Annotated in this window: 191 protein-coding genes, 4 tRNA genes and 1 pseudogene (1 of these 196 running past the window's edge); 77 read left to right on the plus strand and 119 right to left on the minus strand. The window is 66.2% G+C overall.

Annotation, left to right across the window (positions count from 1 at the left end; genetic code table 11):
• The 5 genes from ACX12D_RS13095 to ACX12D_RS13115 form a co-directional block, all read left to right on the plus strand.
• Positions 1–1,496, plus strand: partial view of an Rne/Rng family ribonuclease gene (locus ACX12D_RS13095; protein WP_459371429.1) — the 3' end only. Its footprint begins 1,651 nt before the window's first position; 1,496 of the gene's 3,147 nt are visible here — the last part of the coding sequence; its start codon lies beyond the left edge, outside the window; its stop codon occupies positions 1,494–1,496.
• 214 nt (positions 1,497–1,710) lie between these two features.
• Positions 1,711–2,835 (plus strand): GTP 3',8-cyclase MoaA, encoded by a 1,125-nt coding sequence (moaA, locus tag ACX12D_RS13100; protein WP_459371430.1) that lies wholly within the window; start codon positions 1,711–1,713, stop codon positions 2,833–2,835.
• 54 nt (positions 2,836–2,889) lie between these two features.
• Positions 2,890–3,489: a molybdenum cofactor guanylyltransferase MobA gene (mobA, locus tag ACX12D_RS13105; protein ID WP_459371431.1), complete on the plus strand. Its 600-nt coding sequence runs from the start codon at positions 2,890–2,892 to the stop codon at positions 3,487–3,489.
• Positions 3,490–3,524: 35 nt separating this feature from the next.
• Entirely contained in the window at positions 3,525–4,802 is a 1,278-nt protein-coding gene (gene moeA / locus ACX12D_RS13110) for a molybdopterin molybdotransferase MoeA (protein ID WP_459371432.1), read from the plus strand.
• A 183-nt stretch (positions 4,803–4,985) separates the two neighbouring features.
• Positions 4,986–5,252: a hypothetical protein gene (locus ACX12D_RS13115; RefSeq protein ID WP_006158586.1), complete on the plus strand. Its 267-nt coding sequence runs from the start codon at positions 4,986–4,988 to the stop codon at positions 5,250–5,252.
• Positions 5,253–5,331: 79 nt separating this feature from the next.
• Here ACX12D_RS13115 and ACX12D_RS13120 read toward each other — a convergent pair whose 3' ends face one another.
• The 6 genes from ACX12D_RS13120 to ACX12D_RS13145 all read right to left on the minus strand — a co-directional run bounded on the left by ACX12D_RS13120 (position 5,332) and on the right by ACX12D_RS13145 (position 12,033).
• Positions 5,332–6,801, minus strand: coding sequence for a DNA recombination protein RmuC (locus ACX12D_RS13120; RefSeq protein WP_459371433.1), 1,470 nt, complete (start codon positions 6,799–6,801; stop codon positions 5,332–5,334).
• Between the two features lie 32 nt (positions 6,802–6,833).
• Complete coding sequence (locus ACX12D_RS13125; RefSeq protein WP_459371434.1) at positions 6,834–7,832, minus strand: 2-hydroxyacid dehydrogenase; 999 nt, start codon at positions 7,830–7,832, stop codon at positions 6,834–6,836.
• Between the two features lie 8 nt (positions 7,833–7,840).
• Complete coding sequence (locus tag ACX12D_RS13130) at positions 7,841–9,259, minus strand: sodium:proton antiporter (RefSeq protein WP_459371435.1); 1,419 nt, start codon at positions 9,257–9,259, stop codon at positions 7,841–7,843.
• 177 nt (positions 9,260–9,436) lie between these two features.
• Positions 9,437–10,123, minus strand: coding sequence for a LutC/YkgG family protein (locus ACX12D_RS13135; RefSeq protein WP_459371436.1), 687 nt, complete (start codon positions 10,121–10,123; stop codon positions 9,437–9,439).
• A 108-nt stretch (positions 10,124–10,231) separates the two neighbouring features.
• Entirely contained in the window at positions 10,232–11,410 is a 1,179-nt protein-coding gene (gene pncB / locus ACX12D_RS13140) for a nicotinate phosphoribosyltransferase (protein WP_459371437.1), read from the minus strand.
• A gap of 89 nt (positions 11,411–11,499) precedes the next feature.
• Positions 11,500–12,033, minus strand: a complete 534-nt coding sequence (locus tag ACX12D_RS13145) for a hypothetical protein (protein WP_459371438.1) — start codon at positions 12,031–12,033, stop codon at positions 11,500–11,502.
• A 353-nt stretch (positions 12,034–12,386) separates the two neighbouring features.
• Between ACX12D_RS13145 and fdxA the strand changes: the two genes are divergently transcribed.
• The 3 genes from fdxA (at position 12,387) to ACX12D_RS13160 (ending at position 14,203) form a co-directional block, all read left to right on the plus strand.
• Positions 12,387–12,710, plus strand: coding sequence for a ferredoxin FdxA (gene fdxA / locus ACX12D_RS13150; RefSeq protein ID WP_043347955.1), 324 nt, complete (start codon positions 12,387–12,389; stop codon positions 12,708–12,710).
• Positions 12,711–12,808: 98 nt separating this feature from the next.
• On the plus strand, positions 12,809–13,918 hold the full coding sequence (locus tag ACX12D_RS13155) for an NAD(P)/FAD-dependent oxidoreductase (protein WP_150983139.1): 1,110 nt from the start codon (positions 12,809–12,811) through the stop codon (positions 13,916–13,918).
• Positions 13,919–14,127: 209 nt separating this feature from the next.
• Positions 14,128–14,203, plus strand: a tRNA-Asn gene (locus ACX12D_RS13160).
• 157 nt (positions 14,204–14,360) lie between these two features.
• Here the strand turns inward: ACX12D_RS13160 and ACX12D_RS13165 are convergent.
• The 6 genes from ACX12D_RS13165 to ACX12D_RS13190 all read right to left on the minus strand — a co-directional run bounded on the left by ACX12D_RS13165 (position 14,361) and on the right by ACX12D_RS13190 (position 22,608).
• Entirely contained in the window at positions 14,361–15,287 is a 927-nt protein-coding gene (locus ACX12D_RS13165; protein WP_459374017.1) for a tripartite tricarboxylate transporter substrate binding protein, read from the minus strand.
• Positions 15,288–15,547: 260 nt separating this feature from the next.
• Complete coding sequence (locus tag ACX12D_RS13170; RefSeq protein WP_459371439.1) at positions 15,548–15,829, minus strand: hypothetical protein; 282 nt, start codon at positions 15,827–15,829, stop codon at positions 15,548–15,550.
• A 75-nt stretch (positions 15,830–15,904) separates the two neighbouring features.
• Positions 15,905–18,013, minus strand: coding sequence for an elongation factor G (fusA, locus tag ACX12D_RS13175; protein ID WP_441641042.1), 2,109 nt, complete (start codon positions 18,011–18,013; stop codon positions 15,905–15,907).
• A gap of 200 nt (positions 18,014–18,213) precedes the next feature.
• Positions 18,214–20,622: a penicillin acylase family protein gene (locus ACX12D_RS13180; RefSeq protein WP_459371440.1), complete on the minus strand. Its 2,409-nt coding sequence runs from the start codon at positions 20,620–20,622 to the stop codon at positions 18,214–18,216.
• On the minus strand, positions 20,619–21,815 hold the full coding sequence (locus ACX12D_RS13185; RefSeq protein ID WP_459371441.1) for an SDR family oxidoreductase: 1,197 nt from the start codon (positions 21,813–21,815) through the stop codon (positions 20,619–20,621). The genes ACX12D_RS13180 and ACX12D_RS13185 overlap by 4 nt, the downstream gene beginning before the upstream one ends.
• A gap of 10 nt (positions 21,816–21,825) precedes the next feature.
• The gene (locus ACX12D_RS13190) at positions 21,826–22,608 is read right to left on the minus strand and encodes a MipA/OmpV family protein (RefSeq protein WP_459371442.1); all 783 of its coding nucleotides are present in this window, start codon (positions 22,606–22,608) and stop codon (positions 21,826–21,828) included.
• 207 nt (positions 22,609–22,815) lie between these two features.
• Between ACX12D_RS13190 and ACX12D_RS13195 the strand changes: the two genes are divergently transcribed.
• Together ACX12D_RS13195 and ACX12D_RS13200 are read left to right on the plus strand one after the other, a co-directional pair.
• A complete protein-coding gene (locus ACX12D_RS13195; RefSeq protein WP_150983133.1) occupies positions 22,816–23,550 on the plus strand; it encodes a response regulator in 735 nt (244 codons plus the stop codon).
• Positions 23,551–24,879 carry an ATP-binding protein gene (locus ACX12D_RS13200; RefSeq protein ID WP_459371443.1) on the plus strand — a complete coding sequence of 443 codons (1,329 nt, stop codon included), beginning with the start codon at positions 23,551–23,553 and terminating at the stop codon, positions 24,877–24,879. It begins immediately after the preceding gene.
• 201 nt (positions 24,880–25,080) lie between these two features.
• Here the strand turns inward: ACX12D_RS13200 and ACX12D_RS13205 are convergent.
• Positions 25,081–25,156: transfer RNA gene (locus tag ACX12D_RS13205), tRNA-Met, on the minus strand.
• A gap of 129 nt (positions 25,157–25,285) precedes the next feature.
• Between ACX12D_RS13205 and ACX12D_RS13210 the strand changes: the two genes are divergently transcribed.
• Together ACX12D_RS13210 and rpsU (ACX12D_RS13215) are read left to right on the plus strand one after the other, a co-directional pair.
• The gene (locus ACX12D_RS13210) at positions 25,286–25,483 is read left to right on the plus strand and encodes a cold-shock protein (RefSeq protein ID WP_006158572.1); all 198 of its coding nucleotides are present in this window, start codon (positions 25,286–25,288) and stop codon (positions 25,481–25,483) included.
• Between the two features lie 34 nt (positions 25,484–25,517).
• Positions 25,518–25,730 (plus strand): 30S ribosomal protein S21, encoded by a 213-nt coding sequence (rpsU, locus tag ACX12D_RS13215; RefSeq protein ID WP_006158571.1) that lies wholly within the window; start codon positions 25,518–25,520, stop codon positions 25,728–25,730.
• Between the two features lie 391 nt (positions 25,731–26,121).
• Here rpsU (ACX12D_RS13215) and ACX12D_RS13220 read toward each other — a convergent pair whose 3' ends face one another.
• Together ACX12D_RS13220 and ACX12D_RS13225 are read right to left on the minus strand one after the other, a co-directional pair.
• Positions 26,122–26,739, minus strand: coding sequence for a LysE family translocator (locus tag ACX12D_RS13220; RefSeq protein WP_459371444.1), 618 nt, complete (start codon positions 26,737–26,739; stop codon positions 26,122–26,124).
• Positions 26,740–26,835: 96 nt separating this feature from the next.
• Positions 26,836–27,369 carry a PaaI family thioesterase gene (locus ACX12D_RS13225; protein WP_441641047.1) on the minus strand — a complete coding sequence of 178 codons (534 nt, stop codon included), beginning with the start codon at positions 27,367–27,369 and terminating at the stop codon, positions 26,836–26,838.
• Positions 27,370–27,569: 200 nt separating this feature from the next.
• Here ACX12D_RS13225 and nodI point away from each other — a divergent pair, with 200 nt between their 5' ends.
• From nodI to ACX12D_RS13240, 3 genes are all read left to right on the plus strand, one after another.
• Positions 27,570–28,481, plus strand: a complete 912-nt coding sequence (gene nodI / locus ACX12D_RS13230; protein WP_459371445.1) for a nodulation factor ABC transporter ATP-binding protein NodI — start codon at positions 27,570–27,572, stop codon at positions 28,479–28,481.
• A 24-nt stretch (positions 28,482–28,505) separates the two neighbouring features.
• Positions 28,506–29,366 (plus strand): ABC transporter permease, encoded by an 861-nt coding sequence (locus tag ACX12D_RS13235; protein ID WP_459371446.1) that lies wholly within the window; start codon positions 28,506–28,508, stop codon positions 29,364–29,366.
• 237 nt (positions 29,367–29,603) lie between these two features.
• Positions 29,604–29,834 carry a hypothetical protein gene (locus ACX12D_RS13240; RefSeq protein WP_441641050.1) on the plus strand — a complete coding sequence of 77 codons (231 nt, stop codon included), beginning with the start codon at positions 29,604–29,606 and terminating at the stop codon, positions 29,832–29,834.
• Between the two features lie 36 nt (positions 29,835–29,870).
• Here ACX12D_RS13240 and ACX12D_RS13245 read toward each other — a convergent pair whose 3' ends face one another.
• The 13 genes from ACX12D_RS13245 to asd form a co-directional block, all read right to left on the minus strand.
• Positions 29,871–31,076 carry an O-succinylhomoserine sulfhydrylase gene (locus ACX12D_RS13245; protein ID WP_459371447.1) on the minus strand — a complete coding sequence of 402 codons (1,206 nt, stop codon included), beginning with the start codon at positions 31,074–31,076 and terminating at the stop codon, positions 29,871–29,873.
• 412 nt (positions 31,077–31,488) lie between these two features.
• Positions 31,489–33,024, minus strand: a complete 1,536-nt coding sequence (purF, locus tag ACX12D_RS13250) for an amidophosphoribosyltransferase (RefSeq protein WP_459371448.1) — start codon at positions 33,022–33,024, stop codon at positions 31,489–31,491.
• A 98-nt stretch (positions 33,025–33,122) separates the two neighbouring features.
• A complete protein-coding gene (locus tag ACX12D_RS13255) occupies positions 33,123–33,620 on the minus strand; it encodes a CvpA family protein (RefSeq protein WP_183034345.1) in 498 nt (165 codons plus the stop codon).
• A gap of 78 nt (positions 33,621–33,698) precedes the next feature.
• On the minus strand, positions 33,699–34,427 hold the full coding sequence (locus ACX12D_RS13260; RefSeq protein WP_459371449.1) for an SPOR domain-containing protein: 729 nt from the start codon (positions 34,425–34,427) through the stop codon (positions 33,699–33,701).
• A gap of 110 nt (positions 34,428–34,537) precedes the next feature.
• A complete protein-coding gene (gene folC / locus ACX12D_RS13265; protein WP_459371450.1) occupies positions 34,538–35,848 on the minus strand; it encodes a bifunctional tetrahydrofolate synthase/dihydrofolate synthase in 1,311 nt (436 codons plus the stop codon).
• Positions 35,849–36,756: 908 nt separating this feature from the next.
• A complete protein-coding gene (accD, locus tag ACX12D_RS13270) occupies positions 36,757–37,629 on the minus strand; it encodes an acetyl-CoA carboxylase, carboxyltransferase subunit beta (RefSeq protein ID WP_441641544.1) in 873 nt (290 codons plus the stop codon).
• Between the two features lie 182 nt (positions 37,630–37,811).
• Positions 37,812–38,609 (minus strand): tryptophan synthase subunit alpha, encoded by a 798-nt coding sequence (gene trpA / locus ACX12D_RS13275; RefSeq protein ID WP_183034310.1) that lies wholly within the window; start codon positions 38,607–38,609, stop codon positions 37,812–37,814.
• 2 nt (positions 38,610–38,611) lie between these two features.
• Positions 38,612–39,520 carry a DNA-methyltransferase gene (locus ACX12D_RS13280; RefSeq protein WP_043347990.1) on the minus strand — a complete coding sequence of 303 codons (909 nt, stop codon included), beginning with the start codon at positions 39,518–39,520 and terminating at the stop codon, positions 38,612–38,614.
• Positions 39,520–40,713, minus strand: coding sequence for a tryptophan synthase subunit beta (gene trpB, locus ACX12D_RS13285; RefSeq protein WP_043347992.1), 1,194 nt, complete (start codon positions 40,711–40,713; stop codon positions 39,520–39,522). Before trpB ends, ACX12D_RS13280 begins: the two co-directional genes overlap by 1 nt.
• 127 nt (positions 40,714–40,840) lie before the next feature.
• Positions 40,841–41,542: a phosphoribosylanthranilate isomerase gene (locus ACX12D_RS13290; RefSeq protein ID WP_459371451.1), complete on the minus strand. Its 702-nt coding sequence runs from the start codon at positions 41,540–41,542 to the stop codon at positions 40,841–40,843.
• Positions 41,526–42,350, minus strand: a complete 825-nt coding sequence (gene truA, locus ACX12D_RS13295; protein ID WP_441641541.1) for a tRNA pseudouridine(38-40) synthase TruA — start codon at positions 42,348–42,350, stop codon at positions 41,526–41,528. The genes ACX12D_RS13290 and truA overlap by 17 nt, the downstream gene beginning before the upstream one ends.
• Positions 42,351–42,561: 211 nt before the next feature.
• Positions 42,562–45,447 (minus strand): FimV/HubP family polar landmark protein, encoded by a 2,886-nt coding sequence (locus tag ACX12D_RS13300; RefSeq protein WP_459371452.1) that lies wholly within the window; start codon positions 45,445–45,447, stop codon positions 42,562–42,564.
• Positions 45,448–45,773: 326 nt separating this feature from the next.
• The gene (gene asd, locus ACX12D_RS13305; RefSeq protein ID WP_043348001.1) at positions 45,774–46,910 is read right to left on the minus strand and encodes an aspartate-semialdehyde dehydrogenase; all 1,137 of its coding nucleotides are present in this window, start codon (positions 46,908–46,910) and stop codon (positions 45,774–45,776) included.
• Here asd and ACX12D_RS13310 point away from each other — a divergent pair.
• A complete protein-coding gene (locus ACX12D_RS13310; RefSeq protein WP_459371453.1) occupies positions 46,909–47,232 on the plus strand; it encodes a hypothetical protein in 324 nt (107 codons plus the stop codon). The two genes, asd and ACX12D_RS13310, sit on opposite strands and share 2 nt — an antisense overlap.
• Before the next feature lie 6 nt (positions 47,233–47,238).
• Here the strand turns inward: ACX12D_RS13310 and leuB are convergent, their stop codons facing one another.
• The 16 genes from leuB to ACX12D_RS13390 all read right to left on the minus strand — a co-directional run bounded on the left by leuB (position 47,239) and on the right by ACX12D_RS13390 (position 62,607).
• Complete coding sequence (gene leuB / locus ACX12D_RS13315) at positions 47,239–48,306, minus strand: 3-isopropylmalate dehydrogenase (RefSeq protein WP_459371454.1); 1,068 nt, start codon at positions 48,304–48,306, stop codon at positions 47,239–47,241.
• 40 nt (positions 48,307–48,346) lie between these two features.
• On the minus strand, positions 48,347–48,997 hold the full coding sequence (leuD, locus tag ACX12D_RS13320; RefSeq protein WP_459371455.1) for a 3-isopropylmalate dehydratase small subunit: 651 nt from the start codon (positions 48,995–48,997) through the stop codon (positions 48,347–48,349).
• A 10-nt stretch (positions 48,998–49,007) separates the two neighbouring features.
• Entirely contained in the window at positions 49,008–49,139 is a 132-nt protein-coding gene (locus tag ACX12D_RS13325) for an entericidin A/B family lipoprotein (RefSeq protein WP_006161612.1), read from the minus strand.
• A gap of 16 nt (positions 49,140–49,155) precedes the next feature.
• The gene (gene leuC, locus ACX12D_RS13330) at positions 49,156–50,565 is read right to left on the minus strand and encodes a 3-isopropylmalate dehydratase large subunit (protein ID WP_174428408.1); all 1,410 of its coding nucleotides are present in this window, start codon (positions 50,563–50,565) and stop codon (positions 49,156–49,158) included.
• 291 nt (positions 50,566–50,856) lie between these two features.
• Positions 50,857–51,558: an ABC transporter ATP-binding protein gene (locus ACX12D_RS13335; RefSeq protein ID WP_043348012.1), complete on the minus strand. Its 702-nt coding sequence runs from the start codon at positions 51,556–51,558 to the stop codon at positions 50,857–50,859.
• Positions 51,558–52,337 carry a high-affinity branched-chain amino acid ABC transporter ATP-binding protein LivG gene (gene livG, locus ACX12D_RS13340; protein ID WP_043348014.1) on the minus strand — a complete coding sequence of 260 codons (780 nt, stop codon included), beginning with the start codon at positions 52,335–52,337 and terminating at the stop codon, positions 51,558–51,560. Before livG ends, ACX12D_RS13335 begins: the two co-directional genes overlap by 1 nt.
• Positions 52,334–53,608, minus strand: coding sequence for a high-affinity branched-chain amino acid ABC transporter permease LivM (locus tag ACX12D_RS13345; RefSeq protein ID WP_459371456.1), 1,275 nt, complete (start codon positions 53,606–53,608; stop codon positions 52,334–52,336). The genes livG and ACX12D_RS13345 overlap by 4 nt, the downstream gene beginning before the upstream one ends.
• Before the next feature lie 7 nt (positions 53,609–53,615).
• On the minus strand, positions 53,616–54,542 hold the full coding sequence (gene livH, locus ACX12D_RS13350) for a high-affinity branched-chain amino acid ABC transporter permease LivH (RefSeq protein WP_150993324.1): 927 nt from the start codon (positions 54,540–54,542) through the stop codon (positions 53,616–53,618).
• Between the two features lie 195 nt (positions 54,543–54,737).
• The gene (locus ACX12D_RS13355; RefSeq protein ID WP_459371457.1) at positions 54,738–55,853 is read right to left on the minus strand and encodes a branched-chain amino acid ABC transporter substrate-binding protein; all 1,116 of its coding nucleotides are present in this window, start codon (positions 55,851–55,853) and stop codon (positions 54,738–54,740) included.
• 659 nt (positions 55,854–56,512) lie between these two features.
• On the minus strand, positions 56,513–57,814 hold the full coding sequence (gene gltA / locus ACX12D_RS13360) for a citrate synthase (RefSeq protein ID WP_006161619.1): 1,302 nt from the start codon (positions 57,812–57,814) through the stop codon (positions 56,513–56,515).
• Between the two features lie 40 nt (positions 57,815–57,854).
• Complete coding sequence (locus ACX12D_RS13365) at positions 57,855–58,142, minus strand: FAD assembly factor SdhE (RefSeq protein ID WP_006161620.1); 288 nt, start codon at positions 58,140–58,142, stop codon at positions 57,855–57,857.
• An 81-nt stretch (positions 58,143–58,223) separates the two neighbouring features.
• On the minus strand, positions 58,224–58,925 hold the full coding sequence (locus tag ACX12D_RS13370) for a succinate dehydrogenase iron-sulfur subunit (RefSeq protein WP_043348027.1): 702 nt from the start codon (positions 58,923–58,925) through the stop codon (positions 58,224–58,226).
• A gap of 31 nt (positions 58,926–58,956) precedes the next feature.
• Positions 58,957–60,735, minus strand: coding sequence for a succinate dehydrogenase flavoprotein subunit (gene sdhA / locus ACX12D_RS13375; protein WP_043348030.1), 1,779 nt, complete (start codon positions 60,733–60,735; stop codon positions 58,957–58,959).
• Positions 60,736–60,738: 3 nt separating this feature from the next.
• On the minus strand, positions 60,739–61,104 hold the full coding sequence (gene sdhD / locus ACX12D_RS13380) for a succinate dehydrogenase, hydrophobic membrane anchor protein (protein ID WP_043348033.1): 366 nt from the start codon (positions 61,102–61,104) through the stop codon (positions 60,739–60,741).
• Between the two features lie 13 nt (positions 61,105–61,117).
• Positions 61,118–61,525, minus strand: coding sequence for a succinate dehydrogenase, cytochrome b556 subunit (sdhC, locus tag ACX12D_RS13385; protein ID WP_441641300.1), 408 nt, complete (start codon positions 61,523–61,525; stop codon positions 61,118–61,120).
• A gap of 260 nt (positions 61,526–61,785) precedes the next feature.
• On the minus strand, positions 61,786–62,607 hold the full coding sequence (locus ACX12D_RS13390) for a GntR family transcriptional regulator (RefSeq protein ID WP_043348039.1): 822 nt from the start codon (positions 62,605–62,607) through the stop codon (positions 61,786–61,788).
• 340 nt (positions 62,608–62,947) lie between these two features.
• On the opposite strand from ACX12D_RS13390, the gene ACX12D_RS13395 reads away from it, so the two are divergent.
• The 8 genes from ACX12D_RS13395 to ACX12D_RS13430 all read left to right on the plus strand — a co-directional run bounded on the left by ACX12D_RS13395 (position 62,948) and on the right by ACX12D_RS13430 (position 73,392).
• Positions 62,948–63,931 (plus strand): malate dehydrogenase, encoded by a 984-nt coding sequence (locus ACX12D_RS13395; protein WP_150993520.1) that lies wholly within the window; start codon positions 62,948–62,950, stop codon positions 63,929–63,931.
• Positions 63,932–64,059: 128 nt separating this feature from the next.
• The gene (locus ACX12D_RS13400; RefSeq protein WP_459371458.1) at positions 64,060–65,040 is read left to right on the plus strand and encodes an HpcH/HpaI aldolase/citrate lyase family protein; all 981 of its coding nucleotides are present in this window, start codon (positions 64,060–64,062) and stop codon (positions 65,038–65,040) included.
• Between the two features lie 91 nt (positions 65,041–65,131).
• A complete protein-coding gene (gene prpC / locus ACX12D_RS13405; RefSeq protein WP_459371459.1) occupies positions 65,132–66,295 on the plus strand; it encodes a bifunctional 2-methylcitrate synthase/citrate synthase in 1,164 nt (387 codons plus the stop codon).
• 196 nt (positions 66,296–66,491) lie between these two features.
• Positions 66,492–67,028 carry a hypothetical protein gene (locus ACX12D_RS13410; RefSeq protein ID WP_459371460.1) on the plus strand — a complete coding sequence of 179 codons (537 nt, stop codon included), beginning with the start codon at positions 66,492–66,494 and terminating at the stop codon, positions 67,026–67,028.
• A gap of 138 nt (positions 67,029–67,166) precedes the next feature.
• Positions 67,167–68,618, plus strand: a complete 1,452-nt coding sequence (locus ACX12D_RS13415; protein WP_459371461.1) for a bifunctional 2-methylcitrate dehydratase/aconitate hydratase — start codon at positions 67,167–67,169, stop codon at positions 68,616–68,618.
• Positions 68,619–68,931: 313 nt separating this feature from the next.
• Entirely contained in the window at positions 68,932–71,637 is a 2,706-nt protein-coding gene (gene acnA, locus ACX12D_RS13420; protein ID WP_459371462.1) for an aconitate hydratase AcnA, read from the plus strand.
• Between the two features lie 273 nt (positions 71,638–71,910).
• Positions 71,911–72,057, plus strand: a complete 147-nt coding sequence (locus ACX12D_RS13425; protein ID WP_170301880.1) for a hypothetical protein — start codon at positions 71,911–71,913, stop codon at positions 72,055–72,057.
• Positions 72,058–72,189: 132 nt separating this feature from the next.
• On the plus strand, positions 72,190–73,392 hold the full coding sequence (locus ACX12D_RS13430; protein WP_150986348.1) for a DUF2863 family protein: 1,203 nt from the start codon (positions 72,190–72,192) through the stop codon (positions 73,390–73,392).
• A 57-nt stretch (positions 73,393–73,449) separates the two neighbouring features.
• On the opposite strand, the gene trmB is transcribed toward ACX12D_RS13430, so the two are convergent.
• Positions 73,450–74,124 carry a tRNA (guanine(46)-N(7))-methyltransferase TrmB gene (trmB, locus tag ACX12D_RS13435; protein ID WP_459371463.1) on the minus strand — a complete coding sequence of 225 codons (675 nt, stop codon included), beginning with the start codon at positions 74,122–74,124 and terminating at the stop codon, positions 73,450–73,452.
• 271 nt (positions 74,125–74,395) lie between these two features.
• On the opposite strand from trmB, the gene ACX12D_RS13440 reads away from it, so the two are divergent.
• Entirely contained in the window at positions 74,396–76,030 is a 1,635-nt protein-coding gene (locus ACX12D_RS13440; RefSeq protein ID WP_459371464.1) for an ABC transporter substrate-binding protein, read from the plus strand.
• Positions 76,031–76,102: 72 nt separating this feature from the next.
• Here the strand turns inward: ACX12D_RS13440 and ACX12D_RS13445 are convergent, their stop codons facing one another.
• On the minus strand, positions 76,103–76,999 hold the full coding sequence (locus ACX12D_RS13445; RefSeq protein WP_459371465.1) for a class I SAM-dependent methyltransferase: 897 nt from the start codon (positions 76,997–76,999) through the stop codon (positions 76,103–76,105).
• A gap of 74 nt (positions 77,000–77,073) precedes the next feature.
• On the minus strand, positions 77,074–77,829 hold the full coding sequence (locus ACX12D_RS13450) for a tetratricopeptide repeat protein (protein ID WP_459371466.1): 756 nt from the start codon (positions 77,827–77,829) through the stop codon (positions 77,074–77,076).
• 274 nt (positions 77,830–78,103) lie between these two features.
• Here ACX12D_RS13450 and ACX12D_RS13455 point away from each other — a divergent pair, with 274 nt between their 5' ends.
• On the plus strand, positions 78,104–78,799 hold the full coding sequence (locus ACX12D_RS13455; protein WP_459371467.1) for a P-loop NTPase family protein: 696 nt from the start codon (positions 78,104–78,106) through the stop codon (positions 78,797–78,799).
• A gap of 152 nt (positions 78,800–78,951) precedes the next feature.
• Here ACX12D_RS13455 and ACX12D_RS13460 read toward each other — a convergent pair whose 3' ends face one another.
• The 3 genes from ACX12D_RS13460 to ACX12D_RS13470 all read right to left on the minus strand — a co-directional run bounded on the left by ACX12D_RS13460 (position 78,952) and on the right by ACX12D_RS13470 (position 83,135).
• Positions 78,952–79,470, minus strand: coding sequence for a DNA-deoxyinosine glycosylase (locus ACX12D_RS13460; protein ID WP_459371468.1), 519 nt, complete (start codon positions 79,468–79,470; stop codon positions 78,952–78,954).
• Between the two features lie 154 nt (positions 79,471–79,624).
• Entirely contained in the window at positions 79,625–81,538 is a 1,914-nt protein-coding gene (htpG, locus tag ACX12D_RS13465) for a molecular chaperone HtpG (RefSeq protein WP_459371469.1), read from the minus strand.
• A gap of 175 nt (positions 81,539–81,713) precedes the next feature.
• Positions 81,714–83,135, minus strand: coding sequence for an aminotransferase-like domain-containing protein (locus tag ACX12D_RS13470; RefSeq protein ID WP_459374018.1), 1,422 nt, complete (start codon positions 83,133–83,135; stop codon positions 81,714–81,716).
• Positions 83,136–83,369: 234 nt separating this feature from the next.
• Here ACX12D_RS13470 and ACX12D_RS13475 point away from each other — a divergent pair, with 234 nt between their 5' ends.
• The 8 genes from ACX12D_RS13475 (at position 83,370) to ACX12D_RS13510 (ending at position 89,466) form a co-directional block, all read left to right on the plus strand.
• Entirely contained in the window at positions 83,370–84,062 is a 693-nt protein-coding gene (locus ACX12D_RS13475; RefSeq protein ID WP_459371470.1) for a VOC family protein, read from the plus strand.
• Positions 84,063–84,140: 78 nt separating this feature from the next.
• Complete coding sequence (locus tag ACX12D_RS13480) at positions 84,141–84,857, plus strand: alanyl-tRNA editing protein (protein ID WP_459371471.1); 717 nt, start codon at positions 84,141–84,143, stop codon at positions 84,855–84,857.
• 17 nt (positions 84,858–84,874) lie between these two features.
• Complete coding sequence (locus ACX12D_RS13485) at positions 84,875–85,513, plus strand: LysE family translocator (RefSeq protein WP_459371472.1); 639 nt, start codon at positions 84,875–84,877, stop codon at positions 85,511–85,513.
• An 82-nt stretch (positions 85,514–85,595) separates the two neighbouring features.
• Complete coding sequence (locus ACX12D_RS13490) at positions 85,596–86,534, plus strand: DMT family transporter (protein WP_459374019.1); 939 nt, start codon at positions 85,596–85,598, stop codon at positions 86,532–86,534.
• 11 nt (positions 86,535–86,545) lie between these two features.
• Positions 86,546–87,004, plus strand: coding sequence for a RidA family protein (locus tag ACX12D_RS13495; protein ID WP_035873879.1), 459 nt, complete (start codon positions 86,546–86,548; stop codon positions 87,002–87,004).
• Positions 87,005–87,108: 104 nt separating this feature from the next.
• Complete coding sequence (locus ACX12D_RS13500) at positions 87,109–87,438, plus strand: DHCW motif cupin fold protein (protein ID WP_441635037.1); 330 nt, start codon at positions 87,109–87,111, stop codon at positions 87,436–87,438.
• Positions 87,439–87,477: 39 nt separating this feature from the next.
• Positions 87,478–88,665, plus strand: coding sequence for an aminotransferase-like domain-containing protein (locus ACX12D_RS13505; protein ID WP_459371473.1), 1,188 nt, complete (start codon positions 87,478–87,480; stop codon positions 88,663–88,665).
• A gap of 156 nt (positions 88,666–88,821) precedes the next feature.
• On the plus strand, positions 88,822–89,466 hold the full coding sequence (locus ACX12D_RS13510; protein WP_459374020.1) for a glutathione S-transferase family protein: 645 nt from the start codon (positions 88,822–88,824) through the stop codon (positions 89,464–89,466).
• Positions 89,467–89,487: 21 nt separating this feature from the next.
• Here the strand turns inward: ACX12D_RS13510 and ACX12D_RS13515 are convergent, their stop codons facing one another.
• Entirely contained in the window at positions 89,488–90,141 is a 654-nt protein-coding gene (locus ACX12D_RS13515; protein WP_459371474.1) for a LysE family translocator, read from the minus strand.
• Between the two features lie 427 nt (positions 90,142–90,568).
• On the opposite strand from ACX12D_RS13515, the gene ACX12D_RS13520 reads away from it, so the two are divergent.
• Positions 90,569–92,245 carry an L-lactate permease gene (locus tag ACX12D_RS13520; protein ID WP_459371475.1) on the plus strand — a complete coding sequence of 559 codons (1,677 nt, stop codon included), beginning with the start codon at positions 90,569–90,571 and terminating at the stop codon, positions 92,243–92,245.
• Between the two features lie 93 nt (positions 92,246–92,338).
• Here ACX12D_RS13520 and ACX12D_RS13525 read toward each other — a convergent pair whose 3' ends face one another.
• The 7 genes from ACX12D_RS13525 to hutU all read right to left on the minus strand — a co-directional run bounded on the left by ACX12D_RS13525 (position 92,339) and on the right by hutU (position 100,387).
• Positions 92,339–92,686: a PIN domain-containing protein gene (locus ACX12D_RS13525; protein WP_459371476.1), complete on the minus strand. Its 348-nt coding sequence runs from the start codon at positions 92,684–92,686 to the stop codon at positions 92,339–92,341.
• A 71-nt stretch (positions 92,687–92,757) separates the two neighbouring features.
• Positions 92,758–93,030, minus strand: coding sequence for a type II toxin-antitoxin system Phd/YefM family antitoxin (locus ACX12D_RS13530; RefSeq protein WP_459371477.1), 273 nt, complete (start codon positions 93,028–93,030; stop codon positions 92,758–92,760).
• Positions 93,031–93,223: 193 nt separating this feature from the next.
• Positions 93,224–94,180: a formimidoylglutamase gene (hutG, locus tag ACX12D_RS13535; protein ID WP_459371478.1), complete on the minus strand. Its 957-nt coding sequence runs from the start codon at positions 94,178–94,180 to the stop codon at positions 93,224–93,226.
• A complete protein-coding gene (locus ACX12D_RS13540) occupies positions 94,177–95,484 on the minus strand; it encodes an MFS transporter (RefSeq protein WP_441635049.1) in 1,308 nt (435 codons plus the stop codon). The genes hutG and ACX12D_RS13540 overlap by 4 nt, the downstream gene beginning before the upstream one ends.
• 185 nt (positions 95,485–95,669) lie before the next feature.
• Complete coding sequence (locus ACX12D_RS13545; RefSeq protein ID WP_459371479.1) at positions 95,670–97,070, minus strand: amino acid permease; 1,401 nt, start codon at positions 97,068–97,070, stop codon at positions 95,670–95,672.
• A gap of 96 nt (positions 97,071–97,166) precedes the next feature.
• Positions 97,167–98,699: a histidine ammonia-lyase gene (gene hutH, locus ACX12D_RS13550; protein WP_459371480.1), complete on the minus strand. Its 1,533-nt coding sequence runs from the start codon at positions 98,697–98,699 to the stop codon at positions 97,167–97,169.
• 2 nt (positions 98,700–98,701) lie between these two features.
• Positions 98,702–100,387 carry a urocanate hydratase gene (gene hutU / locus ACX12D_RS13555; RefSeq protein ID WP_459371481.1) on the minus strand — a complete coding sequence of 562 codons (1,686 nt, stop codon included), beginning with the start codon at positions 100,385–100,387 and terminating at the stop codon, positions 98,702–98,704.
• A gap of 382 nt (positions 100,388–100,769) precedes the next feature.
• Between hutU and ACX12D_RS13560 the strand changes: the two genes are divergently transcribed.
• A complete protein-coding gene (locus ACX12D_RS13560) occupies positions 100,770–102,602 on the plus strand; it encodes an ABC transporter ATP-binding protein (protein ID WP_459371482.1) in 1,833 nt (610 codons plus the stop codon).
• A gap of 982 nt (positions 102,603–103,584) precedes the next feature.
• Here the strand turns inward: ACX12D_RS13560 and ACX12D_RS13565 are convergent.
• From ACX12D_RS13565 to ACX12D_RS13585, 5 genes and pseudogenes are all read right to left on the minus strand, one after another.
• Positions 103,585–104,115 (minus strand): chromate transporter, encoded by a 531-nt coding sequence (locus ACX12D_RS13565; RefSeq protein WP_459371483.1) that lies wholly within the window; start codon positions 104,113–104,115, stop codon positions 103,585–103,587.
• A 137-nt stretch (positions 104,116–104,252) separates the two neighbouring features.
• A pseudogene (locus tag ACX12D_RS13570) lies at positions 104,253–104,825 on the minus strand (chromate transporter); the annotation flags it as partial.
• Positions 104,826–104,927: 102 nt separating this feature from the next.
• Positions 104,928–107,279 carry a DNA topoisomerase IV subunit A gene (parC, locus tag ACX12D_RS13575; RefSeq protein WP_441635060.1) on the minus strand — a complete coding sequence of 784 codons (2,352 nt, stop codon included), beginning with the start codon at positions 107,277–107,279 and terminating at the stop codon, positions 104,928–104,930.
• A 92-nt stretch (positions 107,280–107,371) separates the two neighbouring features.
• Positions 107,372–108,160, minus strand: coding sequence for a lytic transglycosylase domain-containing protein (locus tag ACX12D_RS13580; RefSeq protein ID WP_459371484.1), 789 nt, complete (start codon positions 108,158–108,160; stop codon positions 107,372–107,374).
• A gap of 48 nt (positions 108,161–108,208) precedes the next feature.
• Positions 108,209–110,200, minus strand: a complete 1,992-nt coding sequence (locus tag ACX12D_RS13585) for a DNA topoisomerase IV subunit B (RefSeq protein ID WP_441635064.1) — start codon at positions 110,198–110,200, stop codon at positions 108,209–108,211.
• 305 nt (positions 110,201–110,505) lie between these two features.
• On the opposite strand from ACX12D_RS13585, the gene ACX12D_RS13590 reads away from it, so the two are divergent.
• On the plus strand, positions 110,506–111,738 hold the full coding sequence (locus ACX12D_RS13590) for an MFS transporter (RefSeq protein ID WP_441635066.1): 1,233 nt from the start codon (positions 110,506–110,508) through the stop codon (positions 111,736–111,738).
• Positions 111,735–111,881: a hypothetical protein gene (locus ACX12D_RS13595; protein WP_173430684.1), complete on the plus strand. Its 147-nt coding sequence runs from the start codon at positions 111,735–111,737 to the stop codon at positions 111,879–111,881. Before ACX12D_RS13590 ends, ACX12D_RS13595 begins: the two co-directional genes overlap by 4 nt.
• Before the next feature lie 67 nt (positions 111,882–111,948).
• On the opposite strand, the gene ACX12D_RS13600 is transcribed toward ACX12D_RS13595, so the two are convergent.
• Positions 111,949–113,871: an ATP-binding cassette domain-containing protein gene (locus ACX12D_RS13600; RefSeq protein WP_459371485.1), complete on the minus strand. Its 1,923-nt coding sequence runs from the start codon at positions 113,869–113,871 to the stop codon at positions 111,949–111,951.
• Between the two features lie 593 nt (positions 113,872–114,464).
• On the opposite strand from ACX12D_RS13600, the gene ACX12D_RS13605 reads away from it, so the two are divergent.
• Positions 114,465–115,391 carry an amino acid ABC transporter substrate-binding protein gene (locus ACX12D_RS13605; RefSeq protein ID WP_459371486.1) on the plus strand — a complete coding sequence of 309 codons (927 nt, stop codon included), beginning with the start codon at positions 114,465–114,467 and terminating at the stop codon, positions 115,389–115,391.
• Positions 115,392–115,495: 104 nt separating this feature from the next.
• Positions 115,496–116,698: a benzoate/H(+) symporter BenE family transporter gene (locus ACX12D_RS13610; RefSeq protein ID WP_459371487.1), complete on the plus strand. Its 1,203-nt coding sequence runs from the start codon at positions 115,496–115,498 to the stop codon at positions 116,696–116,698.
• 10 nt (positions 116,699–116,708) lie between these two features.
• Here ACX12D_RS13610 and ACX12D_RS13615 read toward each other — a convergent pair whose 3' ends face one another.
• Positions 116,709–117,149 (minus strand): hypothetical protein, encoded by a 441-nt coding sequence (locus tag ACX12D_RS13615; protein ID WP_459374021.1) that lies wholly within the window; start codon positions 117,147–117,149, stop codon positions 116,709–116,711.
• A gap of 343 nt (positions 117,150–117,492) precedes the next feature.
• On the opposite strand from ACX12D_RS13615, the gene ACX12D_RS13620 reads away from it, so the two are divergent.
• Positions 117,493–117,825, plus strand: a complete 333-nt coding sequence (locus tag ACX12D_RS13620; protein WP_459371488.1) for a DMT family transporter — start codon at positions 117,493–117,495, stop codon at positions 117,823–117,825.
• Positions 117,826–117,903: 78 nt separating this feature from the next.
• Here the strand turns inward: ACX12D_RS13620 and ACX12D_RS13625 are convergent.
• Both ACX12D_RS13625 and ACX12D_RS13630 read right to left on the minus strand, forming a co-directional pair.
• A tRNA-Arg gene (locus ACX12D_RS13625) sits at positions 117,904–117,978 on the minus strand.
• 108 nt (positions 117,979–118,086) lie between these two features.
• Positions 118,087–118,482 (minus strand): YXWGXW repeat-containing protein, encoded by a 396-nt coding sequence (locus ACX12D_RS13630; protein WP_459374022.1) that lies wholly within the window; start codon positions 118,480–118,482, stop codon positions 118,087–118,089.
• Between the two features lie 1,012 nt (positions 118,483–119,494).
• On the opposite strand from ACX12D_RS13630, the gene ACX12D_RS13635 reads away from it, so the two are divergent.
• The gene (locus ACX12D_RS13635; RefSeq protein ID WP_459371489.1) at positions 119,495–121,474 is read left to right on the plus strand and encodes a DEAD/DEAH box helicase; all 1,980 of its coding nucleotides are present in this window, start codon (positions 119,495–119,497) and stop codon (positions 121,472–121,474) included.
• A 143-nt stretch (positions 121,475–121,617) separates the two neighbouring features.
• Here the strand turns inward: ACX12D_RS13635 and ACX12D_RS13640 are convergent, their stop codons facing one another.
• Both ACX12D_RS13640 and egtD read right to left on the minus strand, forming a co-directional pair.
• Complete coding sequence (locus tag ACX12D_RS13640) at positions 121,618–122,877, minus strand: SUMF1/EgtB/PvdO family nonheme iron enzyme (protein ID WP_459371490.1); 1,260 nt, start codon at positions 122,875–122,877, stop codon at positions 121,618–121,620.
• A gap of 156 nt (positions 122,878–123,033) precedes the next feature.
• Positions 123,034–124,134 carry an L-histidine N(alpha)-methyltransferase gene (egtD, locus tag ACX12D_RS13645; RefSeq protein WP_459371491.1) on the minus strand — a complete coding sequence of 367 codons (1,101 nt, stop codon included), beginning with the start codon at positions 124,132–124,134 and terminating at the stop codon, positions 123,034–123,036.
• A gap of 554 nt (positions 124,135–124,688) precedes the next feature.
• Here egtD and ACX12D_RS13650 point away from each other — a divergent pair.
• From ACX12D_RS13650 to ACX12D_RS13660, 3 genes are all read left to right on the plus strand, one after another.
• Positions 124,689–125,387 (plus strand): TerC family protein, encoded by a 699-nt coding sequence (locus ACX12D_RS13650; RefSeq protein WP_441635181.1) that lies wholly within the window; start codon positions 124,689–124,691, stop codon positions 125,385–125,387.
• Between the two features lie 201 nt (positions 125,388–125,588).
• Positions 125,589–126,383, plus strand: coding sequence for a thymidylate synthase (locus ACX12D_RS13655; RefSeq protein WP_441635183.1), 795 nt, complete (start codon positions 125,589–125,591; stop codon positions 126,381–126,383).
• Positions 126,380–126,880 (plus strand): dihydrofolate reductase, encoded by a 501-nt coding sequence (locus ACX12D_RS13660; RefSeq protein ID WP_459371492.1) that lies wholly within the window; start codon positions 126,380–126,382, stop codon positions 126,878–126,880. The genes ACX12D_RS13655 and ACX12D_RS13660 overlap by 4 nt, the downstream gene beginning before the upstream one ends.
• A 79-nt stretch (positions 126,881–126,959) precedes the next feature.
• On the opposite strand, the gene pmbA is transcribed toward ACX12D_RS13660, so the two are convergent.
• Entirely contained in the window at positions 126,960–128,330 is a 1,371-nt protein-coding gene (gene pmbA, locus ACX12D_RS13665) for a metalloprotease PmbA (protein ID WP_459371493.1), read from the minus strand.
• A gap of 57 nt (positions 128,331–128,387) precedes the next feature.
• Here pmbA and yjgA point away from each other — a divergent pair, with 57 nt between their 5' ends.
• Both yjgA and mog read left to right on the plus strand, forming a co-directional pair.
• Entirely contained in the window at positions 128,388–129,005 is a 618-nt protein-coding gene (gene yjgA, locus ACX12D_RS13670) for a ribosome biogenesis factor YjgA (RefSeq protein ID WP_459371494.1), read from the plus strand.
• Between the two features lie 40 nt (positions 129,006–129,045).
• The gene (mog, locus tag ACX12D_RS13675) at positions 129,046–129,699 is read left to right on the plus strand and encodes a molybdopterin adenylyltransferase (RefSeq protein WP_459371495.1); all 654 of its coding nucleotides are present in this window, start codon (positions 129,046–129,048) and stop codon (positions 129,697–129,699) included.
• Positions 129,700–129,718: 19 nt separating this feature from the next.
• Here mog and ACX12D_RS13680 read toward each other — a convergent pair whose 3' ends face one another.
• On the minus strand, positions 129,719–130,600 hold the full coding sequence (locus tag ACX12D_RS13680) for an AEC family transporter (RefSeq protein ID WP_459371496.1): 882 nt from the start codon (positions 130,598–130,600) through the stop codon (positions 129,719–129,721).
• A gap of 67 nt (positions 130,601–130,667) precedes the next feature.
• Entirely contained in the window at positions 130,668–131,330 is a 663-nt protein-coding gene (gene orn / locus ACX12D_RS13685; RefSeq protein WP_459371497.1) for an oligoribonuclease, read from the minus strand.
• Between the two features lie 195 nt (positions 131,331–131,525).
• Between orn and ACX12D_RS13690 the strand changes: the two genes are divergently transcribed.
• The 3 genes from ACX12D_RS13690 to ACX12D_RS13700 are packed head-to-tail and all read left to right on the plus strand — an operon-like array spanning position 131,526 to position 134,170.
• Complete coding sequence (locus ACX12D_RS13690) at positions 131,526–132,773, plus strand: M48 family metallopeptidase (RefSeq protein WP_459371498.1); 1,248 nt, start codon at positions 131,526–131,528, stop codon at positions 132,771–132,773.
• On the plus strand, positions 132,770–133,807 hold the full coding sequence (gene rsgA / locus ACX12D_RS13695; protein WP_459371499.1) for a ribosome small subunit-dependent GTPase A: 1,038 nt from the start codon (positions 132,770–132,772) through the stop codon (positions 133,805–133,807). Before ACX12D_RS13690 ends, rsgA begins: the two co-directional genes overlap by 4 nt.
• Positions 133,808–133,861: 54 nt before the next feature.
• A complete protein-coding gene (locus ACX12D_RS13700) occupies positions 133,862–134,170 on the plus strand; it encodes a putative signal transducing protein (RefSeq protein ID WP_043348200.1) in 309 nt (102 codons plus the stop codon).
• Positions 134,171–134,243: 73 nt separating this feature from the next.
• Here the strand turns inward: ACX12D_RS13700 and ACX12D_RS13705 are convergent, their stop codons facing one another.
• Complete coding sequence (locus tag ACX12D_RS13705) at positions 134,244–135,236, minus strand: CobD/CbiB family protein (protein WP_043348206.1); 993 nt, start codon at positions 135,234–135,236, stop codon at positions 134,244–134,246.
• A 164-nt stretch (positions 135,237–135,400) separates the two neighbouring features.
• Positions 135,401–136,099: a pirin family protein gene (locus ACX12D_RS13710; protein ID WP_459371500.1), complete on the minus strand. Its 699-nt coding sequence runs from the start codon at positions 136,097–136,099 to the stop codon at positions 135,401–135,403.
• 150 nt (positions 136,100–136,249) lie between these two features.
• Between ACX12D_RS13710 and ACX12D_RS13715 the strand changes: the two genes are divergently transcribed.
• Both ACX12D_RS13715 and gluQRS read left to right on the plus strand, forming a co-directional pair.
• The gene (locus tag ACX12D_RS13715; RefSeq protein WP_043348213.1) at positions 136,250–137,173 is read left to right on the plus strand and encodes a LysR family transcriptional regulator; all 924 of its coding nucleotides are present in this window, start codon (positions 136,250–136,252) and stop codon (positions 137,171–137,173) included.
• A 49-nt stretch (positions 137,174–137,222) separates the two neighbouring features.
• Entirely contained in the window at positions 137,223–138,155 is a 933-nt protein-coding gene (gluQRS, locus tag ACX12D_RS13720; protein WP_459371501.1) for a tRNA glutamyl-Q(34) synthetase GluQRS, read from the plus strand.
• 97 nt (positions 138,156–138,252) lie between these two features.
• Here gluQRS and ACX12D_RS13725 read toward each other — a convergent pair whose 3' ends face one another.
• Positions 138,253–139,743, minus strand: a complete 1,491-nt coding sequence (locus ACX12D_RS13725) for a DEAD/DEAH box helicase (protein ID WP_459371502.1) — start codon at positions 139,741–139,743, stop codon at positions 138,253–138,255.
• 530 nt (positions 139,744–140,273) lie between these two features.
• Here ACX12D_RS13725 and ACX12D_RS13730 point away from each other — a divergent pair.
• The 4 genes from ACX12D_RS13730 (at position 140,274) to ACX12D_RS13745 (ending at position 144,102) form a co-directional block, all read left to right on the plus strand.
• Complete coding sequence (locus ACX12D_RS13730) at positions 140,274–140,768, plus strand: hypothetical protein (protein WP_459371503.1); 495 nt, start codon at positions 140,274–140,276, stop codon at positions 140,766–140,768.
• A gap of 70 nt (positions 140,769–140,838) precedes the next feature.
• Positions 140,839–141,531 (plus strand): PspA/IM30 family protein, encoded by a 693-nt coding sequence (locus tag ACX12D_RS13735; protein ID WP_459371504.1) that lies wholly within the window; start codon positions 140,839–140,841, stop codon positions 141,529–141,531.
• Positions 141,532–141,594: 63 nt separating this feature from the next.
• Positions 141,595–142,254, plus strand: a complete 660-nt coding sequence (locus ACX12D_RS13740) for an OB-fold-containig protein (protein ID WP_459371505.1) — start codon at positions 141,595–141,597, stop codon at positions 142,252–142,254.
• A gap of 66 nt (positions 142,255–142,320) precedes the next feature.
• Entirely contained in the window at positions 142,321–144,102 is a 1,782-nt protein-coding gene (locus ACX12D_RS13745; protein ID WP_459371506.1) for a flotillin family protein, read from the plus strand.
• 115 nt (positions 144,103–144,217) lie between these two features.
• On the opposite strand, the gene ACX12D_RS13750 is transcribed toward ACX12D_RS13745, so the two are convergent.
• Together ACX12D_RS13750 and ACX12D_RS13755 are read right to left on the minus strand one after the other, a co-directional pair.
• Positions 144,218–145,216, minus strand: a complete 999-nt coding sequence (locus tag ACX12D_RS13750) for a Bug family tripartite tricarboxylate transporter substrate binding protein (RefSeq protein WP_459371507.1) — start codon at positions 145,214–145,216, stop codon at positions 144,218–144,220.
• Positions 145,217–145,390: 174 nt separating this feature from the next.
• Positions 145,391–147,046 carry an acyl CoA:acetate/3-ketoacid CoA transferase gene (locus tag ACX12D_RS13755; RefSeq protein ID WP_459371509.1) on the minus strand — a complete coding sequence of 552 codons (1,656 nt, stop codon included), beginning with the start codon at positions 147,044–147,046 and terminating at the stop codon, positions 145,391–145,393.
• Between the two features lie 182 nt (positions 147,047–147,228).
• Between ACX12D_RS13755 and ACX12D_RS13760 the strand changes: the two genes are divergently transcribed.
• The gene (locus tag ACX12D_RS13760) at positions 147,229–148,023 is read left to right on the plus strand and encodes an IclR family transcriptional regulator domain-containing protein (protein ID WP_459371510.1); all 795 of its coding nucleotides are present in this window, start codon (positions 147,229–147,231) and stop codon (positions 148,021–148,023) included.
• A 107-nt stretch (positions 148,024–148,130) separates the two neighbouring features.
• A complete protein-coding gene (locus ACX12D_RS13765; RefSeq protein WP_459371511.1) occupies positions 148,131–148,673 on the plus strand; it encodes a GNAT family N-acetyltransferase in 543 nt (180 codons plus the stop codon).
• On the opposite strand, the gene ACX12D_RS13770 is transcribed toward ACX12D_RS13765, so the two are convergent.
• Together ACX12D_RS13770 and ACX12D_RS13775 are read right to left on the minus strand one after the other, a co-directional pair.
• Complete coding sequence (locus ACX12D_RS13770) at positions 148,670–149,104, minus strand: hypothetical protein (RefSeq protein ID WP_459371512.1); 435 nt, start codon at positions 149,102–149,104, stop codon at positions 148,670–148,672. The two genes, ACX12D_RS13765 and ACX12D_RS13770, sit on opposite strands and share 4 nt — an antisense overlap.
• A 91-nt stretch (positions 149,105–149,195) precedes the next feature.
• A complete protein-coding gene (locus ACX12D_RS13775; RefSeq protein WP_459374023.1) occupies positions 149,196–162,794 on the minus strand; it encodes a filamentous haemagglutinin family protein in 13,599 nt (4,532 codons plus the stop codon).
• Positions 162,795–163,295: 501 nt separating this feature from the next.
• On the opposite strand from ACX12D_RS13775, the gene ACX12D_RS13780 reads away from it, so the two are divergent.
• Positions 163,296–164,369 carry an IS110 family RNA-guided transposase gene (locus ACX12D_RS13780; RefSeq protein ID WP_459373922.1) on the plus strand — a complete coding sequence of 358 codons (1,074 nt, stop codon included), beginning with the start codon at positions 163,296–163,298 and terminating at the stop codon, positions 164,367–164,369.
• Positions 164,370–165,472: 1,103 nt separating this feature from the next.
• Here ACX12D_RS13780 and ACX12D_RS13785 read toward each other — a convergent pair.
• The 14 genes from ACX12D_RS13785 to ACX12D_RS13850 all read right to left on the minus strand — a co-directional run bounded on the left by ACX12D_RS13785 (position 165,473) and on the right by ACX12D_RS13850 (position 180,146).
• Positions 165,473–166,546 carry an IS110 family RNA-guided transposase gene (locus ACX12D_RS13785; RefSeq protein WP_459373922.1) on the minus strand — a complete coding sequence of 358 codons (1,074 nt, stop codon included), beginning with the start codon at positions 166,544–166,546 and terminating at the stop codon, positions 165,473–165,475.
• A gap of 325 nt (positions 166,547–166,871) precedes the next feature.
• Positions 166,872–167,861 carry a FecR family protein gene (locus ACX12D_RS13790; RefSeq protein WP_459371513.1) on the minus strand — a complete coding sequence of 330 codons (990 nt, stop codon included), beginning with the start codon at positions 167,859–167,861 and terminating at the stop codon, positions 166,872–166,874.
• A gap of 93 nt (positions 167,862–167,954) precedes the next feature.
• Positions 167,955–168,470, minus strand: a complete 516-nt coding sequence (locus ACX12D_RS13795; RefSeq protein ID WP_150984208.1) for an RNA polymerase sigma factor — start codon at positions 168,468–168,470, stop codon at positions 167,955–167,957.
• Positions 168,471–169,187: an STN domain-containing protein gene (locus ACX12D_RS13800; RefSeq protein WP_459371515.1), complete on the minus strand. Its 717-nt coding sequence runs from the start codon at positions 169,185–169,187 to the stop codon at positions 168,471–168,473.
• A 132-nt stretch (positions 169,188–169,319) separates the two neighbouring features.
• Positions 169,320–170,741, minus strand: a complete 1,422-nt coding sequence (locus ACX12D_RS13805; RefSeq protein WP_459371516.1) for a trypsin-like peptidase domain-containing protein — start codon at positions 170,739–170,741, stop codon at positions 169,320–169,322.
• Positions 170,722–171,159, minus strand: coding sequence for a YbaB/EbfC family DNA-binding protein (locus ACX12D_RS13810; RefSeq protein WP_459371517.1), 438 nt, complete (start codon positions 171,157–171,159; stop codon positions 170,722–170,724). The genes ACX12D_RS13805 and ACX12D_RS13810 overlap by 20 nt, the downstream gene beginning before the upstream one ends.
• Positions 171,159–171,680, minus strand: coding sequence for a YbjN domain-containing protein (locus ACX12D_RS13815; RefSeq protein WP_459371518.1), 522 nt, complete (start codon positions 171,678–171,680; stop codon positions 171,159–171,161). The genes ACX12D_RS13810 and ACX12D_RS13815 overlap by 1 nt, the downstream gene beginning before the upstream one ends.
• Positions 171,681–171,760: 80 nt before the next feature.
• Positions 171,761–172,702, minus strand: coding sequence for a peptidylprolyl isomerase (locus ACX12D_RS13820; RefSeq protein WP_459371519.1), 942 nt, complete (start codon positions 172,700–172,702; stop codon positions 171,761–171,763).
• 191 nt (positions 172,703–172,893) lie between these two features.
• Complete coding sequence (locus tag ACX12D_RS13825) at positions 172,894–173,652, minus strand: hypothetical protein (RefSeq protein ID WP_459371520.1); 759 nt, start codon at positions 173,650–173,652, stop codon at positions 172,894–172,896.
• Positions 173,653–173,662: 10 nt separating this feature from the next.
• A complete protein-coding gene (locus ACX12D_RS13830; protein WP_459371521.1) occupies positions 173,663–175,429 on the minus strand; it encodes a putative porin in 1,767 nt (588 codons plus the stop codon).
• Positions 175,430–175,503: 74 nt separating this feature from the next.
• Positions 175,504–176,214, minus strand: a complete 711-nt coding sequence (locus ACX12D_RS13835) for an energy transducer TonB family protein (RefSeq protein ID WP_459371522.1) — start codon at positions 176,212–176,214, stop codon at positions 175,504–175,506.
• 10 nt (positions 176,215–176,224) lie between these two features.
• Positions 176,225–176,635, minus strand: a complete 411-nt coding sequence (locus ACX12D_RS13840) for an ExbD/TolR family protein (RefSeq protein WP_006158977.1) — start codon at positions 176,633–176,635, stop codon at positions 176,225–176,227.
• 15 nt (positions 176,636–176,650) lie between these two features.
• Positions 176,651–178,441, minus strand: coding sequence for a DUF2341 domain-containing protein (locus ACX12D_RS13845; protein ID WP_459371523.1), 1,791 nt, complete (start codon positions 178,439–178,441; stop codon positions 176,651–176,653).
• A 67-nt stretch (positions 178,442–178,508) separates the two neighbouring features.
• Entirely contained in the window at positions 178,509–180,146 is a 1,638-nt protein-coding gene (locus ACX12D_RS13850) for a ShlB/FhaC/HecB family hemolysin secretion/activation protein (protein WP_459371524.1), read from the minus strand.
• A gap of 326 nt (positions 180,147–180,472) precedes the next feature.
• On the opposite strand from ACX12D_RS13850, the gene ACX12D_RS13855 reads away from it, so the two are divergent.
• Both ACX12D_RS13855 and ACX12D_RS13860 read left to right on the plus strand, forming a co-directional pair.
• Positions 180,473–180,814, plus strand: a complete 342-nt coding sequence (locus ACX12D_RS13855; protein ID WP_459371525.1) for a hypothetical protein — start codon at positions 180,473–180,475, stop codon at positions 180,812–180,814.
• 44 nt (positions 180,815–180,858) lie between these two features.
• Positions 180,859–181,326: a hypothetical protein gene (locus tag ACX12D_RS13860; RefSeq protein WP_459371526.1), complete on the plus strand. Its 468-nt coding sequence runs from the start codon at positions 180,859–180,861 to the stop codon at positions 181,324–181,326.
• Between the two features lie 82 nt (positions 181,327–181,408).
• On the opposite strand, the gene ACX12D_RS13865 is transcribed toward ACX12D_RS13860, so the two are convergent.
• On the minus strand, positions 181,409–181,966 hold the full coding sequence (locus tag ACX12D_RS13865) for a DUF3455 domain-containing protein (RefSeq protein WP_459371527.1): 558 nt from the start codon (positions 181,964–181,966) through the stop codon (positions 181,409–181,411).
• Between the two features lie 271 nt (positions 181,967–182,237).
• On the opposite strand from ACX12D_RS13865, the gene ACX12D_RS13870 reads away from it, so the two are divergent.
• Positions 182,238–182,561 (plus strand): hypothetical protein, encoded by a 324-nt coding sequence (locus tag ACX12D_RS13870; RefSeq protein ID WP_459371528.1) that lies wholly within the window; start codon positions 182,238–182,240, stop codon positions 182,559–182,561.
• 140 nt (positions 182,562–182,701) lie between these two features.
• Here ACX12D_RS13870 and ACX12D_RS13875 read toward each other — a convergent pair.
• The 6 genes from ACX12D_RS13875 to ACX12D_RS13900 all read right to left on the minus strand — a co-directional run bounded on the left by ACX12D_RS13875 (position 182,702) and on the right by ACX12D_RS13900 (position 189,798).
• Positions 182,702–182,780: transfer RNA gene (locus ACX12D_RS13875), tRNA-Ile, on the minus strand.
• 27 nt (positions 182,781–182,807) lie between these two features.
• Positions 182,808–185,084: an RNA polymerase sigma factor RpoD gene (gene rpoD, locus ACX12D_RS13880; RefSeq protein WP_459371529.1), complete on the minus strand. Its 2,277-nt coding sequence runs from the start codon at positions 185,082–185,084 to the stop codon at positions 182,808–182,810.
• 496 nt (positions 185,085–185,580) lie between these two features.
• Positions 185,581–187,395: a DNA primase gene (dnaG, locus tag ACX12D_RS13885; protein WP_459371530.1), complete on the minus strand. Its 1,815-nt coding sequence runs from the start codon at positions 187,393–187,395 to the stop codon at positions 185,581–185,583.
• Positions 187,396–187,620: 225 nt separating this feature from the next.
• Positions 187,621–188,070 carry a GatB/YqeY domain-containing protein gene (locus ACX12D_RS13890; RefSeq protein ID WP_459371531.1) on the minus strand — a complete coding sequence of 150 codons (450 nt, stop codon included), beginning with the start codon at positions 188,068–188,070 and terminating at the stop codon, positions 187,621–187,623.
• A 130-nt stretch (positions 188,071–188,200) separates the two neighbouring features.
• Positions 188,201–188,413, minus strand: a complete 213-nt coding sequence (gene rpsU / locus ACX12D_RS13895; protein ID WP_043348281.1) for a 30S ribosomal protein S21 — start codon at positions 188,411–188,413, stop codon at positions 188,201–188,203.
• Positions 188,414–188,523: 110 nt separating this feature from the next.
• Positions 188,524–189,798, minus strand: coding sequence for a BaiN/RdsA family NAD(P)/FAD-dependent oxidoreductase (locus ACX12D_RS13900; RefSeq protein WP_459371532.1), 1,275 nt, complete (start codon positions 189,796–189,798; stop codon positions 188,524–188,526).
• Between the two features lie 184 nt (positions 189,799–189,982).
• Here ACX12D_RS13900 and tsaD point away from each other — a divergent pair, with 184 nt between their 5' ends.
• Positions 189,983–191,023, plus strand: coding sequence for a tRNA (adenosine(37)-N6)-threonylcarbamoyltransferase complex transferase subunit TsaD (tsaD, locus tag ACX12D_RS13905; RefSeq protein ID WP_459371533.1), 1,041 nt, complete (start codon positions 189,983–189,985; stop codon positions 191,021–191,023).
• Positions 191,024–191,088: 65 nt separating this feature from the next.
• Here the strand turns inward: tsaD and folE2 are convergent, their stop codons facing one another.
• The 5 genes from folE2 to ACX12D_RS13930 form a co-directional block, all read right to left on the minus strand.
• A complete protein-coding gene (gene folE2, locus ACX12D_RS13910; RefSeq protein ID WP_459371534.1) occupies positions 191,089–191,892 on the minus strand; it encodes a GTP cyclohydrolase FolE2 in 804 nt (267 codons plus the stop codon).
• A gap of 248 nt (positions 191,893–192,140) precedes the next feature.
• The gene (dxs, locus tag ACX12D_RS13915) at positions 192,141–194,051 is read right to left on the minus strand and encodes a 1-deoxy-D-xylulose-5-phosphate synthase (protein ID WP_459371535.1); all 1,911 of its coding nucleotides are present in this window, start codon (positions 194,049–194,051) and stop codon (positions 192,141–192,143) included.
• A gap of 59 nt (positions 194,052–194,110) precedes the next feature.
• Positions 194,111–195,031, minus strand: coding sequence for a polyprenyl synthetase family protein (locus ACX12D_RS13920; RefSeq protein WP_459371536.1), 921 nt, complete (start codon positions 195,029–195,031; stop codon positions 194,111–194,113).
• Positions 195,028–195,318, minus strand: coding sequence for an exodeoxyribonuclease VII small subunit (locus ACX12D_RS13925; RefSeq protein ID WP_459371537.1), 291 nt, complete (start codon positions 195,316–195,318; stop codon positions 195,028–195,030). Before ACX12D_RS13925 ends, ACX12D_RS13920 begins: the two co-directional genes overlap by 4 nt.
• 182 nt (positions 195,319–195,500) lie before the next feature.
• A complete protein-coding gene (locus ACX12D_RS13930) occupies positions 195,501–195,647 on the minus strand; it encodes a hypothetical protein (RefSeq protein WP_459371538.1) in 147 nt (48 codons plus the stop codon).
• A 30-nt stretch (positions 195,648–195,677) separates the two neighbouring features.
• Between ACX12D_RS13930 and ACX12D_RS13935 the strand changes: the two genes are divergently transcribed.
• The 3 genes from ACX12D_RS13935 to ACX12D_RS13945 all read left to right on the plus strand — a co-directional run bounded on the left by ACX12D_RS13935 (position 195,678) and on the right by ACX12D_RS13945 (position 198,906).
• A complete protein-coding gene (locus tag ACX12D_RS13935) occupies positions 195,678–196,781 on the plus strand; it encodes an aromatic ring-hydroxylating oxygenase subunit alpha (RefSeq protein ID WP_459371539.1) in 1,104 nt (367 codons plus the stop codon).
• Between the two features lie 255 nt (positions 196,782–197,036).
• On the plus strand, positions 197,037–197,957 hold the full coding sequence (locus ACX12D_RS13940; protein ID WP_459371540.1) for a DMT family transporter: 921 nt from the start codon (positions 197,037–197,039) through the stop codon (positions 197,955–197,957).
• A gap of 91 nt (positions 197,958–198,048) precedes the next feature.
• Positions 198,049–198,906 carry a sulfurtransferase gene (locus ACX12D_RS13945; protein ID WP_459371541.1) on the plus strand — a complete coding sequence of 286 codons (858 nt, stop codon included), beginning with the start codon at positions 198,049–198,051 and terminating at the stop codon, positions 198,904–198,906.
• A gap of 30 nt (positions 198,907–198,936) precedes the next feature.
• On the opposite strand, the gene ACX12D_RS13950 is transcribed toward ACX12D_RS13945, so the two are convergent.
• The 4 genes from ACX12D_RS13950 to polA form a co-directional block, all read right to left on the minus strand.
• Positions 198,937–199,716: a ZIP family metal transporter gene (locus ACX12D_RS13950; protein WP_459374024.1), complete on the minus strand. Its 780-nt coding sequence runs from the start codon at positions 199,714–199,716 to the stop codon at positions 198,937–198,939.
• 236 nt (positions 199,717–199,952) lie between these two features.
• A complete protein-coding gene (locus tag ACX12D_RS13955; RefSeq protein WP_459371542.1) occupies positions 199,953–200,825 on the minus strand; it encodes a dienelactone hydrolase family protein in 873 nt (290 codons plus the stop codon).
• 159 nt (positions 200,826–200,984) lie between these two features.
• Positions 200,985–202,313: an NAD(P)/FAD-dependent oxidoreductase gene (locus ACX12D_RS13960; protein ID WP_459371543.1), complete on the minus strand. Its 1,329-nt coding sequence runs from the start codon at positions 202,311–202,313 to the stop codon at positions 200,985–200,987.
• A gap of 199 nt (positions 202,314–202,512) precedes the next feature.
• Complete coding sequence (gene polA / locus ACX12D_RS13965) at positions 202,513–205,311, minus strand: DNA polymerase I (RefSeq protein WP_459371544.1); 2,799 nt, start codon at positions 205,309–205,311, stop codon at positions 202,513–202,515.
• Between the two features lie 4 nt (positions 205,312–205,315).
• Between polA and ACX12D_RS13970 the strand changes: the two genes are divergently transcribed.
• From ACX12D_RS13970 to ACX12D_RS13985, 4 genes are all read left to right on the plus strand, one after another.
• A complete protein-coding gene (locus ACX12D_RS13970; protein WP_441634457.1) occupies positions 205,316–206,254 on the plus strand; it encodes an LOG family protein in 939 nt (312 codons plus the stop codon).
• 215 nt (positions 206,255–206,469) lie between these two features.
• Positions 206,470–206,904, plus strand: a complete 435-nt coding sequence (locus tag ACX12D_RS13975) for a hypothetical protein (protein WP_459371545.1) — start codon at positions 206,470–206,472, stop codon at positions 206,902–206,904.
• A gap of 217 nt (positions 206,905–207,121) precedes the next feature.
• Entirely contained in the window at positions 207,122–208,105 is a 984-nt protein-coding gene (locus ACX12D_RS13980; protein ID WP_459371546.1) for a homoserine kinase, read from the plus strand.
• Between the two features lie 5 nt (positions 208,106–208,110).
• Entirely contained in the window at positions 208,111–208,911 is an 801-nt protein-coding gene (locus tag ACX12D_RS13985) for a BPSS1780 family membrane protein (RefSeq protein ID WP_459371547.1), read from the plus strand.
• Between the two features lie 25 nt (positions 208,912–208,936).
• Here the strand turns inward: ACX12D_RS13985 and ACX12D_RS13990 are convergent, their stop codons facing one another.
• Positions 208,937–209,740, minus strand: coding sequence for an amidohydrolase family protein (locus tag ACX12D_RS13990; protein ID WP_459371548.1), 804 nt, complete (start codon positions 209,738–209,740; stop codon positions 208,937–208,939).
• A 151-nt stretch (positions 209,741–209,891) separates the two neighbouring features.
• On the opposite strand from ACX12D_RS13990, the gene ACX12D_RS13995 reads away from it, so the two are divergent.
• Both ACX12D_RS13995 and ACX12D_RS14000 read left to right on the plus strand, forming a co-directional pair.
• A complete protein-coding gene (locus ACX12D_RS13995; protein ID WP_459371549.1) occupies positions 209,892–210,659 on the plus strand; it encodes a GntR family transcriptional regulator in 768 nt (255 codons plus the stop codon).
• 69 nt (positions 210,660–210,728) lie between these two features.
• Positions 210,729–211,706 carry a tripartite tricarboxylate transporter substrate binding protein gene (locus ACX12D_RS14000; RefSeq protein ID WP_459371550.1) on the plus strand — a complete coding sequence of 326 codons (978 nt, stop codon included), beginning with the start codon at positions 210,729–210,731 and terminating at the stop codon, positions 211,704–211,706.
• Positions 211,707–211,736: 30 nt separating this feature from the next.
• Here the strand turns inward: ACX12D_RS14000 and ACX12D_RS14005 are convergent, their stop codons facing one another.
• Positions 211,737–214,103, minus strand: a complete 2,367-nt coding sequence (locus ACX12D_RS14005; protein WP_459371551.1) for a UvrD-helicase domain-containing protein — start codon at positions 214,101–214,103, stop codon at positions 211,737–211,739.
• Positions 214,104–214,425: 322 nt separating this feature from the next.
• On the opposite strand from ACX12D_RS14005, the gene ACX12D_RS14010 reads away from it, so the two are divergent.
• Positions 214,426–217,293 (plus strand): valine--tRNA ligase, encoded by a 2,868-nt coding sequence (locus ACX12D_RS14010; RefSeq protein WP_459371553.1) that lies wholly within the window; start codon positions 214,426–214,428, stop codon positions 217,291–217,293.
• A gap of 52 nt (positions 217,294–217,345) precedes the next feature.
• A complete protein-coding gene (galU, locus tag ACX12D_RS14015) occupies positions 217,346–218,224 on the plus strand; it encodes a UTP--glucose-1-phosphate uridylyltransferase GalU (RefSeq protein WP_459371554.1) in 879 nt (292 codons plus the stop codon).
• Between the two features lie 90 nt (positions 218,225–218,314).
• On the opposite strand, the gene ACX12D_RS14020 is transcribed toward galU, so the two are convergent.
• From ACX12D_RS14020 to ACX12D_RS14045, 6 genes are all read right to left on the minus strand, one after another.
• The gene (locus tag ACX12D_RS14020; RefSeq protein WP_043348346.1) at positions 218,315–218,542 is read right to left on the minus strand and encodes a sulfurtransferase TusA family protein; all 228 of its coding nucleotides are present in this window, start codon (positions 218,540–218,542) and stop codon (positions 218,315–218,317) included.
• A 105-nt stretch (positions 218,543–218,647) separates the two neighbouring features.
• Entirely contained in the window at positions 218,648–219,235 is a 588-nt protein-coding gene (locus tag ACX12D_RS14025; RefSeq protein WP_459371555.1) for an NUDIX domain-containing protein, read from the minus strand.
• A 66-nt stretch (positions 219,236–219,301) separates the two neighbouring features.
• On the minus strand, positions 219,302–220,333 hold the full coding sequence (locus ACX12D_RS14030) for a threonine aldolase family protein (protein ID WP_459371556.1): 1,032 nt from the start codon (positions 220,331–220,333) through the stop codon (positions 219,302–219,304).
• Positions 220,334–220,444: 111 nt separating this feature from the next.
• On the minus strand, positions 220,445–220,633 hold the full coding sequence (locus tag ACX12D_RS14035) for a 4-oxalocrotonate tautomerase (protein WP_043348354.1): 189 nt from the start codon (positions 220,631–220,633) through the stop codon (positions 220,445–220,447).
• Between the two features lie 96 nt (positions 220,634–220,729).
• Complete coding sequence (locus ACX12D_RS14040) at positions 220,730–221,503, minus strand: class II aldolase/adducin family protein (protein WP_459371557.1); 774 nt, start codon at positions 221,501–221,503, stop codon at positions 220,730–220,732.
• A 131-nt stretch (positions 221,504–221,634) separates the two neighbouring features.
• Positions 221,635–222,846, minus strand: coding sequence for a YbfB/YjiJ family MFS transporter (locus ACX12D_RS14045; protein ID WP_459371558.1), 1,212 nt, complete (start codon positions 222,844–222,846; stop codon positions 221,635–221,637).
• A 136-nt stretch (positions 222,847–222,982) separates the two neighbouring features.
• On the opposite strand from ACX12D_RS14045, the gene ACX12D_RS14050 reads away from it, so the two are divergent.
• From ACX12D_RS14050 to ACX12D_RS14060, 3 genes are all read left to right on the plus strand, one after another.
• Positions 222,983–223,861: a LysR family transcriptional regulator gene (locus tag ACX12D_RS14050; RefSeq protein ID WP_459371559.1), complete on the plus strand. Its 879-nt coding sequence runs from the start codon at positions 222,983–222,985 to the stop codon at positions 223,859–223,861.
• A 94-nt stretch (positions 223,862–223,955) separates the two neighbouring features.
• Positions 223,956–225,401: an NfeD family protein gene (locus ACX12D_RS14055; RefSeq protein WP_459371560.1), complete on the plus strand. Its 1,446-nt coding sequence runs from the start codon at positions 223,956–223,958 to the stop codon at positions 225,399–225,401.
• 2 nt (positions 225,402–225,403) lie between these two features.
• Positions 225,404–226,165: a slipin family protein gene (locus ACX12D_RS14060; protein ID WP_459371561.1), complete on the plus strand. Its 762-nt coding sequence runs from the start codon at positions 225,404–225,406 to the stop codon at positions 226,163–226,165.
• Between the two features lie 488 nt (positions 226,166–226,653).
• Here ACX12D_RS14060 and ACX12D_RS14065 read toward each other — a convergent pair whose 3' ends face one another.
• Together ACX12D_RS14065 and alaS are read right to left on the minus strand one after the other, a co-directional pair.
• Positions 226,654–227,784 carry an IS110 family RNA-guided transposase gene (locus tag ACX12D_RS14065; RefSeq protein ID WP_459371562.1) on the minus strand — a complete coding sequence of 377 codons (1,131 nt, stop codon included), beginning with the start codon at positions 227,782–227,784 and terminating at the stop codon, positions 226,654–226,656.
• 243 nt (positions 227,785–228,027) lie between these two features.
• On the minus strand, positions 228,028–230,652 hold the full coding sequence (gene alaS / locus ACX12D_RS14070; RefSeq protein WP_459371563.1) for an alanine--tRNA ligase: 2,625 nt from the start codon (positions 230,650–230,652) through the stop codon (positions 228,028–228,030).
• Positions 230,653–230,686 lie beyond the last annotated feature (34 nt).

Genomic DNA, 230,686 nt, shown 5'->3' on the forward strand with positions numbered 1-230,686 from the left:
CCCCGCGCCCGGAAGCCGCGGCGGCAGCCGCACGTCCGGTGCCGGCTACCCAGCCGGTGGTCGGCGGTGGCTTCATCGGCTGGCTGAAGAACCTGTTCGGCGCCAAGCCCGCAGCGCCCGCCGTCGAGCCGGCCAAGCCGGTTGATGCGGAGCAGCGCAGCGCTGAGAGCCGTCGCGAACGCGGCCAACGTGGCGAACGCGGTGAAGGCCGTGGCCAGCGCGGCGAACGCGGTGGCGAGCGCGGCGGCGAACGTGGCGACCGCCAGGGCCGTGGCCAGCGCGGCGAGCGCGCACCCCAGGAACGTGGCGAGCGCGCGGACCGCGGCGAACAGCGCGCGGAGCGTGGCGAGCGCGTCGAAGCGCGCGGTGAACGTGGCGAACAACGTGGCGAGCGCGGCGAACAACGCGGCGAGCGCAGCAGCCGCGCCCCGCGCCAGGCCGCACTGGAAGTCCAGCCGGCCCGTCAACCCGAAGGCGCACCGGCCGAGCGTACGGAAGGCCGTGGCGAAGGCCGCCGCGACCGCAACCAGGAACGCCGCGAGCGCCAGCGCGACCGCCAGCGTGAACGAGGTGACGCGCCGCGCGAAGGCGAAGCCACCGAAGGCCTGGCTGCCGAAGCCGTAGCCGCGACCGCCGCAGCTGTCGTAGCAGCGCCGGCCGTAGCCGCAGCGGTTGCCTCGCACGATGACGCCGACAACGCACGCACCGACCTGCCGGAAGGCACGGAAGGCGCCGAGAACGGTGAAGGCGAAGAACGCCGCCGCCGCAATCGCCGTGGCCGCAACCGCTATCGCCGCGAACGCGACGACGGCGCCCAGGCAACCGAAGGCGCGGAAAGCGCGGAAGGCGAGTACACGGCGGAAGTGCGCGAAAGCACCCAGGCCGCCGCCCCGGCTGTGGTCGCCCAAGCGCCAGCGATCGAAGCCGCTGCCGTGCCGGTTGCCGAAAGCGCACCGAGCGCTCCGGCTTACCAGCCCGCCGAAGCTGCCGTAGTGACGCAACAGCCCGTGGCACCGCCGGCGGAGCCGGTGGTCGTGCAAGCCGCGCCGATCTCGGCGCCGGTCGCTGCGCCGATCGTCGAAACGGTTGCCGAGCCAGTGGCTGAAACGGTGGTTGAGACGATCGCAGCAAGCCCGGCCGCCTACCAGCCGGCACCGGCTCCGGTTGTGGCCGAAGCTGTCGTGGAAGCCCCTGCTGTCGTGGCGCCTGCCGTTGAAGTGCCGGCCGCTGCCCCGGTGGCAACGGTAGCCCCCGTGGCCCCTGTAGCCCCGGCAGCCCCGGTGGCGATCGAAAGCCTGCAGCCGATGCTGGCATCAGCTGGCCTGGAATGGGTCAACACCGACACCAGCAAGCTGCGCGCAGCGCAGGAAGCGGCTGCCAGCATCCCGCCGGCAGCGCGCGTCGTGCGGGAGCGCAAGCCTCTGCCGCCGTTGCCTGAAGGTCCGATGATCCTGGTCGAAACCGGTGGCGATACCGCTGGAACGCCGCAGAAGTAAGCGGCACCCTCGCGGGTAGCAAGGAAAGGGACGGCGATGCCGTCCCTTTTTCATGCCTGCGCGCTTTGTCCAGGGTGATGCCGGCGGTACCATGCCCGGCTCGGCTAGAATGACAAATAGATGGCACCCGAAAGATGGTGCCCGGAACGGGCGATGCTGCCCTGTGCAATCGCGCCAGAGCCGCCCGTCACCCGCACTGCCACGCCCCCAGGCCATGACCGAATCCGTCATTCCCATTTTCGACCTGCGCGATCATCGCTACCGCTCGATGACGCCAAGCATTCCGGCCGTGCTCGCCGCACCATCCGGGCTGGTTGCCGACACGCGCGGCAGGCCGCTCCATGATCTGCGCATCTCGGTCACGGATCGCTGCAATTTCCGCTGCGTCTACTGCATGCCCAAGGAAGTGTTCGACAAGGACTACACCTTCCTGCCCCACTCCGAGTTGCTGAGTTTCGAGGAAATCGAGCGCGCGGCTCGCCTCTTCGTTGCGCACGGCGTGGAAAAGATCCGCCTCACCGGCGGCGAGCCGCTGCTGCGCAAGAACATCGAGAAGCTGGTGGAAATGCTGGCGCGCATCGACACGGTGTCTGGCAAGCCGCTGGACCTCACCCTCACCACCAACGCCTCGCTGCTGGCCCGCAAGGCGCGCGCGCTGCGCGATGCGGGCCTGACGCGGGTGAGCGTGAGCCTGGACGCCATCGACGACGCCACCTTCCGCCGCATGAACGATGTCGACTTCGCGGTGCGCGATGTGCTGGACGGCATCGAGGCCGCCCAGGCGGCCGGGCTGGCGCCGATCAAGGTCAACATGGTGGTCAAGCGCGGCACCAACGATGGGGAGATCGTGCCGATGGCCGCGCATTTCCGCGGCAGCGGCATCATCCTGCGCTTTATCGAGTTCATGGACGTGGGTGCGAGCAACCACTGGCAGATGGATGAGGTGCTGCCCTCGGCCGACGTGGTGCGCCGCATCCACGAGGCCTTCCCGCTGGAAGCCATCCCAGCCAACTACAGCGGCGAAACCGCCGAGCGCTGGCGCTACCGCGATGGCGCCGGCGAGATCGGCGTTATTTCCAGCGTCACCCGCGCCTTCTGCGGCGACTGCAGCCGCATCCGCCTGTCGACCGAAGGCCGGCTCTACCTGTGCCTGTTCGCCACCGAAGGCTACGACCTGCGCGCGCTGCTGCGCGGCGAGCATACCGACCTGGAAATCTCCAACGCCATTGCCGGGGTCTGGCAAGGGCGCACCGATCGCTACTCGGAACAGCGCAGCGACCCCGCGGTGCGGCAGGCGCGTGCCGAGAACAAGATCGAGATGTCCTATATTGGCGGCTGACGACAGCCGCCCCGCCCAACCCATCACCCAATATCCAATCCTCCCATCCCCCCGATGATTTCTCGCGAAGACATTACCGGCCTGATCCTGGCCGGCGGCAGGGGCAGCCGCATGGGCGGCACCGACAAGGGCCTGCAGCCGTTTCGCGGCTCGCCCATGGCGATGCATACGCTGATGCGCCTGTCCGCACAGACCGGCGGCATGCTGATCAACGCCAACCGCAACCTGGCCGCGTATGAGTCCTTCGGCGTGCCGGTGGTCACCGATTCGGTGCCGGACTTCGCCGGGCCCCTGGCTGGCATGCTGGCCGGGCTGGAGCAATGCCAGACGGGCTGGATGCTGAGCGCCCCCTGCGACTCGCCTTTCCTGCCATCCGACCTGGCCGTGCGCCTGGCGAGCGCGATCGACGCGCAAGGCGCCGAGATGGCCATCCCGGTCACCATCGACGCGGATGGCCGCCGGCAGGTCCAGCCGGTGTTTTGCCTGATGCCGGTCACGGCACTCGACGGCCTGGTGGCTTTCCTCAACGGCGGCGGCCGCAAGATCGAAACCTGGGCCGCCTCACACCGCCTGGCCGAAGTGCTGTTCGAAGACGCCGGCGCCTTCGCCAATATCAATACCCTGGATGAGTTGCGCACGCTCGAAGCGCGCTGACAACCCAAGCCAGGCCGCTGCCCCGGGAACGGTCCATGCCATCACTACAATCTGTTATTTCCTGCCTGTCCGACTACGATCCCGGTGCGTTGCCGGTGGCGCAGGCCAACCAGATCATCGGCGAGGTGGTCGAGCCCGTGAGGGGCACCGAGCAGGTCGCCCTGCGCACGGCGCTCGACCGCGTGCTGGCCGAAGACGTCATCTCCAGGCTGGACGTGCCCGCGCACGATAACTCCGCCATGGACGGCTATGCGTTCGCCAGCAGCGAGTTGGCCGCGGGCGGCAACGTGACCCTGACGGTGGTCGGCAGCGCCTTTGCCGGCGCTGCCTGCGAGCAAGCGGTCGCGCGCGGCCAGGCTGCGCGCATCATGACGGGCGCCATCATGCCGGCCGGCTGCGACACCGTGATTCCCCAGGAATTCGTCGACGTCGAAGGCGAGCGGATTCGCTTTGACGCCAAGGCGGTACGGGCCGGCGACAACCGCCGCCTGCGCGGCGAGGACCTCGCCATCGGCCAGCCGGCACTGGCCACCGGACGCATCCTGCAGCCGGCCGACCTTGGCCTGCTGGCGTCGCTGGGCGTGGCCGAAGTCAAGGTGCGGCGCCGCCTGCGCGTGGCGTTCTTCTCCACCGGCGACGAACTGCGCTCCATTGGCGAGCCGCTCGATGCGGGCTGCGTCTACGACTCGAACCGCTACACGCTGCACGGCATGCTGCGGCGGCTGAACGTCGACCTGATCGACATGGGCGTGGTGCCCGACGATCCCGCCGCGCTCGAAGCGGCATTCCGCAGCGCGTGCGAAAACGCCGACGCGGTCATCACCTCGGGCGGCGTCTCGGTGGGAGAAGCCGACTACACCAAGCAGATCATGGCCCAGCTTGGCGATGTGACCTTCTGGAAGATCGCCATGCGCCCCGGGCGGCCCATGGCCTTCGGCCGTATTGCGTCCCACGGCCGCGAAGCGCTGCTGTTCGGCCTGCCAGGCAACCCGGTGGCGGTGATGGTGACGTTCTATCACTTCGTGCGGGCCGCCCTGCACCGCCAGATGGGCGCCAAGGTGGCGCCCCTGCCGCTGATGCGCGTGCGCAGCGCCCAGGCGATCCGCAAGAAACCTGGCCGCACCGAATACCAGCGCGGCATCCTGGCGCCGGCCCCGGAGGGCGGCTGGCAGGTGAGCATCACCGGGCAGCAGGGCTCGGGCGTGCTGCGCTCGATGAGCGAGGCCAATTGCTTCATCGTGCTGGGCCACGAACAGGGCATGGTCGCCGCCGGCGACGAGGTCGAAGTCATGCTGTTCGACGGGCTGATGTAAGCGCTGGCAGAAAGCCCGCCACGGTACGCTGGCTGCACCTTTGTGTCGTTTTTGTGCAGCAGTTTTGCCGGGGTTTCGCAAGCATATTGGCGGTTTTCCGTACCCCGCGAGTGCCGGACTATGCGCCGCCTCCCCCATTGGATACACTTGCGCAACATTACTTTGCTTACTGCCCAAGCTGTCATGAATCAGGAGATTGCGTACCTCCACCCGGTCAAAACCGCCCGCGCGCTCGTGCTCGTGTACCTGTGTTTTTCGGTACCCATCGTCTCGCTGGGCCTGTTCGTGGCCTTTATCCGCTATGGCGACCTGCCCGGCATCACCGTCTTCACCGCACTGATTCTCAATGCGCTGATCGGTTTCGGCCTGCTCTGGCTCGCCTGCAAGGCCTACAACTGGGTGGCAGCGCGTTTCGGCGGCATCGAGGTGACAATCCGCGACTTGTCCTGAACGGCCAGCCGCCAAAACGTAAAAAGCGCATCGAATCGATGCGCTTTTTTTTTTGCCCGGCGCCAGCGTTCTTTGTCCCTCAACCGCCTGCGGCCTCGTCATCCGCCACGGCGGCCAGGCCGAGCAGTTCCTGCGCGTTCTCGCCCGGCAGGGCTTCCACGGTGCGCAGCTTGCGCTCCATCTGGCGCGTACGCACCTCGGCCTGCTCGATGTTGCGGGCAGCGCGTTCCAACGTGTCGCGGGTCTTGGCCAGCACATCGCCGAACTTGCCGAACTCGGTCTTGACCGCGCCCAGCACCTCCCAGACTTCGCTTGAGCGGCGCTCCAGCGCCAGGGTGCGAAACCCCATCTGCAAACTGTTGAGCAACGCGGCCAGCGTGGTCGGCCCGGCTACCGTCACGCGGAAATTGCGCTGCAGCAGGTCGGCCAGCCCCGGGCGCCGCAAGACTTCGGCATACAAGCCCTCGGTGGGCAGGAAGAGGATGGCGAAGTCCGTGGTGGCCGGCGGCGACACGTATTTCTCGGAGATCGTCTGGGCCTCGCGCTTGATCGCGGCTTCCAGTTCGCGCCCGGCCAGCGCCACGCCATCGACATCGCCGCGTTCCTGCGCGTCGAGCAGGCGCTCGTACTGATCCTTCGGGAACTTGGCATCGATCGGCAGCCACACCTGCCCGCCGGCAGCGTCCTTGCCCGGCAGGCGAATCGCAAACTCCACGCGCGCACCGGTATTGCGCACCGTCTCCACGTTCTTGGCGTACTGCTCGGCGGTTAGCACCTGCTCAAGCAACATCTCCAGCTGCACTTCGCCCCATGTCCCGCGCGACTTGACGTTGGTCAGCACCCGCTTGAGGTCGCCCACGCCCTGAGCCAGCACCTGCATTTCGCCAAGGCCCCGGTGCACCTGCTCGAGCCGGTCCGAGACCAGCTTGAAGGACTCGCCCAGCCGCTGCTCCAGCGTGGCGTGCAGCTTCTCATCGACGGTGCGGCGCATCTCCTCGAGCTTGGCCGCGTTGTTGACCTCGATCTCCTTGAGCCGCTGCTCCAGCGTGGCGCGCACTTCGCCCAGGCGGCGCTCGTTGCCCTCGGACATCTGCGCCAGCTGCTGCTGCAGCCCGTCACCAAATCGGCGCAGCGCGCTGCCTTGCTCGTCGCGCGCCTGCTGGCCCTGTTGCAGCAGGTTCTGCCGGACCTGCTCGAGCTGCTGGGCGTTGGACTCGGTCAGCTTGGCAAGCTGCTGCGCGAACATGTCGATCTGGTTGTTCTGCAGCGTGGCGATACTGGTGAGCTGCGAGGACAGAGCCTGCTGGAAACGCATCATCTGCTGGCCGGCTTCGCCACGGCCGACGCGCGCGCTCTCGGTCACCTCGGTGCGCAGCTCGCGCTCCAGGCGCTCGTTGCCGCGCGCGCCTTCGGCGCGCAGGTCGGCGAGCTGGCGCAGCAGCTCCGGGCCGGCACCGTCCTGTGCCACGCGGGGTCGCAGCAGCAACACCACCAGCAGCAGCACGGCGGCCAGTGCAAGGGCCAGGGTCAACAGAGAAATCAAGGTCATGAACAGGTTGGCAGGTGTTGGCAGCGAAAAGATCAGCGGCGGTGCGCCATCACTTCGGGATTGATCACGGAAGGCGGCTGCCCTGCCTGCGGTCCCACGCCGAGCGCGGCGATCAGGTTGTCGGCGGCCAGATCCGCCATGGCGCGGCGGGTCTTCTCCGAGGCGCTGGCGATATGCGGGGTCAGCACCACGTTGGGCACCGTCAGCAGGTCGGGATGGACCTGCGGCTCGCCCTCGAACACGTCGAGCCCGGCAGCGAAGATGCGCCGTTCGCGCAGCGCCTGGGCCAGCGCAGCATCGTCGACCACACCGCCGCGCGCCAGGTTGACCAGCGTGGCCGACGGCTTCATCTGCGCCAGCTCGGCCGCGCCGATGCTGTGATGGCTCTGCGCGCTATACGGCAGCACCAGCAGCAAATGATCGGACTGTGCCAGCAGCTCGGCCTTGCTGACATAGCGCGCGTTGAGCGCGTGCTCGGTGTCACGGGCCAGGCGGCTGCGGTTGTGATAGAGCACCGACATGCCAAACCCCGCGGCGCGGCGTGCCAGCGCCTGGCCGATGCGGCCCATGCCAAGGATGCCGAGCGTGCTGCGGTACAGGTCCATCCCGAGGAACATGTCATAGCTCCACCGCTCCCACTTGCCAGCACGCAGCCAGTGCTCGGACTCGGTCAAGCGGCGCGCGGTCGCCATCAGCAAGGCCCAGCCGAAATCGGCCGTGGTCTCGGTCAGCACATCGGGCGTATTGGTGGCCACGATCCCGGCGGCGGTCAGCGCCGGCACATCAAGGTTGTTGTACCCCACCGCCATGTTGCAGACCGCGCGCAAGGCCGGCAGCCCGGCCACCAGCCCGGCATCGATGCGGTCCGCGGCATTGGCCAGCACGCCGGACTTGCCGGCGAGGCGCGCCTTGAGCGCGGCGCCATCCAGCGTCACGTCCGGCTGGTTGTCGTCGACGTCGAAGTACTGCGCGAGCCGGTCGATCACTTCGGGAAAGACGGCGCGGGTCACGAGAACGGAAGGCTTGGTCATGCTCACACTCACACGCGGAAGAAGATAAAGGTCATCACCAGGAACAGCGGCACCAGCACGCAGATCGACCACAGCATGTAGCCGAAGAAGCTGGGCATGCGCACGCCGCGGCTTTCGGCAATTGCCTTGACCATCAGGTTGGGCGCGTTGCCGATATAGGTATTGGCGCCCATGAACACGGCGCCGGCCGAGATAGCCGCGAGCGTTGAGGCGTCGCGCGTCATCAGCGTGGCGGGGTCGCCGCCTGCGGTATTGAAGAACACCAGGTAGGTCGGCGCATTGTCCAGGAAGGACGAAAGAATGCCCGTGGCCCAGAAATACATGCTGTCGATGGGCTGGCCGCCGCTATCGCTGACCATGCGGATCACGCTGGCGAAGGCGCCGTCGGTGCCGGCCTTGAGCATGGCGATCACGGGAATGATGGTGAGGAAGATGCCGGCGAACAGCTTGCCGACTTCCAGGATCGGTTCCCAGTTGAATTCGTTGCCCGTGCGCGCCGTGGTCGGCGTGATCAGCAGGGACACGAGCGCCACTACCACCAGCAACACATCGCGCACCGCCGCCGGCAGGCCGACCATGGTGCCCATCACGTTGAACTCGATGCCGGGCTTCCACAGCCCGCTCATCAGCACCAGGCCCACCACCGCCAGCAGCAGCACGAAATTGCGCTTGCCCTCGATGCGGATGCCCGCGGAATCGGGCGTGGGGTCCGCCGTCTGCGGCAACTCCTCTTCCTTGTTCAGGTAGTAGTGGCGATCGACGAAATAAAAAATCACCAGCAGTGCGATGCAGATGAACAGCGTCTCAGGCAGGATGTTGCGCAGGGTCCAGAAGAAATCCACGCCTTTCAGGAAACCCAGGAACAGCGGCGGATCGCCCAGTGGCGTCAGCGCGCCGCCCGCATTGGCCGCCAGGAAAATAAAGAACACCACTACGTGCGCCACATGCCTGCGGTTGTCGTTGGCGCGCAGCAGCGGCCGGATCAGCAGCATGGCGGCGCCGGTGGTGCCCATCAGGCTGGCCAGCACCGTGCCGAGCGCCAGCAGGCCGGTATTCAGGCGCGGCGTGCCGTGCAGGTTGCCACGCACGCAGATGCCGCCGGCCACGATATAGAGCGCGGCGATCAGCGCGATAAAGGGGATGTACTCCGACAGCAGCGCGTGCACGGCATTGGCGGCGGCGGCATGCATGCCGAAGGCCTGCGCGAACGGTACCAGGAACAGCACTGCCCAGGCTGCGATGATCTTGCCGTAGTGGTGATGCCAGAAGCGCGGCGCGATCAGCGGGAACAGCGCGATCGACAGCAAGGTGCCGGCGAAGGGCAACGCCCACATCGGCGACAGCGTGGCGCCGTCGAGATCGGCGGCATGGACCAGGCTCGGGGCCAGCGTGAACAGCAGGGGTAGCAGTGCGGCGGCACGTCGCATCGGGCGGGATCTCCTTGTATCGGATTGCGTCACCCGGGCCTGATGGCGGCCGCGAGCGGAGAAAGCGCACGAGCCCGAATGGCCCGGCAAGCGGGCCGCAGGCGCGCGGCGAGACCCTCAAGTGTAAAGCAATCGCCGCACGGCTCCGCCGATTCCGGACGCCCTGGACTGCCGCGCTCAGTCCTGCTCGACGAGGATCACGTGCACGCGGTACGGGCCGTGCGCGCCGAGCACGATGGTCTGCTCGATGTCGCCGGTGCGCGAAGGCCCGCTGATGGTATTGGTGGCACGGGGCAGCTCCCCGCGCTCGCTGCGCACCAGCGCGAAGGCGTCCTCCAGGCCATCGACGATGCGCGAGACCGGCACCACCGCGATATGCGTCTCCGGCAGCAGCGCCGCCGAAGCGAAGGTCTGCGGGCCGGACAGCAGCATCAGCGAGCCGGTCTCGGCGATCGCGCAAAAGCAGCCCGTGATGCCGACCATGTCGCCATGGTCGTGATCGGCCTGCGCATCGCGGATGGGCGGGCGGCACTCCACGGCCAAGCCCTGCCCTTGCCAGTCCAGTGCCGCCAGGGTGTCCCAGGCCACGGTGCGGCGGGCCAGGCCAAGGCTGTCCAGGTAGCGCGCGGCCGCGGCCGGCACATCGGCCATCGTGGCCACCCGCTCCACCGTGGAGGCCATTTTCTGCGCTTGCTCGTGGAAGGCCTGGATCCGGTCCACCGGCGCCGGCGGACGGGGGCCGGCGGGATGGCGCGCGAGATAGTCGGCCACCGCCGCGCGCTCGCCGTTGCTCACCCCTGGCGCGCGGCCCTGGGCGGCGCGGATGCGGGCAAAGATGCGATCGCGGGCAGAGGTGGTGTCCATGAGTCGATTTCCGGAGGTTGGCGGCTTGGAGGCTTGGTGGCCTATTGGCCTATTGGCTTAGTGGATCTGGAGGCTGCGGCGACAGCGCGCTTGCATCGAACGCGAACGCTACGCCGGCGCCTTGATGCCAAACACCTGCCGCAGGTACGCCAGGTAGGCAGGATCGTCGCACATGGTCTTCTCGGGCGTGTCCGACAGCTTGGCCACGGGCTGTCCATTGCAGCGGGTCATCTTGATGACGATCTGCAGCGGCGTGTAGCCAAGATCGTTGGTCAGGTTGGTGCCCACGCCGAAGGCAAGCCGGCAGCGCCCGCCAAAGCGTTCGTACAGCTCGATCACGCGCGGGATGTCGAGGCTGTCGCTAAAGATCAGCGTCTTGCCCAGCGGGTCGACGCGGCTGGCGGCGTAGTGCGCCAGCATGCGTTCGCCCCAGGCGATGGGGTCGCCGGAATCGTGCCGCACGCCGTCGAACAGCTTGCAGAAGTACAGGTCGAAATCGCGCAGGAAGGCGTCAAAGCCATAGGTATCGGACAAGGCGATGCCGAGATCGCCGCGGTATTCCTTGGCCCAGACTTCCAGCGCGAACACCTGCGAGTCGCGCAGCCGCGGCCCCAGGGCCTGGCACGCCTGCAGGTATTCATGCGCCATGGTGCCAAGCGGAACCAGGTTATGCGTGCGCGCGAAATGCACATTGCTGGTGCCGGCCAGTTGCGGGCCGAGTACCCGGCGCATGGTATGCAACACCTCTTCCTGCCAGTCGCGCGAAAAACGGCGACGCGAGCCATAGTCGGCAATCACGCAGTCCGCATGGGCGGGCATCTTCAGCAAGGCCAGTTTGTCTTCCAGGCGCTTGCGCCCTTCGTTCCAGTCGGGCTGCGGCTGGGTGCGGCGGAAATAGACCTCGTTGACAATGGCCAGCAACGGCACCTCGAAGAGGATGGTATGCAGCCACGGCCCGCGAATGGTGATCTCGATCTCGCCACTGCCGGGGGCGGCGGGCGCGATCGTCACGTATTTCTCGTTGAGGTGGAACAAGCCGAGGAAGTCGACGAAATCGCTCTTGATAAAGCGTAGCTCGCGCAGGTATTGCAGCTCGTCCGGCGTAAAGCGGACCTGGCAGAGCTGCGCCACTTCTTCACGGATCTCGTCCACGTAGGGCGTCAGGTCGACCCCCGCGTTGCGGCATTTGAAGCGGTACTCGACCTGTGCCGCCGGGAAGTGATGCAGCACCACCTGCATCATGGTGAACTTGTACAGGTCGGTGTCGAGCAAGGAGGTAATGATCATGTCGGGCCAAACGGCAGTGCCGGGTCAGAGCGCCATGCTACCCGAAAGCGCGGCGCTCAAGCTATGAAGCCGCATCGGCCACACTGGCCTCATGCGCCATCGAGGAAAGGATCGGGCTGGCGGCCCCGCGCGCTGCCGCGCAGGCACCACAGGAGCTGCCCGCGATAACCCGGGCAGCCAACCAGCGTGGCCTGCGCCCGGGGCACGTCGGCGGGCAGCGGTTCGGCGAAGGTTGCCGAACGGGCCGTGATGCGCTCCTGGTAGACCCGCTGCGTGCCGCGACGGAACACCAGCACCTGCACCGGCGTGCCGCGCTCGGGCTGCAGGCTGGCGTCGCATGGCAGAAAGCCGGCCTGGCCGCAGTTGGCCATGCCCTCCCCCGCCGCCTCGACCACCACGCCGAAATCATCCCAGTCAAAGAGCGCCAGCGCACTCAGGGATACCGGCCTGTCGCTCATCGTGCGCCAGGCCATCAGGCGGGCCACCACGCTATCCGGCGGTCCGGCCTTGGCCAGCGTCTGCGCATGCGCGGCTGGCGTGGCCAGCGCCGCCAGGCATAGCAAGGCGCTCACCGCCTGGCTGAAACGGCAGCTGCGCGGCGACTCCCGGACTGGTCTTGGCATGGCGCACTCCTCACTCGGTTGGGCACGCGGCAATACCGCGCAGGCAAGCTCAGGCAGCATACAACGGCAACGCCGCACCGGCCAGATAAGCACATCGGCAGGCGTGACGCCAACTGTCTTGGATCAAATGCACATAAAGAAATAAGAAAACTATCTGATCTGGCTATATAGAGCGACTACCCTAGCGTTATGGCTCAGCTACAATATCGGTCTTTGATAGGCCACGGCCTTCGCTCGCGCTGCGTATGGTGAACCCGGTGAACGCTGGGTTGGGCCCGCACCGGCGTGATGAGCAAGGCACAACAGGCCAAATCCATTCCCATCGAAGCCGATCCCGTTTTTCTGGAACCGAAATGACTCACGTTGTCACCGAATCCTGCATCCGTTGCCGCTATACCGACTGCGTTGACGTGTGTCCGGTCGATTGTTTCCGCGAAGGCCCCAACTTCCTCGCCATCGACCCGGATGAGTGTATCGACTGCGCGGTGTGCGTGGCGGAATGCCCGGTCAACGCGATCTACGCCGAGGAAGACGTGCCGGGCGACCAGCAACAGTTCATCGACCTGAACGCCGAACTCGCACGCAACTGGCCCTCCATCACCAAGACCAAGGCCCCGCTGGCCGAAGCCGAGGAATGGAAGGACACGGCCGAAAAGCTGCAGTACCTGCAACGCTGATACCTGCAACACCAAAAGACAGGTCAGAAAGCCGTCCCCACCCACGCGCTTTCCCGTAATGCCGGGCACGCCTGTGCCCACAACGTATCAGGACGAATATGGACTTGAGCATCCCTAATCCCGTCGCCGACGCCACCAACCACGTTGCCGCCGGCAACGCTGGCGGCGGCCACCCGCTGGAAATCGACGCGCTGATCGTCGGTGCCGGTCCGGTCGGACTCTTCCAGGTCTTCGAACTGGGCCTGCTCGAAATCAAGGCGCACGTGATCGACTCCCTCAAGGTGGTCGGCGGCCAGTGCGTGGAGCTCTATCCGGACAAGCCCATCTACGACATCCCGGCCGTGCCCATCTGCACCGGCCAGGAACTGACGGACAACCTGCTCAAGCAGATCGAGCCGTTCGAGCCGACCTTCCACCTGGGCCAGGAAGTGGCCGTGGTGGAGCGCCGCGAAGATGGCCGCTTCTTCGTCGAAACCTCGCTCGGTACCCGCTTCATCACCAAGACCATCTTCATCGCCGCCGGCGTGGGTTCATTCCAGCCGCGCACGGTCAAGGTGGATGGCATCGACAAGTTCGACGGCAAGCAGCTGTTCTACCGCGTCAAGGATCCGAGCCGGTTCCACGGCCGCAACCTGGTCGTGGTCGGCGGTGGCGACTCCGCGCTCGACTGGACGCTGGACCTGGTGGGCAAGGCTGAATCCGTGGTGATGATCCATCGCCGCGACGGCTTCCGCGCCGCGCCGGCATCGGTCGCCAAGATGAAGGACTTGTGCGAGCAGATGGAGATGCAGTTCCTGGTGGGCCAAATCAGCGGCTACGAGGAAAAGGACGGCCTGCTCACTGAGATCAAGGTGACGGGCGCCGACGGCGTGACCCGCCGCCTGCCGCTCGACGACCTGCTGGTGTTCTTCGGCCTGTCGCCCAAACTGGGCCCGATCGCCGAATGGGGCCTGGACCTGGAGCGCAAGCAGATCAAGGTGGACACGGAGAAGTTCGAGACCAACATCCCGGGCATCTTCGCGGTGGGCGACATCAATACCTACCCCGGCAAGAAGAAGCTGATCCTCTCGGGCTTCCATGAAGCCGCGCTGGCCGCCTTCGGCGCCGCGCCCTACATCTTCCCCGAGAAGAAGATCCACATGCAGTACACGACCACTTCGCCGAAGCTGCACAAGATCCTCGGCGTCGATTCGCCGGTGTTCGACTGAACCTGGCGCGCCTGGCTCAGTGCTTGATGCAAAAAATCGCCCTTCGGGGCGATTTTTTTATGGCACAGATCTGAAAGACCTTCTATAATGCGGCCCTGCCTCGGAACATCGGGGCGGAACCAGAAGTTCCGCAGCACCGGCAGTAAGAAATTGCAGCGCAGGTGTTGACGGATAAACGAGAAACTGGTTACAATCCTTTTCTCAGCTGTTCCCTGATAGCTCAGTTGGTAGAGCGACGGACTGTTAATCCGCAGGTCGCTGGTTCGAGCCCAGCTCGGGGAGCCAAAGAATGTGAAAGGCCCGCAAGAAATTGCGGGCCTTTTCCATTTGTGCTTCGAACTTGCCCGATGCATCGTGCTTCTGCGCCGCAATGCCGCACCCAGCCGCGGAACCGCTGCGGGTCCAAGCCCCGCAGCCACATCCCGCCCAGCCAAGCTCCCCCCTACTCGATCGCGATGCCGTTCTGCTTGACCAGCCGCGCCCATCGCGTCAGTTCGGTTTGCAGGAATTGCCCGAAGGCCTGTGGACCGCTGCCGACCGGCACCACGCCAAGATCCAGCAGCCGGGCATGGACCTTGGGATCGTTGACCGCGGCCTGCACGGCCGCTGCCAGCCGCGCCACCACCTGCGGCGGCGTGCCCTTGGGCACGAAGAAGCCATTCCACTCCAGCACGTCGAAGCCCGCCAGACCGCTTTCCACCAGCGTCGGCACGTCGGGCAATGCCGGCATGCGCTTGGCGGAAGTCACCGCCAGCGCCCGCAGCTTGCCGGCCTTCACATAGGGCAAGCCCGACGCCGCATTGGCGAAGTAGGCATCGACCTGCCCGCCCATCACGTCGGTCAGCGCCGGCGCGCCGCCTTTGTACGGCACATGCAGCAGGTCGACCTTGGCCTGGCTCTTGAGCAGCTCCCCAACCATGTGCGCGGGGCTGCCGGGACCGTACGACGCGTAGGTTGTCTTGCCGGGATGCTGACGTGCGTAGCCAAGGAACTCGCCAACCGTCTTGTAGGGGGCATTGGGCGGCACCACCAGGATATTGGGCGCCGTGACCGCCAGCGAGACCGGCAGAAAATCCTTGGCCGCATCGAACGGCAGCTTGCGCAGCGCCGGATTGACAACGAAGGTGGACGCGTCGTACAGCACCACATAGCCATCGGCCGGCGCCTGGGCGACCGCCGCGGCGCCGATGGTGCCGCTGGCGCCAGGCTTGTTGTCGATCACCACCTGCTGCTTGAGCAGCACGCTCATCTGGGCGGTGATGACGCGCGCCGCGTTATCCGCGCCGCCGCCCGCCGAATAAGGCACCACGACGCGAATCGGCTTGGAGGGATAGCTATCCACAGCCTGCGCCGCGACCAACGCCGGCAGGCCAAGGAACGCGGTGGCGAGCCACGCGGCAGGTTGCCGGCGCCGGCGGGCATGCACGGCCGGGGACGATGAGGCAAACCCTGACGGAAAGGCAGACGCAAAAGATGACCAGAAGGAACGCACAAGCGCTGACACGCTAGCCGGCAAACCCTGCTGCATATATTGTCTCCGAACGATTTTTGTGGCGCGGCACGACGCCGCGCCGATGTCATTGCAAAAGCGTACAGGATGATGCCTGAGCGTGCCGAGAGGCGTGGGTTCTAGGCTGGCGCCTGCCCTGAAGGCCGACCGAACAGGCCGCACTCGAGATCGCTCTCGAACTCCTCGATCCAGCCGGACCCTTCGCTCGCGTCATAGGCGCTCTGCGCATCCATCGCGGGGCGCCGCACGCTGACCTGGCGTTGCGCCGGGTCGCCGTCATCGGGCTGGAAGCCTTCGTCAGTGATCTCGAAGTCCTCCGGCACAAAGCCGAGCCGCGTGCACAGGGTCACGACGTCTCGTTGCTCGTCCTCGGGGAATTGGGAAAACGGATGCTTGGCCATTGCACTCTCCCATCAAGTCGATGTGGCGCCGCATGGCGAGCGGCGCCATTTCCCTGCCCGGCCAATCCATGCACGCTAGCGCGTGTGCCGGCTGTTGATGACCGCCTCGGCCACGCTCGCCGGGGCTTCCGTGTAGTGCTTGAACTCCATGGTGTAGGTGGCGCGGCCCTGGGTCAGGGACCGCAGCGAGGTCGAGTAGCCGAACATGGTGGCCAGCGGCACTTCTGCGCGCACCGACTTGCCGCCACCGCCCGCGATGTCCTCCATGCCGTGCACGATACCCCTGCGCGACGACAGGTCGCCCATCACGTTGCCAGTGAATTCCTCGGGCGTTTCGACCTCCACTGCCATCATCGGCTCGAGCAAGATCGGCTTGGCGCGGCGCATGCCTTCCTTGAACGCCATCGAGCCGGCCATGCGGAAGGCATTCTCGTTGGAGTCGACATCGTGATAGGAGCCGAATACCAGCGTGGCCTTGACGTCCACCACCGGGTAGCCGGCCAGCACGCCCGACGCCAGCGTTTCGCGGATGCCCTTGTCCACGGCGGGAATGAACTCGCGCGGCACCACGCCGCCCTTGATGGCGTCGACGAACTCATAGCCCTTGCCCGGCGCCTGCGGCTCCAGATCGAGCACCACGTGGCCATACTGGCCGCGCCCACCGGACTGCTTGACGAACTTGCCTTCGATGTCCTTCACCCCCTGCTTGATGGTCTCGCGGTAAGCCACCTGCGGCTTGCCGACCGAGGCCTCCACGCCAAACTCGCGGCGCATGCGATCCACCAGGATTTCCAGGTGAAGCTCGCCCATGCCGGAGATAATGGTCTGGCCCGATTCCTCGTCGGTATGCACGCGGAACGAGGGGTCTTCCTGCGCCAGGCGATTCAGCGCCAGGCCCATCTTCTCCTGGTCTGCCTTGGTCTTGGGCTCGACCGCCTGCGAGATCACCGGGTCCGGGAAGCTCATGCGTTCGAGGATGATCACATGATCGGGATCGCATAGCGTGTCACCGGTGGTGGCCTCTTTCAGCCCGACCGCCGCGGCAATGTCGCCAGCGCGCACTTCCTTGATTTCGCTGCGCACGTTGGCGTGCATCTGCAGGATCCGCCCCAGCCGCTCCTTCTTTTCCTTGACCGGGTTGTAGACCGTGTCGCCGGAGTTCACCACGCCCGAGTAGACGCGGAAGAAGATCAACTGCCCCACGAAGGGATCGGTCATGATCTTGAAGGCCAGCGCGGAGAACGGCTCATCGTCGTTGGGATGGCGCTCGGCCTCCTTGTCGTCCTCGGTATGGCCGAGGATCGCGGGCACGTCCGCCGGCGACGGCAGGTAGTCGATCACCGCATCGAGCAGCGTCTGCACGCCCTTGTTCTTGAACGCGCTGCCGCACAGCATCGGCACGATCTCGTTGGCAACGGTGCGCTTGCGCAGCGCGGCCCTGATCTCGTCCTCCGTCAGCGGCTCGCCGCCAAGGTACTTGTGCAGCAGCTCATCGCTGGCTTCCGCCGCGGCCTCGACCATCTTCTCGCGCCACTCCTTGGCCAGTTCCAGCAGTTCGGGCGGCACCTCGCGATATTCGAAGTGCAACCCCTGGCTGGTGTCGTCCCAGACGGTCGCCTTCATCTTGACCAGGTCGATCACGCCCTGGAAGCCTTCCTCGGCGCCGATCGGTATCTGGACCGGCACCGGCGCGCCCTTGAGGCGCTCGGCAATCTGCGAGCGCACCCGGAAGAAGTCCGCACCGACACGGTCCATCTTGTTGACAAAGGCGATGCGCGGCACCTTGTATTTGTTGGCCTGGCGCCAGACCGTTTCCGACTGCGGCTGCACCCCGCCCACCGCGTCGTAGACCATGCAGGCGCCATCGAGCACGCGCATCGAGCGCTCCACCTCGATCGTGAAATCCACGTGCCCGGGGGTGTCGATGATATTGATGCGATGTTCAGGATAATTGCCGGCCATCCCCTTCCAGAACGCCGTGGTGGCGGCCGAGGTGATGGTGATGCCGCGCTCCTGCTCCTGCTCCATCCAATCCATGGTGGCCGCGCCGTCGTGGACTTCGCCGATCTTGTGGTTGACCCCGGTGTAGAAGAGGATGCGTTCGGTGGTGGTGGTCTTGCCAGCGTCGATATGCGCGCTGATACCGATGTTCCGATAGCGCTCGATGGGGGTTTTGCGGCTCACGGTGATCTCCTGGTAGGCATCACTCAAAAGAGTAACACTTCTACAGGCGCCGCACCGTAAGGCACGCCCCGGGCGGCTCGCCGGGCCGGCAGGGCCAGTGCCAGCCCACGCGCCCTAGCTCGTGCGCCGGAGAAAAGTGCCGCAAACATCATGTTCGCGCCCGCACCGGGCAGGCAAGCGCGCCGCGAGCAGAGGCTCCTTCATTGCGCGATCTGCCTCTCGCTGAAACCAGGGTCGGCGTTAATCTCGGCATCGGTAAATGGCAGGGCGATCCAGCGCTTGCCGGAAAAACGCTCGGTCTGGTCGGCTGCATGCGGCGACGCCGGGTCCGACGACTGCGAATAGGCAAGGAACGCTTCGGCATGCGGCCCCGCAACGCTGAATGACACCACTTGCAGGTAACTGGTGCCATGCACGACCTCGCGCTTGCCATCGGGCAGATCCCGGGTTTCCATCATGTTGTAGACACCCAGCGCATCGGCGCCACCATGGATCGGAATCCTGCGCGCGCCGCGCTGTGCGCCCTGCACCTCGCCCCAGGTGATATCGGGGCGCATGCCAGTGCTATCCACCGCATGCACCGCGTCGGCCAGCGCCCGCCGCAGCAGCCCCGCGGCGGCGGCATCGCCCAGCTTCAGGCCGCGCGGCGTGCGGACCGGGTCGCGCGCATCGAATGGCACGGCCCAGACCGAGGGTTGCATGCTGATGGCTGCGAAGAACTTCTCGAAGTAGAGATAGCCGATGTTGCTGCCCAGCTCGGCCCGTCGGTCCCATTGCGCCAGGCGTTCGCAGGCGGCGCCCAGCCTGACCGGCACGCCATCGCGCGTCTGCGCCACCGGCGTGGTGCGGCACAGGGCGAGCACGTCATCCATCACCTGCTCCGCGAAGTACACACGATTGCTGAGGGTCATGTCCTTGAGCTGCGCCAGCGTCATGCGGCGCCCCGGCAGGCCATCGTTGCCCGCAAGCCGGGCTTCCAGCTGCGCGATGCCAATGCGCGTGCGCCCGCCTTGCGGATAGCCGGACTGGCTCACCAGTGGCGAGTACCCGGTGATGGGCGCGGCCGGCTGGGTCAGCCAGGCGCTGTCGTTCGCGTTCTGCACGTAGTCGTGGCGCTCGATGGCCGGCAGATGCGCGGCGTCAACGATGCCGCGTTGCGGCGTGTCTGGATAATCGCCCCAATGGCACAACTGCGTGCCGCGCAGCACAAACCTGCCTGCCGCCGTGCCGCGCCCGCATTGGGCCAGCTGAGCCTCGCTGACATTCGGCACCGGCGTTGCCGCCATGAACAATGCCGTGCCGCCGCTGTCCACCGCGATGGTGTTGTTCCACGGATTGCCCAGGACACGCTCAACCGACTCCCTGAGCTGCCGCAGCGAACGCGCACTGTTCATCGCATGCCACTGGGCCAGCATCCGGTGATTCTCGGTATTGGCATCGCGCAAGGCGTAGGCCTTGGCCGTGGTCCAGCCGTAACCTGGCACGATGTCCGGCAGCGCCAGCACCATGCCGAAATCGCTTAGGTAAAACGTGTGCGACTCCTGCACGATGATGCCGTCGGCGCGCCGCACGTCGATCGTCACCAGCTGGCGCCGCATCGGCCGGTAAGTGCCGCCCACGCGGTAGCGCGTGGGATCGGCCGGATCGAGCTCCAGCTCGAACAAGGTTTCATGCGCGGAGGACGTCGTGGTATGGGTCCAGGCGAACTCGCGCGTGAAACCGATGCCAACCAGCGGTATGCCCGGCAGCGTGGCGCCCATCACATCCATACGGCCCGGCAGCGTGAGATGCAGCTGCACCATGCGCGTCACGCCCTGCCAGGGAAAGTGGGGATTGCCCAGCAGCATGCCCTGGCCATTCTCGGTCGCATCGCGGCCCAGGGCCACGCCGTTGCTGCCGGTCCGATAGGCGCTCGCGCGTCCTGCCACCGCCGCTTGCGCTAGCGCGACCCGCGCGCGGCGCGCCGGCTCGGGCGCCGCATCGGCACGCGGCGGCTCGGCAGCCACCAACCATGGGGCGAAAGCCACCGCGCCGTCCAGCGAGGTGTAGAAGCGCATCAGGCGCAACAGGTCGCGCTCGGTGATATCCCGCACCCACGGCGCGTTGCGGCAGGCCTGAGGCAACGCCAGCCGGCCGGTTTCCTTCAGGAAGCGGTTGTAGCCCGCCGCATAGCCCTTGAGCAGCTGGCGCACTTCGGGCGGCTGCGCGCGCCACGCGTCATCAAGCGCGCTGGCCTGGTTGAGCTGCGCGTAGAAGAAATCGGAGCCGCGGTTGTCGAGGAGCCGGTCCGGGTCAGCCGTTGCGCTGCCGCCCAGGTAGCGCGCGCGCTCGCCCGCCACCGTCAGGAACTGGTCGGCCAGCACGCACACGCTATCCTCCGCCTGCGCATAGCCCACGCCGAAACCCAGGCCCGCTTCATCGTCGGCCATCACATGCGGCACGCCGTAGCTCGTGCGGCGAATCTGCGCGCGGTAGCGCTCCCCCTGTGCCTGCCCGCCCTCGTCCCCGCCGCTGCCGCAGGCCGCCAGCACGGCGCAGAGCCCGCCGGCCAGCACCATGCCACGGCCAATGCCGACGCAAGCGGCCACGGCGCAACGCATGCCCGTCATGACTTGAAATCCCAGCTCATCTGCTCGAGGATGCCGACGCCGCGCGACGTGCGCATGCATTCGCTGACATAGTCCGTGATCGACAAGGGCTCGAAATCGATCTCCTCCCGGATGCGCCCGTTGTCGAAGACATAGCCAAGCTCGGCAAAGCCCGAGTACAGCCGCAGTGCGCGCTCGATCAGGCGGCGGTTGCTGATGCGCTCCTTGCGCGCCACGTCACTCGCCAGCACAGGTAGCTCGCTGGCCGGGCACCTGCGATAGGCGGGCTCGCCATCGCTCGCGACTGCCTCGTCCATGGCCGCGATCACCTGCGCGATGGTGGGCGCGCGCGCGCCGGCCGAGAGATGGTAGGCATCGAAGGCTAGCTCGGGCTTGACCGCGAGCCGCAGCAGCGCCCGCGCGCAGTCGTCCGCCGCGATCACGTCAATGCGGGTATGCGGGCCCGCGGTGTAGCGGCGCGATTGGTGGATGATCCGGAAGAGCCAGAAAATGCTGGCCGAGGGCTGCGTGCCCAGCACGGTATGCCCCACCACGATGGAGGGACGCGCCACCACCAGCGGCAGGTCGGGAAAACGGTTGCGCAGCAGCACCTCCACTTCCTGCTTGCTGCGCGTGTAAGGCACCAGGTGGCTGAGATCGCTGGTGCCGCCATGGCCGGCATCCCGCTCGGCAATGCGCGGCCCGCGCTGCGTGCCGCAAGCCATGGCGGTGCCGACATGAATGAAGCGCCGCAGGGCTGCGCTGCCCGCGAAGCGCGAGGCAAAGCGCAACGTATCTTGCACGTTGATGCGCGTGACCTGCGCATCGGCGGAGAACGAGGCCATCGCGGCGCAGTTGATGACATGGGTGACGCCAGCAAGGCGCGCCTGCGCAGCAGGCGCAAAATCGCTGTCCAGCGCGCCAAGCAACACATTGTCCTCGGTGAGCCAGTCCACCCGGCTGCGCAACAGGCCGCATTGGATGGCGTTCTCGCGCAGGCGAGCCAGTGCATCTTCGGCATCCACGCCGCGCACCAGGCAGAGCAAGCGCCGGGCCAGGCCGGCGTTGATGGCGGCCACCATCACATTGCCGCCGATAAAGCCGGTGGCGCCGGTCAGCAGCAGCGAATCGACGCCGGGCAGGCGTGTGTCGCAGGCACGCGCACGGGCGGCAAGATCCTGCGCGGGCAGGCTGGCGTGCCAATCCCACATCATGGCGTTCTCCTCAGAACGTATAGTTGATCGAGCTCATGCCGAAGTACGACTGCTTGCTCTGCACAATCGGGCTTTTCGCGGCGTCCCCCAGCAGGCGTGTCGCCGCCACCAGGGTGCGCACCGACCATGCCTTGGAAAGGGTGTAGTTCCATGTGAGCGACAGCGTCGCGGCATCGAAGCCCGCCTTGGGGGCATACGCACTGAAGGCACTGTTGGCGGCCTGCACATCGGTCACGCCGAACAGGGTCTGCATGTAGCGGCCCGAGCCGTAGTGCACGCTCGGACCGAGCGTCACGATGTGCGCGCCCGACTGGATCACCGGCATGACCAGATCGATGTGCCCGCTCAGCCCGCGTTCGCGATGCGTCAGCGGCGCATCCAGCGTCACGCTCAATGTGGTGTCGCCGTACACGCGCGCTCCGAGTTGAAACGCGCCCATCAGCGAGCCCCGGATATCGCCCATGCCCTTCAGGTGATCGGAGCCAGGCAGGTCCACGCGGTTCTTGTCGGTACGGCCCAGCGCGTAGCCGAGCGAGGCGGTGGCAAACATGCCGTTGCCGAACTTGTAGGTATAGCCAGCGCCTTGCAGCATATCGATGAAGGCGCCGTTGCCGAAGTCGGCGCGCAACACCGGCGCGCCGACAGCCCGGTAGTCGCGGCTTCCCGCGTAGCGCGGTGCGGCGCCGGCGGCCAGGCCAACGGAATAGGTGCTTTCCGCCTGCGCTGCCGGGCACAGGGTCGCCAGCGCGGCCACGAGAAGCACGCCTTTGCACGCTGCCGGCAACCTTGCCATGCTCGCCTGAGTTCTTGTTTGCTCTTGCACGGATGCTCCGCCTTGATATCGAAGCACGCAGATTAAGGATGGCGCGCCGGGCTGTCTGTCCTGAAATCGCGCGAAATCTTGTTCAATTGTGCAAATTTGTCCTGAAGCGTCTTCGGCACCCAATACAAGTCGTTCGCCGGATAGAATCGGCACTTTTCTGCCCCAGGGAGCCCTGTCATGAGCGATACCATGGCCAAGTACAAGGTATTACTGGTCGAGGACGACGATCGCCTCGCACAGCTTGTCAGCGAATATCTGGGCAACTATGAATTCGTGGTGGAAGTGGTGCGGCGCGGCGATATCGCGGTGGCCGCCGTCCAGGCCCTGCGGCCAGCACTGGTCATCCTCGACCTGATGCTGCCGCATATGGACGGCATGGAGGTGTGCCGCGGCATTCGCGCGTTCTCGCGCGTGCCCGTGCTGATCCTGACCGCGCGCGTCGATACGTATGACCAGGTGGCGGGGCTGGAGATCGGCGCCGACGACTATGTGGTCAAGCCCATCGAGCCGAGGCTGCTGGTGGCGCGCGCCCGCGCCCTGCTACGGCGAGCCGCCGCAGAGCGGGTTGCCGAAACCGCCACGCCCGCGCAACGGGACCATGAACTGGTATTCGGCGCCCTGGTGATCTCGCCACCGAACCGGCAGGTGACATGGCGCGGACAGGAGGTGGACCTGAAAACCACCGAGTTCAACCTGCTGCTGATCCTGGCGCGCGCCGCCGGCACCGTGCTGAGCCGCGACGACATCCTCAAGGCATTGCGCGGCATCGAGTTCGATGGCATCGACCGCACCGTCGACTCCGGCATCTCGCGGCTGCGCCGCCGCTTCGAGGATGCCTCGCCCGAGCCGCACAAGATCAAGACCATCTGGGGCCGCGGCTACCTGTTCAGCCCCTCGGCATGGGAGGAATGAATGGTCCGCTCGCTACTCAAGCTCTATCTGCTGGTAATCCTGGCCGCAGCCGGCGCGGTGACCGTCATCGACAACACGTTTATCCCGCTGTTCCATGAGCATTTCACCGAGACCGAACGGGAAAGCCGCAAGGGTTATGCCTTTACGCTCTCCCAATTCCTCGGGCCGCAACGGGGCCCCGAGCGCGAAGCCGCGCTTTCCATCCTGCAAAAGCACGCGCGCGAGGCCTTTGACCTGGTCGACGCCGCCGCCCTGACGCATCTCGATGCGCAGCAGCGCAGCGACCTTGCCGCCGGCAAACTGGTGCTAAGCCAGGACGCCAAGCACTACTACCTGCCGCTGCGCGATGGCCAGATCCTGCGCGCGCACAGCGAGGAAGACGACCACACCAACATCTCGGTGCTGGCCTACGGCTTGATCGCCCTCGCCACCTTGCTGTCGATCATCGCCTGGGTGTGGTACCACTGGCGCGACCTGGACAAGCTGCAGCAGGCGGCAAGGGATTTCGGCAACGGCAAGCTGTCGACCCGGGCCGACCTGCCCCGGCGCTCCAACATCTCCGCACTCGCCAGGCAATTCAATGAGATGGCCGAACAGATCGAAGCCTCGATCGTGCACCAGCGCGAAATGATGCACGGCATCTCGCACGAGCTGAAGACGCCAATCGCGCGGCTGGAGTTCGGCATCGCGCTGCTGCAGTCGGCCGGCACCGGCGAAGCGGAGCAGGCGCGCCAGGTGCTGCGGCTGGAAGACCTGCGCCGCGACGTGCGCGAGCTCGACGAACTGGTCACCGAGCTGCTGACGCTAGGCCAGCTCGAGCAAGGCGCGGCGCCGATGATGCTGATGCGCGTGTCGGTGAGTGAGCTGATCGACAGTGTCGCGGCCAGCGTGGCCGACGAGGTGGCGGATAACAAGCTCACGCTGTCGGCCTATGCCAGCGGCCCTGCGCCCCACCACGTCTGCGATCCGCGGCTGGTGGCGCGGGCGCTGCTCAACCTCTGCCGCAACGCTGCCCGCTACGCGCACAACGCCATCCACCTGCACGCCGAGACCGACGCGGCAGGCACCTTGACCCTGACGGTGGAGGACGATGGCCCCGGCATTGCGCCGGAGGAGCGCGCCCGCATTTTCGAGCCCTTCCACAGGCCCGATTCCAGCCGCAACCGTCATACCGGGGGGTTCGGCCTGGGACTGGCCATTGTGCGGCGCATCGCACTGCTGCATGGTGGCCAGGTCAGGCTGGACAGCAGCAGCAAAGGCGGCGCGCGCTTCGTGATCAGCTTGCCAGCCATGGACGAGCCCGCCATGCCCGGCAAGCCGGCGAGTTGAGGAGCCGCCCCCCCATGAAATGGTCGACGATTGTTACCGTGCTGCTCGCGTGGATGGGCGCCTGCGCCGCTGCCGGATGGCTGGCGATGGCGTTTTCCGGCCTGACGGCGCAGTAGTAGCGCGATAGTGACGGAATCTGCCCGCGCAACAAAACAAAAAGCCTGCCGGGACTCCGGGCAGGCTTTTTAGTAGAATACGGTCTGGTTGCGGAGGCAGGACTTGAACCTGCGACCTTCGGGTTATGAGCCCGACGAGCTGCCAACTGCTCCACCCCGCGTCAGAGGGGCGTACTATACGCCACCCTGGCGGATTTGCATAGCTTTTCCGGCACGCTTTCTTGACAGCGTTTACGTAAACGTGTAAAAGCAAGTGGGCGCATTCTTTGCGCTCAAAAAAGGATTTTTCCATGGAAACTGGTACCGTCAAGTTCTTCAACGCCCAGAAGGGTTTTGGCTTCATCACCCCGGACGCTGGTGGCAAGGACTTGTTCGTCCACATCTCTCAGGTTCGCGGGGGTGCTCCGCTGCAAGATAACCAGCGAGTGCAATACCAGTCGCAACAGGGCAAGAAGGGTCCTGAAGCGGCCAATGTTTCCCCCGTTTGAACCCGCCGCTTTGCGGCAATGCTAAAGGACAGAATTGACTAAGATCGTCTTGAAACCAGGTGAGCCCGTTGAAGTTGCAATGCGGCGTTTCCGTCGGGCCATCCTCCAGACCGGCCTGATCGTTGAACTCAAGAGCCGTACCGCTTACGAGAAGCCCACGACCGAGCGCAAGCGCAAGAAGAAAGCCGCGGAATCGCGCCTTCGCAAACGCCTGCGCATGCAGATGTTGCCGAAGAAGATGTACTGATTCGGCACAGCAAGCGGCGAGCGCGCTTCGACGCGTTTCTGCCGCAGGCCGCATAAATCCGCCAGTCATTGCCTGGCGGATTTTTCTTGTTTTAGCGGCGCCGTCGGATGTCCGGCCCTTCGTGGCCTGACAACCGCCGACCGGCCCTGATACCGCCCTGCCCATCGCTCCAATCGGATCGAGCGCGGCCGGCGCCATGCTTGCGGTCGCCCTTTGCGTGCGATACGGCCAGCACTTTTACTCCCCTCTTCGCTTTTTTACTGCGCCAGACGCACGTACGTCTTGCTGCCGCCTTACTTCGCGTTAATGCCACGGCACTTGCCGCTGCGACAGGCAAAAAAACAGGCCGCACAATAAATGGCGGCCCGCTTGGCCGGCAACTTCCCCTGCCTCAACTGCGCGCCGCAATCAGCGCGCCCGCGCCAATCAGCGTGATGCCGCCCGCGCGCTGCACATTGGCCTGGGCGCGCCGGGTGGTCAGGCGCTTGGCCAGCGCACGCGCCAGCAGCGCGTAGACAGCGGCGTTGGCGGTCGCCATCACCACGAAGGTGGGAATCAGCACCACGGCCTGCGGCCAGAAGGCCTGGCGCGCATCAAGGAACTGCGGCACGAAGGCCACGAAGAACACGATGCTCTTGGGATTCAGCGCGGTGACCAGCCAGGCCTTGGCAAAGCGCTGGCGGCTGCTCCCGGACTGCGCCGTGACCGCCATGGCGCCGGCACGCGAGGCGCCGCGCAAGGCCTGGATGCCGAGGTAGACAAGGTAAGCCGCACCGGCCCACTTCAACGCCGTGAACAAGGCCGCCGAGGTGGCCAGCACTGCACCAAGGCCGGCCATCGACAGCGTGAACGCGGTCAGGTCGCCCGCAGCAACACCGGCCACGGTGGCATAGGCCGAGCGGCCACGATGGGCAAGCGCATCGCCGATCACCAGCAGGATGGTCGGGCCGGGAATGATCAGTACGACGATGCTTGTCAACACAAAGGCCAGCCAGTGCTCGAAGGACATTGCGACTCCAGGTTTCGTTGATGGGGCACCCACGGGTGACGCACCAGTATAAGCAACGCAGACTGCCGCAAACAGCGGCGCCGGGCCTGCCACGTATCAGCCAGCCGGCATTGCAAAGACCAGGCAGGTGGTAGTGGCGTAGGCGTAGAGTTTGCCCTGCGTGTCGACGATGCGGCCCTCGGCAATCCCGATCTGCGTGGTCAGGCTGATGACCTTGCCCTCCGCGCGAATCGGGCCGGTCTTGGCGGTCAGCGGGCGCACGTAGTTCACCTTCAGCTCCAGGGTGGTGTAGCCCTTGCCGGCCGGCAGCATGGTGTGGACAGCACAACCCACGCAGGAATCGAGCAAGGTCGCGGCGTATCCTCCATGCACGCTGCCGATCGGGTTGTAGTGCTGCGGGCCGGGTGTGCCCTGGAAGACGAAGCGCCCCGCCTCGAACTCCACCGGAAAGAAGTCCATCAGTTGCGCAATCGGCGCACCCGGCAGCTTGCCGGCCAGCATGTCCTCGAAGAACTGCAGCCCGGCACGTTCGCTTAACTGCGCGAGCGTCGCCACGCCCGGCCCTGCCAGCCTGGCGCGCGCCAGTCGTTCGGCTTCCTGCCACTGTGCCAGCGTGTCTTGCGCACTCATCTGCTTTGTCTCCATGATCCGCTTGGATCTGTTTTTGTGTCCCGTGCACGCGCAGCTCTTGCCGGCATGCGCGCCCCGGCGCGAACCAGCAAGATAACCGCAACCGCGAATTCTTGCTGCAGCGCGCCACAAAGCATTCGCGCAGCTGCCTGCATAATGATGATATTGCGCCCGCGGCGCGCCCAACTCCCGCTCCTGCCTTGACTGCCATTCTTGAACTACGCAATGTAAGCAAGCAATACGGCGACACCGTCGTGGTCGACGATCTCAGCCTGAGCGTGCAGCGCGGCCAGTGCTTCGGCCTGCTGGGCCCGAACGGCGCCGGCAAGACCACCACGCTGCGCTTGCTGCTGGGACTGACCACACCGGCTCGCGGCACGCTCACCCTGTGCGGCGAGCCGATTCCACAGCGCGCACCGCAGGCCCGCATGCGGGTGGGCGTGGTGCCGCAGTTCGATAACCTCGATCCCGATTTCACCGTGGTGGAGAACCTGCGCATCTTTGGCCGTTACTTCGGCCTGGAGCGCGCCGTGATCGAAGCGCGCGTGCCGGCGCTGCTGGAATTCGCGCGGCTGGAGAGCCGTGCCAAGGCGCAGGTAAGAGACCTGTCGGGCGGCATGCGCCGGCGCCTGACGGTGGCACGCGCCTTGATCAACGACCCCGACCTGCTGGTGATGGACGAGCCCACCACGGGGCTGGACCCGCAGGCGCGCCACCTGATCTGGGAGCGCCTGAAATCGCTGCTGGCCAACGGCAAGACCATCCTGCTGACCACGCACTTCATGGAAGAAGCCGAGCGCTTGTGCAACTACCTGTGTGTGATCGACAGCGGCCGCAAGATCGCCGAAGGCAAGCCGCATGAACTGATCGACAGCCAGATCGGCTGCGACGTGGTGGAAGTGTATGGCGACAACCTGGAGCCCCTGCGCGGCGAGCTGCACCCGCTTTCGATGCGCACCGAGATGAGCGGCGAGACACTGTTTTGCTACGTCAAGGAGCCCGCGCCATTGCTGGCGGCGCTGCACGGCCGCAGCGGCGTACGCTACCTGCACCGCCCCGCCAACCTGGAAGACGTCTTCCTCAAGCTGACCGGCCGCGAGATGCGGGACTGAGGCCAGACTGACAACGGAATGAACATGAGCGAACAAGACCCCCGCCCCGCCGTCGCGCCAGCCGCCGCCACCGCTGCGCACCCTGCCACCGCGCCGCGGCAGCACTACCCGCAGCCGCTGCTGCCGATGAACATGCGCAACTGGACCATGGTCTGGTACCGCAACTTCATGGTGTGGAAGAAGCTGGCGATTCCCTCGATGATCGGCAACCTGGCCGATCCGATGATCTACCTGTTCGGGCTTGGCCTCGGGCTTGGCCTGCTGGTGGGGCAGGTCAACGGCGTGTCCTACATCGCCTTCCTCGCGGCCGGCACCACGGCGTCCAGCGTGATGATGTCGGCGAGCTTCGAGTCGATGTATTCCGCCTTCTCGCGCATGCATGTGCAGCGCACCTGGGAAGCCATCATGCATGCGCCGCTAACACTCGGCGACGTGGTGCTGGGCGAGATCATGTGGGCCGCCAGCAAGGCGGTGCTGTCGGGCCTGGCCATCATGCTGGTGGCCGGCGCGCTGGGTTATGCGCAGCTGCCGGGCGCGCTGCTGGCGCTGCCCGTGATCGTGCTGGCGGGCATCGCGTTTGCCAGCCTGGCCATGATCGTCACCGCGCTGGCGCCCAGCTACGACTTCTTCATGTTCTACCAGACACTGGTGATGACGCCGATGCTGCTGCTCTCCGGCGTGTTCTTCCCGCTGGAGCAATTGCCCGCGGGCGCGCAGGCCGCCACCCAGGTGCTGCCGCTTGCGCATGCGGTGGCGTTGATCCGCCCCATCATGCTGGGGCGCCCGGTCGACAGCCTGGCGCTGCACCTGATCGTGCTCGGCGCTTACGCGGCCGTGGCGCTGGTGGTGGCGCTGATACTCCTGCGCCGGCGCTTGCTGCGCTGAGACCGCGGCAAAGGCGAAGGCGACCGTGCGCCGCGGCAACGCTGCCCCCCAGTTCTATGTGTTCGCCGCCAGAGAGTATGATGCCGGGCACGGCGCAAGGTGTCCGGTGTACCTGGATACCTGAGGCCGGCCGCCCACATCACCTCCACCGACCCGCGAGCGCGAGCTGTGCCCATGCCATTTCCAATATCCGTCCGCGTCGCGCCAGCGAAGAAAGAGCCGCAGGAGAGCCGCGTCATGCGCGCTGCTGCAACGTTGGCCGCTTTGGGCCTGTGCGGTGCAATGGCCGCTTGCAGCGTGGTTGGCGCCACCGTGGCGGTGGGCAGTGCTGCGGTCTCTACCGCGGCCACGGTTGGCTCCGCGGCAGTGAGCGTGGGGTCGACCGTGGTCGAGACGACCTACGACGTGACCAAGGCCGGGGTCAAGGCCGTGGCCGGCAGCAGCGACGACGCCGTGCCGGCGCACTGAGCGCCCGGGCCCTTGGCGCCCTGACGCACTGACGCTTTAGCCCTGCAGGCCGCGCAGCAAGTCCGCCTTCAGGTCCGCCACCGATTCAAGGCCGACAGCCAGGCGGATCAGCCCTTCGCCGATGCCCGCGGCCGCCTTGGCTTCCGGGCTGACGCGTCCATGCGTGGTCGTGTAGGGATGGGTCACCGTGGTGCGCGTATCGCCCAGGTTGCCGGTGATCGAGCACACGCGCGTGTTGTCGATCACGCGCCAGGCATTGGCGCGCTGCTGCTCCGGTGACGCCCCCTTGAGTTCGAACGACACGATGGCGCCGCCGCCGCTTTGCTGGCGCTGGGCCACCTCGTACTGCGGGTGGGACTTCAGCGCCGGGTGATATACGCGCGCAACCGCCGGATGCGACTCCAGGAACTCGGCCAGTGCCAGCGCGCTCTGGCTGTGGCGCTCCATGCGGATCGCCAGCGTTTCCATGCCCTTGAGCAGCACCCAGGCGTTGAATGCCGACAGCGTCGGCCCGGCCGTGCGCACGAAGGGGAACACCTTGCCCATGATGAAATCGTGCGAGCCCAGCACCGCGCCGCCCAGCACGCGGCCCTGCCCGTCGATATGCTTGGTGGCCGAGTGGACCACGATATCGGCGCCGAATTTCATCGGCTGCTGCAACGCCGGCGAACAGAAGCAGTTATCCACCACCAGCAGCGCGCCAGCGTTGTGGGCGATGTCCGCTACCGCGGCGATGTCGGCCACTTCGGTGAGCGGGTTGGATGGCGTTTCCAGGAAGAACAGCTTGGTGTTCGGCTTGACCGCCGCGCGCCACGCCGCCAGGTCGGTGCCATCGACAAAGGTGGTTTCCACGCCGAATTTGGCGAAGATGTTCGAGAACAGCGTCATGGTGGAGCCGAAGATGGCGCGCGAACTGACCAGGTGATCGCCCGCTTGCATCGACGACATCACGATCGACATGATCGCGCTCATCCCGGATGCGGTTGCCATGCACGCCTCGGCGCCTTCCAGCGCGGCCAGGCGGCTCTGGAACATCGCCACCGTGGGGTTGGTGAAGCGCGAGTAGGTGAAGCCCGACTCCGAATTGGCGAAGCGCTCCGCGGCCTCGGCAGCGCTGTTGAAGCAGAAGCTGGAGGTCAGGTACATCGCCTCCGAGTGCTCCATGAACTCGCTGCGCATGGTGCCGGCGCGCACGCCTAGCGTATCGATGCCGAGGGAGTCGAGGGGAAGCGGTTCGTTCATGATGGGGAGGCGGTGGTACCCGCGCGGTTATCCGTGTAAGTGGTGGTAGCCTGGCTGCCCCGGCGGCAGCAACAAAAAAGCCCGTGCGATCTTTGGCCGGGGGCCGAATCGACGGGCTGCTTGTGTTCGTTGGGATGGCCCCGCGCTGCGGCGGGAATCCGGCTTGCCAATGTGCCTGTAGTGCGCACAACCGGGAAGCCGGCGTTCCGCTTTAGCTGTTTCGGGCATTTCCCTGTGACGGGCAATTTCCTGTTCCGGGAGCCATGATCAACAACAACGATCAACCTATCGCTCCGGCAGTACCCGCGTCCGCAAGCTGACAATCAAATCGACGCCCGGCAATGTTACGGCCGGGCCTCGCTTCTCGTCAACTCCGCGCCGGTCATCACGGCGATTGCGGGCGTGCGCCGCCTTACTCGTTGCCGCCGGAGCGCTGCAAGTGCAGTTGCGAGCGCTCGCTATCGCCAAGGCCACCGGTGCCATCGCGATCGGCCTGGCTGCGCGCGGTTTCCAGGCGCTCCAGGTAGGCTTCGTCGATATCACCCGTGACGTAATGGCCATCGAAGCACGAAGCATCGAAGTCGTTCAGCTTGGGGTTGATGTCGCGCACGGCCTGCTTCATGGCTTCGACGTCCTGGTAGACCAGCTTGTCGGCGCCGATGATGCGGGCGATTTCCTCATCCGTGCGGCCGTAGGCAACCAGCTCGCTGCGGGTGGGCATATCGATGCCGTACACGTTGGGGAACTTCACCGGGGGCGCGGCCGACGCAAAGATCACCTTGTTGGCGCCGGCTTCGCGCGCCATCTGCACGATCTCGAAGGACGTGGTGCCGCGCACGATGGAATCGTCCACGATCAGCACGTTCTTGCCCTTGAACTCCACGCCCATGGCGTTGAGCTTCTGGCGCACCGACTTCTTGCGCACCGCCTGGCCGGGCATGATGAAGGTGCGGCCGATATAACGGTTCTTGAAGAAGCCCTCGCGGTAGTTCACGCCCAGCTTGTTGGCCACCTGCATCGCGGCCGGACGGCTGGAGTCGGGAATCGGCATCACCACGTCGATGTCACCCGCGGAGACTTCGCGGCGGATCTTCTCGGCCAGGTAGTCGCCCATGCGCAGGCGCGCATCGTAGACCGGCACGCCATCGATGCACGAATCCGGGCGGGCCAGGTAGACGTACTCGAAGATGCACGGCGTCAGCACGGGATTATCCGCGCACTGCTGGGTGTAGAGCTTGCCGTCCAGGTCGATGAAGATGGCCTCGCCGGGCGCCACGTCGCGCTCGAGCTTGTAGCCGATGCCTTCGAGCGCCACCGACTCCGACGCCACCATCCACTCCTTGCCGGTCGGCGTTTCCACGCTGCCCAGGCACAACGGACGGATGCCGAACGGATCGCGCACGGCCAGCATGCCGTAGCCAGCGATCTGCGCGGCGATGGCGTACGAGCCGCGCACGCGGCGGTGCATGCCCGCCACGGCCCTGAAGATCGTGGGCGGATCCAGCGCCAGGCCGCTGCTGGCGCGCTGCAGCTCGTCGGCCAGCACGTTGAGCAGCACTTCGGTGTCGGAGTGCGTGTTGATGTGGCGGCGGTCGCGGCTGAACAGCTCCTCATGCAACTGTTTCCAGTTGGTCAGGTTGCCGTTGTGGGCCAGGATCACGCCGTAGGGCGCGTTGACGTAGAACGGTTGGGCTTCTTCCTCGCTCGAGGCCGAACCGGCGGTGGGGTAACGCACCTGGCCGATGCCGGCGGCACCCGGCAGGCCGCGCATATTGCGCGTGCGAAACACGTCGCGCACCAGGCCGTTGGCCTTGTGCATGTGGAAGGTGCTGCCGTTTGCGGTAGCGATGCCGGCTGCATCCTGTCCGCGGTGTTGCAACAGCAGCAGGCTGTCGTAAATCAATTGGTTAACGGGCGTGGATGAAACCACACCGACGATACCGCACATGCCAAGCTCCCAGGAAAGGCGTTTGAATCAGGGGGCGGCCCCGCCCTTCAGGGAGGAGCCCGCGTACTACCAGCCGGGCGGGTCCGCCCGGCCTCATGTCATGTCTTGACGTATTTGGCGACTTCGGGAGGCAGCCAGGGCCGCAACGACTCCATCGCCTGCATTACGTAGGGCCGGGACAGCGCATCGCGCCAGAATGCTTCCTCAGGCAGCTTGGTGAACCCAGCCACGGTCACCACGAACATCACCACCAACGCGCCGCGCAGCAGCCCGAACACCAGCCCTAGGCCACGGTCCGCGGGCTTGAGCCCGGTGCTCTCCAGCAACTGGCCCAGCACCGTGCCGGCCAGTGCCGCGGCGATCACGGTGCCGATGAAGACCACCGCGAAGCCCAGTGCGCTACGCGCCAGTTGCCCGCCGGGCACCGATTCGGGGATCCAGCCCGCCGCCGTGCCCGCGAAGTGGTAGGCCACCAGGAACGCCACCACCCAGCCGATCAGCGATAGCACTTCCCGCACCAGGCCGCGCAGCACGCCGATCAGGCCCGAGGCGATGAGGATGAAAACAACGCTGTAATCGAAAAAAGTCGGCTGCATGCGTAATACGGTGTCCCGGTGCGGCGGCCGGGTAATGAGGATAGTGGGGCTCATGGGGCAACCAGCCCGCGCCGGGCTTTACTGTTCGATCACCTTGGCGGTCAGGCCCGCGGCGCGCACCCGCTTCTCGGCGGCGTCAGCCGCGTCGCGATCCGAAAAAGGGCCGGCACGCAGCAGCACACGCTCGCCGTCGGCCAACACCTTCTTTTCGATATAGGCGGGCACCTTGCCTGCCTTGAGCTTGCTCAGCCAGAGCTTGGCCTTCTCCTCCGAGGAGAACGCGCCGATCAGCACCAGGAACTTGCCGCTGCCCGGCTTGGCTGCGGGGGTGGCCGGCTTGTCGGCGATTTTCTCGGCAGGCGCTGCCGCGGCCGCAGCGGCCGGCTTGGCCGCAGCCGAATCGGCAACCAGTTCCTCGCCGGCATCGAGCGCCTGGCTATCGAGCTTGGATTGCGGAGCAGGCGGCAACGGATCCGCCTTGCGAGCATCAGTCTTCACCTTGCCCGCAGCGCCGCCCGTGCCACCCTCGACCTTGACCGCAATATTGTCGACGACCGGCCTCGGCTGGGTCTCGAAGACGATCGGCAGCACGATGACGGCAGCCGCCATCAGCACCACCGCGCCGATCAGGCGCCGGCGCGCCCGCTGCTTTTGCGGAAACTCAGGGTCGAGCGTGTCGTCCGCGTACTCCTCGGCCAGGCGCCGCGACGAAGCGATGCCTGCACCCGGATCCGAACGCGAGCGGCGCCCACGCTCCGGTGCCGCGGCGTTGCCCTTGCGGGAAGAAAACAGCGAAAGCAGGCCCATAGATTGGTTCGGTGCGACGGCCGTAAAGCCGGCCGTTGAAATTGTCGCTCAGATTGCGCGGCGATTTGCCCCGGTGTTAGCCCCGGAAAACTGCCCGGCGGCCGCGCGACTCAATTTGCCCGGGTGGCGCGGTATGCCATCACGCCCGCCACGGTGTAGAACGATCCGAAGACCAGAATTCTATCATCCTCGGTCGCTCTGCCGAGGGCATCCCGGTAAGCCGCCTCCGGGCTGGCAAAGCAGGCCGCCGTGGCATCTGGCCCCGGATGGAAACCGCCCTCTTCCAGCTTCTCCAGCAAGTCCGCCGCGCTGGCCGCGCGCGGCGTCGGCAGGTCGGCCAGGCACCAGTGGTCGACCTTGTCGGCCAGATGGCGCAGCACGCCGGCGATGTCCTTGTCCTCCATCGCGCCGAACACCGCGTAGGTGTAGCGGAAGAAGCCCATGTTGTCGAGGTTCTGGGCAAGCGTGGCCGCCGCATGCGGGTTATGCGCCACATCCAGGATCACCACCGGACGCCCCGGCATCACTTGGAAACGCCCTGGCAACTCCACGAAGGCGAGCCCGTTGCGCACTTCCTGCGCACTCACCGGCAGCCTCGGGCGCATCGCCTGTAGCGCGGCCAGCGCGGCCGAAGCATTGAGCAACTGGTTGGCTCCGCGCAGCGCGGGATAGCCCAGCCCGTTGAGCTTGCGCTCGCGGCTGCTCCAATCCCACTGCTGACGCTCCTGCCCCTTGGAAGCCTCCTGATGGAAGTCCCGGCCCACCAGCCAGAGATCCGCGCCGATCGCCTCGGCATGATCGATCACCGACTGCGGCGGCACCGGATCCCCCACGATGGCCGGCACGCCAGGACGGAAGATCCCCGCCTTCTCGTAGCCGATCTTCTCGCGCGTATCGCCCAGGTAACTGGTGTGGTCGATGTCCACGCTGGTCACGATGGCGCAATCGGTATCGATCACGTTCACCGCATCCAGCCGGCCGCCCAGCCCCACCTCCAGGATCATGGCATCCAAGCCCGCCGCGGCGAAAGCATGGATGATGGCCAGCGTGGTGAACTCGAAATACGTCAGGCTCACCGGATCCGCAAAGCTCGTGCGCGCCCGCTCCACCGCCTCGAAATGCGGCAACAGCTGCGCGTCTGTCGCGAACTCGCCATTGATGCGCGCACGCTCGTTGAACGCCATCAGGTGCGGCGACGTATGGCAACCCACCTTGTAGCCCGCCTCAAGCAGGATGCGCTCCAGCATGGCGCAGGTGGACCCCTTGCCGTTGGTGCCGCCGACGGTGAACACCACCGCATCGATGCGCAGCCCCAGGGCCTCCTTGACGCGGGTGATGCGCGCCAGGCCCATGTCGATGCCCACCGGGTGGGCGGATTCGAGATGGGTTAGCCATTCGGGGAGGGAGGGGAAGATAGGCATGATGGGGAGACGGCGTTAATCGGGGGGGTGGCTTATTGGAGCCGGTTTTGGGGAAAGTGGTTCTTTGCTTGGGGTTGGTTTTGTGTTGGGGTGATGTTGGGGCGTGTTGGGGTAAGTCAAAGGCCTGACGTCAAAGGCAACTGCAACTACAACTTCAACTGCAGTTTCACCACCCCTGCGGGGCGGCGACCTACTTTTTTGTCTTGCCAAAAAAGTAGGCAAAAAAGGCGCGCCGGATGGGGCGACTACCCCTCGGGATTCGACGAAAAGAGCGGCCGGGACCCAAACTCGCATCGCCTTAAGGCGATACTCAGACATGGGTCCCTCTTTTCCGCTCTTTTCGTCGAATCCCGAGGCGCCCCATACGGCCTTGGCACACCTTCACGGCTCGCTTCGCATCGCGCATGGGTATTTCCCGCCCCCAGGCGGGAAATACGGCCGACCCAGTGGGGGGTCATCGGTGTAGCCGTGATTTCCGCCCCCAGGCGGAAATCACCCACCCGCGATGCGCAGCGAGCCGTCTGGGTTTTCATCTCCCGTTATGGGGCGCCTCGTCGGAAGGCAAAAGGAGCGGAAACGAGGGGGCCATGTTTGAGCATCGCCTTAAGGCGATGTGAGTTTGGCCCCCGGCCGCTCTTTTTGTCTTCCGACGAGGAGTCTTTCGCCCCATCCGGGTCGCTTCTTTGCCTACTTTCTTGGCGAGACAAGAAAGTAGGTCGCCGCCCCGCAGGGGAGGTGAAACTGCCTTTGACTTTGCAGTTAAGCAGTTGCAGTTGCAGTTGCAGTTGCAGTTGCAGTTGCAGTTAGGCAGTTGCAGTTAAACCCACCACCCACCTCCCCATCATCCCCAAAAAGCGAAAAAGCGCGAACAACCGCCCGCGCCTGATCACTATCAACCAACCCAACCCTTATGCCACCGCATCCGCCGGCTGCTTCTGCAGCAAAGCCAGCAACTGCGCCAACTCATCCCGCAACTTGCGGCGGTCGACAATCATATCGATCGCACCCTTCTGCAGCAGGAACTCTGCCCGCTGGAAGCCCTCTGGCAGCTTCTCGCGCACGGTCTGCTCGATCACGCGGGGACCGGCAAAGCCGATCAGCGCCTTGGGCTCAGCGATCACCACATCGCCCAAGAACGCAAAGCTGGCCGAAACACCACCCATGGTGGGATCGGTCAACACGCTGATGAACGGCAGCTTGGCATTCGACAGCTGGTTCAGCATCGACGTGGTCTTGGCCATCTGCAGCAGCGACAGCAGGCTTTCCTGCATGCGTGCGCCGCCCGTGGCGGTAATGCAGATGAACGGCACCTTCTGCTCCAGCGCCGCCTGGGCGCCACGCACGAAGCGCTCGCCTACCACCGAGCCCATGGAGCCGCCCATGAATTCGAACTCGAAGCAGCTCACCACTACCGGAATGGTGTGAATGGCGCCGCCGATCACGACCATGGCATCGGTCTCGCCGGTGTCGTCCATGGCGGTCTTGATGCGGTCCGGGTACTTCTTGGTGTCCTTGAACTTCAGTGCGTCGACCGGCAGGATTTCCTGGCCAATTTCATAGCGGCCTTCGGCGTCCAGCAGCCCGTCGAGGCGGGCGCGGGCGCGGATGCGCATATGGTGGTCGCACTTGGGGCAGACGTGGAGGTTGGCCTCGACGTCGGTCCGGTACAACACCGACTCGCACGACGGGCACTTGACCCACAGCCCTTCCGGAATGCCCTTGCGGGTGGAGGGGTCGGTCTGTTGAATCTTGGGAGGGAGGAGTTTATCCAACCAGCTCATGAAAGGCTCCTTTCGGCACATGCGCGGAACATGTCAGGCCGCGAATTTACCATGCCTGCGGTCCGCAGTCCCCGTTCCGCCGGGGCGATGCGCCTGTTGCGGCACAACGGCCGTCAAAATCAGTGTTTTTTGCTGCATTCGCCGCCCGTGCGTCGACACAGGCGGCGTCGTTTCAGTCACATTCAGGCATCCAGCGCCTGACGGATTTCCGCGATGAACGACTGCAGCGATTGTACCGCCTGGTCGCGCGGCGCATCCTCGAGCAATTGCACCAGGCGGCTGCCGATCACCACGGCGTCGGCCACGCTGCCGATCGTGCGCGCGGTCTGCGCGTCGCGGATGCCGAAGCCCACGCCCACCGGCAGGTTGGCATGGCGCTTGATCAGCGGAATGCGGGCGGCCACGCTGTCGAGGTCGATGGTGGCCGAACCGGTCACGCCCTTGAGCGACACGTAGTACAGGTAACCGCTGGCCAGCTTGGCCACGGCTTCGATGCGATCGTCGGTGGACGTCGGCGCCAGCAGGAAGATCGGGTCCATCTCGTTGGCGCGCATCTGCGCGGCGAAGGACTCGCACTCCTCGGGCGGGTAGTCGACCACCAGCACGCCATCGACACCGGCGGCGCGCGCGGCCTTGGCGAAGGTTTCCTCGCCCATGCGCTCGATCGGGTTGGCGTAGCCCATCAGCACCACGGGCGTCGCCGCGTTGGTCTGGCGGAACTCGGCCACCCAGGCCAGCACCTTGGTCAGCGTCACGCCCTGCGCAAGCGCGCGCTCGGAGGCGCGCTGAATCACTGGGCCGTCGGCCATCGGGTCGGAGAATGGCACGCCAAGCTCGATCACGTCGGCCCCGCCCGCCACCAGCGCGTGCATCAGCGCGACCGTCAGGCCGGGCTCGGGGTCCCCAGCGGTGATGAACGGAATCAGGCCCTTCTTGTTCTGCGCGGCCAGCGCCGCGAAAGTCGTTTTGATTCGGGACATGGTCATTGAGCGAGAGTGGGCAGCGGCGTGGACGAGGCAGCCAGCAGGGGCTCATCGTTCGCGGCTGCGATGTTCAGGGTAGCGGGCGCGGCCTGCGGCGTAGTGATGCATGCCGCGACGCGCGCGCGCGCCACGTCGACATAGTCGGGATTCATCTCGAAGCCGACGAAGCGGCGCCCGTGCAACGCGCAGGCTACGGCCGTGGTGCCGCTGCCGGTGAACGGATCGAGCACCAGCCCGCCCGGCGGGCAGCTGGCCAGCACCATGCGCTGCACGATATGCAAGGGCTTCTGGGTCGGGTGATTGGCGCGCTCCGGATCCTGCCGGTGGATACGCGGCACGCTCCACAGGTCCTTCGGATTGTAGCCAACCTCCAGCCACTTCTTGCCTTCGAAGCGCGGACGGCTGCGCGCCTTCTTGGTCTCGGCGTCGTAAGGCACGCGCACCGGGTCGAGGTCAAAGTAGTAGTCGCGGGCCCGGGCAAAAAAGCCGATGTTGTCGTGCACCGAGGAATACTTGCGCGTGGTGCCGCCCATGCTCGGCACGCGCCGGTCCCAGATGATCTCGTTGATCATGGTCAGGCGCTGCTTGAGCATCACGAACAGCTCCGGCGAGTATTGCCAGGTGCAGAACAGGTAGAGCGAGGCGCGCGGCGCCAGCTTGGGCACCACCGCATCGATCCAGCTCGCGGACCATTCCAGGTAGGCGTCGCCGGACAGGCGATCGGAGTCATTGCCGTAGTCCTTGCCCAGGCCATAGGGCGGATCGGCCACGATCAGGTCGATGGAACCGTCGGCAATGCGCTTGATGCCTTCCAGCACGTCTTCCTGGTAGAGCGTCAGTTGCGGTGCGGCGATGGGCGCGGACGGGGCGCCGCCTTCAGCGGCGCCCGGCGGGAGAAAATCGCGCATCAGAGGGTCAGCCCCGAACGCTCGGCCACGGTATGCATGTCCTTGTCGCCACGGCCGGACAGGTTCACCAGCAGCAGCTTGTCCTTGGGCAGCGTGGGCGCGAGCTTGCAGGCGTAGGCGATGGCGTGGCTGGACTCCAGCGCCGGGATGATCCCTTCGATGCGGCAACAGTCGTGGAAAGCCTTGAGCGCTTCTTCATCGGTGATCGGGACATACTCGGCGCGGCCGATATCCTTGAGCCATGCGTGCTCGGGGCCGACGCCGGGATAGTCCAGGCCGGCGGAGATCGAATGGGTCTCGATGATCTGGCCGTTGGCGTCCTGCAGCAGGTAGGTGCGGTTGCCGTGCAGCACGCCCGGCGTGCCGCCGATCAGCGCGGCGGCGTGGCGGCCGGTTTCCAGACCGTCGCCGGCAGCTTCCACGCCGATCAGGCGCACATCCTTGTGCTCGATGTACGGATAGAAGATGCCCATGGCATTGGAGCCGCCGCCCACGCAGGCGATCACGGCATCGGGCTGGCGGCCCGTCATTTCCGGCATCTGCACCTTGGCCTCTTCGCCGATCACGCACTGGAAGTCGCGCACCATCATCGGGTAAGGATGCGGGCCGGCCACGGTGCCGATGATGTAGAAGGTGTTCTCGACGTTGGTGACCCAGTCGCGCATGGCTTCATTGAGCGCGTCCTTGAGGGTCTTGGAGCCGCTCTCCACCGGCACCACGGTGGCACCCAGCAGCTTCATGCGGTAGACGTTGGCGGCCTGGCGCTTGACGTCTTCCGAGCCCATGTAGACCACGCACTCCATGCCGAAACGCGCGGCGATGGTCGCGGTGGCCACGCCGTGCTGGCCGGCGCCGGTCTCGGCGATCACGCGCGGCTTGCCCATGCGCTTGGCCAGCAGTGCCTGGCCGATCACGTTATTGATCTTGTGGGCGCCGGTGTGGTTGAGGTCTTCGCGCTTCAGATAGATCTGCGCGCCGCCGAGCATCTCGCTCCAGCGCTGTGCGTGATAGATCGGCGAGGGGCGGCCGACGAAATGCTTCAGCTCGCGGCGGTACTCCGCGTCGAACTCCGGATCCTTCTGGAAGTGCGCATAGGCTTCGCGCAGTTCGTCCAGCGCGTGCACCAGGGTCTCGGATACAAAGGAACCACCATAGGGGCCGAAATGGCCACGGGAATCGGGCAGGTCGTACATGAGTCAGCTCTTCTGAACAGGGCCCTTGCCGGTCTGGCAGGGGTCCGATGACGTTAGGGTCGTGCGCGGGGCAGGTGCGATTTGCGGGGGACAGGCGGGAGGCCGAGCGCCTGGTCGGCGCCTTGACTCACCCGGCATCCGCGCTGCGCACCGCGCGCACGAAGGCGGCAATCCTGGCGTGGTCTTTCACGCCTTTGGCAGCCTCCACGCCGCTGCTTACATCGACAGCGTAGGGCCGCACGCGCTCAATCGCGCCAGCGACGTTTTGCGCGTTCAACCCACCACTCAAAACGATCCGAGGAGCGGCGCTTGCGGTCGGGTTGTGGGTGGGCGGAAGCCATGCCGGGGGTATCAGGGTCCAGTCGAAGACGTGCCCGCCACCGCCGTAGCCTTCGACGAAGGCATCAAGCAGCAAGGCAGCGGCATCACGATACAGATCCGCGAATTCTACCAAATCGAGGCCCGGCTGCACGCGTGCCGCGCGCAGAAATGGCAGCCGGCAGCGCTGGGCCACCAGGGTGCAGTCCTCGGGGCGCTCGTCACCGTGGAATTGCAGTAGCGTAAGCGGCACACGCTCCACCACATGGGCAATATGGTCGGCCTCGGCATTGACGAACAGGCCCACCACCGACACGAAGGGGCCGGCGGCTTCGGCCAGCGCCGCGGCGCGTGCCACCTCGACAAAGCGCGGGCTGCCCGGATAGAACACCAGGCCGATCGCGTCGGCGCCGGCGTCGACCGCGGCGCGGACATCTTCCTCGCGCGTCAACCCGCAGATCTTGATGCGGGTGCGCAGCGGCGCGCTGTCCGCTTCAGGCAACTGGGTCATTGGCAAACACTCCATGAAACAGGCTGGCGGCCGTGTCGGCGACCGGGATCTGGTACGGCTCAGGATACTTCACCCCGGCCAGGTAAAGGCCATCGGGCATGAAAGTGGGCGCTGCCTTGGCGCGGTTGCGCCCTGCCAGCACTTCGGCCAGCCACTCCGGCGGGTTGCGTCCCCGCCCTACCGCCACCAGGCAACCCATCAGGTTGCGCACCATGTGGTGCAGGAAGGCGCTGGCGCGAAAGCGCACGAACAGCCAGTCGCCGTCGGCCTTCAAGGTGATGTCGTACATGGTCTTGACCGGCGACTTCGCCTGGCACTCGGCGGCGCGAAAGGCCGAGAAATCGTGCTCGCCCAGCAGGCAGCCCGCGGCCGTGCGCATGGCGTCGACGTCCAGGCCCTTGCCTGGCGGCAGCATCAGGTAGCCGGCCCTGCCGTGCACCAGCGGCACGCGGTGCGGCCCCACGTAGAGCGCGTAGTAATACATGCGCTCGAAGGCCAGGAAACGCGCATGGAAGCTGTCGTCCACCGGCTTGGCCCATTGCAGCGAGATGCTGGGCGGCAGGAAGGCGTTGACGCCGCGCACCCAGGAAAACGGTTCGCGCGTCAGCTCGGTGTCGATGTGGATCACCTGGCCGAGCGCGTGCACGCCGGTATCGGTGCGGCCCGCCACCGTGGTCGGCACGCGGCTGCCGGCGAACTGCGCGATGGCGTCCTCGAGCCGGTCCTGCACCGTATTGCGGTGCGGTTGCGACTGCCAGCCGGAGAAGGCGGCGCCGTCATAGTGGAGGCCGAGGGCAATGCGGGTCATGGGGCGGAAATTGACGACGGAAATTGACGATCTACGGGAGCTAGCGAAAACGGCGCGGCGCCGATGAGAATCGCCCGATTGCCGGCTCGCGGAAAAACAAATGCGCCGGGAGCCACGCTCCCGGCGCATTGGTGGCGAGCTGCCGGGCGCATCGCTTGCGCACAGCCCGCCATTCTACAGCTTGCTTGTCAGCCCGCCTGCAGGCTGGCGGTCAGGCCACGTCCCGCAGCAAAGTCTTGGCTTCGGTCAACAGGGGATCCTGCGACTGCTCCACCACTTCCTGCAGCAACTCCCGCGCGCCTTCCTTGTCGCCGATCTCGATATAGGCACGGGCCAGGTCGAACTTGATCTGCATGTCGCGGCCACCATCGGCGGCGTCGGCCGACAGCGTGCTCGGCGAGATGCCGCGCGCCGTGTCCAGCCCGCTTTCCGCGCTCACGCGCGACAGGTCGATCGGCTCGGACAGCTTGCCGTCGCGCAGCATGGTCGGCGCCGGCAGCGACGCACCGAACGAGGAACGGGCCTCGTCATGCACTTGCGCCAGGCTGTCGGCCCGCGCGTCGGCATGGCCTGCCGGACTGAGGTCCAGCGAGATGCCGGACATGTCGAAGTCGAGCGGACGGCTACGCGTAGGCGTATCCAGCGCCGGCACGTCGTCATGACCGCCGACGTCATGGGGCTGCGGCAGATCCAGGCCAAGGCCATCGTCCAGGCGCGCGGCGAGCGCCGAAGGCACCGCCTCGCCATTGCCGAACACGCGCGAGGCGGACTCGGGCGCGGTGATCGGCGCACCGGCCGCCGGCGCGGGGAACCCATCCAGCGGCAGCGCGAAGTCTGCCAGGTCGGCCAGCGGGGTTTCGCGCGGTGCCGCCGCCAGGTCTTGCGACGGATCGTGGGTGCGCCACTGATCGGCCGGCAAGGTGGTGGTGTCAAGCGACGCGACATCGGGCGCCACACTCAAATACAAGGCATTGTTCGGATCGAGGCTGCGCCCCATCTCCGCTGCCTGTGTCCACTCCGCCCCGTGTCCTCCAGTCTGGGCGAACATTTCTTCTGCAATCACGCGAAAACCTTCCACATCCTGACGAGTGTTGTAAATCTCCATGAGCTTGAGGCGGATCGCCTGGCGCTCAGGGTTTTGCTGCAGGGCTTCGCGCAGGATTTCCTCGGCCTGCACATCGCGCCCGTAGGCGATATAGACATCGGCCTCGGCGATCGGATCGACTTCGTTGGCTTCCGCGGCATTGTTGCCAATGCGGAAATCCGCTCCGAACACGCTGTGCTGCGAGGTGTCCACGCTTTGCCCGCCCGCAGTACCGAACAGCGAATTGCCGCCGGCCATGACGGTGCTTTCCTGCGACAGGATGCTGTCCCCGAAGGCCGCGCCGTCGCTGGACTTCTGTTGCTGGCGCCGGCGATAGATCGCGTAGCCGCCCAGCAGGGCAATCAATAGCCCGCCGCCCGGCAGCAGCATCGGATTGGCCAGCAGGTCTTCGATGAAGGACGGCTGGGCCACCGGCGTGGGCTGCGTCACGACCGGCGGGCGCTTGGCGGCAGGCGTGGAAGCGGCAGCAGGATTGGCGGCAGCCGCAACGGTGGCGTCAGCGGCATTCGTGCCGGCGCTACTGGCACCAGCAGTGGCCGCAGGCGCGGACGCCGGGGAGGCTGCGAGCGGCGCCGCTGCGGCGGCGGCCGTGGCCGCGCTAGCGCCAGCGCTGGCCACGGCCGGGGCCGGGGCCGGCGCGGCTGCGTCGGCCTTGGCAGCCTCAGCCGGAACCACGGCAGGTGCGGCCGCAGGGACTGCAGGGGCTGCTGCCGAGTCCTTGCCTGCCCCCTTCTCCTTCTGTACCTGGGCCAGCTTGGCGATCTCGGCGTTCTTCAGCTCGACCAGCCGCTGCATGTCGTTCACATTCTTCTCAAGCTGCGCGAGGCGTGCCTCGGCCTCCTTGAGCTGCCGTTCCTTGGCGATATTGGCTTCGGTTGCCGCAGCGGCAGCAGCCTGGCTGCCACGATCGGGCTTGCTGAGCTTGAGCTCGTCGCGTGGGCCGGCGGCCGGTGCGGCTTGCTCCTGCACGCGCGCGGTGACGTTGCCCGACTGTTCGCGGCCACTGCCGGCCTCGACCGAGCGCCCCGCCGCCGCCGTAGCCAGGCGGCTGCGGTAAGCGTCGAAGCCCTGCGTGCGCGCCACCACTTCGCGGCGTGCCGCGCGGGGCGTGACCGATTGCGCTTCCTGCTGGCTAGGCAACTTGAGCACGGCGCCCGCCTTGAGGCGGTTCATATTGCCGCCAACGAAGGCGTTCGGATTGTTGCGATAAAGCGCGACCAGCATCTGGTCCAGCGATACCGAATCCTGTCCCTGGGACGCCTCGCCGGCAATGGCGGAGAGGTTGTCGCCGCGCTGCACGGTGTAGGTGCCGCCCGCCGCGGCAGCACCATCCGCCGAAGCCTGCGTGGCGGCGCGGTGCTGCCGCGGCGCCGGGGCCTTGGCCTGGGGCCGTGGCGCCGGGCTGGCCGCCACGGGAGGCGGAGCCTGCACCGACGGCGCGGGCACGGGCGCGGCGCTTGGCGCGGGCGCCGCCGGGCTGGTGGCGCCGGATTCGTCAGGGGTGCCCGCCTGCACTACCGTGGCAGGCGAGAAAGTCTGGTTGGAAGGCTTGGCTCCTGCCGGATCCAGCAGGAAGGTGTACGCGCGCGACACCTTGCCGCTCGCCCATGTCATGTCGACCAGGATGTCGACAAAGGGCTCGCTGAGCGGCTGGGTTGACCGGACCCGCGCCACATAGCTCCCGTTGGGGCGGCGCTCGACCTGCAACCGCAGGCTGCTGACCGCGGGCAGATACGTCAGGCCGGCCTTGGCATACGCATCGGGCGACGCCAGCTTGACGGCCAGGCCGTCCGCTTCTTCCGCACTGACGCCACTAATATCGATTTCCGCTTGCAGCGGCTGACCCAGATTCGACTGTACCCGCAATTGCCCAAACCCCGCGGCATAAGCGGCCGGCTGCGCGAGCAGCAAACCGAGTGCCGTGAAGGCCAGCGTTGACCAGCGCTGGCGGGCGGTAGGCGCATCTTTCCGGCGATGTTGGCTCACACTCACCTTGTGCTCCGTTGTGTTCTAGTAGTGAAATTAACTTAACATCAATGGTTTAGCGCAGCAAGTTAGCGTCCCGACTGAGCCCCGCGCCAACTCGTACGGACGTGCGGATAACCGCCCCGCAGCCCGGCATATGCCGCCTGTATTGTGACGCAACGCCGGGAAGAATAGGCGCCCGGGCGTGACAACGCCGCGCACAGGCGCGGCGTTGTTATCAAAGCCCGTGGTTTCTGTTGCCTTGCTGCAACGGAACCACGGAGGCCTTGCGCGGAGCCTCAAGACATGGACCAAGACATGACTCAAGCGCTCCTTGGGAGCAAGTCCCTGGCTCAGGCTTCGATCAGGATGCGCAGCATACGACGCAGGGGCTCGGCGGCGCCCCACAGCAGCTGGTCGCCGACGGTGAAGGCCGAGAGGTATTCCCCACCCATCTGCATCTTGCGCAGGCGTCCCACCGGAATGGTCAGGGTGCCGGTCACGGCGGCCGGCGTGAGGTCGGTCATGCTGGCCTCACGGGTATTCGGCACCACCTTGGCCCACTGGTTGTTTTCGGCCAGCATGGCTTCGATCTCATCGAGCGGCACGTCGCGGCGCAGCTTGATGGTCAGCGCCTGCGAATGGCAGCGCATGGCGCCAATGCGCACGCACAGGCCGTCCACGGCGATCGGCGCAGCGCCGGTCGCACCCAGGAAGCCTTCGCCGCGGCCCAGGATCTTGTTGGTCTCGGCGCCGGCCTTCCATTCTTCCTTCGACACGCCGTTGCCCAGGTCCTTGTCGATCCAGGGAATCAGGTTGCCAGCGAGCGGCACGCCGAACTGCTTGGTTTCGTCGGCGGACAGGCCGTGCTGGGTCGCCAGGATGGTGCGGTCGATTTCCAGGATGGCCGATGCCGGGTTATCCAGCAGCGACTTGACCGATGCATTGAGCGTGCCGAACTGCGTCAGCAGCTCGCGCATGTGCTGCGCGCCACCGCCCGAAGCAGCTTGGTAGGTCATGGACGTCATCCAGTCGATCAGGTCGTGCTGGAACAGGCCGCCCAAGCCCATCATCATGCAGCTGACCGTGCAGTTGCCACCGATGAAATTCTTGACGCCCTTCGCCAGCGCGTCCTTGATGACACCAAGGTTGACCGGATCCAGCACGATGATGGCATCGTCCTTCATCCGCAGCGAGGACGCCGCGTCGATCCAGTAGCCCTTCCAGCCAGCTGCGCGCAGCTGCGGGAAAATCTCGTTGGTGTAGTCACCGCCCTGGGCGGTGAGGACAACGTCGCACTTCTTCAGCGCTTCGATGTCGTTCGCGTCCTTGAGCTTGGTTTCATTCTTGGCCATGGCCGGAGCCTGGCCGCCAGCGTTGGACGTGCTGAAGAATACGGGCTCGATATGGTCGAAATCGCGCTCTTCCTGCATGCGTTGCATCAGGACGCTGCCGACCATTCCTCGCCAGCCGACGAGACCTACAATCATGACTAACCTCGGATGTGATTTGAACTTCCCCGCGCTTTCCTCGCCCGACGTGACTGCGCGGGGAAGACGAGCAGGCACGACGAACGATCTAGCCGATCGTTTTGGTAGTAATGGTTTTAATCGTCGTTGCGGTAAGCGGGTGGCCGTGCGAACCCAGGCCAACCGGGCTGCGGGTAGCAACCGGGGCGGCGATGGCAGTCGAGGGGGACTGGAAGATTCGGACCATCCGCAAAGTCTACACGATTTTGTGGCGCTGCCACACGGGGGAAATCGGGGACAAATGAAAGAAAAGGCGCCGCATGCGGCGCCTTTTCAACTTTAATGCGGCTTACAGTGCCGCGAGCACGGCCTCGCCCATTTCACGCGTGCCGACTTGCTTGCAGCCCGGTGTCAGGATGTCGCCGGTGCGGTAGCCCTGGGCCAGCACCTTCTTGACGGCGTTCTCGATGCGGTCGGCCTGCTCGGCGCGGTTCAGCGAGAAACGCAGCATCATCGCGGCCGACAGGATGGTGGCCAGCGGATTGGCCACGCCCTTGCCCGCGATGTCCGGTGCCGAGCCGTGCGACGGTTCGTACAGGCCCTTGTTGTTGGCGTCCAGCGAAGCCGACGGCAACATGCCGATCGAGCCGGTCAGCATGGCAGCCTCGTCCGACAGGATGTCGCCGAACATATTGCCGGTGACGATCACGTCGAAGCTCTTGGGCGCCTTGATCAGTTGCATGGCCGCGTTGTCCACGTACATGTGCGACAGCTCGACTTCCGGGTATTCCTTGTGCACGTCGATCACGACGTCCTTCCAGAACTGGAAAGTCTCGAGCACATTGGCCTTGTCCACGCTGCACAGCTTCTTGCCGCGCTTGGCCGCGGCCTGGAAGGCCACGTGGGCGATGCGGCGGATTTCCGGCTCGCTGTAGCGCATGGTGTCGAAGCCTTCGCGTGCGCCCTTGAAAGGACCGTCCGGGGCTTCGCGCATGCCGCGCGGCTGGCCAAAGTAGATGTCGCCGTTCAGCTCGCGCACGATCAGGATGTCCAGGCCGGCCACCAGCTCGGGCTTCAGGCTGGATGCACCGGTCAGTTCCGGATAGCAGATCGCCGGACGGAAGTTGGCGAACAGCTGCAGGTGCTTGCGCAGGCCGAGGATGGCCTGCTCGGGACGCAGCGGGCGATCCAGCTTGTCGTACTTCCAGTCGCCCACGGCGCCGAACAGGATGGCGTCGGCATCCTTAGCCAGCTTGAGCGTGGCGTCGGGCAGCGGATGGCCGCTGGCCTCGTAGCCGGCGCCGCCCACCGGGGCGGTTTCCATCTCGAATTTTTCGTCGAGCGCGTTGAGGACCTTGACGGCCTCCGCGATGATCTCGGGACCGATGCCGTCACCCGGCAGGACTGCGATTTTCATGCTTTGTCTTCCTTGTTTTGTCTCAGCGTACCAACCGGCCTCAGCCGACCACGCGGTTATTCAGCCACGGCATCTTGGCCACGCGCTCGGCCTCATACGCCTTGATCTTGTCGGCATGGCGCAGGGACAGGCCGATATCGTCAAAGCCGTTGAGCATGCAGTACTTGCGGAACGGCGCGATGTCGAACGGGTAGCTGTTGCCGCCCGGCGTGACCACCACTTGCTTATCGAGATCGATGGTCAGCTTGTAGCCGTTGAACGCATTGGTCTCGTTGAAGATATGGTCGACCTGCAACTCGGTCAGCACCACCGGCAGCAAGCCGTTCTTGTAGCAGTTGTTGAAGAAGATGTCGGCAAAGCTCGGCGCGATCACCGCGCGGAAGCCATATTGCGTCAGCGCCCAGGGTGCGTGCTCGCGTGAGCTGCCGCAGCCGAAGTTGCGGCGGGCCAGCAGGATCGAGCCGCCCTGGTAGCGCGGCTGGTTGAGCACGAAGTCCGGGTTCAGCGGGCGGAGGCTGTTGTCTTGCCCGGGCTGGCCCACATCCTTGTAGCGCCATTCGTCGAACAGGTTCGGGCCGAAGCCGGTGCGCTTGATCGACTTGAGGAATTGCTTCGGGATGATGGCGTCGGTGTCGACGTTCTCGCGGTCCAGCGGCACCGTGAGCCCGCTGTGTACAGTGAACTTATCCATGGTCGGTTCCTTACTTCTTTGCCGCGCTTTCGAGCGAGCGGCCTGCGGCCTGTGTGTCCTTGCCAAGGCCGGCCATCGTATGGCAGCCGGCCAGTTGCAGCATGCCCAGGCATGCGAGCAACACAATCAGGGCTTGTTTCATGATGAGCCTGCGCGAATTAGCTGAGCTGGCGGATATCGACGAAGTGGCCTTCGATGGCAGCCGCGGCGGCCATCGCCGGGCTCACCAGGTGAGTCCGGCCACCTGCGCCCTGGCGCCCTTCGAAGTTGCGGTTCGAGGTCGACGCGCAGCGCTCGCCCGCCTCCAGGCGGTCGGCGTTCATGGCCAGGCACATCGAGCAGCCCGGCTCGCGCCACTCAAAACCCGCGGCCTTGAAGACCTTGTCCAGCCCTTCACGCTCGGCTTGCTCCTTGACCAGGCCCGAGCCCGGCACCACCATCGCCAGCTTCACGTTGGACGCCACGCGGCGTCCCAGCTTCTGCACGACCCAGGCAGCGGCGCGCATGTCTTCGATGCGGGAGTTGGTGCAGGAACCGATAAAGACCTTGTCGATCTTGATGCTGTCCACCGGCACGTTGGGCTGCAGGCCCATGTACTCGAGCGCGCGCTCCATGGCGTTGCGCTTGTTCGGGTCTTTTTCCTTCTCGGGATCCGGCACGCGGTCCTCGATGCTGACGACCATCTCGGGCGAGGTGCCCCAGGTCACCTGCGGACGGACCTCTTCCGCGCGCAGCTCGACCACCTGGTCGAAATGCGCACCGGCGTCCGAATGCAGCGTGCGCCAGTAGCCCACGGCCTGCTCCCACTCCACGCCCTGCGGCGAGAACGGGCGGCCCTTGACGTACTCGAGCGTGACATCGTCCACCGCCACCAGGCCAGCGCGCGCGCCCGCCTCGATGGCCATGTTGCACACCGTCATGCGCCCTTCCATGCTCAGGTCGCGAATGGCCGAGCCAGCGAACTCGATGGTGTAGCCGGTGCCGCCCGCGGTACCGATCTTGCCGATCACGGCCAGCACGATGTCCTTGGCGGTGCAGCCGCGCGGCAGCTTGCCTTCCACGCGCACCAGCATGTTCTTGGCCTTCTTGCCCAGCAGCGTCTGCGTGGCCAGCACGTGCTCCACCTCGGAGGTGCCGATGCCGTGCGCCAGCGCGCCAAACGCGCCGTGCGTGCTGGTATGCGAATCGCCGCAGACCACCGTCATGCCCGGCAGCGTGGCGCCCTGCTCCGGCCCGATCACGTGCACGATGCCCTGGCGCAGGTCGTTCATCTTGAACTGGGTGATGCCGTATGCGTCGCAGTTGTTGTCCAGCGTATCCACCTGCAGCTTCGACACCGGATCGGCAATGCCCTGGCTACGATCCGTGGTCGGCACGTTGTGGTCCGACACCGCCAGGTTGGCGCTGATGCGCCAGACCGGGCGCTGCGCCAGCTTCAGGCCTTCGAACGCCTGCGGGCTGGTGACTTCGTGCAGCAGATGGCGATCGATGTACAGCATCGTGGTGCCGTCATCCTCGACGTGCACGGTGTGGTCATCCCAAAGTTTGTCGTAAAGCGTCTTGGCCATGATGCAGGGGGGGCGGGCCGGGACCGTTCGGTACAGCACGGTTGGCGGCGTCGCGCGGTAGTTTGGGGGATTTTTCGCAGGAATGCGGGCAATAAAATGCGGCTTGCTGCGATGCTTGACTTCACAATCGATTATGCCACAGCGATAGCGCGCGACCGGGCCGTGCCCGGCCTGCGCGGCGGCGGAAATGTAATGTGATTGGCGAAAGGGGGATTTCGCCGATGGCGAAAAGGGGGCGTGGCGCTGGCCTCCCGCTCACCCGCCAGGCGGGTGTGCGGGAGGCAGGCCGGGTTAGCCGCCCAGGTAAGCGCTCTTGATGCGGTCGTTGGCCAGCAGATTGGCGCCGGTGTCCGCCAGCACTACGCGCCCCGTCTCCAGCACATAGCCGCGATCCGCCACGCCCAGCGCCTTGTTGGCGTTCTGCTCGACCAGGAACACTGTGACGCCTTCGTCACGAATGGTCCGGATGATGTCGAAGATCTGCGCGATCACCAGCGGTGCCAGGCCGAGCGTCGGCTCGTCCAGCAACAGCAGCCGGGGCCGGCTCATCAGTGCGCGGCCGATGGCCAGCATCTGCTGCTCGCCCCCGGACATGGTGCCGGCGCGTTGCGTGGAGCGCTGCTTGAGCCGCGGGAAGAGCTTGTAGACGTGCTCGACGCCCGCCTCGATCTCGTCGCGCTTGCCGAAGAAGGCGCCCATCTTCAGGTTATCCAGCACCGTCAGGCTGGGAAACACGCGCCGCCCTTCCGGCGAGATCGCCATGCCGAGGCGCATGATCTCGTGCGTGGGACGGCGCGTGATGTCCTGACCTTCAAACATCACACGCCCGCTCGACGCGCGCGGCGAGCCGCACACGGTCATCATCAGCGTGGTCTTGCCAGCGCCGTTGCTGCCGATCAGCGTGACGATCTCGCCCTTGTTCACCTCAATCGATACGCCAGACAGCGCTTCGATCGCGCCGTAATGGGTATGGACTTGTTCCAGCTTCAGCATCAGTCCTCTCCCAGGTAAGCCTTGATCACGCGCGGGTCGTTGCGCACTTCGGCCGGTTTGCCGACCAGGATCGGGCGGCCGTGCTCCATCACCAGGATGCGGTCGGACACGCCCATCACCAGGCTCATGTCATGCTCGATCAGCAGCACCGAGATCTTGTGCTCGCGCCGCAGCTGGTCGATCAACTGCGACAACTCGACCTTTTCCTGCGGATTGAGGCCGGCAGCCGGCTCGTCAAGCATCAGCAGGCGCGGATTGGTGATCATGCAGCGTGCGATTTCCAGCCGGCGCTGGTGGCCATACGACAGCGTGCCCGCCTCGCGGTTGGCCACGCCGCGCAAGCCCATGCGCTCGAGCCACAGCGCGGCGCGCTCCAGCGCCTCGCGCTCGGCGCGGCGGTAGGCCGGCGTGGCAAACAGCCCGCGCAGCAGCCCGGAGCGTACCTGCAGGTGTTGCGCCACCAGCAGGTTCTCGACCACCGTCAGCTGCTTGAACAAGCGGATATTCTGGAACGTGCGCACCAGGCCGCGGCGCGCCACCTGATGGCTCGGCAGGCGGGCGATCGAATGCCCGTCCAGCATGACCTCGCCGGCAGTGGGCTTATAAAAGCCGCCCACGCAGTTGAACACCGTGGTCTTGCCCGCGCCGTTGGGGCCGATGATGGCGAAGACTTCATCGCGGCGCACATCGAAATCGATGCCGTCGACCGCCAGCAGGCCGCCGAAGCGCATCTGCAGACCGGAGACTTTCAGCAGTTCCGCTGATTGAACTTGGCTCATTGCGGCAACTCCACATGGGGGCGGCTCGCGGGCAGCAGGCCCTGCGGACGCCACATCATCATCAGCACCATCACCAGGCCGAAAATCAGCATGCGGTATTCGGCGAAGCCGCGCGCCACTTCCGGCAGCGCGGTCAGCAGGATGGCGGCCAGGATCACGCCCAGCTGCGAGCCCATGCCGCCCAGCACCACCACCGCCAGGATCAGCGCGGACTCGATAAAGGTGAACGATTCGGGATTGACCAGGCCCTGGCGCGCAGCGAAGAACGCGCCGCCCAGGCCGGCAAACGCCGCGCCCAGCGTGAACGCCGACAACTTGATGCGGGTCGGGTTCAGGCCCAGCGAGCGGCAGGCGATCTCGTCCTCGCGCAGGGCTTCCCACGCGCGCCCCATCGGCATGCGGATCAGCCGGCTGGTGACGAACAGCGTGAAACCCACCAGCAGCAGCGCCAGCAGGTAGAGGAAGATCACCATGTGCTCGCCGCTGTAGTCCCAGCCCAAGAGCTCATGGAAGGTCTTGACGCCCTCCACGCTCGAACTGCGCGCCATCTCGATGCCGAACACAGTCGGCTTCGGGATGCCCGACACGCCATCCGGGCCACCGGTGAGGCTGGTCAGGTTGTTGAGCAGCAGGCGGATGATCTCGCCGAAGCCCAGCGTGACGATGGCCAGGTAGTCGCCGCGCAGCCTCAGCACCGGAAAGCCCAGCACGAAGCCGAACAACGCCGACATGCCGGCGGCGATCGGCAGGCACTCCCAGAAGCTCAGCCCGAAATATTGGTTGAGCAGCGCGTAGGTGTAGCCGCCGACCGCGTAGAAGCCGACATAGCCCAGGTCGAGCAGGCCGGCATAGCCCACCACGATGTTCAGGCCGAGGCCCAGGATCACGTAGATCAGCGCCAGCGTGGCCACGTCCACGGCGCCGCGTGAACTGAAGAACGGGAACACAAGGCCCACCGCCAGCAGCAGCCAGATCACCTTGCGCTGCTGGGTCGCGCCCAGCGCGGGCAGGCTCGGCACCTTGACGCCGGCCGTAGCGCGCTGGAACAGCGGCTTGAAGAGCTGGAACAGGAAGACCGCGCCCACCGCCAGCCACACCGGCTGCCAGTGCGGCTCGAGCACGACCTTGTAGCCGTCGAGCTTGAGCTGCAGCCCCAGCACGGGAATGGTCAGGATGGCCGTCATCACGGCCGCGACGATGGCGTTCTTCAGGGTCTGCCCTGCCGGCGCGCCCTGCGCCAGACTGATTGGCGTAGCAATAGCTTGTGTCATAGCGTCCTCACACCTTTTCAACGTCAGGCTTGCCCAGCAGCCCGGTCGGGCGGAACAGCAGGATCAGCACCAGCAGGCCGAAAGCCACCACGTCCTTGTACTCGGCCGGCATATAGCCGGAGGCAAAGGTCTCGGCCAGGCCCAGCAGCACGCCGCCAAGCATCGCGCCCGGGATGCTGCCGATGCCGCCCAGCACGGCCGCGGTAAAGGCCTTTATGCCGGCCACGAAGCCGATGTACGGGTTGAGCTTGCCGATGGTCAGGCCGATCAGCACGCCGCCCACCGCCGCCAGCATCGCGCCCAGCACGAAGGTGAAAGAGATCACGCGGTTGGTGTCGATGCCGAGCAGGTTGGCCATGCGCATGTCTTCGGCGCAGGCACGGCAGGCGCGGCCCATGCGCGAGCGGCCGATGAACAGCGTCAGCGCGAGCATCAGCACCAGCGTCACGCCGACGATCAGCAGGCGCGAATACGGTACGGTCACGGTGAAATCGCCGCCCATCTGGAACTCGATGGCGCCGGAGATCAGCACCGGCACGGACATGTCGCGCGCGCCCTGCCCGATCTGCACATAGTTCTGCAGGAAGATCGACATGCCGATGGCGGAGATCAGCGGCACCAGCCGCGGACCGCCGCGCAGGGGCCGGTAGGCCACCCGCTCCACCGCGAAGCCATACAAACCGGTGACCAGGACGGACACCAGCAAGGCGGCCCCCAGCACCAGCGGCAGCGGATAGCCCGCGCTCGCGCCGATGGCGGTGAGCGTCACCAGGCCCACGTAGGCGCCGATCATGTAGATCTCGCCGTGGGCAAAATTGATCATGCCGATGATGCCGTAGACCATGGTGTAGCCAATGGCGATCAGCGCATAGATCGCACCCAGCGTCAGGCCATTGACCAGCTGCTGGGTAAACTGTGGAAGGAACTCGTTCATGCGGGAAGCCCCATAACTTTGAAGCTGGAGAAGCCGGCGTTGCAGGAGGTGCGCAAGCGCCGGGCCGGCTCCGTAATGCCGGATATGCCCAGGCCCCGGACGCGGCGGATAAACCGCGCCGGCCGGGCAACCGGACCCCGATACCAAAACGCCCCGCTCAAGCCATGAGCGGGGCGCGCAAAGCCAATGTGCGGCTTAGTTGGCGGCGGTCTTGGTGGCGTCCCTGTGCCAGGTGAACACAACGAACTTGAACGACTTCAGGTCGCCCTGCGCGTCGTACTCGACCTTGCCGATCGGGGTCTGGAAGGCGTTCTTGTGCATGTAGGCGGCGACCTTGGCCGGATCCGTGCTCTTGGCGCCGGCAATGGCGTCGCCAATGATCTGGACCGCGGCGTAGGCCGGCATCTGGAACGGGCCGTTGGCATCGCGCTTCTTGTCGGCGAAGGCCTTGACCAGCGCGGCATTCGACGGATCGGCGGAGAAGTCGGCCGGCAGCGTGACCAGCATGCCTTCCGAAGACGCGCCGGCGATGGCCGTCACGTCCTTGTTGCCCACGCCTTCAGGCCCCATGAAGGTCGCCTTGACGCCCTGCTCGCGCGCCTGGCGCAGCAGCAGGCCCATTTCCGGGTGGTAGCCGCCGAAGTAGACGAAGTCCACGCCTTGCGACTTGAGCTTGGTAATGACAGCGGAGTAGTCGGAATCGCCTGCGTTCACGCCTTCGAACACCGCCACGGGGATCTTGGCGGCTTCCAGGTCTTTCTTCACCGACGAGGCAATGCCCTGGCCGTACGACTGCTTGTCGTGCAGGATCGCGACCTTCTTGGGCTTGACCTTGGTGATGATGTACTGGGCGGCGGCCGGGCCTTGCTGGTCGTCGCGGCCGATGGTGCGGAAGATGAACTTGCGCTTCTTGTTCTCGGTCAGCTGCGGCGCGGTGGCCGACGGCGTCACCATGACGATGCCTTCGTTCTCGTAGATGTCCGAAGCCGGAATGGTCGAGCCCGAGCACACGTGGCCGATCACGTAATGGATCTTCTGGCTGACGATCTTGTTGGCTACCGCCACGGCCTGCTTCGGTTCGCAGGCGTCATCCATCATCACCACTTCGAACTTGTTGCCGCCCGCGCCGCCGGCGGCATTGATCTGCTCGATGGCAGTCAGCGCACCAGCCTTGACCATGTCGCCGTACTGGGCGACCGAGCCGCTCATGGGGCCGGCAATGGCAATCTTGACGGTTTCAGCGTTGGCGGCGGCGCCGAAGGCGCACAGGGCCGTGGCCAGGGAGATGGACGTAAGACGGGACAGCGTCATTCAGGTGCTCCTCGATTATGGTTGGTCATGGGCCGAGACGGCATGACCTGCGCAATCGAACAACACCCGCGAGCGAAAACTGGGAAAAACGCCCGAGACGCGGAAGACGGGCCTGCAAGAAAAGAAGCGTGTGCGGGGCCCGGCGTGTGTCAGCCCTCCTCTGCAATCCATGCAGCGGAAGACCTTGGTTCGGAAAGACAACGTTAATGCGTTCTCTATTGCGCAGGTGATTCGCCTGCCCCGCTCGCCTCAACGCAGTCCGGAAGGGTGGCCCGGCTGCTGTCGACAAAGCAGCCCGCATTATAGGGTCAAATTCCGCGCCGGATGGCACATTTGCACAACAAATGAGGATCTTAATGGTAGTAACACAGCACAAATCGTCGGAAATTGGCGTCTTCGCCACCTTTCACGCAATAAATCTTTTGCGCCGCACAAGTGCTGCCGGGCCTGGAGGACAAGGCCTTGGCAAGGCCGGGGCATTGGGTATTGCTGCGCCGCCCCGGCGAGTCGCTCCCCATCTTGGCTCGTCTTGGCTCGTCGTGGCTGGCGGATCAGATCTGCGCAGGTACACGCGCACAAAAGCAAAACGCCCCGGCCAAGGCCGGGGCGTTTCATGATGCATGCGGCGCCGTGACTGCCAGCGCCACCTTACCGGGGCATCAGCGCGTGCCCATATCCGGGACGTTGCGGCTTGCCGCGCCGTTGAACAGCTGGCGCGGACGGCCGATCTTGTACTCCGGATCGGTAATCATTTCTTCCCACTGCGAGATCCAGCCCGGGGTACGTGCCAGGGCGAAGATGCAGGTGAACAGCGACGTCGGGATGCCGAGTGCGCGTTGCACGATGCCCGAGTAGAAGTCGACGTTCGGGTACAGCTTGCGGCTGACGAAGTACTCGTCTTCCAGCGCGATCTTTTCCAGTTCCATGGCGAGCTTGAACAGCGGGTCGTTGTGCAGGCCCAGTTCATTCAGCACTTCATAGCAGGTTTCGCGCATCAGCTTGGCACGCGGATCGTAGTTCTTGTACACGCGGTGGCCAAAGCCCATCAGGCGCACGCCCGAGTTCTTGTCCTTGACCTGCTTGATGAACTCGGTGATGTTGTCGACGCTGCCGATTTCCTCAAGCATCTTGAGGGCGGCTTCGTTGGCGCCACCGTGGGCCGGGCCCCACAGGCAAGCCACGCCCGCGGCGATGGCGGCAAACGGGTTGGTACCCGAGGAGCCAGCCAGGCGCACCGTGGAGGTGGAGGCGTTCTGCTCGTGGTCCGCGTGCAGGATGAAGATGCGGTCGAGCGCGCGCTCGAGCACCGGGTTCACCTTGTACGGGGCGCACGGCGTGGAGAACATCATCTGCATGAAGTTGCCCGAGTAGGACAGGTCGTTCTGCGGATAGATGTACGGCTGGCCGATGTTGTACTTGTAGGCCATGGCGACCAGGGTCGGCATCTTGGCGATCAGGCGGATCGCGGAGATTTCGCGCTGGTGCGGATCATCGATGTCCATGGCGTCGTGATAGAACGCGCTCATGGCGCCCACCAGGCCCGTCAGGACGGCCATCGGGTGAGCATCGCGGCGGAAGCCGCGCAGGAAGAACTGCATCTGCTCGTGAACCATGGTGTGGTTCATCACGGCACCGACGAATTCTTCCTTCTGCTTGGCATTGGGCAGTTCGCCCTTGAGCAGCAGGTAACAGGTTTCCAGGTGGTCGCACTTGGTGGCCAGCTGCTCGATCGGGTAGCCGCGGTACAGCAGCTCACCCTTGTCCCCGTCGATATAGGTGATCTTCGAATTGCACGAAGCCGTCGACATGAAACCGGGGTCATAAGTGAACTTGCCGGTTTGTCCGTACAGCTTGCGAATATCGATTACGTCGGGGCCAACGGTACCCGTATAAATCGGCAGCTCAACGCTGGGGGAACCATCGGAAAACGATAGCGTGGCTTTCACATCGGACGGCGTCATGTCGGTTCCTTCTAATGCTGACTAATAATGTTGACGAAACTCAGACCGAACGCAGCAGGGCAATCACGTGCTGCATCGGGGGCGTGTCGAGCTCACCGTCCAACTCCTTGCGCGCAAGAAGCAGGTCCATCAACTCGTTGTCGCTCAGCTCGAAGAGTTCGGAGAGCGAGGCCACGTCCTGGTCGGAGAGGCTTTCTTCGTAACGGTTGAAAAAACGTTCGACGATGATGTCGTTCTCCAGGAGGCCGCGCCGCGCGCGCCAGCGCAGTCGTGCACGCCGGTGCGGATCGGCCTGGTGGGAGAAACTGGGGGAAACACTTTCGGTCATAGGTACCTACTTCCGGCGCGCCGGTCGGGTATGCAGTTTGATAGCCCGGACTGACGCGCCGCTTACAACAACCGCGCAGGATCAGACCGAGCGGCGAACCATCAGCTCTTTGATCTTGCCGATGGCCTTGGTCGGGTTCAACCCCTTCGGGCAAACGTCGACGCAGTTCATGATGCTGTGGCAACGGAACAGGCGGTACGGGTCGTTCAGGTCGTCCAGGCGCTGGCTGGTCGCCTGGTCGCGGCTGTCCGCGATAAAGCGATAGGCTTGCAGCAGGCCGGCCGGGCCGACGAACTTATCCGGGTTCCACCAGAACGACGGGCACGACGTCGAGCAGCTTGCGCACAAGATGCACTCGTACAGGCCGTCCAGCTCGTCGCGTTCCTCGGGCGACTGCAGGCGCTCTTTCTCGGGCGGCGGCTCGTCGTTGATGAGGTACGGCTTGATCGAGTTGTACTGCTTGAAGAACTGCGTCATGTCGACGATCAGGTCGCGCACCACCGGCAGGCCGGGCAGCGGACGCAAGACGATGCGTTCCGGCAGCTCGAGCATATTGGTCAGGCAGGCCAGACCGTTCTTGCCGTTGATATTCATCGCGTCCGAACCGCACACGCCTTCGCGGCACGAGCGGCGGAACGAGATGGTTTCGTCCAGCTTCTTCAGCTTGACCAGCGCGTCGAGCAACATGCGCTCATGACCGTCGAGCTCGACCTCGTACGTTTGCATGCGGGGGGCCGCATCCTTGTCCGGATCGTAGCGGTAGACTTCGAAAATACGCTTCATTTCTGTGGGTCCTGTGGGTCCTACGCGGTGCTTAGAAGGTCCGGGCCTTGGGAGGAACGCTTTCCACCGTCAGCGGGTTCATCTTCACCGGCTTGTAGTCGAGGCGGTTGCCTTCGCTGTAGAACAGCGTGTGCTTGAGCCAGCTCTCGTCGTCGCGATTCGGGAAGTCGCTGTGCGCGTGCGCACCGCGGGATTCCTTGCGGGCAGCTGCCGAAATCATGGTGGCCTTGGCCACTTCCACCAGGTTGGCCACTTCCAGGGCTTCCACCAGCGCGGTGTTGAAGACCTTGGACTTGTCCTTCAGATGGATGTTGTCAGCACGTTCCGCCACTTCCAGGATGCGCTCGACGCCTTCGTCCATCAGCTTCTGCGTACGGAACACGCCCGCGTGCGACTGCATGTTCTTGCGGATGTCGTTGGCCACGTCCTGGGTGTATTCACCTGACGACGACGATTGCAGCTTGGCCAGGCGCGACATGGCGCGGTCGGCAGCATCGGCCGGCAGCGGCTTGTGCTCTTTCTGCTTGATCGAGGTCGCGGCGATGTGGTTGCCGGCCGCGCGGCCGAACACCACCAGGTCCAGCAGCGAGTTGGTGCCCAGGCGGTTGGCGCCGTGCACCGACACGCAGGAGCATTCGCCGATCGCGTAGAAACCGTTGATGACTTCGTTGGGGTTGCCGTTCTTCGGCGCCACCACCTGGCCATTGATGTTGGTCGGGATACCGCCCATCTGGTAATGGATGGTCGGCACCACCGGGATCGGTTCCTTGATCGCGTCGACGTTGGCGAACTTGACACCGATCTCGCGGATCGACGGCAGGCGCTTCATGATGGTGTCGGCCCCGACGTGCGTCAGGTCCAGCAGCACGTAGTCGCCGTTCGGGCCACAACCGCGGCCTTCCTTGATTTCCTGGTCCATCGAGCGCGAGACGAAGTCGCGCGGCGCCAGATCCTTCAGCGTCGGCGCATAGCGCTCCATGAAGCGTTCGCCGTCCTTGTTACGCAGGATACCGCCTTCCCCGCGCACGCCTTCGGTGATCAGCACGCCCGCGCCGGCCACGCCGGTCGGGTGGAACTGCCAGAACTCCATGTCTTCCAGCGGCACGCCTGCGCGCGCTGCCATGCCCAGGCCGTCACCGGTGTTGATGAAAGCATTGGTCGACGCGGCGTAGATACGGCCGGCGCCACCGGTGGCAAACAGCGTGGTCTTGGCCTCGAGGATGTAGACCTCGCCGGTTTCCATTTCCAGCGCGGTCACGCCCAGCACGTCGCCGTCGGCGTCGCGGATCAGGTCCAGCGCCATCCACTCGACGAAGAAGTGCGTCTTGGCGCGCACATTACGCTGGTACAGCGTGTGCAGCAGTGCGTGGCCGGTACGGTCGGCAGCCGCGCAAGCGCGCTGGACCGGCTTCTCGCCGTAGTTCGACGTATGGCCGCCGAACGGACGCTGGTAGATGGTGCCGTCGGCGTTACGGTCGAACGGCATGCCGAAGTGCTCGAGCTCGTAGACGACCTTGGGGGCTTCGCGGCACATGAATTCGATTGCGTCCTGGTCGCCCAGCCAATCGGAACCCTTGATGGTGTCGTAGAAGTGATAGTGCCAGTTGTCCTCGCTCATGTTGCCGAGCGAAGCGCCAATGCCACCCTGCGCCGCCACGGTGTGCGAGCGCGTCGGGAAAACCTTGGAAAGCACGGCGACATTCAGGCCGGCTTCCGCGAGCTGGAGGGATGCGCGCATCCCAGCGCCGCCCGCCCCGACGATGACCACGTCAAAGCGACGACGCGGCAATCCTGTCTTGACTGCGACCATTTATTACACCCTCCAGAGAATCTGAGCTGCGTAGCCCGCACAACCGACGAGCCACAGAATCGTAAGAACTTGCAGCACGAGGCGCACGGCCATCGGCTTCACATAGTCCATCCAGATGTCGCGCACGCCAATCCAGGCGTGATACAGCAGCGACAGGATGGTGAGGAACGTGATGATCTTCATCCACTGGTTGGAGAAGAGACCCGCCCACGCTTCGTAGGAAGCGCCGTTCGAGAGCAGGAAGGCGACTGCCAGCACGATGGTGAAGACCACCATGATGACAGCGGTGACGCGCTGCGCGAGCCAGTCTTTGAGACCGTAGTGCGCACCGACGACCAGACGCTTGGGACCGATATTATTATTTGCCACGTTGACTCTCTCCTCAGAACAGGCCGAACAGCTTCAGGCCGAACACAGCGGTGAGCAACAGGCTGATGATCAGCACGGCAACAGCGGACTTCGCCGAAGCGGGCTTGGTCACGCCAACGTGCACGTCGAGCAGCAGGAAACGGATGCCGGCGCAGAAGTGGTGCAGGTAACCCCAGATCAGAGCCAGCAGAACCAGCTTGACGAAGCCGCCGGACAGAAGCGCCGAGAACTTTGCGAAGCTCAGTTCGGAAGTGACGCTCTGTTCGAAGAGATACAGGACGAAAGGAAGGAGGAGGAACATCAGAGCGCCGCTTGCGCGATGCAGGATGGACACCTTGCCGGCCCAGGGCAACCTGTAACGCACCAGCTGCGTCACATGGATGTTCCTGAACTCCGGCCTGGCTTGTTTGGCTTCAGCCATTGCTAGACCCCATTTGCGGTAAACAAAAAACGAAACTTCTGAGCGCCCTGGATGCAAATGGATGCAGCCGGAGCAAATCCCGATAATTTTAGCGCCTTTGTTGCGCGGCGCACCAATAATTTTCAGCTATCGCGCACCAACATGGCGTGCCCGACAATCGCACGCAACCATGCCGCGAGGTAATCATCCCTGCTTTGCGCAACAGCGGGGGCTGCCGTGGCTGCAACAGCAATAATCGACATGGATTGCATTCCGGCGGGTCAGCTCAAATCGTTCTGATAATAGTGCCGGGTGGTTACATACAGGCCGCGACGGACTTCGACGGGCCGGTCGCCATAGGTGAACGAGACGCGCTCGACAGACAAAAGCGGCGTGCCAGCGTCCACGGACAACAGCGACGCGGTGGCCTGGTCAGCGGCCACCGCGCGGATTTTTTCGGTTGCCCGGATCATGCGCGTGCCGAATTCAGCCTCGAACAGCGCATACATCGGGCCCTTCCATTCGGTCAGCTTCTCGGCTGTCAGGCCCTTGAAGTTGGTGCCCAGCAGCCAGATTTCGTCCAGCACGGTCGGCTCGCCGGAGAAAAACAGCACGCGGCGGATCTGCACCACGCCATCGCCGGTGCGGATATCGAGAAGGCGTGCGATTTCGGCCGGCGCGCGCAGGCGCTTGCATTCCAGCACCTGGCTGGCCCCATAATGGGGCTCGCCCTCGTCCGGCACCAGGCGCAGGAAGCGGAACTTCACCCCATCCTCGTGGTGCGTCGTGACAAATGTGCCCTTGCCCTGGCGGCGCGCCACCAGGTTCTCGGCTGCGAGTTCGTCGATGGCCTTGCGCACCGTGCCCTGGCTGACCTTGTAGCGGGCTGCCAGGTCCATTTCGCTGGGGATCATGTCGCCAGGCTTCCATTCACCGGACTGCAGGCTCTGCGTGATGAGCGCCTTGATCTGCTGGTAGAGTGGGCTGAAGGTTGGCGAGGCCGCCGCGGCGGACGGCTGCGTCCCGGCGCCGGACGTTGCGGCGCCATTATCCTGCACTGCAGCAACGGCAGTGCCGGCGAGGGACGGGGGCAGGGATGACATAAGCGAATTTCACCACAAAACGAGGAAGCACGTCCAGCCCGCCATCAAATGTCTTATGTCTTATATAAGACATATGAATTGACAACACAAATGTGCAGGCCTACACTCCCGCAGGTTTCACGCCTGCACCCGCTCTGGATACGGCACCCCTCTTCGCAGTAGACTTACGCTTTGTCGCACCCCATGACCCGTTGTGGCTCTCTCCAGTCGGTACCGCTAGCAGCGCGCCGGCGGATTGCCGCTTGCCGCCGTGGCGACAAACCCGCAACCGGTGACGTCCGGACTACCCTCCGGCCAGGCACCGACCAGTTTCCCCCTCTTCTTGTTTGGAGAATTACTCATGGCTAAAGCCCCAATGCGCGTCGCAGTCACCGGCGCCGCTGGCCAGATCGGCTACTCCCTGCTGTTCCGCATCGCCAATGGCGACATGCTTGGCAAAGACCAGCCGGTCATCCTCCAATTGCTCGACCTCCCGCAAGCCCAGGCCGCCGTCAAGGGCGTGGTGATGGAACTGGAAGATTGCGCATTCCCGCTGCTGGCCGGCGTGGTGATCACCGACGACCCCAAGGTCGCGTTCAAGGACGCCAACGTCGCGCTGCTGGTCGGTGCCCGTCCGCGTAGCAAGGGCATGGAGCGCAAGGACCTGCTCGAAGCCAACGCACAGATCTTCACGGTGCAAGGCAAGGCGCTGGACGAAGTCGCCGCCCGCGACATCAAGGTGCTGGTGGTCGGCAACCCGGCCAACACCAACGCCTACATCGCGATGAAGTCGGCTCCGAGCCTGCCCAAGGAGAACTTCACCGCCATGCTGCGCCTGGATCACAATCGTGCCCTGTCGCAAATCGCCGCCAAGACCGGCAAGCCGGTCGCGTCGATCGAGAAGATGTTCGTCTGGGGCAACCACAGCCCGACCATGTACGCCGACTACCGCTATGCGACCGTCGACGGCCAGAGCGTCAAGGACCTGATCAACGACCACGCCTGGAACAACGACGTGTTCCTGCCGACCGTTGGCAAGCGCGGCGCCGCCATCATCGAGGCCCGTGGCCTGTCGTCGGCAGCTTCGGCCGCCAACGCTGCCATCGACCACGTGCATGACTGGGTCCTGGGCTCGAACGGCAAGTGGGTCACCATGGGCATCCCGTCGGACGGTTCGTACGGCATCCCCGAAGACACCATGTTCGGCTTCCCGGTGACCACCGCCAACGGCAAGTACGAAATGGTCAAGGGCCTCGAAGTCGACGCCTACAGCCAGGAAAAGATCAATATCACGCTCAAGGAACTGGAAGAAGAGCGTGCCGGCGTGCAGCATCTGCTCGGCTGATCCAGGATCCAGGCAGCGCCAATGACCAGACCGGAGCCTCGCATCGATTCACGAATCGGCGCAGGCTCCGGTTTTTTCATTCTGGCGCCCCGCCCCTTCCTCCCTCAACCGCTATTCGATTGAATAAAGTGCATCCTTCCGAGGTCTTGTTCCAGGGCGAAGCCATTCCGACGCAACTGCCGGTCTGCGACCACTATGCCGGCAACGAAAAGCTGATGCTGAAGTCGCTTGCCCTGCAGCAAGAGCTTGGGCCCGTCTTCGATATCACCTTCGACTGCGAAGACGGCGCCGCCGTCGGGCTGGAGCGCGAGCACGCCGAGTTGTGCGCACGCCTCATCAACAGCCCGCAAAACCACTTCAACCGCGTGGGCGTGCGCATCCATGACCCGGCGCACCCCTGCTGGCGCCAGGACATCGACATCCTGGTGGGCAGCGCCGGCGCCCGGCTGGCCTATGTGGTGGTGCCCAAGGTGACCGATGTGGTCGAGGTCGCGCGCGTGACCGACCACGTGAACCAGGCGGCCCGCGCCGCCGGCATCGCACGGCACATCCCCATTCATGTGCTGATAGAGACACATGCCGCATTGGACCAGGCATTCGACATCGCCCGCCTCGTGCAGGTGGAATGCCTCAGCTTCGGGCTGATGGATTTCGTCTCCGCCCACCACGGTGCCATCCCGGGCGACGCCATGCGCTCGCCGCAGCAGTTCGAGCACCCGCTGATCCGGCGCGCCATGCTGGAGATCTCGGCCGCCTGCCATCGGTACGGCAAGGTGCCCTCGCATAACGTCAGCACCGATATCGAGCAGCCGTCCCGCGCCGGAGACGATGCCCTGCGCGCCCGGGCCGAATTCGGCTACCTGCGCAAGTGGAGCATCCACCCGAGCCAGATCCAGCCGATCGTGGCGGCCTTCCGCCCCAGCGGCACGGAGATTGGCGCGTCCAGCGAGATCCTGCTGGCCGCCTACGAGAACAACTGGGCGCCGATCCGCCACCAGGGCCAGCTGCACGATCGGGCCAGCTACCGGTATTACTGGTCGCTGCTGCAGCGGGCGCACGCCACCGGTGCTGATTTGCCCGGCACGGTGCTCGAACGCTTCTTTGCATGAACGTTGCCTGGCGCGCGCCGGGCGATGACCATGGTGTGCAACAGGATCGACCCCACGCTTGGCTCGGGCAAGAGAGCAAACAGGAAACGCGATGTCAGAGCAGCCGCCAGTCCCGCAGAACGCCCCGAAGCCCAAGAAATCCGTCGCCCTGTCGGGCGTGACCGCCGGCAATACCGCGCTGTGCACGGTCGGCCGTACCGGCAACGACCTGCACTACCGCGGCTACGACATCCTCGACATCGCCGAGACCTGCGAATTCGAGGAAATCGCCCACCTGCTGGTGCACGGCAAGCTCCCCACCCGCGCCGAACTGGCGGCCTACAAGGCCAAGCTCAAGGCCCTGCGCGGCCTGCCCGCCAACGTCAAGGCCGCCCTCGAATGGGTGCCCGCCAGCGCCCACCCGATGGACGTGATGCGCACCGGCGTGTCCGTGCTCGGCACCGTGCTGCCGGAAAAGGACGACCACAACACCCCCGGCGCGCGCGACATCGCCGACCGCCTGATGGCCAGCCTGGGCTCCATGCTGCTGTACTGGTACCACTACAGCCATAACGGACGGCGCATCGAAGTCGAGACCGACGACGACACCATCGGCGCGCACTTCCTGCACCTGCTGCACGGCCAGAAGCCGTCCGCGCTGTGGGAGCGCGCCATGCAGACCTCGCTCAACCTGTACGCCGAGCACGAGTTCAACGCCTCCACCTTCGCCGGCCGCGTGATCGCCGGCACGGGCTCGGACATGTACTCGTCGATCTGCGGCGCCATCGGCGCGCTGCGCGGCCCCAAGCACGGCGGCGCCAACGAAGTGGCGTTCGAGGTCCAGAAGCGCTACGACAGCCCGGACGAGGCGCATATCGACATCTCGCGCCGCGTGGAGAACAAGGAAGTGGTGATCGGTTTCGGCCACCCGGTGTACACCACCGGCGACCCGCGCAACCAGGTGATCAAGGAAGTGGCGCGGCGCCTGTCCAAGGATGCCGGCTCGATGAAGATGTTCGACATCGCCGAGCGCCTGGAAACCACCATGTGGGACGCCAAGAAGATGTTCCCCAACCTGGACTGGTTCAGCGCGGTGAGCTATCACATGATGGGCGTGCCCACCGCCATGTTCACCCCGCTGTTCGTGATCGCGCGCACCTCGGGCTGGGCTGCGCATATCATCGAGCAACGCATCGACAACAAGATCATCCGCCCCAGCGCCAACTACACCGGGCCGGAAAACCTGAAGTTCGTGCCGATCGGAAAACGGAAATAGGCTGTGCAGGCCGCAAACCGCCTTGCCATGTAGCGAAGGCGCCCCCTTGCGCGGCCTGGGGTACACCGAATTATGTAACCGATAGTAGGGGCACTACGCCCCGACTTTCAAATCGTAGAGAATAGCGGCGGACCCGTGACTGCCGACCTTCCTGGCAATCACCGCCTTTGACCCAACTCCAGAAGGAACCCACAGAATGAAGCATCTCGTCCTCGCCGCCTGCATCGGCGCATTTACGCTGACCACCGCCGGTGTTGCGATGGCCCAGGAGCCGGCCAAGAAGGCCGCTCCCGCCAAGAAGGCTCATGTGAAAAGCACCAAGAAGGCTGCCGCGGCAGCACCTGCGGCCGCCCCCAGTGGCGAAAAATGGCAGTGCGAACTGGGCCATGTCATGTACATCGGCGGCAACATGCAGCGCGATGAAGTCATCACCGTGAACTGGGAGGGCAAGGAATACCGCCTGCCCCGCCTGTCCACCGTAACCGGCGCCGACCGCTACTTCGACGCCCGCTCCGGCCTGGACCTGGTTGTGATCCCGAGCAAGGCCATGCTGTTCAACAAGAACGCCGGCCAGCGCCTGGCCGACGAGTGCCAGACCGCGGACATGCAGGCTGGCGGCTCGGCCCCGACCCAGGCAGGCGCGCTGCGCGCTCCGGTAGCCACCCCGCTGCTGGTTGCCCCGTCGGCACCGGCAGCCGATGCCGCCCAGGCACCGGCCGCCCCCAAGCAGTAAGCACCAACCTATAAGCAGTAAGAGCAGTAAATTGCGGTAAAAGCAGTAAGCGGTAATCAGTAGTAAGGGGCTGTAGCCTGGCATCGTCCGGCCACAGCCCCATGGGCACCAGGAAGCACAAAACGCCGAGGGAATCCCATGTCCGCGCATATTTCGAACGTCCGCCCCGAACCGGACCCGGTCATGGCCGACATCGTCGACTACGTCACCAGGTATCAGGTCAAGAGCGCGCTGGCCTACGACACGGCCCGCAACTGCCTGATCGACACGCTCGGCTGCGGCCTGGAAGCCCTGTCGTACCCGGCCTGCACCAAGCTGCTGGGCCCGATCGTGCCCGGCACGATGGTCCCCAACGGCGCCAAGGTACCCGGCACCCAATTCCAGCTCGACCCGGTCCAGGCCGCCTTCAATATCGGCGCCATGATCCGCTGGCTCGATTTCAACGACACCTGGCTGGCCGCCGAATGGGGCCACCCGTCCGACAACCTCGGCGGCATCCTCGCCACCGCCGACTGGATCTCGCGCAACAACGTGGCCGCCGGGCGCAAGCCGTTGACCATGAAGGACGTGCTCACCGGCATGATCAAGGCCCATGAGATCCAGGGCTGCATCGCGCTGGAAAACGCATTCAACAAGGTGGGCCTGGACCACGTGGTGCTGGTCAAGGTGGCTTCCGCCGCCGTGGTTGCGCAGATGCTCGGCCTCGCCCGTGACGAAATCCTCAACGCGGTGTCCCTTGCCTGGGTCGACGGGCAAGCGCTGCGCACCTACCGCCACGCCCCCAATACCGGCAGCCGCAAGAGCTGGGCCGCCGGCGACGCCACCAGCCGCGCGGTGCGCCTGGCGCTGATTGCCCGTACCGGCGAGATGGGCTATCCCTCGGTGCTGAGCGCCAAGGGCTGGGGCTTCTACGACGTACTGTTCAAGGGCCAGCCCTTCAGGTTCCAGCGCCCGTATGGCACCTACGTGATGGAGAACGTGCTGTTCAAGATCGCCTTCCCGGCCGAATTCCACTCGCAAACCGCGGTGGAGGCCGCCATGACCCTGCACGGCCAGCTGTCCGCCGCGGGCAAGACGGCAGCGCAAATCAGGCAGGTCACCATCCGCACCCACGAAGCCTGCATCCGCATCATCGACAAGAAAGGCCCGCTGGCCAACCCCGCCGACCGCGACCACTGCATCCAGTACATGGTGGCGGTGCCGCTGCTGTTCGGCCGGCTGACCGCCGAGGACTATGAAGACAAGATAGCGGCGGACCCGCGCATCGACGCCCTGCGCGACAAGATCGTATGCGTGGAGGATCCGCAGTTCACCGCCGACTACCACGACCCGGAGAAGCGCTCCATCGCCAATGCGCTGACCGTGACGCTGAACGACGGCACGGTGCTGCCCGAAGTCGTGGTGGACTACCCGCTCGGCCACAAGCGCCGGCGCGACGAGGGCATCCCGCTGCTGGTGGAGAAGTTCAAGACCAACCTGGCCCGCCGTTTTCCGGCCAGGCAGCAGCAGGCGATCCTGGCGGTGTCGCTGGACCAGGCGCGCCTGGAGGCCATGCCGGTCAATGAGTATGTCGACCTGTACGTGATCTGAGTGATCCCAGTGATCTGAGTGATCTGAGTGGCCTGAGCAAAAAAAACAGGGGCGATTCGCACGCGCCAAAGCCAACAGGGGCTGACGGCGGCAGACGCCTTGGCCTAAAATCCACGCGGCACGTGCCTTGATTTAGCGATTCGGCAACAAGGCAGTCCTGCAAGATCAAACAGCAAGAAAAGCAGTAGGCATGAACACGGCGCGCAAACCGCGCCGCGCGCCGCGCGGCGACCCTGCTTCTCCGGCAGCCGGCGGCAATAGACGATTTACGAGTCCAAGCAAGTCCGCACCATCCTTCGATTGGAGTAAGGCAATGCCCCACAATCTCAATAAGACTCTGAAAGAATTCAAGATCGGCCCGTCGAGCAAGGGCCAGTTCTACTCCCTGCCGCAACTGGGCAAGGCCCTAGGCGTGGCGGTCGAGCGCCTGCCCGTATCGATTCGCGTCGTACTGGAATCCGTGCTGCGCAACTGCGACGGCAAGAAGGTCACCGAGGAGCACGTCAGGCAGCTCGCCAACTGGAAGCCTGTCGCCGAACGTGTCGACGAGATCCCCTTCGTGGTGGCGCGCGTGGTGCTGCAGGATTTCACCGGTGTGCCCTTGCTGGCCGACCTGGCCGCCATGCGCAACGTGGCCGAGAAGATGGGCAAGAACCCGAAGAAGATCGAGCCCCTGGTTCCCGTGGACCTGGTGGTCGACCACTCCGTGCAGATTGACCACTTCCGCGAGAAGAACGCGCTGGATCTCAACATGAAACTGGAGTTCGAGCGCAACAACGAGCGCTACCAGTTCATGAAATGGGGCATGCAGGCCTTCGATACCTTTGGCGTGGTGCAGCCGGGCTTCGGCATTGTGCACCAGGTGAACCTGGAGTACCTGGCCCGCGGTGTGCACAAGAAGGACGGCGTGTACTACCCCGACACCCTGGTCGGCACCGACAGCCACACCACCATGATCAACGGCATCGGCGTGGTGGGCTGGGGCGTGGGCGGCATCGAGGCGGAAGCCGGCATGCTGGGCCAGCCGGTCTATTTCCTGACGCCTGACGTGGTCGGCGTGGAACTGAAGGGCCGCCTGCGCGAAGGCGTGACGGCAACCGACCTGGTGCTCACCATCACCGAAATGCTGCGCCGCGAGAAGGTCGTCGGCAAGTTCGTCGAGTTCTTCGGCGAAGGCACGGCCAGCCTGGCACTGCCGGACCGCGCCACCATCGGCAACATGGCACCGGAGTACGGCGCCACCATGGGTTTCTTCCCGGTCGACGAGAAAACCATCGACTACTTCAAGGGCACCGGCCGCACCGAAGAGGAAATTGCCGCCTTCGAAGGCTATTTCCGTGCCCAGAAGATGTTCGGCGTGCCCAAGGCCGGCGAAATCGACTACACCAATGTGGTCACGCTGGACCTGGGCACCGTGGCCCCCTCGCTGGCCGGCCCCAAGCGCCCGCAGGACCGCATCGAAATCGGCAACGTCAAGTCCACCTTTGCCTCGCTGTTCGCCAAGCCGACCGCCGAGAACGGCTTCAACAAGGACATCGCGGAACTCGACAAAACCTACACCACCGCCGACGGCGTGAACGTGAAGAGCGGCGACGTGCTGATCGCCGCCATCACGTCCTGCACCAACACCTCCAACCCGAGCGTGCTGCTGGCCGCCGGCCTGCTGGCCAAGAAGGCGGTGGAAGCCGGCCTCAAGGTGGCGCCGCACATCAAGACGTCGCTGGCCCCTGGCAGCCGCGTGGTAACGGAATACCTGCAAGCCGCCGGCCTGCTGCCGTACCTGGAAAAGCTGGGCTTCGGCGTGACCGCCTACGGCTGCACCACCTGCATCGGCAACGCCGGCGACCTGACGCCGGAACTGAACGAGGCCATCACCAAGAACGACCTGGTGGCCGCCGCCGTGCTGTCGGGCAACCGCAACTTTGAAGCACGCATCCACCCGAACATCCGCGCCAACTTCCTGGCCTCGCCGCCGCTGGTGGTGGCCTACGCCATCGCCGGCAACGTCACGCGCGACCTGATGACCGAGCCGGTGGGCACGGGCAAGGGCGGCCGCGAGATCTACCTGGGCGACATCTGGCCGACCTCGGAAGAAATCCACGCGCTGATGAAGTTCGCGATGGACTCGAAGGTGTTCAAGATCAACTACGAGCAGGTCAAGAAGCCGAGCAAGCTGTGGGCCAAGGTCAAGGGCACCAAGGGCCAGGTCTACGACTGGCCGAAGTCCACCTATATCGCCGAGCCGCCCTTCTTCGACGGCTTCGGCATGGAACCGGCCGCCACGCAGTCGAGCGTGCGCAATGCGCGCGCGCTGGGCGTCTTCGGCGACTCCGTGACCACCGACCACATCTCGCCGGCCGGCTCCATCAAGGAATCGTCGCCCGCGGGCAAGTACCTGCTGGCCAACGGCGTGCTCAAGGCGGACTTCAACAGCTACGGCTCGCGCCGCGGCAACCATGAGGTCATGATGCGCGGCACCTTTGCCAATGTGCGCATCAAGAACCTGATGCTGCCCGTGAAGGCCGACGGCTCCCGCGTGGAAGGCGGCGTGACGCTGCACCAGCCTTCCGGCGAAGAACTGTCGATCTACGACGCCGCCATGAAGTACATCGCCGAGGGCACGCCCACCGTGGTGTTCGGCGGCGAAGAGTACGGCACGGGCTCGTCGCGCGACTGGGCGGCCAAGGGCACCCAGCTGCTCGGCGTGAAGGCCGTGATCACGCGCAGCTTCGAGCGTATCCACCGCTCAAACCTGGTCGGCATGGGCGTGCTGCCCCTGCAGTTCAAGGGCAGCGACAGCGTGCAGACGCTCGGCATCATCGGCGACGAGACCTTCGACATCGAAGGCATCGAAGGCGAACTGAAGCCGCAGCAGGACGTGACGCTGGTGATCAAGCGCGCCAACGGCGACGTGCAGCGCGTGCCGGTGCTGCTGCGCATCGACACCCCGATCGAGGTCGACTACTACAACCACGGCGGCATCCTGCCGTTCGTGCTGCGTCAGTTGCTGGTTGCCTGACCGGAGTCCCCCTGGCCCTTCGGGGCCAAGGGGTGACGCCGCTGGCTCTGCGCCTCTTTCGGAGGCCATGGCCAGCGGCGTTTTTCTTTGGGGCGCCATCCGCGCTGGCCCTAAAGCGCATCAGCCGTCGCTTGTACCGGGCTTACCCCAAGTGTTGGCCGGTGTAAGTTCCACGCAAGGCTGTCCTGCCAAACTGCCCGGCATCCACAAAGAAAACGCCTTGCGCGGGACAGCCATGCCGGCCAACCCCGCCTGAAACGCACAGGAGACATCATGGCAAAGATTTTCATCGCATTCGTCGTCATTGCCGGCGCGGCACTGTATATGCTGTCAAAGGGTGGCGACATCTCGATGGGCGGCGAGCAGCACGGCGTGGAAACCCACGCGCCGGAGGCTGCGCAAGCACCCGCGCAGAAGTAAAACCCGGCCGGTTCCGCCGCTGCGCGGCGCTGCCTGACGCAATGCAATACAGCCGCCCGGCCCCCAGGCGGCTTTTTTTGTCAACGCAGCGAGTAGAATACCGTTTTACCGAAAAACGGATGATTTCGACTTATGGCAGGTTTTCGCCCCAAGGCTTCCCAACGTCTTTCGCCTGACGCCGAGCGTCTGGTGGCCGATGCGCTTGCGCTCGATGCCTCGGGCAGCCGCATGGAGGATGGCTACTGGGAGCGGCGTCTTTCGCAACGCCTGGGCCGGCTCCTGAAGAACGGCAGCCAGTCCGCGCTCGACGCAGCGCTCGAACACCTGTTCAAGCACAACGCCGACGCCTCCGACGTGCTCGCCGAGCAAGCCGAGACCCTGGCCGAATCGGCTACCGTCGAAATCGACGGCGTCAGCTACGACGCCCTGCTGATCGCCGCGCCCATCCTGGCCCACACCCGCTACGCCATCCCGTCCGGCGCGCTCAAGCCCGAGCTGTCGCAGACGCTGGCTGTGCACATGCAGGCGCATGTGCTGGCGGCCAACACCAAGATGGCGCTGTCACCCTACCTGTACAGCATCGACCAGCTGCCGCGCACGCACAGCGACACCTTTGCCCTGACCTACAAGCTGGTATCGGCCGCCATGGCCGGCACCACGCCCAAGGTCGACCTGCGCGACCTGCCGGAAACCGCGCCGATCCTGGCCGATCCGCGCTACCTGCTGGCCGTGGTGGTGGCACCGCACGAGCAGGCCCTGTTCCGCTGGCAGGAAGACGCCAAGGAGCACCATGCCGAGCGCAGCGTCTGCCTGGAACAATGGCGCACCCAGGTGCAGCCCTCGATCGCGCTGCTGATGCCCGGCTGTGAGTTCGACCTGCTGCTGCCCGACGCCTTTTTCCTGTCCTGCCGCGAATCCGACAAGAGCATCCGCCCGCTGACCGTGCGCGCTGCCGTCAACTACCTGTGCGGCACGCTGGACGTGCCGGCCGGCCAGATGGCGGCCGTGGTGGCGGCATTCGGCGAGGAAGAAGTCGAGGAATACCGTGTGGGCTTCACCATGCGCGGCGAGAAGGATGTGATCTACGGCATCGTCTGGCCGGTGTACGGCCGCGAGTCCGGCGAGATCGATGCCAGCGAGAAAGACAACCCGCTGGAGCAGATCTGCGAAGAACTGCGCAACGCCGGGGTGGAAGACATCTTCCGCCACGCCGCGCTGTTCGACCCCGAGTATTGCGAAGACTGCGGCACGCCGCTTTACGCCGACCGCTCTGGCGAGATCGTCCACGCCGAGTTGCCGGAAGACGCACCCACGCAGCAGCCACTGTTCCACTAAGCTGCCTCGCATCGCCTTGCCTGACCAACGGCCCGCCTTGCGCGGGCCGTTTTTCCTTCAGCCGGCGGGCGCCGGGCTGATGCAGCGCCACAGCGCATGGCCGGAGGCCGCGTACTTGCGCTCGAACGGCGTGATGGCCTCGGCCGGCTGCCACAGCTCGACCTGCGCAGGCCGGCCGACCAGCGCCAGGGCCTGGGCGAACTCGTCGATATAGACCCGCCAGTTGCTGCGGCACTCCAGGTACCGGCCGCACGCAGCCAGCGCCGGGAACACCGCATGCCCCTGCCAGCGCCGCCCCAGGTGGCCGATCTTGGGCCAGGGGTTGGGATACAGCACGTAATGGCGATCCACCGCGATGCGATCCGCCTGCAGCATCCGCCAGACGTCGACCAGGTCCGCGCGCGCCCAGGCAAAATTGGCCGGCATCGGGCCATCCCACCAGTCCTTGCCCCCGGTCAACCGCTTTTCCGACTGGTCCACGCCGATCACGAAGTGCCCGGGGAACGCCGTGGCCAGGCGCAAGGTGCTCTCCCCCACGCCACAGCCAGCGTCCAGGATCAGCGGGGCCGCCCCGGCCTGCTGCCATTGCTGCAACGCAAGATCCAGCGCGCGCCGGCTTGGCTCGCCAATGGGCTTGCGAAAGGGCTCGGCCAGGTGGCGGGCAAGGCGCGCCTCGAGGTGGTCGTGGACATCGGCCTGGGCCGAGGTGATGGTGCGGGAGTTGGCAAACATGGGCGGGATTCTACCCGGCTGCCGAGCGCTGCGGGATCGCCGGGGCTTGCGGTTCTGGCGACGGGCGTGGACGACGGGCGTGGACAAATGCCATCCACTGCTGCGAGCATATGGATATGACGTCGATGTCGCACGCAGATGTCGTTTTGACGGCACAATGCGGGCAACCGGGGTGGACAAGCGGGCGCCCCAAGCGTGTCCCGCCACCCCATCTGAGAACCCGCCGCCGCCATCCCATCCTGGCGGCGGCCCGTACGAGGAGCGCATCCCGATGACCGCCACACGCCGCACACGCCACACCTCCAGCCTCACCGCCATGATGCCGCGCCGCGCGCTGCTGCAAGCCGGTGCCGCGCTCGCGCTCGGCAGTGCCACGCTGATGCTGTTGCCCGCCGGTGCGGCGCAGGCCGAAGACCTGCGCATCGGCTTGTCTGCCGACGTGACCTCGATGGACCCGCAGTGGAACAACTCCGGCCCCAACAACGCCATCGCGCTGCACATCTTCGAGTCGCTGGTGTTCCTCGACAAGAACGCCCGCTACATCCCCGGCCTGGCGCTGTCGTGGAAGCCGGTCAACGCCATCACCTGGGAAATCAAGCTGCGCCCGAACGTGAAATGGCATGACGGCACGCCGTTTACCAGCGAAGACGTCAAGGCCTCGCTCGAACGCCCCGACAAGCTCACCAACAGCCCGGGTTCCTTCACCAGCTACACCAAGCCGATCGCGCGCATCGACACGCCCGACCCGTTGACCGTGCGCCTGACCATGAGCGTGCCGAACTACGCCAACCTGGCCAACGACCTGAACAGCGTGCCGATCATGCCGAAGAAGGTGGCTGCCACGCTGAGCCAGGCGGACTTCGACTCTGGCAAGGCGATGATCGGCACCGGCCCGTTCAAGTTCGTGCGCTTCGCGCGCGGGCAGGAAATCGTGATGGCGAAGAACCCCGACTACTGGGGCCCGAAGGCGGAATGGGATCGCGCGATCTTTCGCATCATCACGGACAACGGCGCGCGCAGCGCGGCGCTGCTGTCCGGCGACGTCGACGTGATCGAAAGCGTGCCGTCCGCGGACGTGGCCAAGCTCAGGCAGAACCCCAAGTTCCGCATCGAGCAGCAGGTTTCGTGGCGCACCATCTTCTGGCAGATGGACCAGTCGCGCGACAACCCGCCCTACGTTACCGACAAGGCCGGCAAGCCGCTGGGAAAGAACCCCTTCAAGGACGCACGCGTGCGTGCCGCCATCAGCCGCGCGCTGAACCGCGACGCCATCGTCAGCCGCATCATGGAAGGCCTGGCCGTGCCGGCCTCGTCGATCGTCTCGCCGCAGATCTTCGGCCACCCCGGCACCAAGCCAGAGGCCTATGACCCCGAAGGCGCCAAGAAGCTGCTGGCCGCGGCGGGCTATCCGGATGGCTTCGGCCTGACGCTGCACGCCACCAACAACCGCTACCTGAACGATGCCGCCGTGGCCCAGGCCACTGCCAGCATGCTCACGCGCATCGGCATCCAGACCAAGGTGGAAACGCTGCCGGTAGCCGCGTACTTCACCCGTGCGCGCCAGGGCGATTTTGCGTTCGAGATGCTGGGCTGGGGTTCGGCGGCGGCCGACGTGGCGCTGCGATCGATCACCGGCACGCCGAACCCCAAGACGGGATACGGCACGTGGAACTGGGGCAAATACAGCAATACCCAGCTCGACCAGCTGATCGAGAAATCGCTGACCACGGTGACCAGCGACAAAGCCCGCGAGGAGAACGCCCGCGCCGCGGCCAGGTTCGCCCTGGCCGACCACGCCATCATCCCCTCGCACAGCCAACTGGCGATGTGGGCCATGCGCAAGGACCTGAGGTACGAGGCGCGCACCGACGAATGGTCGCTGGCGCAGTTCTTCCACAAGCAGTAAGAGCGAGGCAAAGAGGCAGAGAGGCGGCGCTGGGCGTTGCACCCGGCGCCGCCAGCTGCCTCGCGGCTTGAATCAGATCCGCAGGCCGTCTTCCTGGTTTGCGTTCGCCGCCCGCAAACCCTTCACCCAACCCCGTGCCGGCAGCCCGGTCGTATCCTCCAGCACCTTCGCGCGAATCTCCAGCACATCCCACGACACATCGATCGCCGGCCCATTGAAGGCAAGCGCAATGACATTGCCGTCGTGCACTTCGGGGAACACCAGCACGCGGTTATCAAACGCTTCGCAGATCCGCACGATGTTCTTCGGGAAGCTGTCGTGGTCGCCGAACAGGTTGATCGTCATCACGCCCGGCGCCTTGAGCACGCGGCGGCACGCCTTGTAGAACGCCGTGGTGTCAAGCACCGGCCCGCGCGCGGTGGCGTCATACAGGTCCACCTGCAGCACATCCAGCGCGCCGGTGTGCGCGCCATCCATCACGTAATCCCATGCATCCTGCTCCCGCACGGTAAGGCGCTCGTCGTCTTCACGCAGGCCGAACATGCTGCGGCCCGCAATGATCACGGCCGGGTTGAGCTCCACCGCCGTCACGCGCGCGCGGCTGAACTGGCGATGGCAGAACTTGGTGAGCGCGGCGGCACCCAGGCCCAGCTGCGTCACGTGAAACTCCGGCGCCGAGGGCGACAGGAACAACAGCCACGCCATCATCTGCTGCGCGTACTCCAGCTCAATGGCATCGGGCTTGCGCAGGCGCATGGCGCCTTGCACCCATTCGGTGCCGAAATGCAGGTAGCGCACGCCGTCCATCTCGGAGAAAGTCACCGGCGCGAAGCGCGGGGTCATGCGCTTTTCCTCGCGCTGCGCGGCTTGCGCGCCGCGTGTGCCGCGTCCGTCCTCAGGGCTGCGCGCGCCGCGCGCGGGACGGCGCGAGGCCACGGCTTCAATCGATTTGCGTTTGAGAAGAGTCATGGTGGTCAGGAAGAATGCGTGTAGGCGTGCCGCCCACCGGGGCAGCACGTAAGTCGGTTCGGATCGATCCGGGATCAGGCTTTGCCGAGCGCGCCCTGGGCACGCTGCAGCCACTCCCGGTTGTGCTCGCGGGCGTGGCGCGGCCAGTGCTTGCCGTCGTGCACGATCTCCGCGTACAGCGCCTGGGCGCGCTCGCGGTCGGCTGGCTCCCCGCGTACCGTCAACCAGTCGGCAAACAGGCAGCGTGCGGCGGCATCGCTGGCACAGGTCAGCGCCTGCTCGAATGCGGCGCGCGTGCCGGGCGCGTCCGACGCGGCCAGCGCGCGAGCGTACAGCAATGCAGGGTCCGCTTGCTGGCGGGCCTGGGGCTGGGCGGCGAACAAGCGCTCCAGCGCTGCCACGGCAGCGGCATGGCCACCGGTGGCGAACTGCGCGCGCGCCAGCCCCAGCAGCAGCGCCGGGTCAGTGGCGAACGGTCCGCTGGCGGCAGCCTCATAGTGTTCCAGCGCGGCTTTGGGCTCGCCGGCCTCAAGCAAGGCGGCGCCCAGGCGCATGCGGTGATCCACGGTGGGCGCGCGGTCGAACGCGTCGCGCGCCTCGCGCACCGCGCGGTTGGGGTCGACCAACTGGCCGATGGCGCGCTTGGCGGCCCGCGCGCCCCGCGTCTGGCGCAGCCCGGGCAGGTAGATGGCGAAGAAATACACCACGCTGCCCAGGCCCGGGAAGGCGAACAGGATCAGCAGCCAGTACATGTTCTGCTGGGTGCGCACCGCGTGCACGGCGAAGAACACGGCGATGATGACGTGAAAACCAATTCCTAGATACGGCATTGTCTATCTATCCTGCAAAGCGTTGGCCGGCGGACCTTCCACCGGCATGCATGGCCGTGATTGTGACAGATGCGGCCGGGGTGCCCGATGCGGCATGCTACTTGCTACTGTCACAAATGCCTTTTACGGTAAGGCTGTTTTGCGTCCACGTTCTGCGCTTACCTTCCTGGCTTACCTTCCTGGCTTACCTTCTTGACTTACCTGCCGGGATTACCTTACCAAAACCCGGGACACCCCCTCCAACCTGGCCCTCCACGACAAAGGATCCGCAGATATGAGCTACATCCACTTCATCGGTGGTGAAAAAGGCGGCGTCGGCAAATCGCTCGTCGCCCGCCTGCTGGCCCAGCATTTTATCGACCGGAGCATGCCCTTCCTGGGCTTCGACACCGACAAGTCGCACGGCGCCCTGCTGCGCTTCTATGCCGACTTTGCCGCGCCCGCCGTGCTGGACAAGCACGACAGCCTGGACCCCATTATCGAGCACGCCGTGGAAGACCCGCAGCGGCGCATCCTGGTCGACCTCGCGGCCCAGACGCAGCACGCACTCGCAACATGGATGGACGACGCCGACGTGCTGGCGCTGGCCGAAGAGCATGGCCTGACGCTCACCTGGTGGCATGTGATGGATGCAGGCCGCGACTCGGTCGACCTGCTGCGCCAGTGGCTTGACCAGTTCGGCGGCCGCATCAAGCTGGTGCTGGTCCTCAATGAAGTCCGCGGCGACCGCTTCGAGATCCTGGAAGCCTCGGGTGAACGCGCCCGCGCCGAAGCGCTGGGCGCCAGCGTGATGACGCTGCGCCACCTGCCCGATACCACCATGCAGAAGATCGACCAGCAAAGCACCAGCTTCTGGGCCGCAGTGAATCATCCGGATCGCGCCGCCACCGGGCTCGGCATGCTGGAGCGCCAGCGCGTCAAGGTCTGGCTGAACCGGGCTTATGGGGAGATGGCAGCGCTGGCGTTGTGAGTGGATCGGGCACCTTGAGCATCGCATCGATGCACGTCGGAATCAAAGAGTGCTCGACACGCGGGCGGCCGATGCCCTCGACCCGCGATCCGCGATCCGACGTCCAGGCTCAGGCTGCTGTCCGGCTGGCCCGCCAGCGCGAAACTCGGTGCTTAGTTCAGCAGCGCACGCCACAACGCCAGCTTCTGCTCGAAATTGCGCGCCGCATGTGCCGGGCTCGATGAGGGCAGCACGACCGTCTCATAGCCTGCCGCCGCGAACTGCGAGGCGAAACGACCCGACGTACCGCCGTTAAAGCCGACGCGGCGCAACGCAGGCGCCAGCGCCTTGAGCCGTGCGAAATCGTTGGCCTGCGGATAGCGGATATTGGAGTCCAGGCTGCCCTCGCGCACGCAGGCGCCGAGCACGTCCCACACGCCGATGCCATGGGACAGCAGCCGCACCAGCCGATCGGCGTAAGGCAAGTCAGCCAGCGGCTCGCCGGTCAGCGCGCCCAGCAGCGGCCAAAACTGGTTGCGTGGATGCGCGTAATACTGCTGCGCCGCCAGCGACGCCGCCCCGGGAAAGCTGCCCAGCACCAGCACGCGGATGTGCCGATCGATGACCGGTGCGAGGCCTTGCTGTAGATCGGGGGGAAGAAGCGGAGGGGATGCGGGAGATGGGACTGGCATGGGGTGAGTGTACTTGGCCCCGGGGGAGGACAGGACAGGCGCCTGCGCGGCTTGTGTGCGTCAGCTTGATGCCGGCGCCCGCCCTCTGCTCCGCCCCCTTTCCCATAACTGCGCACACATGGGAAAGGGGAGCAAGTGAGCAAACCCGCTACGCTTACGCCAGCAGCTTGTTGACGCGCTGCACGTAGATCGACGGATCTTCGAGCGTGCCGCCCTCGGCCAGCAGGGCCTGGTCGAACAGCACATGCACGCGGTCGCCGAAGGCGTCGTCCGTGGGACCGGCCTCCGCCAGCGCGCGCAGCTTTTTCACCAGCGCGTGGTCGGGGTTCAGCTCCAGGATGGGCTGGGCGTCGGGTGCCTTCTGACCAGCCTGCTTCAGCAGGCGTTGCAGGTAGCCGCTCATGTCGCCTTCATCCGAGACCAGGCAGGAGGCCGACGCGGTCAGGCGCAGCGTGACGCGCACGTCCTTGGCCTTGCCATCCAGCACGGCCTTGGCGCGTTCCAGCACGTCCTTCCAGTCGCCTTCAGCCTTTTCCTGCTCGGCCTTCTCGTCGGCGTCGGCCAGCGCGCCAAGCTCCAGGTCGCCGCGTGCCACCGAGACCAGTTCCTTGCCATCGAACTCGCGCAGGAAGGACAGCATCCATTCGTCCACGCGGTCCGTCAGCAGCAGCACTTCGATGCCCTTCTTGCGGAACACTTCCAGGTGCGGGCTCGACTTGGCGGCGGCCCAGCTATCGGCCGTGACGTAGTAGATCTTGTCCTGGCCTTCCTTCATGCGGCCCACGTAGGCAGCCAGCGCCACGCTCTGCTCGGCGCTGTCCTGATGCGTGGAAGCAAAGCGCACCAGCTTGGCGATGCGCTCCAGGTTGGCGGCGTCTTCGCCCAGGCCTTCCTTGAGCGCCTGGCCGAACTGCTGCCAGAAGGTGGTGTACTTGGCGCGTTCGGCTTCGTCCTCGCTGTCCGCCAGCGTTTCCAGCATCGACAGCACGCGCTTGGTGCAGCCTTCGCGGATGGCCTTCACGTCGCGGCTTTCCTGCAGCAGTTCACGCGACACGTTGAGCGGCAGGTCGGCCGAATCCACCACGCCCTTGACGAAGCGCAGGTAAGCCGGCAGCAGCTGCTCGGCATCGTCCATGATGAAGACGCGCTTCACATAGAGCTTGAGGCCGGCCTTGTGGTTGCGGTCCCACATATCGAACGGCGCGCGCGCCGGCACGTACAGCAGCTGCGTGTATTCGCTGCGGCCTTCGACGCGGTTATGGGTGTAGGCCAGCGGCGCTTCATTGTCGTGCGCGATGTGCTGGTAGAAAGCGGTGTACTGCTCTTCGGTGATGTCCGACTTGGAGCGGGTCCACAGGGCGCTGGCCTGGTTCACGCTCTCCCACTCGCCCGTTTCCTTGTAGGCGCTGGTCTCGGCATCCCAGACTTCCTTGGGCATGCGGATCGGCAGCGAGATGTGGTCGGAATACTTCTGGATGATGCCCTTGATCTTCCAGGCGGAGAGGAAATCGTCCTCGCCTTCGCGCAGGTGCAGCGTGATGGTGGAACCGCGCTCGGCACGATCGATGGCATCGACGGTGAACTCGCCGTCGCCTGCGCTTTCCCAGCGCACGGCTTCGCTGGCGGGCAGGCCGGCGCGGCGCGTTTCCACGGTGACCTTGTCAGCCACGATGAACGCCGAATAGAAGCCCACGCCGAACTGGCCGATCAGGGCAGCATCCTTCTGCTGGTCACCGGAGAGCTGCTGGAAGAATTCCTTGGTGCCCGAGCGGGCGATGGTGCCAAGGTTGCGGATCGCCTCGTCGCGGCTCATGCCGATGCCGTTGTCGGTGATCTTCAGCGTGCGGGCCTTGGCGTCGGCCTCGATGCGGATCGCCAGGTCGGCGTCGTTCTCGAGCAGGGCCGGGTTGGCAATCGCCTCGAAGCGCAGCTTGTCAGTGGCGTCGGAAGCATTCGAAACCAGCTCGCGCAGGAAAATTTCCTTGTTGCTGTACAGCGAGTGGATCATCAGGTGCAGCAGTTGCTTCACTTCCGCCTGGAAGCTCATCGTCTCGTGCGGTGCGGTCATGGTTCTCCTCTTAACAATCTTGGCTAACTTGGCTGATTTGGGAATCTAGGCAATGTGGCGGGCCGGCGCCCCGGGAGGGAGGCTGCGGGCCGGCGTCAGGCCGGTGACCCGAAACATAAGGGCATCCGACCGGTTTTCAAGACATGACCCGGTCAGGCACCGCTTAGGCCCCCGGTTAGCGCCGCTCCAGCTGGCGCGCCAGGAAAGCCAGCATGGCAGGGTCCTGGCTGCTGGCCACATTGAAGCGCATCCAGCCGGACGGCATCTGCGACGGCGAGAACAAGCTGCCGGGGGCGAACAGGTAGCCCTCCTCATGCCCGGCGACGGCAATGGCGTTGGTATCGCGCCCGGTGTCCGCCCACAGGTACATGCCGGCGTGCTGGCCCGGAAAGAGCGACAGGCCCATCCGCTCGATGGTGCGCCGGGTCTCGTCGCGCGCCCGGTCGAGCCGGTTGCGCACGCGCTCCACGTGCTTGCGGTAGTGGCCTTCGGTCAGCACCTTGTACAGCACGCGCTCGTTGATCTCCGGCGACGCCAGGCCCGCCAGCAGCTTGCTGTCGGTCAGGCTGGCGACCAGTTCCGGATGGGCGGCGATAAAGCCCACGCGCAGGTTGGCGGCCAGCGTCTTGGAAAAACTGCCCAGGTAGATCACCCGGCGCAACTGGTCCAGGCTGGCCAGCCTGGTGGCGGAGTGACCCGGGGGGCACAGGTCGCAATAGATGTCGTCCTCGACGATCAGCAGGTCGTACTGCTCGGCGAGGCGCAGCAGCTGGAAGGCCTTGGCGGCCGACAGCGAGGTGCCAGTGGGGTTGTGCAGCACCGAGTTGATCACCATCAGGCGTGGGCGGCGCGCCTGCAGGATGCGCTCCAGCGCCTCCAGGTCCGGGCCCTCGGCGGTGTAGGGCATGCCGATCAGCTGCGCGCCCTGGGCGGCGAAGCGGCCGAACATGACGAACCACGCCGGGTCGCCCACCAGCACGGCGTCGCCGGGGCGCAGGTAGAGCCGGGCGATCAGGTCGAGCGCCTGGGTGATGCCGGAGGTGAGCACGATCTGCTCGGGGGTGGCGCCGATCTCCAGTTCGGCCAGGCGGTTGCGCAGTTGCTGGCGCAGCGGCAGGAAGCCCTGCGGCGTGCCGCTGGCCAGGAAGTGGCTGCCCGGCTGGCGCCCCAGGCCGCGCAGCGCGCTGGCGATCAGGTCGCCGTCGAGCCAGTCGTTGGGCAGGAAGCCCATTCCAGGCGACTTGTGCGGCTCGGTCGAGTGGAACATGCTGCGCAGCAGCCAGGTCACGTCGATGTTGCGCGCGCCGGTCGAAACCGGGGCCACCGCCGCCACTTGCGGCGTGCGCTCGCGCACATAGAAGCCCGAGCCGCGGCGGGATTCGAGATAGCCCAGCGCCACCAGCCGCTCATAGGCCTCGACCACGGTGAAGCGCGAGATGCCCTTTTCCTGCGCGAGCTGGCGGATCGAGGGCATGCGCATGCCGGCGCGGAAGACCCGCTCGTCGATGCGCAGCCGCGCCCACTCGGTCAACTGCTCCACCAGCGTCATCTGCGCCGAGGGCACCGGGTCGGGCATGCGCTCGGTGGGGGGCGGCATGACCAGGCGCAATGAGCGCACCTGCTCGTCAGCCTGTTTGCCAGCCTGTTTGCCAGCCTGTTCGCCAGCGTGGAACGCCGCGCCCTCCTGCTTGCCTGCCGCGGCTCCTTTATCCTTGAGCCCTGGCGCAACCGGTTCCCTGCTGTTCATGCCCTGCTCCCACCACTGTACTGAGAATGTTCTGCATAACTGTATCGGTACTGTACCGACAACCTTGTCTACCATCAACACACAATGACCATTGCCCTCGACCATCTCGTGATCGCCGCGCCCACGCTTGAAGCGGGGGCGCAGCATGTCGCCGACGCGCTCGGCGTGACGCCCCAGCCGGGCGGCGCGCACCCTGGCATGGGCACCCACAATTGCCTGCTCGGCCTGTTCGGCGGCATCTACCTGGAAGTCATCGCCATCGACCCCGAGGCACCCGCCCCGACGCGGCCGCGCTGGTTCGGCCTGGACACCGAGGCAGTGCAGACCCGCCTGCGCCATGGTCCCTTCCTGATGCACTGGGTCGCGCGGGTGGAACGCCCCACCGACCTGTCCCTGTGGCAGGCGCAGTACCCCACGCGTATCGCGCCGGTCATCCCGATGACCCGTGGCGACCTGCGCTGGCGCATCAGCGTGCCGGAAGACGGCAGCCTGCCCGCGTGGCCGGCTGACGATGCACAGGCTACGGACGGCGCGGCGACGCCGGGCGATGGCGTCCTCCCCACGCTGATCCAGTGGGATGTATCGACCCATCCGTCGTCCCGGCTGCCGAACCAGGGCCTGGCGCTGCGCTCGCTGCGGGCGCGCCACCCGCAGGCCGCACGGCTGGCCGAGGCCTTGCAATGGCTGGGCGGCACCCAGTTCGTCCCCGAAGCATCCACGCTCGCGGAACTAAGCGCGGAGATAGAAACGCCCGATGGCGTGCGTACGCTGCGCTGAAGCTAGCGCCGCCTGCCGCGCGCCGCAAGACACAAAAGAAGCTGCAACCACAAGAACAACCGCCAAGGAGACCCTTTGATGTCCGCCACCCGCAAACGCTTCGACGACGACGCCTATCTCGGCAGCTGCACCGCCACCGTGGTAGCCGTGCACGCTGAAGGCATCGAGCTCGACCAGACCGTGTGCTACGCGCGCAGCGGCGGCCAGGCGGGCGATACCGGCACACTCAAGCTGGCCAACGGCGCGGCCATCGAATTGCTGGAAACCGTGTACGCACCGGACCGCAGCCATATCCTGCACGTGCCGGCGCCGGGTACCGCGCTGCCGGAGCCGGGCGACATCGTGGCCGTCACGATCGACTGGGAGCGCCGCCACCGGCTGATGCGGCTGCATACCTGCCTGCACCTGCTGGGCTCGCTGATCCCGGTGCCAGTGACCGGCTGCGGCATCTCGCCCGACTCGGCGCGCATCGACTTCGACCTGCCGGAATCCACGCTCGACAAGGCTGTGCTCACCGAGCAGCTCAATGCGCTGATCGGCGCCGACAGCCGCGTGCAGGTGGAGCGCATCACGGCCGAGCAACTCGCCGAGCAGCCCGAGCTGGTGCGCACGGTGGGCGCGGCGCCGCCTGCTGGCAGCGGCGTCATCCGCATCATCGACATCCCCGGCGTGGACCGCCAGCCTTGCGGCGGCACCCATGTGGCGGCCACCGGCGAGATCGGCGCCGTGCTGGTGACCAAGATCGAGAAGAAGAGCCGCACCAACCGCCGCGTGGTCGTGCAGTTCGCTGCGTGAGAGCGGCAGGACCATAGATGGACCCCGCTCTGCTCACCGGGCTGTCGGCCGCCCAGTTCGCCGCGCTGCTGTCGCTGATGGCGGTCGGCGCCTTCACGCCCGGCCCCAACACGACCATTGCCGCGGTCACCGGCGCCAACTTCGGCCTGCGCGCCACGCTGCCGCATTGCGTGGGCGTAGCGTTCGGCTTTGCCAGCATCCTGGCGCTGTGCGCGGCGGGCGTGGGCGCGCTGATCCTGGCCAGCCCGGCGCTAGCGCTGCTGGTGCATGCCGCCGGCGTGCTCTACCTGCTGTGGCTGGCGCTCAAACTGGCGCGCAGCACCGCGCTGTCGGACAAGCAGGTGCTGCGCCCGCTGTCGGTGTGGCAGTCGGCCGTGCTGCAGTACGCCAATATCAAGGCGTGGATGCTGGCGCTGGCGACGGCCGCCTCGTATATGGCGGGCGCGCAGTCGCCAGTGCATCGGGCCTTGCTGGTGTGCGCGGTGTTCGCCGTGTTCGGCTTTGTCAGCAATGGCGTGTACGGCGTGATTGGCGCCACGCTGCGGCAATGGCTGCAGGTAGGCCACCGCATCCGCTGGTTCAACCGCGCAATGGGCCTGGCGCTGGCACTCACGGCGCTGTGGATTGCGCTGGCCGGCCGGCCCACCCTGCACTGACTCAAACTCGAACGCCATGGCTGCCAAACCCACCTCTGTCCAACCCATCGCTAGCGCCCCTGCCGACACCCACAGCGGCGGCATGCTGCTTGGCTTTGTCGGCGTCGCCGTGTTCAGCCAGACCTTGCCCTTCACGCGCATGGCGGTGGCCGAGCTGGACGCCACCTTCGTCGCGCTCGGCCGTGCCGTGGTGGCGGCGCTGCTGGCGCTGGTGCTGCTGTGGCAGCGCGGCGCCTTCGCCCGCGCGCGCCGCCCCCGGGGCGGCCAGTGGTGGCGCCTGGGGGTGACCTCGCTGGGCGTCGTGGTGGGCTTTCCGCTGTTTTCCTCGCTGGCCATGCGTGAAGTGCCGGCCGGCCACGGCGCCATCATCACCGGCCTGCTGCCGCTGGCCACGGCGGTCTTCGCCGCGTGGTTCGGCCGCGAGCGGCCATCGCCGGCGTTCTGGCTGTCGGCGGCCGCCGGCAGTGCGCTGGTGGTCGCCTTTGCCCTGTGGCAGGGCGCCGGCGGGTTGCAGCATGCCGACTGGCTGCTGTTCGCGGCGATGGTGCTGGGCGCGCTGGGCTATGCCGAGGGCGGCAAGCTGTCGCGCGAGCTCGGTGGGCTGGAAACCATCAGCTGGGCGCTGGCCGTGGCACTGCCGCTGCTGCTGCCGGTGGTGGCGTGGCTTGGGCTTGCGCATGCCGGCCAGATCGCAGCCGCCTCGCCGCGCGCCTGGCTTGGCATGGGCTATGTTTCCGTATTCTCGATGTTCATCGGCTTCCTGTTCTGGTACGCCGGGCTCGCAAAAGGCGGCGTGGCGCGCGTCGGACAGATACAATTGCTGCAGCCGTTCCTCACGCTGGCGGGCGGCGCCCTGCTGCTGGCCGAGCCGCTCGATGCCGTCACCCTGGCGTTTGCGGTGGCGGTGATCGGCGTGGTGGCCCTGGGCCGCCGTACCGCCGTGCGCAGCGCGCCCGCGAGTCCCATGCCCGCGCGCGCCGTCGAAGAACCCCACCCTGCCCCTACGGCACGATCCCTCTGACTGGAGACCCTATGTCCGTTCACGACACCCTTGCCCGCCTTGGCATCGCACTGCCCACCGCTGGCGCACCGGCCGCCGCCTACGTCATGGCCGCGCAAACCGGCAACACCGTATTCCTTTCGGGCCACATTGCCCGCAAGGATGGCAAACCCTGGGTAGGCAAGCTGGGCAAGGACCTGGGCACCGAAGACGGCAAGGTTGCCGCGCGCGGCATCGCCGTGGACCTGCTCGCCACGCTGAACACCCACCTGGGCGGCGACCTGGACCGCGTCACCCGCATCGTCAAGGTGATGAGCCTGGTCAATTCCACGGAAGACTTCACCGAGCAGCACCTGGTGACCAACGGCGCCTCGGAGTTGCTGGCGGAAGTCTTCGGCGAGGCCGGCAAGCATGCCCGCAGCGCCTTTGGCGTAGCGCAGATCCCGCTGGGCGCCTGCGTCGAGATCGAGATGATCGTCGAAGTGAAGTAAGCCTGCGTCACGCTAGAAGGCAGAGCAAAGTGAATTGAAGTAGGGCCAGGGACCGGGGGATACCCCCCGCCCTGCGCCCGACCAACTGAAGGCACCTCCCACCCATGCGCATCGACAACCTGCCTTTCGGCACCACCGACTGGTCTGACATCACCCCGACCCGCCACCCCGGCGACGCCGGGGAAGCCCTCTGGCGCACCCGCCAGTTCGGCGACATCCGCGTTCGCATGGTGGAGTATTCTGCCGGGTATCTCGCCGATCACTGGTGCACCAAAGGGCACATCCTTTTTGTGCTGGAAGGCGAGTTGCATACCGAGCTGGAAGACGGCCGGCATTTCGTGCTCCGCGCGGGCACGAGCTACCAGGTCGCCGACCAGGCCGAGCCGCACCGTTCGTCCACCCCGACCGGGGCGCGGCTTTTTATCGTTGACTGAGTCGAGCCAACCCGACTCCCCACACACCAAGAGAACATCATGAACTGGGCCATCTCCCGCCGGGCGCAACAGCTGACCAGCTCGGCCATCCGCGAAATCCTGAAAGTGACCGAGCGTCCGGAAGTTATTTCCTTCGCGGGCGGCCTGCCGTCGCCGGCCACCTTCCCGGTAGCGGCCATGGAACAAGCGGTGGCCCGGATCTTCGCCGACAACCCGCAAGCCGCCCTGCAGTACGCCGCCACCGAAGGCTACATGCCGCTGCGCGAATTCATCGCCAAGCGCCATAACGTGGACGTGGAGCGCGTGCTGATCACCACCGGCTCGCAGCAGGCGCTGGACCTGATCGCCAAGGTGATGATCGACCCGGGCAGCCCGGTGCTGGTGGAAACGCCCAGCTACCTCGGCGCGCTGCAAGCCTTCTCGCTGTTCGAGCCCGAATTCGTCTCGGTGCCGGGCGACGACAAGAGCCTGCTGCCGGAATCGCTCACGCCCGAGCTGACCGCCGGCGCGCGCTTCCTCTACGCCCTGCCCAACTTCCAGAACCCCACCGGACGGCGCATGCCGCTGGAGCGCCGCCAGGCCCTGGTGGCCCGCGCCCGCGAGCTCGGCGTGCTGCTGGTCGAGGACGATCCCTACGGCGAACTGAGCTATAGCGGCGACCAATTGCCGAGCCTGCTGTCGATGAACCCCGACGGCGTGATCTACATGGGCTCGTTCTCCAAGATCCTGGCCCCCGGCCTGCGCCTGGGCTTCGTGATCGCCCCGCCCGAGCTGCACTTCAAGCTGTGCCAGGCCAAGCAGGCGTCGGACCTGCATACGCCCAGCTTCACCCAGCGCCTTGCCTATGAAGTGGTGCGCGATGGCCTGCTGGACTCGCATATCCCCACCATCCGCACGCTCTACGCGGCGCAGTGCCAGGCCATGCTGGATTCGCTCGCGCGCCACATGCCGGAAGGCGTAACCTGGAACGCGCCAGAGGGCGGCATGTTCATCTGGATGGAGCTGCCCGAAGGCCTGGACAGCATGGAGATCCTGCAAGAAGCGGTCAACCGCAATGTGGCCTATGTGCCGGGCGCGCCGTTCTACGCCAGCAACCCGCGCCGCAATGCGCTGCGCCTGGCCTTTGTCACGGTGGCGCCGGAGCGCATCGAGCAAGGCGTGGCCATCCTCGGCACGCTGTTCCGCGAAGCCATCGCCAGGCACGCGCCGCAAGCCAAGGCGGCCTGAGCGTCGCTTGAGCGACACGCGTGGCACGGATACGTTTCCTGGCTGATACCGGGCTGGCGGGCTTCATGGCAAGATAACGGCCATCGCCTGTCAGTCCGGGCCGTGAACGCGCAGGCATTGCGCATGCGCGGCCCACGCCTTAAGGAGAAGGTCTTCGTGCTGCGTATCTGGGGTCGACTCTCATCGATCAACGTGCAGAAAGTGGTCTGGTGCGCGCGCGAGCTGCACCTGGATCACGAACGCATCGACATTGGCGTCAGCGAGGGCGACCTCGATACCGAGGCCTATGTCCGGCTCAACCCCGACCGCAGCATCCCGGTGATCGAGGATTTCCGCGGCACCGACGTGGGCGGCGAGCCCTTTGTGCTGTGGGAATCCAATGCCATCGTGCGCTACCTTTGCGCGCACGACGGCGAGGACACCCTGTGGCCCGGCAACGTCAAGGCGCGCGCGCAGGCCGACCGCTGGATGGACTGGCAAACCAACGCCTTCAGCCCGGCCATGGTCGACGCATTCCGCCATCTGGTGCGGCTGCCCGCCGAGCAGCGCGACCCCGACCTGATCGCCCGCTCCCTGGAGCGCACCGAACCGCTCGCGGCCCGGCTCGACGAAGCCCTGGCGCAGCGTGAATTCATCTGCGGCGACCGCTTCACCATGGCCGACATCCCGGTTGCCTGCGCCGCCCACCGCTGGCTGGGCCTGCCGGTCACACACCAGCCCCGCCCGCACCTTGAGCGCTGGGCAGCGGCCATGCGTGCACGGCCTGCCGCCCGCAGCATCCTGACGCTGCCGCTGGTCTGAGCCGCCTCCTTATTTGCTGATTTATTTGCTGTTGCGCCCGCCCGACACCGCGGCAAGCAGCCCCAGCCCGATCAGCGCGCCGCCCGTCAGGTAGCGGCCCACGGCCTGCGCGCCCCTGGCGCGCGCGAGCAGGGGCAACAACGCCGCCGCGGCCAGCACATAGCAGCAATCGGTGGTGGCGGCGATCAGGACGAAGGTGCCGCCCAGGGCCACGCTCTGTGGCAACGCCGCGATGGCGGGGTCCATGAACTGCGGCAGGAAGGCAGCGAAGAACAATGTGGTCTTGGGGTTGAACAAGGCCACCACAAAGCCATCGCGAAACACCCGCCGCAGCCCGGCGCTGCCAGCAGCCGGGTCCGCCTGCGCAGCAGCGGCCGGTCGCGCGCGCAGCGCGCGCACCCCCAGGTAGACCAGGTAGGCCGCGCCGGCGTACTTCATCACGGCAAAGGCCAGCGACGACACCGCGAACAGCGCCGCCAGGCCCAGCGCGGCCGCCAGCACATTGACCAGGTTGCCCAGCACCACGGCCGTCACCGAAGCCAGGCCGGCAAGCCGGCCTAGCGACAGCGTGCGCGCGACGATGTAGATCACCGCCGGCCCCGGCGTCACCGCAAGCAACAGGCTGGACAGCAGGAAAGCGGCAAGCACGTGACCGCCGGGAAGGATGGGCAGCATGGCAATGCTCCTTCGGAAACAGGGAACGAGGCACAGGGAACGAGGAACGCCACCTTTCATGCCGGACCGGTCGGCTTATCGGCAGCGCCAAGGCGCAAAAGGACGACCGGCACATTCTGCCACCACGGGCCTGGCCAGCATACATTTGCGTATCGAGTGGTTTGGAGTACTCTGCCAATAAGGCAGCGAGTGCGCCAACCTGCCCCCCAGGCAAACCCTGAGCCATGAATCCGGCTCACGATGACGGTGACCGGATTTAGGGCAGCGCGGCAGGAACCCATCCTTAAAATCCGGAGTTTGCCGGTCGCTCGGTTGGCAGGTTGGCAATGCGCGCCCGGACAAAAAAGACGACACGGCAGCCTGGGCCTAAGAGGCCTGATACAAAAGACAAAAGCAACCTGTCGCCCCAACCCGAGGAGGATTCATCGTGTGGACCCAAGTCTATGACCCGCTAGGCAGCCTGGCATTGTCCACGCTGGCAGCAGGGATTCCCGTCGCCGTACTGCTGGCGGCGCTAGCCTTCTTTCACTTGCAGGCCCACCTGGCCGCGGGGCTGGCGCTGGTGGTCGGCGTGGTCATTGCCTCCGCGGTGTTCGGCATGCCCGCCGCGATGGCCGGCAAGGCCGCCGGCCTTGGCATCGCTTCGGGGCTGTTCCCGATCGGCTGGATCGTGCTGAACATCATCTTCCTGCACCGGCTGACCACCATCAACGGCTCCTTCAAGGTGCTGCAGAACTCGATCTCCGGCATCACCGAAGACCGCCGCCTGCAACTGCTGCTGGTAGCCTTCAGCTTCGGCGCTTTCTTCGAAGGCGCCGCGGGCTTCGGCACGCCGGTGGCGGTCACCGGCGCCATCCTGATCGGCCTCGGCTTTTCGCCACTGGCGGCATCCGGCCTGGCGCTGATCGCCAATACCGCGCCAGTGGCCTTCGGCGCGCTGGGCGCGCCGCTGATCGGCCTGTCCGCGGTGACGGGCCTGGACCTGCTGCATCTCTCGGCCATGGTCGGCCGCCAGTTGCCCTTCTTCTCGGTGCTCGTGCCGTTCTGGCTGATCTGGGCCTTTGCCGGCTTCCGCGGCATGCTGGCGATCTGGCCGGCGATCCTGGTGGCCGGCGTCACCTTTGCCGTGCCGCAGTTCCTGGTGTCGAACTACCACGGCCCCTGGCTGGTGGACGTGATTGCCGCGCTGGTGTCGATGGGCAGCCTGACGCTGTTCCTGAAGGTCTGGAAGCCCAAGGAAATCTGGACCTCCACGCGCATCCTCGGCCGCAAGGACGACTCCAAGGTCGACGACCCCGAAGCGGTGGCCGCCGAAGCCCGCGCCAGCGCCGCCTCCACCGGCATCTCGGTGGTCAAGGCCTGGATGCCCTGGGTGATCCTGACCGTGTTCGTCTTCGTCTGGGGCGTGCCGGAATTCAAGAAGCTGATGGACGGCCTGTGGCAATGGAAATTCCCCATCCCCGGCCTCGACAAAGCCGTGTTCAAGGTGCCGCCGGTAGTGCCCAAAGCCACTGCCGAGGGCGCGGTCTTCACCTTCAACGTGTTGTCGATGGCCGGCACCGGCATCCTGGTCTCCGGCATTCTCGGCGGCCTGCTGATGGGCTACTCCGTGCCGCGCCTCGTCAAGGAATACTGGGAGACCATCAAGCTGGTGAAATATTCGCTGCTGACCATCTGCGCGATGTTCGGCGTGGGCTACCTGACCCGTTACTCAGGCCTGGATGCCACGCTGGGCCTGGCGTTTGCCCACACCGGCGTGCTCTACCCGCTGTTTGGCACCATGCTGGGCTGGCTAGGCGTGGCGCTGACCGGGTCCGACACCGCCTCCAACGTGCTTTTTGGCGGCCTGCAGAAAACCACCGCCGAGCAGCTGGGCCTATCGCCGATCCTGATGGCCTCGGCCAACAGCTCGGGCGGCGTGATGGGCAAGATGATCGATGCGCAGTCCATCGTGGTGGCGTCCACCGCCACCAAGTGGTACGGGCACGAAGGCGAGATCCTGCGCTATGTGTTTTTCCACTCGATCGCGCTGGCGATCTTGGTGGGGCTGTTCATTACGCTGCAGGCCTATGTGCATCCGTTCACGCAGATGGTGATTCACTAGGCTGGCAAACCAGCGGCCATGAAAAAGGCCCCGCTCGTGCATGGGCGGGGCCAGACTGAAGCCGAAACGCGGGCTGGGCGCCGGAGCCCGCGCTCAGCCCCCAAACCAGTTGGCCAGCCGCAAGCCCGCCAGCCCGGCAAAATCCCTGACATTGCGCGTCACCAACGTCAGGCCGTGCGCCATCGCGACGGATGCGATCTGTCCATCCACGAAGGGCAGGCTCAGCCCAGCCCGCTCCCGCGAAATGCGTATCTCGGCATGGATCCGTGCCGCGGCGCTGTCATAGGGCAAGACCGGCAAGCTGCCCGCCACTTCCTGCACGAAACGGCCAACTGCGTCCTTGCGCTGGCCATCCGGCATACGCAGCCAGCCATAACGCAATTCATGCCAAACCGGTGCCGGAATAACCAGTTCGCCATCAAATCGGGCCAGATTCGCCATGACCCCTGCATCCGGCTTTGGCCGCATTGCCTCCGAGACAATGTTGGTGTCCAGCAGCCAACTCGCAGCGCTCACCATGTGAAGTCACGCCCGTCGCCGGGTTGACGCACATGCTCGAATGGGTCGGCTTCATCTTCCGGTTGCACGTGCTTGCTGCGCCATTCGCTCAAACGGCCAAAGAAGCCAGACGCGGAACCGACAAGCAGCCGGTATTGCGACCAGGACATCAACACGGCAGCCGGCTGACCGCGCCGGGAGATCAGCAGCGGTTCCTGCCCACTTTCCGCTTCCCGAAGCGCATCAGCGAGATGCGCTCTTGCCTCCGAAAATGGAATGGTTTGCATAGCGTTGCTCCCTGCTCGAAATGTACAATTCAATTGTACAAGATTGAGCCGCCGCGTGCCGGCGTACGGCGCTAACCGGCACCTGCTTGATCCTGAGCGCCGGCCGCAGCAAGCCAGCCGTTGAAACCCGAAGAAAGAACCCCACCACTATCGGCGGGGGTTTTCCTCACTGCGCGCACCGTATTTGCGGCCCTCAGGCCATCAACCGGTAAGCCAGCCGCGCCGCAGCCCGAGCGCCGCAGGTGTCGCGGTCATAGAGCGGATTGAACTCCGCCAGGTCCGCCACGCGCAGCTTGCCGCTGGCGCGCACCAGCGCCACCACCTCCTCCACCACGGGCAGGGGCACGCCATAAGGGGCGGGCGCCGAGACTGCCGGCATCACGGCCGCCGGCAGCACGTCCAGGTCGATCGTGAGGTAGACGTGATCGACCGCATCCATCAGCCCCTGCAATTCGGCAAGCCGCGCGTCCAGGTGCCGTTCCTGCATCTGCACGTCCTCGACATAGTGCACGCCAAGCGCGTTGGCATGCGCGAACAGCGCTGCGGTGTTGCCGAGACGGCTCACGCCCAGGCAGGCGTACTCGAAGCGCTCGCCGCGCTCGCGGCACGCTTGCGCGATCTGGTCGAATGGCGTGCCCGAACTGCCGGGGCGGCCGGTGCGCAGGTCGAAGTGCGCATCGAGGTTGATCACCAGCACGCGGCCGTGATCGCCACGCGCATCGAGATGCGCGCGCAGGCCCTGCCAGGTGCCCCAGGCGATCTCATGGCCACCGCCGAGCACCAGCGGGAATGCACCCTGCCCCAGTTCGGCCGCGACCGCTTTTGCCAACGCTTGCTGCGCCGTCTCGAGATCGCCATCGTGGCAGACGACGTCGCCCGCATCGTGGAACGCTTCCAGGCCATGGGCCGGGATGCCGGCCAGCGCGCGGCGGATCTCGCGCGGGCCACCGGCCGCGCCGGGACGGCCCTGGTTGCGCAGCACGCCAGCGTCGCAGCAAAAGCCCAGCAGCACGGGTGCGCCGGGCACGCGCTCGGCGCCTTGCGCGCGCACGACATTGAACAGCCGGCGCGTGTCGCCCAGCTCGCCCGCATCGCTGCGGCCGTGCCAGATACTGCTCGGCGCTGCGGCCTTTGGATCCCTTTCGCTCATGACAGGCGGCGGCCCAGGGTTTCCGGCACCATCGCCAGGCCGATCAGCGAGATCAGGCCGCAGCCGATCACGTAGAACGCGGGCGCATTGGGATTGGCGGTGAGATGGATCAGCTCGGTCGAGAAGAACTGCGCGAAACCACCGAAGATGGCAATCGCCACGCAGTAGGCAATCGACAGGCCGGTGGCGCGCATACGCTGCGGCAGCACCTCGCTGACCAGCACCATCGACGCGGGTGAAGTCATCGACATCGGCACCGAGAGGCAGCCCACCACCAGCAGCAGGCGCGTCAGGCCGGGCTCGGCGTTGATCAGCACGAAAGCGGGGTAGATCATCAACAGCAAGGCCACGCGCGACCACAGCACCACCGGGCGCCGGCCCACCCGGTCGCTCAGCCAGCCGGCGAACGGCGACAGCACGACCTGCACGGCAGCGGCCACGCAAGCGGCCCAGATGCCCAGCGACAGCGGCATATGCAGCTGGCTAACGGCATAGTTGCTCAGGTAGTACACCACGATATAGGTCGACGACGCCACGCCGATCATCAGCAGGATGCTGGCCACCAGCGCACGCCCATGCTCACGCAGCAGCTGCAGCGTGGAACCGTGCTCCGACTCGCCGGCGGCGGGCGCCGTCTCTTCCAGGCGGCGGCGAATCACCAGGCCCACCGGGATCACCAGGATGCCGATCACGAAGGCCAGGCGCCAGCCCCATGCCTCCAGTGCTTGCTGCTCCAGCACATTGCTGAGCAGCAGGCCAACCAGCGCGCCGAACAGCGCCGCCAGGCCCTGGCTGAACGGCTGCCAGCTGGTATAGAAGCCGCGCGAGCGGTCGTCGGCATATTCCAGCAGCAGTGCCGTGGAGGCACCCATCTCCCCGCCGATGGCAAAGCCCTGCACCAGGCGCGCGAGCAGGATCATGATCGGCGCGAGCATGCCGATCTGCGCATACGTCGGCGTCACCACGAAGATCACCGAGCTCAGGCCCATCAGCCAGAGCGTCAGCGCTACAGCCGGCTTGCGCCCGACACGGTCGGCATACATGCCGATCAGCAGGCCGCCCAGCGGGCGCATCAGGAAGCCCACGCCGAAGGTGGCGAAGGACAACAGCAACTGCCCGGTGGGATCGGAGACCGGGAAATACAGGCGGCCGATCAGCGTCGCGAAGAAGCTGTAGACCACGAAGTCGTAGAACTCCAGGCCGTTGCCGACGGTGATGGCCGCGATGGACTTGAACCTGGACAGCGGCCGGGCCGTGGCGGCATGCTGCGCCGCTATGCCGGGAATGGTGTTGTCAATGGACATGATGAAACTCCGAAGCAAGAAAATCCTGGCCGCCCGCAAGCGGGCGGTGAGCGCAACCCAGAGCGGGTGTTGTTCGCGCCACTACGGCAGCGCGCGGGGCTGGCGTGCGCTGCCGGTTACCCTGGCATCCGGCTAGACGGATGCCAGGCAACGCGGACCATGCCCAGGCATGGTCCGCGCATGTCTCAGTCCGCCGCAAGGGAGGAAGCAGGCGCCCCCTCCTGGTCGCGCGGGCGCCCCCAGCACCACCACGCCACCACCAGCAGCAGCAGCCACACCGCGCCTACCAGCAGCGCCGCGCGGGTCTGCGGGAACCAGCCAAGCACGCCGAAGATGAACAGCATGAAGGCGATGGCCGCGAGCGGCGCTACCGGCCAGAACGGCACGGGGAACTTCAGCGCCGCCACCTCGGCGCGGCTCATGCGCCTGCGCAAGGCGACCTGCGACAGCAAGATCATCAGCCACACCCAAACCGTGGCAAAGGTGGCGATGGAAGCGATCAGCGTGAACACGTCCTCGGGCATCACGTAGTTGAGCACCACGCCGGCCAGCAAGGCGAAGGCCATCACCACCACCGTCATCCAGGGCACGCCCTTGCGCGATACGCTGGCGAAGATGCGTGGCGCCTGCCGTTGCACCGCCATGCCGTACAGCATGCGGCCAGCGCCGAAGATGTCGCTATTGATGGCGGATACCGCGGCGGAGATGACCACGACATTGAGCAACGCGGCGGCCGAGCCAATGCCCAGCCGGCTGAAGATCTGCACAAAGGGACTGCCCTCGCTGCCGATGCGGTGCCAAGGATAGAGAGACATCAGCACCGCCAGCGTCAGCACATAGAACAGCAGGATGCGCAGGGGCACCGCGTTGATCGCACGCGGAATCACGCGCTCCGGGTCGCGCGCCTCGCCGGCCGTGATGCCGATGATCTCGATGCCGCCAAAGGCGAACATCACCACGGCGAACGAGGCGATCACGCCAGCAATGCCGTTGGGCATGAAGCCGCCGTGCGCCCAGAGGTTGTGGATGCCGGTGGCAACGCCGCCGTCGGCCATGCCGAAACCGAACAGCATGATGGCAACGCCGCCGCCGATCATCGCAGCGATGGCGCCGACCTTCAGCAGCGAAAGCCAGAACTCCAGCTCACCGAACACCTTGACGCTGAGCAGGTTGAGGCCGCCGATCAGGAACACGATGCCGAGCACCCAGATCCAGCGCGGCACGTCCGGGAACCAGAAGCCCATGTAAATACCGAAGGCGGTCACGTCCGCCAGGCAAACGACGATCATCTCGAAGGCATAGGTCCAGCCAAGCAGGAAACCCGCCAGCGGCCCCAGGCCGGTGCTGGCGTACTGGCCGAACGAACCCGCCACCGGATTGCGCACCGCCATCTCGCCCAGCGCGCGCATCACCATGTAGACCGCGGCACCACCGATCACGTAGGCCAGCAGCACCGCCGGTCCCGCGGCCTGGATGGCCGAGGCCGAGCCGTAGAAAAGTCCCGTGCCGATGGCCGATCCGAGCGCCATGAAGCGGATATGACGGGCGCTGAGGCCGCGCTGCAGGCCTTGCGACTGCTCTTGCATCTATTTGTCTCCGAATCATTATTCTGTCTTCTGTCGCGCCCGGGGCGGGGCCTGCTGCGTGGCAGGCGTCCCGCCCCCGGGCGTCATGCTCAAGCCTCAGAGGCTGGGCAGCAACCGCGCGGGCAGCAGCGCGTTCAGGGTGCCGGCCGCCAGCAACCGGCTCGCCGTCTCGATATCCGGCGCGAAGAAGCGGTCCTTCTCGTAGTAGGGCACTTCGGCGCGCAGCAGGCTGCGTGCCTGTTCGAGCTTGGGCGAACTCTTCAGGCCTTCGCGGAAGTCCAGGCCCTGGCAGGCGCCCAGCCACTCCACGGCAAGGATGCCGCGCACGTTCTCGGCCATCGCCCACAGGCGCTTGCCGGCATTCGGCGCCATCGACACGTGGTCCTCCTGGTTGGCCGAGGTCGGCAGGCTGTCGACACTGTGCGGATGGGCCAGCGCCTTGTTGTCGCTGGCCAGCGCCGCGGCGGTGACCTGGGCAATCATGAAGCCGGAGTTGACGCCGCCGTTCGCTACCAGGAAAGGCGGCAGCTGCGACATGTGCCGGTCCATCATCAGCGAGATACGGCGCTCGGACAGCGAGCCGATCTCGGCGATGGCCAGCGCCAGGTTGTCGGCGGCCATCGCCACCGGTTCGGCGTGGAAGTTGCCCCCCGAGATCACGTCGCCTTCGGCGGCAAATACCAAGGGATTGTCCGAGACCGCGTTGGCCTCCACTTCCAGGACCTCGGCGGCCTGCCGCAATTGCGTCAGGCAGGCACCCATCACCTGCGGCTGGCAGCGCAGCGAGTAGGGATCCTGCACCTTGTCGCACTGCGCATGCGAACGCGCCAGTTCGCTGGTATCGGTCAACAGGCCGCGATAGGTGGCGGCCGCATCGATCTGGCCGCGCTGGCCGCGCACCGCGTGAATGCGCGCGTCGAAAGGCGCGCGCGAGCCGAGCATGGCCTCGACGCTGAGGCTGCCGCATACCGTGGCCGCGGCAAACAGATCCTCGGCCTCGAACAGGCCGCGCAGCGCGTAAGCCGTGGATACCTGGGTGCCGTTGAGCAGGGCCAGGCCTTCCTTGGCGGCCAGGGTCAGCGGCTCCAGGCCGGCGCGGGCCAGCGCCTGGCGCGCCGGCAGCCATTCGCCCTGGTAGCGCGCACGGCTTTCGCCCAGCAGCACCAGCGACATATGCGCCAGCGGCGCCAGGTCGCCAGAGGCGCCCACCGAGCCCTTGAGCGGAATATGCGGATAGACCTCGGCATTGACCAGGGCGATCAGCGCATCGATCACCTTGCGGCGGATGCCGGAGAAGCCGCGCGCCAGGCTATTGATCTTTAGCAGCATGATCAGCCGCACCATGGCGTCGTCGAGCGGTTCGCCCACGCCGGCGGCGTGCGACAACACCAGCGAGCGCTGCAGGTTCTCCAGGTCCTCGCGGGCGATGCGGGTCTGCGCCAGCAGGCCGAAGCCGGTATTGATGCCGTAGGCGGTCCGGCCTTCGGCAACGATGTTCTCGACGCAGGCCACGCTGGCGGCGATGGCCTCGGCGGCCCCGGCGTCCAGGCTCACGCGCAGCGGCTGCAGATAGGCCTGGCGCAGCTGCGCCAGGGTCAGTTGACCAGGTTTCAGGTTCAGCGCGTTCACGTTCAGGCTTCCTTCTTGCTGTTGAGCATCGGCAGGTTCAGGCCCTGCTCCTGTGCACATTCGATGGCGATGTCGTAGCCGGCGTCCGCATGGCGCATCACGCCGGTGGCGGGATCGTTGTGCAGCACGCGGGCGATGCGCGCGGCCGCCTCGTCGGTGCCGTCGCACACGATCACCACGCCCGAATGCTGCGAGAAGCCCATGCCCACGCCGCCGCCATGATGCAGCGAGACCCAGGTCGCGCCGCTGGCGGTGTTGAGCAGCGCGTTGAGCAGCGGCCAGTCGGACACGGCGTCGGAGCCGTCCTGCATGCTTTCGGTTTCACGGTTGGGGCTGGCGACCGAGCCGGAGTCGAGGTGGTCGCGGCCGATCACCACCGGCGCCGACAATTCGCCACTACGCACCATCTCGTTGAACGCCAGGCCAAGCTTGGCGCGCAGGCCAAGGCCAACCCAGCAGATGCGCGCCGGCAGGCCCTGGAAGCTGATGCGCTCGCGCGCCATGTCCAGCCAGCGGTGCAGGTGCGCATCGTCGGGGATCAGTTCCTTGACCTTGGCGTCGGTCTTGTAGATGTCCTGCGGATCGCCGGACAGCGCGGCCCAGCGGAACGGACCGACACCGCGGCAGAACAGCGGCCGGATGTAGGCCGGCACGAAGCCGGGGAAATCGAAGGCATTGTCCACGCCCTCTTCCTTGGCCATCTGGCGGATGTTGTTGCCGTAGTCGAACGTGGGCACGCCCATCTTCTGGAAGTCGAGCATGGCCTGCACATGCAGCGCCATCGATTGCTTGGCGGCCTTGACCACACGAGCCGGCTCGGTCTGCGCACGGTCGCGGTACTGGCCCCAGGTCCAACCCACCGGCAGGTAGCCGTTGAGCGGATCGTGCGCGCTGGTCTGGTCGGTGACCATGTCCGGGCGCACGCCGCGGCGCACCAGTTCGGGCAGCACTTCGGCGGCGTTGGCGCACAGCGCGACGGAAACGGCGCGGCCTTCGGCGGTGTATTTGGCGATGCGCGCCAACGCGTCGTCGAGGTCGGTGGCCTGTTCGTCGACATAGCGGGTGCGCAGGCGGAAATCGATGCTGGCCTGCTGGCACTCGATGTTCAGCGAGCAAGCGCCGGCCAGCGTGGCGGCTAGCGGCTGCGCGCCGCCCATGCCGCCCAGCCCGGCGGTCAGCACCCAGCGGCCCTTGAGGTTGCCGTTGTAGTGCTGGCGCCCGGCTTCGACGAAGGTCTCGTAGGTGCCCTGCACGATGCCCTGGCTGCCGATATAGATCCAGCTGCCGGCGGTCATCTGGCCGTACATGGCCAGGCCCTTGGCATCGAGCTCGTTGAAGTGTTCCCAGGTGGCCCAGTGCGGCACCAGGTTGGAATTGGCGATCAGCACGCGCGGCGCGTTGCTATGGGTCTTGAACACGCCGACCGGCTTGCCGGACTGCACCAGCAGGGTCTCATCGTCGTTCAGCGTCTTGAGCGTCTCGACGATCTTGTCGTAGCACGCCCAGTTGCGCGCGGCGCGGCCGATGCCGCCGTACACCACCAGCTCCTTGGGGTTCTCCGCCACTTCCGGGTCGAGGTTGTTCATCAACATGCGCAGCGGCGCTTCGGTCTGCCAGCTCTTGGCGTTCAGTTGGTTGCCGCGCGGGGCGCGGATCTCTACATCGCGAAAGCGGTCGGTGTTGCTCACGGGAACTCCTTGGGTCAATAAGGCCGGCTCGAACCGGTCTGTTCAGCCATGCTAGGTATGTATAGTGTTGTATAGACAAGCTTGGATAAATTGGGGTATTCCCGGAGACAAGCCGCCGGCATAGATAGAAAAGTGCGCTTATGATTGCTTAAGTGATGAGAACGACGGAACGTGCTCGCCGTTCCGAGCACGCGGTCAAGCACCGCGACATGGACGCTCCGCTGCCGCTGCTGCCGCGGGTACGGATAGCGGCGATGTGCAAGCGCGGTATCATGCTCCTGATCCGCCGCATGCCCATGGCATCGATACCACCCTGGCGAGCACGCCTGCGACCCGGACGAAGCGGTCACCGCGGAACACCCCTGGACTCCCCTGGACTCCCATGCTGATGCGTTTCCTGGAACGGCTGATCGACCCGTTCCGCGCCCTCCCCGACACCCAGCCGCCCGGCCAGATCTGGCGCTTCTACGCCTATTTCCTGCGGGAGGTGTGGCCGGTCTTTGCGCTGCTGCTAGGCGTGGGGCTGGCTGGCGCGCTGATCGAAGTCTCGCTGTTCGGCTTTCTCGGCCGCCTGGTCGACCTGGCGCAAGCCACGCCGCCCGCCGACTTCTTCGCGCGCCACCGCGCCGAGCTGGTGTGGATGGCGGTGGTGGCGCTGCTGCTGCGCCCGTTCTTCAACGGCCTGCACGACATCCTCGTGCACCAGGTCATCAACCCGAGCCTGGGCAACCTGGTGCGCTGGCAGAACCACCGCTACGTCCTCAAGCAGAGCCTGTCGTTTTTCCAGAACGACTTTGCCGGGCGCATTGCGCAGCGCATCATGCAGACCGGCTTCTCGCTGCGCGATTCAGCGGTGCAGGCCGTGGATGCCATCTGGCATGTGCTGATCTACGCGGCCAGCTCCCTGTACCTGTTCGCGCAAGCCGACTGGCGCCTGATGATTCCCCTCGTGGCGTGGATCGCATGCTACGTGGCCGCCATGCTGTACTTCACGCCACGCGTGAAGGCGCGCTCGGTTGCCGCCACCGGCGCGCGCTCGCGGCTGATGGGACGCATCGTCGACGGCTATACCAACATCACCACGCTCAAGCTGTTCGCCCATACGCGCCATGAAGAGGATTACGCGCGCGAAGCCATGGCCGACCTGACCGACAAGGCACGCCTGTCCGGGCGCATGGTCAGCGCGATGGATTTCACCGTGACCTCGCTCAATGGCCTGCTGATCGCCAGCACCACCGGGCTGGCGCTGTGGCTATGGAGCCAGGGCCATGTCAGCGTCGGCGCGATTGCGCTGTCGAGCGGGCTGGTGATCCGCATTGTCAGCATGTCAGGCTGGATCATGTGGGTGATCAGCGGCATCTTCGAGAACATCGGCCAGGTGCAGGATGGCCTGCAGACCATCTCCGTGCCGCGCACGGTCGGCGACCGCGACAACGCGCAGGCGCTGCGCGTCACGCGCGGCGAGGTGCGCTTCGAGGGCGTGGGCTTTCACTACGGCAAGGGCTCGGGCGTGATCGAGAACATCGACCTGATCGTGCGCCCGGGCGAGAAGATCGGCCTGGTCGGCCCCTCCGGCGCCGGCAAGTCGACGCTGGTCAACCTGCTGCTGCGGCTGTACGACGTGGAGCAAGGACGCATCCTGATCGACGGCCAGGACATCGCCGGCGTCACGCAGGAAAGCCTGCGCGCGCAGATCGGCATGGTGACGCAGGATACGTCGCTGCTGCACCGCTCGATCCGCGACAACCTGCGCTACGGCCGCCCCGGCGCCAGCGAGGCCGAGCTGCTCACCGCGGCCAACGACGCCCATGCCGGCGAGTTCATTCCACGCTTGCGCGATGCGCATGGGGCTACGGGGCTGGATGCGCAAGTGGGCGAACGCGGCGTGAAGCTGTCGGGCGGCCAGCGCCAGCGCATTGCCGTGGCGAGGGTGCTGCTGAAGAACGCACCGATCCTGATCCTGGATGAAGCCACCTCGGCGCTGGACTCCGAAGTGGAAGCCGCCATCCAGGAGAACCTGGAGACGCTGATGCAGGGCAAGACGGTGATCGCCATCGCACACCGCCTGTCCACCATTGCGCGGATGGACAGGCTGGTGGTGCTGGAGGACGGGCGGATCGCCGAAAGCGGCACGCATGCGGAGTTGCTGGCGCGCGGGGGGCTATATGCAAGGTTGTGGGCGCATCAGACTGGGGGGTTTGTGGGGGTGGAGTAGAGGTTTGATGTGTTTGGGGGTGTTGGTTGATACGGCGTTGGTTTTTGCACCCAAGGTGCGATACGGCATGCCCCTGCGGGGTCTTTCGCTGTTTTTTTGAGCGGCGATGGTTTTTGCACCCAAGGTCCATACGACATCCCCCTGCGGGGGCTGCCGGTCACTTTTCTTTGACCGGCAAAGAAAACTAACGAAAAGAAAGCCGCCCTGCCGGGGGCAGAGCAATCAGGCTTATGTGGGGCTGTGGTTGCGTCGTATGGCCCGGAGTGTTGGCTGGCGTGTCCAACCGGCCCGAAGGACATCGCTACTGCATGACCCAATGGTCACGTGGTGGTGCCCCTGATCGCTTTGCGCGGTGAGCGTTCGGGCATCTGCCGTTCGCGGTGCGCAGCGCCACGATCCTGCCTGCATTGGTGGTTTCGTGGTTTTGTCTCTGGCGGTGGCCGCCCGGCCATTTGATGCCCTGCCGTACCGGCGCGAGCGGCACCTTGCTACCAACTCCCCTGGTTTCGTGGTGGGCACCGTGGCCCGTCCGCGAGGGCCGCGCTCGCACCTCACGGCGCTCGTCCTCTGAGACAAAACCACGAAACCAGCCACACCCGAAACGGCGCAGCCCCTCGCGCCGCGAACGGCAGATGTGGGAACGGTCACCGCATACGAGGTCAGGGGCCGCACCACGTAACCCATAGGTCATGCAGTTGCGATGTCCTCTGGGCCGGTAGGATTCGCCAGCCAACACTCCGGGCCGTACGACGCAACCACCGATATTCGAGAGCCTTATTGCTCTGCGCCCGGCAGGGTCGGCTTTCTTCTCGTTAGTCTTCTTTGCCGACGCAAAGAAGAGTGACCGGCAGCCCCCGCAGGGGGATGTCGTATGGCACTTGGGTGCAAGATGCCAACGCCGCACAAAAAAACAGCAAAAGACCCGAGCATGGAGGCTCTTGGCCCCAACAGCCAACACCGCATCCTCCACCCACAATCAAGCTCAAACCAACCCCATTACCCCCGCCCCGGCCCCCAACCCCACCAGCACCAGCGGATGCACCTTCGTCTTCAGCATCAACACGATAGTGACCACCGTCACCGCCACGGCGGTCCAGCGGTGATCCACGCTCGCGGCAAGGATCCAGCCGGTGGAAAACAGCAGGCCGATGGTCAGCGTGGCAAGGCCGCGCCGGATCAGGCCGGGCCACCGCGCCTGCGGCGAGCGGCCGGCGAAATACTCGAAGCCGAGCGCGATCACGCTGGACGGCCCGCAGATGCCGATCATGCCGACGATGGCGCCGGCCAGACCCGCCACCTGCCAGCCGAACAAGGCAACGAACAGGATGTTCGGCCCCGGCGCGGCCTGCGAGATGGCGTACATGGCGGAGAACTGCGCGTCGCTCATCCAGGCGTTCGACTCCACCAGGAAGCGATGCATGTCGGGGATCGTGGTACTGGCCCCGCCGATGGCGAGGAACGACAGCGTCAGGAAATGCGTGAGCAGGCTGGAAAGCACGTTCGGTGAAGTCATTGCCGCGGCTCCCCGGGTACAGGCTGCATGGGTGGCATGGGATCGATGCCGTCATCGCTGGATGGCATGGACGGCATGGGCGGCATTGACGAGACCTCGATAGCAGCCGGCGCCTGCGCGCGCCGCGCAAGCTGCTCGCTGCGCCACTCCAGCACCAGCCCCATCGGCACCAGCACCGCCATCACCGGCACCAGCGGCCAGCGCAACAGCCCGATGCCGACAAACGCCGCGCCGCCGATCATCAACCCGCGCACGGTGCGTGGCTGGCTCTGCGCCAGCTTGAAGCCGGTCGACAGCACCAGGCCCGCCGACACCGCCGTCATGCCCGTGAGCATGCGCTGCACCGCCGCCACGTCGCGGTAGTGCTCGTACAGCAGCATCAGCGCCAGCACGCCCACCATCGGCACCATCACCAGCCCCGCAAAGGCCGCCAGCGCGCCGCGAAGCCCGGCAAAGCGCAAGCCCAGCATCAGCGCGAGGTTGATCACGTTGGGGCCGGGCAGCACCTGCCCCAGGCTGAGCAGTTCGACAAAATCGCGGTCGCCCAGCCAGCGGTTGCGCTCGACCACGGCGCGCCGCACGAAGGGCAGCACGCCGCCGAAGCCGGACAGCCCCATGCGGGCGAATTCGATAAACAGGCGCCGCGGCGTGGGTGGGGGTGCTAGCGCTACCATCGGATCGTCGCCGGCGGGAGAGGGAGTAACTGGCATCGCTTGTAACGGGAGAGGCATGGCCGCCGGGGTGGTCCGGCATGCCGGGAAAGAAAAAAGCCCCGCGCATTGTCGCGCAGGGCCAGTTCGGGTTGGCGCGGCTTAGTTGCCGCTCGCCGGAGGCACGATCCGTACCGGCTCGATGCTCGGCTCCTTGAGCTTGAGATCCAGCGCGCGGCCCTTGCGGGCGCGCTTGCCCACATAGGGCAGCAGCAGCTGGCCGTAGAGCTTCTGCGAGCTCGGCTTGCCGCCGCGCCCGGCACCGGACACCACCAGCCCCGGGGCGCCGACGGCAATCGCCTGCTGCAGCGTCTCCTTGGGTTCCAGCTCCATCAGGATCACGCCGCGGCCACCGGCCGAGAGCGACTTGATCTCGTCGAGCGCAACCAGCAGCATGCGGCCGTTGGCCGACAGGCAGGCCACGTGCGTGGCATCCTCCCCGATCGGCGCGGGCAACAGCGGCGCATCGCCCTCGTCCAGCGTCAGGTAGGCGCGGCCGCCCTTCTGCCGGCTGACCATGTCGCCGACCTTGGTCTGGAAGCCATTGCCGCCGCGCGTGGCGATCAGCAAGCGCTGGTCGACGCCGCCGGCAAAGGTGTGGGCGATCTGGCTGCCGGGCTGCAGCTCGATCAGCGTGGTCACGGGCACGCCGTCGCCGCGCCCGCCCGGCAAGCCGGCCACCGGCACCGTGTAGGCGCGGCCATTGGTGCCGAACACCAGCATCACGTCCACGCTGCGGCACTCGAAGGTGCCATAGAGCGCGTCGCCCGCCTTGAAGGTGAACTGCTGCGCGTCATGGCCGTGGCCCTGGCGCGTGCGCACCCAGCCCTTCTGGGAGACCACCACGGTGACGGGCTCGTCGACCACGCGCACCTCGGCGTTGGCGCGGCGCTCTTCCTGGATCAGCGTGCGGCGCGGATCCTTGTCTTCCGGGCTGTATTGCTTGGCGTCGGTCTCGATCTCCTTGATGATGCGCCGGCGCATCATGGTCTCGGACTTGAGCAGCACATCCAGCTCGGCCTGCTCGTCGCGCAGGCTCTTCAACTCCTGCTCGATGCGCAGCGCTTCCAGCCTGGCCAACTGGCGCAGGCGGATTTCAAGGATGTCTTCGGCCTGGCGGTCCGACAGGCCGAAGGCTTGCATCAACGCCGGCTTGGGCTCGTCGCTCTCGCGGATGATGCGGATCACCTCGTCGATATTGAGCAGCACCAGCATCCGGCCTTCGAGAATGTGGATGCGGTCTTCGACCTTGCCCAGGCGATGGCGCGTGCGGCGGGTGACGGTGGCGAAGCGGAAGGCGATCCACTCGCGCAGGATGTCGGCCAGGCCCTTCTGGCGCGGGCGGCCATCGGTGCCGATCATCACCAGGTTGATCGAGGCCCCGGACTCCAGGCTGGTGTGCGCCAGCAGCGTCTGGATGAATTCCTGTTGCTCGATGTTCTTGCTCTTGGGCTCGAACACCAGCCGCACCGGCGCGTTCTTGCCGGATTCGTCGCGCACCGCGTCGAGCACCGCCAGCATGCCTTGCTTGAGCTGCAACTGCTCGGGCGTCAGCGATTTCTTGCCTGCGCGGACCTTCGGGTTGGTGATTTCCTCGATCTCCTCGAGCACCTTCTGCGACGAGGTGCTCGGCGGCAGCTCGGTCACCACCAGTTGCCACTGGCCGCGCGCCATGTCCTCGATGATCCAGCGCGCGCGCACCTTCAGGCTGCCGCGGCCGTTCTCGTAGATCTGCGCAATGTCGGCCGCCGGCGAGATGATCTGGCCGCCGCCCGGATAGTCCGGACCCGGCATCAGCGCCAGCAGCTCGGCCAGCGTGATATTGGGGTTGCGGATCATCGCCACGGTGGCTGCCGCCACTTCGCGCAGGTTGTGCGGCGGCACCTCGGTGGCCATGCCCACGGCAATGCCCGATGCGCCGTTGAGCAGCACAAAAGGCAGGCGCGCCGGCATCAGCCTGGGCTCTTCCATCGAGCCGTCGTAGTTGGGGATGAAGTCCACCGTGCCCTGGTCGATCTCGTCGAGCAGCAGGCGCGCGATCGGCGTGAGCCGGGCTTCGGTGTAGCGCATGGCCGCCGCGCCGTCGCCGTCGCGCGAGCCGAAGTTGCCCTGGCCGTCGATCAGCGGGTAGCGCAGCGAGAAGTCCTGCGCCAGGCGCACCAGCGCGTCATAGGCGGACTGGTCGCCGTGCGGGTGAAATTTACCCAGCACGTCGCCCACCACGCGCGCCGACTTGACCGGCTTGGCGTCGGAGCGCAGCCCCATCTCGTGCATGGCGTACAGGATGCGGCGCTGCACCGGCTTCTGGCCATCGGCCACTTCCGGCAGCGCGCGGCCTTTGACCACGCTGATGGCGTAGTCGAGATAGGCGCGCTCGGCATAGTGCGCCAGGGTCAGCGAGTCCGCTCCGTTGTCGGGCGAACCTGGGTCAAGCGGAATGTCTTGTTGTTCCATGGATTGGCAAGAAGACGGCGCACCGCATCGTTGGCCGGTGCGCCGGTTGCATGTTGTTCGTTATGCGGTTCGTCGTATGGTTCGGGATGGGATCAAGGCATGTTGCGGCGGCCACCGATCACCATCTTGACGCGATTGACTCCCGCCCCGCCCACCCCCGCGGGCGCGCCGCCCGGACGGTAGAAGCGATAGAACTGCAGCACCGTGCTGACATACTGCTGGGTCTCGGGGAAAGGCGGAATCTTGTTGTTGTAGCGCTGCACCGCGCCCTCGCCCGCGTTGTACGCGGCCAGCACCAGCTCGAGGTCGTTGGGGAACAGCTCCATCAGCCAGCGCAGGTAGCGCACGCCGGCCGAGATATTGGTGCGCGGGTCGGCCAGTTTCTGCTCGACCGTGCGCCGGGCATCGGCGCTCACGCCAAAGCGCGCGCCAGTGCCGGGAATCACCTGCATCAGCCCGATCGCGCCCTTGGGCGAGACCGCGCCTGCGTTGAAGCCGGACTCTACCGCCATCACCGCCTTGACCAGCGCCGGGTCGACATTCTGCGCCGCCGCGATCTGGCGGATCATGGGCTCGACCGTGGCGATATTGGGATGGTTGACGACATATCGGTAAAGCTTGTGCGTCTCCAGGTCGATCTGGCTGCCGGCTCCGGCACGGTACGGCAGCGGGCTCTTGAGCTCGCCGCCGTTCTTCATGAACAGCGTGTAGCGCTCGTCCAGCTTCTCGTCCGAGAAATGCGCCACGCCGTCGTCGTCGATATAGCCATACAGCGCAGCGTGGGCCGCTGGCATGAAGCCCATGCCGGCCAAGCCGGCCAGCAGCGTGCCGGCGGCAATCCATTGCCGTGCACGGGTGCTGCCAGGTCGGGTCTTAGCCATCGGGGCTCCTTGCGTCATGCGGGTATCGAACGGTTCGATTCGTGCCGCCTAGATATCGGCGATCACCTCGTTGCCGCGCTCCTCGAGCCAGGTGCGCCGCTGCGCGGCCTCGCCCTTGCCCATGAGCATATTCATCACGCCCACGGTCTGCGGCAGGTCGAAGTGTCCAAGCGCCACCGGCAACAGGCGGCGCGTGTCGGGATTCATGGTGGTTTCCCACAGCTGCTCGGCGTTCATCTCGCCCAGGCCCTTGAAGCGCGAGATCTGCCAGCCGCCGTCCTTGATGCCATCCTTCATCAGCTTGTCCTGGATGGCCACCAGCTCGCCGTCGTCCAGCGCATAGAGCTTCTGGGCCGGCTTCTTGCCGCGTGCCGGCGCATCCACCCGGAAAAGCGGCGGGCGGGCCACGCACACGTTGCCGTTGTCGATCAGCCTGGGGAAATGCTTGAAGAACAGGGTCAGTAATAGCACCTGGATGTGCGCACCGTCCACGTCAGCGTCGGACAAGATACAGATCTTTCCGTAGCGCAGGTTGGACAGGTCGGGCTCATCGTTGGGGCCGTGCGGGTCCACGCCGATTGCCACCGCGATGTCGTGCACCTCGTTATTGGCGAACAGGCGGTCGCGCTCGGTCTCCCAGGTGTTGAGCACCTTGCCGCGCAGCGGCAGGATGGCCTGGAATTCCTTGTCGCGCCCCATCTTGGCCGAGCCGCCGGCGGAGTCGCCCTCGACCAGGAAGAGTTCGTTGCGGGTGACGTCGGTGGATTCGCAGTCGGTCAGCTTGCCGGGCAGCACGGCCACGCCGGAGCCCTTCTTCTTTTCCACCTTTTGCGCCGCGCGCGTGCGCGCCTGCGCCTGGCGGATCACCAGCTCGGCGAGCTTCTTGCCGTACTCGACGTGATGGTTGAGCCACAGCTCCAGCGCGGGGCGGCTGAAGGTGGACACCAGCTTGACCGCGTCGCGGCTGTTCAGGCGCTCCTTGATCTGGCCCTGGAACTGCGGGTCCAGCACCTTGGCGGACAGCACGAACGAGGCGCGGGCGAACACGTCTTCGCTCATCAGCTTCACGCCCTTGGGCTGCAGCGCGTGCATCTCGATAAAGCTCTTGACCGCCTGGAACAGGCCTTCGCGCAGGCCGGACTCGTGCGTGCCGCCAGCCGGGGTGGGGATCAGGTTGACGTAGGACTCGCGCACCGGCGCGCCATCTTCGGTCCAAGCCACCACCCAGGAAGCGCCCTCGCCCTCGGCGAAGCCATCTTCCGCCGGGTTGGCGTCCGGGTCGGCAAAGTGCTCGCCTTCGAACATCGGCACCACCAGCTCGGCGCCACTGCCCTGCGCCAGCGCTTCCACCAGGTAGCCTTTGAGGCCCTGCTCGTACTGCCAGGTCTGGCGCTCGCCGTTTTTCTCTTGCAGCAGCGTGACCTTGACGCCCGGCAGCAGCACCGCCTTGCTGCGCAGCAGCCGCTGCAGCTCGGCCATCGGGATCGCGGCCGAATCGAAGTACTTCGCATCGGGCCAGACCTGCACCCGCGTGCCGCTCTTCTTCTCGCCGCGTTCGAGCTTGCGCGTGGCCAGCGGCACGGTGACGTCGCCGCCGGAGAAGGTCAGCGTGGAGCAGTTGGCGTCACGCCATACGGTGACGTCGAGACGGGTAGACAGCGCGTTGGTGACGGAGACACCCACACCGTGCAGGCCGCCCGAGAAGGCATAGGCACCGCCCTTGCCCTTGTCGAACTTGCCGCCCGCGTGCAGGCGCGTGAACACGATTTCCACCACCGGAACCTGCTCTTCGGGATGGATGCCGACCGGGATGCCGCGGCCATCGTCCTCGACGCTGATGCTGCCGTCGCGGTGCAGGGTGACCATGATCTCGGAACCGTGGCCGCCCAGGGCCTCGTCGGAGGCATTGTCGATCACCTCCTGCACGATGTGCAGGGGATTGTCGGTACGGGTGTACATGCCGGGTCGTTGCTTGACCGGCTCCAGGCCCTTCAGGACCCGGATGGAGGATTCGCTGTACTGACTGATTTTGCTCGCCATGGAGTCGCTTGCTTAGTGGGATTCTCGGCCAGCCTTGGCGGGGGCGCGGTTGCCGCACGCCAGCCAGGGGGGCCGGGCAGCCTGCATTGTAATGGAAGCGGGTAGCCGTCTTGATGCCAATCGTCACCAGCAATTGCCGTGCGCGATTCGGCACATCCGGTGTCTCGGGCGGCGCCGGAGTGACGCCCGACGTCCTCCCGCGATGCGGAGTACACTCGCTCGCACCGGCGTGGCCAAGGCGGTTCCGGACCGCGCCGACAGAACTAAAACAGCACTACGCACACCGAGCCAGGATGCAGGACGCCATGCAGAACACGATTCAACACACACCAAGAAAACCACTCTCCCTCACAACTGTATTGATTTGCGGTGGCCTGCTCGTCACCTTGTCGATGGGTATCCGGCACGGCTTCGGCCTGTTCAACCTGCCGATCACGCAGACACACGGCTGGAGCCGCGAGACCTTTGCCTTCGCGCTGGCGCTGCAAAACCTGATGTGGGGCGTGACCCAGCCGTTTACGGGCGCCCTGGCCGACAAGTTCGGCGGCTTCCGCATCATGCTGGTCGGCATTGCGCTGTACGTGGCGGGCCTGGTCGTGATGGCCATGGCCACCTCCGGCACCGCCTTCGCCTCGGGCGCCGGCATCCTGATCGGCATTGCGCAGTCCGGCACCACCTACAGCGTGGTGTACGGCGTGATTGGCCGCGTGGCCAGCCCCGAGAAGCGCGTGTGGGCCATGGGCATCGCGGCGGCCGCGGGCTCGTTCGGGCAGTTCCTGATGATCCCGGTGGAGCAGACGCTGATCTCGACTGCCGGCTGGCAGAACGCGTTGTTCATCCTGGCGGTGCTGGCCTGCCTGATGCTGCCGCTGGCCTTCAGCCTGCGCGAGCCGCAAGGCGCCACGCATGCGCCCGGCTTCCAGCAAACCATCGGCCAGGCCGTGCGCGAAGCGTTCGGCAACCGCAACTTCCAGTTGCTCACGCTGGGCTACTTCGTCTGCGGCTTCCAGGTGGTGTTCATCGGCGTGCATCTGGCGCCCTACCTCAAGGACCGGGGCCTGACCGACCCGAAGATCGCGACCGTGGCGCTGGCGCTGATCGGGCTGTTCAATGTGTTCGGGACCTATAGCGCGGGCGCGTTGGGGCAGCGCGTGCCCAAGCGCTTCCTGCTTTCGCTGATCTACATCACCCGGTCCGTGGTGATTGCCGGCTACCTGCTGCTGCCGCTCACGGCCACCAGCACCTGGGTGTTCGCCGCGATGATGGGTTTCCTGTGGCTGTCCACGGTGCCGCTGACCAATGGCATCATCGCGCAGGTGTTTGGCGTGCAGTACCTGTCGATGCTGTCGGGCGTGGTGTTTTTCTCGCACCAGATCGGCAGCTTCCTGGGTGCGTGGCTGGGTGGCTTCCTGTATGACCGGACCGGCACCTACAACACGGTCTGGATGATCGCGATCGGGCTGGGCGTAGTGGCCGCCCTGGTCAACCTGCCGATCCGCGAGCATGCGATCGCGCGGCCACAAGGGGCCGCCGCATGATCACGGCACGCCCCGCCGGCCTTGCGCTTCGGGCAGCAGGCTTCACGGCGCTGGCCGGGGTGCTGGCGCTGGCCTTCATGGCCTACCTGCGGCCGGCCTTCATGGTGGACCTGACGAACATGGTGCTCGCCTGGTGCGGGTGAGGATGCGCCAAAGCCGTCGGCAATGACGACGGCTGCGGCTCCCCACGGAGCCGCAGCCGTAGCGGCCTTACTGCGCCTCGGCCTTGGTCTTGGCTTCCAGCACTTCCCAGCGCTCCAGCGCCTCCAGCAGTTCCAGGTCGATCTCATCGTGCCGGGCCGCCAGCTGCGCGGCCTTGCCCGCGTCGCTCACATACAGCGAGCCGTCCGCCAGCTGTGCGCCGACGGCCTTCTGCTCGTTTTCCAGCGAAGCGATACGCTCGGGCAGCGTGTCCAGCTCGCGCTGCTCCTTGTACGACAGCTTGACCAGGCGGTTGGCCGCACGGGCTTCGCGCGGCTTCGTGCTTTCCGCGGCGGCCTTGCCCTCGCCACCGCGCGCGTCCTGCATGGCCGCGCTGCGCGCCGACTGGACCTGCCAGTCGGAGTAGCCGCCCACGTACTCGCGCCAGCGTCCGTCGCCTTCGGCGGCGATGGTGGAGGTCACCACGTTGTCCAGGAAGGCCCGGTCGTGGGACACCAGGAACACCGTGCCGCTGTAGTCCTGCAGCAGTTCTTCAAGCAGTTCCAGCGTATCGATGTCGAGGTCGTTGGTCGGCTCGTCCAGCACCAGCACATTGGCCGGGCGCGCGAACAGGCGCGCCAGCAGCAGGCGGTTGCGCTCGCCGCCGGACAGCGACTTGACCGGCGAGCGCGCGCGTTCCGGCGCGAACAGGAAATCGCTGAGATAGCTCATGACGTGCTTGCGCTGGCCGTTGATCTCGACCCAGTCGCTGCCAGGGCTGATGGTATCGGCCAGCGAGCGCTCCAGGTCCAGCTGCGTGCGCATCTGGTCGAAATACGCCACCTGCATGTTGCTGCCGTTCTTGACCGTACCGGCGTCCGGCGCCAGCTCGCCCAGGATCAGGCGCAGCAGCGTGGTCTTGCCCGCGCCGTTCGCGCCGATCAGCCCGACCTTGTCGCCGCGCATGATGGTGCCGGTGAAGTCGCGCACCACCATCTTGTTGCCAAAGGCCTTGCTGACATCCGTCAACTCGGAAACGATCTTGCCGGAGCGCTCGCCTTGCGACACTTCCAGCTTGACGTTGCCCTGCACGTCGCGGCGGGCCGCACGGTCGGTTCGCATCGTCTCCAGGCGCTGGATACGCGCCACGCTACGCGTGCGGCGCGCTTCCACGCCCTTGCGGATCCAGACTTCTTCCTGCGCCAGCAGCTTGTCGAACTTGGCCTGCTCGACCTGTTCGGCGGCCAGCAGCTCGGCCTTGCGCGCCTGATAGGCGGCGAAGTTGCCAGGAAAGGAAATCAGCCGGCCACGGTCGAGTTCGATGATGCGGGTGGCCACGCGGTCCAGGAAGGCGCGATCATGGGTGATCAGCAGCACGCTGCCGCGGAAGGCCAGCAGCAGGTCTTCCAGCCAGCGGATCGCTTCCACGTCGAGGTGGTTGGTCGGCTCGTCGAGCAGCAGGATGTCGGGTTCGGCCACCAGGGCCTGCGCCAGCGCCACGCGCTTTTGCATGCCGCCAGATAGCGCATCCACGCGCACATCGGCACTCAGGCTGAGCTGCGCCAGCGTGGTTTCCACCCGTGTGCGCAAGCCCCAGGCACCGGCGGCGTCGACTTCCGACTGCAGCCGGTGCAGCTCGGCCAGCGAGTCCTCGTCGTGGTTGTCGTCCAGCCCCGCCAGCGCCGCTTCATAGGCGACCAGCAGGTCGTGGATCTTGCCCAGGCCCTGGGACACGGCGTCGAACACGGTCACACCCGCCTCGAACTGCGGCTCTTGCGGCACATAGGCCGAGGTCACGCCGCTCTGGCGCGCGATCAGGCCATCGTCCGGCGCGGACAGGCCGGCCACGATCTTGAGCAGCGACGACTTGCCGGTGCCGTTGCGGCCAATCAGGCCGACGCGCTCGCCGGCTTCCAGCGAGAAGTCGGCATGGTCGAGCAAGGCCACATGCCCGAAGGCAAGCTGGGCGTCGGAAATCGAAAACAGGGCCATGGGAGCAATACGAAAGGAGACAGCAAAAAAGAGGCAGATCAAGGAGGCAGCTCGAGGAGGTAGCTCAAGCGGCTTGATCCCGCGGCCGCGCGCCGGCGTCGGACAGCAACCGGGCGGCGGGGTGCCAGGTAGCCGGCATTGTAGACCACCGGCGCCCGCCCTCGCCGGCGCCGGCGCAAACCCCGGGCCTGCGGCCGCCACAAAAAAAGAAGGGCCCGCGCTCGCGCGGGCCCAAGAGTCTCTCCTCGGTGCCCTGCTCGCAAGGCACGGAAAGGAGCATAGCAAGCGCCCCGGCCTGGCTCTAGTCGTACAAGTCCGTAAGGGAAAGTCCCGTCAACGCCCCCTTCGGCGCGCCTCTTATGGGTCTGCGATGCATCTGCCTTGCGTCTGCTACGCATCTGCCACGCACCTGTTGCGCGCCGCGCAACACCCTCCCGCCGTGGCGATTGCCGGGCCGCTTTCCCCCATGGAACAATGGCGCGCGGCCCGCAGGCCGCAGCACAACGGCAGCTATACAAGAACCGGTCCGAACCGGTGAAAGGCGACCCAACGCCAATTCCGCTTGATGCCTTTTTCTTTGTACGGGGAATTCCATGATCCATCCGCGTGCGCAGCGCTTGCCGCTGCTACTTGTGCTATCGACCCTGCTTTCGCTTTCACTCGGCATCGGCGCCATGCCCGCCGCCGCGCAGTCCGGCGGCACGCCGGTGCTGCAGCGCATCGAACAGACCGGCGCGCTGCGTATCGCCCACCGCGAAAGCTCGGTGCCGTTCTCCTTCGTGGTCGACGGCAAGCCTTACGGCTATGCCATCGACCTGTGCCTGCGGGTGGCCGACGCCCTGCGCGGCGCGCTCCGGCTCCCAGGCCTCAAAGTGGAATTCGTTCCTGTCACGCCGGCCAGCCGCATCGCCGCCATCGTCGACGGCAAGGCCGATCTCGAATGCGGCTCCACCACCAACAACCGCGAGCGGCGCGCGCAGGTTGCTTTCACCATCCCGCACTACATCGCCGGCAGCCGCATGCTCGTCAAGACCGACTCCGGCATCCGCACGCTGGGCGACCTGCGCGGCAAGACGGTCGTCTCCACGGTAGGCACCACGTCGCTCGCGGTGGTGCGCCAGATCAACGGCTCCGGCGCCATGCAGATCCACGTGGTGGAAGCCAAGGACCACGCAGAAGCCTTCGCCATGGTCGAGCAAGGCAAGGCCGACGCCTTCGTGATGGACGACGTGCTGCTCTACGGCCTGCGCGCCAATGCGCGCGACCCGGCCCGCTACACCGTCACCAACGAGCTGCTGACGATCGAGCCCTACGCCATCATGCTGTCGAAGCAGGACGCCGAGTTCAAGCGGCTGGTGGACAAGACCCTGATCGCTGCCATCTATTCGCTCGATACCCAGAAGCTCTACAAGAAATGGTTCCAGTCGCCGATCCCGCCGCAAGGGGTCAACCTCGACATCCCCATGAGCTACCTGCTGCGCGATTCCTTCAAGTTCCCTAGCGACAAGGTCGCCGACTGAGAGGACTGAGAGTCGTGTCCGGCACGGCGCAACTCGTGCGAAGATGGCGGCCCAGCCGCTTTTTCCGCACCCGTTGCGTCGGGTGCTGCCTCATGTCTCGCCCCATGTCCCGCCCCATCTCCACCTCGCCACTGAAGCTGACCGATCTCTCCGTCTCCGCCCTGGTCGCCGGGCTGATCGCCATGCTGACCGGCTACACCAGTTCGCTGGTGCTGATGATCCAGGCCGGCCAGGCCGCCCATTTGTCGGACGCGCAAGTCGCCTCGTGGATCTGGGCGCTGTCCATCGGCATGGGCGTGACCACCATCGGGCTGTCCCTGCTGACGCGGGCGCCCATCGTCGTTGCCTGGTCCACCCCTGGCGCCGCCCTGCTGATCGCCAGCCTGCCCGGCGTGCCCTACGCGCAGGCCATCGGCGCCTTCATCATGGCAGCGGTGCTGATGACCGCCGCCGGCATGACCGGCTGGTTCGACAAACTGATGCGCGCGCTGCCTGCCAGCATTGCCTCGGCGCTGCTGGCAGGGATCCTGTTCCGCATCAGCGTCGACGTGTTCGTGCAAGCCCAGCACCAGACCCTGTTGCTGCTGGTGATGTTCGCGCTGTACCTGCTGGGCAAGCGCTTCTGGCCGCGCTACGCGGTGCCCGGCGTGCTGCTGGCGGGCGTGGCGCTGGCCGGCGCGCTTGGCCAGCTGCATTTCGAATCGTTTCATTTCGCGCTGGCCAGGCCAGTGTGGACCACGCCGGCGTTCTCGCTGCAGGCCTTCGTCAGCATCGCGGTACCGTTGTTCATCGTGGCGCTGGCGTCACAAAATATTCCCGGGCTGGCGGTGCTGCGCGCCGACGGCTATCACGTCCAGGCTTCGCCGCTGATCACTGTCACCGGCATCGCCTCCGCCCTGCTCGCCCCGTTCGGCTCACACGGCATCAACCTGGCGGCCATTACCGCGGCCATCTGCACCGGCACGCAAGCCGATCCCGACCGCAACCGGCGCTATACGGCGGCGGTGGTTTGCGGCATCGGCTATCTGGTTGCGGGGGCGCTGGCAGCCAGCATCGCCGCGCTGTTCGCGGCGTTCCCCAAAGCGCTGGTCGTGGCGGTGGCCGCGTTTGCCTTGCTCGGCTCGATCGCCAGCGGCCTGACCACCGCCATGCAAACGCCGGCCGAGCGCGAATCCGCCCTGCTGACGTTCATGATCACCGCCTCAGGCATGACGCTGGCCGGCGTGGGGTCGGCTTTCTGGGGCGTGGTGGGCGGCATGCTGGCACTGATCGTCTTGCGGCCGCGCACTGCCGCCAAGGCCGGATAAGCGCGAGTGCTTACAGCAGCAGGAAAGCGATGTCCGCGGCGCCGATCCCGGAAACCGGCGTGCCCTTGCGCCGCTGGAACAGGATGTGCTGCAGCACCCGGTCGCGGTGCTCGGCAAACGTGGCTGGATCGAAGCGCAGCGCGGTGAGCGCATAGTGCTCGGAGAGCAGCTTGTAGACCCGGTGGCGCACCATCAGCATTTCGCTATCGGCGCGCAGGCGGCTCATCTCGCCAGCGTTATCCTCCTCCAGCTGCCGCATGCCGACCACCACGCGCGCATGCATGCCACGGTAGCGATCCAGCTCGTCGTGCGCCTTGCGCAACTCCTCGCGCAGCGCTCTCACTTCCTGCTGGAGCTTCAGGTTGTGCTGCACGCCTCGCTGGATGCGCGACGCCTCTTCCAGTGCCACATCCGCTGCGGCAATCGTGTTCTGCCAGAGCCCCTGACCCATCGTCTGGCCATCCACCTGCGGCCACACGGTCTGAACCCCACCCTCGCCTTCCATGACGCTCCCCCTGCAAACCTGACTCACCCGCCGCTGGCTTTATCACGACTGCCAGCTGGTCGGGACAACCGCGACCACCCCACAACGAGACTCCGGACTACCGGCACCTGAACAACGCGCTCTACCTCGATTGAAGATGGCATCCCGGCAAGGAACAACCACACGAAAGGAGGGATCGCCAGCCCGCAAAGCGGCCTCGAGCATGCTTTGCACTGTACACCCGGCAAGGCCCGCCGGGCAGCTATGGGAAAATGTGGCCCCAGCGACAGCCAATGTGAAGGACCCATCGATGAATGCCTATGTACTACTGGCCCTCGCCATCGCGGCTGAAGTCATTGCCACCAGCAGCCTCAAGGCCGCCGAGAATTTCACGCGCCTGTGGCCAAGCGTGCTGGTTGTGGCCGGCTATGTCAGCGCCTTCTTCCTGCTGATGCAGGTCATGAAGACCGTGCCCGTGGGCATCGCCTACGCAATCTGGTGCGGCGCGGGGATCGTGCTCGTGACGCTGATTGCCAGCGTGCTGTATCGGCAAGTGCCGGATCTGGCGGCCTGGCTGGGGATCGGGCTGATTATTGCGGGGGTGGCGGTGATTCAGCTGTTTTCGAAGATGGGGACGCATTGAAACCTGCGCCGTGCGGCTGCAAGCCACTGCACTTCAACTTTGGGGAGCTTTGATGGACCGCTGGGCACCCCGTGAGGGTGGTCCCGCCGGCAGGAATCGAACCTGCATTTCACGCTTAGGAGGCGCGTGTTCTATCCATTGAACTACGGCGAGACGATAGACACTCCCGGGTCGATGAATGCGCTTTGGCGGCGTGGATCCTGGAGCAGGCCGGAGTATATCAAAATCCTCACCGCCCAAGAAACGCGCCGCCCTCGCTATTTAGCACTCGCCTTTCTTGGCGTGCCCCGGGGGACAGTGGTAGCCCTTGTCCTTCTTGCCATACCCGCCGTCGCCCCGTCCGTCCCAGCGCTCGGGCATCAACACCCAGCCACCGCTGGCCTGCACCCAGCGCGGCGCCTCGTAGACGTAGCCAGCGCGCTCGCGCTCCCATTTGCCCTTTTTCCATTTGTGCTTGTGGCCACGATCGTCCCAATCCCAGTAGCCGGGGGCCCAGACGTAGCCGGGACGCGCAACCGGGACGGCTTCATAGACGGGGGCCGGCGGCGGAACGCCGATCGCCAGATTGATTGACACCTGGGCCAGCGCCGCCGGCGCCACGCCCAACCCGCCCGCCAAGCCCGCTACCGCTGCCGCGCACAACAGAATCTTTCGCATATTGTTCTCTCGCTTGCCTGTGTTGTTCAGGAGCGAGAATAGCCTGACCCGGAACTTCAGGCTGTTAGCAAAGGTATCCATGGATGACTTCTGTCGCGCGAAGGAAACGCAGCGGCGTGGCGAGGCGCGGTTAGCAGAACCGCCAGCCCCACAAACGAGAAGCCCGCCAGGAGACTGGCGGGCTGGTTGCGGACGGTCCGGGCCTTCCAGGTCAACGCCGGCGCTATCGCGGCAACAGTCGTTGCAAGCAGCGTTTCCCATGATTCCGCCCATGACGCGGACGTCCCTCCGGACCACCCGGAGAGCCGAAGGAAAGCTGGCAGTGACGCCGACTGCCGCGATATCAGCGGCTAGCAGCACTTAAAGCAAAGCGCCGAGGAAGGTCAGCGGGTATTCCAGGTCCGCCACCTTGCCGGGCAACCGTGTGCCCGACGGCTTCAGTATAGGCAGGCAGCCCACGGATGCAACTTTGAATGCGGCAGGGGAAAATGCCAACAAAAGTGCGCGATGACACGCAAAATCTCGTGCTTCGGCCGCATATCGGCCTCAAAAAGGAATTCCTATCGCAGTGCAACAAACTTACTTTTGTTTCTGCTATAATTCGCGCCGTGAGTTCGCACTGTGAGTTGTGCAACACGCCAGCCGGGTTCTTCCGGCAGGCGATACCGCCCCCGCTCTCAAGCTCTGCTCCCCGGTCCCGCCGACTGGCCTGCTTTATGTTGCCGCGCTGTTTGCTGCATCAAGGCCAAGTGGTGATACCCGACAGAACGCATTTCTCACCGACGTCGCCTCGTCTCCGATCCTGTTGAATAGCTCTATAGAGCTGTTTGCCTGCCAGGGACTGCCGCCCGGCCTTGTGCCCGGTGTCACCCTGCCTGCCGCCGTACTGCCAGCTGTGTCTGTCGTAACGGCCTCACCGATTGGCGCCGAAGCCTTTTTAAGACTTTGCACTGCGCCCGCCCCTGTTCGCTAGTTCGGCATGGGGTGCCATGCATTTAAAGAAAATTACGACATGACCCAGCACGACATTCGTGCGGAGCAAGATTTTGCCTCCGCCGCCGACGCATCGATCGAAGCCGCAGCCATCGCCACCCCCGCTATCCAGGAACCGAGCCCGCTCGACAAGCTCGACGCCATCCTCAGCCCGGAAGCCGCCGTGGCGCCTGCCGCTGTTGCCATCGATGCCGAAAACGGCTTCGCCAAGCTCGGCCTCGAAGAAGCCATTCTTCGCGCCCTGGTTGAACTGAACTACACCACCCCGACCCCGGTGCAGGCACAAGCGATCCCCGCCTTCCTGGCTGGCCGCGACCTGCTGGTATCGAGCCAGACCGGCTCGGGCAAGACCGGCGCCTTTATCCTGCCGGCAATCCAGCGCATCAGCGAGAAGGCTTCGCCGAATCGCCCGCGTTCGGACGATCCGGTCAAGCGCATGAAGGGCAAGCGCCCCCGTCCGTCGCCGGCGCAACCCGCGCTGCTGGTGCTGACCCCGACCCGCGAACTGGCCCTGCAAGTTACCGAAGCCACCGCCAAGTACGGCCGCCACCTGCGCCGCATCGTCTGCGCCAGCATCCTGGGCGGCATGCCTTACCCGAAGCAGCTCGCCGCGCTGTCCAAGATGCCTGACATCCTGGTCGCGACCCCGGGCCGCCTGCTGGACCACGTTGAAGCCGGCCGTATCGACCTGTCCCAGCTGGACATGCTGGTGTTCGACGAAGCCGACCGTATGCTCGACATGGGCTTCGCCGACGACATCGACGCCATCGTTGCCGCTACCCCGGCCACCCGCCAGACGCTGATGTTCTCGGCCACGCTGGACGGCCGCATCGCCCAGTTGGCCTCGCGTCAGCTGCGCGATCCGCAACGCATCGAAATCGCCGCGACCCGTGCCGACCAAAGCAATATCGAACAGCGCCTGCACTTCACCGACGACATGTCGCACAAGGAAAAGCTGCTGGACCACCTGCTGCGCGACACCACACTCAAGCAAGCCATCGTCTTCACCGCGACCAAGCGCGATGCCGATTCGCTGGCCGAGCGCCTGTCGGACACCGGCTTCGCAGCCGGCGCGCTGCACGGCGACATGACCCAGGGCGCGCGTAACCGCACCCTGACCTCGCTGCGCCGCGGCAACCTGCGCATCCTGGTGGCAACCGACGTGGCCGCACGCGGCATCGACGTGCCCGATATCACCCACGTGGTCAACTTCGACCTGCCCAAGCAAGCGGAAGACTACGTCCACCGTATCGGCCGTACCGGCCGCGCTGGCCGCTCGGGCGTCGCCATCAACCTGGTGAACCACGGCGACATGTTCCAGTGGAAGCGCATCGAGCGCTTCACCAACAACCGTGTCGACGCGTCGGTGATCGAAGGCCTGGAGCCGCGTCGCTCGCCGAAGCCGCGTTCGGGCTTCGCCGGCAAGCCGGGTGGCGACCGCGGTGGCTACCGTGGCAACAGCAATGGCGGCGGCTATCGCGGCGGTGAAAACCGCAGCTTTGGCGACCGCAAGTTCGGCGGCGGCGAAAGCCGCGGCTTCGGCAGCCGTGACGGCGCCCCGCGTCCCGCAGGCGATCGCCCGTTCGGCGACCGTGACGGCAACCGTGGCTTCGGCGACCGCAGCAGCCTGGGCAACCCCAATGGCAACAGCACCGGCTATCGTGGCCAGGGCGGCCAAGGCGCGGCCGGCGGCCAGCGCAGCTTCAACAACGAAGGCGGCGGCTACCGTGGCGGCGACAATCGCGGCTTCGGCAATCGTGACGGCGCGGCTCCCCGCAGCTTCGGCGACGGCAATCGTGGCGCCGGCTTCGGCGGCGGTGCAGCCGGCAATGGCGGCAACGGTGGCTACCGTGGCGGCGAAGGCCGCAGCTTCGGCAACCGCGATGGCAACCGTGACGGCGCACCCCGCAGCTTCGGCGACGGCAACCGCGGCGGCTTTGGCGGCGGTCAGCGCAACGGCAACGGCAACACCGGCGGCCGCTCGCGTTTCGAGCGTTAATTCGCCGGGCTGAATAGGTTCACCGCTTAGGCGGTGATCTCTCTCACAGCCAAAGAAAAAGGCACCTTCGGGTGCCTTTTTCTTTGGCTGGCGACTTTGGCCGCCTCAACCAACGGTGCTCGCCACGGGTAACCAGCGCCCCGCTACATCGAACAACTGCGAAAGCCGACGAACGCGAAATCGTCCTCGGGCAGCAGCGCCATCCGCGCGCGTGCATGGCGCTGGCGCGCCGGGCTGGCGAAAGAGGTGCTCCGCACCGCCTGGTGGCTGGCAAAGCAGTACACGTATTCCATATCGGCGGGGTCCGCCTCGAATCCCGCGTAGGGCTCGTACGGCGTCGCCGTCCACTCGCGCACCATGCCCCAGCGCAGGCCGCCCCGGTCCTGGACTGCAGCCAGCTCCCATTCCGTTTCCGTCGGCAGGCGCCGGCCTGCCCAGGCGCACCAGGCTTGCGCCTCGAACAGGCTGACGTGACGCACGGCCTCGTCAGGGTTCAACGTGCGCAGACTGCCGAAACGCAAGGCCATCCAGGCCCGCGACTCAGGATGGCGGGCCCAGTAGCGCGGCGCCGAGCGATCCTGCATCATCAGCCACTGGCGCCCCGCCGCCGACCACCACGACGCGCGCTCGTAGCCGCCGTCCTCTACGAAATCGAGGAACTGCGCATTGCTGACCGGCGCGGCATCCATCTCGAAAGCCGGCACATAGGTGGGCTGGGCCGGCCGTTCATCGGGCAGCGCGAAGCCATCCGGCGCGTTCCAGCCCTGGATGAAACGCCCGCCGGGAAACTGCAAGGTGCCGCCGTGCGGCACCGATACCGATGGCAGGACGACCGCAGGCTCCACGGGGGCAACGCCCAGCGCCTGCAGCAGCGCGGCGATGGCCTCGCCCTGGCGGTCCTCGTGGAACAGCGCGCGGCGCCAGGCGTAGAGCGTGGCATCGCCATCGTCGGGTTGCGCCGCCAGCCGGCGCAGGACGGCATCGAGCACGTCGGCGGCGTAGCGCTTGACCACGGCCACGTCGGGCAGCGTGACCTCCCAGCGGGCATCGGGATCGATGCGATCGGGATCGAACCACTCATCCGCGCCCGTCAGCAGCGACGGCACACTGGCCACCTGCAGCCAGGCGCCATCGCGCTCGAGCGTGCGCACGTCGCGCAGGCACCACCATTCGGCGTGCCAGGCCACATGACCGAGAGTCCACAGCGGCGGGTCGGCAAAGTCCTGCCGTGGCACCTCCCAGCCGCGCCGGGTCTGGCCAAAAGCTGCCAGCCAGGCCAGGGTGCGGTTGCGCGCCTCCACCAGTGCCTGTGCCAGGCCTTCGCGCGGCAGCCGCCGGGCATCGGCCCAGACGGCCTTGCCGCCGTTGAAATGAAGGTCAGGAAGCATGGAGAAGCCGCTCATCGAACACCCTGCCGGAAAATGGGATTGGCACCCGGTTGCGTGATCCGGCGAGCCGCGTGCGCCATGCGCCGCACCTCTCGCCGGAGAGATGCGGGCATTATGACACCAGCCCTACCGCCCCCTCGCGGTGCGCCCCGTGGCTTCAGGCGTCAGGCTTCAGACCCGGGCGTGGAACACCGCGAACCATCCGCGCGGATCGCTCCACCAGACCGGATCGTCGAAGCCCGCGGCCTCGAGCAAGGCCGCGAAGTCGTCCGGGCGGTATTTATACGAATCCTCCGTATGAATTTGCTCGCCCGCGCGGAAGCCGCGGCTGCCCTCCGCCCAGCGCACGGTGACCTCGCGCTCGGCTTGCAGGTGCATCTGGATGCGCGACCCCTCGCGGTCGAAGCTGGCCACATGGCGCCAGTCCTCAAGCTGGAAGTCACTGCCCACGATGCGGTTCAGGTTGCGCAGCACATTGCGATTGAAGGCGGCGGTCACGCCGAGCGGGTCATCATAGGCAGCCACCAGCGCCTGCTCGTCCTTGAGCAGGTCCACGCCAATCAGCACGCCATCCCCCTTGCCCGCCGCGGCCCGCAGCCGCTGCAGCAAGGCCTGCGCCTGGGCGGGTGCGAAATTGCCGATACTGGATCCTGGATAAAAGAACAGACGGCGCCCGTGCCTGACCTCGGGCGGCAGATCGAGCGGCACGCACAGGTCGGCGCCCAGGCCAAGCATGGGAATCTGCGGATGCTGCTGCTGCAGGCAGAACAGCGTGCCGCGCAGGAACTCCACCGAGATGTCGAGCGCCACGTATTGCGCCGGCTGCAGGCTGCCGAAGAGCCGGGCCGCCTTCTGGCAGTTACCCGCGCCAAGGTCGATCAGCACGCAGCCGCTGCCGGCGCGTGCGGCCATGGCGGGAGCAAAGGCCGAAAAGACCGCGGCCTCGGTGCGCGTGGGGTAGTACTCGGGCAGGTCGGTGATGGCCTCGAACAGGCGCGAGCCGAGCACGTCGTAGAAGAACTTGGGGCTGATGCGGGCGGCGCCGGCCAGCAGGCCGCGCGTGATCTCGCCGCGTAGCGCGCCGCTGTCCTCGTGGTACTGCTGGATGAAATCCAGCCGCGGCACCGGGTTCGGCTGTGCATGGCCGTTGCCGACGACGACGCTGCCGGCGGGAGAGCTGTTGGGTTTCAGGGAAGAGGTGCCGTTGTGATTGGCTTGGGTGTGCTTGAGGCGTGCGTTCAGCGGATTCAGCGGGGTCGGGACTGCCGGCATGACGTTTCCTTGATGGTCGATGGGCACTGCATAAAACCCCCAGGGGCCCGCACATCACGGCATGTGCGGGGCTCGCACGGGATCCGCCTCCGGTGACGTCTGGGGCGCATCAGTTGATGCAAGTCTTTTCAGGATAGCTGGCGAGCGTGGAGTGTGCTTACCGCACTGCACAAAAACCTCAGCGCGGTAAGAGACAGAAAGTGCGCCTTATTCAACAACAGCCTGCCGCCACAGCGCCACCACATCGCCACCACAAAAAATACGCGGCATCGTTTATAATCCGCCCCAGCGTATCTGCTCCGGGCTCGCCCGGATTGGATCGCCCCTCAAAGGGGAGTAGCTCCGGGGCCATGCCCTTAGCACAATCGTCATTCCGGGACTGACAGTCTCCGGTTGTGCTGACCGCGCCAAGTACCATCGGCGGTCGAGCAAGACCTTTGCAACCTGGTTTCATGGTTTGCAAAGGCGCCTCCCAAGCCCCCCACACATCATGTCTCCAGGCCAAACCGGTGCGTACGCACGGCTCTTAGCTATTCGTTGTTCGAGGAGATTTCATGGAATGGTTTACCGATTTGTTCACGATGCAGTTCCTGACGGCACTGCTATCCATCGTCGTCATTGACCTTGTGCTGGCCGGCGACAATGCGATCGTGATCGCCCTGGCGGCGCGCAACCTGCCGCCCCACCTGCAGAAGAAGGCCATCATCTGGGGAACTGTCGGCGCGGTCGTGGTCCGTTCGGCCATGACGGTCGGCGTGGTGTGGCTGCTCAAGATCCCTGGCCTGCTGCTGATCGGCGGCGCGGCCCTGGTGTGGATTGCCTACAAGCTGCTGTCCGATGACGGCAATGGCGACGAACATGGCGCGGGCGCAACCACCCTGGTGGGCGCGATGAAGACGATCATCATCGCCGATGCGGTGATGGGCGTGGACAACGTGCTGGCTGTGGCCGGCGCGGCGCACGGCAGCTTCCTGCTGGTGGTGCTGGGCCTGCTCATCAGCATCCCCATCGTGGTGTGGGGCTCGAGCCTGGTGCTCAAGCTGATGTCGCGCTTCCCCTCGGTCATCTTCGTCGGTGCCGGCGTGCTGGCCTTCACCGCAGTCAAGATGATCGTCAGCGAGCCGCTGGTGAAGGATTTCTTCAACAGCAACGCACTGGCCTACTACGGCTTGTTCGTGGTTGTCGTCGGCGGCGTGCTGGGCGCTGGCTACCTGGTGCAAAAACGCCGGGCTCCGGCTACGGCCGCGCAGTAATGCGCGGCGGCGCCAGCGCCGCCGAGCTAGCTGGATCCTGAAAACGGGTCGCCACGGGTCGCTGAAAGGCGGCCCGTTTTGCTTTGCGATAAAATGCTAAACCTTTAGCAATTTGCTATCCGGTTATTTGCTATTCGGTTAGCAGATTGCCGCCATACGCGCACGCCGCTGTCGCGTCACTTTTCCCCAACACCCGCGCCGATGAAACAGTACCTCGACTTCATGCGCCATGTGCAAGAGCATGGCACCGAAAAGGCCGACCGCACCGGCACCGGCACGCGCTCGGTGTTTGGCTACCAGATGCGCTTCGACCTGCGCGAAGGCTTCCCGGTGGTGACCACCAAGAAGCTGCACATGAAGTCGATCATTCACGAACTGCTGTGGTTCCTGAAGGGCTCGACCAACATCCAGTACCTGAAGGACAACGGCGTCAGCATCTGGGACGAATGGGCCGACGCAAACGGCGAGCTCGGGCCGGTCTATGGCTCGCAGTGGCGCGCGTGGCCCACGCCGGACGGCCGCCACATCGACCAGATCACCGAGCTGATGGCGCAGATCCGCAGCAATCCCGATTCGCGCCGGCTGATCGTATCGGCCTGGAACGTCGGCGAGATCGCGCAGATGAAGCTGCCGCCCTGCCATGCTTTCTTCCAGTTCTATGTGGCCGACGGCCGCCTGTCCTGCCAGCTGTACCAGCGCAGCGCCGATATCTTCCTGGGCGTGCCGTTCAATATCGCCAGCTATGCGCTGCTGACGCACATGATCGCGCAGCAGACCGGGCTGGAGGTGGGCGACTTCATCTGGACCGGCGGCGACTGCCACATCTACAGCAACCATGCCGAGCAGGTGGCAACCCAGCTCGCGCGCGCGCCGATGGCGTTGCCGCAACTGAAGATCCTGCGCAAGCCGGACAGCATCTTCGACTACAAGTACGAGGACTTCGAACTGGTGGGCTACGAATCGCATCCGGCCATCAAGGCACCGGTGGCCGTATGACGCTGCTGACCCTGATCGTGGCGAAAGCCCGCAACGGCGTGATCGGCCGCGACAACACCTTGCCCTGGCGCCTGCCCGAGGACCTGGCGCACTTCAAGCGCACCACCATGGGCGCGCCCATCGTGATGGGCCGCAAGACGTGGGAGTCGATCGGCCGGCCGCTGCCAGGCCGACGCAATATCGTGGTGAGCCGCAACCGCGACCTGCGCATCGAAGGCTGCGACGTGGCGAACTCGCTCGAAGACGCGCAGCGGCTATGCGTGGGCGTTGAACAGATTTTCCTGATCGGCGGCGCGCAGCTGTATGCCGAGGCCCTGCCCTGCGCTGACCGGCTGGTGGTGACGGAAATCGATGCGGATGTGGAGGGCGACGCGGTGTTTCCGGCCATCGACCCGCAGCAGTGGGTCGCGACGCAGCGCGAGCGGCATCATTCGGAGGCGAACGGTTTCGACTACGCGTTCGTGACGTACGAACGCCCGCCCTCGGGCGAGGAATAACGGCCGGCTCAAACGCCAGGTTTAAAACGACGCTGACGTTCTACGCGCGGCGGCCTGTCTTCAGGCCGCCGCTGTCGTTTTAGTTGCCGCCGGCGATGGTCATCTGCTCGATCAGGACCGAGCCAGTTTCCTTGGTGCCGCGCACCAGCGCATCGGCGCCAATGGCCACGATCTGCTGGAACATCTCCTTCATGTTGCCGGCGATGGTGATCTCTTCCACCGGGTACTGGATCACGCCGTTCTCGACCCAATAGCCCGACGCGCCGCGCGAGTAATCGCCCGTCACGTAGTTCACGCCCTGCCCCATCAGCTCGGTCACCAGCAGGCCGGTGCCCAGCTTGCGCAGCATGCCGGCGAAGTCATCTTTCGGCGTGGTCAGCTTGCTGGAGAGCGTCAGGTTGTGCGAGCCGCCGGCATTGCCGGTGGTCTTCATGCCCAGCTTGCGCGCCGAGTACGTGGAGAGGAAATAGCCTTCCACCACGCCGCCGCGCACCACATCGCGCGCGTGGGTCTTCACGCCTTCTTCGTCGAAGGGCGCGCTGCCCATGGCGCCCGGCAGGTGGGGCTGCTCGTGGATATGGATATGCGGCGCAAACACCGCCTTGCCCAGCGTGTCGTAGAGGAAGGTCGACTTGCGGTACAGCGCGCCGCCGGACACGGCCTGCACGAAGGCGCCGAGCAAGCCGGCGGCCAAAGGTGCTTCGAACAGCACCGGGCAGCGGCGCGTCGACAACTGGCGCGCATTCAGGCGGGCCAGCGAGCGCTCGGCGGCATAGCGGCCGATGTCCTCGGGCGCGGCCAGCGCGCCGGGTGCGCGCTTGGACGAGTACCAGTCGTCGCGCTGCATGCCGCTGCCGGTGCCGGCGATCGGCGCGCAGGAAATAAAGTGGCGGGAATACGGGTAGCCGCCCGTGAAACCGCGCGAAGTGGCCAGCACGAACTGCGAATGCTGGGCCGAGACGCTGGCGCCGTCGCTGTTGCGAATGCGCGGCGAGACCGCGAAGGCGGCCGCCTCGGAGCGCCGCGCGATCTCGATGGCTTGCTCAGCGTCGATATTCCAGGGATGGAACAGGTCGAGGTCCTGCGGGTTGCGCTCGAGCAGCGCCTCTTCCGCCAGGCCGGCGCAATCGTCTTCCGCGGTGAAGCGGGCGATGTTGTAAGCCGCCTCGGCCGTGGCGCGCAGGGCCGCCGGCGAGAAATCCGAGGTGCTGGCGTTGCCGCGCCGCTGGCCGATCATGACCGTGACGCCCACTACCTTGTCGCGGTTTTGCTCGATGGTTTCCACCTGGCCCTTGCGCACCGACACCGACAGGCCGCTGCCCTCGGAGATCTCGGTAGCCGCGTCGGTGGCGCCCAGCTCGCGTGCCACCCGCAGCACATCGGCGGCCATCTCGCTGAGCTGGGCCTGGGTATAAGTGAAGTGGGTGGTCTGGTCTGCGGATTGATCCATTGTGGGCGCGGTCATCAAAAGTCCAAACAAGAATCATAGCAAGATAAAATGCCAACCATGACGCGAAACACCCGCCCCTCCCCCCGGAACGCCTCCGGCTTCCCCGACCCGTTCTCCCCTGAACCGGCCGACGACGACGACATGCTCAAGAGCAAGTCGCAGAAAAAGCGCGATATGCTCGCCCTGCAAGACCTGGGCGTGGAACTCGAAGCCCTGCCCAAGGACCGCCTGGCGCGCGTGCCCATGCCCGAAGCGCTGGCCGACGCCATCCGCGACGCGCGGCGCATCACCAACCACGAAGGCAAGCGCCGCCAGATGCAGTATGTCGGCAAGGTCATGCGCAGGCTGGACGATAACGAAGTGGCCGCCATCCAGCGCGTGCTGGAAGGCTTCAAGGGCACCAGCAAGGCCGAGACGGCTAAGCTGCACCTGGTCGAGCGCTGGCGCGAGCTGCTGCTGGCGGACGACGCCGCGCTGACGAAGTTCCTGGCCGAGCACCCGGCCAGCGATGTCCAGACGCTGCGCAACATCATCCGCAACGCGCGCAAAGAGCACGAGATGAACAAGCCGCCGCGCTACTTCCGCGAGCTGTTCCAGGCCATCAAGACGGCGCTGGAAAGCAAGCAGGCCGCAGCCGCCGGCGAGCAGGAACCCGAGCCGGAAGCCGGCGAATAACCAGCATCCCAAACGCAGCAACCAAGGAAATGGGGACAAGATGACGCAAACCACAACGCCCGCGCTGGTCCATCCCGTTGCCCGCAGGCACCCGGACGAACTGCTGGTTGGCTTTGTCTCGATCTCCGACCGTGCCTCGACCGGCACCTACCAGGACGAGGGCATCCCGGCGCTGCGCGACTGGTTCGGGCGCGCCCTGACCTCGCCCTGGCAGGCCGTGGAGCGCCTCATCCCTGACGAGCAGGCACTGATCTCGCGCACGCTGATCGAGCTGGTCGATGTGGCGGGCTGCGATCTGGTGCTGACCACCGGCGGCACCGGCCCGGCCCGCCGCGACGTCACTCCCGAGGCCACGCTGGCGGTAGGCACCAAGGAAATGCCTGGCTTTGGCGAGCAGATGCGCCAGGTCAGCCTGCACTTCGTGCCCACGGCCATCCTGTCGCGGCAGGTGGCGGTGATTCGCGAAACCGCCAGCCGCGCCGCCCTCATCATCAACCTGCCGGGCCAGCCGCGCGCCATCCGTGAAACCTTGGAAGGCCTGCGTGGCGAGGACGGCAAACCCATCGTGCAGGGCATCTTTGCCGCCGTGCCCTACTGCGTCGACCTGATCGGCGGGCCTTACATCGACACGGACGAAGCCGTGGCCAAGGTGTGGCGCCCCAAGCACGCGATCCGCGCCAAACCCGCCGCGTGAACCTCCGGGGGCAGCAACGCTATCGCAGCCCCAGATACAGCCCCACCGGCACGAACACCACGGCAGCCACATTGCCCAGCAGCACGATCGACGCCACCTGGTCCGGCTCCTGCCGGAAATGATCGGCCACCAGGAAGTTGAGCACGGCCGGCGGCAGCGACGCGAACACGAACAGCAGCCCGCGCTGGAGCTGGGTCAGCGGCACCACCTGCGCCAGCAGCAAGGCACAGGCGATGCCGGTCAGCGGACAGGCCACGGCGCCGACCGCGCCCATGCCCCAGTTGCGCAGGCTCACATCCTTCATGCGCACGCCAAGCGCGAACAGCATCAAGGGCACGGTGGCGTCGCCCAGAAGCTTGATCGACTGGAACACCGGCTCCGGCAGCGAGAACCACGGCCGCGCCAGCGACAACCCCACCCCCGCCACCGTTGCCAGCACCATCGGATTGCGCGCGATCTGCGTGATCGACGCGTGCCGGTTGACGATCTTCATGCCGATGGTGAAGTGCATCAGGTTGGACGCGGCGAACAGCGCCACCGCGGGCGCCAGCCCGACCGGCCCGAACGCGAACACCGATAGCGGCAAGCCCATGTTGCCGCAGTTGTTGAACATCATGGGCGGCACGAAGGTGCGCGGATCCGCCCCCAGCAGCCGCGCGCCAAGCCACGCCAGCAACCCCGAGCCCAGCACCACGGCAACCGCGCAACCGAGCAGCACAAGCTGGTCGGCCAGCACGAATTCCTTGCTGACAAAGGCCGACACCACCAGCAGCGGCGCGATCACATCGAGCGTGGCGCGGTTGATCCCGGACATGTCGGGATGCGCGCGGCGCCCGTAGAGCCAGCCGACCAGGATGATCAGAATGACCGGCGTGATGATCGAGACGATGCGCGCAAGCATGGGCGGGCTGCAGTTAAGCCAAAGCGCCCCGCAGGGCGCCTTGGCAGTGACATGGGAGGAGAAAAAATCAGGCGGCCGGGGTATCCGGCGTTGCGCTCGCCTCGGTTGCGGCCGCGGTTGCGGTTGCGGGCGCTGCCGCCGGTGCCGACTGGCGGATGAAGTGGGTGCGGTAGTAGCGCAACTCTTCCACGGATTCCAGGATATCGGCCAGCGCGGTGTGCAGCTGGCGCTTGATGAAGCCCTTGTGGATGGCCGGCTCCCAGCGCTTGCACAGTTCCTTGAGCGTGGAGACGTCGAGGTTGCGATAGTGGAAGAACGCCTCCAGCTTGGGCATGTAGCGCGCCATGAAGCGGCGGTCCTGGCAGATCGAGTTGCCGCACATGGGCGACTTGCCGGCCGGCACCCAGCGCTTGAGGAAGGCCAGCAGCTCGACCTCGGCCTGCGCTTCGGTCAGGGTCGAGGCCTTGACCTTGTCGATCAGGCCCGAACGGCCATGGGTGCCCTTGTTCCAGTTGTCCATGCCATCGAGCACGGCGTCTTCCTGATGGATCACCAGCACCGGGCCTTCGGCCAGGATGTTGAGTTCGGAGTCCGTCACGACGATGGCGATCTCGATGATGCGGTCCGTGTCGGGCATCAGGCCGGTCATCTCCATGTCCAGCCAGATCAGGTTGTTTTCGCTCTTGACGGATTTGACGCCGCTGGGGACGTGGGTATTTTGGCTGGTCATCTGGACTGCAATCGAAAGGGAAGCAAAAGAGGGCGCGCCCGCTCCCCGGATCAGGAACAAGGGGCAGCAGGCACGAACAACTTATAATTCTCGCATATCCGCCGCCGCAGCCGGTTCCAACGCGTTCGGAAACCCGCTTCGGCGGCCCGGCCGCCACCGCGTACGCCAAGGCTTCACACGACAAGGCTCTGCCCGATGTTCACGTTTCTGTTCCTAGCCGCCCTGATGCTGATGGTGCTGACCAAGCTCTGGCTGGCGGCCCGCCAGGTGCGCCATGTGGCGCAACACCGTCATGCGGTGCCTGCCCGCTTCGCCGACACCATCACGCTGTCCTCCCACCAGAAGGCGGCCGACTACACCATCGCCCGCACCCGGCTGTCGATGCTGGAAGTGCTGGCTGGCGCCGCGCTGCTGATCGTGCTGACCATGCTGGGCGGGCTGCAGTGGATCAACCAGTTCTGGATCGACACCTTCGGCCCGGGCTACGCCTACAGCGTGGCGCTGATCGCCAGCGTGGCCGTGATCGGCGGCCTGGTCGACCTGCCCTTCTCCCTCTATGGGCAGTTCGGCATCGAGCAGCGCTTTGGCTTCAACCGCATGAGCTGGAAGCTCTACCTGGCCGACATGCTCAAGATGACCGCCGTTGGCTGCGCGCTCGGCCTGCCCTTGCTGCTCGCCGTGCTGTGGCTCATGGCCCATATGGGCGAGTACTGGTGGGCCTGGACGTGGCTGACGTGGATCGCCTTCACGATCTTTGTGCAGATGATTGCCCCGACGGTGATCATGCCGCTATTCAACCGCTTCGAGCCGCTGGCCAATGCCTCGCTGGAAGCCCGCATCACGCGCCTGCTGCAGAAATGCGGCTTCCGCAGCCGCGGCCTGTTCGTGATGGACGGCAGCAAGCGCAGCGCGCACGGCAATGCCTACTTCACCGGGTTCGGCGCGGCCAAGCGCATCGTTTTCTTCGACACGCTGATGGAGCGCCTTGCCGATGACGAGATCGAAGCCGTGCTGGCGCATGAGCTTGGCCACTTCAAGCGGCGCCACATCCTGAAGGGCATGCTGGTCAGCTTTGCGCTGAGCCTGGTCTTCCTCGCCGCGCTGGGCTGGCTTTCCAGCCGCACGTGGTTCTACACCGGGCTGGGCGTGCTGCCCAACCTGGGCACCACCAATCACGCCCTTGCCCTCGTGCTGTTCTTCCTGACCTTGCCGGTATTCACCTTCCTGCTCGGCCCCCTGGCCAGCCAGACCTCGCGCCGCCATGAATTCGAGGCGGATGCCTTTGCGGCCGGCCAGACCGATGCCGGCCACCTGGTCTCGGCCCTCGTCAAGCTTTACAAGGACAATGCCTCTACCTTGACCCCCGACCCGATCTACAGCGCCTTCTACTACTCGCACCCACCGGCAGCACAGCGGATCGACCGCCTGCTGGCGCACGCATGAGCCGCGCCGCCAGCCGGGGAGGCCCGCAGCGCGCCCCAAGCCCTGCCAAAGCCAAAGCCAATGGCGCCGCCGCCGAGGAGGCGCTGATCGTCGCCGCGCACGGCCGCCACTATGTGATCGAGCTGGACGACGGCAGCCGCCTGCACGGCTTCCCGCGCGGCAAGCGCAGCGAATGCGCGGTGGGCGACCGCGTCACCATCGAGCGCGCCGCGTCCGACCAGTGCGTGATCACCGGCTTCAAGCCGCGCAAGAACCTGCTGCATCGCTCGGACCAGTTCAAGTCCAAGCTGCTGGCCGCCAACATCGACCAGGTAGTGATCGTGCTGGCGACCGAGCCGGGCTTCTCGGAAGACCTGCTGGGCCGCGCGCTGGTGTCCGCCGAAGCACTGGGCATCCGCCCGTTGATCATCCTCAACAAGATCGACCTGACCGAGCGGCTGGAAGAAGCGCGCGGCCGCCTCGAGCTGTACCGCGGGCTGGGCTACGAGACACTGTTCCTGTCGGTGCACGGATCGCCGGAAGATACGCTGGCGCAGTTGCGCCCGCAGCTGGCGCACCGCGCCAGCATCCTGATCGGCCAGTCGGGCATGGGCAAGTCCTCGCTGCTGAACCTGCTGATCCCGGGCGTGGAAGCGCAAACGCGGGAAATCTCCGCCAAGCTGGATTCGGGCAAGCACACCACCACTTTTACCCGCCTCTACCACCTGCCCGCCAGCGTGGATGGCGAGGCCAATGGCATGGATGGCGTCGATGGGGTGGATGGCGCGGATCCTCAAGCGCGCCAGCGTGGCTGCCTGATCGATTCGCCGGGTTTCCAGGAGTTCGGCCTGCACCACCTGAGCGAAGGCATGCTGGAGCGCGCGTTCCCTGAATTCCGCCCACGCCTGACCGAGTGCCGCTTCTACAATTGCCACCACATCAACGAGCCCGGCTGCGGCGTGCTGGCGTCGATGAAGACCGGCGAGATCTCCGGCCGGCGCCACCAGCTCTACACGCAGCTGCTGCACGAATCCCGCCAGCAAAAGCCGTGGTAAGGTAATCGGGCGCGCCACCTGCGGGCAAACGGGCATGTGGCGCACCCGATCACCATGAAACTACTGCTATCGACCCCTTCCCTCGTCCATGCCGCGCACTGCCAGAACGTACTGGAAGCCGCCGGCATCCGCGCCGACCTGCGCAATACCTGGCTGGCCGGCGCCATGGGCGACATCCCGTTTCGCGAAAGCGCGCCCCAGGTCTGGCTGATCGACGATGAGCGGGAGGCCGAGGCCTGGGAGGTATTGCACGCCGCCGCCAATCCGGCGCCGGGGCCGCGATGGGCCTGCGCGTCCTGCGGGGAATGGCACGATGCGCAGTTCGGCTCGTGCTGGCAATGCGGCGCGCCGCGGCAACCCTGACAGCAAAGCGCCCGCGGCAAGCGCGGGCGTCGATGGTAAACGGGTACAGCGGAGCGGGTACGGCGGGGTTGGCTCAGCCCACCCAGAGCGCCAACGACAACATCGCCAGCAGCAGCATCCACAGCACGACGGCACGCCACACCAGGCCGATGGCCGATTGCAGCGTACGCACGTTGGGTTCCACCCCGAATTCCGGCGCGACCGCCTCGGGCTCGCTATCGTCTTCCATGCCCGGCGCATAGTCCACCGCCGGGCCGGCCAGGCTGGTGCGCAGCACCACGGCAGTACTCTCTTCCGCCAGCGGTACCCCCAGGCGCACGCCAAGCGCGCCGCCGCCGCTGGCAAGCAGGATGCCGTTGACGGCATCGTTCCACTTGCGCGCGTGGTTGCGCCACGCATACACCGCGTCCTCGAAATTGCCGACGATGGCAAAGCCGACCGAGGTCAGCCGCGAGGGAATCCAGTCCAGCAGGTAGAAGGCACGCGCGGCAAAGCGGCCCAGCGCGGGGCTGCGGTCCGTGGAGGGGATATTCCAGTGGCGCGCGAGGTACTCGGCAATGCGGTACAAGACCACGCCGCCCGGGCCGATCGGCACCAGGAACCAGAAGAACACCCCGAACACATGCCGGTGCACAGCCACGATGGCAGCTTCCAGGGTATGCCGCACGATTTCCGTGACCGGCATTTCGATGGTTTCGAGACCGGTCCACTGGTGCAGCAGCGCGCGGGCGCGCGGCAGGTCATCGCGGTTGAGGGCCTCGTGGATATCGGTGAAGAAGTGGCTGAACTGCCGGAAACCCAGGGTGAGGTAGAGCAGCAGGACATTCCACGCCAGCGTGAGCGCCACGCTGATGGAGGCCAGCAGGTAGTGCACCACCATGGCGGTCAGCGTGAGCGGCAGCACCACCGTGAACCAGGCCAGCGCGGTATCGCGCGGGCGCCCGGTGTCAAAGGCATGCTCGGCGCGCTCGGCAAGAACGCGCACGATGTCGTAGATCGGATTGTTGCGGCCCAGGGCGCGGAACTGCTCGGCGATCAGCGCGAGGAGAACGGATACAAATGTCATCTCTGGTCTGGGTGTCGATGGCCAGGGCGCATCAGCCGGCGCGTGTGCCGGGCTGATCGCTTATCTTATCTATAGCGAGACGATAGCATACGGCAACCCCGCCCAGACGAAGCACCGCAGCCCGCCGGCAAAGCGGGCGGGCTGCGGGCTGCCGAAGCAAGGCCTCAGGGCAGGTCAAACACCAGCACTTCGGCACCATCGCCGTGCGCCAGGGTCACGGCCTCGGCGCCTTCCAGCTGTGCGGCATCGCCCGCTTCCAGCGCCTTGCCATTGACGGTGACGCGGCCACGCGCCACATGGACATAGGCCTTGCGCTTGGGCGCCAGCGCCAACGTGGCGGACTCGTCGCCGTCAAACAAGCCGGCATACAGGCGCATGTCCTGATGGATCACCACCGAGCCTTCGGCGCCGTCGCGGCTGCCCACCAGGCGCAGCCGGCCGCGCTTGTCGGCCGCCGCAAAGTGCTTCTCCTCGTAGCCGGGCTCAAGGTCGGACTTCTCCGGCAGGATCCAGATCTGCAGGAAGTGCGTGGTGTCGTGTGCGGCGTGGTTGTACTCCGAGTGCCGCACGCCGGTGCCCGCGCTCATGCGCTGCACGTCGCCGGGGCGGATCACGCTGCCGTTGCCCATGCTGTCCTTGTGGGCCAGCTCGCCTTCCAGCACATAGCTGATGATTTCCATGTCGCGGTGGCCATGGGTGCCAAACCCCATGCCCGGCGCTACACGGTCTTCATTGATGACGCGCAGCGGCCCGAACTGGACGTGCTTGGGATCGTAGTAGTCCGCGAAGGAAAACGTATGGTACGACTTGAGCCACCCATGATCGGCATAACCACGTTCACCCGCCTTTCTGATTTCAATCATTTTGACGGCCCTCCTTCAGGCCACATTGGCGCAGGAACTGGGTTAATCCTAGTCCTGGCCTTGAGCAACGTTTCGATACTAGGCAGTTTAGGGTGGCAGGCGTATATTTGGCGGACCGATCTTAGAAGCATTCATTCAGAAATTCTGAACATGGCACTCTCTCTCGAATCCCTGGAAGTTCTTGACGCCATCGAGCGCAAGGGCAGCTTTGCCGCCGCCGCGCACGAGATGGGCAAAGTGCCCTCCGCGCTCACCTATGTGGTGCGCAAGCTGGAGGAAGACCTGGACGTACTGCTGTTCGACCGGCGCCGCCACCGCGCCGAGCTCACGCCCGCCGGGCGCGCGTTGCTGGACGAAGGCCGCCACCTGCTGCACGCCGCCGACGACCTGGCCCGCCGCGTCAAGCGGCTGGCCACCGGCTGGGAAGCCACCCTGACCATCGTGGTCGACGACCTGATCAACTTCCGCGCCCTGCTGCCGGTCATCCAGGACTTCTATGCCGAGAACAATGCCACCCGGCTGCGCTTTGCCAAGGAAGTGCTGGGCGGCGCGTGGGATGCGCTGGTCAGCAGCCGCGCCGACCTGGTGATCGGCGGCGCCTACGATGCGCCGAGCACCCAGGGCTTCCAGGTGCGCCCGCTGGGCTCCATGCCCTTTGTCTTCGCGGTGGCCGCGCATCATCCGCTGGCGACCGAGCCCGGCCCGCTGACCACCCTGCAGATCGCCAAGCACCGCATCGTGGCCGTGGGCGACACCTCGCGCAACCTGCCGGCCCGCACCCATGGCGTGCTCGCCGGGCAGGACGTGCTGGTGGTACCCACCATGCGCGACAAGCTCGAAGCCCAGATCCGCGGCCTGGGCTGCGGCTGGCTGCCGGCGCCCATGGCGCAGCCCTTTATCGAAAGCGGCGTGCTGCAGGCACGCGAGACCCTGGAGGTGCGCGCCCCCGGCAATTTCAAGGTTGCCTGGCGCACCAGCACGCGCGGCAAGGCGCTGCAATGGTGGGCCAACAAGCTGGACGACCCGCGCCTGGCGCAAGCCCTGCTCCAGCAGCAGCCGGGCCAGCCTGACTAAGCACCAGGCCAAGCGCCGGACCCATCACCGCCTAACACCTGCTTTCGCCATGCCTACCCGCCCTAGCCCGGCGCCCAGCTACCGGGGCCGCTTTGCGCCCTCCCCCACCGGCCCGTTGCATATGGGCTCGCTGGTCACCGCGCTGGCCAGCTGGCTCGACGCACGCGCCCATCTTGGCATCTGGCTGGTGCGCGTCGAGGACATCGACTATCCGCGCTGCGTGCGCGGCGCGGACCAGCAGATCCTGCGGGCCCTGGCGCGCCTCGGCCTGCATCCGGACGAGCCGCCGCAATGGCAGAGCCGGCGCGAAGCGCTGTACGCCGAGGCGCTGCGCAAGCTCGATGCCGACCATCGGACCTATCCCTGCGGATGCTCGCGCAAGGAAATCGCCGACTCGCTGCTGCATGCGCGCGAGCGCCACCAGACGCTTGGATATCCCGGCACTTGCCGCGACGGCCTGCATGGCAAGCTGCCCCGCGCCTGGCGGGTGCGGGTGCCAGACGGCGACGCCGCGCTGATCTGCTTCGACGATCGCTGGCAAGGCCGGCAATGCCAGGACCTTGCGACCGAGCTCGGCGACTTCGTGCTGCGCCGCGCCGATGGCTTGTGGGCTTACCAGCTGGCGGTAGTGGTCGACGATGGCCACCAGGGCATCACGCATATCGTGCGCGGCGCCGACCTGCTCGACTCCACGCCGCGGCAGATCCACCTGCAGCATCTGCTGGGGCTGCCCACGCCGTCGTACCTGCACGTGCCGGTGGTGACCAACGCGCTGGGCGAGAAGCTCAGCAAGCAAAGCGGCGCGCAGGCCATCGACGATCTCGATCCGCTGGCGGCGCTGCGCACGGCCGGCGCGCACCTGGGACTGTCGAGCGCGGCGCAATCGGTGGAAAGCTGGCTGAGCGATGCGACGGCCGGCTGGGCCGCCATGCTGGAACGCCTGCCCGCCCAGGCGCACAGCGAAGCGACGACATCCCCCTGAATGGCGTGAGCCCCAAAACAAGACAGGCGCCCGAAGGCGCCTGTCTTGTTGGTTGCGGCGGCAGCGACTCGCTACGCCACGGGTCGCGCCGTGACGGTCAGGACTTGCGCGGCACGCCGCCCAGCAGCGCCGCCAGTTGCCGCTTGGGCGCCGGACGGCCGCGGCCAAAGGCGGCGGCGTTGTTGTCCGTCACGTCGGGCTGCGCGGCAACCGCCGCGGCGCTCGGCTCGTAAGGACGCGAGAAGAAGGAATCGTCGGAGGGGCGGAACGTGTTGCGCGAGCTGGCCGGATCGTTGCGGCGCGGACGCGGCTCCTCGCCGTCGCCATTGGCGCGCGGGCGGCGCACTTCGGTGCGGGCACGGCGGCGGTCGTTCTCGTCAGCGCGGGCGCCGGCGCCGGTGGGGTCGAACCCGGTCAGCGCGGTACGCGGCAGGCTGCGCTTGAGCAGCTTCTCGATATCGACCAGCAGGCGCTCATCGGCCGGCACGTAGATCGACAGCGCATCGCCGCTGGCGCCGGCACGGCCGGTACGGCCGATGCGGTGGATGTAGTCTTCGGCGCTGAACGGCAGGTCGAAGTTGATCACGCAGGGCATGTCGGGAATGTCGAGGCCGCGCGCCGCCACGTCGGTGGCGACCAGCGCATCGATATTGCCTTGCTTGAAGCCATCCAGCGTCTGCATGCGCTCGGTCTGGGTCTTGTCGCCGTGGATGGCGGCGGCGTTGATGCCTTCGCGCTCCAGGTGGCGCGCCAGGCGCGAGCAGCCGATCTTGCTGTTGACGAAGACGATGCACTGGCGCGACAGGCCTTCGGCGGCGCGCGTCTTCAGCAGGTGCACCACGGCGGCCTGCTTGTGGCCGTCTTCGACCTGGAACACGGTCTGGCGCACGTTCTCGTTGGCCGAGTTGCTGCGCGCCACTTCGATGGTGACCGGCTGGTGCAGGTAGCTGGCGGCCAGCCGCTTGATTTCGTTCGAGAAGGTGGCCGAGAACAGCAGCGTCTGGCGCTTTGCCGGCAGCAGGTTGATGATGCGCTGCAGGTCGGGCAGGAAGCCCATGTCGAGCATGCGGTCCGCCTCGTCCAGCACCAGCATCTGCACTTGCGACAGGTTCACCGATTTTTGCTGAACGTGATCGAGCAGCCGGCCCGGGGTTGCCACCAGGATTTCCACGCCGCGGCGCAGGGCCTCGGTCTGCGGGTTCATGTCCACGCCGCCGAACACCACCGTGCTGCGCAGGTCCGTGAAGCGCGCGTAGCGGGCCACGTTGTCGTAGACCTGGTCGGCCAGTTCGCGGGTGGGGGTGAGCATCAGGGCGCGCACCGGATGGCGGGCCGGCGAGGCGCTGGCGCTGGCCAGCGGCAAGAGGCGCTGGATGATCGGCAGCGCAAAGCCGGCGGTCTTGCCGGTGCCGGTCTGGGCCGCGCCCATCACGTCCTTGCCCAGCAGCACCACGGGAATCGCCTGCTCCTGGATGGGAGTGGGCTTGGTGTAGCCCTGCTCGGACAGCGCGCGCTGGATGCGAGCATCTAGCCCGAAGCTATCGAAGGTGATCTCGGGGGTGGTCTGGTCAGTGGTCGTAGTCGTCATGGTTTCCGTGTCTTGCAGGAGGCGAACCCGGCGCCAACGGACACGCGTCTTGAACCGAGCGGGGGAGATCCGCGCATGGATTTAAGGGCCGGCCGCATGGGGCGCGCTGTGCTGCCGCACGCCATTGCAAGCCGTCGTCTGTCCGTGCCTCTGCGGGCAATTCCGCCGCGCGATCAATAGCTCATGTAAATCAAAGACTTAGATTGTAGCATTAGCGACCCATTTAAGGGTAGTGCGGGTGTGGCGGCTACGCCAGTTTCGGCGTCGCGGATTTCAACTTTATGTCACCGGGTGCGGGGTCGCCGTGTTGCCCGCCGTGTTGCCCGCCGTGTTGCCCGCCGTGTTGCCCGCCGTGTCGCCCGCCGTGTTGCCGATAAGCCCAGGCTCCTCGCCGCAGCCTATATCCTGCAAGTTATCCGGCAAGTGCGCCGGATCTCATTTGCCATTTTTTGTTTTCAAACGTATACAACCGATGGCGCGCGACCTATGCTTGGTACCAGTGAGTCCCTTCAGGCCGCAGGCCGATCCCGATGCAAACCGTTTCTGTCCGAATCCCCGAAGAAGACCTCGCCTGGCTGGCCGGCATCCAGCTGGCCGGCGCCAGCAGCCCCAGCGACAAGATCCGCGCCCTGCTGGCCGACGCGCGCCGGCGCGCCGATGGCTCGAGCGACTACCTCGGCTGCGTCTCGCTGCTGCGCGAGCAAGTGCGCCCCCTGCTCGATGCCACGCAGGCCCTGGAGCACGATCACCAGCAGCATTCGGCCATCGTCCCGCTGCTGGCCATGCAGTTGCCCGAGCTGATGGCCAGCCTGATTGCCGGCGTGCCGTCAGGGGAGCAGGCGCCTGCGCAAGCGCGCGATCTGGAGGCGCGCCTCACCGCCCGCGCCATGCGCATGCTGCTGGGCCTGCTGCGCCTGGGGGTCACCCAACGCGCGCCGGCCTACGACCCCGCCGTACTGGACGCCTACATTCCCGAAGTGTTAGAAATGACAAAACTGATCCAGAGCGCTCGACAGACCACCTAGAATCCCGACTTTTTGCGTTGCGCCATCGCCGCCCAAGCGGCGCCTTACCGATGCACCGAGGAAACACACCATGACGACAGAAGGCCTGGGTAACCGTGTGAAACGACTGCTGACCGCCAATGTGCACGCGCTGGTCAGCTCGCTGGAGGCGCGCGCGCCGCAAGCCGTGCTGGAGCAGTACCTGCGCGAGTTCGACGAGGTGATCGCGCAGGCGCGAGTCGGGCTAGGCCAGCACGAGGCGGCCAAGCACCATGCCGCCAAGGCCATCGCGCGGCTCAACAACGAGATCGAGCGGCTCGACGAACAAGTCGCAGTGGCGCTCCAGCACGGCGACGATGCCGCGGCGCGCGCGGGCACCGAGCGCCAGATCGACCTCGAGGACCAGCTCGGCACGCTCAACGGCAGCCTGCAGGAAGCCGTTGAAAAATCCGAGGCAGCCGAAGCCGACCTGCTTGGCCTGCGCGCCAAGCGCGCCGAGATGGAGCAGGCGCTGGCCGGCATGGTGGCCGCGCGGGCTGCCGCCGAGCGCGCGGGCGCCAGCGTCGGCGCCGCGCCAGGCACCAGCGCCGGCGTGCGTGCCGAACAACTCGAGCAAGGCTTCAACCGCGCCATGACCAGCGCCACGGGCGTGGCCGGGCTCGGCGTCGGCAGCTCCAGCGCCGATGCCTCCTTGCTCAAGCGGCTGGAGACACTGCACAAGGAACAGCGCATCAACGAACGCCTTGAGCGCCTGAAGGCCGCACGCGACGCGGCGCGCTCCTGAGCGCCGCGCACCAGACACCGGCTCCGCCGCTCCCGACCGATTCAGCACAATAAGAACGCCGAAATGAATCAGCTGTTATTGCCGGGCAATGCCCCGTTCGTGGTGGCGATTGGCTTGATGGTAGTCATCGGCGTGCTGGAGGCGCTGGCCATGCTGCTTGGCCTCGCCCTGTCGCAGCAGGCCGACAGCTTCCTGGTCACGCATTTCGCGCTGGACCACACCGACGCCAGCTCGGCCGATGCCGGCGCCATCGGCCAGTTCCTCGGCTGGCTGCACTTGGGCCGCGTGCCGCTGCTGATGCTGGTGGTGCTGTTCCTGATGGGCTTCGCCATCGTCGGCCTGATCCTCCAATGGGTGATCGCCGCCGTGGCCGGCCACCTGCTGCCCGTGCCGCTCGCGGTGGTGCTAGCCACGCTGGGCGCCCTGCCCTTCGTGCGCGCCACCGGCAGCCTGGTGGGACGCTATTTTCCGCAGGACGAATCCTCCGCCATCTCCGAGCTCGATTTTGTCGGGCGCGTTGCCCAGGTCACGCTCGGCGAGGCCTCGGCCGGCAATCCGGCGCAAGCGCGCCTGGTGGACGAGTACGGCCAGGCCCACTACCTGCGCGTCGAGCCGGACGAGCCGGGCCAGCGTTTTCCGCGCGGCGCAACCGTACTGATCGTCGCGCGCACCTCCGGCACCTTGTATCGCGCCATCGTCAACCCGCGGCCCGACCTGCTGTAGGCCACGCGCGGGCGCCAGCCGTCCGCGGTATTTTTTTCCAAGTTCCAAGGGAGCATCAGAACCAATATGGATTCCATCATCTTCTGGGGTGTCATCGGCCTGGCCGGCGTACTCGGCCTGTGCATCATCGGCCTGATCTTCTCGCGCCTGTACACGCGCGCATCGGCCGAGCGCGCCTTCGTGCGTACCGGGCTGGGCGGGCAAAAGGTGATCATGAGCGGCGGCGCCATCGTGCTGCCGGTGTTCCATGAAATCATCCCGATCAACATGAACACGCTCAAGCTGGAGGTCAGCCGCGCCTCACGCGACAGCCTGATCACCAAGGACCGCATGCGCGTGGATGTGGTGGTGGCGTTCTTCGTGCGGGTCAAGCCCACCGTGGAAGGCGTGTCCACCGCCGCGCAAACGCTGGGCCAGCGCACGCTGGCGCCGGAGAGCCTGCGCGCGCTGGTGGACGACAAGTTCGTCGACGCGCTGCGCTCCACCGCGGCGCAGATGAGCATGCAGGACCTGCAGGATGCGCGCGAGCAGTTCGTGCAGGGCGTGCAGAACACCGTGGCCGAAGACCTGACCAAGAACGGGCTGGAACTGGAGAGCGTGTCGCTCACCAACTTCAACCAGACCTCGAAGGAGTTCTTCGACCCCAACAACGCCTTCGATGCCGAGGGCCTGACCAAGCTCACGCAGGAAACCGAGCGCCGCCGCAAGGAACGCAACGAAGTCGAGCAGGACACCGAGGTCTCCGTGCGCGAGAAGAACCGCGACGCACTGGCCAAGAAGCTGGAGATCGAGCAGCAGGAATCGTTCATGAAGCTCGAGCAGGAACAGCAGGTGAAGACCCGCACCGCCGAGCAGAACGCGCGCATCGCGTCCTACGAGGCCGAACGCAGGCAGGAGGCCGAGCAAAGCCGCATCACCGCCGAGCGCCAGGTGCAGGAATCCGAGATCCAGCGCGAGCAGGCCGTGCGCACGCGCAAGGTGGAAGCCGAGCGCGACGTGCGGGTCAAGGAAATCGAGCAGCAGCGCGTCACCCAGATGGCGGCCATCGACCAGGCCAAGGTGACGGAAATCGCCGAGCAGGAAAAGGCCATCGTGATCGCCGCCAAGTCGGAAGCGCAATCGCAGGCGCAGGGGCGCGCCAACGAGGCACTGGCTGAAGCGGTCAAGGCCGAGCAGATGGTGGAGACCACACGGCGCACGGCGGAAGCCGACCGTGCCAAGCAAGTGGCCCTGATCGAGGCCGCGCAAGAGGCCGAGACCCAGGCGGTGCACGTCACCACGCAGGCACGCGCCGAGCGCGAGGCTGCGCAGATGCAGGCCACCGCCATCGTCGAACTGGCCGAGGCCGCGCGCAAGAAGGGCCTGGCCGAAGCCGAGGCGCAGCGCGCGCTCAACGACGCCATCAACGCGCTGTCGTCGGACCAGACCAGCCTGAAGTTCAAGCTGGCGCTGCTGCAGGCGCTGCCGGGCGTGATCCAGCAGAGCGTGGAGCCGATGAAGGCGATCGACGGCATCAAGATCATCCAGGTCGACGGCCTCAACCGCGGCGGCGCGGCGGCAACCGCCGACGCCGGCAACGGTGGCGGCAATGGAAATGGAAATGGCAACGGCAATCTTGCCGAGCAGGCGATGTCCGCAGCGCTGTCCTACCGCGCGCATGCGCCGCTGATCGATTCGTTGCTCAAGGAAGTGGGCTTGGCCGGCGGCTCGCTGCAGGGCCTGGTTCCCAGCCTCGCGGCTGCGCAAGCGGCATCGCACACGGACAACGCGCAGGTCTTGCCGCTGAAGCACGCCAGCCATGCCGTCAACGCGCCGGGGATCGAGCCGGGAAACAACGCCAGCAACTGACGGCCACCTGGCTGACCGCCGGACTGGCTGACCGGCTAGACAACGGGCCGCATGCATTCACTGCATGCGGCCCGTTTTCCATTTCGGTTTCATCCAGCTTCGCGCCCGACCAGACTCAGTCGCTCTTGATGCCGTTGTCCTGGATCACCTTGCCCCACTTCTTGTAGTCGTTGCGCATGCGCGACGCCAGTTGCTCAGGCGGCTGGTAGGCAGCGACCGTGCCCGCGCCGAGCATCTTTTCCTGCACCACGGGATCGGCCAGCGCCGCCTTCAGTTCGGCCGACAACTTGGCGATCACGTCCTTGGGCGTGCCGGCGGGGGCCAGCAGGCCGCCCCAGGCGGTGGCCTCGAAACCGGGAAAGCCCTGCTCCGCCACCGTCTTCACATCGGGCGTGAAGCTCACGCGCTTGGCCGAGCCCACGGCGATGGGACGCAGCTTGCCGGCCTTGATGTGCGGCAGCGCCGCGATCATGTCGGAGAACATCATCGGCACCTGGCCGACCAGCAGATCGGAGATCGCCGGCGCGCTGCCTTTGTAGGGCACGTGCTGCACGTCGAAATGCCCGGTGCTCTTGAGCAGTTCGGTGGACAGGTGGCCAAAGCTGCCGTTGCCGGCGCTGGTGTAGTTGAGCGCGCCGGGCTTGGCCTTGGCGCGGGCGATGTATTGCTGCAGGTCGGTCACGTCGGGCATGGCCTGCGGGTTGACCACCATGACGATGGGCAGGTCGTAGGCGGAACCGATCGGCGTGAAATCCTTGAAGATGTCATAGCCCTTGCGGCTGATCAGGTGCGGCGCCAGCAGTGTGGGCGTGGCCAGCACCATCAGCGTGTAGCCATCCGGCGCGCTCTTGGCGACGGCTTCCGCGCCGATCGTGCCGGAAGCGCCCGGGCGGTTGTCCACCACCACCGTCTGCTTGAGCGATTCGCCCATCTTCTGGCCGATGATGCGCGCGGCGGTATCGGTCGGGCCGCCCGGCGGGAACGGCACCACCAGGCGGATCGGCTTGGACGGATAGGCTTGCGCGAAGGCCTGCGGCGCACACAGCGGCAGCGAAATGCCCAGGATGGCCGCACCCAGGCGGCGCGAGAAAATACGACGGCTTGTCTTCTGCATGATGAGTATGAAACGTAATCCAGCAATGACGCGTGCCAGCTTGACAGCCTGCGCGCGCGTCGGCGATCCAGCAAAACTAACGGGAAAGACAGGACAAAGCTTCGATGGCCTCCTCCATGACCGGTCGTGGCCGGCCGTTTGTTATCGGGCGGCGGCGCAGCGCGCCTCAGCGCTTCAGAGCTTCAGCGGACCTGGGCGGAACAGCCGCGCATCCATGGTGCGCAGGTCGGGCGCTACAGTGACCGCGGTGGCGCACTGGTCCAGCACATCGCGCTGCAGGTCGATGCCCGGCGCGATCTCGATCAGGGTCAGGTGCTCCGCGCCAATGGCATCGGGGCGCATCTCAAAGACGGCACGCTCGGTGATGTAGAGCACGGGGATGCCGAGCGAGGCCACATAAGGGCCGTTGAAACTCAGGTGCGAGACCTGCGGCACGATCTTTTTCACGCGGCCTTCGCGCGCGATGCGCAGGGTGCCGTTCTCGGCGCGCACCTCCAGGCCACCGGCGGTGAGCGTGCCGACGAAAACCACGGCCTTGGCGCTCTGCGTGATGTTGATGAAGCCGCCGACGCCGGCGATCAGCGCTTCGGCGCCTTCGCCAAACTTGCTGACATTGACGTTGCCGTGCCCGTCCAGCTCGGCCAGCCCGAGGATGGCGAGATCGATGCCGCCGCCCTCGTAGAAATCGAACTGCGCCGGCTGGTCGACGATCGCTTCCGGATAGGCGGACGCGCCAAAGCTGAGGCCATCCGCGGGCGTGCCGCCAATCGGGCCGGCTTCCACCGTGAGCGTGAAGCCTTCGACGCCGGCCTCCACCGCCAGCATGCCGACGGCGGCGGGCATGCCAACCCCGAGGTTGACCACGCGCGGCTGCCTGCGCGCCAGCTCCAGCACCGCGCGCCGCTGCACGATGGTGCGGGCATCAAGCACGGGGGCTACGGCTGGCACCTCTGGCGCCGGTGCGCTGGCGGCGTTGGCGGCATTGACGTTGCTGGCGGCTTCCCCTTGCCACGGCGTCACGTAGGCCGGATTGAACTGCTCCGCGAACGTCATCTGGTGATGCGCCGGGTTCTCGCTCACCACCACGTAGTCGACCAGGATGCCGGGCACGTGGATGGCCTGCAGGTTGTCGTGGTGATCCACCAGCGACTCCACCTGCGCGATCACGATGCCGCCGGAGTTGTGCGCCGCCTGCGCCATCGCCAGCAGTTCGTGGTGAAAGGCCTCGCGGTGCGTGCTCAGGTTGCCGCGCGTATCGGCGGCGGTGCAGCGGATCAGCGCGCAGTGGATCGGGAAGCTCGGATAGAACAGGTATTCGTCGCCGCGGAAATCGACCGCCTCGACCCAGTTCGCGCGGCCCTCGGCAATCGCCGCCTGCGCGCTGCGGTTGATGGCGCCACCGTGGTAGCGGCTGTCCTGCGCGGTGCGCGGATCAACGAACGTGTGCAGGCCGATCTTGGTCAGCACGCCGGGCTTGCCGCCGGCGATGGCACGGTACAGGTGCGTCAGCACGCCCTGCGGCAGGTTGTAGCCCTCGCACGCCTCGGCCATGGCCAGCGAGGCCAAGCGCGTGGCGGAGCGCCAGTGCCCGCCCACGATGCGCCCGGTCATGCCCGCATTGCCGAAGTGGTTCACCCCGCGCGCGCCGCGGTCGCCCTGCCCCGCCGAATACACCAGCGTCAGGTCGCGCGGCATGCCGGCGTCCAGGAAACGGCGCTCGAGCGCGTCCGTCACCGCCTCGGCATGGCCGGCGCCCACGAAACCAGCGCTCGCCACCGTCCACCGGGATTGCACGAGCGCAGCCGCCTGCTGCGCGCTGATGACCTTCATGGCTGTCTCCATCGTGTTCTTCTCGGCGCGGCGTGCTGCCTGCACGCACTGCGCCGGACCGCATTCCGCACCACATATTCCGCGAACATTTGTTCGCAAAACACCTATCATACGTAGTCATGCCGGCATCGCGCAAGTGCGTTCATCGCACTAAAATCACCCTATTTCCGTCTCCCCACGCTATGAACAGCCCCGAAACGCCCCTGGCCAACCCGCAGAAAAAGGAAGAGCTGCTCGATTCGCTGACCAATGGCCTGGCGCTGCTGCGCCTGTTCGCCTCCGGCGCGGGGAGCCTCACCATGCAGGACGTGGCGGAACAGCTCGACGTGACCCGCGCCGCGGCGCGGCGGCTGCTGCTGACCCTGCAGCACAACGGCTATGTCGCGCAGGACGGCCGGGACTTTTCCATCACCCCGCGCGTGATGGACCTGGGCTACGCGTACTTTGCGTCGATGAACCTGCCGCAACTGGCCGCGCCCTACCTCAAGGCGCTCTCCGAGCAGACGGGGGAAACCTGCTCGCTGGGCGTGCTGGACGGCGAATCGGTGGCGCTGGTGGCGCGCGAGGAGCCGCCGCAGATCCTGCGGGTCGACATGGGCGTGGGGCGGCGCATGCCGGCCTACGCCCACTCGCTCGGCCGCGTGCTGCTGGCCGGGCTGGACGACAAGGCGCTCGAGGCTTACCTTGCCACCGCGCAGCTACGCAAGCTCACCCCGTTTACGGTCAGCTCGCGCACGGCGCTGGCGCGCACGCTCAAGCAAGTGCGCAGCGACGGTTACTGCACGCTGATCAGCGAACTGGTGGACGGCTTCGCCGGCATCTCGGTGCCGGTGCGCGCCGAGTCCGGCAAGGTGGTGGCGGGACTGGGCCTGAGCATGGTGCTGGGCAGCCGTGGCGCGGTGCACCTGGAGCAGCACTACCTGCCTGCGCTCAAGCGCGCCGCGGGGGAGCTCGAGGCGCTGCTGCGCCGGCGTTGAGGGCATCGGCGCCCAAGCGGCGCATCGGCAATGCACAACCAGGACGAGACGCCTAGAATGGGAAACGGGTCAAGGCCGGCACGCACCGCACGTGAAAGCATCACCGCATGAGTATCAGACCGCTCGACTGGGCGCGTGACGGCGCCGGCATCCTCAAGCTCGACACCACCTACGAGACTGATCGCATCTACGCGGTCAAAAGCGGCCCGCTGGGCATCTGGCTCGTGGAGCAGGTGCTGGGCCAGCCCGTCCTCAACCACTACGACCCGTCCGGCTTCGAGCAGGATTGCGCCAAGGCCGACCACGCGCTGGTGTTCGAGAGCGCAAGCGGCGACATCGGCGGCTTTGCCGCCGTCCGGCTCGAAGCCTGGAACCGGTCCGCGCTGCTGAGCGCCATCTTCGTCGCGCCCGCGTTCCGCGGCACTGGCATCGGCCGCGTGCTGCTGGGGGAAATCAACCGCCTGCTGCTAACAACGCCGGCACGCTGCCTGCGCGCGGAAACGCAAAACACCAACTACCCTGCCATCGGCTTTTACCGCGCGCTGGGATTCTCGCTGTGCGGGCTGGACTGGGACCTCTACGACCCCGACACCGCCGGCACCGAGACCGCGCTGATCTTCACGCGGCCGGTGGTGCGCAAGTCTGGCTAGCCATCCGCTAGCCAGCCCCCCTCCTGCGCATGGCAAAAACCGATCCATGCGTGCAGCACGCCGGCGTGCGCGAATGAGCCGACGCCGAACACCACGGCAATCGCCGCGCTCCACGGCGCCGTCGCCACTGCTGGCGCAGCCGCGTCGACCGTGCCAGCCATCGCCGCCACCATCTCCGGCAGCACGCCCGTGCCCCAGCCCAGGACCAGGAACATGGCGCAGCCCGCCGACATGCCGGCGCACGAATACCGCAGCGCCAGTGCCGCGCGCCCGGTGAAGGCGGCGTGCCGGTGCAGGTGGTTGATGCGCAGGATCGCCACGGCGTTGGCTGCCGCCACGATCCCCATCAGCGAGGGCCAGAAGAACGGATGATCGCTGCGCGCGTCCTGCATCAGCAGCACGCCGATGGTGAGGAAGGTGGGCGCAGCCAATGTCGCCACGCTCCATGACAACACTTGCCACGCCCACCACGGGTGGCGCCATTGCAGCCGGCGCGCGCGCGGGAGCGCCCCCGCCAGGGGCTCAGCGCCGGAGATTGCGGCGCTCCGTGGCGCTCAACTGGCTGAGCTGCGACTCACTCAGGTCCATCTGGCCCAGCACCTGCACCACCCCGTTGGGATCGTAGCTGGCCGGCGCCGCCTTGGCCCCTTCCCTCGCTTTGGGCGCTGCCTCATCCGTGTCCGTGCCAAAGCCGAGCACGCGCACGGTGAAGATCGAGGGCAAGCCCTGGCGCGCCGCCGTGCGCTCGCGCTGCAGCGCGTCCTGCGCCGCGCCCACCGCCTGCGAAGCCACCGCGCTGGCGTTGGTCAGCGCGCCAACGTTCACCGCGGCCAGCACGGGGATGCCGGTGGCCTTGCCCTGCACCTGGATGTTCTCGGCGTTGACCACGTGCAGCGCGCCAATGTTGATGTTGCCAGACACGCGGATGCCGGCTTCGCCCGCGTCGATGGTGCCCAGCGGCGCGATCAGGTCGATGTCGCCCGGCGGCACCTCGGGAACCGGGTTGAGCGTGGCGATGCCCGCGCCGGTGTTCGGCGTGGTGGGCGACAGCGTGACCAGGCCGATGTTGTCGTACACGCGTCGCTGCGGCGTGTAGACCACGGTGGACTTGGAGCCACGCCCGGCGTTGATGTCGCCCTGCGCCGACCACGCCAGGATGTTGCCGCCGAAGGTGGTGAAAATGCGGCTCTGCCCCAGCAGGATGCTGTCCCTGGCGTAGATCTGGACCTCACCCGCCCCCTGCGTCAGCACGCCCGAGCCTTCGCCCGGTACGAAGCCGCCATCCACGCCGACCAGCGTGCGGCCACCCGGCGTCATGATGTCGATATCGCCGCCGAAGTCCGTATGGATGCCGGCGTCCAGCAGGTCGTACACACCCATGTTGTACGGGTTGCCGGCCGCTTTGTACTCGTCGCGCCGCAGGTAGGTGACGCCCTTGAGCGGCCGCTTGGTGGCGGGCGCCCCGGAGACCGGGGCGTAGTAATTGGCGCTGCTGAACATGGTCAGGTCGCCCTGGTAGGCAAGCGCGTTGCCCTGCGCGTCATGCGTGGGGAAGAGCGTGGCGATGGCCTCGCGGCCACGCAGGTAGCTGCCTGCGCGCGGGCCGCCCACCTGGTTGTACTCACGCCCGGCGGCCTTGAGCTCGGCGTAGTACACGTTACGCAGGAAGGCCCGCTGCTGCTCGGGCGGCAACGCGGCGAAAAACTGCCGCGCGTCCATGCTGGCCGCGTCGAAGTGCAGGTCCAGGCCGTTATGCCCGCCAAAGCGGCCACTCAGCCAGTTGACCAGATGCAGCTGGCTGGCCAGCCCGTACTCGCGCCGCAGGTCGCGGTTGGCGGCGGCCGCACCGGCCGCCAAGGCTTGCTGGCGCGCGCTGTCAAGCTCCGCCTGCTTGCCTTGCAGGTAGGCCGGCGCGCCGGCCTCGTCGCCCGCGTAGCCGAACTGGGCGCGCAGCCAGTCGGCCAGCTTCAGCTCACCGCCATAGACGGCCACCACCTTGCCCGGCTGGTCGGCAAGGGCGCGGCCCGCATCGGCCTGGTTGGCGGGATCCAGGTAGCGCCTGGCGAAGGCGTTGAAATCCAGCCCGTTGCGGCCCACGCCCGCCGCCACCGCAATGCTGGCGCCGCTGCCGCGGTCGCCCGGAGTCACGTTGGCCACCGGCCCGATGCTCTTGAGCTCGGCCCGGTCGGCCATGTACAGGTCGCGCCCGGCGGTGACTTCCAGCAAGCCGGGGCCGGCCACGTAGAAGTTGCTGAAGCGGATATCGCGGCCGGCCGAGACCACGGACACATCGTCAGGGTTGTTGTGCACGATCAGGTTGCCACGCGCGCTGGCATTCAGGACCGGGACGGGTTTCTCGGCAAAGGTGCCGTCGCCACGGCGAGGAGGAATGTACCAGCCGTGGCCATCGGCGGGCACGTCTTCGGCCTCGCCCAGCGCTGTGCCCGCATTGACAAGGTCGCGCCCCGCGCGGATCGCCACCGGGCCGCCGCCTTCATACCAGTTACCGAACGTGAGGGCCGAACCGACGCCATTGGCACGGGAAATGATCGACCCCGTGCGCAGGCCGACGATATCGCCATCGACCGCATAGAAGCGCGCCGGCTGGCTGCCGGGGACCGCGTAGCCCGAGGCCGTGGGCGGCGTGAAACTGAACAACGGGTAGGCCTGGTATGTACTTGCACCGCCGTTGTTCGCCAGGAACACGCTGGCAGCCAGCCCGTCCGGGCTGATATTGCTCAGTTTCAGCGTGCCGTAGACGATCTTCACCGTGCTGCCGCTGAACGCGGCGTTGAACGGATTTGGCAGGGCCGTGGGATCGGCGCCAGACTGCGTGATCCCATAGCCGCCGGCGTAGATCGAGTCGGCGGCCAGCAGCTCCAGCTGGCCCGCGCCCGTGCGGGCATATTGCGGCCCCACCGGCGACGGGGCCAGCATCAGCGTGGTGCTGGACTGGACCGGCCGGCTCGTGCCATCGATGGCGCCGGTGCTGGAATTGCCGTAGTAGAAACTGCCGCTGGCCGCCACCGCGCGCAGCACCGACGGCATCATGAAACGCCCGTCGGTCGCGGTATGGTTGCCGGTATAGCCATTGTCCGCCGCCGCGGTGGACGGCGTCAGATTACCGCCCGCGCTGAACAGGTCGATGGCGGTGCCCGGCGTCCACAGCGAGAACCAGGTCCAGCCGTCGCCGGTGTAGCTGGCGCCGTTGGCCAGGAACGGCGTGCCGTTGTTGACCAGCGCCACGCGGCCGGCATCGCCCACGGCGCCGAGCACCAGGTCGCCGCGCGCGTCGATGCGCACGCCGGCATCGCCGGGTACCAGCACCGGCCCGCCGCCGGCGATGGAGGACGTGGCCTTGTACACGTCGTAGGCGCGCGATTCGGCGGGATCCGCGCGGTCGAAACGCAGCTCGATGCCGCCCACCGAACCGGCCTCCATGCGCAACGCCCCGCGCAGGTTGACGAAGGTGCTGTTGAGATCGCTAGATACCCCCGAGAAGCGGGTGGCCGGCGTGACGTCACCTGCCTGCGAGGAGAAGGCGCGCACTTCCGCCACCGGGTTGAGCCCTCCGCCGATGCGGATGTCGAGGTCGCCGCCGCCGGCCAGGGTGAGCTGCTTGCCATCGGCCGAAACGCGGCCCGTGCTGGCCACCGCCAGGTTCAGGCCCTGGCTGCGCGACACATAGTTGCCGGATGCCGTCATGCGCGACGACAGCATGCCGGCGTCGCCGCCGGCCTCCAGCACCAGGTTGCCGCCGCCCAACGTGCCGATGCCGGTGAACCCGACCAGGAACGGCGCTTTCGCGAACAAGTCGTAGCCTTCCGTCGGGCCGGCCACATAGCTGCCGAAGTTGACCCACCAGGCGGTGGGCACGCCTTCGCTGCCTGTCACGGCGCTGCCGGTGCCCTGGCGCCACAGCCAGTTGCCCACGGCGGTGGAGCCGACGTGGGCGCGCAGGGCGCCGATCGCGTCGGTCCGGTACTGGCCGCCTCTGACGCCGATCAGGTCACCCTTCACGTCGCCCTGGGCACGTACCAGCACGTTGCCGCCGTGCTCCGGGTACCAGGCGCGGTACAGGCTCTGGCTGCCGCCATCGATATACGGCGCAAACGTCGTGCCATCCGGGCCCAGCAGCGTGCCGTCGAAGGCGGTGGCGCGTGGCAGGTTGTACGCCGCGCCCACGCCAGCGGACTGCGTACCGGCGGTGTAGACGCCGAACGGCGAAGTCATGGTGAAGTCGCCGCCCGAGATCAGGTCCAGGTCGCCGGTGCCGGTGCGCAGCACGCTGAAGAGCTGCTGGCGGGCCGGCTGCAGCTGCGCCCGGTACACCGGGGGCGTGCCGTCCTTGACCTTGACGACCACCAGGCCATACCCTTGGTCGTTGAACTTCTTGACCTCTTCCTCGCCGCCCCATTCCTCCAGGTTGATCGGCGTGCCGGGCTCGTAGCCCGAGAATCCCAGCGAATCCGCCCCCCACACGTATTCGCCCGGCAGGCCGGTGCCCGGCAATAAGACGTTCGCCGAGACCAGGCCGTAGTGCGTGTCGGCAAGCAGCATGGACGCCTGCTTGCTGCGCGCCTGCAAGGCACGCGTGTCCGCGGCCTGCGTGTCGGCGCCGCTCACCAGCCGCACCGACCACGATTGCGAGCCCTCGGGCAGCATCGGCGCCAGCGCCCAGTTGCGGCCCTGGTTGCCGCTGGCGTCTCCTGGGCGCAGTGACACCATGAACGCATCGTCCGGCAGCTTGACCACCGTTTCGCTCGGGATCACCGCGCCCTTGCGCAAGGCGAGCGCGTTCGCCAGGTAGACCCCTGGCGCGGTATCCACGCTCGTGCCGGTCTGCGGCAGCGGCACGCCGGCCGGCCAGGTCATGGCCGCCACGCTGGCCCCGCCGATGAGCCGGTTGCCGGCGTCGAGCTGCATGCCGCTGGCCAGCGTCAGCGGCTGCGACAGCACCGTCCCCGCCGCCTGCACGACGTTGCCCTGCGCATCGCGCACCGCCCCGCCCAGTACCGTACCGGCTGGCAGCACCAGGTCCGCCGCCAGCGTGGCGCGCGCCGGCAGCACCGTGCCGGGACGCAGGCTCACGGCCTTGATCGGCAGGTCGTAGTTGAGCGTGCGGCCGGACAGGAAGAAGGTGTCTTCCGCCAGCGTGACCAGCTGGCCCTGCGGGATGACGACGTCGCCGCCCCAGGGCACCCGGCCCTTGACCAGCACCCAACCCTGATCGTCCGGGGTGACCGGCAGCGCCGAGGCGTCGAAGCCATCGGTCAGGCTGCCATAGACGTTCAGGTTGCCGCCCGCGCGCAGCACCAGCGCGCCGGCTTCGCCGGAGCCATAGACACTGGTCTGCTGCGTGCGCGGGTTGACGCTGGCGTAGCGGTAACGCGACAGGTCGATGTCGCCATCGATGTGCAGGTCGCCATCCGGCGTGGCGCTGACAATCTCCACGCCTGGGCGCAGGTGGAAAGCGTCCGCGTAGCCGCGCAGGCCGGCGAGCTTGCGGTTCATCAGGTCGGCGTTGGCCAGCGCATTGCCCATGAACGCCAGGCTGTCCGCGTGCTTGGCGTCCAGGTAGGCCTGGTTGATGACCTGGTAGGGACGGCCGTCGGCCATCAGGTCGGTGCCCCAGGCCGCGTCCTTGTAAGACCAGAAACCGTTGACCGCGATGGAGCGCGCGCCGTCGATGCGCAGCGCGCCGCTGGCGTCGATATCGATATCGTTGCCGGTGGCGCCGCCCAGGCGCGGGGCGTTGAGCTCGACCGTACCGAGCGACTGTGCGCCGGCGCCGGTGCCGGCGCGCAGGTCCATGCGCGCGCCGCTCTCCAGCGTGAGCCGGCCCGTGCCGGCGTTGATCTCGATGGTTGCGCGATTGGGCGCTTCGATGACCTGGCCGTAGCTGTCCACGCGCAGCACCGTGCCGTGCGCGTCGAGCAGTGCGCCGCCGCCAATGGTGACGCCGTTGCGCGCGGCCAGGCGGATGCTGCCGACCTGCTCGCCGCTGGCGTCGATGGTGCCGGTCACGGTGAGCTTGCCGCCGTCCACCGACACGCTGACCTCGCGCGCCTTGAGCTCGTCGCCGATGGCCAGGTCGCCCTGCTTGAGCTGGAAGCTGCGGATGCCGGAGAGCTTGCCGTCGTTGAGGCGCTGATTCAGTCCCGTGAAATCGGCGATGTGCTGCGCGCGGATATCCGCCCCGCCGGCCGCGAACGGCACCAGGGTGCCGCCGGCATCGTAGTGGCCGCTGCTGCCGCCCAGCACGCTGCCGCGCAGGTCGATGGTGCCCGCGCCCGCGCCCAGCGCGAGCACGGTGAGCTTGCCTGCGCGGTTCTCCCTGGCGGAAACGTCGATCAACGCACCCGCCGCCTGGCGCACGTCGCCGGCACGGCTTTCCAGCACCACGTCGCCGCCCCAGCTGTACTTGCTGACGTCATAGAAATCGAGCTTGCGGCCGCCCAGGTCGAGCCGCGCGCCATCGCGCAACACCACGTCGCGCTCGGCGGACACGGTGAGCTTGCCGCTGGGCAGGATCACGGTGCTGTCCAGCGCCACGCTGTTGCCGTTGAGCGCGATCTCCGCGCCCAGGGCCTCGGCCAAGGCCTTGCCGGATAGGGCCGGCGCGGCGGTACCGGCGGGCGCCGTCAAGCGGATGTCGCCGCCGGCGGTGATCTTGTTGACCGAGCCCGCCCGGCCGGTCAGCAGCGGCGTGTTGAGATTCAGGTTGCCGCCGCTGTAGGCATAGCCCTTGGCGGCGTCGTCCCAGGCGCCTTGCGACTGGTAGACCGCGAGCGATCCCTTCTGGTTGGCCGTGATGCGCTCGCTGGCGTTGAGGTCGACCTGCGCGAAGCCCAGCACCATCCGGTCCATGGCGTGGATGGTGTCGGGGCGGCTGTTCGGGCCATAGCCGAACTCGATCTGCTTCGCGTCGACCTGCAGGCGGCCGCTGCCCGTGCCGGCGCCGCCGGTTGCCACCAGCCCCGGCGCATTGGTCGCGCCGTTCCACACCAGGATATCGGTGTGAATGCGGGCCAGTGCATCGGCATTGCCGTAGCCCTGGATGGCCGGCGCGCCCAGCACCAGGCGCGCGAGCGAGGACTTGCCGGTGGCCGGGTCGATGGTGGACAGCGCCACCGAATCATAAAAGCGCAGCGCATCGCGCGCGGTCAGCGCCAGGTTCTCCAGCGCCGGCGCGCCGGTGCTGGTGTCGCCCTTCAGGAGCCGGTCCAGCACCTCCTGGTTCAGCGTCAGGCCTGGCGGCAGCGCATTGCGCGCGGCCAGGTCCGCCAGCGTGGCCTGGTTGCCCGCATTGATGCCGCCGACCGACAACACCAGGTTGCGCGTGCCGTAGCGTGCCGCGTCGCGCAGGTTGAAGCTCTGGTCGGTCGAGGCAGCGATGGTGCCTTCGGAATACAGCGGCGTGGTGCCGTGGCAGACGGCGCCCGGGCTGCAGGCGCCGATGTCGATGCGGCCCGCGCCCCGGAGGGGATCCGCGCTGTAGCCCGGCGCCAGCATGTCCAGCCAGCCGTTGGAGACCGCCAGCACGCTGCTGGAGCCCGGGTCGTAGACATAGCCGTTGGTGGAATCCCAGGCGGCCTTGCCCCGCCCCAGCGTATTGATGCCGCCGCCCGGCTCCACGAAGATGCCGCCCGATTTGGTATTGGTCACCAGGTACACCTCGGCGGCCTTCAGCACCGCGCCTTCGCGCAGGAAGATGCTCCACGCCCCGCTATCGAACGTGGCGATGTTGGCGCGTTGCCTGCTGCCGGTGTAGTCGACATAGCGCACTGACGGCAGCCCGCCGATGCCGATGCGCGAGGCGCCGATGGCATTGATATCGGCCGCGTACAGCGAGGTGCCGCTAAAACCCGGCGTCGGCGCCGCGCCGGCGGCCAGGATTTCGTAGCTGGTTTCGCCCATCATCAGCGCACTGCCGCCAAAGCCGCCTGCGGCGGGCGCATACAAGGTGCGCCCCGCAAAGTGCAGGACAGGTTCATCGCCAGGGGCGCGCGGCGCGGTCGGCGCGAAGGACAAGCGCAGTGTCTTGGCGTCCCGCTCCAGCTGGACGCGCGGCACGCCCTCGCGTGCGGCCTGGGCCAGCGCGAAATCCGCGTAGCTCATCTCGTTGTATTGCGAATAGCTGCGCAGTACGTCGGCAGGCGTCAGGAAGACCTGGGTAGGCACGGCGTTGCGGATGCCTGTGTTGGCCACGCCCAGCTGCGCCGAGGCCGCGTACGAGCCATTGCGCATGGCCATGGCGCCGCTGGCCGCCAACGTGCCATTGCCAAGCCCGTTGAGCTCGACGCGGAACGCGCCGGGCAACAAGGCGAAGGTGGAAGGCAACAGCGTGTAGCTGCCGGCGGGCAGGCCCGGCACGCCGGCGCCGATCGTGATCTGGCGGCCGATGGCCGGATCGCTGGCCCCTTTCTCCGCCACCACCGGCGCATAGCCGGGCTGCACGCCCGGCACGATCGCATAGACCGGGTTGGTCGACAGGCCCGGCAAGGTGAAGCCGCCGCGGGCACCGACCTGCACCAGCGGATTCATGCGCGCATCCACCGAACCACCGCGCCCGGCGAGGAAGGCCGCGCCGGTCAGCGTGCCGCCACCGCGCAGGTCCAGCACCGCGTCCTGCCGCACGTCGATGGTCTTCCCGGTCAGGGTCATGGCGGGGCCATTGCCCACGCCGTTGAACACCACGTCCTTGCCGTCCTGCAGATAGCTGAGCCCGTCCAGCGAGCCGCCATAGGGCATGACCAGCCCGTTGGCGCTGATCGAGCTCACGCTGCCCGGCAGCAGGTTCAGGTGCTCCGTCACGGCGCCATAGCCCGCCGATCCCAGCTCGAGGTTGCCCAGCGGCGCCCGCACCACGCCACCCTGGTTGATGGTCGGGGCGCTGAAGCTCAGGCGGCCGAAGACGGAATAGGGCATGGCGGGCAACTCATCGCCCACGCGCTCGATGTTGAGGTGGCGCGCCGGGTCGAATTCGCGCTGGACGTTGCCGTAGTTGTCGAGAAAACTGCGCTGTCCGACCGTCACCGAGCCACTATCGCCCATGCCCGGGTAGATCTGCGCGGCCGCCAGCGTGAGGTTGCCGGGTACGTTCAGCGAGGCGTCGCGGTACATGCGCATGTCGCCGCGGCTGCGCAGGGTCGTTTCGTCGAAGGCACCTCGCTCCACCGCCAGCGATGTGTCGGCGTTGCGCTTGATGACGCCGCGCACGCCGATCTGCGTGGCCCTCACCAGGTCCAGCAGGTCCGCCTCGACTTGCAACCGGGTGCCTTGCGACACCAGCGGCACGCCCGTGGTGTTCACAGTGGGGTTGGGCATGTAGTAGAAGTCGGGCGGAACGCGGGTCGTGCCGGCCAGGCGGACATAGGGCGCGGCCAGGCTGACCTGGGTGCCGGCTGCGGCATGCTCCGCCAGCGCGATCGCGCTGGTCGTCAGGCGCAAGCTCTGCCCCACGGCCAGGTTGACGTTGCCATCGAAGCTGATCAAGCCGTTGGCCAGCAGCGCGACGTTGTCGAACCCACCGGCCCCGATGCGGTCCACGCCAATGCGCCCGGCGCCGTAGACCAGGGCGGCATCGCGCTCGCCAGGCCGCAGTCCGGCCGCCAGCGCGGTGGCGCCCTGCGTTTGCGCCACCACCAGCTCGCGCGCGGCCCGCACCGCGTCTTCGACGCTGGGGCTCTTCTGGCTATAGTTGTCCACCGGGCCGTAGGCCGGCGTCTCCAGGTTCAGCGCCAGCGTGCCGCCGGCGGCGCCCTGGCCGCCGGCGGCCGCGCGCAGGCTGCCGTCCAGGAACAGGCCGCGGAAGGAACTCAGCGCGATGACGCCACCGTCGCTCGCCACCTGCGTGGCGCCCAGCCCGGGCAGGTCCAGCCGCGCGGAAGCGCCAGAGGCATCGATGCGCGCGCCGGACCGAACCACGACGAAGGCGTCCGCGGCGTCGATCTGGGTAGCGTCCAGGTTATGGCGCGCGCCGATCTCGATCGTGCCACCCTGGCCCACCTTGCCGTATACGTTCCCGCGTGCGTCGACGGCAGTGACCGCGCGGCCGGCGGCATCGAGCACGGCGCCGTTGCCGATCCAGATCGACATGGCATTCGCGATGCCGTTGGGCCGGTCCGCCTGGTTGCCGGTGCCAAGCTTGCCGGGCAGCAATGCGATATTGCCGCCCCAGGCGTTCAGCGTGCCCTCGACGGTGATCTGGCCATTGCCCTGCAGGCTCAGCGTACGGCCCGGATCCACGGTCACGGTGGCGCCCTGCCCGACGACCAGCGGCGCCTGGGTGTAGACCGAACCGGCCGACAACGCCAGGTCGGCGCCGCCGCGCTGGGCCAGCGTGGCCTTGAGCGGGTCTTCCTGCCACAACGGCGGCAGCCAGCGCTCCAGGACTTGCGCCGGATCGGCGCCGCTGGCCACCGCGTGGCCCGCGGCGGCGTCAAAGCGCAGCACCGGCATGGCTACCGCCACGTTGGCATCCCGGGCCACCTGCACGCCTTGCTGGGCGGCCACGGCATAGCGCGAGAAGCCGCTCTGGAACACCTCGTTGCCGAGCACCAGCAGCGGCTTGACCGCCACCGCGCCCGGCAGTTTCGTGCCGGCCAGCAGCCTGGCGCCCTCAGCCAGCACCACGTCCTTGGACAACGGCGTGCCGGCCAGCAGGGTGCTATTGAACTCGGGCACGGGGATGCCGTTGGGAAAGACGTCCGCCGGCACCACATAGCCCGGTGCCAGGTCGCCCGATGAGCCTACCAGCACGGTACCGGCGGGGGCGATGTTGCCGTTGGAATAAAAGCGGCCCTTGTCGTCGATGACCGCGAAGTTCCAGGTCGTGCCGCGCGGCACCAGCCACGGCGCTTGCAACGTGACCTTGCGCGTCGCGCTGAACAGCGGGTTGCCTTGCATCGCCTGGCCCGGCGCAACGGTGTCCGCCGCGTACGTGAAATCACTGGCCAGCACCGTGCCGGCCGGCAGCGTGACCGACTGCGCCAGCGTCAGGTTGACCGATACCGACTGGCCCGCCGGCAACAAACCGCTGTCCGCCAGCAAGCCACCGCCGATGGCAATGCCCACGCCGGTGTCGATGGTGAGCGTCCCCCCGCCCTTGACGCCGTAGCCGCGTAGTTCGCCGTTCATCCGCAAGGCGCCGGAACCGTTGCCGGCAACGTCGTTCTGGTTGGACAACAGCGTGATATTGCCGCCCCGCCCGCCCTGAACCTTGTTGCCGGCAAGCAGCGCCGCGCCCGACGACACATCCAGGACGCTGCCGGTGCCAAGGGTGACGTCGCCAGTGCTGCTGATACTGATCGCGCCACCGTTGACGTAGGGCAGCCCGCCAATCCGGGTGAAGTCCAGCTCGAGGTTGGACCATAGCCCCCGCCCATCCAGCGTGACACCGTTGCCCACCGAAACGCCGGGCGTATAGCCCTTGGCCGGTATCGCCGCCACCGGCACGTCCAGCCAGGCGCCACCGGCGCTGCTGGTGTACTGATTGATCATGTTGCCCAGCGCGATGCGGCCGCCGCGCGCCGCGAGGTCCGCCCGCACGTCCACCTGCGTGGCATGCAGCGCGAGGTCGCCGCCCGCGGCCACTTGCACGGCGGCGCCAACGTCGATGCCGTCCCTGGCGTAGACCTTCAAGGCGCCCAGGCCAAGCCCATTGATCCACCCGGCATCCAGGCGCAACTTGCCCTTGCGCTCGTCGGGCAGCGCGTCCGTCATGGCCAGGCCATCCGCGATGCCTTGCACGATGCCGATATCCACCTGTTTCACCAGTGCCTGCGGGCTGTCGCGCAGCGTGCCGGTCTTGCTGTCGTAGATCGGCGTGAGTTGCCCGACGATCAACTGGCCGGCACGTGGCGCGGCGATCTGCGATTGCTTGTAGCCGTCCAGGCTGACATCGCGCGCCTCGCGCTGGCGATCGCCCTGGAATACCGTGGTGTCGATATGGCCTTCGAGCACCGCGGACTGCGTGCCAACGACCACGCGCCCGGCATCGCGCCCGAGCGTGTAGCCGTTTTCCAGCCGCTCGCCCGGCGCGATCAGCGGGCTGAGGAAGTATTCCGTGGTGTTCTTGCCCCAGCGCGCGTGCGCGTTCTCGAAGCCGCGATACAGCCCGGTGTAGAGATTGTCCGCAGGCGCGGTAGCCAGGTTGTACAAGCGCCCGTCGGCTCCCCTGAGCCAGGTCTGCTTGATGATGCCGCTCTGCACGTTCAGCGAACCGCCGGAGACGTTGATGCCGGATCCGGCCTGCGTGACCAGCTCGCCGCCGCTGAAGCCCACGGTGCCGCCCTGCGCGGCCCATTCGCCGATGCTGTGGCCGCCGGTGCTCAGGTAGCCGCTGACTTCCAGCAGGCCCCCGCCCGTGTACATGCGCTCGGTGGCATAGCCGTTGGTGCCCGCGGCGACGCGCACCAGCGTGCGGCGGTCGATCCAGATATTGGCGTTGTTGAGCAGCTTGCTGTCGCGGTTGAGCGGGGCGTCGCGCTGCTCGTTGCCCTGCACGTTGATCATGACGTTGTTGGATTCCATCGCCACGCTGACACCCACGGCGCCGGCCACGTCGATCGCGGCGCGGTCCGCCACGCGCGTGCGGCGCACGGCGCCCACCATCACCTGGCCGCCGGTGGCGAGCGTCATGGAGTCGGACTGGAAGTCGACGTCGCCGCTGGAATCGATCTTCACCAGAGACTGGTCGCGCCGGTTGTAGGCGCCATCGCTCGGCCGGGCGGAGTCCTTGATCAGCACGTCGCGCTGCGCGTCCAAGGCCGTGGCGTTGCTGTCGTCGAGCAGGATGGCGCTAACGCTGCCGGGCGCCAGGATCACCCGGCTCTCGGCGTCTCCCACGGCTTTCAGGTGCAGCGTGCCGCGCGTGTTGACCGAGGTGCTGGCAAGCGCCACGCCGGCCTGCTCCACGCTGCGGCCAACCAGCGTGATGTCGCCGGTCGCCGCCTGGAGAAAGCCGCTGTTGCTCACGCGGCCCGCCAGGCTGCCGGCGTTGCGCTGCACGCTGACCTCGTTGCCGCGCGTGCTCGAATCCTGGTTGGCATCGGTGCCAACGCCCCTGCGGATGATGAAGCTGTCGCCGGCGGCCAGCGTGACCTGCCCGCTAGGTGTGGAGATGGACCCGTGGTTGTGCGCTTCGCGCCCGGCCAGCAGTACATAGCCGCCACCTTCGGTCACCGATTGCGGCTTGCGCGTTTCGATGCGCGCGCCGGCCTGGACGATCACGTCGCCCGTGGCATTGCCGTTCGATGACGTGCTCGGCGTGGTGACCAGGTCGTTGGCAAAGGTCGGCACATTGCCGACGCCAAGCGCATCGCTGTAGAGACCCTTGCGCATTTGCGAATCCGTCATGCCCGCTGCTGCCGCCACCAGGTTGCGCGTATCGACCTGGCTGCTGCCCGAGAACACGATGCCGTTGCGGTTGACGATCATCACCGTGCCGTCTGCCTTGATCTGCCCCTGGATCTGGCTGGGCCGCGCCTGCGGATCGTTGACGCGGTTGAGCACCGCCCAGCTCGGCTGCTGGTCGAACTGCACCGTCGTGTTCCGGCCAACGTTGAAGGTCTCCCAGTTCAGGATGGCCTTGTCCGCGGTCTGCCGGACGGTAACCTGCGTCCTGCCGTCGACGACCTTCTGCCCGGTTTCCTTGTCCAGCGGCCTCGCGTTGATCCAGCCCGCGGTCAGGCTGTTGGTATCCACCTTCAGGCCGCCTTCGGCCAGGCCATCGGGCACCGACGCATCGTTCATCGCCGCCTGCCGCGCGGCGGCCTGCGCAGCCTGCATGGCGGCAATGCCGCGCGCAGCCACGTTGAGGTTGTCGATGGAGCGTTGCAGTTGCTCGTTGGCGCGTTGCTGTTGCGCCTGCGGGTTGGTGAGCGATGCGGCGGGCTGGCCGTTGGGCAAGCGCCCGGTTGCCGCCGCCGTGTCCTGCATCAGGTTCTTTTGCGCCATCCAGGCGCGGCTGAAGGCTTGTTGCGCATGCGCGCTCTGCATGCTGCCGCCGGCTGCCACGAGCAATGCGATGGCGTGGGCCAGCGGTCGGATCGTGAGTACCGTTCTGCTGAATCGCGTTGTCTGTCGCGAGGGCATCTTCTTGTAGTGAACGCGCATGTTCATTCTGGCTTCCATTCCCGTCTAGCTCATTCGGCGTGGCCCGCTCGCCCGGCATGGCTTGGCATGGCTCGGCGAGCAGGCACTGCGATCGTGTCCATCGATGGCAAGCGCCGTCGATGCTCCTGGGATCTAGACCGTTGGGCGCGGGGGAATCGGCAAGGTTTTATTTGAAGATTTCGTGACAGGGGGATAGGGGGGTGTTAAGCGGGCTTGGGGTTGCTGCTGGCGTGGGTGGGCGATGTTTTATTGCTTCTGGCTGCTGGCGCGGCTGTACGGGGTTGGCCGTTTTAGAACGTGTGAGATGTCACTTTTCTTTACTCGTAAAGAAAAGATGGTATGAACGCGCCCCGTCCCCGCAGTGGAGCGCGAGGTAGCGAGACGGTAGTGTGGGTCAGGCAGAAAAGAGTCTGATGAGAGGGGGTCCCTCCAGACCGAACGGCATCGCAATGTGCCAGAGTGGAAGATGTCACCACCACTACAGGAACGGAGGGACCCGAAATGAATGCTATGACATTTGGGCTGGATATTGCAAAGCATGTGTTCCAGCTGTACTGGGTTGACCCTGAGACTGGCGAGATTCACAACCGGCGATTTCAGCGTCAAAAGCTGATCGAGTTTCTAGCTCAGCACAAAGGACGCGTGGCGCTGGAGGCGTGCGGCAGCGGGCACTGGTGGGCCCGCAAGCTCCTAGAGATGGGCTATGAGGTGAAGCTGTTGCATGCGAAATACGTCCGCCCGTTCGTGCAAACCAACAAGACTGACGCCGCGGATGCGCGCGCAATCTGGACGGCGGCGCAACAGCCGGGCATGCCGACAGTGACGCCGAAGACAGTGGAGCAGCAGGCCACGCTGGTGTTGCATCGGATGCGAGAGCAGCACATCAAGATGCGCACCATGATGATCAACGCTTTGCGCGGCGCGCTCTATGAGTTTGGCTTGAGCTTCAAGAGGGGGCGTCAGGCAGGTCTGGCGGAGATGAACGAGAGACTGGCCGAAGTGGAGGAAGACGTGCCGGCGAGGGTCTTCGAGGCGTTGCGCGAACAGTTCGAGCTGATCGGTCGGCTAGACAAAGGCATTGAGCAGTTGGAAGGACAGATCAAGGCCTGGTCCCAAACGCAGCCAGCGTGCGAGCAACTGATGGCGATTCCGGGGATTGGCATGCTCACGGCCACGGCGATGCTAGCGACGATTGGCGATGCGCAGGGCTTCGAATCGGGGCGGCAACTGTCGGCCTACTTGGGGCTGGTGCCGCGCCAGCGTGGCACTGGGGGCAAGGTGCAACTGGGGGCGATTAGCAAACGCGGAGACCGTTACCTGCGCATGCTGCTGATCCACGGTGCCAGGGCAGTCCTGTTCCGGGCCAAGGACAAAGGGACTTGGTGCGACCAGCTGGCGCGCCGACGCCCGACCAACGTGACGGTGGTGGCGATGGCGAACAAGGCGGCGAGAATTGCCTGGGCGGTGCTGAGGGGCAAGGAGCCGTATGAAAGAGACCACGAATTGAAGAAAGCGGCGAGGGCCAGGCAAATGGCGGATTCCGCGCTAGGGCATCTGCGCCTACCAAAACCGTAGGCACAGCAGCCCTAGCTGCGGCTATGAAGCAGGTTAATTGAATTCGACTAGCAGGTTGCGCGGGTAGACGTGAAGTGATGGCAAGGCAGGTTGGACCGCAAGAACGAGACCCTGATCGGTTACAAGTGCTTCGAGCACGCTGAAAAGACGAGGGCCGCTCTTGGCGAATTCCATAGGGGCCCGCAGGCTTGACCTGCATGAGGCCGGATATAAGGCTGCAACCAAATCCTCGCCGAGCATCATGAGATGATTTACCTGGCAAACCGGGGCGCGTTCATATAAGTAACCAAAAGAAAGCGATCCTTGCAGGAGGCTGGCTTGTCGGGGTTGCGCAGCCCGGTGGTTTCGTCGTCAGGCCCCGGGTTTTAATGGCCTCGTGCCGTTACCGGTTTAAAGGACCACTATCCAGCAAATGACGCTGATTTCGTGGTGAGGCTGCTCGGTAGCGGCATCCCTGCTCGTTCACACATCTGCCGGTACCGGTTCGAAACGCCACGATATATCACGTCGTGATGGTTTCGTGGTGGGGTGGGCGCGGTGGAAGAATTCTTCGGCCTATCAATCCGGCGCCACCGCGCCCACGACGGAAACGGGACGCTTGCAACTTCGTGGCCGGCCACCCCGCGAGCGACAGACGGCTTGAAATTCGTGGTGGCCGCTACCGGGGGGGCCACCACGAATCCCTGGGCATTGGCTGGTTCGTGGTGCTCTGAACCGGTAACGGCACGAGGCCATTAGAACCCGGGGCCGTACGACGAAATCATTGGGGTACCCAATGACGTCACGCCAGCCTCCTGCAAGGATCGCTTTCTTTTGGTTACTTATATGAACGCGCCCCGGTTTGCCAGGTAAATCATCTCATGATGCTCGGCGAGGATTTGGTTGCAGCCTTATATCCGGCCTCATGCAGGTCAAGCCTGCGGGCCCCTATGGAATTCGCCAAGAGCGGCCCTCGTCTTTTCAGCGTGCTCGAAGCACTTGTAACCGATCAGGGTCTCGTTCTTGCGGTCCAACCTGCCTTGCCATCACTTCACGTCTACCCGCGCAACCTGCTAGTCGAATTCAATTAACCTGCTTCATAGCCGCAGCTAGGGCTGCTGTGCCTACGGTTTTGGTAGGCGCAGATGCCCTAGCGCGGAATCCGCCATTTGCCTGGCCCTCGCCGCTTTCTTCAATTCGTGGTCTCTTTCATACGGCTCCTTGCCCCTCAGCACCGCCCAGGCAATTCTCGCCGCCTTGTTCGCCATCGCCACCACCGTCACGTTGGTCGGGCGTCGGCGCGCCAGCTGGTCGCACCAAGTCCCTTTGTCCTTGGCCCGGAACAGGACTGCCCTGGCACCGTGGATCAGCAGCATGCGCAGGTAACGGTCTCCGCGTTTGCTAATCGCCCCCAGTTGCACCTTGCCCCCAGTGCCACGCTGGCGCGGCACCAGCCCCAAGTAGGCCGACAGTTGCCGCCCCGATTCGAAGCCCTGCGCATCGCCAATCGTCGCTAGCATCGCCGTGGCCGTGAGCATGCCAATCCCCGGAATCGCCATCAGTTGCTCGCACGCTGGCTGCGTTTGGGACCAGGCCTTGATCTGTCCTTCCAACTGCTCAATGCCTTTGTCTAGCCGACCGATCAGCTCGAACTGTTCGCGCAACGCCTCGAAGACCCTCGCCGGCACGTCTTCCTCCACTTCGGCCAGTCTCTCGTTCATCTCCGCCAGACCTGCCTGACGCCCCCTCTTGAAGCTCAAGCCAAACTCATAGAGCGCGCCGCGCAAAGCGTTGATCATCATGGTGCGCATCTTGATGTGCTGCTCTCGCATCCGATGCAACACCAGCGTGGCCTGCTGCTCCACTGTCTTCGGCGTCACTGTCGGCATGCCCGGCTGTTGCGCCGCCGTCCAGATTGCGCGCGCATCCGCGGCGTCAGTCTTGTTGGTTTGCACGAACGGGCGGACGTATTTCGCATGCAACAGCTTCACCTCATAGCCCATCTCTAGGAGCTTGCGGGCCCACCAGTGCCCGCTGCCGCACGCCTCCAGCGCCACGCGTCCTTTGTGCTGAGCTAGAAACTCGATCAGCTTTTGACGCTGAAATCGCCGGTTGTGAATCTCGCCAGTCTCAGGGTCAACCCAGTACAGCTGGAACACATGCTTTGCAATATCCAGCCCAAATGTCATAGCATTCATTTCGGGTCCCTCCGTTCCTGTAGTGGTGGTGACATCTTCCACTCTGGCACATTGCGATGCCGTTCGGTCTGGAGGGACCCCCTCTCATCAGACTCTTTTCTGCCTGACCCACACTACCGTCTCGCTACCTCGCGCTCCACTGCGGGGACGGGGCGCGTTCATACCATCTTTTCTTTACGAGTAAAGAAAAGTGACACCTCCATGTGCGTAAACGGCCAACCCCGCACAGCCGCGCCAGCAGCTAGAAGCAGTAAAACCCTGCTCCAAAAACGCCAATCTGCGCCAGCAGCCAGCAGCGCAAAAACCGCCACCTTCAAGAAACCGCTTAACTAAGCAACACAATCCCCCCCGGCAACGACCGCACCTCCAACCCAAGCGAGCGCTGCATCTGCGCAATCGCCTTATCCAGCGATCGAATCTGAAACCGCCCCGTCACATGCCTGCCCGCCACCCGCTTGTCCAGCAGCACCACCCTACCCGGCCGATAGCGATTGATCTCCTCAACCACTTCGCGCAACGGTGCATCGGCAAACCGCAGGTAGCCATCGCGCCACGCCGGCATCCACGTCGGATCGACATGCACAATGCGTCCTAGCGCAGCACTATCGTAGGTGAGTTGCTGCTTGCCGCTCAGCGTCGCGATGCCCGCGGCATGCGCCACCTGCACGGTCCCCTCGACGCAAGTCACGCACACGCCGGCAGGCGTGACCCGCACTTCAAACCGGGCGCTCTGCGCAAACGCGCGCCCCGGCCCGGCGACAACCGCGAACGGCCGCGGCGCATTCAAGGTATCGACGGCGGCTTCGCCGGAGATCAGGTCGATGCCCTGCACGCGCCCCGCTCCGGAGCGCACGGCAATACTGGTGCGCGTATTCAGCTCGACGGTGACATCCTCGGCCAGCGCCAGCCGGCGTTGCTCGCCGGTCGCGGTGCGGTAGTCCGCGCGCAGCTCTTCCACGGAAGGCCACAGGCCCAGCGGTGGCTGGATGACGGCCACTGCCGCGGCCGCCGCCGCCGCGCTCATGGCGCCGCCGAGAAAAGCGCGCCGCTGCCAGTTCGGCGCTTGCCGCGCCTCGACAAAATGCAAGCTCGCCGGGTTACGCGCCACGACCAGTTCGCCCGCGTGGCCCAGTTGGTCCCAGCGCTGCCGTGCCAGGGAAAAGGCAGCCCGGTGCGCGGGATCCGCCATGCACCAGCGCCGCAGCGCAGCGCCGTCGGCCGGTGTCATCTCGCCCGCCGCCACGCGGCGCACCCAGGCAAGCGCCTGCCGCTCGATCGCGTCAAGCGTGCGTTCCGGTTGTAGCGCAGGATTCATCTTTCGTATCATGGCATCAAGCGAGCCGCCACCGTGGTTTGCCTGTGGACATAGACAAGACGGTTGGGAAGCAATAGATCGGCATGCTTTTTTTCATCCATGCTTGGGGCTATGCGCCATGCAGTACTCATGGGCCCGCTTGAGCTCCAGGCCGATCAGGCGCGGCGACACGCCGAAGCGCACCGCGGCCTCCTGGTTCGACAGTTCATCGACCCGCACCGCGAGGAAGATCGCCCGCCGGCGTGGCGGCATGCTTTCGATGAGGCGTGCAACGGCCTCGACCTCGTCACGCGCCGCGACCGTTTGCGCGGGGCCGGGCGCGGGGTCGACGATCTCGGCCATAAGCGTCTCCATCTCTTCGGCGCTCATGTAGCGGCGGTCGCGCTGCAGCCGGTCCAGCGCCAGGTTGGTGGCCATGCGCATCAGGTAGGCAGCCGGGCTCTTGACCGGCTCGCCCTCTTCCTTGCGGTCTTCCAGGTGCACCCAGGTATCGTGCAGCGCATCGCTGGCGAGCTCGGCCGAGCCCAGGCGCCATGTCAGGCGGCGCTTGAGGTCGTCGTAGCGTTGCGCGAGCAGCTCGCGCAAGCTGGAGCGGCTGGAGTCGCTCATCTATCGGCTCGCCTGCCGGCCGCAGGGTGGTTGGCACGACCCGGAGCGGGCCGCGGCGGCGTCACAGCGCACCGGCTTGACCAGCAGCACGAATGCCTTGGCCGGATTCCCGGGCGGCTGGCCCACATCGACGTGCTCCACGGTCTCGATGATGGCCGCATCGCGTGCCTTGTCGCCGGTGGTATCCAGCAGGCGCACGTGCGCAACGCGGCCGGCCGCATTGAGCTGCACATAAAGCGCGAGGCGATATTCCCCGAGCGCGAGTGCGGGCCGCGCGCAGAGCGCCCGATAGACCTGCGACTGCACAGCGCCCTCATATTGCCGCGCGGCGCTGGCCGGCGGCTGCGCAATGGCCGTGTCCGCCTGGTGCGGCGCGGGCACCAGCACGAAGGCATCGGCCGCGGCTGCCTGCACGTCCAGCCCCGTGCCCTCGAGCATCTTGCGCAGCGCGCTTTCCGGGCTGAAGGTGCCGTGGACGGCAGTCGAGGTTCGCCCCGCTGCCAGCTCGGAGGAAAAGAAGACGGACAGGCTGGTCTGCGCATCGTATTGCGCCAACGCTTGCTTGAGCGGCTGGGCCGGCAGGTCGAATGCCATCTCCACCGCGCCGCGGTTGGAGGGCTGCTGGGCGCGGGTCTGCTGGCAGGCAAGGCATAGGGCCAGGACCGCCATATAGACAACCAGTACGCGCGCACCGGGGGATGCGACCAAGCTTGCCATCACGATCCAATGCCATGTGCGTTGAGGAGTCCCTGCCGCATCGGGCGCGCGGCCCAAGTGCATACTCGTGCGCATCGTAGGGATCCAATGTGACGCCGCCGTGACTGCGTGCCAGCACTGCCGTGACACGGCTCACTCCTCCTGCCCGGGACCCGGCGGCTGCCGTGTCTCGATCGCGATGAACAACCGTGCGTTGCCACGCTGGACCAGCAGCGCCACCGCGCCGTCCGCCGCGCTGGCCTCGTCGGCCAGCGCCTCGATGCTGTCGACCGGCTGGCCGTTGAGCGCGAGGATCACGTCGCCGGCGTTCATGCCGGCGCGCGACGCGGCCGCGTTCACGCGCTGCACCAACAGGCCGCCGTCGATACGCAGCACCTGCCGCTCTTGCGCCCACAGCGGCCTGACCATCATGCCCAGCGGCGCGTGCCCGGGCGCGGCCGGGCGCGCCACCCGTGGCGCGTCGAAGCGATCGGGCCGTACCTCCAGCTCGAGCGCGGCGCGGTCCCGCCAGACGCGCAGCGGGACAGCGACGCCGGGCGCCAGGTCCGCAATGAAGATCAGCGCATCGGCGGACTGCACGACGTCGCGCGCACCCACCTGCAGGATCACGTCGCCCGGCTTCATGCCGGCCCGGCTGGCGGCCCCGCCGGGCTGGACATAGCTCACCAGCGCGCCCGCGGGCCGGGGCAGGCGAAACGAATCGGCCAGGGCTTGCGAGACCTCCTGCACCGCCACGCCGATACGCCCGCGCGTCACCGCGCCCTGGCGCAGCAACTGGTCCTTGATGCGCATGGCCACATCGATGGGGATGGCGAACGACAAGCCCTGGTAGCCGCCGCTGCGGCTGTAGATGCGGGAATTGATGCCGATCACCTCGCCCTTGAGGTTGAACAGCGGGCCGCCGGAGTTGCCGGGATTGACCGGCACGTCGGTCTGCAGGAAGGGCATGTACTCGGCGCCAGGCAGCACCCTGCCCTTGGCGCTGACGATGCCGGCCGTGACCGAGTTGCTGAACCCATAGGGTGAGCCGATGGCCAGGGCCCAGCTGCCCACCTCCACGCTCGCGGCGTCGCCGATCTTCACCGTCGGCAAACCGGTGGCGTCGATCTTGAGCAGGGCGACGTCGGCAACGGCATCCAGCCCGATCAGCCTGGCCTTGAACTCGCGCCGGTCGGTCAGCTTCACGCTGACCAGCGACCCGCGCGCGACCACGTGCGCGTTGGTGAGGATGTAGCCGTCGCCGCTGAGGATGAAGCCCGAGCCCAGGCTGGTCTCGTCGACATTGTCCTGGCCCGGCGCACGCCCGCGCAGCGGATCGGGCGATGCCTCGCGGGCCACACCAATGTTGACCACGGCGGGGCCATTCTCGCGCACCAGCCGCGAGAAATCGGGCGCGGCTCGCCATGGCGCCGCCTGCAGCGGCGCGCATCCGGCCGTGCCTGCCGCCAGCACCAAGAGCAGCGCCAGCGCGGCAAAGGCCAGCGAGCGCCGCACGCATCCGCTGCGGTGGCCCAGGTCGAAAGCCATCGCCACATCAGCTCGCTTGCGCGCCATCCAGCCCCAGCTCCAGCACCATGGGCTGGCGCATATCCGGCGGCGGCGGCTCGGGCAACGCCTTCGTCATCAGCACCGCGCGCAGGTCCGCGTCGGCCTGCGGATTGCCCAGCGAGTCGAACTCCATGCGCTCCACGCGGCCATTGGGGGCAAGCCATACACGCATCACCAACGACGCGGCCGGCTGCGCGCGGGCCTGCATCCAATCCCGCAAACGCAGGGCGCTCGCATCGGCCGGATCGCCCAGCCGCGCCTGGAACTCCGTGCTGGCCAGTTGCGCATAGCGCATCCAGTGCTGCGGGAACGGCTGCGCCGGGGCGGCGGCAGAAGACGCCGCGCCCAGGCCCAGGCCCACCAGCCCCAGCGTACGGAGCAAACGCCGCCACACTTTCTGCGGCACAGCCAGCTTGCGTGTCATTACGCGGCGGCTCCCTCTTCCAGCACAGGAGCGGCAGCAGGGGCATCCGCGGTTGCATCCGATTGCGCCGGCTGAAAGTTGCGCAGATGCAGGAAGAACTGGCCCATCATCTGCGTCCACAGCTGCAGCGCCACGGTGAGATAGTCGGGGCCCACGCCGCCGGAGATCACCACGTCCATCTCAAGCACCAGGAATTCGCCGTGCTGCGCGACGCGCGCGAAGCGCTTGGCGCGATGCCAGTCGCCCAGCACCCCCTCGGGCAACGCGCCGCCTTGCACCCGCAGCGGGCAGCTCAGCGTGAAATCCAGGTACGCATCTGGCGCGACCGTGTTGCCCCAGAGGACCTGGAAGCCAACGCCATGGCTAGCGCTGTGCAGGCGCAGCACGCCGTCCTGCTCGATGGCCGTCACGGCGCAGCCGGCGGCCTTGATGGCATCGGAGACCTGCTCCGAGGTGACTGCCATCAGCAGTGCGGGCTGGCTGGATGCCGAGGTTTCGATCTGGGTTGCGGTGGTGGTCATGGATATCCTGACGTTAAAAAGAATGGAAATTGGGATTGGGTCTGGCTTGAGGGGGCGGCTTATGCCGCGCCCCACCCGCTTCAGTTCACTTTTTGCAGCACGGCATCCAGCGCGGCGGTGTCGATGCTGGCCGTGCCTGGCGCAACCAGCTTTGCCATATAGGCCTGCACGAGCTGCTGCTGGCGTTGCTGGCGCATGGCCGCCACCAACTGCGGCTTGATCTCGTCGAGCGTTGCGGTGCGGCCAGCCTGCGTGTCCAGCAGCTTCATCACATGGAAGCCCGCGGCCGATTGCACCGGGTCGCTTACCTGGCCAACCTTGAGCCTGGCAACGGTGTCGCGCACTTCCGGCAGCATCTGCGCCAGCGGCAGCGTGCCGACTTCCCCGCCACGCTCCGCGCCACGGGGATCCTGCGAGCGGCTCTTGGCGAGCGCCGCGAAATCGCCCTGGCGTGCCTGCGTGGCCAGCTTGCGGGCTTCGTCGCGCACCTTGGCCGCAGCCGCGGCGTCGCTGCCCTGGGCAGCCAGGAAGATCTGCGCGACGCGGTAGGTGGCGGGCACCTGGAAGTTCGCCTTGCCTTCTTCATAGGCCGCCTTCACCTCGAGCTCAGACGGATAGTCCGCCGGCACCTGCGTGACCGACTCCAGGTAGGTGGAGGAGACGATCCGCGCGGCGATCTCGCGCACGGCGGCATCGACGCGCGCCTTCACCTCGGGCCGTTCCGCCCAACCCTTGCCCTGTGCCTCGCGCAGCAGCGCTTCACTGGCCAGGCGCTGGCGCAGCCAGTTCTCGATGCCCGCGCGGTTGCCCCTGGCCGCGGCGCGGTCCGCTTCCGGCAGGCCCTGCAGCAGCCGCTCCACGTCATCCTGGCCAACGGTGACCGAGCCAGCGCGCGCTACCACCGGACCGCCTGCCGTGGCAGGCTCCGCGGCCTGCACCGGCGCTGCGCTCAGCCACGAGGCCAGCAGGACGCCGATGGCCATGCGCACGGGCGGCAGCATGGACTGGACGTGCAATTTCATTCGAATCATCTGTGTCTTACCTTTTTTCTCCGGGAGCGCGGGCAAACGCCTGTGCGGGCCAGCGGCATCGCCTTGCCCGCGCACTGGCCTGCGCTCCTCATTACATCGCAGCAACATGACAAAACACTCACGCCCCAGCAACAGCAGGCTCGGCGCCACCGCCATGCGCGGTCCGTTGCTGGCGTTGCGCGTCATGGGCGTGGCGCCTCTGCCGCACCCGTGGCGCTCGTGGCGCTCGCCGCAGCATTGACATCGGCAGCCGCCTGCGCGGGCGCGTCGGCGGCTGCCGCGGCGCCGGCCGCGAAGCGCCCTTCGTACAGCTTGTCGCCATACTCCTGCGCGATCTGCTCGAACTTCACCCGGCTCTGCGCCGCGAAGGGCTGGCGCGCGATCATCACCGTGCCCAGGCCCACCGTCTCGTAGGCGCGCAGGATCTCCTGGCCCGCTGCGTAGAGCTTCACGTTCTTGGCCTCGCACTGCGCCACCGTGGCGTGCTGCGCCTTGGCCTCCAGGGCCAGGCGCTGGCGCTCCGCCTCGGCTGCGCGCGCGAGCTTGAGCAGTTCGTCATAAGCATTGCGGTACTGCGCAATCTGCGTGCTCGCCTTCTCGGCAACCGCCTGTGCCTGCTGTTGCGCCTGCTGGTTCCTGTCACTCAGCCGCTCGCGCTCCTGGCGCTCGGCAGCGAGTTGCGCGCGGGCACGCTCCAGTTCCTTCTTCGTGTCGGCATCCGCGCCGGATGGCGCGGCGCCTGCATGTGGCGCGCCGGCCTTGAGCGCGGCCAGTTCGTTCTGCGCCTGTTGCAGCTGCGTGGTGGTGATGCGCAACTGGGCGCGCAGGCGCTCTTCCATGGTCTGGGCCGGCTGGGCGTGAGCCGCTGCGCCGGCCATCGCGAAGCTGGCGGCGAGCGCCAGCGGACGCCAGGCGCCGCGCAAGCATGATGTGGATGGCACGGTATCCCTCCTAGAAGCGCGTGTTGATCTCGACCTGCAAGATATCGATCGCCAGCGGCGGGCCATAGACCTCCTTGGTCGACGTCCAGCGCCCGGTCACCCACGTGTTCTTGTCGAGCGCGTACGAGCCGCCCACGTAGTAGCCGCGTGCGTTGGTGCCGCCCAGGTGGAAGGTCGAATCGTTGTAGCCGTCCGGCATGGCATCCGGCTCGATGCGCTTGTAGCCAAGCAGCATGTTCCAGTCGCCCTTGGCAAGCGTAACGGGCTTGCCCAGCGTGGCCTGGAACATGTAGGCGTTGCCGCCGCTCTTGAAGTCCGCGCGGCTGGTGCCGCCGCTGCCGCCGAAGTTATTGACGATGCCGCCGTTTGCGCGCGAGAACATGCCGCCCTCGTCGTAGGCCAGGTTGCGGATGTAGTTCGCATCCATGCGCAGGCCGAGGCTGCCCGCCACCTTGGTTTCCCAGCGGAAGTTCAGGTCCAGCAGCTGGAACTTGGACGCCAGGCCCACGTATTGCGGCTGCGGGGTGCCGGCCGGATCCAGCGGATTGAGCGCGATATTGCGCAACAGCATCAGCGTGTTGCCCTTCTGCATGAAGGCCGGGCGCGACCAATCGGTGCTGCAGCCGTCGGCGCCGGCGTACAACGCGCAAGGCTGCGACACCTGCCCGCTGACGTTGCGGAAATCGTAGTACGCCAGCGCGCCGCGCAGGTGATTGTCGTTGTTGAGCTTCCAGCTCGCGCCGATCTGCGCACCCAGCAGCCATTTCTTTTCGCTGCTCGCCTTGTTCTGGCTGCGGCTGGGGAAGCTGTCGGAGGAGTACTCGAGCGGCACCAGGCCCAGCGTGCCGAACAGCGCGACGTCCCGGTTGGGCAATGCCTTGTCGAACTGCGCCGCCAGCCCGTCGAAGTTCAGGTCGTGCGAAAACAGCAGGTCGGACGACACGAACGGGTTGCCGAAGCGGCCGGCCGTGAGGTTGAGCCATTCCGCCGGCTTGTACGACAGCCAGCCCTGGTCGAGCCACACGTTCTTCTTGGCCAGGCCGCCGCCCAGCGTCTGGTTGGTGGACACCGGGCTGTCGTCGTTGCCGGTGGCAATGCGGATGCCGGCATGCGTGCTGTCGGAGATATCGGCCAGCACCCCGAACCTGGCGCGGGCACGCAGCAGGCTCACGCGGTTCTGCCGCGTGTTGGCCAGCGGCGGCAGCGAGAGGTTGGTGTTCGGGTTGACGTCGAAGCCGCTGCCCTGGTTGATGGCCGCCCAGTCGATGGCGATGTCGCTGTTGTTGCTGGAGTAGAAGCGCGATTCGTCGCGCACGCGCACGTCGCCTTCGATGCGGATGCGCTTGGTCCATTCCGGTGTTTCGTTCGGTGCCGCCCAGCCTTCGGCCTGGGCCTGGGCCATGACCTGACCCTTGACCTCGTCGCGAATCCGGTCGCGCACGGTCTCGGAGATATAGGGCACGCGCACGTCGCCCGGCTCTACGCGCATGCCGCCGGCAGCGGCGGCCGGCGCTGCCGACGCCACGCGCTGCGCCTGCTGCTGCGCCATGGCTTCGGTCTGGGCCTGGGCAAGCAAGGCTTCGCCAACATCTTTTTTCAGGGCGCCACTTTGCATCAGGCCACGGATCAGCTTGACCATGGTGCTATCGGCGGGCGCCGCGCTTTGCGCATAGCCCGCGCCGCTTGCGCCGAGCAGCGCGATCGCCATGGCGACGGCCAGCGCGTGGGTCTTGCGAGCCGGCTCCGCATGGCGCCGGGAGTTTGCTGGATGGTTCATCGGTTCGTTCACGAGAATGAGGTGGAATAGGTTGGGCATGCGGTGAGACATGCGGCGGCGGCCCGCTGGCCGCGTCACGGCCGGCGCCCCTTGATCGACATGCGCATCGGAAAGCGCAGCGATGCCGGCGGCCGTTCGTCGGCCCGGAAATCACGCACCATGGCCAGCACGGCTTCATCGGTCTGTGCGTTGCCGGTGCTGCGCAGCAGTAGCGCGCGCGTGGCGCGGCCGTCGGCGTCCAGCCACAGCTCGATGCGGATGTCCTCGAACGCCAGCTGCCGGGTGCGCTGGTCGCGCGCAAAGGCCTGCTGCAAGGCACCCGAGACGTAGCTCGAGTAAGACCGGCTGCCCAGCCCGCCGCCACCGCCGGTCATGCCGCCGCCGCGCCCGGCCTGGATGCCAAATGCATCCGTGCCGGCTTGCGCCGCGCCGTCGATCGTGACCGGGTCGCCGAGATCCTTCGACGGGCTTGGGGGTGCGTCGTCCTTCGGCGCTTCCTGCGGGTCCGCCGGCTTGGGTTCAGGCTCGACCACTTCCGGCTTGACCTTCTCCGGCACCGGCTCGGGCGGCTTCTCGGGCTCGGGAGGTGGCGGCGGCGGCGGTGGCAGCACCAGCATCGGCGTGGCCGCCACCTCGCGCTTGGTGCTGGCGGTGTCGGACAGCAAGCGCCAGACCAGCACGGCCAGCCCGATGATGACCAGCGCGCCGATGATCAGCCCGCCCCAGCGGCGCCACAAGGCGATGGCGCGCTGCCGGGGAGGAGGAGTTGGATCACGATGTTTCACCCGACTCTCCTCACGCCGGCTTGCCGGTGACGAGGCCGATCTGGTTCAGGTCGATGCGCCTGAGCAGGTCCAGCACCTCCACCACCTTCGCGTACTGCACGGCGGCGTCGCCCCGCACGATCACGGGGAAATCCGGCGTGAGCGCCTTCTCCGTGCGCAGGCGCTCCTCCAGCTCCGGCAGCGTCACCGGATAGGCGTCGAGGAACACCTGGCCCGCGTTGTCGATCGTGATGGCCTTGGTCTTGGGCTTCTCCAGCGCGACCGACGAACTCGCCTTGGGCAGGTCCACCTTGATGCCCGGGATGCTGGCATTGCTGGTCAGGATGAAAATCACCAGCACCACCAGCAGCACGTCGACGAAGGGCGTGATGTTGATGCCGCCCGTGCGCTTCTTGGTGCCGAACTTGGCTGCGTATGCCATGGCCGCGCGCTCCCCTTAAGCCCGGTGCAGGGCAGCGGGGACGCGACGTCCCTCGCCCTGCTCTTCGGCCAGGCGCGTGGCGAACTCGTCCACGAACACCGCCATGTCGGCGCCGATCGAATCCGAGCGCGAGGCGAGCCAGTTGTAGCCGAACAGCGCGGGAATCGCGACGCCCAGCCCGGCAGCGGTACACAGCAAGGCCGCGGCCATGCCCGGTGCCACCGAGTTGATATCCACCGCGCCGGCCATGGCCGCCACGACGAACACCAGCATGATCCCGATCACGGTGCCGAACAGGCCCACATACGGCGCGCCTTCGATGGTGGTCGACAGCCAGTTCATGCGCTTGGCCATGCGCTCGCTCTCGCGCACCATCACGCCATCCATGGACGCGCGGATCGCGCTGATGGTCGCGTCGGAGACCGCGTTGAGGTCGTAGCCCATCTGATGGCGGCGGTGCAGTTCCTCGACCGCCATTTCATACAGGCGCCACAGCGACGAATCCGCCTTGACCGCCTCGGGTACGCGGTTGCTCTTGGCCAATTGATCCAGCGGCGCGCCGGCCGCTTCGCGGAAATGCACCATGAAAGCAGCGTTGGCGCGCGAGGTGGCGCCGTAGCTGCGGCCCTTGCTGATCATGATGGCCCACGACAGCGCCATCATGATGCCGAGCAGGCCCACCACGATCCAGGCGTCCAGCGGCATGGCGGCCAGGATGAAGCCGAAGTGGCTCTTGCCGGCCTGCTGCTCGTCCGCGCCGAACACGGCCAGGCGCGATTCGGCGCCTTGCGATACGGCGTCGGCGAGGATCAGCGCATCCGGGCGCGCGACCTTGGACAAGCGCACTTCGTCGATGGCACCGGTGAACGGGCTCAGCGCGGTAGCCGCGGCCGGCGCGTTGGCCGCTGCCGCGTCGGCGCCGAGCGTGGCCGGCGTGTTCAGCGCCGGCAAGGCGGTTGCCAGCGATGCGGCAGGACGTCCGCCGACATACAGCGACACGCTCTTGCCATCGGACTTGACTGCCAGGTGCGACCACTGCCCCGCCTGCACGGGCTGGCCGGGATTGCTGCGCTGGCCATTGACCTGCACGAAGGGCACGCCCTGGTCGATGCCGATGACGAGTTCGCCCGCGCCATCGCGGCGTGCATAGACGACTTGTTGCGCTCCGAGCTTTTCGGGGCGTACCCAGGCGGAGAAGCTGAACGGCGCGCCGGCGGCCAGCGCCAGCGACGGCGACGACGGCAGCACCAGCGGGGCGGCGCCGAGCTGCGCGCCCTTGCCGATGACCGTGCCATCGATGCTCACCACAGCTGTCTGGCTGTGGTTACCGTACGCCGTGGTGTCGCGTGCCGGCACGCTGCCTTCGGCAAAGTGGTAGACCAGCGTGTAGTCAGGGTCGAAGGTCCGCTGGCCATTGCCCGATGCCGGCGCCTTGGCGTTGCCGTAGTACATCCACAACTGCTGCGGGCCAGCGGCCGAGACCGATGGCACGTCGATCCAGATCAGCGCGATGCCCAAGAGCGGATCGAACTGTTCGATCTGGTGGTTGAGCACGGTCTTGTCGTCGGCGGCAACAAAGCGCAGGTCGGCGCCGGTCTCGCTCACGCCTTCAAAGCTGAAGTTGCCGGTATGCAGGCGCAGCAGCACCGGGGTACGCCCGGCATCGCCGCCGATGGCACCGGCCTTGGGGCCGGCGTCGATCGTGATCGGTTTGCGATAAGCCCAGTCGGGCTGCCACCAGGCATGGGCCAGGTCCGGCAGGAGTGTGCTCAGCAACGTGAGCACGAGCAAAAGGATGCGTCGCATGACAGTGGTTCTCGGTTAGCTCGTAAGGAGTCGATGTATCGGGTTGGAAGCAGCGCGCCGCGCGCGCTCAGTAGCTGGCGGTGACGCTGAAATTCACGCGCGGGTCGCCACGCTGCGTGCGTGGCCCGTCCTTGAGCGGATAGCCCAGGTCCAGGCGCCCCGTGACCTTCTGGCCGAGGCGGAACGTAGTGCCCACCCCCACCGAGGCGAGCGAGAAGTTGCTCTTCTGCTCGGGCAACGGATCGCGCAGGCGGACCTGGCCGGCATCGGCAAACAGGTAAGCACGCCAGTTCTCAACCACGGAAGTGAAGAAGGCCAGCGGCGGCGTGCGCATTTCCACGGACCCGACCACGCCATAGTCTCCGGTGGTCTCGGCGGACAGGTAGCCGCGCACCGAGTTCATGCCGCCGGCCGCGATCTGCTCGTTCGAGACCAACGGGGAATCCGTGATCTGGGCAGCCAGGCGCCAGCCCAGCTGCGCGTTGCCCGCGAAGGTGTAGGAGCCATTGGTATCGCCCTTGAGCACCATGAAGCTCGGCGACGCCTTGTAGCGCTTGTAGTCGAATTGCTGCGCGGTGCTGCCGTAGCCAAGGAAGCTGCGCGTGCCCGCGACCAGCGACAGGTTCAGGCCATAGGTGCCGCGCTCCGTCTGGCCGAAGCCCGAGTAGCCGAGCGTGATCGGCGCGTACTTGAGCGGCACCGTATCGCCGGCGCTGCCCAGGCGCGTCACCTCTTCGTTGTCCTTGAAGTCCACGCCCGCGCTGAATGCGTGCCACCATGCTCCGGTGTTCGGCACGGTGTAGGTGGCCTTCACGCCAACCGCATAGCCCTTGCCCAATACGTTGGTGCCGCCTACCGTCGCGACGTTGCTGTCCGATTTGTAGCCGGAAGCCTCGATGCCCCAGTTGGTGCCTCGCAGCGGCGCCACATACGAGCCGGACCACACCTGGGTCTGGTTCAGGTCCTGCGGGGCGCCAAAGAAGCTGACCGAGGCGCTGTGCCCCAGTTGCCAGAGGTTGTCGTGGCCCAGCGAAGCCGTGGCCCGCAGTTGCTTGGTATCCGCGCTGTAGTCGTTGTTCAGGCCCACGCTCGCCCGCCACGGGCTGCTGTCCTCGACCTTGAGATCGACGTCCATGGTGCCAGGCAGCGCGCCCTGCTTGACCAGCGGCATCACCTGCCGGTTCGCGGTCCGGTTCAAGGCTGTGAGCTCCGTCTGCGCCTGGTTGAAGTCCGGCACCGCGCCCTCCGCCAGCGCGGGCACCTGCTCACGTACCTCTACCGGCGAGTTGTACTGCGCTCCCACCACGCGCACGCGGCCCACCTTGGTCTCGCTCACCTGCAGGAAGACCACGCCGCCAACCGCCTGCTGCTCAGGCAGGTCCACGTACACCGACTGGTACCCCTTTGCCTGGTAGGCCGCCAGCAGCGCGTCGCGCGCGCCCTCGATATCCTTCATCGTGCGCTTCGGTCCAAGGTAAGGCGTGACCGCGCGCTCGATCGCGCGCGCATCCAGCACTGTGTTCCCGCGCACGATGTACTCGTTGATGTCGACGCGCCGTTCCGCATCGGCCTGCACACCCGGCGCTGCCGCCTCGGTGGCAGCGGGCGCCTGCGCCATCGCGGTTCCCTGCGTCCCTAGTCCTAGTACCGCCAGACATAGCGCCCTCCAGCGCGCGGACGCATCGTTCTTGTTCTTGTCATGCATGTGTTTGCTCAATCCCTTGCGAAACAATTGCCGTCGTTCCCTTGCGCCGGCGCCTCGACCAGAGGCAAGTCGTAAGCGATCGCATCCGATGAGGCCATGATGAGCGGTCATCATTTCAGCGCCGCGTACGATTGGTTAGACGAACGGCCCGCGCGCCGACTGTCGTTTGTCACGAAAGCTTCATGTGCGGGTGCGGGACGTGGCGACGCGCCTCAACGGCTGCGATATCGCTGAGGAATTGGATGCCGCGCCATTCGAAATGGAGCGCTACACTTCAGGCATATCGCCAATGGCATGGTTGGCAATCAACGAAGACGGAGCACGAAATGCGCGGATGGCTGAACGTTGTAGTGATTGCCGCAGGCAGCCTTGGCGCGGCCTGCCCGCTGCTCGCTGCGGAAGCGTCCCCACCCACGGGGGACGCCACGGCGAGCTGTGTCGAGGTCGAAGTCAATGGCATGCGGGCCCCATCGTTTCCTTGCCTGACGCAAAAGCTAAGCCCCAAGCCCGCCCCCGGCCAGCCACCCTCGGAGCACAAGCTGGCGTCCGAAGCCATCGTGGAGCGTCCCTCCAATGCGCTGGGGCTGTTCAACTACTCCGCGACCAGCCACCGCATGGGCAATACCTTCGGCACATCGGTCACGCCGCAGCGGCCATCGCCGCCTTAGCCGCAAGCCTGTCCCTTCACTGCGATTTCTTTAAAGGAAAAGACGTGCCATTCATCATCGCCGGCCTCGCCCTGATCGGCGCCCTCATCTACGGCGCGGTCCGCCTGTACGCCACGGTGGCCGCGGCCCATGGCGCGATCGCCGGGACCGCCGCTGTCGTGTTCTGCGCGGCGCTGCTCGCGGCATTCGTCGCAAGCCTGGTCCGCCGCTACCGCGCGATCCACGGCGTCAAGATCAAGGGCGAGCGCATCCTGTCGCTGGAGGGCGCGTGGGGCACGATGCGCGTGGATCCGGAACGCAAGCGTGGCGCCCTGGATGTCGACGGACAGCAGGCGAAGTTCATTTTTGCGGATATAGCGGGTGCCACCGCGCTGGAGAACGGCAGCGCATGGATGCTTGCGTTGCGTCTTGAACATCATGCGCAAGGCAGTTGGCAGATCCCGATGGCAAGCCGGAAGGAAGCGTTGCGCTGGGCGAAGATATTCGACTTGGCTGCCGTGCAGAAACTTTGAGGGCCTGGCGCTGCGCGGCTCGCCCGACCAGCACGAACGGCAACGCCATCGGAGCGAACGCGCCTGCCTCAGCGAGGCTCGTCTATTCGAGAAATACGTAGTCCGCGCGATACGGCACGCGGCTTTCCTGTCCTTCCTCGGTGCAGGCCAGAGCGGGTGCAATGCCGCCTTGCGTGTTCAGGCGCTGAACGTAATGCACTCCCGCTAGCAAGCCAGCCCCTCCGGAACTTGTCGCCTGCAACAGCAATAGCGCAATGCTGTCGGGCGTCCTGGCATTTGCGGCCTGCCGCAGGACTTTGCCGGTTACCTTGCTGCCGTCAGGCGCCTCCCAGGTCGGCCCGGCGTAATGCCTGGCGATGAGCTTGCCGGAATCGTCGCGCAGATCCGCTTCGGGGGATTTGAACGCCCACGCCAATGCACTGCCCTGATCGCGCTTGCATACATAGATCTGCACGCCGGATGCATGCAGGGTCGCGATCGTACGATGGGCGTCGGCGGGCTGGAGCTCAGGCGGCGCGGCCTCCTGGACAACAGCGCAGGAAACCAGCAGGCATGCGCCGGCGAGGGCGATGCAACGCGCTTTGCGACTGGTGTGGAAATCTTGCGGCATACGCCCTCCTTGCCTGAGCCCGCTCAGCATAGTACCTCCGGCGCGATGGCAAGGAAACGGCGGAAGGCAGAGCAAACGCAGCAAGCGCGGCAGGCCCGGTCGCCCGCGTTGCCGCTGGATGGGGTTGAAGTAGCGAACGGCAGACATGAGCTCAACCACAAGTGCTCAGCCACAAGCGCGCAGCAAAATGATCACTGGAATTCTGCAAGCCTGACGGCTACGCTAATAGACGGGCCGTTGCGGCAGATAAGCGCGCGAGGGTCATCGGCTTTGCAACGACTTTGATTGGAAGGAGTCATCCATGAAGATCGCTATCGCAATGGCAATTGCAGTTCTCCTACCTGGTACCGTCCACGCCGCAGGCCCTGCAAATCCAGCGGATCGCTACGACTACAACATGCGTAGCACCAACAAGGACGGCTATGTACCGGACCCTCAGCGCACGACCAACAAAGACGGCTACGTGCCAGATACCGCGAAGGCCAACGACAAGTTTGACCCGTACACCCAGGGTGCCAACCAGAACACGGCCTCGGCGCTCACCGACTCAAAGGCTTCGGCCAAGAAGCCGGCTGGCAAGGCGTCCAGCCACAAGAAAGCGCCCACTGCCGGCATGGACAAATAGCGCAGCCTGCTTAAGTCCAATGTGGCGATAAGGGTGCGGAAGGCTGCAATACAGCGGTGGCCAGGCCACGATTTGCACCTCCGCGCAAACGCCGCGGCAAAGAAAAAGCCCCGCAGGAATCTGCGGGGCTTTTTCAACAATGGTGGGCCTCCCGTGAGTCGAACACGGCACCAACGGATTATGAGTCCGCTGCTCTAACCAGGCATGAGCTAGAGGCCCTGGAAAGTCAGACCGGCATGATACCGATCAACTGCCTTCAAGGAAACTCTTAAGCTTATCGGAGCGGCTCGGGTGACGCAGTTTGCGCAATGCCTTGGCTTCTATCTGGCGGATCCGCTCGCGGGTGACGTCGAACTGCTTGCCGACTTCTTCCAGCGTGTGGTCCGTGCTCATCTCGATGCCGAAACGCATGCGCAGCACCTTGGCTTCGCGCGGCGTGAGCGAGTCCAGTACGTCCTTGACGACGTCGCGCATGGAGCCGTGCAGCGCCGCTTCGGCCGGGGCCAGCGTGTTGGTGTCTTCGATGAAGTCGCCAAGATGGGAGTCGTCGTCGTCACCGATCGGCGTTTCCATGGAGATCGGTTCCTTCGCGATCTTCATGATCTTGCGGATCTTGTCTTCCGGCATCTCCATCTTCTCGGCCAGCGTTGCCGGATCCGGCTCGTTGCCGGTTTCCTGCAGGATCTGGCGCGAGATGCGGTTCATCTTGTTGATCGTCTCGATCATGTGCACCGGGATACGGATGGTGCGCGCCTGATCGGCGATCGAGCGGGTGATGGCCTGGCGGATCCACCACGTCGCGTAGGTCGAGAACTTGTAGCCGCGGCGGTATTCGAACTTGTCCACCGCCTTCATCAGGCCGATATTGCCTTCCTGAATCAGGTCGAGGAACTGCAGGCCGCGGTTGGTGTACTTCTTGGCGATCGAGATCACCAGGCGCAGGTTGGCCTCGGTCATCTCGCGCTTGGCTTCGCGGGCGCGCTTCTCGCCCTCGCTCATCTTGCGGTTGACTTCCTTGAGCTCCTTGAGCGGCAGCACCACGCGCATCTGCAGGTCGATCAGCTTTTGCTGCAGCTCGCGCACGGCCGGCACATTACGCTCGACGATGGTGCTGTACGACTTGCCGTCCTTGATAATCGTGTCGATCCACTCGAGGTTGGTCTCATTGCCCGGGAAACGGGCGACGAAATCCGCACGCGGCATGCCGCACTTGTCCACCACGATCTTCAGGATGGAGCGCTCGAGCTTGCGCACTTCGTCCACCTGGCCACGCAGCGTGTCGCACAGGCGTTCGACGTTGCGGGCGGTGAAGCGGATGCTCATCAGCTCGTTCAGGATGGCTTCCTGGGCCTTGACGTAGGACTTGGACTTGTAGCCTTCCTTCTCGAACGAGCGGCGCATCTTGTCGAACTGCTCGGCGATCACGCGGAATTTTTCCAGCGCGGCCTGCTTCAGTTCTTCGAGCTGGCGTGCCGAGGCAGCCAGGCCGCCGGCATCGTCATCCTCGTCCTCGTCGGATTCTTCGCCGTCGGACTCCAGCTCGTCTTCTTCGGCGGCCGCCACCACGGCCGGAGCCGGCGGGGCCACGGGCACGTCCGCTGCGTTCGGGTCGATCAGGCCGTCGACGAACTCGTCGATCTTGATTTCATCGCTGGCAACGCGCTCGGCCAAGGCCAGGATCTCGGAGATCGTGACCGGGCAGGCGGAGATCGCCATCACCATGTCTTTCAGGCCGGCCTCGATGCGCTTGGCGATTTCAATTTCGCCTTCGCGCGTCAGCAGCTCGACCGTGCCCATTTCGCGCATGTACATGCGCACGGGATCGGTGGTGCGGCCGAATTCGGAATCAACGGTGGAAAGTGCAGCTTCAGCCTCTTCCTCGGCTTCTTCTTCGCTGGTGGCCGACGGTGCGTTGTCGTTGAGCAGCAGCGTTTCTGCGTCGGGCGCTTGTTCGTAGACGGCGATGCCGATGTCGTTGAGCGTGGCGACCAGCGTGTCGATCGTTTCCGAATCGACCATGTCGTCCGGCAGGTGATCGTTGATTTCCGCGTACGTCAGGTAGCCGCGCGACTTGCCAAGCTTGATCAGCGCCTTGAGCTTCTGGCGGCGTACTTCCAGTTCTTCCTCGGTACCCTGCTGCGTCGAGGCGAACTCCTTCAGCAGAGCCTTTTCCTTGGCTTTGCGGTCGCGCGCCTTTTGCTTTTCGCTCTTGGGCGCGGCGGTCGGCGTTGCCGCCGCAGGGATCTCGTCTTCGTAAAGCTCTTCAGTCACGTCGTCTGGTGTGCTGTCGTCGTGCTGCGCTCCGGCCTTGGGCTTGCGGCCACGCTTCTTCGGCTCCGGCTTGACTGCCGGAGCGGCGGGACGCTCGGATGCAACGGGGGCGGAAGTTGCGGCATTCGGCGTGGCCTCGGGCTCGGCGACGCCTGGCTTGGCGTCTCCGGTCTTGGCGCTGGTCGCTGCCGCTTTCTTGCTCTCGACTTCGGTATTCTGCTGTTTCGCCACGGTAATACTCTTGCCTTTCACAGGTACAGATGCGGCGTGCTTGCCGCTTGTATTGGCGCTATCGCCGCTCTCGTGTGCCGAAGTCGAGGGCTTCAGGTTTTCGGATGGGCTGGTCCCGGTGGAAGTGGACGCTGCGGGCGCCTTGGCGCTCCGAGCTGTCTTAGCTGGCACAGGCTGGGCTGGCGCCTTGACTGACGCGGCTGTCTTCGCAGCCGCCGTTGTTTTCACGGACGCCTTGCCGCTCCCCGATTGGGGAGTTTTAGTGGAAACCTTTTCGGTTGCTTTGGCCTTTGCCATTGGCACGCTCACTTTCACCAGAAGGGGAGAGAAAGATCTCGCTATCCAAACCGGCTATTGTAACACTAGCAATTAGCCGGCTTCCCAACAGGTGAGGTTTTCACCTGAAAAATCAAGGCTTAAGCGTAGCCAGGCCGCGCCAAACCTTCACTTATTTGTTACCACCCATCTTGCCCGACCTACCGGACGGTCAAACCCATTCAGCCAAATTCAGCCCGATTCAACCTAACTGCCGCCGGCGATTGATCTCGCTGACCAGCCATCGCATGCGGCTCTTGCCTTCCTCATCCGCTGTGCCCATGATCACCGACTGCTGGAGCATGTCGAGCTCACGGCGCAATGGCCCCGCCAGCAGCTTGGCGATGGCGGTGTCGAACTCCTGCTCGGCAGGTTCCTCATCGATCTCTTCGCGCAGTACCGCGGCGCGCACATTGGCGTAGACCTCGGCGTACGGCGACTGCGCGAGATGCTCGCTGAAGGCCGCGAAGTTCACCTCGCCCTGCAACTCGTCGCACGCGGACACCAGGTGCGCCAGCACTTCGGCGTCGGCCTGCTCGTCTTCCAGCAGCAGTGCCCGGCTATCGGCGTCGAGCCGGGTCGACAGCTGCGGGTAGCGCATCAGCAACTGCAGCACCCGCTGCTCCAGCCCGGTGGGGGCCTGGCGCTTGGTGCGCGGCCGCGGCTGGGCAAAGCGTCCGACCCGCGCCGGGTCGCTCGCCAGCCCGCAGACGGCTTCGATTTCGGCCGGCGTGGTGCCGGTGGCATCGGCAAGCTCGCGCACGATCTGCAACCGCAGGCCGCCTGCGGGCATGGACTGCAGCAGCGGCTTGGCCTCGTACTGGGCGCGGGCGCGCCCCTCGGCCTGGCGCAGCTCCTGCCCCTCCGACACCACCTGCAGCAGGAAGCGCGACAGCGGCATGGCGTCGCGCACCTGCGCGGCAAACGCGTCGGTGCCCTGCTCGCGCACATAGCTGTCCGGGTCGTGCTCGGCGGGCAGGAACAGGAAGCGGATGGTCTTGTTGTCCGCCACGTACGGCAGGCAAGCCTCCAGGGCCCGGCGCGCCGCGCGGCGCCCGGCGGCGTCACCGTCGAACGAGAACACCACGGCATCGGTCTGGCGCAACAGCTTTTGCACATGCACCGCCGTGCAGGCCGTGCCCAGCGTGGCCACGGCGTTGGCAAAGCCCAGCTGAGCCAGGGCCACCACGTCCATATAGCCTTCGACCACCAAAACATAGCCGGTTTCCCGGATCGCATGGCGGGCCTCGAACAGGCCATATAGCTCGGTGCCTTTGCTGAACAGGGGTGTTTCCGGCGAATTCAGGTACTTGGGCTCGCCCTGCCCCATCACCCGCCCGCCAAAGCCGATCACCTGGCCCTTGGTGCTGCGGATGGGAAACATGATGCGGTCCCGGAAGCGGTCGTAGCGCCGCGGCTTGCCATCGGCGTCGCGCTTCTCGGCGCTTTCGATCATCAGGCCGGCTTCCACCAGCGGCCCGGCGATCGCATCGTCGCGGTAATTGCCGAACACCGACTCCAGCCCCTGCCAGTCGTCCGGGGCATAGCCCAGGCCAAACTGCGCCGCGATCTCGCCGGTCAGGCCGCGGCTCTTGAGGTACTGGATCGCCTGCGGCGCGCTGCGCAATTGCTTGCGGTAGAACTCGGTCGCGCGGGTCATGGCATCGGACAGCGCCAGCGAGCGCGCCTGCACTTCGGCGCGCTGGGCCGGCGGCAGCCGGTCGCGCTCCTCGGGCACGGACAGGCCGACCGACTGCGCCAGCTCGCGCACAGCATCGGGGTAGGATTGCCCCGAGTATTCCATCAGGAAGCCGATGGCCGAGCCATGCGCTGCGCAACCAAAGCAGTGATAGAACTGCTTGGTCGGCGAGACCGTGAACGACGGCGACTTCTCGTTGTGAAAGGGGCAGAGCCCCATGAAGTTGGCGCCGCCCTTCTTCAGCTGCACGTACTTGCCCACCACATCGACTATGTCGACACGGTTGAGCAGGTCCTGAATGAAGGATTGCGGAATCACCCGGCTTGTCGTCCTATGGCCGAACTGCCCGTGGAGCCGGGCAGCGGCGATATCTGGTTCATGAAGTGCGTGACCGGCACGGCGCTTTCCGGCCTCTTAACACTACATTGTAGTGCAGGCGCAACGGATTGCAGCCAGCGCCGGCGAGGGGTGGTGGACAAGAAGTGCCTTTAAATATACCCATCGGCCTTCAGCCGGCAGCTGCCAGCTCGCGCCCTGACCCGCTCAACGCCCCGCCAGCGCGGCCTTGACCAGACCTGAGACGGCGGTCATGTCGGCACGGCCGGCCAGTTTGGCCTTGAGCACGGCCATGACCTTGCCCATGTCCTGCGGGCCGGCGGCGCCGGTTTCCGTGACCGCGGCCTGCACTTCGGCGGCCACTTCCGCATCCGACAGGGCCGCCGGCATGTAGACCTTGAGCACTTCGATTTCCGCGCTCTCCTTGTCGGCCAGGTCGGTGCGGCCGGCCTGGGTGAACTGGGAGATGGAGTCCTTGCGCTGCTTGATCAGCTTTTCGATCACGGCCTGCACGGCGGTGTCGTCGAGCTCGATGCGCTCGTCCACTTCCCGTTGCTTGATGGCGGCCAGCAGCAGGCGGATGGTGCCGAGGCGCTCGGTCTCGCGGGCACGCATGGCGGCCTTCATGTCTTCGGTTACACGGGCTTTGAGGGACATCGCATTATTCCAGGAAAGTGTGGGCGGGATGGTGCCGGCCAGGCGCAGCGCCGGCCGTCGGGCCGCCAATGCAAAAACCCGCCGGAGCCTTGCCCACAGCGGGTTTTGATGCGGAACGCGAAGGGTACGCTCAGTACATCTTCTTCGGCAGCATCAGGCTGCGGATGCGCTTGTAGTGGCGCTTCTCGGCGGCGGCCTTCTTGCGCTTGCGCTCAGCCGTCGGCTTTTCGTAAAACTCGCGAGCCCGCAATTCAGTCAGCAAGCCGTTTTTCTCGATGGTGCGCTTGAAACGACGCATGGCAACTTCAAACGGCTCGTTTTCTTTAAGGTGGATCGTGGTCATTTTGCTGAAATAAGTAGCAGCTGTTAGCGGTTTTACGAAAGCTACAAGTGTAGCACAACCGCTGTCAAGCCCGTATGGCGGTTTTTTTGCCGCTATGCTGCTTACGACGCTCAGGCCGTCCCCGCCACCATGGCCCTTGCGCTCTCCGCCACGGCCTGCCCGGCGGCGACACCGGATGCCCACGCCCATTGGAAGTTGTACCCGCCCAGCCACCCGGTGACGTCGACCACCTCGCCGATGAAGTACAGGTTGGGTACGGTGCGCGCCATCATGGTCGCCGACGACAGCGCGCGCGTATCCACGCCGCCGAGGGTGACCTCGGCCTTGCGGTAGCCCTCGGTGCCTGCCGGCACCAGTTGCCAGCTGTTGAGCGCCGCGCCGAGCCGGCGCAGTGCCTTGTCCGGCATATCATGCAGCGGCTGCGCGCCGTTCAGGCCCGCTGCCGCGCACCAGGCGTCGGCCAGACGGGCCGGCAGGCGCTCGGCGAGCAGGTTGGCCAGGTGCTTGCGGCTGCCACCCTTTTGCTCGAGCAGCCATTCACTGGCGTCGTTGCCGTCGAACAGGTCAATGGTGATCGGCGTGCCAGGGCGCCAGAAGCTGGAAATCTGCAGCACGGCCGGGCCGGACAGGCCGCGATGGGTCCACAGCAAATCCTCGCGGAAGGCGCCGGCCGTCTTGCCGTTGCCCGTTGCAATATCCACCTCCATCGACACGCCGGCCAACGGCACGAACGGCGCCCAGCCCTGCCCGTCGAACGTCAGCGGCACCAGCGCCGGGCGCGTCTCGACAACGCCCAGCCCAAACTGGCGGGCAATGCGGTAGCCGATGTCGGTGGCGCCGATCTTCGGGATGGACAGGCCGCCCGTGGCCACCACCAGCGCGCCGGCACGCACCGGCCCGCTTGCCGTCATCAGCAGAAAATCGTCGCCTTCGCGCCTGACCTCGTCCACGCCGCAGCCGGTGCGCCAGTGCACGTTGCCCGCGCCGCATTCGGCACGCAGCATCTCGATCACCTGCTCGGCGCTGTCGTTGCAGAAGAGCTGGCCGCGGTGCTTCTCATGCCAGTCGATCTCATGCTTGCGCATCAGCGCGAGGAAATCCTGCGGCGTGTAGCGGGCGAGCGCGGATCGACAGAAGTGCGGATTAGCCGACAGGAAATTGGCCGGGCCCGCTTGCAGGTTGGTGAAATTGCAGCGCCCGCCACCGGAGATGCGGATTTTCTCCGCCACCTTGGTCGCGTGGTCGATCAGCACCACGCTGGCGCCACCCTGCCCCGCCACGGCGGCGCACATCATGCCCGCGGCCCCGGCGCCAAGCACCGCCACGTCGAAGCGCCCGGCGCGCGCACCGGCCCGGCCGGTCTCTGCGGTCTGCTTGCTGCCCATGTCTGTCTTGCCCAATGAATGCCTGATTAGTGCCTGCGGAAGAAGCGGCGATTGTAGCGAAAAGCATGGCCAGCGCCGCTGTGCTACCCTGCTGGCCTCATGCCAGGCTGCCGGCCCGATGGTCGTCAGCCCGCTTCAACCCTTTGATTTGCCGGCCTCGCTTGATGCCGGCCTTGCCTGCCCCATGCTTGTCCTCGGCATCGAATCCTCCTGCGACGAAACCGGCCTCGCGCTCTACGACACGCAAGCCGGCCTGCTCGCCCACGCCCTGCATTCGCAGATCGCCATGCACCGCGACTACGGCGGCGTCGTGCCTGAGCTCGCCTCGCGCGACCATATCCGCCGCGTGCTGCCGCTGTTGCAGCAGGTGCTCGACGAAGCCGGCCGCACTCGCGCCGATATCAATGCGATTGCCTTCACCCAAGGCCCCGGCCTGGCCGGCGCGCTGCTGGTGGGTGCGTCGGTGGCCAACGCCCTGGGCTTCGCACTGAACGTGCCGATGCTGGGCGTGCACCATCTCGAAGGCCACCTGCTGTCGCCGCTGCTGACCCCCGATCCGCCGCCATTCCCGTTCGTTGCCTTGCTGGTTTCGGGCGGGCACACGCAGCTGATGGAAGTGCGCGGCATCGGCGATTACACCTTGCTGGGCGAGACCCTGGACGATGCCGCTGGCGAAGCGTTCGACAAGACCGCCAAGCTGCTCGGCCTGAGCTACCCGGGCGGCCCCGAAGTCTCGCGGCTGGCCGAGTTCGGCGTGCCCGGCACGTACGCCCTGCCGCGTCCGATGTTGCATTCTGGCACCCTCGATTTCTCCTTCGCCGGCCTGAAAACCGCCGTGCTCACGCAAACCCGCAAGCTGGGCAATGTGTGCGAGCAGGACCGGGCCAACCTGGCGCGCTCCTTTGTCGATGCCATCGTCGACGTGCTGGCCGCCAAGTCGATGGCCGCGCTCAAGCAGACCGGGCACCGGCGCCTGGTGGTGGCTGGCGGCGTGGGCGCCAACCGGCAGCTGCGCGAGCGGCTGAACCAGCTTGGCGCGCAGAAGAAGATCGAGGTCTACTATCCGGACCTGGCCTTCTGCACGGACAACGGCGCCATGATCGCCTTCGCCGGCGCCATGCGGCTGCAAGCCGCGCCGGAGCTGGCCACGCGCGACTACGGCTACGGCGTGACGCCGCGCTGGGAGCTGTCGGATATCCGGCTGCCGGAGCGCCCCGCCGCCTGAAGCAAACGCCTCGATGCAATAAAAAAGCCACCTCACGGTGGCTTTTTTACTGTGGCATGGCGGGATTACTGCGCGCGCTTGTCGCGCTCGATCACGGCATAGGCGCTGTGATTGTGGATGGACTCGAAGTTCTCGGCCTCCAGCACATAGGTCACGATGCGATCGTCCGCATTCAGGCGCATGGCGATATCGCGCACCAGGTCCTCGACGAACTTGGGGTTCTCGTAAGCGCGCTCGGTGACAAACTTCTCGTCCGGGCGCTTGAGCAGGCCCCACAGCTCGCACGAGGCTTCTTCCTCGGCCATGCGCACCAGCGCCTCGACCGGCAGGTCGGCCGCCAGCTCGACGTTCATGGTGATGTGCGAGCGCTGGTTGTGCGCGCCGTACTGCGAGATCTTCTTCGAGCACGGGCACAGGCTGGTGACCGGAACCAGGGCTTTCAGGAAGACCTTGGTGGCGCCGTTGCGCACTTCGCCGATCAGCGTGACTTCATAGTCCATCAACGATTGCACGCCGGATACCGGCGCGATCTTGTTGATGAAGTACGGGAAGGTGACTTCGATGCGGCCAGCCTCGGCTTCCAGCTTGACCAGCATCTTGTCGAGCAACGTGCGGAAGCTCGCCAGTTCCAGCGGCTCGCGCTCTTCTTCCAGCAACGCCACGAAACGCGACATGTGCGTGCCCTTCTGGTCGGCAGGCAGGTGCACGTCGAGATTGAAGGTGCCAACGGTGGCCAGTGCGCCGGCCGGCGTCTTCAGCGTCAGGGGGTAACGCACGCCCTTCACGCCAACCCGCTGGATGGGGATCTGGCGGGTATCGAGGCTCGACTGCACGTCGGGCATCACAAAGGCGGGATTGATGTCATTCATATCGATCAGGTTTCCTCTACGGTCGCGGCATTTTTCGCAGTCAACCTTGCCGCGCAACGAGTGTGAAACCGCGGGGATGGCAAAGCCGATGGCTTCCCGCAGCTGCGAACACAGAACCTGGGATTCTAAGGGAATTTGCCTTTGGCTGCCCACGAGCGGGGCGATACCCGTACGGGGTGCACGGGTGATGGCATCGGGAAGCCATCAGGAAAACCGGCGCGCCCGCAAGCCGCGGGCGCGCCGTTGGCTCAGGCCGCGCGGGTGGCGACGGCAGGCTGGGCCAGGTTGAAGCGCTCGCGCACCGATTGCTCGATGCCCTTGGCGTCCAGCCCGCACTGCGACAGCAGGAAGGCCGGGTCGCCATGATCGACAAAGCGATCGGGCAGGCCGAGCTGCAGCACCGGCATGGCGATGCCGGCGGCAGCCAGCGCTTCGAGCACCGCGCTGCCGGCGCCGCCCATCACGCAGCCTTCTTCGACGGTGACGAGGTAGTCATGCTCGCTCGCGAGCTTCTTCACAAGCGCTTCGTCGAGCGGCTTGACGAAGCGCATGTTGGCCACCGAGGCGTCGAGCGCCTCGGCCGCGCCCAGCGCCGGATGCAGCATCGAGCCGAACGCCAGGAAGGCCACGCGCTGGCCGGCGCGCGCGCCGCCCGTGCGGCGCATCTCGCCCTTGCCCACCGGCAGCGCGGTGAGCGCGGCCTCGGTCGCCACGCCCGTGCCGGCGCCGCGCGGGTAACGCACGGCGGTCGGGCAATCCTGCTGGTACGCGGTGGTCAGCAGCTGGCGGCATTCGTTCTCGTCGGCCGGCGTCATCACCATCATGTTGGGGATGCAACGCAGGAACGCGATGTCGTAGGCGCCCGCATGGGTGGCGCCGTCGGCGCCGACCAGGCCGGCGCGGTCGAGTGCGAACACCACCGGCAGATTCTGCAGCGCCACGTCGTGGATCAGCTGGTCATAGCCGCGCTGCAGGAACGTGGAGTAGATCGCCAGCACGGGCTTGAGGCCTTCGCAGGCCAGCCCGCCGGCGAACGTCACGGCATGCTGCTCCGCGATGCCCACGTCGTAGTAGCGGCTGGGGAAGCGCTTCTCGAACTCGACCATGCCGGAGCCTTCGCGCATGGCGGGCGTCACCGCCACCAGCTTGGGGTCGGCGGCGGCCATGTCGCACAGCCATTCGCCGAACACCTGCGTGTAGGTCTTGCGGGCAGGCTTGGTCGACGGGCGGATGCCTTCGGCCGGGTTGAACTTGCCAGGGCCGTGATACAGGATCGGGTCGGCCTCGGCCAGCTTGTAGCCCTGGCCCTTCTTGGTGACCACGTGCAGGAACTGCGGGCCGCCGCCTTCGAGGGCGCGCTGGCGGATGTTCTGCAGCGTCGGCACCAGCGATTCGAGATCATGGCCGTCGATCGGGCCGATGTAGTTGAAGCCGAATTCCTCGAACAGCGTCGCCGGCACCATCATGCCCTTGGCATGTTCCTCGAAGCGCTTGGCGAACTCGAGCACCGGCGGGGCGACCGACAGCACGCGTTCAATGCCCTTCTTGGTGGCCGCGTAGAACTTGCCGCTCATCAGCCGCGCGAGGTGGCTGTTGAGCGCGCCCACCGGCGGCGAGATCGACATGTCGTTGTCGTTGAGCACCACCAGCAGCGGCAGGTCCTTGTAGACACCGGCGTTGTTCATGGCCTCGAAGGCCATGCCGGCGGTCATCGCGCCGTCGCCGATCACGGCGATGGAAACGCGCTTCTCGCCCAGCGTGCGGGCGCCCAGCGCCATGCCCAGCGCAGCCGAGATGGAGGTGGACGAATGCGCGGTGCCGAAGGTGTCGTACTCGCTTTCCGAGCGGCGCGGGAAGCCCGAGATGCCGCCCCACTGGCGCAGCGAATGCATGCGGTCGCGGCGGCCGGTCAGGATCTTGTGCGGATAGCTTTGGTGCCCCACGTCCCAGACGACGCGGTCGTCCGGTGTATTGAACACATAGTGCAGGGCAATGGTCAGCTCGACCGTGCCCAGGTTGGACGACAGGTGGCCGCCGGTCTGCGACACCGATTCGAGCACGTAGGCGCGGAGTTCGTCGGCCAGCGTATTGAGCTGGCGGCGGTCCAGCCTGCGAAGGGCTGCGGGGTCGTCAATAGTTTTGAGCAGTGCGTAGGTCATGATGTCCGTTCGGCGGCCGGATTCTTGTGCCCGGTTGTCAGTTTTTCCTGCGTATCCAATCAATTCGAGCGCAGCACGATGAGATCGGCCAGTTCGCCCAGGCGTCGGGCGCGCGCGCCGAACACCACCAACGCTTCGTGCGCCGTGACCCGAAGCTGCTCCGCCAGCTGGCGTGCAGGCTCGAGCCCCATCAGCGACACGTAGGTCGGCTTGTCGTTTGCCGCGTCCTTGCCGGCGGTCTTGCCCAGCGTGGCGGTATCCGCGGTCACGTCGAGGATATCGTCCACCACCTGGAACGCCAGGCCCACGGCTGCGGCGTAGCGGTCGAGCGCGGCCAGGCCGGCTTCATCCACGGCACCGCAGCAAGCGCCCATGCGCACGCTGGCGCGCAGCAACGCACCGGTCTTCATGCGGTGCATGCCTTCCAGTTCGTCCAGCGACATGGCCAGGCCGACATGCTGCAGGTCGATCGCCTGCCCGCCTGCCATGCCCACCGAGCCGGAGGCCCGGGCCAGTTCCGCTACCAGGCGCAGGCGCGCGGCGGCGTCGAGCGAGGCCAGCGAGGCCGATTCGGCCAGCACCACGAAAGCCTGGGTCTGCAGCGCGTCGCCCACCAGCAGCGCCGTCGCTTCATCATAGGCCCTGTGCACGGTGGGACGGCCACGACGCAAATCGTCATCGTCCATGCAGGGCATATCGTCATGCACCAGCGAATACGCGTGGATCATCTCCACCGCGCTGGCGGCCGCGTCACAGGCCTCGGGGGCAGCACCCGCTACTTCACCGGCCGCGTGCACCAGCAAGGGGCGAACCCGCTTGCCACCGCCGAGCACAGCATACCGCATGGCTTCGTGCAGCGTGCAAGGCACTGTCTCCACAGCCGGCAGCCCGGCGTCGAGCGCGGCCTCGGTCCTGGCGCCCGTGGCGCGCATCCACCCGGCGAAATCGCCGGCTTCGGTAGTTTGTTGCGACTCGCTCATTCCAGGTCTCCGGTGTCGGTGGCCATGGGCTTGAGCACATCGCCGTCCAGCACTTTAACCTGTTGTTCCACGCGTTCGAGCATCTGCTGGCAGTACCTGACCAGTTCGGCCCCGCGCTTGTACGCGGCCAAAGAATCTTCCAGCGGCAAGGCGCCGCCCTCCATGCTGGCTACCAGCGCCTCCAGTTCGGCCATGGCGGCCTCGTAGGAGACGGGCGGCGCGGAGGCGGACCGCTGGTCGGTCGCGGCCGGATCGGTCTGGGCCGGGGAGCTCGTAGTCTTTGGCATTGCGGACATTGAATCTGGGGAAGCTGGGATTTTACGCCAAAGCGGGGCATTGCCCGCATCCCATGCAACAGGGGGCATCGACAGCGTTGCCGGAAAGTGACTTGTGCGCTTGGGTCGTCTTTCCGAATGCGCCCCGAACGACACCTCCATGACGACCCGGGTCGACTTTTTCGCTAAAAAGGCTAAATAATCAGTCCCTTAACTTTTTCGCTCGGGTACAATCCGCGGTTCGTCAGCGCGATCTCCATCCTTTCGGTCCGGAAGCGGGCCAGGGCGCGGCTGACTGTCTTTCCCATATCGATTTCTTTTTCGATGGTTGGGTTGTTCACTGCTTTCGCCTGTCATAGGGAGTGGGGATAATGTCCAATCTCAGCACCGCGCTGAAACTGGTGCCGGCTGATACGCAGTTGCCCGTAAACGTCTACATCGACGAGGCACTGCATCAACAAGAACTGGAACTGCTGTTCAAGAAGGGCCCGGGCTATGTCGGCCACGAGCTGATGGTCCCCGAAACGGGCGATTTTCAGGCGCTGGCCGCCGAGGACGAGGGCCGCATCCTGGTACGGAATGCCGACGGGATCGAGCTCATGTCCAATGTCTGCCGCCATCGGCAGGCCATCATGCTCAATGGCCGCGGCAATGCGAAGAACATTGTCTGCCCCTTGCACCGCTGGACCTACGACCTGAAGGGCGAACTGCTCGGCGCGCCGCATTTCGCCGAGCGTCCGTGCGTCCACCTGAACCGCTCGCCGCTCCAGAACTGGAATGGCCTGCTGTTCGAGGGGCAGCGCGACGTTCGCGCCGACCTGGCCCGCCTGGGCGTAGCCGAAGATCTGAACTTCGAAGGCTACCTGCTCGACCACGTCGAGATCCACGAGTGCAACTACAACTGGAAGACCTTTATCGAGGTCTATCTGGAGGACTACCACGTCGTGCCGTTCCACCCGGGCCTCGGGAGCTTTGTCTCCTGCGACGACCTGAGCTGGGAATTCGGCGACTGGCACAGCGTCCAGACGGTCGGGTTGCACGCGGGCCTGAAGCGCCCGGGCAGCCCTACGTACCAGAAGTGGCATGAGGCCGTGCTGCGCTTCAACAACGGCGTGCTGCCCAAGTACGGCGCGATCTGGCTCACCTACTACCCCAACATCATGGTGGAGTGGTATCCGAACGTGCTGGTGGTCTCCACCCTGCACCCGCTCGGGCCGAACAAGACGCGCAACGTCGTGGAGTTCTACTACCCCGAGGAAATCGCGCTGTTCGAGCGCGAGTTCGTCGAGGCCGAGCGCGCCGCCTACATGGAAACCTGCGTCGAGGACGACGAGATCGGCGAGCGCATGGACGCCGGGCGCCGGGCGCTGGCCAAACGCGGCGTCAGCGAGACCGGCCCATACCAGTCGCCCATGGAAGACGGTATGCAGCACTTTCATGAATGGTATCGCCGCGCCATGTCCTTCACGGACTGACCCGCCAGCCAAGGCCCAGCGGGCCGCAGCATCGGCACCACAGTGAAGAATCAAGCAAAACGGACCGCCCAGGCGGTCCGTTTTGCCTTTGGTGCGGTGCACACTCGCTGATACAATCGCCGCTTCCGGTGTGCGCCCGGCGCCTCGCCGCCTGCCTTGCCGGCCATCCGCCCCATGCGGAGCCTTTCGCGATCCAGTTCCCCGCCCCCGCCAGGAGCCGCTTCGCGCGCTGTCCATTCTTCCTTTCGCCCCACCATGCAATCGCTCTGGATGCTGTTCGCCGCCTTCGCCTTCTCGTTAATGGGGGTGGGCGTCAAGCTGGCATCCGAGATCTATGCCACGGGCGAGATCGTGTTCTATCGCAGCCTGATCGGCGTGATCATCATGTGGACGGTGCTGGCTTCGTCGGGCACGTCGGTGCGTACGCCGCACATGGCCATGCATATCAAGCGCAGCCTGTTCGGCGTGACCGCCCTGCTGCTGTGGTTCACCTCGATCACCATGCTGCCGCTGGCCACGGCGATGACCCTGAATTACATGTCGCCGGTCTGGATCGCGCTGATCCTGGGCGCCGGCGCAGCCTTGACCGGCACCGGCGGCGCGGACCGCAAGCTGATCGGCGCCATCCTGATGTCGTTCGGTGGCGTCATCTGCCTGTTGCAGCCGTCCGTCGGCCATAACCAGCTCACCGGCGGCCTGATCGGCCTGATCTCCGGCATGTTCACCGCGCTGGCCTATGTCGAGGTGCGCCAGCTCGGCCAGCTGGGCGAGCCCGAAGGCCGCATCGTGTTCTATTTCTCGGCAGTCGGGATGGTGGTAGGCCTGGCCTGGATGCTGTACACCGGCCCGAGCCCCCACACCTGGCGCGGCGCGGGCCTGCTGCTGGCGATCGGCATCCTGGCCACGCTTGGCCAGACCGCGATGACGCGCGCCTACAAGCGCGGCAACACGCTGCTCACCGCCAACCTGCAATACGCCGGCATCGTGTTCTCCAGCCTCTGGGGCATGATTGTCTGGCGCGACCAGCTCAATTGGCTGTCCTGGGTCGGCATGGCGCTGATCATCGCCAGCGGCATCGCCACCACGCTGACCCGGGCGCGTGAAGGCTCCAACCGGCAGCCAACCGCCGATACCCCGGTCAAGTCGGCCGAGGCGGAAGTGCACCCCGAGGTGTAGCATCTGGGGGCGGCGGACCGTGCTCGCTCCGCCCCTCCACCGCGCCTGCCCGTGCCGTTGCGGCGCAACGATCCCAACCCAAGGTTACGCCATGTTCACCACCCTGATCTCCAGCCAGGACCTGCGCGCGCTGCGCGAAGACGGCAGCCGCCACAGCGTCGTGATCGACTGCAGTTTCGACCTGGCCAACCCGGCCGCCGGACGCGAGGCCTATCACGTGGGCCACCTGCCCGGCGCCTTCTACCTGCACCTGGACAACGAGCTGTCCGGCGAGAAAACCGGCACCAACGGCCGGCACCCGTTGCCGGACCCGGACACGCTGACCGCGCGCCTGCGCGTGCTGGGCGTGAACGAAGACACCCAGGTCATTGCCTACGACGCGCAGGGCGGCATGTACGCGGCGCGCGCCTGGTGGCTGCTGCGCTGGCTGGGCCACGGCGCGGTGGCCGTGCTGGATGGCGGCAAGAATACGTGGGTGGCGGCGGGCCTGCCGCTCGAGGCAGGCAACACGCCAGAGCCCGAAACCCCGGGCAACCTGACGCGCAAGGCGGCGCTGGTGGCCACGGTGGACGCCGGCGCCGTGCTGGCGAACCTGGCAAATCCGGCCCGGCTGGTGGTGGACGCCCGTGCGGCAGACCGCTTCCGTGGCGAGAATGAAACGCTGGACCCCGTAGGTGGACATATCCCGGGCGCGGCCAACCGCTTCTTCAAGGACAACCTGGGGGAGAACGGCAGCTTCAAGCCGGCTAGCGCGTTGCGCCAGGAGTTCGGGCAGGTGCTGGGCAGCAAGCCGGCCAGCGAGGCGATCATGCAGTGCGGATCGGGCGTGACCGCCTGCCATAACCTGCTGGCACTGGAAGTGGCCGGCATGCCGGGCGCGGCGCTCTATCCGGGCTCATGGAGCGAGTGGTGCGCCGACCCGGCGCGGCCAGTGGCAAGCGGGGCCTGATGGCGAGCGGCGCAAGCCGCCCGGGCCAGCTTATCGGGCGGCAGCCGCCACGCCATGCGCATGGCCATGCGCTTCGTGCACGCCATTGGTGATGAAGAAGATAGCGCAGATCCCGGTGGCGACCAGCACAACCTGGATGATCGACTCGCGCCAGCGCGGCTTGCGCTGCATCTGCGGCATCAGGTCGCTCACGGCGATATAGACGAAGCTGCTTGAAGCTATCACCAGCACGTAGGGAATCCAGCCGCTCATCTGGTCGAGCAGGTAGTACCCCACCACCCCGCCGGCGATGGCCGCCAGGCTGGACAGCAGGTTAAAGGCAAAGGCGCGCGCCTTCGAGAACCCAGCGTTGAGCAGCACGATGAAGTCGCCCACCTCCTGCGGGATCTCGTGCGCGGCGATGGCCAGCGCGGTGACCAGGCCAATATGCGGATCCGCCAGGAAGGCCGCGGCGATCACGATGCCGTCGGCGAAATTGTGGAAGGTATCGCCCACCAGGATGGTCATGCCGCTACGGCCAGCTTCCTCGCGGTCATGGCCGTGGTGGTGGTGGTGCCCATCGCCCTCGTGATGATGCGAGTGGCGCAGCAGCGCGACTTTCTCCAGCAGGAAGAAACCGAGCAGGCCGGCCAGCAGGGTACCGAACAAGGCTCGCGGATCGGCGCCGGACTCGAACGCCTCGGGCAGGGAATGCAGCAGCGCCGTGGCCAGCAGCACCCCCACCGAGAAACTCACCATGCGCTCGACCACGCGGGAGGCCACGGTCAGCGACAGCAGCGCCGCGCCAAAGATACTGCCCACCCCCGAGATGGTGGCGGCAAGCAGGATGTAGACAAGCGTGGAATCGATGATGGGCTCCCGGGATCGGCTTTTCCGTTCTTAGGGAGCAGCATCGATCTCAAACGCAACACGGTTGCAAGAAACGAAGCCCGCATTGTACGTAGGTTGCAGCCGGTTTTGCAAATCCCGTGGCACAGGCCGATCCTGGCTGCGGGCGCGGCAGCGCCGCACCCTGCCGCAAATGCGTGCCAGGACGTGCCCGCGCCTCAAACCCCGTGCTGCTTGAACCAGGCCAGGCAACGCTGCCAGCCGTCCTTGGCATCCGCTTCCCGGTAGCTCGGGCGGTAGTCCGCGTTGAAGGCATGGCCGGATTCCGGGTAGACCACGAACGAGGAAGCCTTGGCAAAGGGGTCGCTCGATGCCGCCAGCGCCGCCTTCATCTTCTCGACCTGTTCCTGCGTGATGCCGGTGTCCTTGCCGCCGTAGAGGCCCAGCACCGGCACCTTGAGCTGGCCGGCCAGGTCGATCGGGTTGCGCGGCTTGATCGGGGTCGGCTCGCCCACCAGCTGGCCATACCAGGCCACGCCTGCCTTCACCTGCTGGCTGTGCGCGGCGTACAGCCAGGTAATGCGCCCGCCCCAGCAGAAGCCGGTAATGGCCAGGCGGCTGGTGTTGCCGCCGTTGGCCTTGGCCCAGGCTACCGCAGCATCGAGATCGCCCATCACTTGTTCGTCGGGGACCTTGGAGATCAGCTTCGCCTGCAGTTCCTGGATGGTGCCGAAGCTGCTCGGGTCGCCCTGGCGCGCGAACAGCTCCGGCGCGATGGCGAGGTAGCCCAGCTTGGCAAAGCGTCGGCAGATGTCGGCGATGTGCTCATGCACGCCGAAGATCTCGCTCACCACCAGCACCACCGGCAGGCTGGTCTTGCCTTCCGGCTGGGCGCGGTACGCCGGCATGCTGAAGCCGCCCGAGGAAATCGTCACCTCGCCGGCGGTGAGGCCGGCGAAATCGGTCTTGATGGCCTGTGCCATCACGGGCAAGGCTGCTGCGGCAAAGGCCGAACCCAGCGCCGTCTTGACGAACGCGCGGCGGTCAAAGGACTGGCTGGGTACGAGGCTGTCGACTTCTGGCTTCAGCATGCGGTCTCCTGTCTGGCGTGGATGGCGAATCTGGATGGACAGCGCACGGCGCGGCACAGCCGCCGTGGCGAGATCCGATTCTAAGCAAACATGGAGTCCAGCGCACGCGGCCGGCAAGCGGGGCGATTCGCAGTGCGATTCGCCCTGCGCCGGCGCGTGTCAGTGCAGCTTGACGCGCGGGCTGGTCTTGCTGCGCAGCCAGTGGGTCACGGTATCGAGCCCCATGCCCACGGCGCCGTGCAACGCCATGACGTGCATGCGGTACAGCGAGCTGTACATCACGCGCGCCATCAGCCCTTCGATAAACATGGAGCCGCCGATCAGGCCGCCCATCAGGCTGCCGACCGCGCTGAAATGGCCCAGCGACACCAGCGAGCCCAGGTCCTTGAAGGCAAACGACGGCAGCGGCTTGCCGCCCAGGCGCGCGCGCAGCGCGCCGTAGAGGAACATGGCCTGCTGGTGCGCGGCCTGGGCGCGCGGGGGGACCGCGCCCTGCTTCTCGGGCCAGGGGCAGCTGGCGCAATCGCCAAAGGCAAAGATATCGGGATCGGCCTCGCTTTGCAGCGTGGGCTTGACGATGATCTGGCCCATGCGGCTGACCGGCAGGCCCAGGGTGGACAGCACCGCCGGCGCGGTAATGCCGGCGGCCCACACCGTCAGGTCGGCGTCGACCCGCTTGCCGCTGGCGGTCAGCACCGCGTCCTCGGTGACTTCGGTCACGCGCTCGGCGGTGAGGACTTCGATATCGAGCTTGTGCAGCAGCTTGGTGGTTTCGGTGGACACGCGCTCGGACAGCGCGGGCAGGATGCGCGGGCCGGCCTCGATCACGTGGATGCGCACATCGCGGCGCGGATCGAGCTGATGCAGCCCGTAGGCGCTGAGCACATGCGCGGTATTGCGCAACTCGGCGGAGAGCTCGACACCGGTGGCGCCGGCACCGATGATGGCGACGTCCACGCGCGGCCGGTTGTCCTCGCCGATGCGCCCGCGCCCGTTCTGGGCGCGCACGCAGGCCGAGATCAGCTTGCGGCGGAAGCGCTCCGCCTGGTCCACGGTGTCGAGCGCGATGGCGTTCTCGGCAGCGCCGGGCACGCCGAAGAAATGCGTGACGCAGCCAATCGCCAGCACCAGGGTGTCATAGGAAAGATCGCGTGCGGGCAAGAGCTCCGTGCCGTCGAGGTCGACGCAGGCCGCCACCGCGATGGTCTTGCGATCCCGGTCGATGCCGGTCAGCTCGCCTTGCTGGAATTCGAAATGATGCCAGCGGGCCTGCGCCACGTATTCAAGCTGATGGGTGTGGGGATCCATGCTGCCGGCGGCAACTTCATGCAGCAGCGGTTTCCAGATATGCGTGGGGGAGCGGTCCACCAGCACGACCTGCGCGGCCCCGGACTTGCCGAGCTTGTCGCCCAGCCGCGTGACCAGCTCCAGCCCGCCTGCTCCTCCTCCGACTACGATGATGCGATGCGCCCTTCCCTCTGTGCTCATGATCTACCCAGTGTCGTCGATATTCTTTTGCGGGGCCTGACGCGAGCCAGTGACCTCGGCTTTTCATCAGTCTGCTGCACAGCAGCACAACTGGCAAGACGCCATTCACCGATTCAGCGGTCGCTTCAATCGAAACCAGGATGCAGGAATACCGGGACGGGTGCAATCCCGGGGCGGCCCCGAAGGCCACCCCGCGCGCTTAGTGGGCCTCCTCCCAGTTGCTGCCGGCGCCAACCTCGGCCACCAGCGGCACACGCAGTTCAGCCACGTTGCACATCAGTTCCGGCAACTTCACCTTGACCAGCTCCAGCTCGGCCTGCGGCACTTCCAGCACCAGTTCATCGTGCACCTGCATGACCTGGCGCGTGCCCAGGCCATCGCGTTCCAGCCAATCCTGCACCGCGATCATCGACAGCTTGATCAGGTCGGCGGCAGTACCTTGCATCGGCGCGTTGATGGCGGCGCGCTCGGCGCCCTGGCGGCGCGGGCCGTTGCCGCCATTGATGTCCGGCAGCCACAGGCGGCGCCCGAACACGGTCTCGACAAAGCCCTGCTCGCGCGCGGTCTGGCGCGTTTCTTCCATATACCGCGCCACGCCGGGATAGCGCATGAAATAGCGGTCGATGTAGTGCTTGGCAGCCTCGCGCTCGATGCCGAGGTTGCCGGCCAGGCCGAAGGCGCTCATGCCGTAGATCAGGCCGAAGTTGATGACCTTGGCATAGCGGCGCTGCTCGCTGCTGACGGCATCCGGCGCCACGCCGAAGATCTCCGCGGCGGTGGCGCGGTGCACGTCCTCGCCCTCGGCGAACGAGCGCATCAGGTTCTCGTCGCCAGAGATATGGGCCATGATGCGCAACTCGATCTGCGAGTAGTCGGCCGACACGATCACGTTGCCCGGCCCGGCGATGAAGGCCTCGCGGATACGCCGGCCTTCCTCGGTGCGCACCGGGATGTTCTGCAGGTTGGGCTCGGTGGAAGCCAGCCGGCCGGTCACCGCGGTGGTCTGCCCGTAGCTGGTGTGCACGCGGCCGGTGGCCGGGTTGACCATCTTCGGCAGCTTGTCGGTGTAGGTGGACTTGAGCTTGGCCAGGCCGCGGTAGTCCAGCAGCAGCTTGGGCAGCGGGTAATCCTCGGCCAGCTTCTGCAACACTTCTTCGTCGGTGGACGGCGCGCCGCTGGCGGTCTTCTTGACCACCGGCAGCTTCATCTGGCCGAACAGGATCTCGCCGATCTGCTTGGGCGAGCCCAGGTTGAAAGGCTGGCCCGCGGCCTCGTACGCGGCCTGCTCCAGCGTCAGCATGCGCTGGCCGAGCTGCGTGCTTTGCGCGCCCAGGCGCTCGGCGTCGATCAGCACGCCGTTGCGCTCTATCTTCTGCAGCACCACCGAGACCGGCATCTCGATCTTTTCGTAGACGTAATGCACCCCCGGCAACGCCTCGACCTGCGGGTACATATTGCAATGCAGGCGCAGCGTGACGTCGGCATCCTCGGCCGCGTACTCGGTGGCGCGCGCGATGTCGATCTGGTCAAAGCCGATCTGGCTCGCGCCCTTGCCGCACACTTCCTCGTAGCTGATGGTCTTCAGGCCGAGCAGGCGCTCGGCCAGGCTGTCCATGCCATGGTTGCGGTGGGACGCCAGCACGTAGCTCTGCAGCATGGTGTCGTGCACGATGCCGCGCAGGCTGATGCCGTGATTGGCAAAGACATGCGAATCGTATTTCAGGTTCTGGCCGACCTTGCCGCGCGACGGGTCTTCGAGCCAGGCGCGCATGCGCGCCAGCACGGCCTCGCGCGTGAGCTGGCCATTGGCTTCCAGGCCCACCACATCCGGGCCGCGGTGCGCCACCGGGATATAGCAGGCTTCGCCCGGCTCGATCGACAGCGAGATGCCGACCAGTTGGGCCTGCAGCGGGTCCAGCGAAGTGGTCTCGGTATCGATGGACACCAGCGGCGCGGTTTCGATGCGCCGCATCCAGGCCTCCAGCGCCGCCTCGGTGGCGACGGTCTCGTAGCGGATCTGGGCCGGGGCTGGGGCACTGTCGAACAGGCCGCCCTGGGCCGGGCCCGCATCGGCGCCGGCCGCAGGCGCCGCCGCGCTTGCGCGCGCCTGGGCGCGCGGGTTGGGCAGGCTTTCGCCGGTGGCCTCGCGCAGCCAGGTCTTGAAGCCATAGCGCGCAAAGAAGTCAATCAGCTTGTCCTTGTCCTCGCTGCTGCCCTCCAGCTGGTGGAAGTCGGCCAACGAGCTCGTCAGGTCGCAATCGGTCTTGACCGTCACCAGCTCGCGCGCCTTGGGCAGCCACGCCAGCGTGTTGCGCAGGTTCTCGCCCACCACGCCCTTGATGCCGGGGGCATTGGCCATGACATCGTCGAGCGTGCCGTACTCGGCCAGCCATTTGACCGCGGTCTTGGGGCCCACCTTGGGCACGCCGGGCACATTGTCCACGGCGTCGCCGATCAGCGAGAGATAGTCGACGATGCGCGCCGGCGGCACGCCGAACTTGGCGGCCACGCCGGGCGGGTCGAGAATCTCCCCGCTCATGGTGTTGACCAGCGTGACGTGGTCGTCGACCAGTTGCGCCAGGTCCTTGTCGCCAGTGGAGACCACCGTGCGCATGCCTTCGGCGGTGGCCCGGCGCGCCAGCGTGCCGATCACGTCGTCCGCCTCCACGCCTTCCACCACCACGATGGGCCAGCCCAGCGCACGCACCGCTTCGTGGATCGGCTCGATCTGCTTGGCCAGGTCCTCGGGCATCGACGGGCGATGCTCCTTGTAGGCCGGATACAGGTCGTCGCGGAAGGTCTTACCCTTGGCGTCGAACACGCAGGCGCTATACTCTGCCGGGAAATCGCTGCGCAGCTTGCGCAGCATATTGATCATGCCGTAGATTGCCCCTGTGGGCAGGCCCTCACCGTTCCTCAGGTCCGGCAGAGCGTGATACGCACGATACAGATAGCTCGACCCATCGACGAGCAAGAGTGTTTTTGGACTATCCGACATTCCCATGGACTCAAAATTGACTGGTGCCGCCGCAGGCGGTGCGAACGCCGCCCCCCCTTCCGACGCAGCCGGCGCCGATAACCCGGCGGCAGCCCTCAAGCAGGCCGCGCATGGCAGTATTACCACCGCGGCCGATATGGACGTGAACGTGACGGTCAGCGCCGCTGCCGATGGCCCGGGAGATACGTCTCCCGCCGCCGGCATCCGCGCCAACCCACGCAAGATGATTCCCAGCCTGCGTGCGCTGGCCGACGAAGACCGCGCGACTGCAAAGAAGGCGCGCGCTTCGTGGCAAATGTTCACGATTATGGCAGAGTTCATCGAGGCGACCGAGTACCTTTCGGAGATCCGCCCGGCGGTATCGATCTACGGCAGCGCGCGCCTGCGCGAGGATTCGCCTTACTACCAGCGCACCATCGAGATCGCCCGCCTGTTCTCCGACGCCGGCTTCGCGGTGATCTCGGGCGGCGGCCCGGGCATCATGGAGGCGGCCAACAAGGGCGCCCACGCGGGCAAGTCGGCCAGCGTGGGCCTGAACATCGAGCTTCCGCACGAGCAGCAAGGCAATCCCTACCAGGACATCGCCATGCGCTTTCGCCACTTCTTCACGCGCAAGGTCACCTTCGTCAAGAACTCGGACGCCTTTATCGTGATGCCGGGCGGTTTCGGCACGCTGGATGAGCTGGCCGAAGTGCTGACGCTGGTGCAGACCGGCAAGTCCCGCGCCGTGCCGGTGGTGCTGTTCGGCAGCCGCTTCTGGAAGGGCCTGCTTGACTGGTTCCGCTTCACGCTGCTGCCGATGGGCCTGATCGCCGAGCATGACCTCGACCTGATGAAGATCGTGGACGAGCCGCATGAAGTGCTCGAAGCGGTATATGAATACTACGAGCAGCGCGGTGGCGACAACCCGATCCCGCCCAAGGAAGAGATGTTCTACCTGTAAGCCAGGTAGAACAGGCCCAACAGGCCCGCCAGCCCGCTTCCAGGCGCGCCGCCCGCCCCGCAAAGGTGCCCGCAGGGTCACCGCGAGCGGCCCGGCGCGGGCAGGAATTGCTAGAATGGAAGCCTGACACACTGCCAAAGCCCGGCGCCGCCGGGCTGCAGCGCCATTTGTGGCGCAGCATGCCCCCGGCCTGCTGCACCGCGCAGGAGCCATCAATGACCTCCCCCTCACTCCTGGCCACCGCCCGCGCGCAAGCGCCGGAGCCGCTTGGAGCCCCCCGTCCGGCCGCCGTCCGCGTGCTGGCTTTTGCGGCACTGGTGGCGCTTGGCGCCCCGGCCGCGGTGATGGCGCAGCCGGCCGAGCAGGCAGGCGGCGCGCTGACCCAGCAAGAGCTGAACCAGATCAACAACAAGCCGATCACCTCGCCGGCCAAGACCCAGCTGAACCAGCCTCGCGAACCGAGCTTCCAGCTCAATGAGCGGGATGGCACCCAGATCCGGGAATACAAGAACAAGGGCCAGGCCACCGATATCGAGGTCAAGTCCGGCATGGGCACCAAATACCAGATGAGCAAGCCGGAAGACAGCTCGCCGAAGATCCGGGACCACGATACGAACCGCGTACCATCGGTCAAGGTGCTGCAATTCTGAGCACCGGGCGCCAGGTTTTGGAATCCCGGCTTGCGCACCCTGATTTTCGCGTCCGTTCTTGTGTTTCCGCTGCCTGGTTTCTGCTGTCTTGTTTCTGATTTCCCACGACCCCGCCAGATGATCACGGCGGGGCCGCGCCGGCGCTTCCGGCATCCATGCCGCGAAAGCCAAGCTCTGCTTGCGCCCGCCGCCATCCGTTTCGATTCACACAAAGAGTATGGCCGTATTCACCACGGTCTCGCCGGACGAGATCGCCAGTTGGCTCCTTGATTACAACCTGGGCGAAATGCGCGACTTGCGCGGCATTGCCTCGGGCATCGAGAACAGTAATTTCTTCCTGACCATGGAGCAGGACGGTGTCACACGCGAGTACGTGCTGACCATCTTCGAGCGCCTGACGTTCGAGCAACTGCCGTACTACCTGCACCTGATGGCCCACCTGGCCGCGCACGACATCCGCGTGCCGGCGCCCATCCCGGGCCGCGACGGCGAGATCCTGCGCGCCCTCAAGGGCAAGCCGGCGGCCATCGTCACGCGCCTGCCGGGCGGCTCGCAGCTGACGCCTGGCGTGGGGCACTGCGCCCAAGTGGGTGACATGCTCGCCCGCATGCACCTTGCCGGCCAGAGCTATCCGCGCCAGCAGCCCAACCTGCGCAGCCTGCCGTGGTGGCAGCAAACGGAAGGCGAGATCCTGCCCTTCCTGGATGCCGGCCAGCAGGCGTTGTTGCGCGAGGAACTGGCCCACCAGACCGCTTTCTTCGGCGGCGCGGAGTACGCGGCGCTGCCCGGCGGCCCTTGCCATTGCGACCTGTTCCGTGACAACGCGCTGTTCGAGGATGGCCCTGCCGGGCAGGAGAAACTGGGGGGCTTCTTCGATTTCTACTTCGCCGGCAACGACAAGTGGCTGTTCGACCTGGCCGTCACCGTCAACGACTGGTGCATCGACCTGGCCAGCGGCGCGCTCGACGCGGCCCGCGGCCAGGCCTTGCTGCGGGCTTATCATGCCGTGAGGCCGCTGGGCCCCATCGAGGCGCAGCACTGGCGCGACATGCTGCGCGCCGGCGCATTGCGCTTCTGGATTTCCCGCCTGTGGGACTTCTACCTGCCACGCGAGGCCGACATGCTGCAACCGCATGACCCGACCCACTTTGAACGCATCCTGCGCCGGCGCATCGAAGCCGCCGCGCTGCCCTGGACCTGACCGTCATGCAATTACTGGAAGTCTCCGCCAAGGAAGGTTATGTCTGGTTCCGCCAGGGTGTCTGGCTGTTCCGCAAGAACCCGCTCGCCTTCCTGATGCTGTTGTTTGTCTACCTGATCGCCGCGCAACTGGCCGTGTTCGTGCCGTTGATCGGCATCATCGCGCTGCTGGTGGTCACCCCGGGCCTGTCGGTCGGCATCATGACCGCCTGCCGCGAGGTGATCCTGAACAAGCGCGTGCTGCCGACCGTATTACTGGCGGGATTTCGCGGCAACGGCAAGCAAGCGAGCCGCAACCTGCTGGTGCTGGGCGGCATCTATGCAGGCCTGGTCTTCGTGCTGAGCCTCATCGCGGGCAGCCTCGTGGACATCAGCACGCTGGTGCCGATCCTGCTCAAGGAAGAAGCGCCGTCGGCGGAATCCGTGCGGCAGCTTTACTTCGCGCTGATGATCGGGGCCGCGTTGTACACGCCGATTGCCATGCTGTTCTGGTTTGCGCCGCTGCTCACCGCGTGGCACAACGTGCCGCCGGTCAAAGCACTGTTCTTCAGCTGGACCGCGTGCTGGCGCAACCGTGGCGCGTTCCTGGCCTATGGCTTGGTGTTCGCGGTCTTGCTGGTGGCGGTGCCTTTTTTCCTTGAGGCGTTGTTCGGCGCATTGGGCGCTGAGGCGGTGCTGTCCTTCCTGGTCACGCCGTACTCGCTGCTGATGCTCGCGATCATGTATTGCTCGTTCTACGCCACCTACCGCGGCTGCTTCAATGTCGTGCCGGAAGAAGCCGGCGGCAGGCCGGACATGGCCGCCTGAGGGCGGGTCACGCGGGTCACCCGGCTCACGCGGCTCGCAGGCCGAACAGCCGGGCCGCGTTTCGGTCCGGCGCCTCGCGCAGCGGGCCCAGCCACTCCCACACCTTGCGCTGCAGGCCGGCATAGCCGGCCTCGGCCTCGTGATTGGTCCAAGGCCAGTCCGATCCCCATAGCAAGCCTTGCTCGCCGAGGCAGTGGTGCCAGGCAGCCACCACGCCTGCCAGGTCCGCCGTGTCCGCCATATACGCCGCCAAGCGATACGGCGCACTCAGCTTGACGTAGACCTCCCTCTGCCCGCGCCAGTGCGCGGCGCAAGCCAGCATCGGCGCGTCGGCCTGCGCGCCAGGCGCGGGCTTGCCAAAATGATCCAGCACCAGCGCAATCGGCACCGCCGGCAGCCAGGCCCGCAGTTCGTTGAGCCGGCCCGGATCGGTGTGCAGCTCCAGGTGCCAGCCCAGCGCGTGGGCCGCCTCCAGCAGCGCGGGCCAGCGCGCATCGCGCCATGATGCGTCGTTGTGCCGCCCCACCATATTCCAGCGCAGGCCACGCACGCCCAGGCCGTGCAGCCGCGCCAGCTCGCCGGCGGATGCCTCCGGGCCCACCACGCAAACACCACGCAGCGCGGGCGAAGCCGCCAGCGCTGCTTCCAGCTCGCTGTTGTCGCAGCCGAAAAAGCTTGGCTGCACCACCACGCCCGCGCGCACGCCATGCGCCCCGGAGATGGCTTGCCACTGCGCCAGGCTGGCGCCGTAGGCGGGCCGGTAGCGCGCCCCGCCCACGGCGGGGGCATCGGCGGAAAACACGTGGAAATGGGAATCGATCTGGAACATGTTCTGGCCCAAGGAACGGCGCGTGCCGCCATGAATGGTAGCGCCGGTTGACACCCGCGCCCCTCCATTCTATGCTCTAGTCCTATAGATGACTAGAGTTCACCCCTCTCCCCGAACAGGCGCCGCCGCCGGGGCACGCATGGAGACACGAATGCCAGACCGTTCCGCCCTGCCCGACCCGACGGGAGCCGGCCTCGACGCCTCGCCAGCCAGCCTGGCGGCGCCGCGCTGGGCCCGCATCGCGACCGCGCTCAAGGGCCGCATCCTGGCCGGCGAATGGGCTTCCGGCACCGCCATTGCGGCCGAGAGCGCACTGGCCGAGCACTACGGCGTGGCGCTGGGCACCATGCGCGCCGCCATCCAGGCACTGGTGGACGAAGGCTTGCTGGAACGCGTGCATGGCCGCGGCACCTTTGTGCGCGGCGCGCTGACCGGCGCCACCATGGCGCGGTTCTTCCGCTTTGGCGATGCCGGCTCGGAGATCCCCGAGTCGCGCATCGTATCGCTGCGCACGCTGGCGGCGCCGGCGGATGTCGCGGTGCAGCTTGGCCTGGCTGCGGGCACGCCGGTACTGCGCGTACTGCGCCAGCGCGGCTGGGAAGGCCAGGTCCGCCTGCTCGAGACCATCTGGCTGCCGGCGCCGCTGTTTAGTGCGCTGGCCACGCTCAAGCCGGCCGAGTTCGCGCCCCTGCTCTACCCGATGTATGCCGAGCGTTGCGGCGTCACGGTCGGCCGCGCCGTCGACGACCTGCGCTTCACCCGGCTGGGCGCGCGCGAGGCCGCCCAGCTGAGCTTGCCAGAGGGCCATCCCGCGCTGGCGGTCAGCCGCGTGGCGTTTGACCTGGCGGGCCGGCGCGTGGAGTTCCGCCAGACGCTGGGCAATGCCGACGATTTCCACTATCGCGCCGAGGTTCGCTGAGCCCGCGCGCGGCGCCACCGCAAGCGCGGGCCGGCGCAGCACCCAGACCTACACATCCCGAGGAGACCCATGCGATTCCCGATCCGTCTTTGCGCCACCGCCCTGTGCTGGCTCGCCGCCGGCACCTGCAGCCTTGCGCACGCGCAGGCCTGGCCCACGGCCAAGCCCATCCGGCTGGTGGTCACGTACGCGCCCGGCGGCGGCGCCGACACCATGGCCCGCATGATCTCGCCGCGCCTGGGCCAGGAGCTGGGACAGACCATCGTGGTGGACAACCGGCCCGGCGCGGGCGGCCAGATCGGCACGGACCTGGTCGCCAAGTCCGCCCCGGATGGCTATACGGTGCTGCTCGACGCCGCCTCGTTTGCCGCCAACCCTTCGCTCTACAAGCGGCTGCCCTACGACCCGGTCAAGTCCTTCGCCCCGGTCTCGGTGCTGGCGCTGTATCCCAACATGCTGGTCGTGAACCCACAGTTCCCGGCCAAGACCACGCAGGAGCTGATCGCGATGGCACGCGCCAAGCCAGGCAGCATTGCCTATGCGTCCTCGGGCAACGGTTCGGCCCAGCACCTGGCGGGCGCGCTGTTTGCGCAGCGCATGAAACTGGACCTGCTGCACGTGCCCTACAAAGGCGGCGGCCCGGCCATGGCCGATGTGATTGCCGGGCAGGTGCCGGTGTTCTTTGCCAACACCGCGTCGGGCCTGCAGCATGTGCGCGCGGGCAAGCTGCGCGTGCTGGGCGTGACTGGCGCCAAGCGCACGGCCATCCTGCCGGACACGCCAACGCTGGCCGAGGCAGGCGTGCCGCACTATGAGGTCTACGAGTGGAATGGCGTGTTCTTGCCGGCGGGCACGCCGCCGGAGATCGTCAAGCGCCTGTCGGATGCGATCCGCAAGGTCATCAACCTGCCGGAAAATCGCGAGCGCGTGACCAGCCTGGGCGGGGAGATCGTGGCCGGCACGCCCGCCGAGGCGGCGAAGTTCATCCAGGCCCAGACCACCGAATGGGCCAAGGTGATCAAGGAAGGCCACATCCAGCTGGACTGATCCCTCCGCCTGGCCCGGGTGCCCGTCCGCTCAGTCGATCGGGTCCAGCTTGGCGACCGACAGCACCAGCCATTTGGCGCCGTGGCGCTTGAACTTGATATTCGCGCGGGCGGCTTCGCCCTCGCCTTCCAGCCCGGCGATCACGCCTTCGCCAAACTTGTTGTGGAACACGCTCTGGCCAATGCGCAAGCCGGAGCCGGCCTGGCGCTTGGCGTCGGCATAGCCGTTGCCGGTGTCCATGCCGCCGGTAGGCTGGGTGCCAGAATAGGGAACGTCCTCCGCCTTCTTGAACCAGTCGCGGCCCCAGCCGCCCTCGTTCTGCTGGCGGCGCTGCGAGCCACCGCCGCCGCCATAGGCCTGCGCAGGCGGCATCAGCCACTTGAGCGATTCCTCGGGCAGCTCCTCGAAAAAGCGCGAGCGCACGTGGTAGCGCATCTGCCCGTGCAGCACGCGGCTTTGCGCGAACGAGAGATAGAGGCGCACGCGCGCACGCGTGATGGCCACGTACATCAGGCGACGCTCCTCCTCCAGCCCGTCGGCCTCCGTGGCGCTGTTCTCGTGCGGGAACAGCCCTTCTTCCAGCCCGGTGATGAAGACCGCGTTGAACTCCAGCCCCTTGGCGGCATGCACCGTCATCATCTGCACGGCGTCCTGGCCCGCCTGCGCCTGGTTGTCGCCGGCTTCCAGCGAGGCATGGGTGAGGAAGGCCACCAGCGGGGTCATCACCACCGGCAGCGCCTCGGGATCCAGCACCTGCTGCGCCTGGTCGCCCTCGGCCAGCGCGGGCAGCGGCTGCGCGCCATCGCGCCCGACCGGAATCGCGCTGGCCAGCGCGTCCAGCCCAAAGCCTTCCTCCGTCACGAACGCCTGCGCCGCCGTCACCAGTTCCTGCAAGTTCTCGATGCGGTCCTGGCCTTCTTTTTCAGCGCGGTAGTGCGTGATCAGGCCGCTGGTGTTGGTCACGTACTCGACGGTTTCCGGCAGCGTCATGCGGCGCGTCTCGGCACGCATCTGCTCGATCAGCCGCACAAAGGCGCCCAGCGTGCTGCCGGCCTTGCCGGGCACGAAGGCCACGGCTTCGGCCAGCGAGCAGTCGTACTGGCGCGCCGCATCCTGCAGGGCTTCCAGCGAGCGCGCGCCGATCCCGCGTGTGGGGAAATTCACCACGCGGCCGAAGGCAGCGTCGTTGCGCGGGTTTTCCAGCAACTGCAGGTAAGCCAGCGCGTGCTTGACTTCGGCACGTTCGAAAAAGCGCAAGCCGCCGTACACGCGATAGGAAATGCTGGCCGAGAAGAGCGCGTGCTCGATCACCCGCGACTGCGCATTGCTGCGGTAGAGGATGGCGATCTCCGAGCGGCTCATGCCCTGCGCGATCAGGTCACGGATTTCCTCCACGATCCAGCCGGCTTCCTGGCCATCGGTGCCGGCCTGGTACACCCGCACCGGCTCGCCGTGGCCGGCATCGGTGCGCAGGTTCTTGCCCAGGCGGCGCGAATTATGGGCAATCAGGTGGTTGGCCGAATCCAGGATGTGGCCATGGGAGCGGTAGTTCTGCTCCAGCTTGATCATGTGGCGCACGCGGAACTCGTGTTCGAAGTCGCGCATGTTGCCGACATTGGCGCCACGGAACGCGTAGATGCTCTGGTCGTCGTCGCCAACCGCGAATACCGCGGCCGGATTCTGCGTGCCGAAGCCGGCCAGCATCTTGAGCCACTGGTACTGCAGCACGTTGGTGTCCTGGAACTCGTCCACCAGCACATGGCGGAAGCGGTGCTGGTAGTGCTGGCGGATCGCGTCGTTGTAGCGCAGCAGCTCGTAGCAGCGCAGCAGCAGCTCGGCGAAGTCGACCACGCCTTCGCGCTGGCACTGCACATCGTAGGCGGCGTAGAGATCGACGAAGCGGCGGTTGAAGTCGTCGTTGGCCTCCACGTCGGCCGGGCGCAGGCCTTGCTCCTTGGCGTTGTTGATGAAGTACTGCAGGTTCTTGGCCGGGTACTTCTCATCATCCACGTTCAGCGACTTGAGCAGGCGCTTGAGGGCGGAGAGCTGGTCCTGGCTGTCGAGGATGGCGAAGGTCTGCGGCAGGCCGGCGTCGCGGTAATGCGCGCGCAACATGCGGTTGCACAGCCCGTGGAAGGTGCCGATCCACATGCCGCGCGTGTTGATCGGCAGCATCGAGGTCAGCCGCGTCATCATTTCCTTGGCGGCCTTGTTGGTAAAGGTCACCGCCAGCAGGCCGGCGGGCGACACCCGGCCGTTCTGGATCAGCCACGCGATGCGGGTGGTCAGCACACGCGTCTTGCCGCTGCCCGCGCCAGCCAGGATCAGCGCCGGCTCGTCAGGCAAAGTGACGGCGGCTAGTTGTTCAGCATTGAGATTGGCAAGCAGGTCGGACATCGGGGAGGCCTTGTGGAGTGCCCCGAATTATACCGGGGCGCCCCTCGTGCCCGTGCGGCGCCCGCTGCCGCACGGGGGGATGGCCCGGCAGCGGGCCGGGAACCACGCAAAACGGCACAAAACAGCACGGCGGATCCCCTCGCGAGCGGTAAGCAGAGCACTTTCCGGCAGGGCAAAGCACCGGCAAAATGACGCCACGCGTCCGAGCCCGGGCCGAAATCGCGCCCCCCCCACCCGCCTCCCCTATAATTTGACGTTTTCCCGGCGCGTTTCCCCTGCCCGCCTGGCCCGCAGAATCCGACGTAATCATCGACATCCGAGCATGACCGCCCAAGACCAGTCCCTTGCCAAGAGCTTCGAACCCGCCGCCATTGAGGCCAAGTGGGGCCCAGAGTGGGAGAAGCGCGGCATCGCGAAGCCGACCCTCGACCCGGACCGTCCGGACTTCTGCATCCAGCTGCCGCCGCCCAATGTGACCGGCACGCTGCACATGGGCCATGCCTTCAACCAGACCATCATGGACGGCCTGGCCCGCCATGCCCGCATGAGCGGCGCAAACACCCTGTGGGTGCCGGGCACCGATCACGCCGGCATCGCCACCCAGATCGTGGTGGAGCGCCAGCTGGAAACGCAGGGCGTATCGCGCCATGAGCTGGGCCGCGAGAAGTTCGTCGAGAAGGTGTGGGAGTGGAAGGAAGAGTCCGGCTCGACGATTACGCGCCAGATCCGCCGCATGGGCGCGTCGATCGACTGGAGCCACGAGTACTTCACGATGTCGCCGGAGATGTCCAAGGCGGTCACCGAAGTCTTCGTGCGCCTGTTCGAGCAAGGCCTGATCTACCGCGGCAAGCGCCTGGTCAACTGGGACCCGGTGCTGGGCACCGCGGTGTCCGACCTGGAAGTGGACAACGTCGAGGAAGATGGCTCGATGTGGCACATCCGCTATCCGCTGGCCGAAGCCGATGCCGTGCACGGCCTGACCCACCTGACGGTGGCCACCACCCGCCCCGAGACCATGCTGGGCGACGTGGCCGTGATGGTGCACCCGGAAGACGAGCGTTATGCGCACCTGATCGGCAAGTTTGTGCGCCTGCCGCTCACCGGCCGCGATATCCCGGTGATCGCCGACGACTACGTCGACCGCGAATTCGGCACCGGCGTGGTCAAGGTGACTCCCGCCCACGATTTCAACGACTATGCGGTTGGCCAGCGCCACAAGCTGCCGCAGCTGTCCATCCTGACGCTCGACGCCAAGATCGTCGCCGACGCGCCCGCCGCCTATGCCGGCCTGGACCGCTTCGAGGCGCGCACCCGCATCGTGGCGGACCTGGATGCCCAGGGCCTGCTGGCCGAGGTCAAGAAGCACAAGCTGATGACGCCGCGCAGCGAGCGCACTGGCAGCGCCATCGAGCCGATGCTGACCGACCAGTGGTTCGTCGCCATGAGCAAGCCGGCGCCGGAAGGCACCTTCCACCCGGGCCGCTCGATTGCCGAAGTGGCGCTGGACGCCGTGCAGAGCGGCGAGATCAAGCTGATCCCCGATAACTGGAACAGCACCTACAACCAGTGGCTGGAGAACATCCAGGACTGGTGCATCTCGCGCCAGCTGTGGTGGGGCCACCAGATCCCGGCCTGGTACGACGAGGCCGGCAAGTGCTTCGTCGCCCGTACCGAGGAAGAGGCGCAGGCCCAGGCGCGCGCGGCCGGCAGCACCGGGCCGCTGCGCCGCGAGGACGATGTGCTCGACACCTGGTTCTCCTCGGCCCTGGTGCCCTTCTCGTCGCTGGGCTGGCCCGCCGAGACGCCGGATTTGCAACATTTCCTGCCGTCGTCGGCACTTGTTACCGGTTACGACATCATCTTCTTCTGGGTGGCGCGCATGGTCATGATGACCAAGCACTTCACCGGCAAGGTGCCGTTCCATACCGTCTATGTGCACGGCCTGGTGCGGGATTCGGAAGGCAAGAAGATGAGCAAGTCCGAGGGCAACACCCTGGACCCGGTCGACCTGATCGATGGCATCGAGCTCGAGCCGCTGCTCAAGAAGCGCACCACCGGCCTGCGCCGTCCCAAGGACGCGCCCAAGATCGAGAAAAAGACCAAGAAGGAATTCCCCGATGGCATTCCGGCATTTGGCGCCGATGCCCTGCGCTTCACCTTCGCCTCGCTCGCCACGCTGGGCCGTAACATCAACTTCGACACCGGCCGCTGCGAAGGCTATCGTAACTTCTGCAACAAGCTGTGGAACGCCACGCGCTTCGTGCTGATGAACACCGAAGGGCACGACTGCGGCATGGGCCCGTGCAGCAACGACTGCGGCCCCGACGGTTACCTGCATTTCTCGCAGCCGGACCGCTGGATCGTGTCGCTGCTGCAGCGCGTGGAAGCCGAAGTGGAAAAGGGCTTTGCCGAGTACCGCTTCGACAATATCGCCAGCGCCATCTACAAGTTCGTCTGGGACGAGTACTGCGACTGGTACCTGGAACTGGCCAAGGTCCAGATCCAGAACGGCACCCCAGCACAGCAGCGCGCCACTCGCCGCACGCTGTTGCGCGTGCTGGAAACCGTGCTGCGCCTGGCCCACCCGATCATCCCCTTCATCACCGAAGAGCTGTGGCAAAAGGTAGCGCCGCTGGCCGGCCGCGCCAAGGGCGACGGCAGCGAGACGCTGGCGCTGCAGGCCTATCCCCTGCCCGCCATGGCAAAGGTCGACGAGGCCGCCGAGCAATGGACCGCGCAGCTCAAGGCCGTGGTCGACGCCTGCCGCAACCTGCGCGGCGAAATGAACATCTCGCCGGCCCAGCGCATTCCGCTGTACGCGGAAGGCGACAGCGCGTTCCTGACGTCGGCCCAGGCTTATGTGCAGGCACTGGCGAAACTTTCGGAGGTCAAGGTGTTCGAAGATCAGAATACCTTGATGGCGGAAGGTGCCGGCGCGCCGGTGGCCATCGTGGGCGGCAACCATCTGCTGCTGAAGATCGAAATCGACGTGGCCGCGGAACGCGTGCGCCTGTCCAAGGAAATAGAGCGCATCAGCGCCGAACTCGGCAAGTGCCGTGGCAAGCTGTCCAACGAGAGCTTTGTCGCCAAGGCACCGCCCGCCGTTGTCGCGCAAGAAACCCAGCGTTTGTCGGATTTCGAACAGACGCTGGTCAAGCTGCAGGATCAACTACAGCGTTTGCCGGCATGAGCTTTGCATCACCAGCAGGGTTGTCTACACCGAATTGATAAGGAAAACCGATATGGAAACCCGCGTCACCAAGGCTGTCTTCCCGGTAGCCGGTCTCGGCACTCGTTTTTTGCCGGCTACCAAGGCAAGCCCGAAGGAAATGCTGCCGGTGGTCGACAAACCCCTGATCCAGTACGCCGTGGAAGAAGCCATGGCTGCCGGCATCACCGAGATGATCTTCGTCACCGGCCGCTCCAAACGCGCCATCGAGGATCACTTCGACAAGGCCTATGAGCTCGAAGCGGAGCTCGAGGCAAAGAACAAGCAGGCCCTGCTCAGCTTGGTGCGCTCGATCAAGCCATCGCACGTGGAGTGCTTCTATGTGCGCCAGCCCGAGGCGCTCGGCCTTGGCCATGCCGTGCTCTGCGCGGAAAAGCTGGTGGGCGACGCACCGTTCGCCGTGATGCTGGCCGATGACCTGCTGGATGGCGATCCGCCGGTCATGAAGCAGATGGTTGACATGTACGGCCACTACAACTGCTCGGTGCTGGGCGTGGAAGAGATCGCGCCGGAGCAGAGCCGCTCCTACGGCGTGGTGGATGGCCGCGAATGGGACGAAGGCGTGATCAAGGTGTCGGACATTGTCGAGAAACCTGCACCCGAGAATGCGCCGTCCAACCTGGGCGTGGTCGGCCGCTACATCCTGACCCCGCGCATCTTCGACCATATCCGCAACCTCAAGCCGGGCGCGGGCGGCGAGTTCCAGCTCACTGATGCCATCCAGTCCCTGCTCAGCCAGGAACAGGTGCTGGCCTATCGCTACAAGGGCGTGCGCTACGACTGCGGCAGCAAGCTGGGCTACCTGAAGGCCACCGTGGAGTTCGCGCTCAAGCACCCGGAGGTGATGGACGAATTCAGCACCTACCTGCGCGCGCGCGCCAATAGCATCTGAGTGCCTGAAGATCTGGAGCCATGAAAAAAGCCGCAAAACGCGGCTTTTTTCATTTGGCGCGGGGCGCGCCCGCGTCGCGCTGTCGCCGATTCAACGCCGGCGCATGTAGAACACGAACACCTTGTCCACTTCCTGGTGCGACAGCAGCTCGTTGCCGGTCTGCTTGGCAAACGCCTGGAAATCCCGCGTGGCGCCGGGATCCGTGGCGAGAATCTTGAGAACGTCGCCGCTGGGCATGTCGGCCAGCGCCTTCTTGGTGCGCAGGATCGGCAGCGGGCAGTTCAGGCCGCGCGCATCCACTTCTTTCTGGAACTCCATTCCTCTCTTCCTTGGTTCTGTGCGCTCAGGAGCCGGCATGGCCCATGGTGGCCGTTTTAGGGCCATTGGGACCGTGCCTGCCGCTGTCGCATCGATGACTGATGATTATGGCCGGTATTGTAGCGAAACGCCCGGCTGCCCCTGGCCATCGCGCCGGCGCGGGTCGGGAATGTCCTCGCCGGTCTGGCGATCGAAGAACCGCACCGGATGGCCACGCGAGGCCAGCCAGTCCGCCACCGCGAAGCCCGTGCCCGCCGACCAGATCCGCATGTCCTCCGGCGCCACCAGCTTGTAGTCGACCAGCTCCTCGGACAACGCGATGGTGCCGCTCGCCTGCACATGGTAGGCAATGATCAGCTCGTTCTTGCGCATGAACTCGTACACGCCGATCAGCGATACCGAATGCGCGTCCAGGTTGGTTTCTTCCTTGAGTTCCCGCGCCACGCCCTGCTCCGGCGTCTCGTCGCGCTCCATGAAGCCGGTCACCAGCGCAAACATTTTTTCCGGCCACGCGGCGTTGCGCGCCAGCAGCAGCTTGCCTTCATATTCCACCACCGCGGCCAGCACGGGCAGCGGGTTGTTCCAGTGGACAAAGCCGCACTCTGGCTGGATGCAGGCATCACGTTCGCGCCCGGAATGCGGCAGCAATTCCAGCGGCGAGCCACATTGCGGACAGTATCGGTAAACGGCCATGCGGGAGCTCCTGTCTTTGTTGTTTTGTTGTCTTGTTATGTTGTCATTTTATAAGGACGGCGGCATTCACGCACCGCAGGCCACGCGCATATCCGCGGCCAGCGCCTCGACGGTTTCCGGCTGCAGATCCCACGAGCACATGAAGCGGCAGCCGCCGGCACCGATAAACGTATAGAAGCGCCAGCCCTTGGCACGCAGCGCCTCGATGGCCGCGAGCGGCAGCTCGGCAAAGACGGCGTTGGACTCGGTCGGGAACATGATGCGCACGCCGGGGATGCTGGCGATGCGCTCATGCAGCAACTGCGCCATGGCATTGGCATGACGGGCGTTGCCGAGCCACACATCGTTCTCGAGCAAGCCCAGCCACGGGGCCGAGATAAAACGCATCTTGGAAGCCAGTTGCCCGGCCTGCTTGACGCGGTAAGCAAAGTCCTCGGCCAGCTTGCGGTCGAAGAACACCACCGCCTCGCCCACCGGCAGGCCGTTCTTGGTGCCGCCGAAGCACAGCACGTCCACCCCTGCGCGCCAGGTGATCTCCGACGGATGCACGCCGAGTGATGCCACGGCGTTGGCAAAGCGCGCGCCGTCCATGTGCACGCGCAACTGGTGGCGCCTGGCGATGGCGGCAATGGCTCGCACTTCCTCCACGGTGTACACCGTGCCGACCTCGGTCGACTGCGTCAGCGACACCACCTTGGGCTTGGGATAGTGGATATCGGAGCGGCGCGTCACCAGCGCTTCCACCGCATCGGGCGTGAGCTTGCCGTTGGCGCCCGGCGCGGTCAGCAGCTTGGAGCCGTTGGAGAAAAACTCCGGGCCGCCGCACTCATCGGTCTCGATATGCGCCAGCTCATGGCAGATCACCGAGTGGTAGGACTGGCACAGCGCCGACAGCGCCAGCGAGTTCGCCGCGGTGCCGTTGAAGACGAAAAACACCTCGCAATCGGTCTGGAACAGCTCGCGGATCCGGTCGCAGACTTTTTGCGTCCACGAATCGTCGCCATAGGCCTGCTCGTGGCCGCTGCCGTTGGCTTCGAGAAAATACTTGAGCGATTCCGGACAGAAGCCGGCGTAGTTGTCGGAGGCGAAATGCTGCATGGGGAGATCCGTGGCGGGTGGCGTGGCGCGTGCCATGGGCGTCGGGGCTTGTGGCCTTTGGCCCGGGGCGGCTTTTGGCAGGGGGCGGTCTGTTGCGAAGCTGCGTGTGGCTTACTTCTTGTCAGCCCACAACTGGCCGCCGGTGGACCAGTTCTCGCGCTTGATGTCGGTGATGATGATATCCACGGCCGAGGCCGAGCAGCCGAGCGTCTCGCAGGTGACGCGGGTGACTTCCTCGACCAGCTTGCGCTTTTGCTCGATGGTGCGGCCTTCGAAGAGTTCTACGTGGTAAGTCGGCATGGCTTGTTTCCTGTTTCCTGTTGTCGTTTTGTTTTTCGTTGTCCGTTGCGGATTGCCCTGGCGATGCGCGGAGGGATCTGCCAGCACCCGTCAAGGTCAATCGCGGTACGAAGCATCGATTCTATCGAGTTTGCGCAACAGCGACGGCCATTCCAGTTCGCCCTCGACGGCGCCGCCGTCGTCAAGCTGTTCGGACGCCCGTTGTGCCAGCGCATGCGGTGGCTGCACGACCTGTCCGCCGGCCTGCGCGCCAAGCTGGATCTCGCAGGCCTTGATGAGCGTCGCCATCAGCACGTACGCCTCGGCTACGGTCCGGCCAACCGTCAGCGTGCCATGGTTGCGCAGCAGCATGGCGGGATGCCGGCCAAGCGACGCGGTCAGCCGCGCGCCCTCGGCGGGCGTGAACGCCAAGCCTTCGTAATCGTGATAGGCCAGCCGGCCATAGAAGCGCAAGGCGTGCTGCGAGAGCGCCAGCAGGCCGCAGGCCTGGGCCGATACCGACACGCCAGCGCTGTTGTGCAAGTGCATCACGCACACCGCATCGGGGCGTGCTGCATGCACCGCGCCATGCAGCGCGAAGCCGGTGACGTTGACCGCATGGGTGCTGTCGCCCACCACCTCGCCGCGGCCATTGATCTTGACCAGGTCGCTGGCGCGGATTTCGTCGAAGGCAAAGCCGAACGGATTGATCAGGAAGTGATCGGGCTCATCCGGCACGGCGGCGGAGATATGGGTGTAGATGAGGTCGTCCCAACCTTGCAGGGCGCACAGGCGGTAAGCCGCGGCCAGGTCGACGCGCATGCGCAACTCGGCTTGCGTGACGGGTTGAGTGGCGCCCGCGGCACGGGCGGGCTGCAAGGCAAAGGACATGGTTCGGCTCCTGCGCCGCGCGGGTGCCGCGCGCCGGTTCAGCCAACCGGCGCCGGGGGCGGCAAAGGCGATACTGTAGCGCAAGGCAGGCGCTGCGTCAGGACGCGCCCCGGCACCTTGGCAAGGCCGGATTATCTGCGTTGTTGCCGGCTCATCCAGGCGAAGATCGCGCCACCCAGCAACAGGGCCGCCACCGCGCAGCCAAGCGAGGCGGCGAAGCCGCCGGTGCGTGCCACCAGCGCCGTGGCCAGAGGCGGCCCGACGATCTGGCCGAGGCCGTAGCTGGCGGTCATCAGGCCCATCAGGCGCTGCGCCTGCGCGCCCCACAGCCTGCGCGCCTCGCGCATGGCGAAGGACACCAGCGCATTGAACGGCAACCCGGCCAGCATGCTGCTGAGCGCGAAACCCGCCACCGTTGGCCAGACCACCGCGATGGCCACGCCGATCGCCTGCATCACATAGGTAAAGGCCAGCAGCCGGCGATTGTCGCGCTCCGTGCCGACGCGCGAGGCGACGAAGGCGCCGATGGTCACCCCCACGCCGAAGATGGGCCAGAACAGGTCTGCCCACAGCGAGCCCGGCATGGCCTGGCGCGCGATCACTGGCAGGAACGTGGCCGTGATGATGTAGCCGAAGCCCGCCAGGCCGTAGGCAAAGGTCAGCAGCCAGGTCTCGCGGCCCAGCCGCGGCGCCGCTTGCGCCGGCGCGGCCGGGCCGGCTGCGTGCGCGGTGCGCCGCGCGGGCGTGAAGACATGCCAGACCGCGCCGACCAGCAGCACCGCCAGCGCGCCGAAGGCCAGCCAGCCCCAGCTGGCGCGCCAGCCGGCGCTGACCATGGCAAAGACGGAAACGCCCGTGATGACGATGCCGATGCCCGGCCCGCAAAAGATCACGCCGCCCAGCGACGCCCGGCCCAGTTCGGCCAGCCGGTGCATGCACCAGGCCGAGCCGTAGACCATGACCATCGCGCTGGCCACGCCGGCCGCGGCGCGCCACAGGCCCCAGGCCGCCATGCCGCCGGGCGCGGCCATGCCAAGCGTCAGCACGACGGTGGCCACCATGCCAAGCCGGACCATGCGCGCCGGGTCGGGCCGGATGAACAGGCAGGCGGCGGCGCCGGCGAAGTAGCCCAGGTAATTCAGCGTGGCCAGCCAGCCGCCCTCGCCCAGCGTGACGCTGCCGTCGTGCAGCATCATGGGCAGCAGCGGCGTAAAGGCGAAGCGGCCAACGCCCATCGCCACGCCCAGCGCCACCAGCCCCGCCAGGGCCACGGCCCAGACGCCAGGCTGTGCCTGCGCCGGCGCGGCGGCGGCGCCGGATGCCAGGGTGGATGTGGATTTCATAGGCGCATGCTACGCTCGGATTGGCGAACCGAAAAATGAATAATTGAGAACTCAATCATCTTTTCCAGAGATGATCTTTTGTTCGTCGTCACTTGTTCGTCGTCACTTCATCATCACACCCTGCAAGGGGATCGCAATGGACCTGGCTTCCCTGGAAATCTTTCGCTCCGTCGTGGAGGAAGGCGGCATCACCCGCGCCGCCACCCGCCTGCACCGCGTGCAGTCCAACGTCACCACCCGCATCCGCCAGCTGGAGGCCTCGCTCGGCGTCGATCTGTTCCTGCGTGACGGCAAGCGCATGGTGCTGACGCCGGCCGGACAGACTTTGTTCGACTACGCCCGCCGCGTGCTGGACCTGGCCGAAGAAGCCCGCCAGGCCGTGCTGCCGGCCAGGCCGCAAGGCCGCCTGCGCATCGCCTCGATGGAGAGCACGGCGGCCAGCCGCCTGCCCGCCGTGTTGGCCGCCTATCACCAAGCGTGGCCGGACGTGGAGCTTGAGCTGGTGACCTGCCCCACGCGCCAAGCCTTGCAGGCGCTGGCGCGCTTCGAGGTGGACTGCGCCTTTGTGGCTCAGCCGCTGGACGATCCAGCGCTGGCGTCGCTGCCGGCGTTCGAGGAAGAGCTGGTGCTGATCGCCCGCGAGCGCCATGCTCCCATCCATAGCGCGGCTGATCTGGAAACCCGCACCATGCTGTCGTTCGAGTCCGGCTGCAATTACCGCGGCCGGCTCGAAGCCTGGTTCGGCGCCGGCGGCAGCCCGCCGCGCCGGGTGCTGGAGCTGGGCTCGTATCACGCCATCATTGCCTGTGCGGCAGCCGGCATTGGCGTAGCGATTGTGCCGCGCTCGGTACTTGGCCTGTACCGCGACCTGCCCAAGATCAGCCTCCATGACCTCGGCCAGGCCGGCAAAGTCACCACGTTGCTGGCCTGGCATCCGGCCATGGCCAATACCGCGCTGGGCGCCTTGGCCGACACGTTCCGCGCCCCACGGCCAGGACTGGCCGCGGCCGCCTGAGTCCGCCAGCGGCCGCCGCGCCCGGCAAGATGTGCCCGGTCGCCTACACTTGAAGTGGCGCCGCGTTTGCACCCCACGTGCCGGCGCCACTGCCATGACGCATGTCCCGATGCTTCTGCGATGGTTTGCCGCGACCTTGTGGCTGACCCTCGTTGCCTTGGTGGCGACGCCGCTGGTCCCCGCCACGCCGGCCAATGCGCAGGCGAGCGCGCCCGCGGCCGCCGGCGCCGTCCCCCCCGTTTTCGTCATCCCGCTCAAAGGCGCGATCGGCCCGGCCAGCGCGAGCTTTATCGAGCGCGGCATGGCGCGAGCGCGCGATGCCGGCGCGCAATTGATCGTGCTGGAAATGGACACCCCGGGTGGGCTGGATCTGTCGATGCGCGAGATCATCCAGGGCATCCTGGCCTCACCGGTACCGGTGGCGAGCTACGTCTATCCGGGCGGCGCGCGCGCGGCCAGCGCCGGCACCTACATCCTCTATGCCAGCCATATCGCCGCGATGGCACCCGGCACCAACCTGGGCGCGGCCAGCCCGGTGCAGATCGGCATCGGCGGGCCGCAAAAGCCGGAGGCGACCCCGGCCTCGGCCCCTGCCGGCACGCCGCCGCAGGACACCATGGAGCGCAAGCAGATGCACGACGCCTCGGCCTATATCCGCGGCCTGGCGCAATTGCGCGGGCGCAATGCCGAGTGGGGCGAGCGCGCGGTGCGCGAGGCGGTCAGCCTGTCTGCCAGCGAGGCGGTCGCGCAGAAGGTCGCGGACCTGATCGCGCCCGACCTGCCTGCGCTGCTGCGCGCCGTGGACGGCAAGCACATCCAGGCCGCCGGCGTGGACCGCGTGCTGCGCACGGCGCACGCGCCGGTGCAGGTGCTGGAGCCGGACTGGCGCGACAGCTTCCTGGAGGTCATCACCGATCCCAGCGTGGCGCTGATCCTGATGATGGCCGGCATCTACGGCCTGATCTTCGAGTTCTCCACGCCGGGCATGGTGGTGCCCGGCATTGGCGGCGCGATCTGCCTGCTGCTGGCGCTGTTCGCGCTGCATATGCTGCCCGTCAGCTACGCGGGCCTGGGGCTGATCGCGCTGGGCATCGGCTGCATGGTGGCGGAGCTATACCTGCCCACCTTTGGCGCGCTGGGCGTGGGCGGCATCATCGCCTTCATCTTCGGCGCGGTGATGCTGATCGATACGAATGTGCCCGGCTTCGGCATTCCGCTATGGCTGATCGGCAGCCTGGCGCTGGCCAGCGCGGTGTTCCTGTTCGCCGTCTGGACGCTGCTCTGGCGCGCGCGGCGCATGCCCGCGATCAACGGCGGCGATGCGATGATCGGCACGCCCGGCGTGATCCTGGACGATCTCCAGGAGGACGGCTGGGCCGAGGTGCGCGGCGAGCGCTGGCGGGTACATAGCGTGCGCCCGCTGGCGCGCGGCGAGCCGGTGCTGGTCATCGGGCGCAATGGGCTGCTGCTCGAAGTGCGCGCCCTCCATGCGTCTGGAACGACAGCCGGCCCGATTCCCCCATCCACCCAAGGAGCATGATCATGGCATTTGGATTCAGCGCAGGCGGTCTGGTCTTCATCATTGCCTTGCTCATCGTTTCCTCGATCCGCGTGCTGCGCGAGTACGAACGCGGCGTGGTGTTCATGCTGGGACGCTTCTGGAAGGTGAAAGGGCCAGGGCTGGTGATCCTGATCCCGGCGGTGCAGCAGATGGTGCGCGTGGACTTGCGCACGGTGGTGATGGACGTGCCGCCGCAAGACGTGATCTCGCGCGACAACGTGTCGGTCAAGGTGAATGCGGTGGTGTATTTCCGCGTGATCGACCCGGAGCGCGCCATCATCCAGGTGGCGAACTTCCTCGAGGCCACCAGCCAGCTGGCGCAGACCACCTTGCGCTCGGTGCTGGGCAAGCATGAGCTCGACGAGATGCTGGCCGAGCGCGAGCAGCTCAACATCGACATCCAGAAAGCGCTCGATGCCCAGACCGATAGCTGGGGCATCAAGGTCTCCAACGTGGAGATCAAGCACGTCGACCTCAACGAAACGATGATCCGCGCCATCGCGCGCCAGGCCGAGGCCGAACGCGAACGGCGCGCCAAGGTCATTCATGCCGAGGGCGAGTTGCAGGCCTCGGTGAAACTGCTGGAAGCCGCGCAGATGCTGGCAAGGGAACCCCAGGCGATGCAGCTGCGCTATCTGCAGACGCTCACGCAGATTGCCGGCGACAAGAGCTCGACGATCGTGTTTCCGCTGCCCATCGACATCCTGACGCTGATGGGAAAGCTAAGCCGCGAACAGACGTGAAAAAAGGCGCCAAGGCGCCTTTTGGATGCTACGGAGGGATCGGGCTCCTGCCGGTCTGCTCCGGTCTCCCGCCTGCCGGTCGTGCTCCCCTCTCCCGCGTGCGGGAGAGGGGCCGGGGGAGAGGGCGGGCGCTGGATACGTGGCCATGCTGGCAACAACCATGGGCTCCGCTTCAAGTGGCTCCTAGCTGATATGACTCCCCGTGTCAATCGAGATTGGTTTGATTCGGTTTCACAATTGCATGGTGTTCCCCAATTTCCTGGAGGGCGACGTAGCAGTAAGTCTCGACGGTGGATCACGCTGATATCCGCGGGTTGGTTACCGCATTACAGAGGTCCGCCCAATGAGCCTGCCGCTATCTAAGGCCGCAAGTCGGATGAAATCCGTTGCCTAGCTAGGTCGCGGGTTGCTCGTGTGCCGGGCTACGTCGCCCTTCAGGAAACTGGCTCCACAGTAGGTGGCAGATAGGTTGATACCTTGGCGCTGGGTTACGTTGTCTGCGCCGCGTTCGGTATGGCAAGCGACATGGCGAGCCGGCTGATGTCCCAGATGAACCCGCTCAGTTCGCGGGCCACCGCAACCACCGCAATGTTCGGGTTCTTGCCGCGCGCGGCAAGTCTCCGATAGCGCCGGCACAGTCGAACCTGGGCGTCCCAGGACCGGTCAACGATGGCCTTCGGGATGCCTTCGTGCCGGCGCTGAATCTCGGGGCTCACACGTGCCGGGTGCCGGTAACTCCAGGCGGCTTCGATTAGCAGCTTTCTTGCATAGCTATTGCCGTTCTTGGTGATGCTGCCTTGGCGCCGTTTCCCCCCCGATGAGTGTTCTGCGGGCGTCACGCCGAGCCAGGCCATCAGTTGGCGCGGATGGACAAAGCGCGAGAGATCGCCCAATTCGGCGAGCATGCCCACCGCCGTGGTGAACTGCACGCCACGCATGGCCTGCAAGCCCAGTACGGCCGGATAGAAGCGCCAGTTGACCACTGCCTCGCGCAAGGCCGCTTCGAGACGGCTGCATTGCGCGAGCCGATCCTCGATGGCACGTCGATATTCGTCAAAGGCAAGTTGCTGCCACACGGTGTCGAACGCAAAGGTACTGATCCAGCGCTGGTGCGCCGGTCCCCAGTCGGCTCTGCCGCTGTAGCGCACCCCATGTGAAAGCAGAAAGGCCTTCAGCCGTTGCCGGGCGCGCTTCAGATCGTCCTTGGCGCTGACCCACGCGCGTGACAGATCCCGGAATGCTTCGTCCTCCACGCTGGGCACGTACACGGCGGAGAGGTCACCGGCGCGCAGCGATCGCACGAGCTTGACCGCATCGCGCCGATCGGTCTTGACGCGCTCGCCGGGTTTCTTCGGGATCAGCGACGGCGCGCACACCATGCACTCGAATCCCTTCCCTGCAAGCTGCCGGTAAAGGCCATAGCCGCAAGGGCCTGCCTCGTAGACGATGTGGATCCGGCTCGCTTTAGACTGCAGGCGCTTGCACAGGCGATCGATATCGGCCTTCGAGGTACCGATCTTGCCAAGCAGTTCGACCTCGCCCACGCCGAGTGCGTAGGCGACCGTGATCGAGTCCTTATGGACGTCAAGACCCACGTACAAAGTGCTATCGTGTTCCATGCTGGCCTCCGCGCTGGAAATCGCCGGGTGTGGCACTGTCCACACCATGCGGCTCTGGCAGTCATGCTAACCCGCGTTTGATTCCTCGCGGCGGGCCAGCCCTCTTTGCCCCAGGGGAGTCATATTGACTAAGCCACCCCTCTCCCCGGCCCTCTCCCCCTGAGGGGAGAGGGAGAGACAGCCGTCGTCATGGCACGCGGTTTTGGCCCGTTCCTCGACTTCGGCGAATGCCTCAGATCTGCCTCAAACCTTGCTCGCGACCCACTCGCCGACGCCAGCCAGCGCCTTCGGCAGGTTGGCCGGCTCCGTGCCGCCAGCTTGCGCCATGTCCGGGCGGCCGCCGCCCTTGCCGCCAACCTGCTGCGCGACAAAGTTGACCAGCTCGCCAGCCTTGACCTTGGCGGTGGCATCGGCGGTCACACCAGCGATCAGGCTGACCTTGCCGTCGGCCACTGCGCCCAGCACGATGGCTGCGGTGCCCAGCTTGTCCTTGAGCTTGTCCATGGTTTCGCGCAGCGCCTTGACGTCGGCGCCGTCGAGCTGTGCGGCCAGCACCTTGATGCCCTTGACGTCGATGGCCTGCGCCGCCAGCTCGTCGCCCTGCGAGGCAGCCAGCTTGCTCTTGAGGCGCTCCAGTTCCTTCTCCAGCGCGCGCACTTGCTCCTGCACCTGCCCGATACGCGGCACCAGTTCGGACGGCTGCGCCTTGAGCGCAGCGGCGGCTTCGTTCAGCTTGGCGTCCAGCGCTTGCAGGTAATGCAGCGCGTTGTCGCCGGTGATGGCTTCGACGCGGCGGATGCCCGCTGCCACGCCGCTTTCCACCACGATCTTGAATACACCGATATCGCCGGTGCGGGTCACGTGAGTGCCGCCGCAGAGTTCCTTGGAGCTGCCGATCGACAGCACGCGCACGTCGTCGGCGTACTTCTCGCCGAACAGCGCCATCGCGCCGCTCTTGACCGCGTCGTCGAAGGGCATGACTTCAGCACCGGTGGCTGCGTTTTGCAGGATCTCGGCGTTGACGATCTCCTCGACGCGACGGATCTGCTCGTCGGTCATCGGCGCGTTGTGCGAGAAGTCAAAGCGGGTCTTGTCCGCGTCGACCAGCGAGCCCTTCTGCTGCACGTGGCCGCCCAGCACTTCACGCAATGCCTTGTGCATCAGGTGGGTGGCCGAGTGGTTGCGCACGGTGCGCGCGCGGCGTTGCGCATCCACCTGCGCGGTGACGCTGTCGCCCACCTTGAGCGCGCCGCCCGCCAGGGTGCCCTGGTGGCCGAACACATCGGCCTGCACCTTGGTGGTATCGACCACGCTGAACACTGCGCTGCCGCTCTTCAGTTCGCCCTGGTCGCCGGCCTGGCCGCCGGACTCGGCGTAGAACGGCGTGTTGTCCAGCACGATCACGCCGGTCTGGCCGGGCTGCATCGTGTCGACGGATGCGCCGTCCACATACAGCGCGGTGATCTTCGCGCCGTCCACGCCCAGCTTCTCGTAGCCGTGGAAGGTGGTCTTGTCGCCCTTGTATTCCAGGCCGGCCGCCATCTTGAACTTGCCGGCGGCGCGGGCCTGCTCGCGCTGGCGGTTCATGGCCGCGTCGAAGGCGGCTTCGTCCACCGTCATTTCCTGCTCACGGCACACGTCCTGCGTCAGGTCCAGCGGGAAGCCAAAGGTGTCGTGCAGCTTGAAGGCCAGTTCGCCGTCGAGCACGGTGCCGCCCTTGGCCTTGACGTCGGCCAGTGCCGAATCAAGGATGGACATGCCGTTCTCGATGGTTTCGAAGAAGCGTTCCTCTTCTGCCTTGAGCACTTCCACGACACGCGATTCGGCGTCGGACAGTTCCGGATAGGCTTCGCCCATCTGACCCACCAGATCGCCCACCAGCTTGTGGAAGAACGGCGTCTTGCGGCCCAGCTTGTAGCCGTGGCGGATGGCGCGGCGGATGATACGGCGCAGCACGTAGCCGCGGCCTTCATTGCCGGGGATCACACCGTCGACGATCAGGAAGGAGCACGCGCGGATGTGGTCGGCGATGACCTTCAGCGAGTTGTTGCTGAGATCAGCGGTGCCGGTCTCGCGCGCAGCGCCCTTGATCAGTGCCTGGAACAGGTCGATCTCATAGTTGCTGTGCACGTGCTGCAGCACCGCGGCGATGCGCTCCAGGCCCATGCCGGTGTCGACGCAGGGCTTGGGCAGGCGCGGCATATTGCCTTGCTCGTCCCGGTTGAACTGCATGAACACCAGGTTCCAGATCTCGATGTAGCGGTCGCCGTCTTCCTCGGGGGAGCCCGGGGGGCCGCCCCACACGTCAGGGCCGTGGTCGTAGAAGATTTCCGAGCACGGGCCGCAGGGGCCGGTGTCGGCCATCTGCCAGAAGTTATCGGAGGCGTAGCGCGCGCCCTTGTTGTCGCCGATGCGCACGATGCGCTCGGGCGGCACGCCGACTTCCTTGGCCCAGATGTCATAGGCTTCGTCGTCTTCCGCGTACACCGTGACCCACAGCTTGTCGGCCGGCAGCTGGTAGACCTTGGTCAGCAGTTCCCACGCGTACTGGATCGCCTCGCGCTTGAAATAGTCGCCAAACGAGAAGTTGCCGAGCATTTCAAAGAAGGTGTGGTGACGCGCGGTGTAACCCACGTTCTCCAGGTCGTTGTGCTTGCCGCCGGCGCGCACCGAGCGCTGCGACGAGGTCGCGCGGGTGTACGGGCGCTTGTCGGTGCCCAGGAACACGTCCTTGAACTGCACCATGCCGGAGTTGGTAAACAGCAACGTCGGATCGTTCCCCGGCACCAGGCTGGACGAGCGGACCACGCTATGGCCCTTCGATTCGAAGTACTGCAGGAACTTGCTGCGGATGTCGGAGACTTTCATGTTCTGGGCAAGGGCGTCCCACGTCGTGGCAGGG

This window comes from Cupriavidus sp. PET2-C1 (genome assembly GCF_054515855.1).

Coding starts and splice junctions, on each gene's coding strand:
- moaA (WP_459371430.1), top strand. CDS start 1,711: ATGACCGAATCCGTCATTCCCATTTTCGACCTGCGCGATCATCGCTAC.
- mobA (WP_459371431.1), top strand. CDS start 2,890: ATGATTTCTCGCGAAGACATTACCGGCCTGATCCTGGCCGGCGGCAGG.
- moeA (WP_459371432.1), top strand. CDS start 3,525: ATGCCATCACTACAATCTGTTATTTCCTGCCTGTCCGACTACGATCCC.
- ACX12D_RS13115 (WP_006158586.1), top strand. CDS start 4,986: ATGAATCAGGAGATTGCGTACCTCCACCCGGTCAAAACCGCCCGCGCG.
- ACX12D_RS13120 (WP_459371433.1), bottom strand. CDS start 6,801: ATGACCTTGATTTCTCTGTTGACCCTGGCCCTTGCACTGGCCGCCGTG.
- ACX12D_RS13125 (WP_459371434.1), bottom strand. CDS start 7,832: ATGACCAAGCCTTCCGTTCTCGTGACCCGCGCCGTCTTTCCCGAAGTG.
- ACX12D_RS13130 (WP_459371435.1), bottom strand. CDS start 9,259: ATGCGACGTGCCGCCGCACTGCTACCCCTGCTGTTCACGCTGGCCCCG.
- ACX12D_RS13135 (WP_459371436.1), bottom strand. CDS start 10,123: ATGGACACCACCTCTGCCCGCGATCGCATCTTTGCCCGCATCCGCGCC.
- pncB (WP_459371437.1), bottom strand. CDS start 11,410: ATGATCATTACCTCCTTGCTCGACACCGACCTGTACAAGTTCACCATG.
- ACX12D_RS13145 (WP_459371438.1), bottom strand. CDS start 12,033: ATGCCAAGACCAGTCCGGGAGTCGCCGCGCAGCTGCCGTTTCAGCCAG.
- fdxA (WP_043347955.1), top strand. CDS start 12,387: ATGACTCACGTTGTCACCGAATCCTGCATCCGTTGCCGCTATACCGAC.
- ACX12D_RS13155 (WP_150983139.1), top strand. CDS start 12,809: ATGGACTTGAGCATCCCTAATCCCGTCGCCGACGCCACCAACCACGTT.
- ACX12D_RS13170 (WP_459371439.1), bottom strand. CDS start 15,829: ATGGCCAAGCATCCGTTTTCCCAATTCCCCGAGGACGAGCAACGAGAC.
- ACX12D_RS13180 (WP_459371440.1), bottom strand. CDS start 20,622: ATGACGGGCATGCGTTGCGCCGTGGCCGCTTGCGTCGGCATTGGCCGT.
- ACX12D_RS13185 (WP_459371441.1), bottom strand. CDS start 21,815: ATGATGTGGGATTGGCACGCCAGCCTGCCCGCGCAGGATCTTGCCGCC.
- ACX12D_RS13190 (WP_459371442.1), bottom strand. CDS start 22,608: ATGGCAAGGTTGCCGGCAGCGTGCAAAGGCGTGCTTCTCGTGGCCGCG.
- ACX12D_RS13195 (WP_150983133.1), top strand. CDS start 22,816: ATGAGCGATACCATGGCCAAGTACAAGGTATTACTGGTCGAGGACGAC.
- ACX12D_RS13200 (WP_459371443.1), top strand. CDS start 23,551: ATGGTCCGCTCGCTACTCAAGCTCTATCTGCTGGTAATCCTGGCCGCA.
- ACX12D_RS13210 (WP_006158572.1), top strand. CDS start 25,286: ATGGAAACTGGTACCGTCAAGTTCTTCAACGCCCAGAAGGGTTTTGGC.
- ACX12D_RS13220 (WP_459371444.1), bottom strand. CDS start 26,739: ATGTCCTTCGAGCACTGGCTGGCCTTTGTGTTGACAAGCATCGTCGTA.
- ACX12D_RS13225 (WP_441641047.1), bottom strand. CDS start 27,369: ATGAGTGCGCAAGACACGCTGGCACAGTGGCAGGAAGCCGAACGACTG.
- ACX12D_RS13235 (WP_459371446.1), top strand. CDS start 28,506: ATGAGCGAACAAGACCCCCGCCCCGCCGTCGCGCCAGCCGCCGCCACC.
- ACX12D_RS13240 (WP_441641050.1), top strand. CDS start 29,604: ATGCGCGCTGCTGCAACGTTGGCCGCTTTGGGCCTGTGCGGTGCAATG.
- ACX12D_RS13245 (WP_459371447.1), bottom strand. CDS start 31,076: ATGAACGAACCGCTTCCCCTCGACTCCCTCGGCATCGATACGCTAGGC.
- purF (WP_459371448.1), bottom strand. CDS start 33,024: ATGTGCGGTATCGTCGGTGTGGTTTCATCCACGCCCGTTAACCAATTG.
- ACX12D_RS13255 (WP_183034345.1), bottom strand. CDS start 33,620: ATGCAGCCGACTTTTTTCGATTACAGCGTTGTTTTCATCCTCATCGCC.
- ACX12D_RS13260 (WP_459371449.1), bottom strand. CDS start 34,427: ATGGGCCTGCTTTCGCTGTTTTCTTCCCGCAAGGGCAACGCCGCGGCA.
- folC (WP_459371450.1), bottom strand. CDS start 35,848: ATGCCTATCTTCCCCTCCCTCCCCGAATGGCTAACCCATCTCGAATCC.
- accD (WP_441641544.1), bottom strand. CDS start 37,629: ATGAGCTGGTTGGATAAACTCCTCCCTCCCAAGATTCAACAGACCGAC.
- trpA (WP_183034310.1), bottom strand. CDS start 38,609: ATGTCCCGAATCAAAACGACTTTCGCGGCGCTGGCCGCGCAGAACAAG.
- ACX12D_RS13280 (WP_043347990.1), bottom strand. CDS start 39,520: ATGCGCGATTTTCTCCCGCCGGGCGCCGCTGAAGGCGGCGCCCCGTCC.
- trpB (WP_043347992.1), bottom strand. CDS start 40,713: ATGTACGACCTGCCCGATTCCCGTGGCCATTTCGGCCCCTATGGTGGT.
- ACX12D_RS13290 (WP_459371451.1), bottom strand. CDS start 41,542: ATGACCCAGTTGCCTGAAGCGGACAGCGCGCCGCTGCGCACCCGCATC.
- truA (WP_441641541.1), bottom strand. CDS start 42,350: ATGACCCGCATTGCCCTCGGCCTCCACTATGACGGCGCCGCCTTCTCC.
- ACX12D_RS13310 (WP_459371453.1), top strand. CDS start 46,909: ATGACTAACCTCGGATGTGATTTGAACTTCCCCGCGCTTTCCTCGCCC.
- asd (WP_043348001.1), bottom strand. CDS start 46,910: ATGATTGTAGGTCTCGTCGGCTGGCGAGGAATGGTCGGCAGCGTCCTG.
- leuB (WP_459371454.1), bottom strand. CDS start 48,306: ATGAAAATCGCAGTCCTGCCGGGTGACGGCATCGGTCCCGAGATCATC.
- leuD (WP_459371455.1), bottom strand. CDS start 48,997: ATGGATAAGTTCACTGTACACAGCGGGCTCACGGTGCCGCTGGACCGC.
- ACX12D_RS13325 (WP_006161612.1), bottom strand. CDS start 49,139: ATGAAACAAGCCCTGATTGTGTTGCTCGCATGCCTGGGCATGCTGCAA.
- leuC (WP_174428408.1), bottom strand. CDS start 50,565: ATGGCCAAGACGCTTTACGACAAACTTTGGGATGACCACACCGTGCAC.
- ACX12D_RS13335 (WP_043348012.1), bottom strand. CDS start 51,558: ATGCTGAAGCTGGAACAAGTCCATACCCATTACGGCGCGATCGAAGCG.
- livG (WP_043348014.1), bottom strand. CDS start 52,337: ATGAGCCAAGTTCAATCAGCGGAACTGCTGAAAGTCTCCGGTCTGCAG.
- ACX12D_RS13345 (WP_459371456.1), bottom strand. CDS start 53,608: ATGACACAAGCTATTGCTACGCCAATCAGTCTGGCGCAGGGCGCGCCG.
- livH (WP_150993324.1), bottom strand. CDS start 54,542: ATGAACGAGTTCCTTCCACAGTTTACCCAGCAGCTGGTCAATGGCCTG.
- ACX12D_RS13355 (WP_459371457.1), bottom strand. CDS start 55,853: ATGACGCTGTCCCGTCTTACGTCCATCTCCCTGGCCACGGCCCTGTGC.
- gltA (WP_006161619.1), bottom strand. CDS start 57,814: ATGACGCCGTCCGATGTGAAAGCCACGCTATCGTTTTCCGATGGTTCC.
- ACX12D_RS13365 (WP_006161620.1), bottom strand. CDS start 58,142: ATGACCGAAAGTGTTTCCCCCAGTTTCTCCCACCAGGCCGATCCGCAC.
- ACX12D_RS13370 (WP_043348027.1), bottom strand. CDS start 58,925: ATGAAGCGTATTTTCGAAGTCTACCGCTACGATCCGGACAAGGATGCG.
- sdhA (WP_043348030.1), bottom strand. CDS start 60,735: ATGGTCGCAGTCAAGACAGGATTGCCGCGTCGTCGCTTTGACGTGGTC.
- sdhC (WP_441641300.1), bottom strand. CDS start 61,525: ATGGCTGAAGCCAAACAAGCCAGGCCGGAGTTCAGGAACATCCATGTG.
- ACX12D_RS13390 (WP_043348039.1), bottom strand. CDS start 62,607: ATGTCATCCCTGCCCCCGTCCCTCGCCGGCACTGCCGTTGCTGCAGTG.
- ACX12D_RS13395 (WP_150993520.1), top strand. CDS start 62,948: ATGGCTAAAGCCCCAATGCGCGTCGCAGTCACCGGCGCCGCTGGCCAG.
- prpC (WP_459371459.1), top strand. CDS start 65,132: ATGTCAGAGCAGCCGCCAGTCCCGCAGAACGCCCCGAAGCCCAAGAAA.
- ACX12D_RS13410 (WP_459371460.1), top strand. CDS start 66,492: ATGAAGCATCTCGTCCTCGCCGCCTGCATCGGCGCATTTACGCTGACC.
- ACX12D_RS13415 (WP_459371461.1), top strand. CDS start 67,167: ATGTCCGCGCATATTTCGAACGTCCGCCCCGAACCGGACCCGGTCATG.
- acnA (WP_459371462.1), top strand. CDS start 68,932: ATGCCCCACAATCTCAATAAGACTCTGAAAGAATTCAAGATCGGCCCG.
- ACX12D_RS13425 (WP_170301880.1), top strand. CDS start 71,911: ATGGCAAAGATTTTCATCGCATTCGTCGTCATTGCCGGCGCGGCACTG.
- ACX12D_RS13430 (WP_150986348.1), top strand. CDS start 72,190: ATGGCAGGTTTTCGCCCCAAGGCTTCCCAACGTCTTTCGCCTGACGCC.
- trmB (WP_459371463.1), bottom strand. CDS start 74,124: ATGTTTGCCAACTCCCGCACCATCACCTCGGCCCAGGCCGATGTCCAC.
- ACX12D_RS13440 (WP_459371464.1), top strand. CDS start 74,396: ATGACCGCCACACGCCGCACACGCCACACCTCCAGCCTCACCGCCATG.
- ACX12D_RS13445 (WP_459371465.1), bottom strand. CDS start 76,999: ATGACTCTTCTCAAACGCAAATCGATTGAAGCCGTGGCCTCGCGCCGT.
- ACX12D_RS13450 (WP_459371466.1), bottom strand. CDS start 77,829: ATGCCGTATCTAGGAATTGGTTTTCACGTCATCATCGCCGTGTTCTTC.
- ACX12D_RS13455 (WP_459371467.1), top strand. CDS start 78,104: ATGAGCTACATCCACTTCATCGGTGGTGAAAAAGGCGGCGTCGGCAAA.
- ACX12D_RS13460 (WP_459371468.1), bottom strand. CDS start 79,470: ATGCCAGTCCCATCTCCCGCATCCCCTCCGCTTCTTCCCCCCGATCTA.
- htpG (WP_459371469.1), bottom strand. CDS start 81,538: ATGACCGCACCGCACGAGACGATGAGCTTCCAGGCGGAAGTGAAGCAA.
- ACX12D_RS13470 (WP_459374018.1), bottom strand. CDS start 83,135: ATGCCGCCCCCCACCGAGCGCATGCCCGACCCGGTGCCCTCGGCGCAG.
- ACX12D_RS13475 (WP_459371470.1), top strand. CDS start 83,370: ATGACCATTGCCCTCGACCATCTCGTGATCGCCGCGCCCACGCTTGAA.
- ACX12D_RS13480 (WP_459371471.1), top strand. CDS start 84,141: ATGTCCGCCACCCGCAAACGCTTCGACGACGACGCCTATCTCGGCAGC.
- ACX12D_RS13485 (WP_459371472.1), top strand. CDS start 84,875: ATGGACCCCGCTCTGCTCACCGGGCTGTCGGCCGCCCAGTTCGCCGCG.
- ACX12D_RS13490 (WP_459374019.1), top strand. CDS start 85,596: ATGCTGCTTGGCTTTGTCGGCGTCGCCGTGTTCAGCCAGACCTTGCCC.
- ACX12D_RS13495 (WP_035873879.1), top strand. CDS start 86,546: ATGTCCGTTCACGACACCCTTGCCCGCCTTGGCATCGCACTGCCCACC.
- ACX12D_RS13500 (WP_441635037.1), top strand. CDS start 87,109: ATGCGCATCGACAACCTGCCTTTCGGCACCACCGACTGGTCTGACATC.
- ACX12D_RS13505 (WP_459371473.1), top strand. CDS start 87,478: ATGAACTGGGCCATCTCCCGCCGGGCGCAACAGCTGACCAGCTCGGCC.
- ACX12D_RS13515 (WP_459371474.1), bottom strand. CDS start 90,141: ATGCTGCCCATCCTTCCCGGCGGTCACGTGCTTGCCGCTTTCCTGCTG.
- ACX12D_RS13525 (WP_459371476.1), bottom strand. CDS start 92,686: ATGGCGAATCTGGCCCGATTTGATGGCGAACTGGTTATTCCGGCACCG.
- ACX12D_RS13530 (WP_459371477.1), bottom strand. CDS start 93,030: ATGCAAACCATTCCATTTTCGGAGGCAAGAGCGCATCTCGCTGATGCG.
- hutG (WP_459371478.1), bottom strand. CDS start 94,180: ATGAGCGAAAGGGATCCAAAGGCCGCAGCGCCGAGCAGTATCTGGCAC.
- ACX12D_RS13540 (WP_441635049.1), bottom strand. CDS start 95,484: ATGTCCATTGACAACACCATTCCCGGCATAGCGGCGCAGCATGCCGCC.
- ACX12D_RS13545 (WP_459371479.1), bottom strand. CDS start 97,070: ATGCAAGAGCAGTCGCAAGGCCTGCAGCGCGGCCTCAGCGCCCGTCAT.
- ACX12D_RS13560 (WP_459371482.1), top strand. CDS start 100,770: ATGCTGATGCGTTTCCTGGAACGGCTGATCGACCCGTTCCGCGCCCTC.
- ACX12D_RS13565 (WP_459371483.1), bottom strand. CDS start 104,115: ATGACTTCACCGAACGTGCTTTCCAGCCTGCTCACGCATTTCCTGACG.
- parC (WP_441635060.1), bottom strand. CDS start 107,279: ATGGAACAACAAGACATTCCGCTTGACCCAGGTTCGCCCGACAACGGA.
- ACX12D_RS13580 (WP_459371484.1), bottom strand. CDS start 108,160: ATGGCTAAGACCCGACCTGGCAGCACCCGTGCACGGCAATGGATTGCC.
- ACX12D_RS13585 (WP_441635064.1), bottom strand. CDS start 110,200: ATGGCGAGCAAAATCAGTCAGTACAGCGAATCCTCCATCCGGGTCCTG.
- ACX12D_RS13590 (WP_441635066.1), top strand. CDS start 110,506: ATGCAGAACACGATTCAACACACACCAAGAAAACCACTCTCCCTCACA.
- ACX12D_RS13595 (WP_173430684.1), top strand. CDS start 111,735: ATGATCACGGCACGCCCCGCCGGCCTTGCGCTTCGGGCAGCAGGCTTC.
- ACX12D_RS13600 (WP_459371485.1), bottom strand. CDS start 113,871: ATGGCCCTGTTTTCGATTTCCGACGCCCAGCTTGCCTTCGGGCATGTG.
- ACX12D_RS13605 (WP_459371486.1), top strand. CDS start 114,465: ATGATCCATCCGCGTGCGCAGCGCTTGCCGCTGCTACTTGTGCTATCG.
- ACX12D_RS13610 (WP_459371487.1), top strand. CDS start 115,496: ATGTCCCGCCCCATCTCCACCTCGCCACTGAAGCTGACCGATCTCTCC.
- ACX12D_RS13615 (WP_459374021.1), bottom strand. CDS start 117,149: ATGGGTCAGGGGCTCTGGCAGAACACGATTGCCGCAGCGGATGTGGCA.
- ACX12D_RS13620 (WP_459371488.1), top strand. CDS start 117,493: ATGAATGCCTATGTACTACTGGCCCTCGCCATCGCGGCTGAAGTCATT.
- ACX12D_RS13630 (WP_459374022.1), bottom strand. CDS start 118,482: ATGCGAAAGATTCTGTTGTGCGCGGCAGCGGTAGCGGGCTTGGCGGGC.
- ACX12D_RS13635 (WP_459371489.1), top strand. CDS start 119,495: ATGACCCAGCACGACATTCGTGCGGAGCAAGATTTTGCCTCCGCCGCC.
- ACX12D_RS13640 (WP_459371490.1), bottom strand. CDS start 122,877: ATGAGCGGCTTCTCCATGCTTCCTGACCTTCATTTCAACGGCGGCAAG.
- egtD (WP_459371491.1), bottom strand. CDS start 124,134: ATGCCGGCAGTCCCGACCCCGCTGAATCCGCTGAACGCACGCCTCAAG.
- ACX12D_RS13650 (WP_441635181.1), top strand. CDS start 124,689: ATGGAATGGTTTACCGATTTGTTCACGATGCAGTTCCTGACGGCACTG.
- ACX12D_RS13655 (WP_441635183.1), top strand. CDS start 125,589: ATGAAACAGTACCTCGACTTCATGCGCCATGTGCAAGAGCATGGCACC.
- ACX12D_RS13660 (WP_459371492.1), top strand. CDS start 126,380: ATGACGCTGCTGACCCTGATCGTGGCGAAAGCCCGCAACGGCGTGATC.
- pmbA (WP_459371493.1), bottom strand. CDS start 128,330: ATGGATCAATCCGCAGACCAGACCACCCACTTCACTTATACCCAGGCC.
- yjgA (WP_459371494.1), top strand. CDS start 128,388: ATGACGCGAAACACCCGCCCCTCCCCCCGGAACGCCTCCGGCTTCCCC.
- mog (WP_459371495.1), top strand. CDS start 129,046: ATGACGCAAACCACAACGCCCGCGCTGGTCCATCCCGTTGCCCGCAGG.
- ACX12D_RS13680 (WP_459371496.1), bottom strand. CDS start 130,600: ATGCTTGCGCGCATCGTCTCGATCATCACGCCGGTCATTCTGATCATC.
- orn (WP_459371497.1), bottom strand. CDS start 131,330: ATGACCAGCCAAAATACCCACGTCCCCAGCGGCGTCAAATCCGTCAAG.
- ACX12D_RS13690 (WP_459371498.1), top strand. CDS start 131,526: ATGTTCACGTTTCTGTTCCTAGCCGCCCTGATGCTGATGGTGCTGACC.
- rsgA (WP_459371499.1), top strand. CDS start 132,770: ATGAGCCGCGCCGCCAGCCGGGGAGGCCCGCAGCGCGCCCCAAGCCCT.
- ACX12D_RS13700 (WP_043348200.1), top strand. CDS start 133,862: ATGAAACTACTGCTATCGACCCCTTCCCTCGTCCATGCCGCGCACTGC.
- ACX12D_RS13705 (WP_043348206.1), bottom strand. CDS start 135,236: ATGACATTTGTATCCGTTCTCCTCGCGCTGATCGCCGAGCAGTTCCGC.
- ACX12D_RS13710 (WP_459371500.1), bottom strand. CDS start 136,099: ATGATTGAAATCAGAAAGGCGGGTGAACGTGGTTATGCCGATCATGGG.
- ACX12D_RS13715 (WP_043348213.1), top strand. CDS start 136,250: ATGGCACTCTCTCTCGAATCCCTGGAAGTTCTTGACGCCATCGAGCGC.
- gluQRS (WP_459371501.1), top strand. CDS start 137,223: ATGCCTACCCGCCCTAGCCCGGCGCCCAGCTACCGGGGCCGCTTTGCG.
- ACX12D_RS13725 (WP_459371502.1), bottom strand. CDS start 139,743: ATGACGACTACGACCACTGACCAGACCACCCCCGAGATCACCTTCGAT.
- ACX12D_RS13730 (WP_459371503.1), top strand. CDS start 140,274: ATGCAAACCGTTTCTGTCCGAATCCCCGAAGAAGACCTCGCCTGGCTG.
- ACX12D_RS13735 (WP_459371504.1), top strand. CDS start 140,839: ATGACGACAGAAGGCCTGGGTAACCGTGTGAAACGACTGCTGACCGCC.
- ACX12D_RS13740 (WP_459371505.1), top strand. CDS start 141,595: ATGAATCAGCTGTTATTGCCGGGCAATGCCCCGTTCGTGGTGGCGATT.
- ACX12D_RS13745 (WP_459371506.1), top strand. CDS start 142,321: ATGGATTCCATCATCTTCTGGGGTGTCATCGGCCTGGCCGGCGTACTC.
- ACX12D_RS13750 (WP_459371507.1), bottom strand. CDS start 145,216: ATGCAGAAGACAAGCCGTCGTATTTTCTCGCGCCGCCTGGGTGCGGCC.
- ACX12D_RS13755 (WP_459371509.1), bottom strand. CDS start 147,046: ATGAAGGTCATCAGCGCGCAGCAGGCGGCTGCGCTCGTGCAATCCCGG.
- ACX12D_RS13760 (WP_459371510.1), top strand. CDS start 147,229: ATGAACAGCCCCGAAACGCCCCTGGCCAACCCGCAGAAAAAGGAAGAG.
- ACX12D_RS13765 (WP_459371511.1), top strand. CDS start 148,131: ATGAGTATCAGACCGCTCGACTGGGCGCGTGACGGCGCCGGCATCCTC.
- ACX12D_RS13775 (WP_459374023.1), bottom strand. CDS start 162,794: ATGCGCGTTCACTACAAGAAGATGCCCTCGCGACAGACAACGCGATTC.
- ACX12D_RS13780 (WP_459373922.1), top strand. CDS start 163,296: ATGAATGCTATGACATTTGGGCTGGATATTGCAAAGCATGTGTTCCAG.
- ACX12D_RS13785 (WP_459373922.1), bottom strand. CDS start 166,546: ATGAATGCTATGACATTTGGGCTGGATATTGCAAAGCATGTGTTCCAG.
- ACX12D_RS13790 (WP_459371513.1), bottom strand. CDS start 167,861: ATGAATCCTGCGCTACAACCGGAACGCACGCTTGACGCGATCGAGCGG.
- ACX12D_RS13795 (WP_150984208.1), bottom strand. CDS start 168,470: ATGAGCGACTCCAGCCGCTCCAGCTTGCGCGAGCTGCTCGCGCAACGC.
- ACX12D_RS13800 (WP_459371515.1), bottom strand. CDS start 169,187: ATGGCAAGCTTGGTCGCATCCCCCGGTGCGCGCGTACTGGTTGTCTAT.
- ACX12D_RS13805 (WP_459371516.1), bottom strand. CDS start 170,741: ATGGCGCGCAAGCGAGCTGATGTGGCGATGGCTTTCGACCTGGGCCAC.
- ACX12D_RS13810 (WP_459371517.1), bottom strand. CDS start 171,159: ATGACACGCAAGCTGGCTGTGCCGCAGAAAGTGTGGCGGCGTTTGCTC.
- ACX12D_RS13815 (WP_459371518.1), bottom strand. CDS start 171,680: ATGACCACCACCGCAACCCAGATCGAAACCTCGGCATCCAGCCAGCCC.
- ACX12D_RS13820 (WP_459371519.1), bottom strand. CDS start 172,702: ATGAAATTGCACGTCCAGTCCATGCTGCCGCCCGTGCGCATGGCCATC.
- ACX12D_RS13830 (WP_459371521.1), bottom strand. CDS start 175,429: ATGAACCATCCAGCAAACTCCCGGCGCCATGCGGAGCCGGCTCGCAAG.
- ACX12D_RS13840 (WP_006158977.1), bottom strand. CDS start 176,635: ATGGCATACGCAGCCAAGTTCGGCACCAAGAAGCGCACGGGCGGCATC.
- ACX12D_RS13845 (WP_459371523.1), bottom strand. CDS start 178,441: ATGCGACGCATCCTTTTGCTCGTGCTCACGTTGCTGAGCACACTCCTG.
- ACX12D_RS13850 (WP_459371524.1), bottom strand. CDS start 180,146: ATGCATGACAAGAACAAGAACGATGCGTCCGCGCGCTGGAGGGCGCTA.
- ACX12D_RS13855 (WP_459371525.1), top strand. CDS start 180,473: ATGCGCGGATGGCTGAACGTTGTAGTGATTGCCGCAGGCAGCCTTGGC.
- ACX12D_RS13865 (WP_459371527.1), bottom strand. CDS start 181,966: ATGCTGAGCGGGCTCAGGCAAGGAGGGCGTATGCCGCAAGATTTCCAC.
- ACX12D_RS13870 (WP_459371528.1), top strand. CDS start 182,238: ATGAAGATCGCTATCGCAATGGCAATTGCAGTTCTCCTACCTGGTACC.
- ACX12D_RS13890 (WP_459371531.1), bottom strand. CDS start 188,070: ATGTCCCTCAAAGCCCGTGTAACCGAAGACATGAAGGCCGCCATGCGT.
- rpsU (WP_043348281.1), bottom strand. CDS start 188,413: ATGACCACGATCCACCTTAAAGAAAACGAGCCGTTTGAAGTTGCCATG.
- ACX12D_RS13900 (WP_459371532.1), bottom strand. CDS start 189,798: ATGGGCAGCAAGCAGACCGCAGAGACCGGCCGGGCCGGTGCGCGCGCC.
- tsaD (WP_459371533.1), top strand. CDS start 189,983: ATGCTTGTCCTCGGCATCGAATCCTCCTGCGACGAAACCGGCCTCGCG.
- folE2 (WP_459371534.1), bottom strand. CDS start 191,892: ATGAATGACATCAATCCCGCCTTTGTGATGCCCGACGTGCAGTCGAGC.
- dxs (WP_459371535.1), bottom strand. CDS start 194,051: ATGACCTACGCACTGCTCAAAACTATTGACGACCCCGCAGCCCTTCGC.
- ACX12D_RS13920 (WP_459371536.1), bottom strand. CDS start 195,031: ATGAGCGAGTCGCAACAAACTACCGAAGCCGGCGATTTCGCCGGGTGG.
- ACX12D_RS13925 (WP_459371537.1), bottom strand. CDS start 195,318: ATGCCAAAGACTACGAGCTCCCCGGCCCAGACCGATCCGGCCGCGACC.
- ACX12D_RS13935 (WP_459371539.1), top strand. CDS start 195,678: ATGTCCAATCTCAGCACCGCGCTGAAACTGGTGCCGGCTGATACGCAG.
- ACX12D_RS13940 (WP_459371540.1), top strand. CDS start 197,037: ATGCAATCGCTCTGGATGCTGTTCGCCGCCTTCGCCTTCTCGTTAATG.
- ACX12D_RS13945 (WP_459371541.1), top strand. CDS start 198,049: ATGTTCACCACCCTGATCTCCAGCCAGGACCTGCGCGCGCTGCGCGAA.
- ACX12D_RS13955 (WP_459371542.1), bottom strand. CDS start 200,825: ATGCTGAAGCCAGAAGTCGACAGCCTCGTACCCAGCCAGTCCTTTGAC.
- ACX12D_RS13960 (WP_459371543.1), bottom strand. CDS start 202,313: ATGAGCACAGAGGGAAGGGCGCATCGCATCATCGTAGTCGGAGGAGGA.
- polA (WP_459371544.1), bottom strand. CDS start 205,311: ATGTCGGATAGTCCAAAAACACTCTTGCTCGTCGATGGGTCGAGCTAT.
- ACX12D_RS13970 (WP_441634457.1), top strand. CDS start 205,316: ATGGACTCAAAATTGACTGGTGCCGCCGCAGGCGGTGCGAACGCCGCC.
- ACX12D_RS13975 (WP_459371545.1), top strand. CDS start 206,470: ATGACCTCCCCCTCACTCCTGGCCACCGCCCGCGCGCAAGCGCCGGAG.
- ACX12D_RS13980 (WP_459371546.1), top strand. CDS start 207,122: ATGGCCGTATTCACCACGGTCTCGCCGGACGAGATCGCCAGTTGGCTC.
- ACX12D_RS13985 (WP_459371547.1), top strand. CDS start 208,111: ATGCAATTACTGGAAGTCTCCGCCAAGGAAGGTTATGTCTGGTTCCGC.
- ACX12D_RS13990 (WP_459371548.1), bottom strand. CDS start 209,740: ATGTTCCAGATCGATTCCCATTTCCACGTGTTTTCCGCCGATGCCCCC.
- ACX12D_RS13995 (WP_459371549.1), top strand. CDS start 209,892: ATGCCAGACCGTTCCGCCCTGCCCGACCCGACGGGAGCCGGCCTCGAC.
- ACX12D_RS14000 (WP_459371550.1), top strand. CDS start 210,729: ATGCGATTCCCGATCCGTCTTTGCGCCACCGCCCTGTGCTGGCTCGCC.
- ACX12D_RS14005 (WP_459371551.1), bottom strand. CDS start 214,103: ATGTCCGACCTGCTTGCCAATCTCAATGCTGAACAACTAGCCGCCGTC.
- ACX12D_RS14010 (WP_459371553.1), top strand. CDS start 214,426: ATGACCGCCCAAGACCAGTCCCTTGCCAAGAGCTTCGAACCCGCCGCC.
- galU (WP_459371554.1), top strand. CDS start 217,346: ATGGAAACCCGCGTCACCAAGGCTGTCTTCCCGGTAGCCGGTCTCGGC.
- ACX12D_RS14020 (WP_043348346.1), bottom strand. CDS start 218,542: ATGGAGTTCCAGAAAGAAGTGGATGCGCGCGGCCTGAACTGCCCGCTG.
- ACX12D_RS14025 (WP_459371555.1), bottom strand. CDS start 219,235: ATGGCCGTTTACCGATACTGTCCGCAATGTGGCTCGCCGCTGGAATTG.
- ACX12D_RS14030 (WP_459371556.1), bottom strand. CDS start 220,333: ATGCAGCATTTCGCCTCCGACAACTACGCCGGCTTCTGTCCGGAATCG.
- ACX12D_RS14035 (WP_043348354.1), bottom strand. CDS start 220,633: ATGCCGACTTACCACGTAGAACTCTTCGAAGGCCGCACCATCGAGCAA.
- ACX12D_RS14040 (WP_459371557.1), bottom strand. CDS start 221,503: ATGTCCTTTGCCTTGCAGCCCGCCCGTGCCGCGGGCGCCACTCAACCC.
- ACX12D_RS14045 (WP_459371558.1), bottom strand. CDS start 222,846: ATGAAATCCACATCCACCCTGGCATCCGGCGCCGCCGCCGCGCCGGCG.
- ACX12D_RS14050 (WP_459371559.1), top strand. CDS start 222,983: ATGGACCTGGCTTCCCTGGAAATCTTTCGCTCCGTCGTGGAGGAAGGC.
- ACX12D_RS14055 (WP_459371560.1), top strand. CDS start 223,956: ATGACGCATGTCCCGATGCTTCTGCGATGGTTTGCCGCGACCTTGTGG.
- ACX12D_RS14060 (WP_459371561.1), top strand. CDS start 225,404: ATGGCATTTGGATTCAGCGCAGGCGGTCTGGTCTTCATCATTGCCTTG.
- ACX12D_RS14065 (WP_459371562.1), bottom strand. CDS start 227,784: ATGGAACACGATAGCACTTTGTACGTGGGTCTTGACGTCCATAAGGAC.
- alaS (WP_459371563.1), bottom strand. CDS start 230,652: ATGAAAGTCTCCGACATCCGCAGCAAGTTCCTGCAGTACTTCGAATCG.